General features: G+C 62.0%; 251 protein-coding genes, 5 tRNA genes, 4 pseudogenes, 1 riboswitch and 1 other annotated feature (2 of these 262 cut by a window edge). Of the genes and pseudogenes, 165 read left to right on the forward strand and 95 right to left on the reverse strand.

Going from position 1 to position 220,013, the window contains the following annotated elements; translation table 11 throughout:
- The 3 genes from LW136_RS06815 to ggt form a co-directional block, all read left to right on the forward strand.
- On the forward strand, positions 1-2,324 hold the 3' portion of the coding sequence (locus LW136_RS06815; protein WP_041013312.1) for an AAA domain-containing protein. It extends 1,183 nt beyond the left edge of the window; the window shows 2,324 of its 3,507 coding nt (coding positions 1,184-3,507); its start codon lies off the left edge, out of view; its stop codon occupies positions 2,322-2,324.
- Positions 2,325-2,411: 87 nt separating this feature from the next.
- Positions 2,412-3,038 (forward strand): LysE family translocator, encoded by a 627-nt coding sequence (locus tag LW136_RS06820; protein WP_041013313.1) that lies wholly within the window; start codon positions 2,412-2,414, stop codon positions 3,036-3,038.
- Positions 3,039-3,201: 163 nt separating this feature from the next.
- A complete protein-coding gene (gene ggt / locus LW136_RS06825) occupies positions 3,202-4,875 on the forward strand; it encodes a gamma-glutamyltransferase (protein WP_041013314.1) in 1,674 nt (557 codons plus the stop codon).
- Between the two features lie 131 nt (positions 4,876-5,006).
- On the opposite strand, the gene LW136_RS06830 is transcribed toward ggt, so the two are convergent.
- From LW136_RS06830 to LW136_RS06850, 5 genes are all read right to left on the reverse strand, one after another.
- Positions 5,007-5,399 (reverse strand): VOC family protein, encoded by a 393-nt coding sequence (locus tag LW136_RS06830; protein ID WP_041013315.1) that lies wholly within the window; start codon positions 5,397-5,399, stop codon positions 5,007-5,009.
- A gap of 209 nt (positions 5,400-5,608) precedes the next feature.
- Positions 5,609-5,845 (reverse strand): hypothetical protein, encoded by a 237-nt coding sequence (locus tag LW136_RS22795; protein ID WP_272877919.1) that lies wholly within the window; start codon positions 5,843-5,845, stop codon positions 5,609-5,611.
- Positions 5,846-5,896: 51 nt separating this feature from the next.
- A protein-coding gene (locus LW136_RS06840) for an IS3 family transposase (RefSeq protein ID WP_101152418.1) occupies positions 5,897-7,119 on the reverse strand; the annotation gives its coding sequence in 2 pieces (ribosomal slippage) (positions 5,897-6,834 and positions 6,834-7,119; 1,224 coding nt in all).
- Positions 6,725-6,841 (reverse strand) — a sequence feature (AL1L pseudoknot). It overlaps the preceding gene by 117 nt.
- Positions 7,120-7,123: 4 nt before the next feature.
- A complete protein-coding gene (locus tag LW136_RS06845) occupies positions 7,124-7,573 on the reverse strand; it encodes a hypothetical protein (protein ID WP_234174787.1) in 450 nt (149 codons plus the stop codon).
- Between the two features lie 292 nt (positions 7,574-7,865).
- Complete coding sequence (locus tag LW136_RS06850) at positions 7,866-8,885, reverse strand: helix-turn-helix transcriptional regulator (protein ID WP_052462900.1); 1,020 nt, start codon at positions 8,883-8,885, stop codon at positions 7,866-7,868.
- A gap of 85 nt (positions 8,886-8,970) precedes the next feature.
- Between LW136_RS06850 and LW136_RS06855 the strand changes: the two genes are divergently transcribed.
- The 4 genes from LW136_RS06855 (at position 8,971) to LW136_RS06875 (ending at position 14,394) form a co-directional block, all read left to right on the forward strand.
- Complete coding sequence (locus LW136_RS06855; RefSeq protein WP_234174788.1) at positions 8,971-9,750, forward strand: tetratricopeptide repeat protein; 780 nt, start codon at positions 8,971-8,973, stop codon at positions 9,748-9,750.
- Between the two features lie 5 nt (positions 9,751-9,755).
- On the forward strand, positions 9,756-11,582 hold the full coding sequence (locus LW136_RS22810; protein WP_141396807.1) for an inositol monophosphatase family protein: 1,827 nt from the start codon (positions 9,756-9,758) through the stop codon (positions 11,580-11,582).
- 577 nt (positions 11,583-12,159) lie between these two features.
- Positions 12,160-12,861 (forward strand): hypothetical protein, encoded by a 702-nt coding sequence (locus tag LW136_RS06870; protein ID WP_141396806.1) that lies wholly within the window; start codon positions 12,160-12,162, stop codon positions 12,859-12,861.
- A 162-nt stretch (positions 12,862-13,023) separates the two neighbouring features.
- Positions 13,024-14,394: an IS1182-like element ISCfr1 family transposase gene (locus LW136_RS06875; RefSeq protein WP_003116647.1), complete on the forward strand. Its 1,371-nt coding sequence runs from the start codon at positions 13,024-13,026 to the stop codon at positions 14,392-14,394.
- 158 nt (positions 14,395-14,552) lie between these two features.
- Here the strand turns inward: LW136_RS06875 and LW136_RS06880 are convergent.
- The 3 genes and pseudogenes from LW136_RS06880 to LW136_RS06890 form a co-directional block, all read right to left on the reverse strand.
- Positions 14,553-15,440: pseudogene (locus LW136_RS06880) on the reverse strand (enoyl-CoA hydratase/isomerase family protein); the annotation flags it as partial.
- 58 nt (positions 15,441-15,498) lie between these two features.
- On the reverse strand, positions 15,499-16,317 hold the full coding sequence (locus LW136_RS06885) for an enoyl-CoA hydratase (RefSeq protein ID WP_044315224.1): 819 nt from the start codon (positions 16,315-16,317) through the stop codon (positions 15,499-15,501).
- A gap of 156 nt (positions 16,318-16,473) precedes the next feature.
- On the reverse strand, positions 16,474-17,718 hold the full coding sequence (locus LW136_RS06890; RefSeq protein WP_014819510.1) for an ABC transporter substrate-binding protein: 1,245 nt from the start codon (positions 17,716-17,718) through the stop codon (positions 16,474-16,476).
- A 251-nt stretch (positions 17,719-17,969) separates the two neighbouring features.
- Here LW136_RS06890 and ung point away from each other — a divergent pair, with 251 nt between their 5' ends.
- Entirely contained in the window at positions 17,970-18,665 is a 696-nt protein-coding gene (gene ung / locus LW136_RS06895; RefSeq protein ID WP_234174789.1) for a uracil-DNA glycosylase, read from the forward strand.
- Positions 18,666-18,699: 34 nt separating this feature from the next.
- On the opposite strand, the gene LW136_RS06900 is transcribed toward ung, so the two are convergent.
- From LW136_RS06900 to ygfZ, 3 genes are all read right to left on the reverse strand, one after another.
- Complete coding sequence (locus LW136_RS06900; protein WP_046620898.1) at positions 18,700-19,215, reverse strand: DUF4142 domain-containing protein; 516 nt, start codon at positions 19,213-19,215, stop codon at positions 18,700-18,702.
- Between the two features lie 137 nt (positions 19,216-19,352).
- On the reverse strand, positions 19,353-20,189 hold the full coding sequence (locus tag LW136_RS06905) for an HDOD domain-containing protein (RefSeq protein WP_014819513.1): 837 nt from the start codon (positions 20,187-20,189) through the stop codon (positions 19,353-19,355).
- Between the two features lie 110 nt (positions 20,190-20,299).
- Positions 20,300-21,247 (reverse strand): CAF17-like 4Fe-4S cluster assembly/insertion protein YgfZ, encoded by a 948-nt coding sequence (gene ygfZ, locus LW136_RS06910; RefSeq protein ID WP_125898339.1) that lies wholly within the window; start codon positions 21,245-21,247, stop codon positions 20,300-20,302.
- 147 nt (positions 21,248-21,394) lie between these two features.
- On the opposite strand from ygfZ, the gene LW136_RS06915 reads away from it, so the two are divergent.
- Positions 21,395-21,649, forward strand: a complete 255-nt coding sequence (locus LW136_RS06915; RefSeq protein WP_014819515.1) for an FAD assembly factor SdhE — start codon at positions 21,395-21,397, stop codon at positions 21,647-21,649.
- Positions 21,633-22,088, forward strand: a complete 456-nt coding sequence (locus tag LW136_RS06920; protein WP_102831920.1) for a protein YgfX — start codon at positions 21,633-21,635, stop codon at positions 22,086-22,088. The genes LW136_RS06915 and LW136_RS06920 overlap by 17 nt, the downstream gene beginning before the upstream one ends.
- On the opposite strand, the gene nadB is transcribed toward LW136_RS06920, so the two are convergent.
- A complete protein-coding gene (gene nadB / locus LW136_RS06925; RefSeq protein WP_234174790.1) occupies positions 22,057-23,673 on the reverse strand; it encodes an L-aspartate oxidase in 1,617 nt (538 codons plus the stop codon). The two genes, LW136_RS06920 and nadB, sit on opposite strands and share 32 nt — an antisense overlap.
- 349 nt (positions 23,674-24,022) lie before the next feature.
- Here nadB and rpoE point away from each other — a divergent pair, with 349 nt between their 5' ends.
- The 12 genes from rpoE (at position 24,023) to pdxJ (ending at position 34,458) form a co-directional block, all read left to right on the forward strand.
- Positions 24,023-24,604, forward strand: coding sequence for an RNA polymerase sigma factor RpoE/AlgU (gene rpoE, locus LW136_RS06930; protein ID WP_003282114.1), 582 nt, complete (start codon positions 24,023-24,025; stop codon positions 24,602-24,604).
- A 31-nt stretch (positions 24,605-24,635) separates the two neighbouring features.
- Entirely contained in the window at positions 24,636-25,223 is a 588-nt protein-coding gene (locus LW136_RS06935; protein ID WP_104098524.1) for a sigma-E factor negative regulatory protein, read from the forward strand.
- An 8-nt stretch (positions 25,224-25,231) separates the two neighbouring features.
- Positions 25,232-26,176 carry a MucB/RseB C-terminal domain-containing protein gene (locus LW136_RS06940; RefSeq protein WP_234174791.1) on the forward strand — a complete coding sequence of 315 codons (945 nt, stop codon included), beginning with the start codon at positions 25,232-25,234 and terminating at the stop codon, positions 26,174-26,176.
- Positions 26,173-26,625, forward strand: a complete 453-nt coding sequence (locus LW136_RS06945; RefSeq protein ID WP_234174792.1) for a SoxR reducing system RseC family protein — start codon at positions 26,173-26,175, stop codon at positions 26,623-26,625. Before LW136_RS06940 ends, LW136_RS06945 begins: the two co-directional genes overlap by 4 nt.
- 35 nt (positions 26,626-26,660) lie before the next feature.
- Complete coding sequence (locus LW136_RS06950) at positions 26,661-28,076, forward strand: DegQ family serine endoprotease (protein ID WP_014819520.1); 1,416 nt, start codon at positions 26,661-26,663, stop codon at positions 28,074-28,076.
- Between the two features lie 189 nt (positions 28,077-28,265).
- Entirely contained in the window at positions 28,266-30,065 is a 1,800-nt protein-coding gene (gene lepA / locus LW136_RS06955) for a translation elongation factor 4 (protein WP_003293585.1), read from the forward strand.
- 1 nt (position 30,066) lies between these two features.
- Entirely contained in the window at positions 30,067-30,921 is an 855-nt protein-coding gene (gene lepB, locus LW136_RS06960) for a signal peptidase I (RefSeq protein ID WP_234174793.1), read from the forward strand.
- Between the two features lie 92 nt (positions 30,922-31,013).
- Positions 31,014-31,391 (forward strand): DUF4845 domain-containing protein, encoded by a 378-nt coding sequence (locus tag LW136_RS06965; RefSeq protein ID WP_041014721.1) that lies wholly within the window; start codon positions 31,014-31,016, stop codon positions 31,389-31,391.
- Positions 31,388-32,077, forward strand: coding sequence for a ribonuclease III (rnc, locus tag LW136_RS06970; protein ID WP_003302298.1), 690 nt, complete (start codon positions 31,388-31,390; stop codon positions 32,075-32,077). Before LW136_RS06965 ends, rnc begins: the two co-directional genes overlap by 4 nt.
- Positions 32,070-32,981, forward strand: coding sequence for a GTPase Era (era, locus tag LW136_RS06975; protein ID WP_014819523.1), 912 nt, complete (start codon positions 32,070-32,072; stop codon positions 32,979-32,981). The genes rnc and era overlap by 8 nt, the downstream gene beginning before the upstream one ends.
- 48 nt (positions 32,982-33,029) lie before the next feature.
- Complete coding sequence (recO, locus tag LW136_RS06980; RefSeq protein ID WP_023443960.1) at positions 33,030-33,719, forward strand: DNA repair protein RecO; 690 nt, start codon at positions 33,030-33,032, stop codon at positions 33,717-33,719.
- Positions 33,712-34,458, forward strand: coding sequence for a pyridoxine 5'-phosphate synthase (gene pdxJ, locus LW136_RS06985; RefSeq protein WP_234174794.1), 747 nt, complete (start codon positions 33,712-33,714; stop codon positions 34,456-34,458). The genes recO and pdxJ overlap by 8 nt, the downstream gene beginning before the upstream one ends.
- 134 nt (positions 34,459-34,592) lie before the next feature.
- Here pdxJ and LW136_RS06990 read toward each other — a convergent pair whose 3' ends face one another.
- Positions 34,593-34,799, reverse strand: a complete 207-nt coding sequence (locus LW136_RS06990; RefSeq protein WP_044315217.1) for a DUF2905 domain-containing protein — start codon at positions 34,797-34,799, stop codon at positions 34,593-34,595.
- Entirely contained in the window at positions 34,784-35,737 is a 954-nt protein-coding gene (locus LW136_RS06995) for a LysR substrate-binding domain-containing protein (RefSeq protein WP_234174795.1), read from the reverse strand. The genes LW136_RS06990 and LW136_RS06995 overlap by 16 nt, the downstream gene beginning before the upstream one ends.
- 132 nt (positions 35,738-35,869) lie before the next feature.
- Here LW136_RS06995 and LW136_RS07000 point away from each other — a divergent pair, with 132 nt between their 5' ends.
- A complete protein-coding gene (locus LW136_RS07000; protein ID WP_023443956.1) occupies positions 35,870-36,157 on the forward strand; it encodes a hypothetical protein in 288 nt (95 codons plus the stop codon).
- Positions 36,158-36,172: 15 nt separating this feature from the next.
- On the opposite strand, the gene cmoB is transcribed toward LW136_RS07000, so the two are convergent.
- The 4 genes from cmoB to lon form a co-directional block, all read right to left on the reverse strand.
- Entirely contained in the window at positions 36,173-37,135 is a 963-nt protein-coding gene (gene cmoB, locus LW136_RS07005) for a tRNA 5-methoxyuridine(34)/uridine 5-oxyacetic acid(34) synthase CmoB (protein WP_234174796.1), read from the reverse strand.
- Positions 37,132-37,875 (reverse strand): carboxy-S-adenosyl-L-methionine synthase CmoA, encoded by a 744-nt coding sequence (gene cmoA / locus LW136_RS07010; protein ID WP_234174797.1) that lies wholly within the window; start codon positions 37,873-37,875, stop codon positions 37,132-37,134. Before cmoA ends, cmoB begins: the two co-directional genes overlap by 4 nt.
- A gap of 73 nt (positions 37,876-37,948) precedes the next feature.
- Positions 37,949-38,350, reverse strand: coding sequence for a protease inhibitor I42 family protein (locus tag LW136_RS07015; protein ID WP_234174798.1), 402 nt, complete (start codon positions 38,348-38,350; stop codon positions 37,949-37,951).
- 145 nt (positions 38,351-38,495) lie between these two features.
- Positions 38,496-40,883: an endopeptidase La gene (lon, locus tag LW136_RS07020; protein WP_234174799.1), complete on the reverse strand. Its 2,388-nt coding sequence runs from the start codon at positions 40,881-40,883 to the stop codon at positions 38,496-38,498.
- Between the two features lie 125 nt (positions 40,884-41,008).
- Between lon and LW136_RS07025 the strand changes: the two genes are divergently transcribed.
- The 3 genes from LW136_RS07025 to putP (LW136_RS07035) all read left to right on the forward strand — a co-directional run bounded on the left by LW136_RS07025 (position 41,009) and on the right by putP (LW136_RS07035) (position 46,919).
- On the forward strand, positions 41,009-41,764 hold the full coding sequence (locus LW136_RS07025; protein WP_041014735.1) for an AraC family transcriptional regulator: 756 nt from the start codon (positions 41,009-41,011) through the stop codon (positions 41,762-41,764).
- Between the two features lie 263 nt (positions 41,765-42,027).
- Complete coding sequence (putA, locus tag LW136_RS07030; RefSeq protein WP_234174800.1) at positions 42,028-45,189, forward strand: bifunctional proline dehydrogenase/L-glutamate gamma-semialdehyde dehydrogenase PutA; 3,162 nt, start codon at positions 42,028-42,030, stop codon at positions 45,187-45,189.
- A 245-nt stretch (positions 45,190-45,434) separates the two neighbouring features.
- The gene (gene putP, locus LW136_RS07035; RefSeq protein WP_234174801.1) at positions 45,435-46,919 is read left to right on the forward strand and encodes a sodium/proline symporter PutP; all 1,485 of its coding nucleotides are present in this window, start codon (positions 45,435-45,437) and stop codon (positions 46,917-46,919) included.
- Between the two features lie 135 nt (positions 46,920-47,054).
- Here the strand turns inward: putP (LW136_RS07035) and LW136_RS07040 are convergent, their stop codons facing one another.
- The gene (locus LW136_RS07040) at positions 47,055-47,279 is read right to left on the reverse strand and encodes a DUF3203 family protein (protein WP_102840706.1); all 225 of its coding nucleotides are present in this window, start codon (positions 47,277-47,279) and stop codon (positions 47,055-47,057) included.
- 227 nt (positions 47,280-47,506) lie between these two features.
- Here LW136_RS07040 and LW136_RS07045 point away from each other — a divergent pair, with 227 nt between their 5' ends.
- The gene (locus tag LW136_RS07045) at positions 47,507-49,528 is read left to right on the forward strand and encodes a TonB-dependent receptor (protein ID WP_234174802.1); all 2,022 of its coding nucleotides are present in this window, start codon (positions 47,507-47,509) and stop codon (positions 49,526-49,528) included.
- A gap of 201 nt (positions 49,529-49,729) precedes the next feature.
- Positions 49,730-51,214 carry a sodium/proline symporter PutP gene (gene putP / locus LW136_RS07050; RefSeq protein ID WP_234174803.1) on the forward strand — a complete coding sequence of 495 codons (1,485 nt, stop codon included), beginning with the start codon at positions 49,730-49,732 and terminating at the stop codon, positions 51,212-51,214.
- Positions 51,215-51,339: 125 nt separating this feature from the next.
- Here the strand turns inward: putP (LW136_RS07050) and LW136_RS07055 are convergent, their stop codons facing one another.
- On the reverse strand, positions 51,340-52,155 hold the full coding sequence (locus LW136_RS07055) for a DUF1206 domain-containing protein (RefSeq protein ID WP_234174804.1): 816 nt from the start codon (positions 52,153-52,155) through the stop codon (positions 51,340-51,342).
- A 237-nt stretch (positions 52,156-52,392) separates the two neighbouring features.
- On the opposite strand from LW136_RS07055, the gene LW136_RS07060 reads away from it, so the two are divergent.
- From LW136_RS07060 to LW136_RS07120, 13 genes are all read left to right on the forward strand, one after another.
- The gene (locus LW136_RS07060; RefSeq protein ID WP_179484641.1) at positions 52,393-52,572 is read left to right on the forward strand and encodes a hypothetical protein; all 180 of its coding nucleotides are present in this window, start codon (positions 52,393-52,395) and stop codon (positions 52,570-52,572) included.
- Positions 52,572-52,721 (forward strand): hypothetical protein, encoded by a 150-nt coding sequence (locus tag LW136_RS07065; protein WP_167362145.1) that lies wholly within the window; start codon positions 52,572-52,574, stop codon positions 52,719-52,721. Before LW136_RS07060 ends, LW136_RS07065 begins: the two co-directional genes overlap by 1 nt.
- Positions 52,722-52,789: 68 nt before the next feature.
- Positions 52,790-53,155, forward strand: a complete 366-nt coding sequence (locus LW136_RS07070) for a hypothetical protein (RefSeq protein ID WP_139229565.1) — start codon at positions 52,790-52,792, stop codon at positions 53,153-53,155.
- 207 nt (positions 53,156-53,362) lie between these two features.
- Positions 53,363-54,205 (forward strand): IclR family transcriptional regulator domain-containing protein, encoded by an 843-nt coding sequence (locus LW136_RS07075; RefSeq protein ID WP_045666971.1) that lies wholly within the window; start codon positions 53,363-53,365, stop codon positions 54,203-54,205.
- 202 nt (positions 54,206-54,407) lie between these two features.
- Positions 54,408-55,262 (forward strand): CoA transferase subunit A, encoded by an 855-nt coding sequence (locus LW136_RS07080; protein ID WP_234174805.1) that lies wholly within the window; start codon positions 54,408-54,410, stop codon positions 55,260-55,262.
- A complete protein-coding gene (locus tag LW136_RS07085) occupies positions 55,262-56,044 on the forward strand; it encodes a CoA-transferase subunit beta (RefSeq protein WP_234174806.1) in 783 nt (260 codons plus the stop codon). Before LW136_RS07080 ends, LW136_RS07085 begins: the two co-directional genes overlap by 1 nt.
- Entirely contained in the window at positions 56,041-57,246 is a 1,206-nt protein-coding gene (gene pcaF, locus LW136_RS07090; RefSeq protein ID WP_234174807.1) for a 3-oxoadipyl-CoA thiolase, read from the forward strand. The genes LW136_RS07085 and pcaF overlap by 4 nt, the downstream gene beginning before the upstream one ends.
- A gap of 231 nt (positions 57,247-57,477) precedes the next feature.
- Positions 57,478-58,266 (forward strand): 3-oxoadipate enol-lactonase, encoded by a 789-nt coding sequence (gene pcaD, locus LW136_RS07095; RefSeq protein WP_234174808.1) that lies wholly within the window; start codon positions 57,478-57,480, stop codon positions 58,264-58,266.
- A gap of 324 nt (positions 58,267-58,590) precedes the next feature.
- Positions 58,591-58,968 (forward strand): hypothetical protein, encoded by a 378-nt coding sequence (locus LW136_RS07100; RefSeq protein WP_234174809.1) that lies wholly within the window; start codon positions 58,591-58,593, stop codon positions 58,966-58,968.
- A gap of 110 nt (positions 58,969-59,078) precedes the next feature.
- The gene (locus tag LW136_RS07105) at positions 59,079-59,315 is read left to right on the forward strand and encodes a type II toxin-antitoxin system ParD family antitoxin (protein ID WP_234174810.1); all 237 of its coding nucleotides are present in this window, start codon (positions 59,079-59,081) and stop codon (positions 59,313-59,315) included.
- Positions 59,312-59,662 (forward strand): type II toxin-antitoxin system RelE/ParE family toxin, encoded by a 351-nt coding sequence (locus tag LW136_RS07110; RefSeq protein WP_234174811.1) that lies wholly within the window; start codon positions 59,312-59,314, stop codon positions 59,660-59,662. Before LW136_RS07105 ends, LW136_RS07110 begins: the two co-directional genes overlap by 4 nt.
- Positions 59,663-59,723: 61 nt before the next feature.
- The gene (locus LW136_RS07115; protein ID WP_234174812.1) at positions 59,724-60,758 is read left to right on the forward strand and encodes a Shedu anti-phage system protein SduA domain-containing protein; all 1,035 of its coding nucleotides are present in this window, start codon (positions 59,724-59,726) and stop codon (positions 60,756-60,758) included.
- A 59-nt stretch (positions 60,759-60,817) separates the two neighbouring features.
- Complete coding sequence (locus tag LW136_RS07120) at positions 60,818-61,846, forward strand: IS30 family transposase (RefSeq protein ID WP_038661402.1); 1,029 nt, start codon at positions 60,818-60,820, stop codon at positions 61,844-61,846.
- Between the two features lie 54 nt (positions 61,847-61,900).
- Here the strand turns inward: LW136_RS07120 and LW136_RS07125 are convergent, their stop codons facing one another.
- Entirely contained in the window at positions 61,901-62,659 is a 759-nt protein-coding gene (locus LW136_RS07125; protein WP_234174813.1) for a hypothetical protein, read from the reverse strand.
- A gap of 254 nt (positions 62,660-62,913) precedes the next feature.
- Between LW136_RS07125 and LW136_RS07130 the strand changes: the two genes are divergently transcribed.
- Positions 62,914-64,460, forward strand: a protein-coding gene (locus tag LW136_RS07130) for an IS3 family transposase (protein ID WP_086937305.1) whose coding sequence is annotated in 2 segments (ribosomal slippage) — positions 62,914-63,400 and positions 63,400-64,460 — 1,548 coding nt in all. Because the reading frame shifts where the segments join, the coding sequence is not laid out codon by codon here.
- A gap of 16 nt (positions 64,461-64,476) precedes the next feature.
- On the opposite strand, the gene LW136_RS07135 is transcribed toward LW136_RS07130, so the two are convergent.
- From LW136_RS07135 to LW136_RS07145, 3 genes are read right to left on the reverse strand one after another with little or no spacing between them, the layout of a single operon-like run.
- A complete protein-coding gene (locus LW136_RS07135) occupies positions 64,477-65,286 on the reverse strand; it encodes an IS3 family transposase (RefSeq protein WP_234174814.1) in 810 nt (269 codons plus the stop codon).
- A complete protein-coding gene (locus LW136_RS07140) occupies positions 65,283-65,585 on the reverse strand; it encodes a transposase (protein ID WP_042922387.1) in 303 nt (100 codons plus the stop codon). The genes LW136_RS07135 and LW136_RS07140 overlap by 4 nt, the downstream gene beginning before the upstream one ends.
- A 56-nt stretch (positions 65,586-65,641) precedes the next feature.
- A complete protein-coding gene (locus tag LW136_RS07145) occupies positions 65,642-66,463 on the reverse strand; it encodes a hypothetical protein (RefSeq protein WP_234174815.1) in 822 nt (273 codons plus the stop codon).
- Between the two features lie 458 nt (positions 66,464-66,921).
- On the opposite strand from LW136_RS07145, the gene LW136_RS07150 reads away from it, so the two are divergent.
- From LW136_RS07150 to LW136_RS07225, 16 genes and pseudogenes are all read left to right on the forward strand, one after another.
- Positions 66,922-67,137 (forward strand): MerR family transcriptional regulator, encoded by a 216-nt coding sequence (locus tag LW136_RS07150; protein WP_017244781.1) that lies wholly within the window; start codon positions 66,922-66,924, stop codon positions 67,135-67,137.
- Between the two features lie 39 nt (positions 67,138-67,176).
- Positions 67,177-67,515 carry a lysogeny maintenance protein PflM gene (gene pflM / locus LW136_RS07155; protein WP_234174816.1) on the forward strand — a complete coding sequence of 113 codons (339 nt, stop codon included), beginning with the start codon at positions 67,177-67,179 and terminating at the stop codon, positions 67,513-67,515.
- A gap of 4 nt (positions 67,516-67,519) precedes the next feature.
- Positions 67,520-68,293 (forward strand): DNA cytosine methyltransferase, encoded by a 774-nt coding sequence (locus tag LW136_RS07160; protein WP_234174817.1) that lies wholly within the window; start codon positions 67,520-67,522, stop codon positions 68,291-68,293.
- Between the two features lie 293 nt (positions 68,294-68,586).
- On the forward strand, positions 68,587-68,946 hold the full coding sequence (locus LW136_RS07165; RefSeq protein WP_014819556.1) for a hypothetical protein: 360 nt from the start codon (positions 68,587-68,589) through the stop codon (positions 68,944-68,946).
- Between the two features lie 15 nt (positions 68,947-68,961).
- Positions 68,962-69,141 (forward strand): hypothetical protein, encoded by a 180-nt coding sequence (locus LW136_RS07170; RefSeq protein WP_008567547.1) that lies wholly within the window; start codon positions 68,962-68,964, stop codon positions 69,139-69,141.
- Positions 69,138-69,353: a hypothetical protein gene (locus LW136_RS07175; RefSeq protein ID WP_015277797.1), complete on the forward strand. Its 216-nt coding sequence runs from the start codon at positions 69,138-69,140 to the stop codon at positions 69,351-69,353. The genes LW136_RS07170 and LW136_RS07175 overlap by 4 nt, the downstream gene beginning before the upstream one ends.
- Before the next feature lie 10 nt (positions 69,354-69,363).
- A complete protein-coding gene (locus LW136_RS07180) occupies positions 69,364-69,573 on the forward strand; it encodes a major capsid protein (protein ID WP_042926026.1) in 210 nt (69 codons plus the stop codon).
- A 150-nt stretch (positions 69,574-69,723) separates the two neighbouring features.
- Positions 69,724-71,079, forward strand: coding sequence for a virulence factor TspB C-terminal domain-related protein (locus tag LW136_RS07185; RefSeq protein ID WP_234174818.1), 1,356 nt, complete (start codon positions 69,724-69,726; stop codon positions 71,077-71,079).
- Positions 71,079-71,405, forward strand: a complete 327-nt coding sequence (locus tag LW136_RS07190) for a DUF2523 domain-containing protein (RefSeq protein WP_042926027.1) — start codon at positions 71,079-71,081, stop codon at positions 71,403-71,405. The genes LW136_RS07185 and LW136_RS07190 overlap by 1 nt, the downstream gene beginning before the upstream one ends.
- A 12-nt stretch (positions 71,406-71,417) precedes the next feature.
- A complete protein-coding gene (locus LW136_RS07195) occupies positions 71,418-72,596 on the forward strand; it encodes a zonular occludens toxin domain-containing protein (RefSeq protein WP_234174819.1) in 1,179 nt (392 codons plus the stop codon).
- A 147-nt stretch (positions 72,597-72,743) separates the two neighbouring features.
- Positions 72,744-74,022, forward strand: a pseudogene (locus LW136_RS07200) (hypothetical protein).
- Positions 74,022-75,029: a phage integrase gene (locus LW136_RS07205; protein WP_234174820.1), complete on the forward strand. Its 1,008-nt coding sequence runs from the start codon at positions 74,022-74,024 to the stop codon at positions 75,027-75,029. Before LW136_RS07200 ends, LW136_RS07205 begins: the two are co-directional and overlap by 1 nt.
- Before the next feature lie 44 nt (positions 75,030-75,073).
- Positions 75,074-75,388, forward strand: coding sequence for a type II toxin-antitoxin system RelE/ParE family toxin (locus LW136_RS07210; RefSeq protein WP_038662341.1), 315 nt, complete (start codon positions 75,074-75,076; stop codon positions 75,386-75,388).
- A 5-nt stretch (positions 75,389-75,393) separates the two neighbouring features.
- Complete coding sequence (locus tag LW136_RS07215; protein WP_003302338.1) at positions 75,394-75,684, forward strand: helix-turn-helix domain-containing protein; 291 nt, start codon at positions 75,394-75,396, stop codon at positions 75,682-75,684.
- A gap of 62 nt (positions 75,685-75,746) precedes the next feature.
- Positions 75,747-76,400 carry a DUF6988 family protein gene (locus tag LW136_RS07220; protein WP_234174821.1) on the forward strand — a complete coding sequence of 218 codons (654 nt, stop codon included), beginning with the start codon at positions 75,747-75,749 and terminating at the stop codon, positions 76,398-76,400.
- 353 nt (positions 76,401-76,753) lie between these two features.
- On the forward strand, positions 76,754-77,899 hold the full coding sequence (locus LW136_RS07225) for a tyrosine-type recombinase/integrase (RefSeq protein WP_336512880.1): 1,146 nt from the start codon (positions 76,754-76,756) through the stop codon (positions 77,897-77,899).
- Between the two features lie 3 nt (positions 77,900-77,902).
- Here the strand turns inward: LW136_RS07225 and LW136_RS07230 are convergent, their stop codons facing one another.
- From LW136_RS07230 to LW136_RS07290, 13 genes are all read right to left on the reverse strand, one after another.
- The gene (locus LW136_RS07230; protein ID WP_181092064.1) at positions 77,903-78,103 is read right to left on the reverse strand and encodes a helix-turn-helix transcriptional regulator; all 201 of its coding nucleotides are present in this window, start codon (positions 78,101-78,103) and stop codon (positions 77,903-77,905) included.
- Complete coding sequence (locus LW136_RS07235) at positions 78,090-78,401, reverse strand: hypothetical protein (protein ID WP_213574678.1); 312 nt, start codon at positions 78,399-78,401, stop codon at positions 78,090-78,092. The genes LW136_RS07230 and LW136_RS07235 overlap by 14 nt, the downstream gene beginning before the upstream one ends.
- A gap of 10 nt (positions 78,402-78,411) precedes the next feature.
- Positions 78,412-78,915, reverse strand: a complete 504-nt coding sequence (locus LW136_RS07240; RefSeq protein WP_234174823.1) for a hypothetical protein — start codon at positions 78,913-78,915, stop codon at positions 78,412-78,414.
- Between the two features lie 59 nt (positions 78,916-78,974).
- Positions 78,975-79,811: a DUF2303 family protein gene (locus LW136_RS07245; RefSeq protein WP_234174824.1), complete on the reverse strand. Its 837-nt coding sequence runs from the start codon at positions 79,809-79,811 to the stop codon at positions 78,975-78,977.
- A 38-nt stretch (positions 79,812-79,849) separates the two neighbouring features.
- Positions 79,850-80,197: a hypothetical protein gene (locus LW136_RS07250; protein WP_234174825.1), complete on the reverse strand. Its 348-nt coding sequence runs from the start codon at positions 80,195-80,197 to the stop codon at positions 79,850-79,852.
- 24 nt (positions 80,198-80,221) lie between these two features.
- Complete coding sequence (locus LW136_RS07255; RefSeq protein WP_038662318.1) at positions 80,222-80,485, reverse strand: pyocin activator PrtN family protein; 264 nt, start codon at positions 80,483-80,485, stop codon at positions 80,222-80,224.
- The gene (locus LW136_RS07260) at positions 80,482-80,880 is read right to left on the reverse strand and encodes a hypothetical protein (RefSeq protein ID WP_234174826.1); all 399 of its coding nucleotides are present in this window, start codon (positions 80,878-80,880) and stop codon (positions 80,482-80,484) included. Before LW136_RS07260 ends, LW136_RS07255 begins: the two co-directional genes overlap by 4 nt.
- Positions 80,877-81,152, reverse strand: a complete 276-nt coding sequence (locus LW136_RS07265) for a hypothetical protein (RefSeq protein ID WP_213574688.1) — start codon at positions 81,150-81,152, stop codon at positions 80,877-80,879. Before LW136_RS07265 ends, LW136_RS07260 begins: the two co-directional genes overlap by 4 nt.
- Before the next feature lie 11 nt (positions 81,153-81,163).
- Complete coding sequence (locus LW136_RS22895) at positions 81,164-81,895, reverse strand: hypothetical protein (protein WP_234174827.1); 732 nt, start codon at positions 81,893-81,895, stop codon at positions 81,164-81,166.
- Positions 81,892-82,086: a hypothetical protein gene (locus tag LW136_RS07275; RefSeq protein ID WP_102857031.1), complete on the reverse strand. Its 195-nt coding sequence runs from the start codon at positions 82,084-82,086 to the stop codon at positions 81,892-81,894. The genes LW136_RS22895 and LW136_RS07275 overlap by 4 nt, the downstream gene beginning before the upstream one ends.
- A gap of 115 nt (positions 82,087-82,201) precedes the next feature.
- Complete coding sequence (locus LW136_RS07280) at positions 82,202-82,642, reverse strand: type II toxin-antitoxin system YafO family toxin (protein WP_234174828.1); 441 nt, start codon at positions 82,640-82,642, stop codon at positions 82,202-82,204.
- A gap of 3 nt (positions 82,643-82,645) precedes the next feature.
- A complete protein-coding gene (locus tag LW136_RS07285; RefSeq protein ID WP_234174829.1) occupies positions 82,646-83,158 on the reverse strand; it encodes a hypothetical protein in 513 nt (170 codons plus the stop codon).
- Positions 83,159-83,291: 133 nt separating this feature from the next.
- Complete coding sequence (locus LW136_RS07290; RefSeq protein ID WP_234174830.1) at positions 83,292-84,056, reverse strand: LexA family protein; 765 nt, start codon at positions 84,054-84,056, stop codon at positions 83,292-83,294.
- Here LW136_RS07290 and LW136_RS07295 point away from each other — a divergent pair.
- The 37 genes from LW136_RS07295 (at position 84,055) to LW136_RS07475 (ending at position 114,491) form a co-directional block, all read left to right on the forward strand.
- Positions 84,055-84,312 carry a helix-turn-helix domain-containing protein gene (locus LW136_RS07295; RefSeq protein WP_234174831.1) on the forward strand — a complete coding sequence of 86 codons (258 nt, stop codon included), beginning with the start codon at positions 84,055-84,057 and terminating at the stop codon, positions 84,310-84,312. The genes LW136_RS07290 and LW136_RS07295 overlap by 2 nt on opposite strands.
- A gap of 338 nt (positions 84,313-84,650) precedes the next feature.
- A complete protein-coding gene (locus LW136_RS07300) occupies positions 84,651-85,142 on the forward strand; it encodes a phage regulatory CII family protein (protein WP_038662306.1) in 492 nt (163 codons plus the stop codon).
- A complete protein-coding gene (locus tag LW136_RS07305) occupies positions 85,135-85,356 on the forward strand; it encodes a TraR/DksA C4-type zinc finger protein (protein WP_234174832.1) in 222 nt (73 codons plus the stop codon). The genes LW136_RS07300 and LW136_RS07305 overlap by 8 nt, the downstream gene beginning before the upstream one ends.
- Positions 85,349-88,054 carry a DUF5906 domain-containing protein gene (locus LW136_RS07310; RefSeq protein WP_234174833.1) on the forward strand — a complete coding sequence of 902 codons (2,706 nt, stop codon included), beginning with the start codon at positions 85,349-85,351 and terminating at the stop codon, positions 88,052-88,054. The genes LW136_RS07305 and LW136_RS07310 overlap by 8 nt, the downstream gene beginning before the upstream one ends.
- On the forward strand, positions 88,051-88,392 hold the full coding sequence (locus LW136_RS07315) for a hypothetical protein (protein ID WP_234174834.1): 342 nt from the start codon (positions 88,051-88,053) through the stop codon (positions 88,390-88,392). Before LW136_RS07310 ends, LW136_RS07315 begins: the two co-directional genes overlap by 4 nt.
- Positions 88,385-88,876: a hypothetical protein gene (locus LW136_RS07320; RefSeq protein WP_234174835.1), complete on the forward strand. Its 492-nt coding sequence runs from the start codon at positions 88,385-88,387 to the stop codon at positions 88,874-88,876. Before LW136_RS07315 ends, LW136_RS07320 begins: the two co-directional genes overlap by 8 nt.
- A gap of 314 nt (positions 88,877-89,190) precedes the next feature.
- The gene (locus tag LW136_RS07325) at positions 89,191-89,529 is read left to right on the forward strand and encodes a phage holin family protein (protein ID WP_038662298.1); all 339 of its coding nucleotides are present in this window, start codon (positions 89,191-89,193) and stop codon (positions 89,527-89,529) included.
- Positions 89,530-90,002: 473 nt separating this feature from the next.
- Positions 90,003-90,527 carry a phage terminase small subunit P27 family gene (locus tag LW136_RS07330; protein ID WP_213574709.1) on the forward strand — a complete coding sequence of 175 codons (525 nt, stop codon included), beginning with the start codon at positions 90,003-90,005 and terminating at the stop codon, positions 90,525-90,527.
- Positions 90,490-92,313: a terminase large subunit gene (locus tag LW136_RS07335; protein WP_234174836.1), complete on the forward strand. Its 1,824-nt coding sequence runs from the start codon at positions 90,490-90,492 to the stop codon at positions 92,311-92,313. The genes LW136_RS07330 and LW136_RS07335 overlap by 38 nt, the downstream gene beginning before the upstream one ends.
- Positions 92,310-92,483 carry a hypothetical protein gene (locus tag LW136_RS07340; protein WP_213574713.1) on the forward strand — a complete coding sequence of 58 codons (174 nt, stop codon included), beginning with the start codon at positions 92,310-92,312 and terminating at the stop codon, positions 92,481-92,483. Before LW136_RS07335 ends, LW136_RS07340 begins: the two co-directional genes overlap by 4 nt.
- A gap of 1 nt (position 92,484) precedes the next feature.
- Complete coding sequence (locus tag LW136_RS07345) at positions 92,485-93,756, forward strand: phage portal protein (RefSeq protein ID WP_234174837.1); 1,272 nt, start codon at positions 92,485-92,487, stop codon at positions 93,754-93,756.
- A complete protein-coding gene (locus LW136_RS07350; protein WP_234174838.1) occupies positions 93,753-94,700 on the forward strand; it encodes a S49 family peptidase in 948 nt (315 codons plus the stop codon). The genes LW136_RS07345 and LW136_RS07350 overlap by 4 nt, the downstream gene beginning before the upstream one ends.
- 65 nt (positions 94,701-94,765) lie before the next feature.
- A complete protein-coding gene (locus tag LW136_RS07355; protein WP_234174839.1) occupies positions 94,766-96,082 on the forward strand; it encodes a phage major capsid protein in 1,317 nt (438 codons plus the stop codon).
- Positions 96,083-96,135: 53 nt separating this feature from the next.
- Positions 96,136-96,396, forward strand: a complete 261-nt coding sequence (locus tag LW136_RS07360) for a hypothetical protein (RefSeq protein WP_234174840.1) — start codon at positions 96,136-96,138, stop codon at positions 96,394-96,396.
- 3 nt (positions 96,397-96,399) lie between these two features.
- The gene (locus tag LW136_RS07365; RefSeq protein WP_234174841.1) at positions 96,400-96,951 is read left to right on the forward strand and encodes a head-tail connector protein; all 552 of its coding nucleotides are present in this window, start codon (positions 96,400-96,402) and stop codon (positions 96,949-96,951) included.
- A 31-nt stretch (positions 96,952-96,982) separates the two neighbouring features.
- On the forward strand, positions 96,983-97,270 hold the full coding sequence (locus LW136_RS07370) for a phage head closure protein (RefSeq protein WP_234174842.1): 288 nt from the start codon (positions 96,983-96,985) through the stop codon (positions 97,268-97,270).
- Positions 97,267-97,542: a hypothetical protein gene (locus LW136_RS07375; protein ID WP_234174843.1), complete on the forward strand. Its 276-nt coding sequence runs from the start codon at positions 97,267-97,269 to the stop codon at positions 97,540-97,542. The genes LW136_RS07370 and LW136_RS07375 overlap by 4 nt, the downstream gene beginning before the upstream one ends.
- Positions 97,542-97,958, forward strand: coding sequence for an HK97-gp10 family putative phage morphogenesis protein (locus tag LW136_RS07380; protein ID WP_234174844.1), 417 nt, complete (start codon positions 97,542-97,544; stop codon positions 97,956-97,958). The genes LW136_RS07375 and LW136_RS07380 overlap by 1 nt, the downstream gene beginning before the upstream one ends.
- A 7-nt stretch (positions 97,959-97,965) precedes the next feature.
- Complete coding sequence (gene gp17, locus LW136_RS07385) at positions 97,966-98,319, forward strand: tail completion protein gp17 (RefSeq protein WP_234174845.1); 354 nt, start codon at positions 97,966-97,968, stop codon at positions 98,317-98,319.
- Positions 98,320-98,325: 6 nt separating this feature from the next.
- Positions 98,326-98,787 (forward strand): phage tail tube protein, encoded by a 462-nt coding sequence (locus LW136_RS07390; protein WP_234174846.1) that lies wholly within the window; start codon positions 98,326-98,328, stop codon positions 98,785-98,787.
- Positions 98,787-99,260: a phage tail assembly chaperone gene (locus tag LW136_RS07395; protein ID WP_234174847.1), complete on the forward strand. Its 474-nt coding sequence runs from the start codon at positions 98,787-98,789 to the stop codon at positions 99,258-99,260. The genes LW136_RS07390 and LW136_RS07395 overlap by 1 nt, the downstream gene beginning before the upstream one ends.
- 14 nt (positions 99,261-99,274) lie before the next feature.
- Entirely contained in the window at positions 99,275-99,604 is a 330-nt protein-coding gene (locus LW136_RS07400; RefSeq protein WP_234174848.1) for a phage tail assembly protein T, read from the forward strand.
- A gap of 33 nt (positions 99,605-99,637) precedes the next feature.
- Positions 99,638-100,060: a J517_1871 family lipoprotein gene (locus tag LW136_RS07405; protein ID WP_234174849.1), complete on the forward strand. Its 423-nt coding sequence runs from the start codon at positions 99,638-99,640 to the stop codon at positions 100,058-100,060.
- 57 nt (positions 100,061-100,117) lie between these two features.
- Positions 100,118-103,351, forward strand: a complete 3,234-nt coding sequence (locus LW136_RS07410) for a tape measure protein (RefSeq protein ID WP_234174850.1) — start codon at positions 100,118-100,120, stop codon at positions 103,349-103,351.
- On the forward strand, positions 103,351-103,686 hold the full coding sequence (locus LW136_RS07415) for a phage tail protein (RefSeq protein ID WP_234174851.1): 336 nt from the start codon (positions 103,351-103,353) through the stop codon (positions 103,684-103,686). Before LW136_RS07410 ends, LW136_RS07415 begins: the two co-directional genes overlap by 1 nt.
- 7 nt (positions 103,687-103,693) lie before the next feature.
- The gene (locus LW136_RS07420) at positions 103,694-104,737 is read left to right on the forward strand and encodes a hypothetical protein (protein ID WP_234174852.1); all 1,044 of its coding nucleotides are present in this window, start codon (positions 103,694-103,696) and stop codon (positions 104,735-104,737) included.
- Positions 104,738-104,746: 9 nt separating this feature from the next.
- Positions 104,747-105,091, forward strand: coding sequence for a hypothetical protein (locus tag LW136_RS07425; RefSeq protein ID WP_234174853.1), 345 nt, complete (start codon positions 104,747-104,749; stop codon positions 105,089-105,091).
- Positions 105,088-105,420, forward strand: a complete 333-nt coding sequence (locus LW136_RS07430) for a DUF4376 domain-containing protein (RefSeq protein ID WP_234174854.1) — start codon at positions 105,088-105,090, stop codon at positions 105,418-105,420. Before LW136_RS07425 ends, LW136_RS07430 begins: the two co-directional genes overlap by 4 nt.
- Positions 105,413-105,766 carry a hypothetical protein gene (locus LW136_RS07435; RefSeq protein ID WP_234174855.1) on the forward strand — a complete coding sequence of 118 codons (354 nt, stop codon included), beginning with the start codon at positions 105,413-105,415 and terminating at the stop codon, positions 105,764-105,766. Before LW136_RS07430 ends, LW136_RS07435 begins: the two co-directional genes overlap by 8 nt.
- A 3-nt stretch (positions 105,767-105,769) precedes the next feature.
- Positions 105,770-106,519, forward strand: a complete 750-nt coding sequence (locus LW136_RS07440) for a phage minor tail protein L (protein WP_234174856.1) — start codon at positions 105,770-105,772, stop codon at positions 106,517-106,519.
- Positions 106,520-106,522: 3 nt separating this feature from the next.
- Positions 106,523-107,239 (forward strand): C40 family peptidase, encoded by a 717-nt coding sequence (locus LW136_RS07445; RefSeq protein ID WP_234174857.1) that lies wholly within the window; start codon positions 106,523-106,525, stop codon positions 107,237-107,239.
- Positions 107,236-107,802, forward strand: coding sequence for a tail assembly protein (locus LW136_RS07450; RefSeq protein ID WP_234174858.1), 567 nt, complete (start codon positions 107,236-107,238; stop codon positions 107,800-107,802). The genes LW136_RS07445 and LW136_RS07450 overlap by 4 nt, the downstream gene beginning before the upstream one ends.
- 66 nt (positions 107,803-107,868) lie before the next feature.
- Positions 107,869-111,438 carry a TipJ family phage tail tip protein gene (locus LW136_RS07455; protein WP_234174859.1) on the forward strand — a complete coding sequence of 1,190 codons (3,570 nt, stop codon included), beginning with the start codon at positions 107,869-107,871 and terminating at the stop codon, positions 111,436-111,438.
- Entirely contained in the window at positions 111,435-112,439 is a 1,005-nt protein-coding gene (locus LW136_RS07460) for a hypothetical protein (RefSeq protein ID WP_234174860.1), read from the forward strand. Before LW136_RS07455 ends, LW136_RS07460 begins: the two co-directional genes overlap by 4 nt.
- Positions 112,440-112,512: 73 nt before the next feature.
- Complete coding sequence (locus LW136_RS07465; RefSeq protein ID WP_234174861.1) at positions 112,513-113,403, forward strand: DUF6236 family protein; 891 nt, start codon at positions 112,513-112,515, stop codon at positions 113,401-113,403.
- A gap of 60 nt (positions 113,404-113,463) precedes the next feature.
- Positions 113,464-113,952, forward strand: a complete 489-nt coding sequence (locus tag LW136_RS07470; protein WP_234174862.1) for a glycoside hydrolase family 24 protein — start codon at positions 113,464-113,466, stop codon at positions 113,950-113,952.
- Complete coding sequence (locus LW136_RS07475) at positions 113,949-114,491, forward strand: lysis system i-spanin subunit Rz (RefSeq protein ID WP_234174863.1); 543 nt, start codon at positions 113,949-113,951, stop codon at positions 114,489-114,491. Before LW136_RS07470 ends, LW136_RS07475 begins: the two co-directional genes overlap by 4 nt.
- Here LW136_RS07475 and LW136_RS07480 read toward each other — a convergent pair.
- The 7 genes and pseudogenes from LW136_RS07480 to metG form a co-directional block, all read right to left on the reverse strand.
- On the reverse strand, positions 114,477-114,791 hold the full coding sequence (locus tag LW136_RS07480) for a hypothetical protein (RefSeq protein ID WP_234174864.1): 315 nt from the start codon (positions 114,789-114,791) through the stop codon (positions 114,477-114,479). The two genes, LW136_RS07475 and LW136_RS07480, sit on opposite strands and share 15 nt — an antisense overlap.
- 2 nt (positions 114,792-114,793) lie before the next feature.
- A complete protein-coding gene (locus LW136_RS07485; protein ID WP_234174865.1) occupies positions 114,794-115,495 on the reverse strand; it encodes an SOS response-associated peptidase family protein in 702 nt (233 codons plus the stop codon).
- 165 nt (positions 115,496-115,660) lie between these two features.
- Positions 115,661-115,734: transfer RNA gene (locus tag LW136_RS07490), tRNA-Gly, on the reverse strand.
- A 317-nt stretch (positions 115,735-116,051) separates the two neighbouring features.
- A complete protein-coding gene (locus LW136_RS07495) occupies positions 116,052-117,434 on the reverse strand; it encodes an IS1380 family transposase (RefSeq protein ID WP_034018616.1) in 1,383 nt (460 codons plus the stop codon).
- 93 nt (positions 117,435-117,527) lie between these two features.
- Positions 117,528-118,166: pseudogene (locus tag LW136_RS07500) on the reverse strand (pseudouridine synthase); the annotation flags it as partial.
- Positions 118,156-118,368 carry a cysteine-rich CWC family protein gene (locus LW136_RS07505; protein ID WP_234174866.1) on the reverse strand — a complete coding sequence of 71 codons (213 nt, stop codon included), beginning with the start codon at positions 118,366-118,368 and terminating at the stop codon, positions 118,156-118,158. The gene LW136_RS07505 and the pseudogene LW136_RS07500, both read right to left, overlap by 11 nt.
- A gap of 61 nt (positions 118,369-118,429) precedes the next feature.
- Positions 118,430-120,472 (reverse strand): methionine--tRNA ligase, encoded by a 2,043-nt coding sequence (gene metG, locus LW136_RS07510; RefSeq protein ID WP_230355685.1) that lies wholly within the window; start codon positions 120,470-120,472, stop codon positions 118,430-118,432.
- A 174-nt stretch (positions 120,473-120,646) separates the two neighbouring features.
- On the opposite strand from metG, the gene apbC reads away from it, so the two are divergent.
- The gene (gene apbC, locus LW136_RS07515) at positions 120,647-121,741 is read left to right on the forward strand and encodes an iron-sulfur cluster carrier protein ApbC (protein ID WP_101274296.1); all 1,095 of its coding nucleotides are present in this window, start codon (positions 120,647-120,649) and stop codon (positions 121,739-121,741) included.
- 102 nt (positions 121,742-121,843) lie between these two features.
- Here apbC and LW136_RS07520 read toward each other — a convergent pair whose 3' ends face one another.
- Complete coding sequence (locus tag LW136_RS07520) at positions 121,844-122,053, reverse strand: cold-shock protein (RefSeq protein WP_003282211.1); 210 nt, start codon at positions 122,051-122,053, stop codon at positions 121,844-121,846.
- Positions 122,054-122,176: 123 nt separating this feature from the next.
- Complete coding sequence (locus tag LW136_RS22750; RefSeq protein ID WP_256445873.1) at positions 122,177-122,308, reverse strand: hypothetical protein; 132 nt, start codon at positions 122,306-122,308, stop codon at positions 122,177-122,179.
- Positions 122,309-122,382: 74 nt separating this feature from the next.
- Between LW136_RS22750 and dcd the strand changes: the two genes are divergently transcribed.
- Positions 122,383-122,949, forward strand: a complete 567-nt coding sequence (gene dcd / locus LW136_RS07525; protein ID WP_003302346.1) for a dCTP deaminase — start codon at positions 122,383-122,385, stop codon at positions 122,947-122,949.
- 107 nt (positions 122,950-123,056) lie between these two features.
- Here the strand turns inward: dcd and LW136_RS07530 are convergent, their stop codons facing one another.
- Genes LW136_RS07530 through napE form a run of 5 tightly spaced genes read right to left on the reverse strand, consistent with a single transcriptional unit; the run spans position 123,057 to position 127,160 of the window.
- Positions 123,057-123,653, reverse strand: a complete 597-nt coding sequence (locus tag LW136_RS07530) for a cytochrome c3 family protein (protein ID WP_023443863.1) — start codon at positions 123,651-123,653, stop codon at positions 123,057-123,059.
- 10 nt (positions 123,654-123,663) lie between these two features.
- A complete protein-coding gene (locus LW136_RS07535; RefSeq protein WP_102831902.1) occupies positions 123,664-124,152 on the reverse strand; it encodes a nitrate reductase cytochrome c-type subunit in 489 nt (162 codons plus the stop codon).
- An 11-nt stretch (positions 124,153-124,163) separates the two neighbouring features.
- Entirely contained in the window at positions 124,164-126,668 is a 2,505-nt protein-coding gene (napA, locus tag LW136_RS07540) for a nitrate reductase catalytic subunit NapA (protein ID WP_234174867.1), read from the reverse strand.
- Positions 126,668-126,922, reverse strand: coding sequence for a chaperone NapD (locus LW136_RS07545; RefSeq protein WP_234174868.1), 255 nt, complete (start codon positions 126,920-126,922; stop codon positions 126,668-126,670). The genes napA and LW136_RS07545 overlap by 1 nt, the downstream gene beginning before the upstream one ends.
- Before the next feature lie 58 nt (positions 126,923-126,980).
- The gene (gene napE / locus LW136_RS07550) at positions 126,981-127,160 is read right to left on the reverse strand and encodes a periplasmic nitrate reductase, NapE protein (protein ID WP_014819702.1); all 180 of its coding nucleotides are present in this window, start codon (positions 127,158-127,160) and stop codon (positions 126,981-126,983) included.
- A 192-nt stretch (positions 127,161-127,352) separates the two neighbouring features.
- On the opposite strand from napE, the gene LW136_RS07555 reads away from it, so the two are divergent.
- Positions 127,353-128,531, forward strand: a complete 1,179-nt coding sequence (locus tag LW136_RS07555) for an MFS transporter (protein WP_234174869.1) — start codon at positions 127,353-127,355, stop codon at positions 128,529-128,531.
- 12 nt (positions 128,532-128,543) lie between these two features.
- Here LW136_RS07555 and LW136_RS07560 read toward each other — a convergent pair whose 3' ends face one another.
- The 4 genes from LW136_RS07560 to LW136_RS07575 form a co-directional block, all read right to left on the reverse strand.
- Entirely contained in the window at positions 128,544-129,038 is a 495-nt protein-coding gene (locus LW136_RS07560) for a SprT family zinc-dependent metalloprotease (RefSeq protein WP_234174870.1), read from the reverse strand.
- Between the two features lie 61 nt (positions 129,039-129,099).
- Positions 129,100-129,801 (reverse strand): Yip1 family protein, encoded by a 702-nt coding sequence (locus tag LW136_RS07565; RefSeq protein WP_234174871.1) that lies wholly within the window; start codon positions 129,799-129,801, stop codon positions 129,100-129,102.
- 174 nt (positions 129,802-129,975) lie between these two features.
- Positions 129,976-130,575, reverse strand: a complete 600-nt coding sequence (locus tag LW136_RS07570) for a Yip1 family protein (RefSeq protein WP_023443856.1) — start codon at positions 130,573-130,575, stop codon at positions 129,976-129,978.
- A gap of 138 nt (positions 130,576-130,713) precedes the next feature.
- On the reverse strand, positions 130,714-131,307 hold the full coding sequence (locus LW136_RS07575; protein ID WP_045666697.1) for a DNA-J related domain-containing protein: 594 nt from the start codon (positions 131,305-131,307) through the stop codon (positions 130,714-130,716).
- A gap of 134 nt (positions 131,308-131,441) precedes the next feature.
- Between LW136_RS07575 and ttcA the strand changes: the two genes are divergently transcribed.
- The 14 genes and pseudogenes from ttcA (at position 131,442) to nhaD (ending at position 142,268) form a co-directional block, all read left to right on the forward strand.
- Entirely contained in the window at positions 131,442-132,266 is an 825-nt protein-coding gene (ttcA, locus tag LW136_RS07580; RefSeq protein ID WP_003298008.1) for a tRNA 2-thiocytidine(32) synthetase TtcA, read from the forward strand.
- Between the two features lie 98 nt (positions 132,267-132,364).
- Complete coding sequence (locus LW136_RS22755) at positions 132,365-132,493, forward strand: hypothetical protein (RefSeq protein WP_023443854.1); 129 nt, start codon at positions 132,365-132,367, stop codon at positions 132,491-132,493.
- A 265-nt stretch (positions 132,494-132,758) separates the two neighbouring features.
- Entirely contained in the window at positions 132,759-133,835 is a 1,077-nt protein-coding gene (locus LW136_RS07585) for a 3-deoxy-7-phosphoheptulonate synthase (RefSeq protein WP_058064118.1), read from the forward strand.
- Between the two features lie 307 nt (positions 133,836-134,142).
- On the forward strand, positions 134,143-134,814 hold the full coding sequence (locus tag LW136_RS07590) for a DNA-3-methyladenine glycosylase I (protein ID WP_041013432.1): 672 nt from the start codon (positions 134,143-134,145) through the stop codon (positions 134,812-134,814).
- A 58-nt stretch (positions 134,815-134,872) separates the two neighbouring features.
- Positions 134,873-135,241 (forward strand): DUF2946 domain-containing protein, encoded by a 369-nt coding sequence (locus LW136_RS07595; RefSeq protein ID WP_234174872.1) that lies wholly within the window; start codon positions 134,873-134,875, stop codon positions 135,239-135,241.
- A gap of 106 nt (positions 135,242-135,347) precedes the next feature.
- Positions 135,348-135,902: a putative natural product biosynthesis protein gene (locus LW136_RS07600; protein ID WP_234174873.1), complete on the forward strand. Its 555-nt coding sequence runs from the start codon at positions 135,348-135,350 to the stop codon at positions 135,900-135,902.
- A gap of 195 nt (positions 135,903-136,097) precedes the next feature.
- Positions 136,098-137,033: pseudogene (locus LW136_RS07605) on the forward strand (cytochrome ubiquinol oxidase subunit I); the annotation flags it as partial.
- Between the two features lie 12 nt (positions 137,034-137,045).
- Entirely contained in the window at positions 137,046-138,188 is a 1,143-nt protein-coding gene (gene cydB / locus LW136_RS07610) for a cytochrome d ubiquinol oxidase subunit II (RefSeq protein WP_234174874.1), read from the forward strand.
- Positions 138,189-138,233: 45 nt separating this feature from the next.
- A complete protein-coding gene (cydX, locus tag LW136_RS07615) occupies positions 138,234-138,338 on the forward strand; it encodes a cytochrome bd-I oxidase subunit CydX (RefSeq protein WP_003297956.1) in 105 nt (34 codons plus the stop codon).
- A complete protein-coding gene (locus LW136_RS07620) occupies positions 138,335-138,631 on the forward strand; it encodes a cyd operon YbgE family protein (RefSeq protein WP_003297955.1) in 297 nt (98 codons plus the stop codon). The genes cydX and LW136_RS07620 overlap by 4 nt, the downstream gene beginning before the upstream one ends.
- 122 nt (positions 138,632-138,753) lie before the next feature.
- Positions 138,754-139,518, forward strand: a complete 765-nt coding sequence (locus LW136_RS07625) for an NAD-dependent deacylase (protein ID WP_234174875.1) — start codon at positions 138,754-138,756, stop codon at positions 139,516-139,518.
- Positions 139,519-139,585: 67 nt separating this feature from the next.
- The gene (locus LW136_RS07630; protein ID WP_234174876.1) at positions 139,586-140,218 is read left to right on the forward strand and encodes a C40 family peptidase; all 633 of its coding nucleotides are present in this window, start codon (positions 139,586-139,588) and stop codon (positions 140,216-140,218) included.
- A 76-nt stretch (positions 140,219-140,294) separates the two neighbouring features.
- On the forward strand, positions 140,295-140,822 hold the full coding sequence (locus LW136_RS07635) for a C40 family peptidase (protein WP_046619930.1): 528 nt from the start codon (positions 140,295-140,297) through the stop codon (positions 140,820-140,822).
- A gap of 192 nt (positions 140,823-141,014) precedes the next feature.
- Complete coding sequence (nhaD, locus tag LW136_RS07640) at positions 141,015-142,268, forward strand: sodium:proton antiporter NhaD (RefSeq protein ID WP_102821408.1); 1,254 nt, start codon at positions 141,015-141,017, stop codon at positions 142,266-142,268.
- 24 nt (positions 142,269-142,292) lie between these two features.
- Here the strand turns inward: nhaD and LW136_RS07645 are convergent, their stop codons facing one another.
- Complete coding sequence (locus LW136_RS07645; RefSeq protein WP_179484583.1) at positions 142,293-143,096, reverse strand: metallophosphoesterase family protein; 804 nt, start codon at positions 143,094-143,096, stop codon at positions 142,293-142,295.
- Between the two features lie 145 nt (positions 143,097-143,241).
- Positions 143,242-143,458, forward strand: a riboswitch (cobalamin riboswitch).
- 117 nt (positions 143,459-143,575) lie between these two features.
- Between LW136_RS07645 and btuB the strand changes: the two genes are divergently transcribed.
- From btuB to LW136_RS07710, 13 genes are all read left to right on the forward strand, one after another.
- A complete protein-coding gene (gene btuB, locus LW136_RS07650) occupies positions 143,576-145,441 on the forward strand; it encodes a TonB-dependent vitamin B12 receptor (protein ID WP_234174877.1) in 1,866 nt (621 codons plus the stop codon).
- Positions 145,442-145,487: 46 nt separating this feature from the next.
- The gene (locus LW136_RS07655; protein WP_234174878.1) at positions 145,488-146,057 is read left to right on the forward strand and encodes a hypothetical protein; all 570 of its coding nucleotides are present in this window, start codon (positions 145,488-145,490) and stop codon (positions 146,055-146,057) included.
- Positions 146,054-146,665 carry a cob(I)yrinic acid a,c-diamide adenosyltransferase gene (gene cobO / locus LW136_RS07660; protein ID WP_041013440.1) on the forward strand — a complete coding sequence of 204 codons (612 nt, stop codon included), beginning with the start codon at positions 146,054-146,056 and terminating at the stop codon, positions 146,663-146,665. The genes LW136_RS07655 and cobO overlap by 4 nt, the downstream gene beginning before the upstream one ends.
- Positions 146,666-146,789: 124 nt before the next feature.
- Positions 146,790-148,082, forward strand: a complete 1,293-nt coding sequence (locus LW136_RS07665; RefSeq protein ID WP_234174879.1) for a cobyrinic acid a,c-diamide synthase CobB — start codon at positions 146,790-146,792, stop codon at positions 148,080-148,082.
- On the forward strand, positions 148,079-148,726 hold the full coding sequence (gene bluB, locus LW136_RS07670) for a 5,6-dimethylbenzimidazole synthase (RefSeq protein ID WP_234174880.1): 648 nt from the start codon (positions 148,079-148,081) through the stop codon (positions 148,724-148,726). The genes LW136_RS07665 and bluB overlap by 4 nt, the downstream gene beginning before the upstream one ends.
- Complete coding sequence (locus LW136_RS07675; protein ID WP_234174881.1) at positions 148,723-149,523, forward strand: cobalamin-binding protein; 801 nt, start codon at positions 148,723-148,725, stop codon at positions 149,521-149,523. The genes bluB and LW136_RS07675 overlap by 4 nt, the downstream gene beginning before the upstream one ends.
- Entirely contained in the window at positions 149,520-150,431 is a 912-nt protein-coding gene (cbiB, locus tag LW136_RS07680) for an adenosylcobinamide-phosphate synthase CbiB (protein ID WP_234174882.1), read from the forward strand. The genes LW136_RS07675 and cbiB overlap by 4 nt, the downstream gene beginning before the upstream one ends.
- Positions 150,424-151,413 carry a threonine-phosphate decarboxylase CobD gene (gene cobD, locus LW136_RS07685; protein ID WP_234174883.1) on the forward strand — a complete coding sequence of 330 codons (990 nt, stop codon included), beginning with the start codon at positions 150,424-150,426 and terminating at the stop codon, positions 151,411-151,413. The genes cbiB and cobD overlap by 8 nt, the downstream gene beginning before the upstream one ends.
- Positions 151,410-152,867: a cobyric acid synthase gene (locus LW136_RS07690; protein ID WP_234174884.1), complete on the forward strand. Its 1,458-nt coding sequence runs from the start codon at positions 151,410-151,412 to the stop codon at positions 152,865-152,867. The genes cobD and LW136_RS07690 overlap by 4 nt, the downstream gene beginning before the upstream one ends.
- A gap of 2 nt (positions 152,868-152,869) precedes the next feature.
- The gene (gene cobU, locus LW136_RS07695; RefSeq protein ID WP_228207351.1) at positions 152,870-153,388 is read left to right on the forward strand and encodes a bifunctional adenosylcobinamide kinase/adenosylcobinamide-phosphate guanylyltransferase; all 519 of its coding nucleotides are present in this window, start codon (positions 152,870-152,872) and stop codon (positions 153,386-153,388) included.
- 13 nt (positions 153,389-153,401) lie between these two features.
- Positions 153,402-154,451 (forward strand): nicotinate-nucleotide--dimethylbenzimidazole phosphoribosyltransferase, encoded by a 1,050-nt coding sequence (gene cobT, locus LW136_RS07700; protein ID WP_228207350.1) that lies wholly within the window; start codon positions 153,402-153,404, stop codon positions 154,449-154,451.
- Positions 154,448-154,999 (forward strand): alpha-ribazole phosphatase family protein, encoded by a 552-nt coding sequence (gene cobC / locus LW136_RS07705; protein ID WP_102840747.1) that lies wholly within the window; start codon positions 154,448-154,450, stop codon positions 154,997-154,999. Before cobT ends, cobC begins: the two co-directional genes overlap by 4 nt.
- A gap of 9 nt (positions 155,000-155,008) precedes the next feature.
- Entirely contained in the window at positions 155,009-155,740 is a 732-nt protein-coding gene (locus tag LW136_RS07710) for an adenosylcobinamide-GDP ribazoletransferase (RefSeq protein WP_234174885.1), read from the forward strand.
- Here the strand turns inward: LW136_RS07710 and LW136_RS07715 are convergent.
- Complete coding sequence (locus LW136_RS07715; RefSeq protein WP_234174886.1) at positions 155,737-156,672, reverse strand: LysR family transcriptional regulator; 936 nt, start codon at positions 156,670-156,672, stop codon at positions 155,737-155,739. The two genes, LW136_RS07710 and LW136_RS07715, sit on opposite strands and share 4 nt — an antisense overlap.
- A gap of 131 nt (positions 156,673-156,803) precedes the next feature.
- On the opposite strand from LW136_RS07715, the gene LW136_RS07720 reads away from it, so the two are divergent.
- Positions 156,804-157,208 (forward strand): RidA family protein, encoded by a 405-nt coding sequence (locus tag LW136_RS07720; RefSeq protein WP_234174887.1) that lies wholly within the window; start codon positions 156,804-156,806, stop codon positions 157,206-157,208.
- 6 nt (positions 157,209-157,214) lie between these two features.
- On the opposite strand, the gene modC is transcribed toward LW136_RS07720, so the two are convergent.
- The 3 genes from modC to modA are packed head-to-tail and all read right to left on the reverse strand — an operon-like array spanning position 157,215 to position 159,752.
- Complete coding sequence (gene modC, locus LW136_RS07725; protein ID WP_234174888.1) at positions 157,215-158,312, reverse strand: molybdenum ABC transporter ATP-binding protein; 1,098 nt, start codon at positions 158,310-158,312, stop codon at positions 157,215-157,217.
- Entirely contained in the window at positions 158,309-159,013 is a 705-nt protein-coding gene (gene modB, locus LW136_RS07730; protein WP_179484568.1) for a molybdate ABC transporter permease subunit, read from the reverse strand. The genes modC and modB overlap by 4 nt, the downstream gene beginning before the upstream one ends.
- Complete coding sequence (modA, locus tag LW136_RS07735; protein WP_234174889.1) at positions 158,994-159,752, reverse strand: molybdate ABC transporter substrate-binding protein; 759 nt, start codon at positions 159,750-159,752, stop codon at positions 158,994-158,996. Before modA ends, modB begins: the two co-directional genes overlap by 20 nt.
- A 148-nt stretch (positions 159,753-159,900) precedes the next feature.
- Between modA and LW136_RS07740 the strand changes: the two genes are divergently transcribed.
- Complete coding sequence (locus tag LW136_RS07740) at positions 159,901-160,449, forward strand: glutathione peroxidase (RefSeq protein WP_234174890.1); 549 nt, start codon at positions 159,901-159,903, stop codon at positions 160,447-160,449.
- Positions 160,450-160,496: 47 nt separating this feature from the next.
- On the opposite strand, the gene LW136_RS07745 is transcribed toward LW136_RS07740, so the two are convergent.
- Positions 160,497-161,765 (reverse strand): OmpP1/FadL family transporter, encoded by a 1,269-nt coding sequence (locus LW136_RS07745; RefSeq protein WP_234174891.1) that lies wholly within the window; start codon positions 161,763-161,765, stop codon positions 160,497-160,499.
- Between the two features lie 197 nt (positions 161,766-161,962).
- Positions 161,963-162,808: a sulfurtransferase gene (locus tag LW136_RS07750; RefSeq protein WP_234174892.1), complete on the reverse strand. Its 846-nt coding sequence runs from the start codon at positions 162,806-162,808 to the stop codon at positions 161,963-161,965.
- Positions 162,809-162,949: 141 nt separating this feature from the next.
- Between LW136_RS07750 and rnd the strand changes: the two genes are divergently transcribed.
- The 12 genes from rnd (at position 162,950) to LW136_RS07810 (ending at position 172,771) form a co-directional block, all read left to right on the forward strand.
- Positions 162,950-164,074: a ribonuclease D gene (rnd, locus tag LW136_RS07755; RefSeq protein ID WP_234174893.1), complete on the forward strand. Its 1,125-nt coding sequence runs from the start codon at positions 162,950-162,952 to the stop codon at positions 164,072-164,074.
- On the forward strand, positions 164,071-164,364 hold the full coding sequence (locus LW136_RS07760) for a YcgL domain-containing protein (protein ID WP_014819737.1): 294 nt from the start codon (positions 164,071-164,073) through the stop codon (positions 164,362-164,364). The genes rnd and LW136_RS07760 overlap by 4 nt, the downstream gene beginning before the upstream one ends.
- An 87-nt stretch (positions 164,365-164,451) precedes the next feature.
- Positions 164,452-164,853 (forward strand): hypothetical protein, encoded by a 402-nt coding sequence (locus tag LW136_RS07765; RefSeq protein ID WP_234174894.1) that lies wholly within the window; start codon positions 164,452-164,454, stop codon positions 164,851-164,853.
- 105 nt (positions 164,854-164,958) lie between these two features.
- Positions 164,959-165,408: a YcgN family cysteine cluster protein gene (locus tag LW136_RS07770; RefSeq protein ID WP_234174895.1), complete on the forward strand. Its 450-nt coding sequence runs from the start codon at positions 164,959-164,961 to the stop codon at positions 165,406-165,408.
- A gap of 67 nt (positions 165,409-165,475) precedes the next feature.
- Positions 165,476-166,696 (forward strand): M61 metallopeptidase family protein, encoded by a 1,221-nt coding sequence (locus LW136_RS07775; RefSeq protein ID WP_234174896.1) that lies wholly within the window; start codon positions 165,476-165,478, stop codon positions 166,694-166,696.
- A gap of 50 nt (positions 166,697-166,746) precedes the next feature.
- Entirely contained in the window at positions 166,747-167,763 is a 1,017-nt protein-coding gene (gene ltaE / locus LW136_RS07780) for a low-specificity L-threonine aldolase (RefSeq protein WP_234174897.1), read from the forward strand.
- 170 nt (positions 167,764-167,933) lie between these two features.
- Positions 167,934-170,558 (forward strand): alanine--tRNA ligase, encoded by a 2,625-nt coding sequence (gene alaS, locus LW136_RS07785; RefSeq protein WP_234174898.1) that lies wholly within the window; start codon positions 167,934-167,936, stop codon positions 170,556-170,558.
- A 120-nt stretch (positions 170,559-170,678) separates the two neighbouring features.
- Entirely contained in the window at positions 170,679-171,917 is a 1,239-nt protein-coding gene (locus LW136_RS07790) for an aspartate kinase (RefSeq protein WP_003301319.1), read from the forward strand.
- Between the two features lie 179 nt (positions 171,918-172,096).
- Positions 172,097-172,282 carry a carbon storage regulator CsrA gene (csrA, locus tag LW136_RS07795; RefSeq protein WP_003283978.1) on the forward strand — a complete coding sequence of 62 codons (186 nt, stop codon included), beginning with the start codon at positions 172,097-172,099 and terminating at the stop codon, positions 172,280-172,282.
- Between the two features lie 62 nt (positions 172,283-172,344).
- A tRNA-Ser gene (locus LW136_RS07800) sits at positions 172,345-172,435 on the forward strand.
- Positions 172,436-172,546: 111 nt separating this feature from the next.
- Positions 172,547-172,623: transfer RNA gene (locus tag LW136_RS07805), tRNA-Arg, on the forward strand.
- 71 nt (positions 172,624-172,694) lie between these two features.
- Positions 172,695-172,771 (forward strand) — tRNA-Arg (locus LW136_RS07810).
- A 49-nt stretch (positions 172,772-172,820) separates the two neighbouring features.
- Here the strand turns inward: LW136_RS07810 and LW136_RS07815 are convergent.
- Positions 172,821-173,303: a DUF4124 domain-containing protein gene (locus tag LW136_RS07815; RefSeq protein WP_102833311.1), complete on the reverse strand. Its 483-nt coding sequence runs from the start codon at positions 173,301-173,303 to the stop codon at positions 172,821-172,823.
- 334 nt (positions 173,304-173,637) lie between these two features.
- Between LW136_RS07815 and mgtE the strand changes: the two genes are divergently transcribed.
- From mgtE to LW136_RS07835, 4 genes are all read left to right on the forward strand, one after another.
- The gene (gene mgtE / locus LW136_RS07820) at positions 173,638-175,071 is read left to right on the forward strand and encodes a magnesium transporter (RefSeq protein WP_014819745.1); all 1,434 of its coding nucleotides are present in this window, start codon (positions 173,638-173,640) and stop codon (positions 175,069-175,071) included.
- Positions 175,072-175,211: 140 nt separating this feature from the next.
- The gene (locus LW136_RS07825) at positions 175,212-175,454 is read left to right on the forward strand and encodes an OadG family protein (RefSeq protein WP_234174899.1); all 243 of its coding nucleotides are present in this window, start codon (positions 175,212-175,214) and stop codon (positions 175,452-175,454) included.
- A gap of 22 nt (positions 175,455-175,476) precedes the next feature.
- A complete protein-coding gene (gene oadA, locus LW136_RS07830) occupies positions 175,477-177,261 on the forward strand; it encodes a sodium-extruding oxaloacetate decarboxylase subunit alpha (RefSeq protein ID WP_041013466.1) in 1,785 nt (594 codons plus the stop codon).
- A gap of 10 nt (positions 177,262-177,271) precedes the next feature.
- Positions 177,272-178,408: a sodium ion-translocating decarboxylase subunit beta gene (locus LW136_RS07835; RefSeq protein ID WP_014819748.1), complete on the forward strand. Its 1,137-nt coding sequence runs from the start codon at positions 177,272-177,274 to the stop codon at positions 178,406-178,408.
- Positions 178,409-178,684: 276 nt separating this feature from the next.
- Here LW136_RS07835 and LW136_RS07840 read toward each other — a convergent pair whose 3' ends face one another.
- From LW136_RS07840 to LW136_RS07850, 3 genes are all read right to left on the reverse strand, one after another.
- Positions 178,685-179,008, reverse strand: a complete 324-nt coding sequence (locus LW136_RS07840; RefSeq protein ID WP_003301308.1) for an Arc family DNA-binding protein — start codon at positions 179,006-179,008, stop codon at positions 178,685-178,687.
- Between the two features lie 214 nt (positions 179,009-179,222).
- Positions 179,223-179,408 (reverse strand): PA3371 family protein, encoded by a 186-nt coding sequence (locus tag LW136_RS07845; protein ID WP_014819749.1) that lies wholly within the window; start codon positions 179,406-179,408, stop codon positions 179,223-179,225.
- 43 nt (positions 179,409-179,451) lie between these two features.
- On the reverse strand, positions 179,452-179,664 hold the full coding sequence (locus tag LW136_RS07850) for a hypothetical protein (protein ID WP_014819750.1): 213 nt from the start codon (positions 179,662-179,664) through the stop codon (positions 179,452-179,454).
- A gap of 269 nt (positions 179,665-179,933) precedes the next feature.
- Between LW136_RS07850 and LW136_RS07855 the strand changes: the two genes are divergently transcribed.
- Positions 179,934-180,010: transfer RNA gene (locus LW136_RS07855), tRNA-Arg, on the forward strand.
- Between the two features lie 199 nt (positions 180,011-180,209).
- Here LW136_RS07855 and LW136_RS07860 read toward each other — a convergent pair.
- From LW136_RS07860 to LW136_RS07930, 15 genes are all read right to left on the reverse strand, one after another.
- The gene (locus tag LW136_RS07860) at positions 180,210-180,503 is read right to left on the reverse strand and encodes a hypothetical protein (RefSeq protein ID WP_234174900.1); all 294 of its coding nucleotides are present in this window, start codon (positions 180,501-180,503) and stop codon (positions 180,210-180,212) included.
- A gap of 15 nt (positions 180,504-180,518) precedes the next feature.
- The gene (locus LW136_RS07865; protein WP_234174901.1) at positions 180,519-182,708 is read right to left on the reverse strand and encodes a phage tail tape measure protein; all 2,190 of its coding nucleotides are present in this window, start codon (positions 182,706-182,708) and stop codon (positions 180,519-180,521) included.
- Positions 182,701-182,886: a hypothetical protein gene (locus LW136_RS07870; RefSeq protein WP_234174902.1), complete on the reverse strand. Its 186-nt coding sequence runs from the start codon at positions 182,884-182,886 to the stop codon at positions 182,701-182,703. Before LW136_RS07870 ends, LW136_RS07865 begins: the two co-directional genes overlap by 8 nt.
- Before the next feature lie 89 nt (positions 182,887-182,975).
- Positions 182,976-183,116, reverse strand: a complete 141-nt coding sequence (locus LW136_RS07875) for a hypothetical protein (RefSeq protein WP_234174903.1) — start codon at positions 183,114-183,116, stop codon at positions 182,976-182,978.
- A gap of 158 nt (positions 183,117-183,274) precedes the next feature.
- Entirely contained in the window at positions 183,275-184,351 is a 1,077-nt protein-coding gene (locus tag LW136_RS07880) for a phage major capsid protein (RefSeq protein WP_234174904.1), read from the reverse strand.
- A gap of 169 nt (positions 184,352-184,520) precedes the next feature.
- Positions 184,521-184,694 (reverse strand): hypothetical protein, encoded by a 174-nt coding sequence (locus tag LW136_RS07885; RefSeq protein WP_234174905.1) that lies wholly within the window; start codon positions 184,692-184,694, stop codon positions 184,521-184,523.
- The gene (locus tag LW136_RS07890; protein WP_125898272.1) at positions 184,691-185,026 is read right to left on the reverse strand and encodes a hypothetical protein; all 336 of its coding nucleotides are present in this window, start codon (positions 185,024-185,026) and stop codon (positions 184,691-184,693) included. Before LW136_RS07890 ends, LW136_RS07885 begins: the two co-directional genes overlap by 4 nt.
- Positions 185,027-185,535: 509 nt before the next feature.
- Complete coding sequence (locus LW136_RS07895) at positions 185,536-185,748, reverse strand: hypothetical protein (protein ID WP_234174906.1); 213 nt, start codon at positions 185,746-185,748, stop codon at positions 185,536-185,538.
- Entirely contained in the window at positions 185,745-185,954 is a 210-nt protein-coding gene (locus tag LW136_RS07900) for a hypothetical protein (protein ID WP_234174907.1), read from the reverse strand. The genes LW136_RS07895 and LW136_RS07900 overlap by 4 nt, the downstream gene beginning before the upstream one ends.
- Positions 185,955-186,128: 174 nt before the next feature.
- The gene (locus LW136_RS07905; RefSeq protein WP_234174908.1) at positions 186,129-186,584 is read right to left on the reverse strand and encodes a hypothetical protein; all 456 of its coding nucleotides are present in this window, start codon (positions 186,582-186,584) and stop codon (positions 186,129-186,131) included.
- 54 nt (positions 186,585-186,638) lie between these two features.
- A complete protein-coding gene (locus tag LW136_RS07910; protein ID WP_082643975.1) occupies positions 186,639-186,878 on the reverse strand; it encodes a helix-turn-helix domain-containing protein in 240 nt (79 codons plus the stop codon).
- An 86-nt stretch (positions 186,879-186,964) separates the two neighbouring features.
- Positions 186,965-187,210, reverse strand: coding sequence for a hypothetical protein (locus LW136_RS07915; protein WP_045632001.1), 246 nt, complete (start codon positions 187,208-187,210; stop codon positions 186,965-186,967).
- Positions 187,207-187,446: a hypothetical protein gene (locus LW136_RS07920; RefSeq protein WP_234174909.1), complete on the reverse strand. Its 240-nt coding sequence runs from the start codon at positions 187,444-187,446 to the stop codon at positions 187,207-187,209. The genes LW136_RS07915 and LW136_RS07920 overlap by 4 nt, the downstream gene beginning before the upstream one ends.
- On the reverse strand, positions 187,443-187,598 hold the full coding sequence (locus LW136_RS07925; RefSeq protein WP_185745743.1) for a hypothetical protein: 156 nt from the start codon (positions 187,596-187,598) through the stop codon (positions 187,443-187,445). Before LW136_RS07925 ends, LW136_RS07920 begins: the two co-directional genes overlap by 4 nt.
- Positions 187,595-187,795: a helix-turn-helix domain-containing protein gene (locus LW136_RS07930; RefSeq protein WP_234174910.1), complete on the reverse strand. Its 201-nt coding sequence runs from the start codon at positions 187,793-187,795 to the stop codon at positions 187,595-187,597. Before LW136_RS07930 ends, LW136_RS07925 begins: the two co-directional genes overlap by 4 nt.
- A 145-nt stretch (positions 187,796-187,940) precedes the next feature.
- On the opposite strand from LW136_RS07930, the gene LW136_RS07935 reads away from it, so the two are divergent.
- Positions 187,941-188,507, forward strand: a complete 567-nt coding sequence (locus LW136_RS07935) for a hypothetical protein (protein WP_234174911.1) — start codon at positions 187,941-187,943, stop codon at positions 188,505-188,507.
- Here the strand turns inward: LW136_RS07935 and LW136_RS07940 are convergent.
- The 5 genes from LW136_RS07940 to flgA form a co-directional block, all read right to left on the reverse strand.
- Positions 188,504-189,715, reverse strand: a complete 1,212-nt coding sequence (locus tag LW136_RS07940) for a site-specific integrase (RefSeq protein WP_234174912.1) — start codon at positions 189,713-189,715, stop codon at positions 188,504-188,506. The two genes, LW136_RS07935 and LW136_RS07940, sit on opposite strands and share 4 nt — an antisense overlap.
- Positions 189,716-190,006: 291 nt before the next feature.
- Entirely contained in the window at positions 190,007-190,753 is a 747-nt protein-coding gene (locus LW136_RS07945) for a flagellar brake protein (protein ID WP_045665657.1), read from the reverse strand.
- Between the two features lie 63 nt (positions 190,754-190,816).
- Positions 190,817-191,287 carry a flagella synthesis protein FlgN gene (locus tag LW136_RS07950; protein WP_041013469.1) on the reverse strand — a complete coding sequence of 157 codons (471 nt, stop codon included), beginning with the start codon at positions 191,285-191,287 and terminating at the stop codon, positions 190,817-190,819.
- A gap of 42 nt (positions 191,288-191,329) precedes the next feature.
- A complete protein-coding gene (flgM, locus tag LW136_RS07955) occupies positions 191,330-191,659 on the reverse strand; it encodes a flagellar biosynthesis anti-sigma factor FlgM (protein WP_014819766.1) in 330 nt (109 codons plus the stop codon).
- A 111-nt stretch (positions 191,660-191,770) separates the two neighbouring features.
- The gene (gene flgA, locus LW136_RS07960) at positions 191,771-192,508 is read right to left on the reverse strand and encodes a flagellar basal body P-ring formation chaperone FlgA (RefSeq protein WP_234175240.1); all 738 of its coding nucleotides are present in this window, start codon (positions 192,506-192,508) and stop codon (positions 191,771-191,773) included.
- A gap of 82 nt (positions 192,509-192,590) precedes the next feature.
- Here flgA and LW136_RS07965 point away from each other — a divergent pair, with 82 nt between their 5' ends.
- The 18 genes from LW136_RS07965 (at position 192,591) to LW136_RS08050 (ending at position 208,354) form a co-directional block, all read left to right on the forward strand.
- Complete coding sequence (locus tag LW136_RS07965; protein WP_234174913.1) at positions 192,591-193,523, forward strand: chemotaxis protein CheV; 933 nt, start codon at positions 192,591-192,593, stop codon at positions 193,521-193,523.
- A 34-nt stretch (positions 193,524-193,557) separates the two neighbouring features.
- A complete protein-coding gene (cheR, locus tag LW136_RS07970) occupies positions 193,558-194,385 on the forward strand; it encodes a protein-glutamate O-methyltransferase CheR (protein WP_234174914.1) in 828 nt (275 codons plus the stop codon).
- 197 nt (positions 194,386-194,582) lie between these two features.
- Positions 194,583-194,987 carry a flagellar basal body rod protein FlgB gene (gene flgB / locus LW136_RS07975; RefSeq protein ID WP_234174915.1) on the forward strand — a complete coding sequence of 135 codons (405 nt, stop codon included), beginning with the start codon at positions 194,583-194,585 and terminating at the stop codon, positions 194,985-194,987.
- A gap of 11 nt (positions 194,988-194,998) precedes the next feature.
- Positions 194,999-195,442, forward strand: coding sequence for a flagellar basal body rod protein FlgC (gene flgC / locus LW136_RS07980; protein ID WP_014819771.1), 444 nt, complete (start codon positions 194,999-195,001; stop codon positions 195,440-195,442).
- Positions 195,443-195,461: 19 nt separating this feature from the next.
- Positions 195,462-196,145 (forward strand): flagellar hook assembly protein FlgD, encoded by a 684-nt coding sequence (gene flgD / locus LW136_RS07985; protein ID WP_014819772.1) that lies wholly within the window; start codon positions 195,462-195,464, stop codon positions 196,143-196,145.
- A gap of 30 nt (positions 196,146-196,175) precedes the next feature.
- Positions 196,176-197,600 carry a flagellar hook protein FlgE gene (gene flgE, locus LW136_RS07990; protein WP_234174916.1) on the forward strand — a complete coding sequence of 475 codons (1,425 nt, stop codon included), beginning with the start codon at positions 196,176-196,178 and terminating at the stop codon, positions 197,598-197,600.
- Between the two features lie 198 nt (positions 197,601-197,798).
- Positions 197,799-198,539, forward strand: coding sequence for a flagellar basal-body rod protein FlgF (gene flgF / locus LW136_RS07995; protein WP_234174917.1), 741 nt, complete (start codon positions 197,799-197,801; stop codon positions 198,537-198,539).
- A 35-nt stretch (positions 198,540-198,574) separates the two neighbouring features.
- On the forward strand, positions 198,575-199,360 hold the full coding sequence (gene flgG / locus LW136_RS08000; RefSeq protein WP_014819775.1) for a flagellar basal-body rod protein FlgG: 786 nt from the start codon (positions 198,575-198,577) through the stop codon (positions 199,358-199,360).
- 84 nt (positions 199,361-199,444) lie between these two features.
- A complete protein-coding gene (gene flgH / locus LW136_RS08005; RefSeq protein ID WP_023445471.1) occupies positions 199,445-200,140 on the forward strand; it encodes a flagellar basal body L-ring protein FlgH in 696 nt (231 codons plus the stop codon).
- Positions 200,141-200,154: 14 nt separating this feature from the next.
- Complete coding sequence (locus LW136_RS08010; RefSeq protein WP_234174918.1) at positions 200,155-201,255, forward strand: flagellar basal body P-ring protein FlgI; 1,101 nt, start codon at positions 200,155-200,157, stop codon at positions 201,253-201,255.
- Between the two features lie 10 nt (positions 201,256-201,265).
- Positions 201,266-202,438, forward strand: coding sequence for a flagellar assembly peptidoglycan hydrolase FlgJ (flgJ, locus tag LW136_RS08015; protein ID WP_234174919.1), 1,173 nt, complete (start codon positions 201,266-201,268; stop codon positions 202,436-202,438).
- Positions 202,439-202,441: 3 nt separating this feature from the next.
- Positions 202,442-204,478 carry a flagellar hook-associated protein FlgK gene (gene flgK / locus LW136_RS08020; protein ID WP_234174920.1) on the forward strand — a complete coding sequence of 679 codons (2,037 nt, stop codon included), beginning with the start codon at positions 202,442-202,444 and terminating at the stop codon, positions 204,476-204,478.
- 11 nt (positions 204,479-204,489) lie between these two features.
- On the forward strand, positions 204,490-205,764 hold the full coding sequence (gene flgL / locus LW136_RS08025) for a flagellar hook-associated protein FlgL (RefSeq protein ID WP_234174921.1): 1,275 nt from the start codon (positions 204,490-204,492) through the stop codon (positions 205,762-205,764).
- A gap of 122 nt (positions 205,765-205,886) precedes the next feature.
- The gene (locus tag LW136_RS08030; RefSeq protein WP_234174922.1) at positions 205,887-206,198 is read left to right on the forward strand and encodes a ComEA family DNA-binding protein; all 312 of its coding nucleotides are present in this window, start codon (positions 205,887-205,889) and stop codon (positions 206,196-206,198) included.
- 387 nt (positions 206,199-206,585) lie between these two features.
- The gene (locus LW136_RS08035) at positions 206,586-207,035 is read left to right on the forward strand and encodes a YkvA family protein (RefSeq protein WP_125877401.1); all 450 of its coding nucleotides are present in this window, start codon (positions 206,586-206,588) and stop codon (positions 207,033-207,035) included.
- 157 nt (positions 207,036-207,192) lie between these two features.
- Positions 207,193-207,522, forward strand: coding sequence for a helix-turn-helix transcriptional regulator (locus tag LW136_RS08040; protein WP_014819782.1), 330 nt, complete (start codon positions 207,193-207,195; stop codon positions 207,520-207,522).
- Positions 207,519-207,887 carry a hypothetical protein gene (locus tag LW136_RS08045; protein ID WP_003301276.1) on the forward strand — a complete coding sequence of 123 codons (369 nt, stop codon included), beginning with the start codon at positions 207,519-207,521 and terminating at the stop codon, positions 207,885-207,887. Before LW136_RS08040 ends, LW136_RS08045 begins: the two co-directional genes overlap by 4 nt.
- Entirely contained in the window at positions 207,887-208,354 is a 468-nt protein-coding gene (locus LW136_RS08050) for an SEL1-like repeat protein (RefSeq protein WP_234174923.1), read from the forward strand. Before LW136_RS08045 ends, LW136_RS08050 begins: the two co-directional genes overlap by 1 nt.
- On the opposite strand, the gene LW136_RS08055 is transcribed toward LW136_RS08050, so the two are convergent.
- Both LW136_RS08055 and LW136_RS08060 read right to left on the reverse strand, forming a co-directional pair.
- Positions 208,321-210,117: a bifunctional diguanylate cyclase/phosphodiesterase gene (locus LW136_RS08055; protein ID WP_031297713.1), complete on the reverse strand. Its 1,797-nt coding sequence runs from the start codon at positions 210,115-210,117 to the stop codon at positions 208,321-208,323. The two genes, LW136_RS08050 and LW136_RS08055, sit on opposite strands and share 34 nt — an antisense overlap.
- A gap of 99 nt (positions 210,118-210,216) precedes the next feature.
- On the reverse strand, positions 210,217-212,301 hold the full coding sequence (locus tag LW136_RS08060; protein WP_003301272.1) for a carboxy terminal-processing peptidase: 2,085 nt from the start codon (positions 212,299-212,301) through the stop codon (positions 210,217-210,219).
- A gap of 174 nt (positions 212,302-212,475) precedes the next feature.
- Here LW136_RS08060 and LW136_RS08065 point away from each other — a divergent pair, with 174 nt between their 5' ends.
- Positions 212,476-213,438 carry an NAD(P)H-quinone oxidoreductase gene (locus LW136_RS08065; protein WP_234174924.1) on the forward strand — a complete coding sequence of 321 codons (963 nt, stop codon included), beginning with the start codon at positions 212,476-212,478 and terminating at the stop codon, positions 213,436-213,438.
- A 91-nt stretch (positions 213,439-213,529) separates the two neighbouring features.
- Here LW136_RS08065 and LW136_RS08070 read toward each other — a convergent pair whose 3' ends face one another.
- The 5 genes from LW136_RS08070 to minC all read right to left on the reverse strand — a co-directional run bounded on the left by LW136_RS08070 (position 213,530) and on the right by minC (position 217,520).
- Positions 213,530-214,819, reverse strand: a complete 1,290-nt coding sequence (locus LW136_RS08070; protein WP_003301269.1) for a M18 family aminopeptidase — start codon at positions 214,817-214,819, stop codon at positions 213,530-213,532.
- A gap of 112 nt (positions 214,820-214,931) precedes the next feature.
- Positions 214,932-215,567 (reverse strand): RluA family pseudouridine synthase, encoded by a 636-nt coding sequence (locus tag LW136_RS08075; protein ID WP_044314585.1) that lies wholly within the window; start codon positions 215,565-215,567, stop codon positions 214,932-214,934.
- Positions 215,568-215,628: 61 nt separating this feature from the next.
- Positions 215,629-215,886 (reverse strand): cell division topological specificity factor MinE, encoded by a 258-nt coding sequence (gene minE / locus LW136_RS08080; protein WP_003301267.1) that lies wholly within the window; start codon positions 215,884-215,886, stop codon positions 215,629-215,631.
- The gene (minD, locus tag LW136_RS08085) at positions 215,883-216,698 is read right to left on the reverse strand and encodes a septum site-determining protein MinD (RefSeq protein ID WP_003301265.1); all 816 of its coding nucleotides are present in this window, start codon (positions 216,696-216,698) and stop codon (positions 215,883-215,885) included. Before minD ends, minE begins: the two co-directional genes overlap by 4 nt.
- A gap of 96 nt (positions 216,699-216,794) precedes the next feature.
- The gene (gene minC / locus LW136_RS08090) at positions 216,795-217,520 is read right to left on the reverse strand and encodes a septum site-determining protein MinC (protein ID WP_234174925.1); all 726 of its coding nucleotides are present in this window, start codon (positions 217,518-217,520) and stop codon (positions 216,795-216,797) included.
- Between the two features lie 158 nt (positions 217,521-217,678).
- On the opposite strand from minC, the gene LW136_RS08095 reads away from it, so the two are divergent.
- Positions 217,679-218,626, forward strand: a complete 948-nt coding sequence (locus LW136_RS08095; RefSeq protein WP_234174926.1) for a lipid A biosynthesis lauroyl acyltransferase — start codon at positions 217,679-217,681, stop codon at positions 218,624-218,626.
- Positions 218,627-218,677: 51 nt separating this feature from the next.
- Here LW136_RS08095 and LW136_RS08100 read toward each other — a convergent pair whose 3' ends face one another.
- Together LW136_RS08100 and LW136_RS08105 are read right to left on the reverse strand one after the other, a co-directional pair.
- Positions 218,678-219,520 carry a pirin family protein gene (locus tag LW136_RS08100; protein WP_045666931.1) on the reverse strand — a complete coding sequence of 281 codons (843 nt, stop codon included), beginning with the start codon at positions 219,518-219,520 and terminating at the stop codon, positions 218,678-218,680.
- Positions 219,521-219,614: 94 nt separating this feature from the next.
- Positions 219,615-220,013, reverse strand: partial view of an MlaA family lipoprotein gene (locus LW136_RS08105; RefSeq protein WP_125877429.1) — the 3' portion only. It continues 357 nt past the right edge of the window; 399 of the gene's 756 nt are visible here — the last part of the coding sequence; its start codon lies off the right edge, out of view; it ends in the stop codon at positions 219,615-219,617.

Here is a 220,013-nt window from a genome sequence, read left to right on the forward strand (position 1 = left end):
CGTACCTCGCGCATGCCGCCGAGGCGTTTCCGGACATGCAGAGCCCGAGCGTTGCGGACACGGTCGAGCGCCTACGCGAGTCAATCCGCGGCCGCCAGCAACAGCTCGCGAACATCGAGCAGGCCTGGGCCAGGCTGGCCGAGGCACGCCAGGCGATCCAGACCTTGCTGGGCGATGACCCCCAGGCCGCCATCGCGCAGCTCCACGAGCAGCTGCAGGCCTGCGACCAACAGCTTGCAGATACTCAAGCTCTGCTGACGCGCTTCAAGCATTACCTCGCCCATGAACCGCTGCTCTATACGCTGTTCGGCTGGTTCGGCCCGGTTGCCGGCAAACGACTGCGCCTGGCGAAACTTCAGTTCGATGAAGCCGCGACCGAACTGCAGAGCGCCTCCAGCTTGAGTGAAATCGAAGCCCGGCTGACCGCCGCGGTGGCGCAGGCCAGCAAGGCGCGGAAAACTGCCGAAGCGCAATTGCACCAGGCGCAGCAACTGCAGATCGCCGAACAGCGCCAGCTCGCGAACTGGCAGAGCGCGGTCGCCGTATTGCCGAACCCTGCGGACAGGCCCGCCGGTGAAATAACTCTCGATGACTGCGACAACTGGGCGGACACCTCTCTGCGCTTCGAGATATTCCTGCTGACCACCCATTACTGGGAGGGGCGCTGGCTGATGGAGGTCGGCGAAAGCCTGCCGGAGATCCTCAAAAGCCGTAACAAGACCGGCCGCAAGACCCTGGAGCAGAACTGGCGACGCTGGATGAAGCTCACCCCCTGCCTGGTGGCCACTTTCTTCATGCTGCCCAAGGAGCTGCGCTGCAAAAGGCACGACGGCAACGGCTTCGTCGACGCTTATGCACTCGACTTCATCGATCTGCTGATCGTCGATGAAGCGGGGCAGGTCCTGCCCGAGGTGGCTGCACCCTCGTTCGCGCTTGCCCGGCAGGCGCTGGTGATCGGCGATACCCAGCAGATCGAGCCGATCTGGTCGATCCCGACGGCGGTCGACATTGGCAACCTGATTGGCGCCGGTCTGCTCGCGCGCGACAACGTCGATGACGACTACGCCGCGTTCTGCGAAGGCGGGCGCAGCGCCGCCAATGGAAGCGTCATGGCCATCGCCCAGGCGACCAGCCGCTATCACTACGATCCCGATCTCGCGCGCGGCATGTACCTCTACGAGCACCGTCGCTGCTACGACTCGATCATCGAGTACTGCAACGCCCTCTGCTACAAGGGCAAGCTGCAACCGTGCCGAGGCCCGAAACCGGACGGCGGCCTGCCGGCGCTGGGCTATCTGCATATCGACGGAATCTGCCAGCCGGTCCACGGCGGCAGTCGCCATAACCTGCTGGAGGCGCAGACGATCGCCGCGTGGCTCAAGGCCAACGAAGCCGATCTGACCGAACGCTACGGCAAGGAGCTGTGGGAGATCGTCGGTGTGATCACCCCATTCGGCGCGCAAACGCAGGCGATCGCCCAGGCCTGCGCGGCCCTGGGTATCAGCACTGGCAAGGGCGCGGGGGAAATGACGGTGGGCACCGTCCATTCCCTCCAGGGCGCCGAGCGGCCGCTGGTGATCTTCTCCGCGGTCTACTCCAAGCATGCCGACGGCCAGTTCATCGACCGCAAGGCGAGCATGCTCAACGTGGCGGTATCCCGCGCCAAGGACAGCTTTCTGGTATTCGGCGACATGGACCTGTTCAGCCAGCAGCCAGTCAGCAAACCGCGTGGGCTGCTGGCTCAGCTCCTTTTCGCTGATCCGGCGAGCGAGCTGATTTTCGAGCAACAGGCCAGGCAGGATTTGCAGACGCCAGGCACCGGACTGATCCACCTGCATGACGTTGCGGAGCACGACGGCTTTCTGAGGCAGACGCTGGAAACGGCTCGTCATCAGGTACAGATCGTCACGCCCTGGCTCATCGCGCGATGGATGCAGGAAAGTGGTGCGCTGGAGCGGCTAAGCCAGGCTGTCCAGCGCGGCGTTCAGGTCACCGTGTATACCGACCTGCGTTTCAACACCGGCATCGAGCGCAGCCGGCCCAAGGGCGATCCGCAACGCGTCGCTGAATTCAGGGAAGCGATCGCCGCGCTCAGGTCGCACAGCGTCGAGGTGCGGGTCGTCCACAAGGTGCACAGCAAGATCGTCATGGCCGACGATGAGCTGCTGTGCGTAGGCTCGTTCAACTGGCTGAGCGCGCAGCGTCACGGCGACTATGTGCATCACGAAACATCCATGGTCTATCGTGGTGCGGATGTCAGTGGCGAACTGGCGGTCAACCGTACCAGCCTCATGCAGCGGGTGATTCGTCGTGACGATATGTAGCAGTCCTGGCCGGTGCCGCCAGTCCTTCGCCGAGCCCTGATGGATGATGAGCGCGCTCTGGTTTCCATCTCTTTGGATGACTGACCCATGATCGACCTGCCACTGATGCTAGCCTTTATCGCCGCCGCCTCGCTGCTGACCGTTACACCGGGCGTGGACACGGCCATCGTGCTGCGCACCGCCACGCTGGAAACTCGGCGCCAGGCGGTGCTCGCCGGCGCGGGGATCTGCCTCGGCTGCCTGGCCTGGGGCATGGCGGTGTCGCTTGGGTTGGGCGCGCTGCTGCAGGCATCCGAGCTGGGTTATACGGTGGTCAAGTTTGCCGGCGCTGCCTACCTGATCTGGCTGGGCTCGCGACTGGTTTTCAAACCGCGCGCCTCGTTCGACGTGGGTGGTGCCACGGCGGCTTCCGCGCGCGGTCAGGCCTTCTGGCGGGGCCTGCTGACCAACCTGCTCAATCCGAAAATCGGCGTGTTCTACGTGACCTTCCTGCCGCAATTCGTCCCGCTGGGCGCCGATGTGGCGGTCTATTCGTTCTTTCTCGCGTGCCTGCATGTGCTGCTGACGCTGGCCTGGTTCGCCGTGCTGATCGCGGCGACCATTCCCCTCGCCAAGCTGTTGCGCAGCCCCGGGCTGACCGAGGCGCTGGATCGCGTGACTGGTGGTGTGCTGGTCGCCTTCGGTGTGAGGTTGGCGACTTCCACCGCCCCGTAGCGCGGCCTGAAACCCCTCGCAGCTTCACGCCGAACGCATCTGTCGAGCCGTTTGGCAGCGCACGATCCGCTGCGCACCTACGCCTCGCGCCCATTGTCTATGTTGGGATAACCGCCTCAGCCATCGCGGGGCGGCAGTGATCACAACAATAAGGATGAGCACGATGCGTTTGCTTCAGATCAGCAGATTGACCCTTGGCGTGGCGATCGTCGCCACCGGCCACATCGCCCACGGCGCGCTTCTGGAGGGCGGGGCGGTCGCCGCACCCGACGAGTACAGCGCCAAGGTGGCCGCCCAGGTGCTCAAGGCCGGCGGCAACGCGGTGGATGCCGCAGTGGCGACCGCCTTCACCTTAGCCGTCACCTACCCCGAGGCGGGCAATATCGGCGGTGGTGGCTTCATGACGCTGTATATCGAGGGCAAGCCGTACTTTCTCGATTACCGGGAAGTCGCGCCCAAGGCCGCCAGCAAGACCATGTACCTCGATGACAAGGGCGAGGTGGTCGAGAACCTGAGCCTGGTCGGCGCCAAGGCGTCCGGCGTGCCCGGCACCGTGTTGGGCATGTGGGAGGCGCACCAGCGCTTCGGCAAGTTGCCCTGGAGCGAACTCATCACCCCGGCGGTCGGCTATGCCCGTGAGGGCTTCACGGTCGCTGACCAGCAGTTCCAGTACCGCGAGGACGCCATCGGGCTGTTCAACGGTACGACCAACTTCGAGGATTACTTCGGCGCCATGAAGGCGGGTTCCACCTTCCGCCAGGCGGAGCTGGCCGAGACCTTGGAGCGCATCGCCGACAAGGGGCCTGACGACTTCTACAAAGGTAAGACCGCCGACTTGCTGGTTGCGCAGATGCAGCGTGACGACGGGCTGATCACCAAGGAGGACCTGGCCGCCTACCGCGTCAAATGGCGCGAGCCGATGCGTGTCGACTGGCAGGGCAACAGCCTCTACACCGCGCCGCTGCCCAGCTCCGGCGGCATCGCCCTGGCGCAGCTGATCGGTATGAAGGAGCAGCGCGCCGCCGACTTCAAGGGTGTCGAACTCAACTCGGCACGTTACATCCACCTGCTGGCGGAGATCGAAAAGCGCGTGTTTGCCGACCGTGCCGACTACCTCGGCGACCCGGACTACTCCGACGTACCGGTCACGAAGCTGACATCGCCTGATTACCTGAAGCAGCGCGCGGCCGAGGTCAATCCAACTGCCATCTCCGAGACCGAGAAGGTGCGCCCGGGCCTCGAGCCAAGGCAGACGACTCACTTTTCCATCGTCGATGCCGATGGCAACGCGGTCAGCAACACCTACACCCTCAACCTGGATTACGGCAGCGGTGTGGTGGTCAAGGGCGTCGGCTTCCTGCTCAACAACGAAATGGACGACTTCAGTGCCAAGCCGGGCGTCGCCAATGCCTTCGGTGTGGTCGGTAGCGACGCCAATGCCATCGAGCCAGGCAAGCGCATGCTGTCCTCCATGAGCCCGAGCATCGTCACGCGTGACGGCAAGGTCAGCCTGGTGCTCGGTACACCGGGCGGTTCGCGCATCTTCACTTCGATCTTCCAGGTGCTGAACAACGTCTACGACTTCGACATGCCGCTGGAAAAAGCCGTGGCCGCGCAACGCGTGCACCATCAGCTGCTGCCGAAGGACACCATCTACTACGACGCCCATGCACCGCTGACCGGCAAGGTTGCCGACGAGCTTAAAGCCATGGGCTACACGCTGGAGGATCAGGGCTGGTTGATGGGTGATATCCAGGCGATACGCGTCGATGGCACGCGCCTGCAGACCGGCTCGGACCCGCGCGGGCGTGGCGTGGGGATGGTCGTCAAGCCTTGATGAGCGAGGGGAGAGAGCAAACGGAGGGAATCGCTGCCGTCTAGTGAACCGTCATGCGCCGCTACAAGCAGCGGCGCATGACGTTCAGCTTCAACGCCGCACATGGCGTGCGGCGTTGAAAGAGGGGGAGATTACTGCGGGCGGTAAATGGCGCACAGCTTGTTGCCGTCAGGGTCGCGCACATAGCTGAGGTGCATCGCGCCGAGGCTGGATTCGCGCAGTCCTGGCGGGTCCTCGCAGGTCGTCCCGCCATGGGCGACGCCGACATCGTGAAACGCCTTGACCTGCTCGGCCGAGTTGCACTTGAAACCAATCGTGCCTCCATTGCCGACGGTCGCTTCCTCACCGTTGATGGGTTCGGTCACACCGAACAGGCTGCCGTCTTGGCGGTAGAACAGACGCGTGTGCCCGGACGGCGCCACATTGCGCAGCGGCTCGCCAGCGCCGAGTACGCCGAGCACGGCATCGTAGAACCGCTTCGACCGTTCAATATCATTCGAACCGACCATTACATGGTTGAGCATGGGGGCCTCGCTATGTGGTTTGGAGTTGTGCGGCTATGGAGCAGGCACTCTAGCATTGGGAGGAATAGGGGGGGGCAAGCGGTGGGTAGGGCGGTGAGTCTGGATGTTCAACCAAAGAGTAGAGGCAGCTTTCGGCCGATTCTGTTGAAAAAGTCCCGCCGCGTTTTTTGCCGGCGAAAGAGCGTGAGCGACGTTGAAATCTGGCTCGGTCAGAAGGCGAAGCTGTCCTGGTTTTTACGTAGCAACGCTGAAATCGAGCGCTTTTCAAGCAGCCGGGAAGAGGCCCTCTCAGAAACCGACTTTTTCAACAGAATCGGCCAGAAGCAGCCGCTCGGATGTTCGCGGAAGGTCGGTATGCCACTTTCAGCCGAGACGCCTGCGCCGGTTGAAACTACGAGATAGCCCGCTTCGTTGATGGCTTGGGTTAGCTGTTCAGTAACTCGCAATGCATCCCCTTTTGAATCGCCCCGGCTTTTGTGGAGGCCGTTTCGTTTAAGTCAGGCCGCCATGGCCTGACCTGCTTGTTGCTGGTAGAAGTTTGCCTCAGCTTCCGCAGGCGGGATATAGCCGATTGAACTCAGCAACCGCTGGTGGTTGTACCAGTGCACCCATTTCAAAGTCGCCATCTCAACAGCTTCGCGGCTCTTCCATGATTGACGGTAAATCAGCTCGGCCTTGTACAGCCCGTTGATTGTTTCGGCCAAGGCGTTGTCGTAGCTATCGCCCTTGCTGCCAACTGAGGGCTCAATACCGGCCTCTGCCAGTCGCTCGGTATAGCGGATCGAGACGTACTGACTGCCACGGTCGCTGTGATGGATCAGGCCGCCAGTGCGATGCGGTTGGCGGGCGTATAGGGCCTGCTCCAGGGCATCCAGCACGAAGTCGGTCTTCATGCTGGTACTGACTCGCCAGCCGACGATCCGTCGCGCAAATACGTCAATCACGAAGGCCACATACAGCCAGCCCTGCCAGGTCGACACGTACGTGAAGTCCGACACCCACAACTGGTTCGGGCGATCGGCATGGAACTGGCGCTGTACGCGATCCAGCGGGCAGAGCGACTTGTCGCCGGCCACCGTTGTCCGCACGACCTGGCCGCGCCTAATGCCCTGCAATCCAGCCCGACGCATCAACCGTTCCACCGTGCATCTGGCCGTCTCGATGCCTTCTCGCCGGAGTTGCTTCCAGACCTTCACCGCGCCATAGCACTGCATGTTGGTGTTCCACACCCGCTGGATTTCCAAGATCAACGCGTCATCGCGCCGAGCACGGCAACAGCGCAGTTCCGGGTTGCGCTGCTGCGCCGCGTGCCGGCGGTAACCGGACGGGGCGATCTGCAAGACACGGCAGATCGACTCGACCCCGAGACGGTCACGATGCTGATCGACAAATGCCCTCAGGACTTGGTGCGGCGGTCGAGCTCCGCCTGGGCAAAATACGCACTGGCCAGGCGCAGAATCTCGTTGGCTTTGCGCAACTCACGGTTCTCACGCTCCAGGGCTTTGATGCGTTCGCGCTCTTCGGTGGTCGGCCCAGGACGCTGACCGGCATCAGTCTGGTGGCGACGAATCCAGCCATGCAGGGTTTGCGCTGCACAACCAATCTTCGGGGCGATGGCCTCAATGGCCGCCCACTCGGAGGGGTAGTCGTTCAGGTGCTCCAGAACCATGCGCACAGCACGTTCACGGACTTCGGGGGAGTAGGTCGTAGTCTTTCTCATAGCCTCATCTTCTCAAGAGTTGAGGCCTCCACGAAACCCGGGGCGATTCACCTTGACCGGTCAGGGCGGCTTCGATGAGCCTGAAAGCCATACATTCATCTATTTCTAAGTCGTCGCGACCGAGGTTAAACGGCTGTACCCGAAAACGGCGCGGTTGAACTACGGCGGCACCAACGATATGCAAACCGAGCCAAAGCTCGTATTGCGCGCCGCCGCAGTTTTCTGCGATCGGCTGCAGCGTAAGTTCTACTCTCTGATCCAGCATGGTTCCGACAGAACGGTGGTGGGATTCACGCGGCGCCAATCCGCTCAGATCGCGGACTACGAATGTGTTTTCGGCGGCGGACCAACTGTTGTGTAGTGGTGTGCTGCGGTTGCGGGCCGACATGATCAATGGCTCCTGCATATACCCACGCGGTATCGAAGCGAGCGGGTAGTAGTCTTCAAATAGCATCAAGCTTGTCCCAACGAAAGCTGGAAAAGCGAGCTGGACTGCCAGGCGTGTTAGCGGGCCGGGACCGGGCCATTGATACATCGGTAGCCAGGGTATTGCGCTTCAGCCGTGACCTTTGCCATCGCAGAACTCGTTGCCTGGACGGTCATGATAAAGCTGGCTCGAGGACCGGCTGATGAGACGACGCGTTGCATAGAGACTTGATAGGTTTTCATGGGCATCTCCTGATGACGGTGCCCAGTTTGAAAACATGGTGCGACGACCTGTGTCGCGCTGTTCTTCTGTTATTTCGCTATCGATAGAGAGCGGCAGCCGCGATGGCCTTTTCCGCAATGCGTGCGCGCTGATCCGGTGGGCCGAGAACTTCGACGCTGGCTCCTTGGCTTAATAACCAAAGATCAAGCCCCTGGCTAGGTAGAATCTTGCATTCCAGCAGCCAGCGTCCATCACCCTCAGGCGTAATGACCTGATCGGATTCCAGTGGATTTTCCGTAAGCCGTTCGAACAACGCTAGGTCAATGCGAAGACGAAGCGGTATCGGTTCCTCGGAGCGAATTGAAAGCAAGGACTGCAGCGACCGAGTATTTCTAATGTCATATCCGTCCGGGATCGATGAGGTTTGCCAGGCTAGTTTTGCTTTGTTGAAGCGGTGTAGAGGCCAGGCCATCGGTCCTTTCACGTCGTCGCCTGCCAGAGTCAGTGAGACGTAGATATTCGAGTCCTGCAACGAAAGCCCCAGGACATTGATAACGTATTGCGTCGTAGCGTCGGATCCGCGCTTAAGATAATCCACCTCCACGGCACGGTTTTCGATCATCGCTTTATAAAGAACATCCAGAACGTCCGGGGATATTTTGGCCGGGCGAAGCGTTACGAACCGCGTATTCGTCATGATGCGCCTAGGCCACTCCTTAAGATTGGATGAAGCGGCTTCCAGTTGCGTCTCGGCATATTCGGTCAGAGCATCAAGTGGCTGTTGAAACATCGACAAGCCAAAACGCTGGGCATGTTGAACCAGCATCAGGACCCCAAGTGCCTCAGCAGGTAGAAGCGCCTGGCTCAGGAGGGGCTTCTCGGTCCACCAGTAGAACTGCCCGTCTCTACGTTGTTGTCGAATATGACTTGGAAATGCTGCCTTGAGGTCGTTTAGACCCCTTTGAACGGAGCGAATGTGAAGCTGTATACCTTGATTTGCCAACCGTTCGGACAACTCACGCGTCGAGAGGGCGCTTCCTTTCGGCGGTACCAGTTTCTTCAGCGCCTCTCGGCGGTACAAACCCTGCGCAGCGCTTCTATTAACCGTTCGGCTCATCCCTTAATCTCCTGACCGCGCGACACAAGTTGTCGTTCCGGTAAGCCATGATCCGTAATGTCGCGATTGATATCAAGGTGGCATCATGCGGTTAGCCTGGCTGGGTGAGACGAAAACATGGATACCTAGTGCCGAAACAGCGTTCGGTGCACAAGGCTCGGTGAACGGCTTCGAGGCCTCTGAAGAAAAGGCCGCCGGCAGCGATGTCATGAGCTACGTCACGTTGTTCGACTTGGCTACCGGAACTTCGCCAGACGCAAATGCTTTGAATGAGCTGGGCTGCATCTGGCTCGAAGGAATCGGTGTCGAGCGCAACTGGCCTGTCGCACGCGCCCTATTCGCCGCTGCGGCCAGCTATGGATCGACAAGCGCCTACATAAACCTTGGGCATTTACACTGGTTCGGCATGGGTGTGCCCATCAATGAACGAAAGGGTCTTGCCTGGTACCGCTTCGCTGCAAACAGGGGATCAACGGACGGTCTCTGTGAACTTGGTCATGCCCACTTAGCGCTTGCTGAAAATGGCACTGGGGCCACGTGCCCCGAGATGCACCTAGAAAACGCTTGCGACTGTTATCTGGCAGCGGCGCAGGAAGGACATCCGGAGGCAATGTCTTCACTCGGCCATCTGTTGCTAGATGATCGCAATCATCGGCAGGATGAGGCGAGGGGACTTTCTTGGCTCACGTATGCCGCGGCGCTTGGCGACCCATTGGCTGCCAACCGTATTGCTGATTTCTTTGACGAGGCTCGGATTGGGCTACCTGATCCAGGGAATCTGTTACGGGATTTCTGGCGTAACTATCGGCGTCAGCGCGATGCAGTGGCGGAACGTGATCAATTCGAACAAGGGTCCAAGGGGTGACGTGCGTGCAAGCAGGTGAACTTGAATCGCTGCTGAACGCGGTGATCGAACTGGTCGAAGACGCGGGCGATCGCCTTATTCGAGAGTGGGAACGGGAAGGCGGGCCTCGGGGACATGGCGATAAGGCGGAGATCGATAACGAAATTGAAGTTTTTCTACGTCAAGGATTGCTGAGCCTACATGAGGCCGACTTCTGGGGCGAAGAGACAGGGCAGGCGCTTACGGGTGACCGCTATTGCTGGGTGGTAGATCCGCATGACGGCACCCGAGACTTCTTGAAGGGCCTGCGAGGCAGCTCGATTTCCGTGGCGTTACTGCGAGACCAGCAGCCCGTGCTGGGTGTCGTCCATGCTCCGATCAGCCCTGACCGGGGAAAGGATTGTATCGCCTGGGCTGAGGGTCTCCCGTATCTGCTGCGCAACCGGCAGGCGCACCCGGTCGACCTGTCAACCGCGCAGCTTACTGACCAGGACACGCTATGGTTGAGCGCAGCGGCCGCACGCAAACCCTACGCGAATATCAAGCTGTGCGCACCCGCCCGGTTCGTTGCCATGCCCAGCGTTGCCTATCGGCTTGCCCGAGCTGCCGCGGGCGATGGTGTCGGAGCCGTGTCGCTAACCGAATTGTCCGCGCACGACGTAGCTGGAGCCCATGCGCTGTTGATCGGTGCCAAGGGGGTGCTGCTCAACCAAAGTGCGGAGCCTTTGGACTATCGCAACATGGAGCTTGTATGCATTCGTTGCTTCGGCGGCGCGCCCGAGGTTTGTGCCGTGCTAGCCCGACGTCCCTGGCATGAGGCGCTGAATGAGTGTTCTCAGCAGTCGCGCCGCCTACCGAGTACACCTCGCTTCCCGCGCGTGGAGCTGATGCGGAGGGCCCACGCTTGCCTGGCTGGTCTTTTGATTGGCGACAATCTCGGTGCACAAGTCGAATTTATGGATGCTCGCGAAATCGCCGAACGCTGCGTACAACGCCCGATTCAAATAGAGGACGGCGGGGTTTGGGGAATTCTGGCGGGACAGTCCACTGACGACGGTGAGCTCGCCCTGGCTCTCGCTAGAAGCCTTGTCCAAACGGGGCGGTACGATGCCGAGCTCGCTGCCACGGCCTATGTGCAATGGCTTAAATCCGAGCCGTTCGACGTTGGGCAGACGACCCGTCAGGCACTCGGACCCACTCGAGATCAGGACCTGTCCGTCGCTGAAGCCTGTCGGCTGCACGCTTCCCTATGCAGCCAGGCCAACGGAGCGCTTATGCGTGTTGCACCGATAGGCATTGCGGCACACGGCCAGCCAGAGCTCGCCGCCGCCTGGGCACGTCAGGATGCGCAGCTAACCCATCCTCACCCGGTGTGTCTGGAGGCGAACGCCGCGTTTGTTGCAGCCATTGCGGTTGGAATGCACGGAGCGGATAGGCAGCACATGTTCACAGCGGCAATGGGCGTGCTCGCTGCTTCGGAACATGCCCAACGAGTGAGGGAGGCGTTGCTGGCAGCTGCCGCTGGGGAGCGCCCCAGCAACTATCAAAAACACATGGGGTGGGTGCTGATTGCTCTCCAGAACGCGTTTTATTACCTGATGAGCGGAGCGAATGCTGAGAAGGCGATTATCGAAACTGTGATGCGCGGTGGAGATACAGACACTAACGCTTGCATTACTGGCGCGCTGCTCGGCGTTGCCGATATAGACAGCAGTTTCATCATTCAGCAATCGATGCGAGTGGCAGCGTGCAGACCAGATGAAACAAAAGCGAGGTCCAGGCCGATCCATTACTGGCCGGATGATGTGAGCCTTATCGCCCAGCGCTTGCTGGGAACAACCAGTTCAATCTAAGGAGTAAGCGAAGCAATGATAACGATGCGCGACGGAGGTTCGGTAAACCTCAACTCAATCATCTCCCATTTCAACGAGTGCGGAGGGAAAATGGTGCTTGGCGCAAATAAAACCAAGCTTGCTAACCATGATAAGCATCTATCATTAGACTACTGGCTTCGTTCAAATGGGGCACGCAATCCTGACCAGATGCAAGCAGAAAGCTCGTTAATAGAGCAGCTAGTAGGCACCGGGCATTTCGCGGAGACAGTCATGGCCTGCCCCAATACAGGGAGGCAATGCAAAGCATTGAAGCTGTTACGAATTTCGAGATGAAGAGAAAAGGCGGCGAATCGGTTGCCAGGAATGTTCATACTTACTGGTAATGCTAGTGATGTAACGTTAGCACTTAACAACCGCTATGGCCGAGAGGCGTCTGTCGAGACCGGTAGGAACCGGCCAGAAGCGGTTGTTCAGAGTTCATGCTAACAATCGGTGTCGAGCTTCGGCACCAATCGCCGACAATTTAATCTCTTCCGATCCCTCAAGTGTAACTTCCCTTAAAAAATTAACATTAACTACATGGTCGACCAAAAAGTTGAACGAACTCCTTCCTCTGTTCCCTCCGCAACCCCACTGGCTTGGAAACTCGCAAGGCTGTCCGCCGTTCGATGTTCTGAACTCAATGCTATATGAGGCTGTTGCAAACAATCCCAGCAACACTGACAAACCACAAATTATTGGGAAGCTAATTCTGATAGGGCGGACTTATTCCGCCTCAGTGGAGCGCAGAAAGACGCAAGGCCATGTTAAGGATGAAAGACAAGCGCTTGAAGTTATCATTGCCGCTGCCGAAGCTATTGCTGCGTCAAAGTGTGCCATTCTATTGGACTCTATCGGGCTGAATGACAAACTTACGGATGAGCGTTTGCCGGAGGCCGTTGCAATTCATCTAGAACTTTGTCAGGCGCTAGCGACCGCCAACAATCGGGAGAATAGCAGTCTTGCCTCAAAGTATCTTCATTTTCATCGGCCAGATTTTTTCCCTATTGTAGACTCGTATGTTCGTGAAGGTTGGTCGTGGCTCATGGACGAGCTGGGACTTAGCTATAGAGGATGGCAAGTGTTTGGGAAAGTTGGGCGATATAACGATTGGTGCGTGCGCGTTCTTGAGCTTCGCACTCTGATGGAGAATAGCCTCTGCCACACTGTTAGTCTTCGACAAGTCGATAACTATTTACTGTCAGTCATGTCACTGGATGGGCAGGGTGGCTGGGGATTGCCGCGTTTACCTGGTTGAGTAAAGGACAAACTGAGGACACGGCCGGCGGCACTGGCACTTTCCTGGTATTAGGTTGAGCGAGTGCTAAACGTCCGCTTTTGGCCGATTCTGTTGAAAAAGTAGCGGCCTCTCCATGCCGTTGGCAAAATTGCTCTGTCAGCGAGCGTGGGGGCGAACAGCATGATGGGGCAGTTACCGGGAGGACAGCAGCGCCTGTTCTACTCGTTCAACCTAGAAGATCACGTCCCGGCTCAACACCTCCTGCGCAGCATCGACCAGTGCCTGGATCTTAGTGATCTGCGCGCCTACCTGGCGGACTTCTATAGTCCCATCGGACGCCCCTCGATTGACCCGGAATTGATGGTGCGCATGCTGGTCGTCGGCTACTGCTATGGCATTCGTTCCGAGCGGCGATTGTGCGAAGAGGTGCACCTGAACCTGGCCTATCGCTGGTTCTGCCGGCTGGGTCTGGAAGACGAAGTCCCCAATCACTCGACCTTCTCGAAGAATCGCCATGGGCGTTTTCGTGACAGCGATCTGTTCCGCTGGTTGTTCAATGAGGTGCTGCGGCGTTGCATGGCAGCCGGCCTAGTCAAGGGCGAAGGTTTTGCCGTCGACGCTAGCATCATCAAGGCGGATGCCAGCCGGCAACGTGGGGTAGCGGGAGATGAGGTCGATTGGAACGATCCAAAGCTCAGCAGCCGCGCAGTGCGCGAGTACCTCGAAGCCCTTGATGAAGAGGCGCTGGCTGAGGCTCTTCCCAAGAAAATTTCGCTCACAGATCCTCAGTCCCGTTGGACAGCAGCGCCAGGTGGGCCGGCCTTTTTTGCCTACTCCACGAATTACCTGATCGACACTGAGCACGGTGTGATCATGGACGTGGAAGCTACCCCGGCGCACCGTACCGCCGAAGTCGATTCGACTAGGACGATGGTCGAGCGTGTCAAAGCTCAGTTCGATCTCACACCGGAACGCCTTATCGGCGATACCGCTTATGGCACCGCCCCGATGCTGGCCTGGATGGTCGAAGAAAAGGACATCGAGCCGCATGTGCCGGTGTGGGACAAGACTGAGCGCAAGGACGACAGCCTCTCCAGTAACGACTTCCACTGGAACCAGGAGGCCAATGAATACCGCTGCCCAGCCGGCAAACCACTACGCAGTGAGTGGCGCGCCTTCACCCAGAAAAGATCGCGGGTGACCAAGGCCAACACCATCATTTATCGCTCCAGCCAAACCGACTGCACTACCTGTCCGCTGAAAGCGAAATGCTGCCCCAACACGCCGAATCGGAAGATCGTCCGCAGTATCCATGAGGCTGCCCGCGATGTGGCCAGGCGCATCGCCAAGACACCGGAATACCTCGTCTCTCGCTGCGAACGAAAGAAGGTGGAGATGCTGTTCGCCCACCTCAAACGGATCATGAAACTCGATCGTTTACGACTGCGCGGCCTGACAGGTGCCACTGACGAATTCACTTTGGCGGCGGCGGTGCAGAACCTGCGACGCATGGCCAAGCTTTTGCCTCAAGGGCCACCGCTCACGGGATAGGTACGCCTGCTGAGAGCAGAAACCTTCAAATTAACCCTCAGGCCTGAGCAAGGACGCTCAGCGAAACGCCGAAAGGCAACCTGAAGTGGCTTGCAGTCACTTCGACAGCAGGCACACCTGATCGGCAGGCCGCCGCTAAACCTACTTTTTCAACAGAATCGGCCTTTCTCCTGCTGTCGCCAGGCGAGATGGGCGCTCAGTGGGCATCCGTCGCGCAGGCCGCGAGCGGCCTGCGCGATTACCTCGTCAGAATCATCCTGCAACGCGGCCAAGGCCTGCCATGCATGCGCGAGCTCAGCCACGTCCAGCAGTTCATCGATCCGTTCTCGTCGTGGCAGCAACCTGGGTGCGGGCAGCTGTGCAGTGGCGTGCCTGGACAAGGCCCGCAACAGACTGTGCAGCTGGCTGTGCGCCTGGTCCTGCCAGTTGATCTGGACCAGTCCCTCGATGAGTTCGGGCTGTTGCTCGTCCATCAGGCAGCGGTCGGCAAGGCCGATGTCCAGTGCATCGCGGGCATTCACCCGCGTGCCGGTGAGGCCCAGAAACAGACCCAGCTTGCCAGCCAGGCGAGGAAGGAACCAGCTCGCGCCGACATCCGTATGTAGGCCGATGGCGACTTCCGGCATCGCCAGCCAACTATCCGGTGTAACGATGCGGATCGTCGCGCTCTGCAGGAGCCCCATACCGCCGCCCATCACGTAGCCATGGCCCCAGCAGATCAGCGGCTTCGGGTAATGGTGCAGCAGGTGGACGAGGCGGTACTCGTCGGCAAAGAAACGCTCGGCCAAGGCCGGCACCGTTCCGGGCTCGCCTCGGCAGGCCTCTGCAAGGCGGCGTACGTCGCCACCGGCGCAGAACGCCTTGGCACCGTTCCCGCGTAACAGCACGCAGGCGACTGCCGGCTCGTTGGCCCAGCGGCCAAGCTGGTCAAGCAGTGCGTCGATCATCGGCAGGCTCAAGGCGTTGAGTTGCTGCGCGGCGTTCAGGGTGACAATGGCTATTCGCATGCCATGCAGGGCGGGGCGTTCTTCGAAGGTGACGTGCATGTAATCCTCGGCGCCGGATTGGTGGGCAGGTCCTGTAAGGCTGCGTTTGGTACGGCGGTCATCGGTTGCGCCAGCGAGGGTCGCGCTTCTCGAGGAACGCATTGACACCCTCCAGGGTGTCGTCGGCCTCGAACAGCTCGACGAAGGCCTCGCGCTCGGCGGCGGCAAGCGTATTGGGCACACGTTTACGGGCCGCGTCGATCAGCGGCTTGATGGCACGCACCGCAACAGGGCTTTGCCGCGCGACCCGGGATGCGAGCATCAATGCGTGGCCACGCGACTGGCCGGGCTCGACCACCTGCTCCACCAGTCCGATGCGCAGCGCAGTTTCTGCCGTGATGCGCTCGCCACAGAGTATCATGCGTTTGGCCCAGCCTTCGCCCACCAGCCAGGCCAGTGCCTGGGTGCCGCCCGCACAGGGCAGCAGGCCCACCGATGCCTCCGGCAAGCCCATTTGCGCCTGCTGCTCGGCGATGCGCAGGTCGCAGGCCAGTGCGCATTCCAAGCCCCCGCCAAGGGCGAATCCGTTGACTGCAGCGATGGAGACACCGCGGAAATCGCGCAGCGCCTCAAAGGCTTCGCCAAAGCGGCGGGCCATTTCCCGGGCTCGGATGCGATCGCCGTCAGCGAAGAGTTTCAGGTCCGCACCCGCGCTGAAGAACTTCTCGCCCTGACCGCAGATCACCAGTGCGTAGATTTCGTCATCGTGGTTCAGATGGTCGATGATCTGCTTGAGCCCGATGAGTGACTCGCGGTCCCAGGTGTTGGCAGGCGGATGGTTGATCGTGATGAGGGCGGTGTGACCATGCTTTTCCACGGTCAGCTTGTGGGTCAGGTCGAAGACGCCGGCTTGGTAGGGCTCTACTGCAGTGCTCATGGTCGAAATCCTCGTGCGTTTCAGGGCTCCGCTGACGAGCGACCGGTAACGTCGCTCCTCTTGAGAGTCCTTCAATGCAGCGAGGTTGCAGCGTTCCGGTCGGTCAGACGACCCGATGGAGCGCCCGGCTACTGTCCCAGTTGCTCCATCGTTCTGTCACTGTAGCCTAGCCGGCTGCCCGCCCGCGCGACGCTCTTCCTGCCATTCGGCCAGCGACGGCGCAGCCTGCTCGCCGGATAAACGGTGGACGATCTCGAAATAGTCCTGCTTGAAGCGATCCTTGAGCACTTCTTCGCGTGGCTTTACCTGAATGGCGTAGACGGTCTGCACGTTCTGGTGGTCGAACTCGCGCCACTGCTGCTGATCCTTGAGCAGGCTGTAGCTGTGGTTTTCCAGGGCCGCGATGACTTGCTCACTGCCGATGCTCTTGGCGCGAGTGGCGGCATCTGCCCACTGATAGACGATGCTGTAGGCCGAGGCCGCGGAGCTTGATGGGTGCGTCTGGTAACGCTCACCGAAGTCGCGCACGAATGCCTTGCCGCGTTCGGAACCTTCGAGTTCGGGTACGCGCCAGGTCCAGGGCTCGGTGCCGAGCACGCCGCGCATGATGTCCGGGCCGGCGAGTTCGACCATGGACTGCGTTAGGTTGGGAACCGCAATCTGCATCTTCTTGTTCAAGTCGAGTTCGTCGGCGATACGCATGGCTCGCACCATGTCTTCGCCAAACAGGACCAGTACCAGGACCTCGGCACCGCTGTTGGCCGCCTTTTCCAGTGCCGCGCGGTAGTCGGACAGGCGCGCGCCGGGGAAGGCCGTCTTGACCCCCTGGTGCTTGTTCTGGTCGACAGTGCCGGTCGCCTGGCGCAGCGAGCTCTCGCTGGTGTGGCCCCAAGTATAGTCGGAGGTGATGTAGAAGTAGGTCTTGCCGGGCATTTTGTCGTTCAGATGCTGCCCCAGCACCCGCGCGCTCATCCATGCGTTATTGCACTCGCGGAACATGTAACGGTGGCCATCCTTGCCAGTTGTGTCGTTGGAGTAGGTCAGGGTGCCGAAGTAGAGCAGCCCCCGCTCCTTGGCGCGCTTGCTCGCGGCAATGGCCACCGCGCTGGATACGCCGCCGAACAGCATGGCGACGCCTTCATCCGCCATCTTGTCGACGTTGGCAACGGCCTTTTCGGGGCGGGATGCGGTATTGCGGCTGATCAGGCGTAGCGGGCGGCCCAGAACACCGCCCGCCTCGTTGATCTCGTCGATTGCCAACAAGGCTCCGCGCATTTGTGCAAGGCCTTCTTCCTTGTAGCTGCCGGTACGGGGGTAATTGAGGCCGAGCGTGATGGGGTCAGCAGCCTGAGCCGTAAGACAGAACCCCAGCCCTAGCGCCAGAAGGGTGATCCGGTTCATAGCATGTTCCTTGTTATAGCTTTTGTTATTGGTTTATTGGCAGTTAGCTTTTTTACCCTGCCGCCGGTGCGTGCGTCACTCTTTATGTGCGGATCGAAGGCGGCGCCGGCGTCAGTACGTGAGCCAGGTGCGATTATGACTAAAGGAGGGAGGGTGTATCTTGCGGTGATGTCGTGATTTCGCCGGTTTGCGGTTGACAACCATGATGGCGTTTTTTAGGGTTCGGCGGCTACGCCATCCGGAAGCAGCTCATGACTCAAGACGATCGCATCAGGCTGGAGGCTGGCTGGAAAGAAGCGCTGCGCGAGGAGTTCGACAAGCCATACATGCTTGAGCTTGGCGCTTTCCTTCGGCGAGAGAAGGCTGCGGGCAAGGTGATATTTCCGCCGGGGCCGATGATCTTCAACGCGCTCAATTCCACGCCGCTCGATCAGGTCAAGGTAGTGATCCTTGGGCAGGACCCCTACCACGGTGCCGGTCAGGCCCATGGGCTTTGCTTTTCGGTACAGCCGGGCGTGTCACCACCGCCGTCACTGCAGAACATCTTCAAGGAACTCAAGCGCGACTTGAATCTTGATATCCCTCGGCATGGCTATCTGCAGCACTGGGCAGAACAGGGCGTGCTATTGCTCAATACTTCGCTCACCGTGGAACAGGGTGTCGCCGGTTCGCATGCCAAAGCGGGGTGGCAGCTATTCACCGATCGAATCATTGAGGTGGTCAGCGAGCGGCGTCCGCACCTGGTATTCATGCTTTGGGGCGCCCATGCGCAATCCAAATCGAAACTGATAGACGCCACGCGGCATCTGATGCTGAAGTCGGTGCATCCTTCGCCGCTCTCGGCGCACCGCGGATTCATCGGTAACGGTCACTTCAGTCGCGCCAACCAGTTTCTCAGGCAGCAGGGGATGCAGGTGATCGACTGGCAGCTTCCGGCTGAGGTTTAGCCCGACACCCAGGCGGTATCGGGCTAGGTTTTGGTCAGTCTTTGGCGCCGTGCTTGGCCTGAAGGTCCTTGGCCTGCTTGAGATGCTCTTCCAGCTTCGGCAGCGTTTTTTGAGCGAACTGCTTCAGGTCGGCGTTCTCGCCACCCTCCACGTAGTCCTGATACATCTCGATGGTCTGCTCGTGAGCGACGACCTGATTGTTGGCGTAGGCTTCGTCGAAATTCTCGCCATCACGCAGCTTCAGGATCATGGCTTTGGCCTTGTCCATTAGCGTGGCCTCGTCGGACATTTCCAAGTCTTTGGCCTGGGCCAGTTGCGCAAGCTCCTGATTGGCCTTGGTGTGGTCGTCGATCATCATCTTGGCGAATTGCTTCACATCCTCCGACGTACCCTTGTCCAGGGCCATCTTCGCCGTTTCGATTTCTGCAATACCTTTGGCCGAAGCCTCGTCGACGAAGTTTTCGCCTTCGGCGGCAAGCGCCAGGTTAGCCGCTACTCCGAACAGCAAGGCGAATGCGCCCGAGAAAATTGTTTTGGTTGCTCTGGTCATTGCGTCCTCCTTTCTTCACCTGACTTGTGTTGGCCGGGAGGCAGACACAAGGCGCGATGCGGCGAGATTGCCGTCCCTTTTTGTGACTAGGTGCCATAGGGACGGTTCCTCGCTTTCGGGCGAACGGTGTCCGGTGCTTACTGAAGCATGCTCATGGCTGCGTCCATGGCGGCAGACAGGTCCTCGTCCTCCTGCATCAGTTCGCTCGGATCGAGCCCCAGCTTGGCGAAGGCGGGAACCTCGCTCCAGTCCAGCTGCGCGTAAGGGTGCTGGGTGCCCATATAGCTCTGCAGGGTGGCGACTTGCACCACGTCTACATAATCGACTGCGGCCGAATTGCGCTGGAAATCGGTGTACTGACCAGCCACCGACACGATTGCCTCCGGGAAATCCCAGGTGCGCAGGATTTTCTCACCCACCATCGGGTGAATCTTGTCGATGACGTGATTGAGGCTGAACGAGTCCGATAGCAGGGCGCTGTGCTCTTCTGCGTAGGTCAGGATCGGCAATATGCCGATCTGATGGACCAGTCCGGCCAGGGTCGCCTGATCAGGCATCAATCGTGTGTAGTGACGGCAGAGCACATGACTGATGGCGGCGACCTCGGTGCTCTTGTTCCAGACCTCGCGCATCTTGCGATCGACGACATCGGTGGTCGCCTGGAACATCTGCTCCATCGCCAGGCCTGTGGCCAGGTTGCAGGTGTAATTGATGCCGAGACGGCTGACCGCCATCTGCAGATCGTCGATCTCGCGACTGGTACGCAGCAGCGGGCTGTTGACCACCTTGATGATGCGTGCGGCGAGGGCTGCGTCGGCGCCTATCACCTTGCTCAGTGCCGGAATGCTGATGTCCGGGTCCTCGGCCGCCTCGCGGACGCGCAATGCCACCTCCGGCAGGGTAGGTAGAACCAATTCATCGTTCTCGATCGCGAGCGTCAGATCGCGCTGGACTTTCTCGGCAAGGGTGCTCATGTCATTCCTTTATGTGTCGGTCAGTGTCGCTAGGGCGCTTCAGGTCAGGGTGCTTTGCCCGTGGTCCATAGTGCGCCTCTCAGGTATTTGCTTTCTGGCTCCGGTTCGCACTAGCGCTGAATTTCCAGATCCGCATTCAGGCTGTAGGGAAGCTCGAGCAGACTCATCGGCAATCCGTCCGGGGAGCCCAGATACAGGCGGCCGTCAGCGGCGGCGTCCTCCTGCAGTACGGCCAGCAGCTCGATTCGGTCGGTGTCACTGGCGGCTAGCACGACCTCACCGACGCTGGAGCCATGCACCGGTGAGAAAATCTCAGCGCCCGGAGCTGGCAGCTCGTCCTGTCTGCCTTCGATCAACAGGCGCTGCAGGCGGCGCTTGAGTTTGCCCAGATACTGCATGCGCGCGACGATTTCCTGGCCGGTATAGCAGCCCTTTTTGAAACTCACGCCGCCCAGTGCCTGCAAATTGATCATCTGCGGGATGAACAGCTCGCGAGTGCTGCCGAATACCTGGCCGATGCCGGCGCGAACCTGGTCCAGCAGCCAGCGATTGACCGGCGCTTCCTGAAGCTGCGCGGCCAGGCGCGTGCGGACCTGCTCGGCGTCGGCGCCAGGGGTCCAGAGTTCGACGCGGCCATCCTGCAGACGGATCGCGATCATGCCGTGGCTCCTCACCACACTGTCGGCGGTCAGCGGAAGATCCAGGCCCAGGCTGACCAGCGAGCCGTCTCCGCCCGCAAGACCGAATCGGCACCAGTCGGCGCTCTCGTCGTTCAGGCGGGACTTGGAAAATACGGCGTACTTATTCAGATCGGCTTGTTGCAGTTGCAGCAGCTCACTGGCCATCGCCAACAGGTAACCGTCGCCATCCAGAACGATGCGGAAACTCGACTGCATGCGCCCCTTGGGCGTGCAGCGTGCGCCCAGACTGGATGTCTCGGCGGTGAGGTAGCTGAGGTTGCAGGTCAGCTGACCCTGGAGAAACTTGCTGGCATCCGGGCCGCGTACGGCAAGGACGCCTTCATGCGACAGAACGCAAAAATAAGCAGTGTCGGTCATGATTGGTCGTCGTCAGAATCCGGGTGGGCATCATAGCAGCCCGGCGGAAACGGTTGCGTGATGAAGGGTTTGCAGCTCGACGAAAAAAGCGACTGATGAGTTCGGTGCAGCCGCTATAATGCGCGCCTTCTCAAAAGGAGCCGATGTATGGCTGAGCAATCCGAACTCAATCGTCTGTTTTGGCAAAGCCGTCGCGGCATGTTGGAGCTGGATGTGTTGCTGGTACCTTTCGTCAAGGAGGTCTATCCAGGTCTCGATGAGGAAGATCAGCACCGCTATCGCAAGCTGCTGAGTTGCGAGGATCAGGACATGTTCGGCTGGTTCATGCAGCGCGGCGAGCCCGAGGATGAGGACCTGCGGCGCATGGTTCGCATGATCCTCGATCGTGTCCAGCCCAAGTAATCAATCATTCGAGTGTCGCTGGCAGCCCTCCAGCTGGTTGTTGACGCTCTATCTCGGGGCTCAGGCGCTCGCCCTGGCCGCCATCGTGCTGTCGGCTGCGCCGCTCTGGTTGCAGTTGATAGCGCTTCTGTTTTGTCTGGTCCACGCGCTGTGGGTGTTGCCGCGCGGGATTCTACTGTCCAGTCGGGATGCCTGGTCTGGCCTGCGCCACGATGCTGCGGGCTGGCACCTGTGGAGCGAGCGGCAAGGTTGGCAGGCAGTTCAGTTGCTGCCTGACAGCCTGGCGCTGCCACTGATAGTCGTGCTGCGTTTTCGCGTGCCGGGCCGGCGGTTAGCTGGCAGCATCTGCGTGCCCCGCGACGCACTACCGCGAGAGCAGCATCGTCGACTGCGGGTGCGGCTCAAGTTCAGTCGACGTAGGTGGGCGGCGCCAGAATAGTGTCGACCGCTTGCGGCAGCAGCTCCGGGTAGTCGAGGGTGTAGTGCAGTCCTCGGCTCTCCTTGCGCAGCATGGCCGAGCGAATCATCAGGTCTGCAACCAGCGCCAGATTGCGTAGTTCGAGCAAGTCACGACTGACCTTGTAGTTGCTGTAGAACTCGTCGATCTCGCTCAGCAGCAGGCGCACTCGGTGCTGCGCGCGCATCAGCCGTTTGTTGGTGCGAACGATGCCGACGTAGTCCCACATGAAGCGCCGCAACTCGTCCCAGTTGTGCGCGATGATCACGTCTTCGTCGGAGTCGGTCACCTGGCTGGCGTCCCATGCAGGTAACGTTGCTGCGTTGGTGACTTGGGGCAGTTCGCGCAGGATGTCCTGAGCGGCCGCCCGGCCGTAGACGAAGCATTCGAGCAGCGAGTTGCTGGCCATGCGGTTCGCGCCGTGCAGGCCGGTGAAACTGGTCTCGCCGATGGCGTAGAGGCCCGGGATGTCGGTGCGTCCAGCCTGATCCACGACTACGCCGCCGCAGGTGTAGTGCGCTGCGGGTACCACCGGAATCGGCTGGCTGGTGATGTCGATGCCGTATTCCAGGCAGCGCTCGTAGACGGTGGGGAAATGGCTTTTGATGAACTCGGCAGGTTTGTGGCTGATATCGAGGTAGACGCAGTCGATGCCCAGTCGCTTCATTTCGTGGTCGATTGCGCGTGCGACGATATCGCGTGGGGCGAGTTCCTCCCTGGTATCGAAGCGCGGCATGAAACGCTCGCCGTTAGGCAGCTTGAGCAAGGCACCTTCCCCGCGCAGGGCTTCGGTCACCAGAAAGCTCTTCGCTTGCGGGTGATAGAGGCAGGTAGGGTGGAACTGGTTGAATTCCAGATTGCCGACGCGGCAGCCCGCTCGCCAGGCCATGGCAATGCCGTCGCCGCACGCGCTGTCCGGGTTGCTGGTGTACAGGTAAACCTTGGCCGCGCCGCCGGTAGCCAGTACGACGAATCGTGACTGGAAGGTTTCGACCTCGCCGGTGCTGCGATTGAGCACATAGGCGCCCAGGCAGCGTCTGCCCGGCAGCCCGAGTTTGTGTTCGGTGATTAGGTCGACTGCAACGCGCTGCTGTAGAAGCTCGATATTGCTATGCTTTCTGGCCTGGCCAAGCAGCGTGTTGAAAATGGCTGCGCCAGTGGCGTCGGCTGCGTGAATGATGCGCCGATGGCTATGGCCGCCCTCGCGGGTCAGGTGAAATTCGAAACTGCCGTCTTCGCGATCCGGGGCATTGTCCCGCGTGAAGGGCACCCCTTGCTCGATCAGCCACTGGATGGCCTCGTTGCTGTGCTCGACCGTGAAACGGACGGCGTCTTCGCGGCACAGCCCTCCTCCGGCGATGAGGGTGTCGGCGACATGTGACTCTACGGTGTCGGTCGTATCCAGTACTGCGGCGACGCCACCTTGGGCCCAGTAGGTGGAGCCGTTGGAGAGATCGCCCTTGCTGAGAACGGCGATGCGAAGATCGGTCGGCAGGTTGAGTGCCAAGGTCAAGCCGGCGGCACCGCTGCCGATGACCAGCACGTCGTATCGTAGAACCTGGTTCATGTCCAATTCCGGCGGGAAAAACGAGCCCTAGTATATAGACGGGATGTAGCGCCAAAATAGGCGACTGTGTGTTTGTCTTCTAACGAAGGGAACTTTTCCTTCGCGGGGTGGCTCAATAGGCAGTTATGAATGCAAACCAGCTGGCCATCGTGAATGGGCGGTGCGAGTTTGCTATGGACACCAGGACGGCGTCGTCAGCAATGGCGCAACGCTGTGGTGCAATCGCCGTCAGGTATTGCAGGATAGCTTGCTAGGAGGGGGGAGAACTTTTGCGTAAAGCCCGGGTCTATTCTGGCAGGTCGGTTCGCTGGTGTGAGCGACGCTACTCCGCTACCGAGGAGGAGCGTTCATGTTGACCCAGGAGCAGGACCAGCAGCTGGTTGAACGAGTGCAGCGTGGTGACAAGCGGGCGTTTGATCTGCTGGTAATGAAATACCAGCACAAGATCCTTGGGTTGATCGTGCGGTTCGTGCATGACTCTCATGAAGCTCAGGATGTTGCCCAAGAGGCTTTTATCAAAGCCTACCGCGCACTCGCGAATTTTCGCGGTGACAGCGCTTTCTACACCTGGCTGTACCGCATCGCCATCAATACGGCGAAGAATCATCTGGTGGCGCGCGGCAGACGCCCGCCAGATAGTGATGTGAGTTCCGAGGATGCCGAGTTTTATGAGGGCGATCATGCTCTCAAGGACATCGAGTCACCGGAACGCTCGCTGCTCAGGGATGAGATTGAAGATACCGTTCATCGAACCATTCAACTTTTGCCAGAAGATTTGCGTACGGCTCTAACACTGCGTGAATTTGATGGTCTTAGTTATGAAGACATTGCGAGCGTCATGCAGTGTCCGGTGGGCACAGTGCGTTCCCGGATCTTCCGGGCACGTGAAGCCATAGATAAAGCATTGCAACCCTTGTTGCATGAATCCTGAGACAGCGGCGACAGCCAAGAGAGGAACCGCCATGAGTCGTGAAGCCCTGCATGAATCGCTGTCCGCGGTGATGGATAACGAAGCGGACGAGTTGGAATTACGTCGCATGCTCGCAGGCGACAACCCGGAGCTACGTGCTACCTGGTCGCGTTATCAACTTGCCCGTGCCGCCATGCACAAGGAGTTGATCGAGCCGCGCCTGGATATCGCTTCTGCGGTATCGGCTGCGTTGGCTGATGAGGCCGCGCCGGTCAAGGCGCAACGTAACGGATGGAAAGGCCTCGGCCGGCTGGCAGTGGCTGCTTCGGTTACAGTCGCTGTTCTGGCCGGTGTACGTCTGTACAATCAGAATGAGGTTGCTGGTCCGCAGCTAGCGCAGCAGGCTCCGCAGCCAAGTATTTCGGTTCCGCAGACCAGTCAAGGGCCGGCGGTTCTGGCTGGTTACAGTGAGCAAACCGAAGCGCCTGTACAGGCAGCGGCAGATGGCGCTCCGGTAGAGCGCTGGCACGAAGAGCGTCTGCCTTCATATGTTCGCCAGCATGCCCAGCAAGCTGCCTTTGGTAATGGATCGGAGAGCGCGCTGCCTTACGCTCGCGCGGCCAGCATGGAAGAACGTTAGGGAGAAACATGCGCGTATTACCGCTGTATGTGGTGATGGGGGGCTGGCTATCGATCCCGGCCCTTGCTGCTGATGCCGAGTCCTGGATGGAGCGACTTGCGGCGGCAGAGCAGAAACAGAGTTATACCGGTACGTTCGTCTACGAACGCAATGGCAGCTTTTCCAGTCATGCCGTTTGGCAGCAGGTCGAAGAAGGTCAAGTGCAGGAGCGATTGCTTCAGCTTGACGGAGCTCCGGCTGAAGTTCTGCTGGTAGATGGTCAGATGCAATGCGCTACCGATGACCTCGCGGCGCAAGTGCGTGAAGCGCAAGCCTGGCACGGGCAGCGTCTCGATCCGAAAGCACTCTCCGATTGGTACGAATTCCGTGAGATCGGAGATTCAAGAGTTGCTGGCCGCCCTGCCGTGGCGCTGGCTGTCGTGCCGAAGGACCAGCACCGTTACGGCTTCGAACTGCATCTCGACCAAGATACCGCATTGCCCCTCAAGTCGCTGATGCTGAACGAGAAAGGGCAGCTGCTCGAGCGTTTCCAATTCACCCAGTTCACGGCTGGCAGTGTATCTGCCGAGCAACTGAAGCCCGGCGCTGATTGCAATCCAGTGACCGTGAACCGGCGCGAGGCGAATCCAACATCACCCTGGCGCTCCGACTGGTTGCCTTCCGGCTTCACGCTTCTGGATGCCAACGAACGACCTAGTCCCGCCTCTTCCGAAACTGTTTCCTGGTTGTCCTACGGTGATGGCTTGGCGAAGTTTTCCGTGTTTCTGGAGCCGCTGCGCGGTGCCTTGGTTGAGGACGCGCGAAGCCAGATGGGGCCTACCGTCGCGGTCTCTAAGCGCATCAGTACTGCGGATGGCGATGTCATGGTGACCGTGGTGGGCGAGATTCCACTTGGTACGGCTGAGCGGGTTGCCCTGTCCATGCGAGCCAGTTCGGAACAGGCACAACGATGATCGAAGAGCTTGGGCGGGTAGTCGCGCTGGATGTCGGCGCTGTATGGGTCGAGACTCGGCGCAAAACTACCTGCTCTGGCTGTTCCGCGAAGAGTGGCTGTGGCCAAGGCTTGATGGATACCCTCGGTGTTCGCGAACAGCGCGGCCTCATCAGGGTGCTCTGCGATCTCCACCTGCAAGTCGGTGACGGTGTCGTTGTGGGCATCCGCGAGGACGTGTTGCTGCGCGGTGCCGTCCTTGTCTATCTTCTCCCTCTTATCGTACTGATGGCGGCCGCTTCACTGGCCGCTCAGCTGTCGACGCGTGAGCCGATCGTTATTCTGGCAGGTCTCGGGGGCTTCTTCATTTCCTGGCTATTCGTGCGTATGCGAAGCCGCCGTACCGCAGCTGACCCGAATCTGCAGCCGGTGGTTTTGCGCGCCATGCTCGCGGGGCCTGCGAGTCCCTGAGCTTCCTTGTTTTGTCAGTGGGGAGACTTGTAGTCATGTTCAATCGAAACAGCTGCTTCGCCTTCGTGGCGGGCCTGGCATTGCTGGGCCATGCTGTCGTTGCCCAGGCGGAATTGCCTGATTTCACGCCGCTGGTCGAAAGTGCCTCGCCAGCGGTAGTCAATATCAGCACCAAGCAGAAGGTGCAGAGCCGCGGTGCGACTGCGCAGATGCCGGAACTCGAAGGGCTGCCGCCGATTTTTCGCGAGTTCTTCGAACACAGCATCCCACAGATGCCGGGCGCCCCGGGTCGCGGCCAGCAGCGTGAAGCGCAGTCGCTCGGTTCGGGTTTCATCATTTCCGAAGACGGTTATGTCCTGACCAACAATCACGTGGTCGCGGATGCCGACGAAATCATCGTTCGTCTGCCGGATCGAAGCGAGCTGGAAGCCAAGCTTATCGGTGCCGATCCGCGCTCCGACGTGGCGGTGCTGAAGGTCGAGGGCAAGGGACTACCGACCGTCAAGATTGGCCGTTCTGATGAGCTGAAAGCAGGGGAGTGGGTGCTCGCCATTGGCTCGCCGTTTGGTTTCGATCATACGGTGACCGCCGGTATTGTCAGTGCGACTGGCCGCAGCTTGCCCAATGAGAGCTACGTGCCGTTCATTCAGACCGACGTGGCAATCAATCCAGGCAATTCAGGTGGTCCGCTGTTTAACCTCGACGGTGAGGTGATTGGCATCAACTCGCAGATATTCACGCGCTCCGGTGGCTTCATGGGGCTGTCCTTCGCCATCCCGATCGATGTGGCAATGGATGTTGCCAATCAGCTGCGAACCGAAGGCAAGGTGAGTCGGGGCTGGCTTGGCGTGGTGATTCAGGAAGTCAACAAGGACCTGGCTGAGTCCTTTGGCCTTGAGCGTCCAGCGGGCGCCCTGGTGGCTCAGGTTATGGATGGCGGTCCGGCAGCGCGCGGTGGTCTGCGTGTAGGTGATGTGATTCTGAGCCTCAACGACAAGCCGATTGTCATGTCTGCTGATCTGCCTCATCTGGTTGGAGCACTCAAGCCTGGCAGCACCGCACGAATGGAAGTGGTGCGCGACGGTGATCGCAAGATGCTCGACGTCAAGATCGGCGCCATGCCGGAAGAGGGCGAAGCCGTGGCAGCCTCTGGTGGCGGCCAGGAACGCAGCGATAACCGCCTGGGTGTTAAAGTCACTGAGCTGACCGATGAGCAGAAGAAGAGCCTGGATTTACCGGGCGGTGTGGTGATCACTGAGATTCTCAACGGGCCGGCTGCGATGATTGGGCTGCGCCCGGGCGATGTCATCACCCATCTGAATAATCAGGCGATCAATTCGGCGGCAACATTTGCCCGAGTGGCTGAGCAATTGCCGAAGAATCGATCCGTTTCGATGCGAGTTCTGCGTCAGGGGCGTGCGAGCTTCATTACTTTCAAGCTCGCTGAATAAGACGCTGGTTGGTGAATCTGGAAGGGCGGTTATTACCGCCCTTTTTCATTTTCAAGACGTAACAGTACGTCCGTTGCGTTGCTCATCAGCTGCGGATGGCTTGTGCGTGGCACTGCAAGGGTTGATCAGTTACACTTCGCGGCTATTTTCGGCGGGCAATCGGCCCGCGACTATTCCGAGTGTTGAGCTGTGAGTGACCTGAGTCATATCCGCAATTTTTCCATCATCGCCCATATCGATCACGGCAAGTCGACCCTGGCAGACCGTTTTATCCAGATGTGTGGTGGTCTGACCGAGCGTGAAATGGAAGCCCAGGTGCTGGATTCGATGGATCTCGAGCGCGAGCGCGGCATCACCATCAAAGCCCACAGCGTCACGCTTTATTACACTGCGCGCGATGGCAAGACCTACCAGTTGAATTTCATCGATACGCCCGGCCACGTCGACTTCACCTATGAAGTCAGTCGCTCGCTGGCCGCGTGCGAGGGTGCGCTGCTGGTAGTCGATGCTGGCCAGGGCGTCGAGGCGCAATCGGTAGCCAACTGCTACACGGCGATCGAACAGGGCCTGGAAGTGATGCCGGTGCTGAACAAGATGGACCTGCCACAGGCCGATCCGGACAAGGTCAAGGAAGAGATCGAGCACATCATCGGCATCGATGCGACCGACGCGGTGGCCTGCAGCGCCAAGAGCGGCATGGGCGTGGACGAGGTGCTCGAGCGCCTGGTCGCCGTGATCCCGCCGCCGACCGGCGATGTCGAGGCGCCGTTGCAGGCGTTGATCATCGACTCATGGTTCGACAACTATCTGGGCGTCGTATCGCTGGTACGGGTTCGCCACGGTCGTATCAAGAAGGGCGACAAGGTGCTGGTGAAATCCACCGGCAAGGTCCACCAGGTGGACAGTGTCGGCGTGTTCAACCCCAAGCACACCGCCACGGCAGACCTCAAGGCTGGCGAGGTGGGCTTCATCATCGCCGGCATCAAGGACATTCTCGGCGCTCCAGTGGGCGACACGCTGACACTGTCGAGCACGCCGGACGTGGAGATGTTGCCCGGTTTCAAACGCGTCAAGCCGCAGGTCTATGCCGGTCTGTTCCCGGTCAGTTCGGACGACTTCGAGGATTTTCGCGAAGCGCTGCAGAAGCTGACCCTCAACGATGCCGCGTTGCAATACGAACCGGAAAGCTCCGACGCGTTGGGCTTCGGCTTCCGTATCGGCTTCCTCGGCATGCTGCATATGGAGATCATTCAGGAGCGCCTCGAGCGCGAGTACGACCTGGATCTGATCACCACCGCGCCGACGGTTGTTTACGAGTTGCTGTTGAAGAACGGCGACACCATCTACGTAGACAGCCCTTCGAAGCTGCCCGACATGTCCTCCGTCGAGGACATGCGCGAGCCGATCGTGCGCGCCAACATCCTCGTGCCCCAGGAACACCTGGGCAACGTCATCACGCTATGCATCGAGAAGCGCGGCGTGCAGCGCGACCTGCAGTTCCTCGGCAGTCAGGTGCAGGTGCGTTACGACCTGCCGATGAGCGAGGTGGTGCTGGACTTCTTCGATCGCTTGAAATCGTGCAGCCGCGGTTACGCCTCGCTGGACTACAGCTTCGAATGTTTCCAGTCGGCCAACCTGACGCGCCTGGACATCCTCATCAACGGCGACAAGGTCGACGCGTTGGCACTGATCGTCCACCGCGACAATGCCCACTACAAGGGCCGCATCCTAGTCGAGAAGATGAAGGAGCTTATCCCGCGTCAGATGTTCGATGTGGCGATTCAGGCGGCCATCGGCGGCCAGATCGTTGCCCGCAGTACGGTCAAGGCGTTGCGCAAGAACGTTCTGGCCAAATGCTACGGCGGCGATGTGAGCCGTAAGCGCAAGCTGCTGGAAAAGCAGAAAGCCGGTAAGAAGCGCATGAAGCAGGTAGGCAACGTCGAAATCCCGCAGGAGGCGTTCCTCGCCGTGCTGAAGGTGGACAGCTGATATGTCGATCAATTTCCCGTTGTTGCTGGTTATCGCCGTGGCTGTCTGCGGCCTGTTGGCGCTGAGCGACCTGTTGTTCTTCGCCCCCCGCCGCCGGGCTGCGATCGCCAACTACGAAGGGCGCACCGGGGAAATCGATCCATCGACCCTTGAGGCGTTGAACAAGGAGCCGGTGCTCATCGAGTACGGCAAGTCGTTCTTCCCGGTGCTGGCCATCGTGCTGGTGCTGCGCTCGTTCCTGGTCGAGCCGTTCCAGATTCCCTCCGGCTCGATGATCCCCACGTTGGAAGTTGGCGATTTCATTCTGGTGAACAAGTTCGCCTATGGCATCCGCCTGCCGGTAGTGGATACCAAGGTGATCGAAGTCAACGACCCGAAGCGTGGCGACGTCATGGTGTTCCGCTATCCGAATCAACCGAGCATCAACTACATCAAACGGGTCGTCGGCCTGCCTGGCGACACCGTGCGCTACAGCAGCGATCGTCGGCTGTTCATCAACGATCAGCCGGTTGCCGAGACACTGGTCGGCGAGGAGCCGGGCAGCTTGGGCAGCGCCGTGCTGTATCGGGAAAAGCTGGGCGAGATGGAGCACCTGATTCGCAAGGAAATGGGCCGCTATCGCATCGAGCCGAGCCGCCAGTGGACCGTGCCGGCTGAGCACTACTTCATGATGGGCGATAATCGCGATAACTCGAATGACAGCCGCTATTGGCAGGACGAGTCGATTCCCGCGGAGCTGGCTGGCATGGTCCCGGACCGTAACATCGTCGGCAAGGCGTTCGCCGTCTGGATGAGCTGGCCTGATCCGAAGCTCAGCAATCTGCCGAATTTCTCCCGCGTGGGCCTGATTCACTGAAAGCTGTGAATTGCGGCCGTCGCTGAGCGAACCGGGCTCGCTATATTTGTCCTGCCCCGATCGGTGGGTATCGTAACGACATAGAGGTCGACATGAGTTTTGCGCGTTCGCAAAAAGGGCTGTCCATGCTGAGCTGGATCATGGTCCTGGCAATCGTGGCGTTTGTGGCCAGCACGGGATTTAAAATGTTCCCGCATTACTTCGATTACATGTCCATGGACAAGATCATCCAGTCCGTGGAAACCGACGAAGCGCTTGAGATTCAGAGCGTCGGGGAGTTCTATAGTCATGTCAGCAAGGGGATGCAGGTAAACGGCATCCAGAACATCGACCTGAAGGAAGCGCTGAAGGTCGAGATCCAGAACAACGAATTCAGGGCGCACCTGAAATACGAAAAACGCGAGCCGCTGATCCGCAATCTCGATCTGGTGGCGAACTTCGATAAAGAATATCGCCTAAGGATGCCGTGAGCACTTCGTTAGCCCGTCTCGAGCGCAGGCTCGGTTATCAATTCAAGGATCAGGAGCTGATGCTCCTGGCCCTGACCCATCGTAGCTATGCCGGACGCAACAACGAGCGTCTGGAGTTTCTCGGCGACGCCATTCTCAATTTCGTTGCCGGTGAAGCGCTGTTCAATCATTTTCCGCAAGCCCGTGAGGGGCAGCTGTCGCGTCTGCGCGCCCGTCTGGTCAAGGGCGAGACGCTGGCGGTGCTGGCGCGTGGATTCGAGCTCGGCGAATATTTGCGCCTGGGCTCCGGTGAGCTCAAGAGCGGCGGTTACCGCCGCGAATCTATCCTGGCCGACACCCTCGAAGCGCTGATCGGTGCCATTTATCTGGACGCGGGCATGGACGTTGCTCGCGAGCGGGTCGTCGCCTGGTTGGCCAACGAGCTGCAAGGCCTGACGCTGGTCGATACCAACAAGGACCCGAAGACCCGGCTGCAGGAATTTCTGCAATCGCGTGCCTGTGAGCTGCCGCGTTACGAGGTGGTGGATATTCAAGGCGAACCGCATTGCCGCACCTTCTTCGTCGAATGTCAGGTCGCTTTGCTGAACGAGAAAACCCACGGGCAGGGCGCTAGCCGCCGAATTGCCGAACAGGTTGCCGCGGCAGCCGCATTGATCGCCTTGGGCGTGGAGAACGGACATGACTGACGAACAGCTGCAATCCGAAGACGTCAGCCGTTGCGGTTACGTGGCGATCGTCGGCCGGCCGAACGTCGGCAAGTCGACGCTGCTCAACCACATCCTTGGCCAGAAGCTGGCGATCACCTCGCGCAAGCCGCAGACGACGCGGCATAACATGCTCGGCATCAAGACCGAGGGCAGCGTTCAGGCCGTCTATGTGGACACGCCGGGGCTGCACAAGAATGGCGAGACGGCGCTCAACCGCTACATGAACCGCACTGCTGCCTCGGCATTGAAGGATGTCGACGTGGTGATCTTCGTCGTCGACCGCACCCGCTGGACCGACGAAGACCAGGCTGTGCTCGAGCGTGTGCAGTACGTTACCGGACCGTTGATCGTTGCGGTCAACAAGACCGACCGTGTCGAGGACAAGGCCGAGCTGTTGCCGCATCTGCGCTGGCTGGCCGAGCAGCTGCCGAACGCGGAGATCGTGCCGATTTCGGCGCAGCACGGACAGAACCTGGAAACGCTGGAAAAACTGGTCGCCGATCGTCTGCCCGAGAGTGAGCACTTCTTCCCGGAGGACCAGATCACCGATCGCAGCAGTCGTTTCCTCGCCGCCGAGCTGGTGCGCGAGAAGATCATGCGACAGCTTGGCGCCGAGGTGCCTTACCAGATCACCGTGGAGATCGAGGACTTCAAGCAGGAAGGCCGCGTGTTGCACATCCATGCGCTGATTCTGGTCGAGCGTGACGGGCAGAAGAAGATCATCATCGGCGACAAGGGCGAGCGCATCAAACGTATCGGCCAGGAAGCGCGCAAGGATATGGAAGTGCTGTTCGATTCCAAGGTCATGCTGCACCTGTGGGTCAAGGTGAAGGGTGGCTGGTCCGACGATGAGCGTGCGCTGCATTCGCTGGGTTACCAGTAAGCGCCGACCCACAATCAATGGTGCGCATCGCGCACCTTCTGGGCTGCCATGCACCAACCTGCGTTCGTTCTGCACAGTCGCCCATACAAGGAAAGCAGCGCGCTGGTCGACCTGTTCACCCCGCAGGGCCGGCTGCGTGCCGTCATGCGTGCCGCGCGTGGTAAGGCCGGCAGTCTGATCCGCCCCTTCGTATCGCTGGAAGTCGAGCTGCGCGGCAAGTCCGAGCTGAAGACCGTTGCCCGTCTCGAAAGCGCCGGCCCTGCGCACTGGCTCGATGGCCAGGCGCTGTTCAGCGGCATGTACCTCAACGAATTGCTGATTCGCCTGCTGCCTGCCGAAGACGCGCACCCCGCGCTATTCGATCATTACGTCGCGACACTGCCGGCCCTGGCCGCACATCGGCCGCTGGAGCCGCTGCTGCGTGCCTTTGAATGGCGGCTGCTCAGCGAGTTGGGCTATGGTTTTGCCCTCGATGTGGACATCGCCGGCCAGCCGATTGTCCCGCAGCGGCTCTATCACCTACTGCCCGACGCCGGCCTGGAGCCGGTCGCGGGATTTCAGCCGGGGCTGTTCAACGGCGCGGAACTATTGGCCATGGCCGAGGCCGATTGGCAGGTTCCGGGGGCGCTGGCCGCGGCCAAGCGGCTGATGCGCCAGGCCCTGGCTCCCCATCTGGGCGGTCGACCGCTGGTCAGCCGCGAATTGTTCATGAATCTGAAGGAGGCCCCGCGTGACTGAAGCCAATCGAATTCTGCTCGGCGTCAACGTCGACCACGTCGCCACACTGCGTCAGGCCCGCGGCACCCGCTATCCGGACCCGGTCAAGGCTGCGCTGGATGCGGAAGAGGCCGGCGCCGATGGCATCACCGTGCACCTGCGCGAGGATCGCCGGCATATCCAGGAACGCGATGTGCTGATGATGAAGGACGCGCTGCAGACGAGGATGAACTTCGAGATGGGGGTCACCGAGGCGATGCTCGCATTCGCCGAGCAGCTGTGTCCGGAGCACGTGTGCCTGGTCCCGGAAACGCGTCAGGAGCTGACTACCGAGGGTGGGCTGGACGTGCTCGGGCAGGAAGCACGCATTCGTGAGGCCGTCGAGCGTCTACGTGGCTGCGGTGCGGAAGTCTCGCTGTTCATCGATGCCGACCCGCGGCAGATCGAGGCGGCCGCACGTGTCGGCGCACCGGCTATTGAGTTGCACACCGGGCGCTACGCCGATGCCCACGGCGTTGCCGAGCGGGCCTGCGAGCTCGCGCGCATTCGCGACGGTGTCGAGGCCGGTCTGAGTCACGGCCTGATCGTCAACGCCGGCCATGGCCTGCATTACCACAACGCCGAAGCCATCGCGGCGATCCGAGGCGTCAACGAGCTGAATATCGGCCATGCCATCGTTGCCCATGCGCTGTTCGTCGGCTTCAAGCAGGCTGTCAAGGAAATGAAGCATCTGATCCTGAGTGCGGCGGCGCGGGACTGAAAGAATCGGGAGTGTTTCAGCCGCGATGACAGCGGCGGGCAGACTCCGATTGGTGAGGTAGCGCCGGGTGTCATCCGCTGGCAAGCCCGCTCCCACGCTAGTGCGGGGGGCGCCGTACTCAACCTGCAGAGCCCTCAGCGGCGCAGCAGGTTGATCAGTACGGTCAACACCACGCTGAGGATCACCATCGAGGTGATCGGGATGAACACCTGGCTGCGTTCGGACTCGATGCGGATGTCGCCGGGCAATCGACCGAACCAGTTCAGCAGCCATGGGAAGTAGTGCCAAGCGATGCCGAGCAGTAGCAGCGCAGCGCCCGCCACGATCAACCAGCGTGCCATTTGATCTCCTCGTTTCGCTCCGTTCGCTTCGCCGGTCGTGTGCGGTATTCGACAAAGGCGGCGATCACCTGTGCGGCCAGCACCTCAACGGCTTCGCTGCGATTGCTGCCACGTAGCAGTTTGATCTGATACTCGCCCAGTTGTGGTAACCCATACTGCCCATCGAGACGCTGCAGGGACGGGCGAATCAGGCTTGATGGATAGGGCGCGATGGCGAGATCGGCAATCATCGCGGCCTCCTGTCCCGAAGTCTGTTCGCTGGAGTAGGCCACTCGGTAGCTGCGGCCGATGCGGTCGAGTGCATCCAGTGCCTGTCGCCGCCAGGCGCAATCAGGGCTGGCCAGCGCCAGCGGCAGCGGCGTGCGCAGCGCGGCGACACCACCGCTGCGACCGGCCCAGACCAGCGGTTCGCTATGAATCGGCTCGCCTCGCGAATCGTCCTGGCCAAGATTGCCGACGGTGACCAGGGCGAGGTCCAGTTCGCCTGCGTCAATGCGCTCGATCATATCGATGCTGCGTGCGACCGACACATCCACTTCGACTCCGGGATGGCTGCGGGCGAACAACGCCAGCAGGCCGGGCAGAATGCGCGTCCCGACATCCGCCGGCGTTCCGAAGCGCACGCGACCCTGCAGCGCTGGCTGGAGGAAGTGCGCAATGGCTTCTTCGTTGAGTTTGAGCAGGCGTCGGGCATAGCCGAGCAGCGTCTCGCCTGCCGGTGTCAGGCGCACCTGCCGCGCCTCACGGACGAACAGGGAGCGCCCGAGGGTTTCTTCCAGCCGCTTGATCTGCATGCTGACCGCCGAGGTACTGCGATAGATCTGTCCGGCGGCGCGAGTGAAACTGCCGCTTTCGGCAATAGCAACGAAGGTGCGCAGGACATCGCTTTCCAGCAGGGGCGTCGAAGGGATAGTGGATTGCTCAAGCGGCTCGGACATAAGAGAGGCTTCAGTTTTTCTGAACACAGGCTTTCATATTAGTCGTTTGTTTGAACGACTGATGCCCGCTCATCCTGTAGGCAACCGGTGGCGCCACAGCCCGTGGCCACCGCGAGCGAAGCGGAGGTGAGCATGCCTGGTGAACGACGCGATACGCGTGTACGACAACAATCCGAGCCGCAGTTGCCGGACTTCTACATGCCGGCCATGTGGCCGCTGGATCTGCAGCGCAGCCTGCATGACTGGTTTCGCGCCTGGCGGCAGCGGCGCCTGTATCGGCGACTGCTGAAGCTGGATGATCGACAGTTGGCGTCGCGCGATCTGGATCGGCGCCGGCTCAGTAAAATGGCTCAGGCGCCGTTGCGCCAGTTGGTAGCGCAGCGGCGCAAGCGTCGATGCCCTGCGCGCCACGCTCGCTGAGCGGCCAACCTACTGTCAGGGCTTGCGGGCGAGGAGCACGGCGCGCATGGGGGCCGGCAGGCCTTCGACCGTTTTGCCGTGGTCTTGCGGGTCGAGGAAGTCGGGCAACGACTGGTAGCGCATCCACTCGGTGCTGCGCTGTTCCTCAATGCTGGTCACGCTGACATCCACGCAGCGCACGTCGACAAAGCCGGCGCGGCGCAACCAGCATTCCAGCGCCTTCACCGAGGGCAAGAACCAGACGTTGCGCATCTGCGCATAGCGGTCTTCCGGCACCAGTGCGGTATTTTCGTCGCCTTCCACCACCAGGGTCTCTAGCACCAGTTCGCCGCCGCGTACCAGGCAGTCCTTGAGGTCGAGCAGATGGTCGACCGGCGAGCGGCGATGGTAGAGCACGCCCATGGAGAACACCGTCTCGAAGCCTTCGAGCCTGGCCGGCAGTTCTTCCAGGGCGAACGGCAGATGCCAGACCGGCAGCTCCTGCAGGTAGCGCTTCATCGCATGGAATTGGCAGAAGAACAGCCAGTTCGGGTCGACCCCGACCACGCTGTCGGCGCCGGCACCGAGCATGCGCCACATGTAGTAGCCGTTGCCGCAACCGACGTCGAGGATGCGTTTGCCGGCCAGATTCAGGTGCGGCGCAACCCGGTCCCACTTCCAGTCCGAGCGCCACTCTGTATCGACATGCACACCGAACACGTCGAACGGCCCCTTGCGCCATGGCGAGAGCCCCATCAACGCATCATGGGTGGCCTGGCGCGTGGCGTCGTCACAGGTCGCGTCGAGGCGGAAGCTGTCACGCAGTTCGACCTGTACGGGCGCTAGAGCAGGCAGTGCATCGACGGCACGCCGCCAGCGCGGCAGATCGCCGTGACCGACCGCGAGTTTGGCATCCAGCTGCTGCTGAACGCCGTTGGCCCAGGCGGCCAGCGGGGTGCCGGCCAGGCGCCAGGCAAGGGGAGTGAGGTCGAGGTTCATGGCAGGGCGATCAGCGAAGCGAAATTCAGGCACTGGAACCAGGGCACGACCTTGGAAAAGCCGGCATCCAGCAGCCGTTGGCGATGGGTCTTCAGGCTGTCGGGCTTCATCACGTTCTCGATGGCGCTGCGTTTTTGGGCGATTTCCAGTTCGCTGTAGCCATTGGCGCGCTTGAAGGCGATGTGCAGGTCGGTCAGCAACTGTTGCTCGTCTTCATCTTCGAAGCGCAGCTTCTCCGACAGGATCAGCGCCCCACCGGGCACCAGCGCCTGGCGAATGCGGCTGAGCAGGGCCGGGCGCTGTTCCGGTGCGATGAATTGCAGGGTGAAGTTCAGCGCCACCAGCGAGCTAGGCTGGAACTGCAGAGCCAGGATGTCGCCCTCGATGACGTCGACCGACAGCAGTTCCTGAAACATCGAGTCCTGCCCGTGGAGGTATTCGCGGCAGCGCTCGACCATTGCCGCGGAGTTGTCCACGGCGACGACCTGGCAGTTGTCGGCAGTCACGTGACGACGCAGGGCCTGGGTCACCGCGCCCAGCGAGCAGCCCAGGTCATACAAATGAGTATGCGGCTGTGCGAACTGAGCGGCGATCACGCCGATGTTCTCGACGATGGTCGGGTAACCGGGCACAGAGCGCTTGATCATGTCGGGAAACACCCGCACCACGTCCTCGTTGAAGACGAAGTCCTGAATGCGGGGCAGGGGCTGGGCGAACAGACGGTCGAGATCGTGGCTCACGGTGTCGGGCGGCGTGTGTGAAAACGGGGCGGCATTGTAGCCGAAACCACGCTCGCCGCGGGCTCTGCCCGACTCAGCGTACCTCGATCCGGCAATCGAACATGCCCGCAGGCTCGGCGTCGACCTCCCACGGGCGTTGATAGGTGAGGTACAGCCTGCCGCTGCCTGGCTCCTGTGCCTCGAAGCGCCAGGTGGACAGGCCATCCCCACCGATCATGTCGCCTTTCGGATTGCTGAACACTTCGGGGCCGAGGCTGTGCAATTGCTCCGCGGCGGCTTCGTGCAGAATCCAGCGATAGCCCGTCGCAGGGTTGCTCGGCAGGCTGACGATGAGTTGCTGGCCGCTCTGCAGCCTTTGCGGGCAGCGGCTGTCGTGGCTGAGCACGACGCTGGAGGGCGTCTTGTCGTTGCTTGCGCAGGCAGCGAGCAGGGCGACGCTGGCGGGCAGTAACAGACGGGGGATGTCGAAAGGCATGATCGGCACCGGTCGGAATTGAGTTGGGAAGGATAGCCCAAAAGAGCCTGGTCGCAGGCGGGTACTCCGTCTGCGCCGGTCTGGGGGTGGAAGTGCAGCGCGACTTCCACCCTTTGACTACAGCTGGTCTGCAGCTCGTCCCGCGTCAGAACAGCACCTTGGCCACATCAGCGAAGCGCTTGGCGAAATGCACGGTCAGACCTTCCTTGAGGTAGTCAGGCAACTCTTCGAAGTCGCCGCGATTGGCTTCCGGCAGGATCAGCTCGAATATCTTCTGCCGCCGCGCCGCGATCACCTTCTCGCGCACTCCGCCGATCGGCAATACGTGACCGGTCAGCGTCAGCTCTCCGGTCATGGCCACGCCTTTCTTCGGCGGCTGGTTGCGCGCAAGGGAGAGCAGCGCGCTGGCCATGGTGATGCCGGCGCTGGGGCCGTCCTTGGGCGTCGCGCCTTCCGGCACGTGCAGGTGCACGAAGGCCTGGTCGAAGAACTCCGGGTCGCCTTTGAAGGTTTTCAGGTTCGAGCTGACGTAGCTGTAGGCGATCTCCGCCGATTCCTTCATCACGTCACCGAGCTTGCCGGTGAGTTTGAAGCCGCGGTTCAGCGTGTGGATGCGCGTGGCCTCGATCGGCAGGGTGGCGCCGCCCATGCTGGTCCAGGCGAGGCCTGTGATCACGCCGACGCCGGAGAGCACCTGTTCGCTGCGAAACACCGGTTTGCCGAGGTAGCTTTCCAGATCCTTCGGCGTGATCTTCAGCACCGCTTGGGGGGCTTCCAGCAACTGCACCACTGCCTTGCGGACCAGCTTGCCCAGTTGCTTCTCCAGCTGACGCACACCAGCTTCACGGGCATAGCCTTCGATCACCGCTTTCATGGCGCTGTCGCTGATGGCGAGGCGCTGCTTGGGCACGCCGGTCTTGTCCAGCAGCTTGGGCCACAGGTGACGTTTGGCGATGGCTAGCTTCTCCTCGGCGATGTAGCCGGACAGGCGGATCACCTCCATGCGGTCGAGCAGCGGGCCGGGAATCGAGTCCAGGGTGTTTGCCGTGCAGACGAACAGCACCTTGGACAGGTCGAGGCGCAGGTCCAGGTAATGGTCAAGGAATTCGACGTTCTGCTCCGGGTCCAGGGTCTCCAGCAGCGCCGAAGCTGGATCGCCCTGGTAGCTGCTGCTGAGCTTGTCGATCTCGTCGAGCATGATCACCGGGTTCATCACTTCGACATCCTTGAGCGCCTGCACCAGCTTGCCGGGCAGGGCCCCGATGTAGGTACGGCGGTGGCCCTTGATCTCCGCCTCGTCGCGCATGCCGCCGACGCTGAAACGGTAGAAAGGCCGGCCGAGGGATTCGGCGATGGACTTGCCGATACTGGTCTTGCCCACGCCCGGCGGGCCGACCAAGAGCACGATGGAACCGGCGATCTCGCCCTTGAAGGCACCGACGGCGAGGAATTCGAGGATGCGGTTCTTGATGTCATCAAGCCCGGCGTGATGCTTGTCCAGCACCTTGCGCGCGCGCTTGAGGTCGAGTTTGTCCTGGCCGTAAACGCCCCAGGGCAGGGCAGTGGCCCAGTCCAGGTAGTTGCGGGTGACGGCATATTCCGGTGAGCCGGTCTCGAGGATCGACAGCTTGTTCAGTTCTTCGTCGATGCGCTTCTGCGCGGCGGGCGGCACCACCTTGCCTTCCAGTCGCGCGCGGAACTCGTCGGCGTCGGCGCTCTTGTCGTCTTTGGTGATGCCAAGCTCGCGCTGGATGATCTTCAACTGTTCCTTGAGGAAGAACTCGCGCTGGCGCTCGCCGATCTTGCGATTCACCTCACCGGTCAGCTCCTTCTGTAGCCTGGCAACTTCCACTTCCTTGCGCAGCAGCGGCAGCACCTTCTCCATGCGCTTGAGCACTGGCACGGTATCCAGCACTTCCTGCAACTCCACGCCAGGCGCGGTGGTCAGTGCGGCAGCGAAGTCCGAAAGCGGCGACGGGTCGTTGGGGCTGAAGCGATTAAGGTAGTTCTTCAGTTCCTCGCTGTACAGCGGGTTGAGCGGCAGCAGCTCCTTGATCGCGTTGATCAGCGCCATGCCGTAGGCCTTCACCTCGTCACGCGGGTCGTCATCGCTCTTCGGGTAATCGACTTCTACCAGATACGGCGGCTTGCGCCGCAGCCAGCCGCGGATGCGCACCCGCGCCAGGCCCTGGGCGACGAACTGCAGCTTGCCACCCTCCTGTGAGGCGTGGTGCACACGGACCATGGTGCCGTGTTCGGGCAGGCTGTCCGGGTCGAACGTGGCCATGTCCAGCACTGGCGAATCGACGAAGAACAGGGCCACTCGCTGATGCGGCGTCTTCGCCACGCGATCCAGGGTCTCGGCCCAGGGATCTTCGTTGACGATCACTGGCAACACCTGCGCCGGGAAGAAAGGTCGGTTGTGCACCGGGATGATGTAGAGCTTGTCCGGCTGCTGTTGATCGGGCAGTACGAGACCGTTGGAGGAGATGATTTCCTGCTCGATATGATCCTGATTGACGTCGTCGTTCATGCGGCACCCGTTGCGAATACGTGCACCTTAGATGGGTGGTGGCCCGGATGATTTCAATCCCGTCGCATGGGGGTGGGCACTTCATGCAGGCTTCGGTACAGTGCTTGCACGCACAGGTGCCCATCATGCTCAACGCCCGTCTGCTTCGCCTGGATGACCAGACTCACCAGCACGCCCACGACTATCACCAGTTGGTGATGTCGCTTTCTGGGCGCGCGGAATTCGAGGTCAATGGCTCGGGTGGCGAAGTCTGCCGGATGCGCGCCTGTCTGGTGCCGGGCGATGCCGACCACGGCTTCGCCGGCATGGGCGACAACCGCATGCTGATCATCGATCTCGACGAGCAGGATGTCGTCACCGAGGACCCTGAGCTGCTGGCCCGCCTGTTCGAGGCGCCGCGCTATCCGGCGCTGGATGCCGATTTCCAGAACCTGCTGGCCTACGCCGGTGCCGAGCTGGCGCGCTACGGCAGCGATCCGCTGCTGGCCCGGGCGCTGGGCGGCGTGCTGTTGCGGGCACTGCACCTGCGACTGTTCGGCGAGTCTGTTCAGCGCCCGGCCGGACCGCTCGATCTGCAGCGGCTGGACAGCCATATTCAGGACAACCTGGCGCGACGCATCACGGTCGCCGAGTTGGCCCAGGTGGTCTGCCTCAGCCCCAGCCACTTCCACGCCCAGTTCAAGGATTGCGTCGGCCTCACGCCGCACCAGTACCTGCTCAAGACCCGCCTCGATCGTGCCGCCCGCCTGCTGCGCGAAACGCCGCTGCCACTGGTGCGGATTGCCGAGGAGTGCGGTTTCTCCAGCCAGAGCGCATTGACCACGGCGACCCGCCGCTACCTCGGTCTGACCCCTCGCGGATTGCGCAAGTCCGACTCCTGAGCTTTCTCCTGAGCGCCCTGTTTGCGGGCTCTTCAGCTACCAGGGGTATATTCCTGCGCCATCCTGGTGCGCTTTCATTACGGTCGCGTTTCCGCGTCCGGCTGTCGTAGTTTTTCGTAAAACTTCCGTAGTTTTGCGCAAGAACGGCTCGTCTTGCAGACCCTACATTCCGTCTCCCGACCTGGCTCTTCGTCTTGTGCTGCACCATCAGCCTGGCCGTGGACTAGACCTATAAGCAGACACAATCACAAGAGGAGCGGCGCATGTTCAAGGCCGGTCACGTGCTGGAAGGCGCCTTCGCCAACCAGAAAGCCGCGGAATTTTTTCCCGCCATCAGCGCCAACTACGCCGTTGACGAGGCGCAATATCTCACCGAACTGCTGCAGCTTGCCGATCCCGGCGAGGCGGGCATTGCCGCCATTCGCGAGCGCGCGCGCAGCCTGATCGAGGCGGTGCGTGGGCGTGACAATGCCGTCGATACCCTCGATGCGCTGCTGCGCCAGTACAGCCTGGACACCCAGGAAGGGCTGATGCTGATGTGCCTGGCCGAAGCGCTGCTGCGGGTGCCGGATGCCGCCACGGCTGACGCGCTGATCCGCGACAAGCTCAACGCCGCCGAGTGGGAACGCCACCTCGGCCAGAGCGACAACGTGCTGGTCAACTTCGCCGCCTGGGGGCTGGTGATGACCGGCAAGGTGGTCGATCCGGAAACCGCCGATGGCCGCCCGAAGAACGTCATCGGTCGTCTGCTCAAGCGCTCCGGCGAGCCGGTGATCCGCAGCGCGATGAACCAGGCGATGAAGCTGATGGGCAAGCAGTTCGTGCTTGGCCGGACCATCGCCGAAGCGCTGAAGAACGGCCGTCCCGAGCGCGAGAAGGGCTACACCTATTCCTTCGACATGCTCGGTGAAGCGGCGCTGACTGCCGAGGACGCCGCCAAGTACATGGCCGACTACCGTCAGGCCGTGGAGACCGTCGGTGCCGAGCCGCAGGTCGGCAAGGGCCCTCGTCCGTCGGTGTCGATCAAGCTGTCGGCGCTGCATCCACGTTACGAAGTCGCCCAGCGCGAGCGCGTGCTCACCGAGCTGTTCGCCAGTGTGCGCGAACTGGCCGTGCTGGCGCGTCAGCGCAATGTCGGGATCACCATCGATGCCGAGGAGGCCGACCGCCTCGAGCTGTCGCTGGAATTGTACGAAAAGCTCCTGCGCGACCCGGCCATCGCCGGCTGGGGTGAGTTTGGCCTGGTCATCCAGGCTTATTCCAAACGCTGCCTGCCGGTGCTGGTCTGGCTGACGCTGCTCGGTCGTGAGCTTGGCGAACGCATTCCGCTGCGCCTGGTAAAGGGCGCCTACTGGGACAGTGAGATCAAGCAGTGCCAGGTCCAGGGCCTGGACGGCTACCCCGTCTACACGCGCAAGGAAGGCACTGACACCTCCTACCTCGCCTGCGCGCGCTACCTGTTGTCCGAGCACACCCGTGGGGTGATCTACCCGCAGTTCGCCAGCCACAACGCGCACACCGTCAGCTGCATCCTGGCCATGGCCGAGGAAATCTCACAGCCGCGCGAGTTCGAGTTCCAGCGCCTGCACGGCATGGGCGATGCCCTGTACGACACGGTGATCGAGAAGTACGCCCGCAACGTACGCATCTACGCCCCGGTCGGCGCGCACAAGGACCTGCTGCCCTATCTGGTGCGCCGCCTGCTGGAGAACGGTGCCAACTCGTCCTTCGTTCATCAGCTGGTCGACCCGCGCGTCCCGGTCGAATCGCTGATCGATCATCCGGTGAGCCAGCTGCGCAAGTTCGCTGCACTGGGCAACCCCCGCATTCCGCTGCCGCCGGCGCTGTTCGGCAATCGCAAGAACTCCCAAGGGATCAACATGAATATCCAGAACCAATGGAACGACCTGGCCAGCGCCTACCAACCTTTCCTCGAGCGCCAGTGGCAGGCTGCGCCGGTCATCAGCGGGCAGAGGCTCGCCGGTACGCCGTCCGAGGTGCGTTGCCCCTATGACCTGGCCAAGGTTGTTGGCCAGGCCCAGTTCGCCAGCGCCGAGCAGGCGCGCCAGGCCGTCGATCGCCTGGCGGCTTACTGGCCGAGCTGGAATGCCACGCCGGTGGAAGCCCGTGCCGCCGTGCTGGAGCGTCTGGGTGATCTGCTGGAGCTGCACCGCGCCGAGCTGATGGCGCTGTGCACCGTGGAAGCCGGCAAGTCGCTGCAGGACGGTATCGACGAAGTACGCGAGGCGGTGGATTTCTGCCGTTACTACGCACAGCAGGCGCGGCAGAAGCTTGGCCGCGAAGAGCTGAAAGGCCCGACCGGCGAGCGCAACGAGCTGTTCCATGAAGGCCGCGGTGTGTTCGTCTGCGTCAGCCCGTGGAATTTCCCGCTGGCGATCTACCTCGGCCAGATCACCGCCGCGCTGGTGGCCGGCAACACCGTGCTGGCCAAGCCGGCCGAGCAGACCAGCCTCATCGCTGCGCGTGCGCTTGAGCTGATGTTCGAAGCCGGTCTGCCGAAGGAGGCGATCGCCTTCCTGCCGGGCGATGGCGCCACCCTGGGCGGCGTGTTCTGTCGCGATCCGCGGGTGGTCGGCGTGTGCTTCACCGGTTCCACCGACACGGCACGCATCATCAATCGCCAGCTGGCCGAGAAGGAAGGGCCGATCGCCACACTGATCGCCGAGACCGGCGGGCAGAACGCGATGATCGTCGACTCCACCGCGCTGCCCGAGCAGGTGATCAAGGATGCCGTCGGTTCCGCCTTCACCAGCGCCGGCCAGCGTTGCTCGGCGTTGCGCGTGCTCTATGTGCAGCGTGATATCGCCGATCGTGTGATCGAGTTGCTCAAGGGCGCCATGGCCGAGCTCAGAGTCGGCCCGACACATCTGCGCGAGAACGACATCGGCCCGGTGATCGACCAGGAAGCTCGCGAAGGCCTGCTAGCGCATATCCAGCAGTTCAAGAGCGAAGGGCGACTGATCGCCGAGGCGACGTTGCCGGCTGGTCTGAATGGTCATTTCGTGGCGCCGGTGGCCTTCGAGATCGACGGCATTCATCAGCTCAAGAAGGAGCAGTTCGGCCCGGTGCTGCACGTGGTGCGCTACGACGCGGCGGACTTGGAGAAGGTCGTGGCGGCAATCAACGGCACCGGCTACGGCCTGACCCTCGGAGTACACAGCCGCAACGAGGAAACCGCCGAGCGCATCGAGCAACTGGCGCGGGTCGGCAACCTCTACGTCAATCGTAACCAGATTGGTGCCGTGGTTGGTGTGCAGCCGTTCGGCGGCTGTGGTCTGTCGGGCACCGGTCCGAAGGCGGGCGGCCCCAGCTATGTGCTGCGCTTCGCCAACGAGCGCACCACCTCGACCAACACTACTGCGGTGGGCGGCAACGCCTCGCTGCTGTCGCTCGGAGACGACTGAAGGCATTCACGCTGTACCACCGGGTGAATGGTCTTGATCGTTCACCCGGCGCATCACGCTAAACCTCCCGGCCGCTCTGGCAGCCGGAACACAACAACAATTGGACAGTTGGCGGACGCTCTTCCGCCACTGACGGGCCCGGGTTGGGCCTGTCACAGGTGATGGCCTTTTCGCTATCGCCCTCTGCCAAGGTGCCGCGTGGGTCTTCTCGCGTTGCGCCGAACAACAACTAACGAGGGACACACATGAGCATCAGTACCCCCACGCTGATCACCTTTCTGATCTACATCGCGGCGATGATCCTGATCGGTTTCGTCGCTTACCGCGCCACCAAGAACTTCGACGACTACATCCTCGGCGGCCGCAGCCTCGGCAGCTTCGTCACCGCGCTGTCGGCCGGTGCCTCGGACATGAGCGGCTGGCTGCTGATGGGCCTGCCCGGTGCGATCTTCGTCGCCGGCCTGTCGGAAAGCTGGATCGCCATCGGCCTGATCGTTGGCGCCTGGCTCAACTGGCTGTTCGTCGCCGGTCGACTGCGCGTGCACACCGAGCACAACCACAACGCGCTGACGCTGCCGGATTACTTCTCGCACCGCTTCGAGGACGAGAGCCGCATGCTGCGGATCTTCTCCGCGCTGGTGATTCTGGTGTTCTTCACCATCTATTGCGCCTCGGGCGTGGTCGCCGGCGCGCGGCTGTTCGAGAGCAGCTTCGGCGTGCCGTATGAATACGCACTGTGGATCGGCGCCGCGGCGACCATCCTCTACGTGTTCATCGGTGGCTTCCTGGCGGTGAGCTGGACCGACACCGTACAGGCGACGCTGATGATCTTCGCGCTGCTGATCACTCCGGTGTTCGTCATCCTGGCGCTGGGCGACATGGGCGCCGCGATGGACACCATCGCCACGCAAAATCCGGCCGCGTTCGACATGTTCAGCGGGCTTTCCTTCGTCGCCATCATCTCGCTGCTGGCCTGGGGCCTGGGCTACTTCGGCCAGCCGCATATCCTGGTGCGCTTCATGGCCGCCGACTCGATCAAGACCATCCCCAACGCCCGCCGCATCGGCATGGCCTGGATGATCCTGACGCTGGCCGGTGCCGTGGCGGTGGGCTTCTTTGGTATCGCCTACTTCGCCGGACACCCGGAACTGGCCGGGCCGGTTAGCCAGAATGGTGAGCGTGTTTTCCTCGAGTTGGTGAAGATCCTGTTCAACCCGTGGGTCGCCGGCATCATCCTCTCTGGCGTCCTTGCGGCCGTGATGAGTACCCTCAGTGCGCAGCTGCTGGTCAGCTCCAGCGCCCTGACCCAGGACTTCTACAAGGCCATGCTGCGCAAGAACGCCTCGCAGACCGAGCTGGTCTGGGTCGGCCGGGCGATGGTGCTGCTGATCGCGCTGGTCGCCATCGGCATCGCCTCCAACCCCGACAGCAAGGTGCTGGGTCTGGTGTCCTACGCCTGGGCCGGTTTTGGCGCGGCGTTCGGCCCGGTGGTGCTGATCTCGCTGCTGTGGAAGCGCATGACCCGCAACGGCGCGCTGGCCGGCATGCTGGTCGGTGCCGTCACCGTGGTGGTGTGGAAGGAATTCATCGGGTTGGGTCTGTACGAGATCATCCCGGGCTTCATCCTCGCCAGCATTGCCATCTATGTGGTGAGCAAGCTGGGCGCCGAGCCGGCCCCAAGCATCGTCAAGCGCTTCGAGGAAGCTGACGCGGATTACCACGCCGGCTAAGACCAGTGTCGGAGTGTTGCCCGGCTCGAAAGCTGAATTCGAAGCGGGGCGCGTTTCCATAGGCTGCAGAGGGTTTTGCTGCGAGCACCTACAAAAAACCCCGGCTAGCCGGGGTTTTGCGTTTCTGCCGCAGATTCAGTCGTCCGCAACCAGATTGGATCGGTCATCCACCGCGCCCGCGGCGATCAGATGCTCGGCTTCGTCTTCCGGCACATGGATGCTGGTGCCGTCGATGTTCATCACTGACATGCGTGCCTCTGGATCGGTGGTGATGCGCACGTCCATCAGGGCGCTGCGGTGCGTGTTGCCGTTGATGACCACGGCGCAGGTGCCGGTAGTGGTGTCGATGTCTACGGTCATGATCTCTCTCCCGAAGCGGTGCAAAAGCCGCGCGCGGTTCGCCCGGCGTTTCCATGTCGACCACGAACAGGGTGCATCCGTTGTACCTGTTACTGGAAAAACAGGCTTAAACGTTACGATATAACATGTTAGATTCTCGCCCCGCGAAGCTGGCACCGCTACCGGATGCCGGCGCACAGCCGTCTTCGGTTGCCTCGGAAGGCAACCGCCATTGTCTGGAGAGTCACATGAAACTGAAGCGTCATCCCCTGGCCTGGGCGATCAGCCTGGCCCTGGTTCCGGCTGCCGGGGCCGCCGAGCCGGTCGAACTGCAATCCGTCGTGGTCAGCGCCAGCGGTCTGGCCAAGCAGAGCCATGAGATGACCACGCCGGCTGCCGTGATGGAGGGAGATGAACTGGTGCTGCGTCGCGAGGCAACGCTGGGTGAAACCCTGGAAAGCCTGCCCGGAGTTCGCTCCAGCAGCTTCGGCGCCGGTGCGGCGCGCCCGGTGATCCGCGGGTTGGATGGCGCTCGGGTCAAGGTGCTGAGCGATGGCGTGGAGCTGCTCGACGCTTCCACCATCAGCCCCGACCACGCGGTGACCAGCGAGCCGTTGCTGGCCGAGCGCATCGAGGTGCTCAAGGGGCCGGCGACTCTGCTCTACGGTGGCGGCGCCATCGGCGGGGTAGTCAACGTGATCGACAAGAAGATACCCACCCGCGTCCCGGAGAAGGGCTACGAAGGCGAGCTGGAGCTACGCGCCAACAGCGTCGCCAACGAAGGGGCAGGGGTGTTCGGTATCACTGCTGGCAGCGGCAACTTCGCTGTCCGCGCCGAGGGCACCAAACGCCAGGCCGACCCCTATGAAATCCCCGGCTCGCCGGACAAGCAGGAGGGCTCCTACAACGACACCGACAGCTTCAACCTGGGCGCCAGCTTCATCGGCGAGCGTGGCTACATCGGCGCCGCCTACGGTGAGCAGAACAACCGCTACGGGCTGCTGGCTCATGAGCACGCCGATTGCCACACCCACGGCAGCGACTGGCACTGCGGTGGCCATGATGATCACGACGATGACGACGAGCATGATCATGACGAACATGGCAGCGTGCCTTATGTCGATATGCGCCAGAAACGCTGGGATCTGCGTGGCGAGCTGAGCGATCCGCTGCCGGGCTTCGAACTGGCGCGGCTGCGTGTCGGCCACAGCGACTATCAGCACAAGGAGATCGAAGGTGGTGAAGTAGGCACCCGTTTCAACAACGATGCCACCGATGCCCGCCTGGAGCTGACCCATCAGCCGCTGTTTGGCTGGCGCGGCGTGCTCGGTGCACAGGCCCTGCGTCGCGACTTCGAAGCCCTCGGCGAGGAGGCCTACGTGCCGCAGACGCTGACCCGCAACCACGGTCTGTTCCTGCTCGAGGAATACACCGCCGGCGCCTGGCGCTATGAACTCGGCCTGCGCCACGAATGGCAGGACATCGACGCCGATGGCGGCCCGGATACCGATCACAGCGGCACCTCGATGTCCGCCGGTGCGGTCTGGACCTTCGCTCCGCAGTACTCGCTGGGCTTCTCGCTCACGCGCTCGCAACGCCTGCCCAGCGCCGAAGAGCTTTACGCCAACGGCCCGCATGCCGCGACCCGCACCGTTGAGCTGGGCAATGTCGACCTGGAAGAAGAAACCTCGCACAACGCCGAAATCACCCTGCGCAAGTTCGCCGGCCGCACGACCTTCAGCCTGAGCGTTTTCCGCAACGAGGTGGATGACTTCATCTATGCCGCCGACACCGGCAACGACATCGGCGGCGGCTACCGCGAGATCGAGTACCGCCAGCAGGACGCCGTGCTCACCGGGGCGGAGGGGGAGGTGCGCTTCCAGGCCACCGACGCCACCGCGTTCACCCTCTTTGGCGACCACGTGCGCGGCAAGCTGCGCGACGGCGGTGGCGACCTGCCGCGTATCCCTGCCGATCGCCTGGGTGTGCGGCTGGACCAGAGCTTCACCCCGGCACTCAATGGCCAGCTGGAGTTCTATCGGGTGCAGCGCCAGGACGAGCTGGCCGACTACGAAAGCGAAACCGGGGGCTACAACATGCTGGGCGCCAGCCTCGGTTATAGCGGCTTGCTGAACCAGACCGATTACCTGCTCTACCTCAAGGCCAACAACCTGCTGGACGAAAAGGCCCGTCAGCACACCTCCTTCATCAAGGATGAGGTGCCGCTGCCTGGGCGCAATCTGACGGTAGGCGTGCGCCTGGCGTTCTAAGGCGGACAATTGCCTTGCAGCACTGACGAGGGCCGGCAGCTACTGCCGGCCCTCGTTCATTCTGGCAGGCAGAACCTCGCGGTCACGCGCAAGTACGCGGATGACGCGCTATTCTTGCGCCCCTCGATTGTTCCGTTGCGGGTGCCGGTCGTTGTCCGCGCTGGCGATGGAACGTCAGGACCAACAAGGAAAACAAGTCCCATGAACGTCAGCACACCCACACTGATCACTTTCGTGGTCTACATCGCGGCGATGATCCTGATCGGTTTCGTCGCTTACCGCGCCACCAAGAACTTCTCCGACTACATCCTCGGCGGCCGCAGCCTCGGTAGCTTCGTCACGGCGCTGTCGGCCGGCGCCTCCGACATGAGCGGCTGGCTGCTGATGGGCCTGCCCGGCGCGATCTTCGTCGCCGGCCTGTCGGAAAGCTGGATCGCCATCGGCCTGATCATCGGCGCCTGGCTGAACTGGCTGTTCGTCGCCGGGCGCCTGCGCGTGCACACCGAGCACAACCACAACGCGCTGACCCTGCCGGACTATTTCTCGCACCGCTTCGAGGACGAGAGCCGCATGCTGCGGATCTTCTCCGCACTGGTGATCCTGGTGTTCTTCACCATCTACTGCGCCTCGGGTGTGGTGGCGGGCGCGCGGCTGTTCGAGTCCACCTTCGGCATGCCCTACGAATACGCACTGTGGGTCGGCGCTGCGGCGACCATCCTTTACGTGTTCATCGGCGGCTTCCTGGCGGTGAGCTGGACCGACACCGTGCAGGCCACGCTGATGATCTTCGCGCTGCTGATCACGCCGCTGTTCGTCATCCTCGCCCTCGGTGACATGGGCACCGTGATGGCCACCATCGAAGCGCAGAACCCGGCCAACTTCGACATGTTCCGCGGGCTGTCCTTCGTCGCCATCATCTCGTTGCTGGCCTGGGGCCTGGGTTACTTCGGCCAGCCGCACATCCTGGTGCGCTTCATGGCCGCTGACTCGATCAAGACCATTCCCAACGCCCGCCGCATCGGCATGACCTGGATGATCCTGACCCTGGCCGGCGCCGTCGCGGTGGGTTTCCTCGGCATCGCCTACTTCGCAGACCACCCGGAGCAGGCCGGTGCGGTGAGCCAGAACGGCGAGCGGGTATTCATGGAGCTGGTGAAGATCCTGTTCAACCCCTGGGTTGCGGGCATCATTCTCTCCGGCGTGCTGGCGGCGGTGATGAGCACCCTGAGTGCGCAGCTGCTGGTCAGCTCCAGCGCGCTGACCCAGGACTTCTACAAGGCGATGCTGCGCAAGAATGCCTCGCAGACCGAACTGGTCTGGGTCGGCCGCGGCATGGTGCTGTTGATCGCACTGATCGCCATCGGCATCGCCTCAAACCCCGACAGCAAGGTGCTCGGTCTGGTGTCCTACGCTTGGGCCGGTTTCGGCGCGGCGTTCGGGCCGGTGGTGCTGATCTCGCTGCTGTGGAAGCGCATGACCCGTAACGGTGCCTTGGTTGGCATGCTGGTCGGTGCGGTCACCGTGGTGGTGTGGAAGGAGTTCATCGGTCTGGGCCTGTACGAAATCATCCCGGGCTTCATCTTCGCCAGCATCGCCATCTATGTCGTGAGCAAGATGGGCGCCGAACCCGCCCCGAGTATCGTCAAGCGCTTCGAAGAAGCCGACGCGGACTACCACGCCGGCTGATTTGTGCAGCGCAGGTCGAGCATGGCTGCTCGACCTGCGGTTGGAACCGGTGTCCCGGTTCTAACCGTTCCGCCCCATATCGATAGTTGCTGCTGCCCGGCCTCTCCGTCGAGGCTGTCCGGGCTTCAATTCGTCACTTCCGACAAATCGATCCGCCGCCAGCGTGCCTCGGCGAAGCTGTACACAGCGAAGGCCAGCAGGCCGACCCCGATTGCCAGCAGCAGCGCGCCACCCGCAGGCATGCCCTGAAGCGCTTCGAGCGCTTCCTTGAGGCCGGGTGGATCGGTGGGCTCGTAGCGGCTCCCGCCCATGAACAGCAGCCCGGCGATGATCAGAAAGGAACAGCCACGTGCAGCCAGCCCAACACGCGAGATGGGGCGAACCAGCTGCATGGTGCGTTCATCGCACTGAAAGTAGCGCTCGAAACGCGCGCGCCATGCCTTGATCAGATGCGCAATGGCGACACCAAGTGGAATCAGCGCAATTGCCCAGATCAGCCAGTGGGAGTGCTTCAGGCCAAGAAAACGCATGAGGCTGTCGGTGCTTTCGCCACCCGAACCACCGCCGCCCTCGGAGAAACGATCCAGCCCGCTCACCAGCATGCTCAGCGTGAACAGTGCGAGCAACAAATTGACCACGCCACTGCTCACCAGCCCCGTGCGGATCAGCAGACCCTTGGCGTCATGCCCGTGCCGATCGGTATCACCGATGCCCTGCGTCAGCCGCCACGCCACGTGCGCGAGCAGGCCGATTACCACCAGCCAGAGCAGTATTGCCCCGAATGGCTGGCCGAGCAGTTGCTGAACTGCGCCGCGAGTGTCGACCGTTTCGCCGGAACCGAGTGCCGCCATGATCGCAAAAAAGCCGACGATCACGTACACCACGCCCCGCGCCGCGTAGCCGCTGCGTGCCAGCCAGACCACTCCACGTGTCACGTTCATATTCGCTTTCGCTCCAAAATTGAGATCATCCGAGTCAGTGTCGTCATAGTTGGGACGCGGTTGCAGCCCGTTCGGTTCGCTCGAACTCGTCGCGTACACCAGCCATTGGGCGGCGAAAGAATTAATACCGACGAAGGAACGGGACGAAACGGCGAAGGTCTGATTCCTCGCCCAGTAGCGTTTGGGCGTCCTGGGGCGGGACGGCCTTGCGACTACGGAGAATCAAGGAGTATCTCGATGAATTACTGGAAGGTGGTATTGCTCGGCATGGCGCTCGGCTTCGCCGGATGCAGCGTCAATGCCCCAGGTGTACATGCGCGGGTCGGCGATGCCGATGCGGTACGGCTGGACATCGGTGGTCACGGTCATGGTGGCGGGTTCTGTCCGCCGGGACATCGGATGAAAGGAAACTGCTGATGAGCGCTCGTCTTCTTGTAGTCGTACTGGCAGCCCTCCTGATGTCCGGATGCAGCCTGCGTCTACCGGGCATCGGCATCGATATCGGTGATGGCGGCGGCGGGCCTCCGCATTGCCCACCAGGTCAGGCCAAGAAGGGTAACTGCTGAGGCGCCAGGCGCCGGCTGCTCGCGCTCAGGCAAGGCCGACTAGGCCTTGCCTGTCTCTGGAGTCATCTATGTCACGTCTTCTCGTGTTGTTTCTCGGGCTGATCACGCTGAGCGGCTGTACCGTGCATGAGTACGCCGGCCACGGTTATCACCGCCCCTATTACCACGGCGAATACCGCGAGTATCGCTACGACGGCTATCCAGCCCGCCATTACCGATACGACCGTTCCGATTACCCACGCCACGCTCCGCCGCCGGTGGTTCGGCACGAGCGCTACGAGCAGCATCGGAGTCATCGTCACGACCAGCCTTCCCGGCACTACAGTCAGGGCGGTGACCGTCACTACAAGAACGCCGTGCGCCACCCGGTTCAACACAGGAGCTACCGGCCGGCTAAGTCCCAGCAGCATCACGATCGCCGCCGCCAGTGGTAGCGGGCCGGCGCTGCCGCCGACAGTGAACCGTGGCCTGACTCGGCTCTGACTTCCCCTTTACGCTGTGGCATTGCCGCTTAGGTAAACGCCCGCCAAATGACCTTGCGGCGGGCTGGCATCTTCTCCGTCGCCGGCCAGGTGCGACGCTGGCGATTATCGGTCGATGAGCCGATAATCGCCCCGATGTCAGCGTCCGGGGTGTCCTGCATGACCGATGATTCACGAGTTCTCCAGCCACCGATGGCGCCGCCCATCGTCGCATCCCCCGCCAAACGCATCGAGGCGCTAACCGGCGATCCCAACTTCATGACTTCGCTGGCGCGCGGGTTGGCTGTGATTCATGCGTTCCAGGAGCGCAAGCGCCACCTGACCATCGCGCAGATCAGCCACCGCACAGAGATTCCCCGCGCCGCGGTGCGCCGCTGCCTGCATACCCTGATGAAACTTGGCTACGTCACCACCGACGGGCGCACCTATTCGCTGTTGCCCAAGGTGCTGACCCTCGGCCACGCCTATCTGTCGTCCACGCCGCTGGCAGTTACCGCGCAGCCGATTCTCGACCGCCTCAGCGAGCAGCTTCACGAAGCCTGTTCGATGGCGACGCTGGAGGGTGATGAGGTGCTCTATGTGGCGCGTTCGGCCACCCCTCAACGGCTCATCTCGGTAGATCTGTCGGTGGGCAGTCGGCTGCCTGCCTATTGCACGTCGATGGGCCGCATCCTGCTGGCGGCGCTGGATGACGCGGCACTCGACGACTACCTGGGGCGAGCCGACCTGCAAGTAAAGACCAGCCGCACCTTGCACAGTCCGGAGGCGCTGCGCGACAACATCGCCGAGATTCGCCAGCAGGGTTGGGTCATCATCGATCAGGAACTGGAAATGGGCCTGCGTTCGTTGGCCGTTCCACTCAAGGATTCCGCCGGCCAGGTGCTGGCCGCGCTGAACGTCGGCACCCATGCCGGGCGCGTTTCGCGTCAGGAGCTGGAGACCCGATTCCTGCCCGTGCTGCTGGAGGCCAGCCGCGAATTGAGCACGCGGCTGTTCCATTGATCGAAGCTCTCGCGACTATCGGCGACTACGGTGCTCTAGGTGGATTCGTGCGCTGAGTCGGCGTTGTTCATCACAATGGAATGGTGCTTAAGTTGTTCGATAATCGAACGTTATGTCGATTATCGGATTGTTTGACTGGGGATGGACCGTTAACGTTTTCACAACGCAATCGGCGTACAGAAAACAACACGAGATCCGACTCATGGCTGAATTCCTCTCGCTCCGCGAAGCGGTCGTGCGCTTCGTCCAGGATGGCGACACCGTCGCCCTGGAAGGCTTTACCCACCTGATTCCCACCGCAGCCGCCCATGAAATCGTGCGCCAGGGGCGCAAGGACCTGACCCTGGTGCGCATGACACCGGACCTGGTCTACGACCTGCTGATCGGTGCCGGTTGCGCGAAGAAGCTGATCTTCTCCTGGGGCGGAAATCCTGGCGTCGGCTCGCTGCATCGTCTGCGTGATGCGGTGGAGAAGGGCTGGCCGCAGCCGCTGGAGATCGAGGAGCACAGTCACGCCGACCTCACCAATGCCTACGTCGCCGGCGCCTCTGGTCTGCCGTTTGCGGTGCTGCGCGCCTATGGCGGCTCCGACCTGCCCAAAGTCAATCCGCTGATCAAGTCGGTCACCTGCCCGTTCACCGGGGAAGTGCTGGCGGCCGTGCCCAGCGTGCGCCCGGACGTCACCGTGATCCACGCGCAGAAGGCCGATCGCAAGGGCAACGTGCTGATCCAGGGCATTCTTGGTGTGCAGAAGGAAGCCGCCCTGGCAGCCAAGCGCTGCATCGTCACCGTCGAAGAGATCGTCGATGACCTCCAGGCGCCGATGAACGCCTGCGTGCTGCCGACCTGGGCCCTGAGCGCGGTGTGCCTGGTGCCGGGTGGCGCGCACCCGTCCTACGCGCATGGCTACTACGAGCGAGACAACCGTTTCTACCAGGCCTGGGACCCGATCGCCCGTGACCGCGAGGCGTTCAGCGCCTGGATCGATACCTACATTCGCGGCACCGCCGACTTCGCCGCCTATCGCGCGAAGATCGCCCAGCAGGAGGCCAACTGATGAGCGCTTACAACACAAACGAAATGATGACCGTCGCCGCGGCCCGTCGGCTGGGCAATGGCAGTGTCTGCTTCGTCGGCATTGGCCTGCCGTCCAAGGCCGCCAACCTGGCCCGCCTGACCCACGCCCCGGAAGTGGTGCTGATCTACGAATCCGGCCCGATCGGCGCCAAGCCTTCGGTGCTGCCGCTGTCCATCGGTGACGGCGAGCTGGCCGAAACTGCCGACACGGTGGTGCCGACTGGCGAAATCTTCCGCTACTGGCTGCAGGGCGGGCGCATCGACGTCGGCTTTCTCGGCGCCGCGCAGGTGGACAAGTACGGCAACATCAACACCACGGTGATCGGTGACTACCACCAGCCCAAGGTGCGCCTGCCAGGTGCCGGCGGCGCGCCGGAGATCGCCGGAAGCGCCAAGCAAGTGCTGATCATCCTCAAGCAGTCGCATCGCACCTTCGTCGACAAGTTGGCTTTCATCACCTCGGTCGGCTTCGGTGAGGGCGGCGATCACCGCAAGCAGTTGGGCCTGCCGGGTGCCGGTCCGGTGGCGATCATCACCGATCTGTGCATCATGGAGCCGGAAGAGGGTACTAACGAATTCGTGGTCACCGCTCTGCATCCGGGTGTGGCCCGCGAGCAGGTGATCGAGAACACCGGTTGGCTGATCCGCTTCGCCGACAACGTGGTCGTCACCGAGGCGCCGCGTGCCGAGGAGCTGGAAGCGCTGCGCGCTCTGGAAGCGCGCACGGCTGCCGCCCATGGTCAGCTGGGAGGTGAGGAATGAGCCGCGAGGTATTCATCTGTGATGCCGTACGCACCCCGATTGGCCGCTTCGGCGGTGCGCTGGCAGCCGTACGCGCTGACGACCTGGCTGCGATCCCATTGCGGGCGCTGCTGGAGCGCAACCCGCAGCTCAATCCTGCGGCGATCGAGGAAGTCTTCATGGGCAGCGCCAACCAGGCCGGGGAGGACAATCGCAACGTAGCGCGCATGGCCGCGCTGCTCGCCGGCCTCCCGCATACGGTGCCGGGCGTGACCCTCAACCGTCTGTGCGCTTCGGGCATGGATGCCGTGGGCACCGCGTTCCGTGCCATCGCCTGCGGTGAAATGGAGCTGGCGATTGCCGGCGGCGTCGAGTCCATGTCCCGCGCGCCCTACGTGATGGGCAAGGCCGACACGGCGTTCGGTCGCACCCAGAAGATTGAGGACACCACCATTGGCTGGCGCTTCATCAATCCGAAGATGAAGGAAATGTATGGCGTGGATGCCATGCCGCAGACTGCTGACAACGTCGCCGATGAGTGGCAGATAAGTCGCGCCGATCAGGACGCCTTCGCGCTGCGCAGCCAGCAGCGTGCTGCTGCGGCTCAGCAGGCCGGCTTCTTTGCCGAAGAAATCGTCCCGGTGGTGATCAGGGGCAAGAAGGGCGAAACGGTGGTCGATACTGACGAGCATCCGCGCGGCGATACCAGCGCCGAGGCGCTGGCCAAGCTCAAACCGGTCAATGGCCCTGACAAGACTGTCACCGCCGGCAACGCCTCGGGCGTCAACGATGGTGCCGCAGCGATGATCCTCGCCAGTGCCGAAGCGGTGCAGAAGTTTGGCCTCAAACCCCGCGCCAAGGTGCTCGGCATGGCCAGCGCCGGCGTCGCTCCGCGCGTCATGGGGTATGGCCCGGTGCCGGCGGTGCGCAAGCTGTGTGAGCGCCTGAATATCGCGGTAAGCGACTTCGATGTGGTCGAGCTGAACGAAGCCTTCGCCGCGCAGGGCCTGGCCGTGACTCGCGATCTCGGCCTGCCAGATGGCAGCCCGAAGGTGAACCCCAACGGCGGCGCCATCGCCCTGGGCCATCCGCTTGGCATGAGCGGTGCTCGCCTGGTGCTGACTGCAGTCCATCAGCTGGAGAAAACCGGTGGCCGTCTCGGTCTCGCGACCATGTGCGTCGGCGTAGGGCAGGGGCTGGCGCTGGTAGTGGAGCTGGTCTGACCTGGATCGGGCGCAGACTGCCGTGGCAGCGATCTCGACCGCGACGCATTGCGAGCATGCAGCTGAAAGCGCTTGCGCGGGTATCGATTTGGGCTAGACCTCTACGTCGTGCTGCGTGCTGCCGAGGCACGCGCAGAGTGTCGGCGAAGCCGCCCGTGATCGCCAGAATCTCCGAATCAGGCTGTGCTTGATCGAGCACACCGACCGAACATAACGCGAGTGAGTAGAACAATGCCGAGCGTAAAACTGGCTGATGCAAGTCTGAACTATCGATTCGACGGTGCGGATAACGCGCCGGTGCTGGTGCTTTCCAACTCTCTGGGTACCAGCCTGGGCATGTGGGACGAGCAGATTCCCGCATTTTCAGAGCATTTTCGAGTGCTGCGCTACGATACGCGCGGCCACGGCGAGTCGAGCGTCACCACTGGCCCGTACAGTATCGAGCAGCTGGGAAGGGATGTGCTGGCCCTGCTCGACACACTGGGCATCGAGCGCTTTTCCTTCTGCGGCCTGTCCATGGGTGGGCTGATTGGACAGTGGCTCGGAATCAATGCCGGCGACCGGCTGCAACGACTGGTGCTGTGCAATACCGGAGCTAAGATCGGCACCGACGAAGTATGGAACGCCCGCATCGACAGCGTCCTGGCCGGCCGCGAGCAAGCCATGCGCGACATGCGTGATGCATCCATTGCTCGCTGGTTCACAGCGGGCTTCGCCGAGGCGAATCCAGCGGCTGTGGCACGCATCACCGAGATGATCGCCAGCACCTCACCAGACGGCTACGCCGCCAACTGCGCGGCTGTGCGCGATGCCGACTATCGCGCACAGCTGGGCGCGATCAAGGCACCGACACTGGTCGTTTGCGGCTCCAAGGACCCGGTGACAATCGTCGAGCATGGCCAGTTCATCCAGTCCAACATCCCCGCCGCCGAACTGGTCGCATTCGAGGCTGCGCATCTATCGAACGTAGAAGCGGGCGACGCGTTCACACAGCGAGTGCTGGCGTTCCTGCGCGGCTGAGAGCAGTCAGTGGTTGGGTCGACGACGCATGAAACCTCTGGCGGAAGGCGAACCATCTGCAGGTTGCTCAGCCGCAAATGAAAAGGCCCCGCGTAAGCAGGGCCTTGAAGACTGGAGCGGGCGAAGGGAATCGAACCCTTTTGCTTAGTGTGTCGTTCCGTCGCAAAGCGTGTCGTTGTGCGGTTCCCAGCCGAGTCGGCTGCTCGTTTCGTCGCAGTACGTCACAGTGTTTTCGACACTTTATCGACACCATCCTTTCGCCTCTGGCCGGGTACATCGCCTAGGCGTATCTTTGCGCACTACCGCTCCTTCAAGGAAGAAAGGATGTATTTGCGTAACCTCTTTCGGCGCTCCAGACCAAACGCAACCGACAGCACCAAGGCAGATTCGGCAGGCGACGTATCTACTCTGGAGCTTCTGGTCATCCGGACGTTCTCCCTGGGCTTTATTGCTCTGATCGCAAAGATCGCTCTGACCACTGCAGAAAGCGGAAAGCTCGAGGTTCAAAACTCTCGTGTTGGTTTCTCTCTGTCTGGTGACTCACTGTGGGCCGGGTACGCTGTGCTAGCTGCGCTCATTGGAGTCGGTCTGTGGGGCTTCTTTTTCAACTACGCCTCCAGCAAGACCTATAAAAAGTTGAGCGAAGTGGTCTTTGGGTTTCTGCTGATTAGCTTTCTGTTGGCCAAGGCAATTAGTGCTTAAAGAGATAGCGCAGCTTTCGTTTCGTCGCAGCGGGCACTCTGACCTCGACACCGCATTTAGCAGCGCGCTAAAGTGGCTCTTGCCAATTTTTGCCAAACGGGGCTGCCGGCATGAGTACCATGAACATCTCCCTTCCAGAGGCGCTGAAGAGCTTTGTGGACGAACAAGTCAATCAGCGTGGCTACGGCACCAGTAGTGAATACGTCCGCGAACTGATCCGCAAGGACCAGGACCGTCAGCATCTCCGAGGGTTGCTATTGGCGGGTGCCGCCTCGGCTCCGACTGCTCCTGTTGATGCCGACTACTTCGAATCCCTGCGTGATCGGGTTCGGAATACTCGCGGATGAAGCAAAAGCCAGTCATTCCGAGAGCGCTAGCACGCGAGGACGTTGATCGGGCGATTGCCTACTACTTGGAGCAGGAGGCCGATAGGGCTGCACTGGGGCTGATTGATGCGCTGGAGCATGCCTATAAACAGCTCAGTCGCCACCCCGAATCAGGTTCCAGTCGCTATGCGCATGAGCTGGATCTTCCAGGGCTCCGATCCTGGCCGCTCAAGCGGTTTCCCTACGTAGTGTTCTATGTGGAGCGTCCGAACCATATTGAAGTTTGGCGCGTGCTGAACGGGATGAGCGATATACCCTCTTGGCTACAGAATGATGTGGGTGCTCCCCCTAATAGTGGCGGTAAATAGATATGTCCGCCTTTCGGGCTGTAAGTAACAATTCTTATTCTCTCAATAGGATTGCATGCATATGGATGATGGCGTTTTCGAAAAAGTGATGCGAACAATTAATCTGTCTAAAGATCTGCGGGGGGCAAAGACAGGAGATGCTGCGGAGATAAGCGATGCGCTTGCACTAAAGCTATCTAATCATTTTGATCCCGAAGATATAGGTGATGTAGAGGAAGAGCTTGAGCAGCTTTTGGGATCGATTGATGAAGAGTCGCGAGCTTATATTGTAGAAGTGCTGGGCGATACCTTTGATGATTCTCAGATTCATCAAGAGAAAATTCGTAATCCGGAATTCGCAAGGGTCATACAAAGAATTTTTTCCGCTAAGAAGTGCGTAGCGGACATAATAGAATATGTTCGTGATTATGAGCCTGATAACGAAGCTGGAGAGTTTGCTGCAAAGTGCTTGAGCGCATTCGCTGAAGTAAATGCGCTGCTTCTAGAGCGGGATGTTGTTCCGCTGCTTAGAAGAGGCATCTACTCTGAAGATATCAAGTCGGCAATTGCTGTATGGCATAGTAATTCGGAATCAAAAGCAACAGACGAGGAATTCTGGCAGACAGAATTATCTGCTCGTAAAGGAATATTGGAACGACTTATTGGTGGGTACGCTGTTTTTCTTCAGCGCGAATTTCACGTGGGGAGCACGAACGTCGAAGGAAAGGGTAGCAAAAGATCGGATTTTGCGATGGTGGACAGGGAGAATAGAAACCTCAGTTTGGTGGAGATAAAGACACCTAGTACTAAATTGGTAGGTGCCGAATATCGCGGCACTCATCCGCTCTCCCAAGAGTTGTCAGGGACCGTTAGCCAGATAATGATTCAGAGAAATGAGATACTGCAGAATTTCTACCAGAAAAGAGCATGCAGTGACACGGTTTTTGAGGTTTTCGCTCCAAGGTGTTTCATAATTGCGGGAAGCCTTAAAAGTTTAGGTGGCGATAAAAACAAGATCAAAGCCTTCGAAATTCAGCGGCAAGTTATCGCCCCGCACGTCACAATAGTAACCTTTGACGAGCTCTATCATCAGTTTGCAACGTTTCACCAAGTATAGGCTCGGCGGCGGCAAAAACTGAGTGCAACACCTGACCTTTCCGGTACGGTGCTGCCCCCATGTCTTATACCGAACTCAGCGTTGAAGAGCGCGCCACCATTCAAATCGGTCATGCCCAAGGTTTCAGCCTGCGTGGGATTGCCTGCTTGATCAACCGATCCCCTTCGACCATCAGCCGGGAGCTGCGCCGCAATCGAGATGCCTGTGGTGGCTACTCGGCCCGTGTAGCCCAACAGCAGATGCAAGCCCGCCGCCAGGTGTGTCGACCGATGCGAAAGCTGTTGCCGGGTAGCGAGCGCTTTGAGCTGGTGGTTCATATGCTGCGTGAGCGTTTGTCTCCCGAGCAGATTGCCGGCAAGCTGCGCAGCATGAACATTCCCAGCCTCAGAGAGGCCTACGTCTGTCGTGAGACGATCTATAACGCGATCTATGCCCTGCCGGTCGGTGAACTGCGCAAGGAGCTGATCATCTGCCTGCGCCAAAGCAAGACGACGCGCAGGCCGCGCTCTGGCGGTGTGGATCGGCGCGGTCAGATCCCTGAGATGGTCAGTATTCATGTACGTCCGCCGGAGATCGAAGACCGGCTGATGCCAGGGCATTGGGAAGGCGACCTGATCAAGGGCAAGGCCAACGCCTCGTCTGTAGGTACGCTGGTGGAGCGCACCAGTGGCTACCTGATGCTGGTGAAGATGAACGACGCGACGGCGACCTCGGCGATGGAAGGCTTCAGTGCAGCGCTCAATGGCATGCCGCTGGCGATGCGCAAGAGCATGACCTACGACCAGGGCCGAGAAATGGCGCGGCATGCTGAAATCACTCAGCAGACCGGGGTGGCCATTTACTTCTGCGACCCGCACAGCCCTTGGCAGCGCGGCAGCAACGAAAACATCAATGGCTTGATCCGCCAGTACCTGCCCAAAGGCACAGACCTGTCGGTACACAGCCAGGAAGAACTGGATGCCATCGCACTGCAACTGAACATGCGCCCACGTAAGCGCTTCGACTTCAAATGCCCAATTGAAGTTATGGGCAAAGTGATGCAGGAAGCCATGGCTATGCGGCATGATGCGCCTGCTTCAATTCAATAACCGTGTTGCACTCAGCTCCTGCAACCGCCCTCTTCCTTAGCCGACGTTCGTTGTTTAGCCCATCGGATTAAAGCTACTAGCCGCTCCGCAATAGCGCGTCTTCATTCGGTCGCTATGATCTTTGCGGTCGCTGTCGAAGCGTGCCCGCCATGCCCGGCATTGCTCGTGGAAGTGCTGTTTTGCGGCTTTGCGGCATTCACGGTAGTCGATTGAGCCTCGGCGGTGGTTGGCGCATACGCTGGTTCCGTCGATGTAGTTATTGACGGACACCCATTCGGCTAGATAGTCGATTCCGCCGTTCCAACCCTTGATCCATTTCGACGTATGTTCTCGGCTCACCGACCGTGACCTGGGTGCGCTAGCGCTGGGCGTCGCTGCGGCAATCCGATGGGCTGCGGGCGGGGTATAGCTGCTGGCCGGCTGTTTGGGCGTGTAATTGCTATCGTTAAATGATGTCTGGCGGGACTGTACCGCTTCTGCTGTGCGCTCTTCGAACCATTCGATTTCTTCCTGGCTCAGCTGTCGTTGCTGGGGCGCTGGGGTCGGTTCTGCTGCCCGGGCTTCGTAGCTTGCAACGGAAGGGTGGTTAACCGGCTGCGTGGGCTGCTCTGCCTCTTGGTTAAACCAAGGCTTGCCGCCGACGTGGATGCCTTGCTTGATCTGGCTGACGTCCAGCACGACCGGTTTGCCGAACGTAACTGCCAGTGCTGAAAGCACCGCTGAACCGATACCCAGGATCGTCAAGAACCGCCAAGGGCTTGGCTTCTTTCTGTTGCGTAGGTAATCGGGTGCATCATCCCAATCTGATCTCATCACGCCTCCTTGCTCAGTGATCGGGGTTGTTAAATAAATCTGTTCCCTTTTTATTCCTTTTTCTTTATAAAAGTCTGAACTGACCCCGATTTCACGGACACCGACCTAAGAGACAGCGTGCAGGCGTTCATACTCGAACGGCGTCATATACGCCAAATACGAATGCCGTCGCTGTCGGTTGCCCGCCGCGTCAGGATAGTTGTCGTGTGAGTTGATTCGATGAGTCTTGGTCGGTGGGCGGAAGTGAGAGCCGTGTGGCGCGTTATTCGATAGAGCATCGGGAGTGGGTGGTGCGGCAGATGATGCCGCCCTTGAACCGGACGGTGCCGGAGCTGGTGGAAGCGACAGGCATTACTGATGCCACCCTGTATGCTTGGCGCAAACAGGCCAGAGCAGCGGGAGCAGTGGTGCCGGGAGATGGACAGCAGGCCGACCAGTGGTCGAGCCAGGACAAGTTTCGGGTGGTGCTGGAAAGCGCCAGCCTCAATGCGGCTGAGCTGGCGGAGTACTGCCGGCGCAAAGGCCTGTATGTCGAGCAGATCAACGCCTGGCGCGAAGCCTGCGAGCAGGCCAACAGCCTGGCTCAGCCGATCAAGACCCGGCGCGAACGCGAAGAGGAAAAGGCCGCGAAGAAGCGCATCAAGCAGCTGGAGCGTGAACTGCGGCGCAAGGATGCGGCGCTGGCAGAAACCGCGGCTCTGCTGGTGTTGCGAAAAAAAGCCGAGGCGCTCTGGGGGAAGGACGAGGACGAATGATCAGCGCCCCGGATCGCCGTGAAACGCTGCAGTTGATCGAGGACGCCGTGGCGGCGGGAGCGCGGCGGGCGCAGGCCTGCGCCGAACTGGGCCTGTCGCTGCGCAGCCTGCAGCGCTGGCAGCACTGCCCGGAGGATCGGCGTCCTTCGGCACAGCGAGCTGAGCCGGCCAACAAGCTGACCCCGCAAGAGCGCCGCCGCGTGCTGGAGGTCGCCAACCAGCCCGAGTTTGCCAGCCTGCCGCCGCAGCAGATCGTGGCGCGGCTGGCCGATCAGGGCACCTGGCTGGCCTCGGAGTCGACCTTTTACCGGTTGCTGAAGGACGCCGAACAGCAGCATCCGCGCGGCCGTAGCCGCCCACCGGTGAAACGAGCGCTGACGACCCATGTGGCCGACGGCCCGAACCAGCTGTGGTGCTGGGACATCACCTGGCTGCCGACCACGGTCAAGGGCCGTTACTTCTACTGGTACATGATCAAGGACGTCTACAGCCGGAAGCTGGTGGCCAACGAGGTGCATGAAAGTGAAAGCGCCGAGCAGGCCGCCCAGCTGCTACGCCAGGCCTGCCTACGTGAACAGCGGGCAGGCCAGCCGCTGGTACTGCACTCGGACAACGGCAGCGCGATGAAGGGCTCGACCATGCTGGCGGCCATGCAGAACCTGGGTGTGATGCCCTCGTTCAGCCGCCCGCGGGTGAGCAATGACAACGCCTATGCCGAGGCCTTGTTCCGCACGGCGAAGTACTGCCCGCTGTGGCCGGAGCGGCCCTTCGACACGCTGGAGCAGGCCAGGAACTGGGTGAACAGCTTCGTGGCCTGGTACAACCATGAACATCGCCACAGCGCCCTGAAGTTCGTGACCCCGGCGCAGCGACATACTGGCCAGGCGGAAGAGTTGCTGCGCAAGCGTATCGAGCTGTACGAGGCGGCGCGTGCACGGCACCCGGAGCGCTGGAGCGGCAACATCAGGAACTGGGTGCTGGCACCAATCGTGTGCCTGAACCCGGAGCGGGAAGCGGTACTGCAGCAAACATCAAAGGCAGCGTGACACGCTCACGCGACAACTACCTTGAAAATCGCCGGTTGTAAAACACTTCGATGTAGTCGAACAAGCTTTGCCGAGCCTCGTCGAAGGTTCGGTATTTCTGATGCCGCACATGCTCGGTTTTGAGCGTATGGAAAAAGCTCTCCATCGCTGCGTTGTCGTGGCAATTACCTTTACGGCTCATGCTCGGCTGGATATCGTTTTGAGCAAGCAGAGCCTGATAACGAGCGGTTCTGTACTGCACGCCCTGATCGGTATGGAGCAGCAGGCCAACAGGCTTGGCACGCCTGCCCAGGCTCATTTCCAGTGCCAGCGTTGCTAGCTCTTGGCTGGGCTTCTTATCCATTGCCCAGCCAACTATCAGCCGAGAGTAGAGATCCATGATCACCGATAGGTACAGCCATCCTTGAGCGGTCGGAATGAACGTAATGTCCGCCACCCAACGCTCGTTTGGTCGATCCGCATAGAAGCGCCTCAGCAGTCGATGCTCAACGATATGTTCAAACGTTCGCCCGCGACCGGCCTGCTGCCAAACCAAGGTCTGCTTTGTCCTGAGACCGGCCTCTCGCTTCAAACGAGCTATGCGATTGAGGCCTGCACTGTTCCCCTGACTAGTTAGCTCTCGGTGAATACGTATCGGCCCATACGTTTGGCGACTATCACGATGAACCGCCTCGATCTGGCCCAGCAAAATACGGTTTGCCTTCGAACGCCGCGACTCTGCTCGATTGCGCCACGCGTAGTACCCGCTTGGCGAAGCGCCAACCGCTCGGCAAAGCCTGCGGATCGGATACTGGGCAGCATGATCACGAATGAAGGCGTACTTCACACGAGGCTCTTGGCGAAGTACGCAGCCGCCTTTTTTAGGATTTCGTTCTCTTCACGTAATCGCTCCATTTCGCGCTTCAGCTGAGCCACTTCGCTTTCTGGCTCAGCCTGGCGGCCAGAGCCCGGGAACGCGTGGCCCTGCTTCTGGTCAAGCTGCTGCTTCCACTTGTAGAGCTGATTGACCCGGATACCTAGCTCACGCGCAAGCTGCGTGCAGGACTTATCCGAGTCGGTCAGCTGACGGACTGCCTCTCGCTTGAATTCGGGGCTGTAGCGTTGGTACTCGCGTTTGTCTGTCATGGGACACCTTCCTATCTGACGGTATAGTCACATTTGAGGTGTCCGTAAAACCGGGGCTAGATCAGTCCGTCCCCGTTAAGTCTGCTTTCTTTCTCGATCTCCCGCACAACATTCATTATTCCAGCCGCTCGCTTTACGCTTTCCCTATCATCGATTTCGCCTTCAAGCATGTTTTCTATTTCCTGAAGTAATTTTCCTTCAAGTTCATCCAGGAGATAATAGATGGCGTCAAGGCCATGATCATCAATAAGCTTTTTTTGATGAGGCAGGGTGGCCTCAACTAACTTAATCATAGACTCTTTGTTGGTGAAATCTTTGCCTATACCATTCTGCAGCACCATCATTCTTAATACGGCCATGCCTATTATGGATGAGTATGCAGAAAATAATGCCCACGCCATTTTTGAAACGTACGGCCTCACCTTTGCTGCGTCAACTGTACTAATAGACTTAGGGTCAAAGTTAGAGCTGATTGTTTTAAAGAAATCTCTTGTGGATTGGTCTCTTTCGGATCGCTTTAGTGCTTCTTCAAATTTAATTGAGGACATTGTTATTGCAACGACCTTCCCTGGGCCAAGGGCAACGAGCGTTCCCCATAGCTGGTCGATGGCATCCAGCCGCTTTTTAAATAGCTCGCCCTTCCGATTAGCGAGCCCGGACAGAGCTCCGCTACGAAGCGCCTCTGTCTGAGACTCTCTCAGCCTTACTTCGGAATCGATTATTTTCTGGCTTGCAGCTAGCTCCGACTTTAACGTCTCTATCTTTACATCGTATTCGTATCTCACTGCATTAGTTAGTCGGGCAGTAATTAGATTCCGTCCGAGCCACATTGCGAGAACAAGTAATCCTGTAGAAGTTAACGCGGGAAACCATTCCATTTTTTTAGCGCCATTCAGATTTTTCTATCATACCAACGCCTGGCTACTGCCGTAGTAATCGCTATCCCGCGCTTTGATTGGGCAAGTTTGAATGTGCTTCTTCATATCCAGGGGATACCTGACCTCTCTTCGGGTCAACTTCACCTTTCCATAACCACAGCTCGTATTGAGGAAATGCCTTTAGCAGTTCTTCCATATCCTCAATGCGAGCCTTCACTTTCCGGTTGGTCGCTACGGTCTGCCATCGCTGTCGTTCTTTGATAGCGGTACTTTCGGCCAGCTTTGTCGCGCCGAGATGGCGAACAAGCGTTCTAAGCCGCTCTTCTATCATTCCAAAAAGCTCTTAAAAATGATGAATAATTTATTGATAAATAGTTCATCACTGGTACGATTTGCCCTGTGATAAATAATTCATCAGCGCAGGCGCGCTTACTGCCACGAATAGTGACGGAACGAGCATGGAACTGGAAGAGCTGGAACCTTCGAAGCTGATCGGCCCACAGCAGGACGTGGAAACAGTCGAATGCTGGGCTGACCGTAACGGAATCAGTGCCGGTATGGCCCGTGCCTGGGCAACGCGCGGTGTGATACCGACCGTAAAGCTCGGCAAGCGGCGCATGGTAAACAGCGCAATGCTCCGTCACTGGCTGCTGGAACAGGAGTGGACCGCATGATCCGCGCCGTCTACGGAAAGCCAGGGGAGGGGATGACCTATGCAGAAGCCGGCCAGCTATCAACGCCTTCCGCACGCCCAGGACTGCGACTGCTCTGTCTGCTGGTCCAGACACGAAATGGCGAAACCCGATCCCTCCCGGTCCACACCATGCGCCCAATGCCGCCCCGCATATGCGCGGCCGATTCGCACGCTTCAGATGGGCTGCGTCGGTGGAAACTGGAAGCCTCTGCTCTCCGACTGGAAAGTGGAACCGGCCTTTATCTGCGAGAAGCACACGCCACCCGACCGCCCCGCGAAGTGGTGGAACGTTATCTACGACTCGGGCAAGCCAACGCCCTACGTACCGATTCACGAACCGTTCGAATTGGTGGGGTGATGGCATGAGACAGCCAACCGCTCTAGTGGCCTGCGAGTTCTCCGGCCGCGTTCGTGATGCGCTGACCCGCGCCGGGTTCTACGCCGTCAGCTGCGACCTGCTGCCATCCGAAACCGATGGCGAGCACATCCAGGGCGATGTGCTGGAAGTGCTCGACTGGGGGTGGGATCTCCTGATTGCTCATCCGCCCTGCACCGACCTCGCTACCTCAGGTGCCCGCTGGTTTCCCGAGAAGATCGCTGATGGTCGCCAAGAGCGCGCCCTGGATTTTGTGCGTGAGCTGCTTGCTGCGCCGATCCCTTTCAAGGCACTCGAAAACCCGAAGTCCGTTATCTCCAGCCAGATCCGCAAACCGGACCAGATCATCCAGCCGTGGATGTTCGGTCATGGCGAACGCAAGGAAACTCATTTCTGGCTCCAGAACCTGCCGCTCCTGGTACCGACCGAGATCGTCGACGGTCGCGAGCCGACTGTGCATCACATGGCACCGGGGCCGGACCGCTGGAAGAACCGTTCGCGTACCTACCAGGGTATTGCGGACGCGATAGCCAAGCAGTGGGGCGGCTACGTGTTGAGCCAGCTCGCCAGCCCCGCGCGACCTGTCCAGGTCCAGGGCCGCGCTCCCGGCTCGTCGGATCACGCTTCACCGATCCGGCGAACGGAAGCACGGGCGGAGCGCACCCTTGACCCTGCACGAACCGAAACAGCCTCCGCTCGTGAGTGCGGGAGCGCTTTTCCCTCCCGCGCTCCCGAGCCCTCGGCGGCGAGAGTGGGATGACAAGGGCGAAGCCCTTGGTGTTAAACGGCGTTTCCGATGATTAATGAAATTAATGTTCGATCAAGTGGAAAGTGTCAATTCAGCACTATTCGTCGCATTAAATAATGAATTATTGAATCTTTTAATACTTGACAAATAGTTGTTCCAAGAGCGTTTAAATAAAGCTATAGATAACCCGCAAGCCAAGTAACAAGCCGGTCGCAGTGAAATTGCTTTTTCACTCGTTCGGGATCGCTCGGCCTGCAGAAAGCAAAGCAGCGCAATAAAGCGCAACTAGAGAGAGGAAACACAAGATGGCACGTTCGACTATGGAAGTTGCATTTCTCGGCACTCAACGCTTCGACGGTGAAGCGGGCCAGAAGTACATCAAGGTCTTCTACGGCGATGAGCCGGACGGCAAGACCGAACACGGCCTGTCGATCATCGGCATGGCAGCAGCGGACGAAGTAGCGGACGAGATCTTCGCAGCCGGCGCCAAGTTCGAGCCGCTGCAACTGGTGCGCATCCACTTCGAGATTGCCCGTGGTGGCCAGAACAAGGGCAAGAATCTGGCGCTCCAGCTCGAAGCCGTCCAGACACGCGCAGCTGCCGAAACCCCGCGCAGCCCAGCTCAACCCCAGGCCAAAGCCGGCGACCCGGCCAAGGCGAACTAACCGGGAGGGGCGGCCATGCTGATCGATGACCGGGTGTACTGCGACTGCTGCGGAAACGACATGGGCAAGCTCATGGCGCTGCCCGCGCCGCAAAGCGACCTGCTGCCCGACCTCAGCCTGCCGCCCCACTTCGCCGTCTGCCCCGACTGCGAACCCTCCGAACAAACCGCCGACCTTGAGCAGGCCGGCGAATGAATTTCCTCGCCTGTGACGGTGACTGGCTGCAAGGCGCTGATGGTTCGCCCATCTGCTCCGGCTCGCTGGTCGCTCTCACGGTCGAGGAAATGCAAAGCCTCTACGGCTCTGCACTGACCTGGGACCAAGTCTCCGAGCTGCAAGGCGAAGCGATAGTTCTGTTCGCCACCGTGTTCGGCTTCCTGGTCCTGAAAAAAGCCCTGAAACAGTGAGGTATCACCCATGCAACTGAACAAGCACTTCATCAAGAAAATCGGCCTCGGCGCTGCCGTTGCTCTCTCGGCTGCTGCCGGCTCCGTCTACGCGGCAGTTCCGGCCGAAGCCACCGAAGCCCTCGACACCGCGGGCACCGACGTCGGCACCATCGGCTGGGCCGTCTTCGCCGTGATCATCGCCGCGATGGCGTTCAAGTACATGCGCCGCGCCCTGTAACCGGGGTTTTGCGCACTGCATGTGCCGAAGCAAGCAAACCCCGCTCCGGCGGGGTTTTCTCTTCCAGGGAAACGCCATGAGCTACGAACTGTACGTCCTGATCCTCACCACCCTGGCGTTCTATCTCGTGTTTTTTGGGCGGGTGTAGATATGGACGATATCCAAGGGCGCACGTATGGGCATCTTCTCGCGCTGTTCCTGCTGGTAGTTTCGGCCGGCTTCTACTCTGATCGGTCGGTCGCTCAAACATCCGGCTTTCGGCATTCAACCACCGCCGAAGGCTCGACCTGCTACGCCACTCGGGAGCAGGCCTGTAATGCCTATGCAAACCCGCCTGTGGTTTCCGGTGGAAAAACCTACAGCTACTGGTCCGGCGGCAATACCGGCTTCTGCAAATGGAAAGAGAAGCCGCTTGATTACGCCTTTTCCAATCCCGAAGTAAGTTTCGGCACTGTTACCACGTGTGTGATTCCCGAAGCCAACCAATGCGAAGCCACCATCGGCCAGGTCGTTACCCACGAACACAAGATGAAAGAAGCGGTTGGCCAGCCGGTGATCGATCCGCCGGGCTCGGTCTGCGCCAATAGCTGCCAGTACGCCTTCGGCTTCACGCCTGCCAGCAACGTCTACGTCTACAGCAGCGGCGACCCTTCCGGGGTCTTTGGCGTTTACAGCTATACCGGCAACGGCATCGAATGCAACGAAGACACCCGCAAGCAACCGGGCAACCCGGGCCAGCAGACCGACCCTGACGAAACCCCAACGCCCGATCCTGATAACCAATGCCCGGACGGCTACGCCTGGAACGGCACCTTTTGCAGCAAGGAACCGCCCCCGCCATGTGATCCCGAAGTCGAGGTCGGTGGCTGTGACGACACCGAGAACCCCGACCCTGATGATCCCGGCGATGGTGATGACGGCGACGGGGACGGTGATAGCGACGGTGATGGGGATGGGGATGGCGAAGGAGACGGCAGTGGCGATGGCTCCGGTGATGGGTCTGGAGACGGCTCGGGTGACGGTGACGGCGACGGATCGGGCGAAGACGATGGCGAGGCCGAGTGCGACCCGGCCAAGGACCCAAACAAGTGCGGTAAGCCCAGCGTAGAGGGTGAAGCCTGTAACGCCGAGATCAAGTGCACGGGCGATGCCGTGCAGTGCGCGATCCTCCGCCAGCAAAAGGAATTGCGCTGCCACGCCGAAGAACAGGCCGACTTCGAGAAACACGAATCCGCCATCGAAGCCGCTGTGCAGGGCGACAAGTTCAAGCTCGACGAAGGTGGCAGCGAGATCGAACTGCCGACCTTCGTCAACCAGGGCACCCGCTTCCTTCCGGCCAGCTGTCCCGCTGCGGAAACCTTCAGCCTGCGTACCAGTGGCGGGCGTTCCTTCGAAATCAGCTACGAACCGCTATGCCGCGCCGCCAATGACCTGAGCGGTCTGTTCGTGGCTGTCGCTACCGTCCTGCCAGCCCTGTACGTGGGCCGCTCCGTAGGAGGTCAGTAATGCAGTTTCTCTTCATCGTGCAGATGCTCGTCATCATCCTCGGCCCACTGGTGAAGATGGTGCTGAAGATCCTCGGCTTCGGCTTCGTCACCTATGTTGGCTTCAACATGATCATCGGCCAAGCCCAGGACTATCTGTTCGGGTTGATGGGTGATGTCGGCCCGGTGATCCAGGGGATTCTCGGGCTGGCCAAGTTCGATGTGGTGGTGAATCTGTATTTCGCCGCGATCTCGACGCGCTTCATGCTCGCCGGGATCGACAAGGCCACCGACCGTCGCCGCAATCAGGTCTGGCGCAAGCCGGGCGGCACCTCCATCGACGCATAAGGAGGCGCCATCATGCTCGTTATCCGTACCGGCAAGCCCGGCCATGGCAAGACCCTGAATACCATCCGTGAGGTGGACCAGAAGGCCCACGCCGAAGGCCGGGTCGTCTACTACCACAACATCAACGGCCTCAAGCCCGATCAGCTGCAAGCGCAGTGGTTCGAGTTCGAAGACCCCGAGAAGTGGTTCGAGCTGCCCAACGACTCGATCATCGTCGTCGACGAAGCGCAGGGCTGGTTCGGCTCACGCGATCCACGGGCGCGGCCACCGGAGCACATCACCCGCTTCGAGACCATGCGCCACCAGGGCCACGAAGTGCACCTCGTCACCCAGGACCCGCGCTATCTCGATGTGCACCTGCGTCGGCTGTGCAACACGCACATCCACTATTGGCGCGTCTTCAAGTCCGCCCAGCTGCTGCGCTTCGAGTCGGAAGTGGTGGTGGAAAAGGTCGAGCTGAAGACCAGCTTCAAGGATGCCGACAAGAAATCGCTGCGCCTAGATAAGCGCTACTTCGGCGCCTACACCAGCAGCAACGCCAAGCACCACTTCCAGGCCAAGGTGCCGACCAAGTTCATCCTGGCCATCTGCGTGCTGATCGGTGCGGGCATCCTCGTCTATCGCGCCTATGAGCGTTACAACGCCGAGAAAGTCGCGCTCGAAGCCACCAGCAGCGCGCCGGCCGGGAGCATGGTCGATCAGGTAAGGGATACGGTCGGAGCGTTCATCCGGCCAAGCGCCTCCGACGCCGAACAGGCCGCACCGCTCACCGTCGAGCAGTACCTGGGCAGGCGAGTGCCGAGGGTGCAGGACCTGCCAGCATCAGCGCCTGTGTATGACGGCCTGACCGGCCCGCGAACCTTCCCCAAGCCCGTATGCATCGCCACCACCGACCGCGATCTGATCGCCCGCAACTACAAGCGCATGCAGGTTGGTGACAGCGATGAAGGGCTGACGGGGTGTCGGTGCAACACCCAGCAAGGCACGCGGCTGGAAGTGTCGTTCGGCTTCTGCATGTCGGTCGTGCAGAACGGCTACTTCGACGACACCAAGCCCGACCGAGGCTCTCCGCAAGACCAGCGCAATCAGCAGCCACCACCTTCCACATCGCCGGCCTATCAACCGAGCCAGCAGCAAGCCGGAACCACCGTCACGCGGGTGCCCTATGAGAAAGGCCGTTTCCTGTGGTGATGACCGTCAGCGCGCGTGCGCTCCGCGCTCTTTGCACGCGCGGCGAGGCACGAGCCGGCGTGCAAACGCGCGCGCTGACGTCCCTGTAACACGTCAGATAAACCCAACTGAACAGTGTCAATTCGTTGCAATTTGGAGCAGAAGAAGATGAGCGTTAAAGACCAAATTCGTGTTGATCAGAACTTTCAGGAAACCCCAACCGGGCGACTGTTCTTCGATAGCCATTCGGCCAAGCTGACCGACCTGTCGGGTGTTCGCTTGCTGCGTTGCGGCGTCGATACGGTTCGTCAGCTGTACCGCGGACTGATCCGTCCCGAGATCATGGCGCTATTCGAGAAACCGGGCGTCATGGTCGAGTTCGCCGGGGAGTTCTGGCACGCCGGACGGGTAGGGCGGGACTCGGGCTACCAGTACAAGCTCCAGAATGCTGACCTCGGGTTCATCCTGCTCATCAAGAACTTCAACGCCAAGCTCGAGAACATCGGCCCACATCTGAAAATCGAGGTGTCACCGCACGCGATCGACGCGCTGTCGCCTGAGCGCTTGCAAGAGCGGATGGACTACTACGCCGCAGCCGTAATGACACACCGCGAACGCAACCGGTGCGCTGTCCATCTGGCGTTGGATCTCCAGGGCTGGAAGCCTCCGGTGGATCTGGTGGCACGCCTGCACTGTCGTGCGCGGACGCACCGGGATATCTCGGGGATCAACGAGATCAACTGGGCGACCAAGTCCAGCGTCTACGGTCGGGGCGAAACGTCCATGTTCGGCTCAGCCGGTGGCGTCCAGCTGTGTATCTACAACAAGACAGAACAGGCCCGCGCGACGGATAAGCTCGACTTCTGGGAAAGCGTCTGGCGTCGTCGGGATTCGTTCGATTCCGCCGATCCTGACAACTACGATCCTGAGGCGGACGTTTGGCGGGTCGAGCTGCGCTATCACCATTCGGTCATCCAGCAGTTCGCCAGCGGGTCGATCAGTGCCAAGACCGGCGAGGCCATTGAAACGGATTCGTTTGCAGCGTTCTCCGCCCACTTGGACGGCCTGTGGCGCTACGGGCTGTGCCAGTTCAAGTTGCTGCATCGCCCTGGGCAGTACGAGCCGATCTGGACGCTGATGCGTGATGACGTGCGGGTCGATGTGGCTGTCGACTCCCTGGTCGATGAAACGGAATACAAGCGCTACTACAAGACGTCACGGGGCTTCTCGGGCAAGAACGTGGAGCTGTTCCTGCTAAAACTTCGTAAGCCTGCTGGCACGGGAGCGAGTGGGCGCTAAAACCGCATTTGATCGACTGAAGGAATGGGAATGCTGGCCGGTCATTCGTGACCACTACGCCGCCAAGGACATGAGTGAGCGTGATCTGTACAAGCACATCAAGACGTTGCTTCAAGAACGCCACGTTCGATGGGGCAGAGCGGTCTGATGGCGATCCAGCAGCTCCCTGACGGTCGCTGGCGGGTCGACGTTGAGCCGGTCAAAGGCAAGCGCTTCCGCAAGACGCTGAAGACCAAGGCCGAGGCAATGCGCTTCGAGGCGACCTGTCGAGCCAAGTGCAGCGAATCCAACGATTGGGCACCGCGGCCAAAGGACAAGCGCAGGCTGTCAGAGCTGGTCGAGCTGTGGTTCGATCTCCACGGCGTCTCGCTCTCCGATGGCGTTCGACGTGTGGCGATCCTGCGGGCGTGTGCAAAGGCGATGGGTGATCCGATAGCTCGTATGGTTGATGGCGCAAAGATCGCCGCCACACGCGCGCGTTGGATGTCAGCAGGCGTCACCGGCAAGACAGCGAACAATCGCCTCGGCTACCCGAAAGCGGTTTACAACGAGCTGCACAAACTCGATGTGATCGACTATCCCTGTCCGTTCACCCGTATTCGCCCGGTTCGGCTGCAAGAGCGCCCCTTGGCCTACCTGACCAAGCCGCAGATCTCCGAGCTGCTCGATGCACTCCAGGCGCGGACCACGTCTCCACATCCGGCGATGGTGGCGCGGATCTGTCTGGCTACCGGGGCGAGGTGGGGTGAGGCTCAAGCGCTTCGGCCGGAGCGGATTCGAGGCAACGCCCTGGTGTTTGCCAATACCAAGTCGAAGCGGGTGCGGATGGTCCCGGTAACGCCCGAGCTGGTGGCGGCGATCAAGAAGCACTGGCAAACCTACGGGCCGTTCACCAACTGCATTGGCGTGTTTCGGCTGGTCCTGCTCTCGACCTCGATCAAGCCACCACGCGGACAGGCAAGCCACATCCTGCGCCACACGTTCGCAGCTCACTTCATCATGGGCGGTGGGCATATCGTGACGCTGAAAGAGATCCTGGGGCATGCGTCGCTGAACATGACGATGAGGTATGCACACCTCGCGCCTGAACATTTGCATGATGCGATCAGGTTGGGGCCGTTGGCGGGCATCACGTTACCGCTCGCCAGCCAGTAATCGAATCAATTGAAGGAGGTGCGCCACTGGCGTACTATTCGCTTATGATCTTTATCGAGACACCGATCTTCTCCAAGCGTCTGCGGGAGCTGCTTAGCGATGACAGCTATGCGGAGTTTCAGCGGCAACTGGCCGACCGGCCGGACATGGGCGATGTGATTGAAGGTACTGGCGGCATTCGCAAGGTTCGCGTTGCGTCTGGTGGTCACGGCAAGCGAGGCGGGTCCAGGGTCATTTACTACCACTTCACGGCGGCTTCGCAGATCGCATTACTGCTGATCTATCCGAAGAACGAGAAGGACGACCTGACGGCAGACGAGCGCAAGGTGCTCAAGCAAATCATCGAACGGTGGAGGTAATCACCATGAGCAAATTCTTCGAAGACCTTCTGGAAAGCGTCCAGCAGATGGACGAGATTCACCGTGGCGAACGTCAGCCCTCGCGGGAATTCGTCGTTGACTCGCTGCAGGTGAAAGAGATCCGCAAGGCGACCGGGCTGACCCAGGCCAAATTCGCAGCGATGATCGACGTTCAACTGGGTACGCTGCGTAACTGGGAACAAGGCCGACGCGAACCGACCGGACCAGCAAAGGCCCTGCTGCGCGCCATCCATAACGATCCGAAGCACGTCATCCAGGCGCTATCGTCCGTCTGATCACCGCCTAGTCGATTAGACGCTAGCTACGGAAATTCCACACTTTGGGCAAGAACGCTGACATGGATTTAGACGTGTTACTTTCCAGATCTGCTGCTCTTGAGCAGTCGCTATATAAGTGCTTTTCAGTACCTGTATATGACTCGTCCCCTAGACTGGTTGCTAGCAAGACATTGTCCGCCCTTGCTTTCGAGCATTCACAGGCGATTAAGCACTTAATAGCCGCCGGCCTTTACACGCCTGCGGCAGCGTTGTTAAGGGTCCAATATGAGTCGCTGGTTCGCTCTCTGTGGGTGCTTTATGTAGCGTCCGACTCACAGGCGGAGCTGATCATTTCAGACCTTACATACGATAGCGCAAAGAAGGGGTCCACTATTCCGATGCTCAGTCAGATGCTCGTTGCCATCGAAGAAAAGGCACCGCACGCACCGATTGAGATGCTAAAGGAATTCAAGCATTACTCTTGGAAGCCTTTAAGCTCATATGTCCATGGTGGAATTCATGCGGTGAATCGCTTCAGCCGAGGATTTCCGGCGCCGCTTGTTCACGCCATGGTCATCCATTCAAACGGGCTATTAACGATTGCGGCCAACCTTGGACTAATTGTTTCTGGCGCCCCGCCTACTGATCAGATCCCAAAAATTCAAAGAGAATTTGGAGACTGTTTGCCACTTCCTGCCGTTCCGCGCCCAGCCGCGACTGAGCCATCGCATTAGGCTGACTGGAATTCGTGGAAGGGGTTTTCGACACTTCTTCGACACCACCAAAAGCCAGAAACGAAAAAGCCCTGTAAAAACAGGGCCTTATCGTGTGGTGTCTGGAGCGGGCGAAGGGAATCGAACCCTCGTCATGAGCTTGGGAATCTATAACGGGCCAAATATCAGGGTATAACGCGAGGTATCGTAAAGGCGCTACAATCCCCGTCCTGTATGGGCTAGGGCTTCCGGCTCAGTCTCAATCTGTCCCGCCGAATTTCGTGTTAGTTCGGGACAACTGTCACCGGAAACTGTCACGCATGCTAACCGAAAAGCAGATCCGTTCGCTCAAGCCAGAAGACCGCGACTATGTGATGTCCGACGGGCGCGGTGCGCGAGGGGAAGGGGTGCTGCTGCTGAAGGTTCGCGCCAACGGCACGAAGGAGTTCTACTACCAGTGGTTCGTGGCCGGCAAGAAGAAGCAACGCAAGCTCGGCGTTTGGCCGACGATGTCACTCACCGTCGCCCGGGACAATTGCAAGGGTGCGTCGCCGCAGAGTGAAGCGGAGGGCACGCTACAGAACCTGCTCGATTCGTATGTCGCCAAGCTGAAAGCCGAAGGCGCGGCCTCGGCCGGCAACGTGGAATGGTCGCTCAAGCACTACGTCTCCGAGCCGTTCCCGCACCTGGTGAAGAAGCTGGCCAGCGCCATCGAGCCCGGGGATATCCGCGACATTATCTCCGCGATGATCAAGGCGAAGGTGACCACCTATTGCAACCGGGTGCGGTCGCAGCTGCATGCGGCCTTCCAGCACGGGCTGAACCAGGAATACAACCCTCGGGACTACCTCAAGTCGAAGGTGCGCTTCGGGTTGACCTATAACCCGGTGGCAAGCATCCCTGTGCAGGGCGATTGGGAGCGCCCCGGCCAGCGCGTGCTGAGCAAGGAAGAGCTGGCGGCGCTGTGGAACCTGCTGCCCGAGGAACTGAGCCTGGTCACGGCCGAGCTGATCAAGTTCCTGATTGCCAGCGGTGGGCAACGGCCGGAGCAAGTGGTAGCGTCAGACCGCACGATGTACCGCGACGACTACTACATGATCCGGAGCAAAAAGGGCGTAGAAGGCGAGCGCGAGATTCATGTGGTGCCGTTCAACGGGCTGAGCCGCGCCTGCCTGGAGCGGCTGAAACCGATCTCCGGCGAAGAGGCCTTTCCGTTCATGGGCCGGTATAAGAACAACTCGATCAACGTGCAGTCCGTGTCGCGGGCGGTGACGAAGCTTTGCGCGCGGCACCCGGCCACGTTCAAGACGCCATTCACGCTGCGCGACCTGCGGCGCACCTGCAAGACGCTGATGGGTGTGGCGGGGATCAGCAAGGAACTGCGCGATCGCATCCAGGGGCATGCGTTCAGCGATGTGTCATCGAAACACTATGACCGCTACGACTACCTGAAAGAAAAAAGCCAGGGCCTCGAGGATTGGGCTACCTGGCTTGTAGATGTGGCTGGCGTGAAGCCGTAGCCGTCACGCCGCCTGATTGCTCCACGCTTCTGGGTCCTCCAGCCAAAGGCGCAGATCGGATGCCCGCCAACCGACGCGGCCCGGCGAAAGCCGGACCTGTTTCGGGAAGCGCCCGGCCTTGATCTCGCGCCAAAGCGTAGCGTGGGAAAGGGTGGTGACCTCCAGCACCTGCTCCTCGCGCAGGTAACCCTCAAGCGCGACCACGGCGCTTCCCTCCCTTGCGATGCTTCTTGGTGCCGCCGTGGCAGGTCAGGCGGTAGCTGATAAAGGTGGCCAGCTCGCCGATCTCGGCTTTGATGTCGTCGATGATGGCGCCCATGATCGCGTTCACCTCCTCATAGGTGGCGCGCTGGATGGTGCGAGAGTTGTCGACGTGGGTCTTGCCGTCCGGCGTCTTGACCAGCCACTCCATCAGCCAGCGTTGCGGCTTGCGCGGCAGGCGCCCGCTGACCTGTGCGGTGTCGTTGGGCATTTCGGTGCTGTAGAAGATGCTGTACGTCATGGCCGTTCCCTCACATGCACATCGCAGCAGGCTGCGTGCCGAGGGTCGCGTCTACGCGCTCCCAGGTCGAAAGCGGGGTGGTGTTCCAGTAGCGGTCGGCGATGGCAATAGCGGCGAAGGCCAGCTTGCTGGCGTGGGCGCCTTGTTCGGAGCCCATCTTGGTGAACACGGTGGCGGCCAGGTTGAGCTTGGCGGCGATCTCGGCGAGGGTGTCGGCGTCCTCTGCGGTGAGTGCGCGGCGCTGGGCGTCGGCAAGTTCGGTGCGCAGGGCGTCCAGCTCCTCGGTCAGGTGCTCCAGTGCCTGGGCGGCGTTGAGGCGGCTGATGGTGTGTTCGTGCTGGGCGCGTTCGGCGCGGTGGCGCAGGTTCTCGACCAGCTGGCGGTTGGCGGTGGCCAGGTGTTCGAGGTCTTGCCGCGCAGCGCGGCGGCCTTCGAGGTAGCCAAGGCCGAAGACGATGGCCATGGCGGCGACGGCGCCGACGAAGGCCAGAATCTGGATGGTTGTGAAGTTCATTGCTGTGTCCCTCTGATGTAGAACCGCCGGCTGGTAAGGCCGGCGGGTAGGTGCTGCGCTTACTTGCCGAGGCTGAAGGTGCCGATGCTCAGCGGCACGAGGCCGCCCACTTCCTGCTCGAGCACCGCCTTGAACTCGCGGGCGAACTCTTCGCGCTGGGCTTCTTCCCCGACCCAGCGGAGCTTGAGCTGCGGCTCGTCGCGGCCGGTGATGACGGACAGGCGCAGGGTGATCGTGGTGACCTGCAGGCCTTCGAACGGCACGGTGGTGAAGATGAACGCCGACGGCAGGGTTTCCTGGCTCTTGGCCTCGATCTCGTCCATGGCCGAACGGCTGGAGGAGAAGTCGCCGACGTTGCTGTCGCGCTGGCTGGTGGCCTTGATGGTCATGCGGCGCACGGCGTTGATGGCCTTCACCATGTTCAGGTCAGTGCTGCCGTCGAGCGCCATCAGGTTGGGCAGCCAGTCCTCCAGCCATTCGGCGAGTGCCTGCTGGCTGTGCGGTTTGCCGACGATGCTCTGCAATGCCGCATAGGCAGCGGTGGGCTTGAGGGTGAGGGTGGCGGTGTCGTCACCGTGGCCGGCGAAGCCTGGGGCGCCCAGGTTGAAGATGACGGTGGCGCGCATGGCGTCTTGGTCGATGAAGCCGCGCGAGCTCACCGGCGCGCTGTCATCAACTCCATGCGCTTCGACGTACTTGGTGAAGTCCTGCAGGGAGTGGGTGGCCATGGTGCCGCGGAAGCGATCGCGTACCGGCTGGTACTGCTCGAGGCTGTGCAGGCGCACCGCTTCCGGCAGGACGGCAAAGCGGGTGCCGTCGTCGACGTGCAGTTCGCGCGCTGCGGCGGCCAGGGCGTTGGACTCGATGTGCTGAATGGCTTCTTTGCTCAGTGGCATGGTGTTGCTTCCTTGTGTGGTAAGTGGGTTTTGCTGGGTCAGACTTCGCGCGCTTTAACCGGCGCGTCTTCGCGGCTGAACAGCTGCGCGGTCGGGTCGGTCTGGAACAGTTCGAGGCCGTTGGCGGTGACGTACAGCGGCGTGTCGAGCGTGGTGTCTTCGCGCTTCTTGCCGCGCTTGGTGGGCTGCACGTAGTCGAGCGTGTGCGACACGGCCACCTGGTTGCTCTGGCCGATCTGCTTGAGCTTGAACGTCAGGGTGATCTGGCCTTGCTTGCTGTGCTCGATGACGCCTGCGGCGACGTCGGACAGGGCGCGGCCTACCTGGTCGGCGAAGACGCCGGCGTTGAGGCTGTTGATGAACTCGCTGGTGTCGGTTGCTTTCATTTGCTGTGTCCTTGTTGCGGTTGGTTACGCCACCTGGTCAGTGGCGGGTTGGGTGTTGCTCGGGTCGTGGGCGTCCAGCCAGGCGGCCAGATCGCGCAGGTAAACAACGGGTGGCGCCTTGCGGGTGACGTCCGTGCGGGTGTAGCGCAGGCGGACGCGGCCCTGGTGGATCAGCTTGATCAGCGACTCGACGTCGCCGATGTGCGGCAGGTACTCGGCGCGCACTTCGTCCAGCGGCAGGCAGGGCCGGTCGTAGCGGCGCAGCAGTTGCTGGTAGGTGCTGCTCACGGTGTTGCCCCTCCGATCTCCCCGCGCCCCTCTGTAGTGCGTGCCGGGCTGGGCGCGGTGTGGCGCAGGCGGATGAGTTCGGTGATGCCCTCGATGGTCTTGCCAAGCTGGCGGTCGACGATGTTGCCTGCGGCATCGGTGATGACGCAGGCGTATGGCGTCGCCGGGTCGGTGGTCAGCGTGACGTAGGGCAGAAAGCTGCGCGGCAGCACGGCGAACAGGGCGCACCAGAGCCGGCCAAGGTCATCCGCGTGCGGTTGGTTGGCGCGCAGGTGGATGATGGCCTCGGTGCAAGCGCCGCGCAGGGTGTCGGCAGATACCACGCTGGGGTGGTCCAGATACAGGCTGGTGAGCTTGAGCGCGCCGATTGCGTGTTGGTTGGCAGAGATTGTCATGCGGCGGCGTCCTTCTTGGTGACGGTGATGCCCAGCTGCTCGGCCAGCCAGCCGATCCCCTTTTCGGTGGCCATGACCACGCCGTAATGGCTGTAGGTGCTGATGGCCGGGTTCCAGCGGCTGCGGGTGTCGACGAACAGTCGGCCGCGGCTGCGCTCGGTGCTGATGAGCTCGCCGGCGTGGTTGAGCAGGCCCAGCTCCCGCATGCGGGCGCGCAGCTTGCGCGGGCCGATGCCGAGCACTGCAGCGGCCTGGTCGAGGGTGCGGTTCATGGTGGCGGGCCTCAGGCTGTGGGGCTGGGGGCCGGGGCGGCGCGGAGCATGGCGTGCCACTGGCTATCCGGGCTCTCGCCATAGCCATCTTCGTAGCGCTCGGTCGCCGCGTGAAACGCCTCGCGCATTGCCTGCGTCGGCTCCATCGGCACGAGCTGCCATCCATCTGGAGCCTGGGCTGGCTTTGCCTTCGCGTTCAGCTCACTGGCGGCAGCGTTGAATGCGGCCGTTGCTGCTTGCAGGTCGCTAGGGTCTGCCAGTTGTTCGAGCTGGACGGCGTTCCAAGCATCGTGCGCTTCGGTCGCGGTATCAGCGCCCTCGACCGCCTGGCAGCCGCGATAGCGGCACTTCACTCCGTGGATAAACGTGCTGCCGGAAGGCGAGTAGTCGTAGCCGATTGCAGCCCCATTGCACTTGCTGCAAGGCAGCAGCGGTGCGGGGTATGTGCGCTGCGGAATTGCCTCGGCCGTATCCAGCGTGCCGTTGGCGACGGCCTCGACCCAATCGGCCAGGTGCTGCGCGTTCGCGCCGTCGTTGCGCTGGAGGGTCATGCTGTGGCGCTGCTCGCGCATGAACAGCACGGCCAGCAGCTGATCGCCGCTGTCGCTGGTGAATGGCTCGATGCTGAGCTCGGCGCGCAGCTCGCGGGCGGGCTGGGTGAGCAGCAGGGTTTCGCTACCGGCCTGGCTGGCGAGCAAGCCAAGGGCGGCTTCGCTGCCTCTGGTGAGGGAGAAGGTGCTCATGCTGCGCCACCGAACGGACCGAAGTCCTCGAAGGCGGGGAGGGTGTGGCGCTTGAGCTGTGCGGCGCGCAGGGTGACGTGAGCGGTCAGGCCGGTTTCACGTTCGATGCGGCGTACGGTGAAAGGGTTGGATGCCGCTGCCGGGTGCAGGAAGACCGGGCAGCGGGTGCTGCTGTGCTGTGCTGTGTCCATTGTCGCGATCCCGTGGTAAGTGGGTACGCGGCAATAATCCGTCAACGAATTTATCTAGTCAATACGTATAGGGATTAAAATACCAAAGCGGCTTTCCGCGATGAGGCGACGCCTATTAGTGGCTGTCTCGAAACTCTTGGGCGAGGCGTGCAAGGTAGCGCATCAAATCTCTCTGGCGGGCTTGACCATGAGCATCTGGCCATAGAAACGCTAACAGCTGGTAGCTCTCTTCTTCGAGCTCGCCCTGGACATACACCAGCGCGGCATCTTGCCCTGGTTTTCCAGGCTGGCAGACGCGGTAATACTGCGCGCGGTCCTGTGGAAAGCGGCCGGGGGGAAGCTTTATGTGGATGTGCATCAACGAGGATTTAAGCGCTTCGGGAGGCTGCGTGTAGCAGACGTCACGCCCAAAATAATGCGGCGGGTTGGTACGGTCGGATTCTACGTACCGCTGAAAGTCAGCCCTTAATTTCTCGGCAAGGCCGGGATAGCTGGCTTCTATCGGAGCGAACAGTTCGGAATATGTGGAGCTATTGAAGGTAACGATTACCGCCATTCGCTAGGCAATCTTCGCCAGATGCCTAGTGGAATGGTCTGCAAGCGCTTTCAGCCCTTCCATGTCGATGTCGCTCTCGAAGTAGTCCGGCGTTTCATGAGCTTGGAGAAGAAGATTCTCAAGCTGAACCAGTCGGCCTCTGACCTTCGCCACTGAGCGGCGCAAGCCCATGTGCGCCTCCTCAATATCAGGCTGAACGATGGTCCCACGCAGGGCCGCCTCTAGCGCTCTCGTCATGCTGATGTGGTGTGGAAGACGCTCAAACAGCTCTGCGTCGAAGCACCCGCGCTTAAGAGTGGCCTGAATTGCTTGCGCGTAGAGTCCGTCCAGTTCATTGAACTGGTCCCGGATCTCTTCGATTATGCGGCGCTGGTCCTGTCGGTTGACTGGCTTACTCGGGCGTTCCGCATGCGACGATGAAGAACGCAGATGCGAAGCCTGTGCAGCAACCGAATAATCTCCAACCATTGCCAGCGTGGCCATGATCAGCGATGAGGCAGCGAGATTGAGAGCCATATCTGCGTCTCTTTTGGGTGCAAGCATGTTTCAAGTGGCCGGCGAGTATACGGATATAAAGACCGCGTTGCCACTCGCCAGTTCTGTATCTTTACACCTTTGGTTCGGATTCTGTCCAGTCTCTGCCCGCGGTCTACCGTCGTTTCCGCTTGATCCATGAACCAGTCACTACACCGCAGAAGCTCGTTTGTTCTGGCATATGCAGGATTCGATTCGGAAATTCCGGGTTCAATGCCAGAAGGTATGTGCCGTCCTCGGTTATCTGCAAGCGCTTGAACGTTACCTGGCCATCCGGAGTGCGTACGACAACGTCATCGTTGTGCATGGGGACCAGCTCGGGCTCCACGAGAAGAATCTCCCCGGTTCTGTACTCTGGGGACATGCTCAGCCCTCGGACCTCTAGGCAGTAGGCGGAGGGGCTATGGGGGAAAGGGCAGTCTAGCCAGTCATCGGCAAAGCCAGGTTCAAACAAATCTATCGCCTCGCATAAATCTCCGGCGCGCACCCATGAAATCAGAGGTACGCGTTGATGCAAGGCGGGCCCAGGTCCCAAGGTCGAGTCTAGGGTTTGCGGATCGGGCTGGCGGAGGCCGAGTACTTCAGCCATGTCCAACCCAAGGGCGCGAGTGAGGCGCTCGATGTAATTGATCTGCGGGTTCTGGAACTCACCCTTGAGGATGCGGTGCACGGTGGATTGGTTAAGGCCGGCTCTCTTGGCTAGCTCTGTCTCGCTCCAGCCCAGCTTTTCGCGCCTTGCCGCCAGCGTGGCGGCGATGTGACCGATCGAAATAGCCATGCCGAGATTATTCCTTTGCGAATTATGCAAAGCGTATTGCGGCTGACAATTCCGATGCGTATTATCTTGCTCAATGCGTAGCCGGATACATTCCTTTGTCATGACTACTCCCTCGATCACTGAAATGCTGAAAGCGCTTATCGAAGCTGGGATGACCCAGCAAGGCATCGCTGATGCTATTGGCGTTACTCAGCCGACCGTTTTCCGGGCGCTGAATGGCGCTGAGCTCCGTTACTGCATCGGTAAGGAGCTGGAAAAGCTCTATGCCGAGAAGAGCGGCGGCGCCGGCTTCGAAGCTGACCGCCGCCAGGCGGAGCGTAGGCGCGGAGAGCGGCGCCAAGGCGAACGCCGCGCCTAACCAGAATCACAGCCCGCCTTCAGGACACAGCACAGCAGCACACGTATCAGGCGGGAGCCGGCCCGAGAGTCTTACCAACGCCATCGGGCCGGCGCCGGGCAAGCAGCCCAGAAACACAAAAGCCTGTCGCTACGGCGGCAGGCTTGTATAGAGGTCGAGAACTGGGGACCCACTTACCACAGCAAGAACCCCAGCCTCGACGGTCCGGTAACCGGTTACCAGCCGGCTACCTCAACCCGCGACCCGTGGACACAGCAGTCATGAGGGTCGCGTGCTGTAGGTGAACTGTAGGGCAATGGCCCGGCGGTTGGCTACAGCGTTACAGGGGCATTAACGCTATGAGCCGTAAAGACCTTTTGCCGGGCGCCGGCCCGGTGCTGACCACCCGCCAGGCGCTGTACCGCGCCACGCGCGATGCGGTGGGTGGGCAGAACGCGGTGGCACTGACCATCGGCATCGACCCCGACGAGCTGAGCAAGCGCGTCAACCCTACGGGTAACCGCCCGCTGCACCCTGAGTTCCTTGAAGAGATTGTGGCGACCACGCGCGACCCGCGCCTGCTGGCGGCGTTGGTGCGCCCGGCCGGCGCGGTGGCGTTTGTGCCGCAGCCGGTACCGGCTACGCGCGATGCGCTGAAGGCTTTGGGCGCGCTGCTGCAGGCCGAAGGCGAATTCGTGGGCAGCCTGCACGATGGCGCCGAGGACAATTGCTGGGAGCGGCACGAGGTGGAAGCGCTGCGCTACCACGCGAACAAGATGATCGGCGAGATCCTGGGGATTGTGGCCGGCGCTGAGCAGGCGATGGAAGCGGAGGCGGTGTGCCATGGATGAGCATCTGATCGAACGTGCCCAGCGGGAGCAGGACGAGGAGCTGCAGCGCCTCATCGCAAGTCGCGTGCAGTACCAGGGTGAGAGCCTGACCGAGTGCGAAGGGTGCGGCGGCGAGATTCCGAAGGCCCGCCGCGAGGCGGTGAAAGGTTGCCGGATGTGCACCGAGTGCCAGGGCATCGAGGACAAGCGGAATGCGGGGGTGCGGCGTGGTTGAGCGCGTACCGCTGACGTTGGCCGACCTGACCGAGCTGCTGCAGTACATCCCCGCCGATGACCGCGACACCTGGTTGCAGGTGGGCATGGGCATCAAGGCGGAGTTCGCCAGTGCCGGCTTCGACGCCTGGGATACTTGGAGCGCGACGGGCGCTGGGTATAAGGCGGGCGATGCGAAGACGGTTTGGCGGAGCTTCCGCAAGGCCGGCACGGGCATGGGCACGGTGATCAAGCTGGCGAAGGACAACGGCTGGCGGCCGCGCCGGGAGCCGATGACTGCCGAGGAGAAACGCCGCCTGAATGCCGAGGCGGAAGCCCGGCGGGCGGTGCGGCAGGCTGAGATCGAAGCGGACGAAGCACGGGCCTCGGTGATGCGCGAGGCGGTGGCCAGCGCGTGTGAGCTGATCTGGACGAAGCACTGCAAGCCGCAAGGCGAAAGCCCCTACCTGGAACGCAAGCAGGTGGGGGCTTTTGGCGTTGGCTTCTTCCATTACACGGTTGTGCTTTCCATCGATGACGAGCGGCAGCGCTGCGATGTGTGGGTGGGGAGTGAGACGCGCGAGTTCTTCGCCAACCTGCCGAAGCCGCGGCCAGATTCGATCAGCTTTCTGATGTTCAAGAAGGGCAGCATTGCCATTCCGCTGCGCGATGCGGCGGGGAAGCTGTGGAGCCTGCAGGCGATCAATGAGCAGGGCACGAAGCTGTTCCCGAAGTACGGGCGCAAGGCGGGTTGCCGGCATGTGCTGGGTGACCTGGCCGCCGCGGCGGTAATTGGCGAGGCCGAAGGCTATGCGACGGCTGCCAGTGTGCATATGGCGAAGGGCTGGCCGGTGGCGATGGCGCTGGACTCCGGCAACATGCCGGCGGTGGCGCGTGACCTGGCGGCCCAATGCCCGGATGCGCTGCTGGTGGTGGCCGGTGACGATGACCCGACGAAGCCGGGCAACCCGGGCCGCAAGAAGGCGGAAGCGGCGGCGGGAGAGGTGGGTGGCATTGCTGCCTTCCCGATGCTGCCGGCCGAAGGCGCCGCGGGGCAGGACTGGAACGATGTGCATGTGGCGTGGGGGCTGGAGGCGGTAGCGCAGCAGCTCGATGCGGCTGTTGCGGCTGGCAAGCCTTCCCCGGCCCCATCCGAGGCCGAAGCCGCTGCGCCGGCCGGCTCCTCCGACAACGGGGGGCAGGGGGCGGGCTTCACGCCCGAGCAGGTGCTGCGGCGGTTTGCGCTGGTTGAAGGCACGACGCAGGTATGGGACCAGGATAAGAAAGCGGCGATGAAGAAGACCGCCTTCGAGGCGCTGGTGGGCAAGCCGCTGGCGAAGACCTGGCTGGATGACACGAACAAGAAGCTGATCGGTGCCGATGCGGTGCGCGAGATCGAGCAGGCGCGGCGCATGGCGGGCAAGAAGGTCGGGGCGCTGGGCATGCCGCCGACCGAGCGCTATGTGTACATCGACGGGACGAAGGATGTGTGGGACCGCGAGAAGAAGCGGCGCATCCCGGAAGGGGCGGTGAAGATGGCGCTGGGCGATGCCTATGCGCTGTGGCTCAACAGTGCCGAGCGCCGCACGGTGGACGTGGACCACATCGTGTTCGACCCGACGATGACGAAGGACCCGGCGACGTACATCAACACGTTCGAGGGGCTGCCGCTGGAGCCGGTGCGTGATGATGCGGCGTGCGAGAACCTGCGCTGGCTGATCTCGTTTCTCTGTAACCACGACGGCAAGGCGCTGGACTGGCTGACGAAGTGGCTGGCCTTTCCGCTGCAGCACCCGGGCGCGAAGCTGGACACCGCTGTGCTGATGCATTCGGTGATGGAGGGTTCGGGCAAGAGCCTGTTCTTCGCGGACACCATGGGTGCGCTGTATGGGCAGTACGCGGCGACGGTGGGGCAGACGCAGCTGGAGTCGAACTTCAACGCGTGGCAGAGCCGGAAGCTGTGGGCGGTGTTCGAAGAGGTGGTCAGCCGCGACCAGCGTTACAACCAAGTGGGCAAGATCAAGCATCTGATCACGGGCAAGACGGTGCGGATGGAGTCGAAGTTCATCAATGGTTGGGAGGAAGCCAACCATATGAATGCGGTGTTCCTCTCGAACGAGATTCTGCCGTGGCCGATCAGTGACAGTGACCGCCGGCTGCTGGTGATGTGGCCGCAGGAGACGTTGCCGCCGGAGCGGCAGCAGGCGATCGGGCGCGAGCTGGCCAATGGTGGTGTGGCGGCGCTGTATGCGTGGCTGCTGGCGGTCGAACTGGGCGACTTCAACGAGCGGACGCGCCCGCCGCATACCGATGCACGGCAGCGCCTGGTGGCGTTGAGCCGGGCCGGCTGGCAGACCTTTCTGCACCAGTGGCGTACGCAGGAGCTGGGGCGCGGGCTGTGGGGTGGCTGCCTGTCGAGCGACCTCTATTCGCTGTTCCTCGAGTGGTGCCAGCGCAACCGTGAACACGCGATGAGCCAGACGAAGTTCAGCCTGTTCATCAGTTCCGAGGTGGAGAAGACGGCACGACCGATCCCCTGGACGGATGGCAACTCACGGCGCTTTGGCGCGTTCTTCATCCCTGACGATCCGAACTCTTCCCTGCCCCCATCTCTGACGAGCGCTGCGCTCGGCCAGTTGGTGAAGGATTGGCGTGCGAAGGCGCGGGAGGCGGGCTGGGACGTGGATGGCTGGGATCATGTGAAGGGGAAGGCAGCATGAGTGCGCGCGATGGTGTGTCGGGTGTGTTGGGTTGTGTCGGGTTTGGTTTTGCGACCCAACACAGCGCGGAGCTAGCAATGGCGGGGCTTTGCGGCGTGTGTGCGGGGTGTGTTGGGTTTGACGCGCGCGCAGGCGTGCATGCGCCGATTCGTTTGGCTGTTTCAAAGGCGGCGCTGTTTTTTTCTTATGCGAGGGCTGAAAAACCCAACAAACCCAACACACCCGACACAGATGCTTTGAAGGCATTGATTTGTAAGGGTTTTGAGTGTGTCGGGTTTGTGTTGGGTTGGGCGTTTGTGTGTCGGGTTGGTTTTGCAGGGGAGGTGGGCCGTGATTGAGGCAGTCGAGGCGTTGTTGCAGCACTGGGGAGAGCGGTGCCGCGGCGGGCTGGGTTCGCCTGGAGCGGCTGGCTCGTCGCCGCTGGCGGTGGCGATGCAGTACGGCGGGATGATCCCCACTTCTGGTCGCGGCTCGATGGGGCTGGCTGGCGCGGTGGATCACGCTGCCGAGGAGGTGGATGCGGCCATCGGAACGCTCAAGCAGGCCGGGCTGGCACAGGACCGCAAGCTGGCGAAGGCGTGGAAGCTGGCGGGCCGCACCGGGCGCCCGCCGTTCTGCCTGGAAACGCAGCTGGTGAAGCTGGCCATGGTGCGCTACCTGCCAGACCCGATCCCGACGGTTAAGCAGCAGATGCGGCGGGTGAAGATCGGTTCGGAGCGGACCTATCACGACCGGGTGCAGCAGCTGCACGAGCGGGTGAGGGCAGAGCTGGAATACCGCCGCCGGATGCAGCGCGTGCACGGTGGGCGTTACGTGGCTTAATTCCTCGGGCCACATTGGCGGGAGATAACCGGCAGATAAGCATTAGATAACCGGAACATTGCCGGGTGGCGTTAACTCACCGTTTACGCCGCCGCAGTCGGGGGGTACAAAGCGCATAACAGGTCAGAGCAGCGCCAAGGCGATGACCGAAACGAGCCTAACTTGCTGTGTCAGGCAAAGGCCGGTTCCCCTGCCGGTCACCTCTCAAAGCCCCGCCATCGTGCGGGGCTTTGTCTTTTCTGGCTGATGGCGCCGCCATCGCCCTTGCCCGTCGCCATGCGGGCTTTTTTATTCGCAGTTCAGGAGTGCGGTGCATGTCGACCGAACAGCAGATGCAGCAGTCGCTGGCAGACCTGCCGGCGTGGATGCTGATCCTTGTCGCGCTTGCTGGGCTGACCGGCGAGATGTGGCGCGCCGAGGCTGCTGGTGTGGCTGTCGGGGTGCTGGTCAAGCGGGTGCTGCTGCGCTTCGGCAGCTCGGCGCTGTTCGGTGTGTCGATGCTGATGTTCGTCTACTGGCTCAAGCAGGACTATCTGCTGGCCGGCGCGATGGGCATCGCCGTGGGCCTGATCGGCGCTGACATCGCCGGTGGCATCTATGCGCGCTACCTGGCCAAGAAGGCGGGAGTCTGCAATGTCGAGCGGCAGGGCTGACCGGCGCGGCACGGCTGCGTCACGCGGGTACGGCTACCGCTGGCAGCTGGCCCGTGAAGATCACCTGAGGCGCAACCCGTTTTGCGGGGGGTGCAGCAGCCCAGCCCGCCCGGTGCTGGCGCAGGTGGTGGACCACAAGACGCCGCCCCGGCTGAAGGAAGCGAAGGCGAGCGGTGACCCCGAGCGCATTGCGGCTGCCTGGAGGTTGTTCTGGTCGCGGGATAACTGGCAGTCGCTGTGCACCAACTGCCACAGCTCGGACAAGCAACGCTTCGAGAAGTCGGGGCGTCAGCCAGGGTGCGGCACCGATGGCCGCCCGCTCGACCCGCGCCACCACTGGCACCGCCCAGGGTAGGGGGGGTGAAAAATTCAGGCGGCGACCCGCTCTAGACCAGTCCCCCAACTCCGTGTGCAACGGCGGGAAAAATGGAGAGGGGGGGTATCCGGAAACCGAAGCGCATCAGAGGTTATTTATGGCCGGAAACAGTAACTCGGGACGCCCGGGCAAGCCGGCGCACCTGCACCTGCTGCAGGGTAACCCGAGCAAAAAGAACGCCGACCAGTTGCTGGCCGAGGTGCTGGAACCGGCCGTGCCGGTCGACGCACCGCCGAAGCCTGACTGGCTGAGCGCCGAGGCTGCGGCCGAGTGGGATCGCGTGGTTGCGGACCTGCTTACCCTCGGCTGGATCAGCAAGTTGGACATGATGGCGCTGGCCACCTATTGCGAAGCGGTAGCGGACTGGCAGCGCTTCCGCCGGCTGATCGCCGAGCACAACGCCAAGGCTGAATGCAGTGGCGACATCCAGACATTCGCCACTGGCGCCAAGCAGATCAGCGTGTGGCGGCAGCTGGCCAACGACGCCGAAAAGCGCGCGAACGCCGCCGGTGCCCTGTTTGGTTTCTCGCCGATGGCCCGCCGCAACATGAAGGCGGCGGCCCCGCAAGGTGAGCTATTCCCCAATGAACAACGAGACGCTGCCGCCAAGTACTTCAGTTGACCGCGTAACCGCATTCGCCCAGGCGGTGCTGGCCGGTGAGCTGGTCGCAGGCCCTGACGTGCGTAACGCCTGCAAGCGCCACCTGCGCGACCGCGATACCGCCGAACTGCGCGGGCTGGTCTGGGATCAGGCCGCGGCTGACAAGGCGCTCGGCTTCTTCGAGGAAGTGCTCTGCCTGAACGGCGGCGAGTACGAGGGCGAGCCCTTCGTGCTGGCGCCCTGGCAGGCCTTCGTGGTCGGCAGCCTGTTCGGCTGGTACACCGTCGACGGCTACCGCCGCTTCCGGATGGCCTACATCGAGACGGGCAAGGGCTCCGGCAAGTCGCCGCTGGTGGGTGGCATCGGCCTTTACGGCCTGGTTGCCGACGATGAGCAGCGCGCCGAGATCTACGCAGCCGCCACCAAGCGCGACCAGGCGATGATCCTGTTCCGCGATGCGGTGAGCATGGTCAACATGTCGCCCGCGCTGGTGCGCAGGCTGGTGCAATCGGGCCGGGACGAGAAGGTCTGGAACCTGTTCTACCCGAGCACCAATAGCTTCTTCCGGCCGATCAGCTCGGACGATGGTCAGTCCGGCCCGCGTCCGCACATCGGCCTGCTGGACGAGCTGCACGAGCACAAGAGCGCCACCGCCGTAAACATGATGCGCGCCGGCACGAAGAACCGCCGCCGCGCCATGATCGTCATGATCACCAACAGCGGCAGCGACAAGAACAGCGTCTGCGGTCAGTACCACGAGCTGGGCAAGCGCATCTGCGCCGGCATCGAGGACAACGACAGCCTGTTCGCCTTCATCTGCTCCCTGGACGAAGGCGACGACCCGTTCACCGATGAGAGCTGCTGGGCGAAGGTCAACCCCTCGCTGGACTTCGTAGCTGATCCGGAGCGGCAAACCGAGGGCATTCCCGGCCGCAAGTACCTGCGCGAACAAGTCGCCGAAGCGCGAGGCCTTCCGGCGAAAGAGGCGGTCGTGCGCCGTCTGAACTTCTGCCAGTGGACCCAGGCGGACAACCCCTGGATCGGCTGGGACGTTTGGAGCGCCGCTGAAGAGCGCGTGCCCATGCGCCTGCTGCGCAACCGCCCTGCGGTGGCGGGGCTCGACCTGTCGAGTACCACCGACCTCACGGCGTTCGCGTTGCTGTTCTACCCGACCGAAGCCGACCCGCACTGGCGGCTGCTGCCGTACTTCTGGATTCCGGACCATCAGCTCGAGGAGCGGGAGCGCCGCGACAAGGTGCCCTACAGCGTCTGGATCAAGGACGGCCATCTCGAAACCACGCCGGGCAAGGCCATCAGCAAACTGCATGTGCTGCGCCGGCTGCAGACGATCTGCGACTACTTCGAGGTGCACCAGATCGCTTACGACCGCTGGCGCATCGAAGACCTGCGCGAGCTGATGAACGAGCACGGCATCACGCTCCCCGAGCTGACCCCGTTCGGCCAAGGCTTCAAGGATATGGGGCCGGCGGTGGATGAGTTCGAGCGGCGCCTGCTGGGTACCGTTGCGGAACCTGACGTGCTCGACCTGGACCCCGGCGACTACCAACTGGTACCGCGCGAGGCGGGGGAAGTCGAAACGCTGCGGCACGACGGCAATCCGGTGCTGACCTGGAACGCAGGTAATGCCATCACCGTGTCTGACCCAGCCGGCAACCGCAAAGTGGACAAGCAAAAGGCGATCGGCCGTATCGATGGCATCGTCGCCGCGATCATGGCGACCGGCATCAGCGGCGCCGGCAGCGTGAGCAGCGGCACCTCAATCTACGAAGAAGGCACGGGCATATGAAATTGATGGTGCTTTCCTGGCTGGCCGGGTTGGCTGGGTTCGGCCTACTGGTGGCGGGTGTCGCCCTGCTCAGCATTCCCGCCGCGCTGATGGTGGCCGGTGGTGGGCTGCTCGGCTGGTCCTATCTGGCCGACCGCGCTGCTGCCAAACTCAACGCAAAAGGGGGCTGACATGTTCTTTTCCAGCCTTCTCGGCGACACGCGTGGCAGCGTCACCGAAAGCAACGACTGGTGGCGCGGGCTGATCGGCCGCGGCAAGAACAGCAGCGGGATGGTCGTCACGCCGGAAACGGCGCTGGGCATCCCGGTGCTGCAGAACTGCGTCACCCTGCTGGCCGAATCCATCGGCCAGTTGCCCCTCGAGCTGTATCGCCGGCAAGGGCAGGGCCAACGCGAAGCCGCCATCAACCATCCGCTGTACGACGTGCTGCGCTACCAGCCCAACGGCTTTCAAACGCCGTACGAACTGCGCGAGTGCACCCAGCTCTCCGCCGGCCTGCGCGGCAACGGCTTCCAGCTGATCGAACGGCGCGACGACGGCAACGTGGCTGCGCTCTGGCCGCTGGATACCAGTAAGGTGATCACCTACAAGGGCGGCGACATGCTGCCCTACTACCAGGTGGGCAACCATCCGGAGCGGCTGCCGATGCGCATGGTTCACCATGTGCGCTGGCACACGGTCAACCACTACACCGGGCTGTCGCCCATCGAGCTGCACGCCGAAGCGGTGGGGCTGGCGCAGGCGGTACGCCAGTACACTGGCAAGAGCTTCGCCAATGGTGCGGCGGTTTCAGGTGTCATCGAGCGGCCCCGCGAGGCGCCGCCGATCAAGGATCAGGCGAGCATCGATCGCATTCTGGATCAGTGGGGTGACAAGTACGGCGGCATGGACAACGCCAAGAAGGTCGCGCTGCTGCAGGAAGGCATGGCCTTCAAGCCGATCAGCATGAGCCATGTTGATGCCGACATCGTCAACATCCTCAAGCTCAGCGGCACCGACGTAGCGCGGATCTACAAGATCCCGCTGCCAATGGTCAACGACCTGGAGAAGTCGAACTACAACACGCTGGAGCAGCTACTGATCCAGTTCGTGGTTTTCGCCTTGCTGCCGTGGGTCAAGCGTCACGAGCAATCGATGATGCGTGACTTCCTGCTGCCCAAGGATCGGCGCGACCACTTCATCGAGTTCAACCTGTCCGGCCTGCTGCGCGGCGACCAGAAGAGCCGCTACGAGTCGTACGCCATTGGCCGTCAATGGGGCTGGCTGAGCGTCAACGACATTCGGCGGCTGGAGAACATGCCACCGGTTGCCGGTGGCGATGTGTACCTGCAGCCGCTGAACATGGTCGATGCCGGCAAGGGCATGCCCGACCTGAACAACCCCAACGTCCGCGCGCAGCTCGAACTGCAGCACGCTGAAATCGAGAGGATCCTGGCGCAATGAAAGCCTATCTCAGAGCAGCCAGCCTGCTCTTCAACCAGCCGCTGCTGATTACCCCGGACATGCTCGAACTGGGCGTGCGCTGGGCCAACCAGGCGATGAGCCTGAACATCGTCAACGTTGGTGCCAGTGACGGCGCCCGAATGATCGAGGACGAAGGGCACAACGACCGCATCGCGCTGGCCGAGGAAAGCCGGCGTCAAACCATCGCGCGCACCGGCATTCAGGTCATCGACGTGCACGGTGTGCTGGTCAGCCGCGGGGCGCACCTGCAGCCCTGCGAAACCATGACCAGCTACGAAGGGCTTCGCCAGCAGCTTCGCGCCGCGGTCGCTGATCCGATGGTCGAGCACATCGTGCTGGACATCGACAGCCCGGGTGGCGCCGCTACCGGAGCCTTCGAGCTGGCTGCGGACATTCGCGCCATGGCCCAGCAAAAGCCGATCACCGGGGTGATCAACTTCAGCGGCTACAGCGGTGGCTACATCATCGCGGCGGCCTGCAGCGAGATCGTCGTCAGCCAGACCAGCGGGGTCGGCTCGATTGGCGTCATCGCCAGCCACTACGACCGCAGCCAGATGAACGAAAAGCTCGGCGTGAAGGTGACCACCGTTTACGCCGGCTCGCACAAGAACGACCTGACGCCGCATGAGCCGATCAGCGACCAGTCGCTGAAGGTACTGAACGACCTGGTGCAGGAGAGCTATCAGCTGTTCGTCAACGCCGTGGCCGATTACCGGGGGCTGTCCGTGCAGCAGGTCATCGACACCCAGGCAGGTCTCTACCGTGGCAAGGCTGGCATCGCCGCGGGGCTAGCCGATCGGCTGCAAAGCCCGCAGCAGGCCGTGGATGAGATATCCCAGGCCATCGCCCAGGCGCGAGCCCAGCGCAGCCCGACGCGGATCGGCATGCGCGCCGCCGCAGCCGACTTGCAAACCCGATTCTGACCGCGTTCGCGGCAGCTAACCCGAGCCCGCCCAGTGCGGGCTTTTTCATGCCCAGGAGACACCCGATGTCCAAAGTACTTCAACTGCGAAGCGAACGCGCCCAGCTCAACACCGAGCTGCAAGCGTTGGCCAAACTTGAGGCTGACGGTACCAGCCTCAATGCGGAGCAGCTGGCCAAGTTCGGCGAGCTCGAAGCACAGATCAACACCCTGTCCGACAAGATCAGCCGTGCCGAAAGCGCGGAGCGTGCTGCCGCCTCGTCCGCCGTACCGGTGAACGAAGGCGCCCAGGGCATTACCAGCCCGCCGGGCAGCCGTGTGGAAGGCCCGTACAACCAGCCGACCAAGCCCGATGTGGCAATGGCTCAGATGGTGCGTTTGCTCGTGCAAGCGCAGGGCAATCAGCAGCAGGCCGCCGAGCTGGCCAAGGTGAACGGTTTCGGCGCCGACGTGCATATGGCGCTGTCCACCGTGACCGCTGGTGCCGGCGGTGTGCTGGTGCCGGAAAATTTCAGCTCCGGCGTCATCGAGTCGCTGCGTCCGAAGTCGGTGGTTCGTCGCATGGGGGCGGTCAGCCTGCCGCTGAACAACGGCAACATGACCCTGCCGCGTATCAGCGGCAATACCTCGGTCAGCTACATCGGTACCGAGCAGGATATCCCGCTCACCGAAATGACCTTCGCCGATCTCAAGCTGTCGGCCAAGAAGGCGGCGGCCATCGTGCCGATCTCCAACGACCTGCTGGCCTTCTCCGGCGTCAACCCGCGCGTCGATGCGCTGGTCAGCAGTGACCTGGCCACCAGCATGGGCCTCTCCGAGGACCTGCACTTCATCCGTGGCTCGGGCGTCGACCCGCTACCCAAGGGCCTGCGCAACTGGGCGCCGGCTGGGCACATCATCGCTGCGCCGGCCGGCGTCACCCTGACTGACGTCGATACCTTCCTCGGCGGCCTGATGCTGCGCCTGGAGGTGGCTAACGTCGACCTGGCTGCCTGTGGCTGGCTGATGCACCCGCGCACCGTTCGCTGGCTGCAGAGCCTGCGAGATGGCAACGGCAACAAGGCCTATCCGGAGATCGATGCCGGCCTGCTCAAGGGCTACAAGTGGGCTCTCACTACCCAGATCCCGACCAACCTGGGCGCGGGCGGCAACGAGTCCGAGATCTACTTCGTCAACTTCGCCGACTGCTACATCGGCGAGGTCGAGCAGCTGGCCATCGCCATCAGCACCGAGGCCTCCTACAAGGACGGCGAAGGCAACGTGGTCAGCGCCTTCCAGCGCGACCAGACATTGATCCGCGTGATCAGCAAGCACGACTTCGGCCCGCGCCATATCGAGTCGATCGCCATCGGTACCGGCGTCACCTGGGGTGCCGGCATGTAACTGACTGCCCCGCCCGCCGGCGGGGCGTCCCTTGAACCAAGCGAGACTCCAACATGAGCAAGCCGACCATCATCAAGTTCAAGAAACCCTGGCAGGGCTACGGCCCGAACGAAGTAGCCGGGTTCGCCAAGGAAAAGGCCGATCAGCTGATCGAAGCGGGCGTGGCGGAAGCCTACGCCAAGGGTAAGGGCGCCACGGCCCCGCAGCCTGCCGCACCCAAGGGCGGCGCCGCCGGAGCTACAAACACTGGTGACAACACCGCCGAGAACAAAACCGGCGATAACGACACCGTCGACGAAGACAAGAAGCCCTAAGCCATGGCCAAGCGAATCGCCTACACCGGTCCGCCGGTTCTGACGCTCGAAGAAGTGGCCCGGCAATGCCGGGTCGAAGTCGACGACCTGCAGCCGGAGCTGATCGAGATGATCATCATCCCCGGCGTAACGGCCCAGTGCGAGGCGCGGACCGGCGCGGCGATTCGTGAAGCCACCTATGAAGAGGAGTGGCCGCCGGCCTACGGCTCCGGCCACGCCCTCGACGTGGGGCAGGTCAAGGAAGTGCAGTCGGTGAGCGTGCGCGAAAGCGACGGCTCACTGACCGCCCTGCAGGTGCCGCATGTGCTACAGCACAGCGCCCGCGAAAGCTTCCTCATCTTTCCTGCCGGGCGTCCTCCGGGGCGCTTGGTGATCCGCTACAGCGCCGGGGTCGATCTGGATGCTTACCCGGGCGTGAAAAGCTGGATGCTGATGCACGCGGCGACGGCCTTTGAGAATCGGGAAACCCTGATTGTCGGGACCATTGTCGCTGAGCTTCCCTCGGGTTACATGGATGCCCTGTTGGCTGAAATAACCCTACCGCCGAGGTTCTGATATGCGAGCCGGAACCCTACGCAACAAGGTCATGATATTGCGGCCCGTGATGGTCCCAGGCACGACCGGAAGCCCGATAACGGAATGGGATGAGTTCTGCCGCCCCTGGGCCGAGGTCAAGGGCGTATCCGGCCGCGCGTTTCTGGCCGCCAGCGCCGAACAGTCGGAAGTCACCTTCGAGATTCGCATGCGCTACCGCGCAGACATTACCGCCGGGATGCGCGTGACGCATCACGGCATCACCCTGGAAATCGTCGCGCCGCTGCCGGATGAACGCCGCCAGTGGCTGCGCCTGATGTGCAAGACGGTGAGACCATGATCAAGCAGAAGACCCCGGCGCAGATTGTCGTGATAAGCGATGGTGCGCGCGCCCGCGTCGAGCTGGATGGGCTGGATATCTCCCGGATGTGCAGCGCCGTTACTGTCACGCATAACGCCGGCAAGATGCCGGCCGCGAGCCTGACGCTACACGCCATGGCTGTGCGGATTGAGTCGCGCGGCGTTGTGTGCGTCGACGGCTCCGACCTTCCCGAATCGCTAGAGCTTGCTTTGCTTGAGCACCTGCAGAGCAAGCACGGCGGCCGTTGCTGATGGACGTATCGCTAGACGTGATCGGCCTCGATGCCCTGGGCGATGACTTCCTGCAGCTGAGCCAGGCCCTGCAGCGCAAGGTTGCGCGCGAGGCCGTGCTGGCCGGTGCGCGGGTGGCGCGCGACAAGGTGCGCGAGTCCGCCCCGGTGCGAACCGGCAGGCTCAAGCGCGGCACCGTGGCCACCGTGGCGCGGCGCAGCGATACCCCCGGCGAAGCCGTCGCGGGCGTAAAAATCAGCGCGCCGCGTAGCGACAAGCTGGCCCCGTTCTACTGGCGGTTCATCGAGCTGGGCACCCGGCACATGATCGCCGCCCCGTTCATCCGCCCGACCTGGGACGCCAACCTGCCCGCCATCGAGGGCGCCGCCATCAGCCGCCTGGCCGCTGGCATCGACAAGGCCATCACCGGCCTCTGAGGCAACCATGTTTCTTGAAGAATCCATTTATGCCCGCCTGGGGCCGCTGGTGGCTGGGCGGGTGTTTTCTGGCGTCGCTCCCGCGGGCACGGTGGCGCCGTACATCACGTACACCATTGTGGGCGGCTCCGAGGGTTTCACCTTCGGCGGGCCGGATGGCTCCGCGCGCGCCCAGGTGCAGGTCGACGTATGGGCCGCCGACCACCTGCAGGCCCTGCAACTGGCCAAGGCCACTTTCGACGAACTGACCCGCTACCCGGCGCCCGGCTTTGGCTGTGGCGGCGTCCAGCGCCTGCCCGATGAGCGCGAAAGCGACCTCTACGGCATCCGCTGGGAATACACCCTTCACCCCGAGGAGTAACCCCGCATGACCGCGAAGAAATCGAAAAGCCAGTCGGCGCTCGGCCTTGAACTGGGCATGACTGATACCGCGCAGACTGACCCCGCCGCCGCGGGTCTGGAATACGTCGAGCTGAATGTCGTTATCAAGGATATCGACCTGCAGGACGGCCAGACCGACGAGCACGAAACCACCACGTTCGCCAGTGATGCCAAGGAATACGAAGGCGGCCTGTCTGACTCGGCCAACGTCACTCTGGCCGGCAACTGGGCACAGACCGACCCCGCGCACAAGGCCGTGATGAAGGCCAAGGACGATGCCGCCCTGCGCGCCTTCCAGATCAAGCACAAGGATGGCTCCACCGGCAAGTTCCTGGGCTTCGTCAAGCAATACACCTACAAGGCTTCGGCCGGTGGCGTGCTGGCCGCGACCTTCATGGTGCGCGTGAGTGGCAAGGTCATCTGGTCCGATCCCGTGGTGGGCCCGTAATGGCGGCCCGCAAGGCGGCGCCCGCCGCCTCGCTGCGCGCCCAGGTGGTGGACCCGTTCCGCAACCTGAAAAGCGAAGTCGTAGACGTGCCCGAATGGGGCGCCAAGGTCGTGGTGCGCGGCCTGAAACTCGGCGAGTGGCGCGAATACAACCGCATGGCGGCCCTGCTGTCGCCGGCGCTGGTCGAGGGTGATACCCAGGCCGATGCCGAGCGCGAGCGCGAGCCTTGGGAAGCCTTCGGCATCGACGCGCTCTATGCGTTCGTGGTGGTGGCCAGCCTGCACGACGAGAACCGCGCGCCGGTGTTCAGTGCCGAGCCGGTCCAGCGTGCCCAGGATGTGGCCGAGGTGGCCGCGACCTTTTCCGCCGTGCATGACCGCCTCGCCGCCAAGGCCTTCGAGCTAAGCGGCATCGGCATGGCCGAGAAGGGCGAGGCGCCACCCGATCCGGTGGACGAAGCGGGAAACGGCTAAAGGCGGAGCCGGGGTTGGCCTTCGCGCTGACCCTGTGCCTTCGCCTGGGCAAGACCCTCGGCGAGCTGGATCAGATGCCCGTCGAGGAATTCAACCTGTGGCGCGCCTATGACCGCGAATCGCCGATCAGCGATATGCGGCATGATGTCATGGGGGCCATCATCGCGGCGGCACCGCTGCAGGCGGCCGGCGCGAAAGTCTCGGCTGCCGACATGCTGCCGCCCTGGGCGCGCGTCAGCGACGAGCAGGAGGCCGCCCAGGCGGAACCCGTGGACGCTGCCGAAACCTTCTTCGCCTTCCTGCGCGGCCGTGCAGCCGTGACGGAGAGCGCCGAGGTCGAGTGATGTTAGAGTGCCGCCTTTTTTGGGAGGGAATCTATGCGTCTACTCGCTTGGTGTGCGCCTGTGTTGCTGATTGGTAGTTTGGCCGCGTGCGGCTCGCACGATATGTATAGCGACATGCTGAACAATGACTTTCCGAGCGTTCGCGCGGTGTCGCCGCCAACTTCGATGGTTGGAACATGGACGGGAAGCATGGGGCCGTACTTATCGACGCTACGTTTGGATGCGTCGGGAACTGGGTTGCTTTGCAGTAGCTGGAACGGGAAGGATTCGATTTCACGAATCAAGTTCGACGGCCAGCAGATCCGATCCCAAGATGGTGGTCGACTGAATGTCGCTCGCGCGTCGCAGGAGTCAATGGCTGTGACCGCGCCCTATTACGGAGGTGCGGACTACTCGCTGCGCAAAGATGGTTCGCTGACGGAGGCGTCTTACTACTGCGCCCAGCAGCTCAGATGAAAAATGGCCTAGCCAATGCCCGCCTCGTGCGGGCTTTTTTTTGCCTGGAGAATGGCGATGTCTGGACAAACGCTCCGCTCGCTGGTGGTCAGTGTTTCGGCTGAAACCAGTTCCTATCAGCGGGAAATGGCGCGAGCCAGCCGCATGGGGGCCAACTACCTGCGCACCATCGGTGACGGCAACCGCCAGGCCGCGGCCGGGTGGCGGGCGCAGCAGGCGGCGATTCAGGCGCAGAACAGCGCCTTGACCGAGTTGAGTGCCACCGCCGGCAACTACGCCCGCGCCATGCTCGGCGCCCTGGCGGTCGGCAATGCCGTGGCCGAGGCCGACAATTGGGGGCAAGTGGCTTCACGCTTGAAGATGGCCACCGCCTCGCAGGAGGAATACCGCGCCGTCTCCGAGAAGCTGATGGAAATCAGCGACCGGACCTACAAGCGTTACAGCGATCAAGCCGAACTGTTCATCACCTCGGCCAAGCGCATGCGTGACATGGGCTATGCGACGGAAACCGTCACCGGGTTCGTGAACGTTTTAGCCTCTGGGCTCACGCTCAGTGCCGCCAATGCTGAGGACACCGCCTCCGTCATCAAGTCAGCTGGCGAGGCGATTGCCATTGGAAAGCTGCAGGGCGATCAATGGCAGAACATGCTTACCAAGGCGCCGGCCATAGTTAACGCCTTGGCCGACGCTCTGGGCGTAACCAGCGCCGAGCTGGAAAACATGGCGCGCAACGGTGAACTCGTCACCAGTAAATGGATGCCAGCCCTTATCAGCAAGGAAAAGGAACTGGCTGATGCAACCGAGCGGATGCCCACCACCGTGGGTGATGCTCTTCAGCGGCTGTCCAACCACTACGCCCGCTGGCTGGGCCAGCAGAACGAAGCCAGTGGCGCCACCGCCAACCTGGCCGAACTGATCAACCTGCTGACCGACAACCTCGACGGCCTGGCCGTGGCGGTGCTGGCGGTCGGTGCTGGTGGGCTGACCAAGTGGGCGGCCACCTCGACCGCCGCGCTGCTGGCGGAAATCAACGCCGTGCGCGCATCCATTGGCGCCACCGTCGGGCGTGCGAAAGCCCAGCTCGACGCCGCCAATATGGCGGTGCGGCATACCCAGGCCGAACTCGCCAGCGCCCAGGCGCATGCCCAGGCGACGCGCTTTACCGATGCCCACACCGCCGCGCTGTCCCGCCTGCGCCTTGCCAAGCTGGCCGACCGCGAAGCGACCCTGGCCCAGGCCACGGCACAGACCGCCTACAGCCGCGCCGCGGCCGTGGGTAGCCGCGCCGTGTCGGGGCTGCTCGGCGCCCTGGGTGGGCCGATGGGGCTGGCCATCCTGGCGGCCGGTACGGCGGCCAGTTTCCTGCTGTTCGCCGACCACGGCGACAAGGCGGCCACCGCCGCGGTGGACCTGAAACGCCCCATCGCCGAGCTGCGCGAGGAATGGGAAAAGCTCGCCGACGTACAGCGCCGGCCGATGATCAACAACCTGCTGCAGCAGCAGGCCCAGGCGCAGCAGGCGGCGCGCGATGCCCTGGCCGGGATTGGCCAGATCACCAGCGCGCCGGACCTGTACAGCAACAACTTCACCGCCTCGCGGCGTGACCGCGTAGCGGCTACCCAGCAGTTCGGCACGCGCGTGCGTGCCGGCATGGATGTGGACGAAGCCACCCAGGCGCTGATCGAGGCCGTGGGGCCTTCCGAGGAACTGCGCGCGCAGATCGAGCAGCTGGCCGCCAGCTACGTCGAGCTGATTGCGAAAAGCCACCAGCTCGGGGAGGGTGCCAACGAGCTGCAAGGCCAGATGAAGGGCCTGGCCGACTCCATGGAAAACGTGGTCAGCCTGTCGCCCGAGCTGGCCAGCGGCTGGGAAAAGAAGATTGCCGGGCTCGCCGAGCAAACCGCCAAGCTCAAGGACGCCAGCGCCCTGGGTGAGGTCAACCGGCAGATTGCGGCCGATGGCCTGGAGGACACCGCCGCGGGCCGTGCCCTGGCCGAGCGTGCCCGCGCCGCGGCCGCTGCGGTGGATGCTGAGCAGAAGCTGAAAACCGAGCGGGAGGAAGCCGCCCGCGCCGCCAAGAGCAGCGCCGAGGAAGCCGCCCGCGCGGTCAAGCAGCTGAATGACGCCCACGCCCGCACCCTGGCCACCCTGCAGCAGCAGGTCGCCATGCACGGGCAAAGCACCGAGCTTGCGCGCATCCGCTACGCGACCACCGAAGGCGAGCTAAAGGCGCTGACGGCGGCGCAGAAGAGCGAACTCGAACGGGCTGCCGCCGCCAAGGATGCGCTCGACGCACAGCAGGCCTACAAAAGCCTGATGGAGGGCGCGCAGACCGCCGAGGAACGGCTGCTGTCGCAGATGCGCGAGCGCGTGCGCCTGCTCAACGAAGCCCGCGCCGCGGGCGGGGTGACGCCCGAGCAGTACGACGCCGCGCGCGACCAGTTCAGCAAAGCGGCCATCAGCAAGGCGCCGACCTTCGGCGGCCTGGACGCCAGCGTAGGCGGCCCGGCCGGCGAGCTGGTCAAGGTTGCCGAGGCGCAGAAGGAACTCGAGAAGTGGCGCGGCGACGAGCTGGCCCGGCAGAAAGCCTTTCTCGATGAAAAGCTGATCAACGAGGCGCAGCACACCGCGCGGGTGGAGGAAATCACCGCCACCAGCAACGCGCGGCTGGCCGCCATGGGCGATGCCTACAAGGTCGCCACGCTCGGCGTGTTCGCCGACGTGACGGGTAACGCGGCGGACATGATGAAGCAGATGGCCGGCGAGGGTTCGGCCGCCTACAAGGTGCTGTTTCTGGCCAGCAAGGCGGCGGCCATCGCGCAAACCATGGTCAGCACCGAAGTCGCCGCGGCCAAGGCCCTGGAACTTGGGCCGATCATGGGCATCCCGGCGGCCTCGCTGATCCGCGGGCTGGGGTATGCCTCGGTGGGGATGATCGCGGCCACCTCGATCATGGGCATGGCGCATGACGGCATCGACAGCATCCCGCGCGAAGGCACCTGGCTGCTGGATCAGGGCGAACGGGTAGTCGACCGGCGCACGAACGGCGACCTTAAAGCCTTCCTGTCCCGCCAGCCGGCCGCCAATGACGCCGCCCGCACTGGCGGGGCGGCGCCGGTGGTGCATATCAGCATCACCAACGAGGGCGGCGCCGAGGTGGAAACGCCGGCCGGCATGGAGCAGTTCGGTGCCGATATCGGCCGCTTTGTCGACCAGCGTTACCAGCAGTTGCTCGCGCGCGATCTGCGCACCGATGGCGCCATCGGCCGCCACCTGAACGGGAGACGTTAATGCCGCTTGAAACCTTCACATGGTCGCCGCGCCTGGGCGCGACCGGCACCGAGGATGAGCGCACCCGGCGGGTGCAGCTCGGTGACGGTTACGCCCAGTCGGTGGTCGACGGCATCAACGCGGTGACGCACAGCTGGGCGCTGACGTTTACCGGTACGCCCGAGTACCTGCAGCCGATCCGCGACTTTTTGCGCCGCCACGGCAAGGCCAAGGCCTTTCTCTGGACGCCGCCGCTTGGCGAGCTGGGCCTGTACCAGCGCAGCGAACTTTCCCTGACGGGGCACGGCCGGGTTTACACCCTGGCCGTTACCTTCGAAACCGCATACCACCCGTGAGGCACGCATGGCACAACAGCTAATCAACCTCGGCGCCACCGGCAGCGGCGCCGGCGGCGACAGCGCCCGCACGGCGTTCGAAAAGGCCATTGCCAACTTTGCCGAGCTGTATGCCGCCGCGTTGCCGGATTCCGAAGAGCGGAAGGCCGCCGCGCGCGCCATCTTAGGGCTGACTAAAGGAACATCCCCAGGCAACGTGCTGGTGGCCGGCGCGGAGCTGGTCGGGAGGCATACCGTCGAGTGTTTCGCCTTTCTGGATGCAGGCTCAGTACCGGGCGCCACGATCTACACGAATATTCCGGCCTCTGAAGACATCATGCCGAACCTGATCATTCGGGGCGCGCTGAACGGATACACCGAACCGTTCGAAGCCCGTCTGTCGTGGTATTTCTACGGCGGCGTGATATACCTGCCGAACGTGCTCATCACCGCGACAGGCGGCGTTTCTGGCGTGCGGTTTTACCTGCGGCCGGAGAACGGGAAAATTGTCATTCGGATTGATTTCGGCGGCAGCGTCTATATCAGTCGCCTGGCCTTCGATGCTTTGTTAATCCCTGGCGGGTATAACCCCGACCCGTCTACGCTGCGGGGATGGTCGGCCGTGGCGTCAAACGCTGCGGGCTCTGGTGAAGTCGAGGCACTGCGCGCGAGGACATATCACAGCCGAAACATCCTCGGCACCGTCTCTCATTCCAACGGCGTGCCTACGGGCGCGATCATCGAGCGCGGCAGCAATGCGAATGGGGAGTACATCAGATGGGCGGATGGGACACAGATTTGCCTAAAAACCATCGACGGAACGGTAGATGTAACTTCGCCAGTTGGCAGCGTGTTTTATGGGCCGAACCAAATTGGCGGCGGCGCTTGGCCGGCTAGCTTCTCCGTTGCGCCTCGCGTTTTTGAACGACTAGACAGCGCCGGCGGCCTTGCTTGGCTTGGGTCTGGTAGTGTGCCCAGTGCCTACACGGCGCCGTTTTTTTTCCCTATGTACGCTACAGCAGGCTCCCAGCTGCTAACGCTGAAACTACTCGCCATCGGCCGCTGGTACTAAGGAGCGCATATGCAAATCACCCTTTCCCCCGTCCGTATGGACGAAACCCTGGCCGCCTCCCGCGCCGGCGACGTGCTGACCCTCAACGGCGAGGCCTTCGACTTCGGCCCGCTGCCTGAGGGCGCCACGCTGCCAGCCGAGGCGATTGATTCGGACTGGATCGTCGGCCCCGTGTCGCGCATTGACGGCGAACTGCACCTGACCCTGCGCCTGCCGCACGGGCCGAATCCGAGCCAGGCCGCGGCCTTCCCCAAGCCCCTGGTGGTGATGGTCGACGGTGAGATTGACCTGCCGTTCGACCCGCCTGCCGAGCCGGAACCGCTGCCCGACATGCCCGAGGAGCTGCCAGCATGAACATCGACTATTCGCAGCTGATCACGCCCGAGAAGAAGGCCGAGGACGCGGCCAAGGCCGCCCGCGATGCATGGAAGACGCGCCGCGCCGAGGCGGTGCGCGCGATCAAGGTAACGACCGCCAGCGGTCGTACCTTCGACGGCGACGAAACCAGCCAGGCCCGTATGGCCCGCGCGATCCTCGGCCTGCAGGAAGCGGGCGCCGGCGCGACCGTGACCTGGGTGCTGGCGGACAACACCACCATCGACGCCACCGCCGCCGAATTGGCCGAGGCGTTGAGGCTGGCCGGCGCCGAACAGGCGCGGCTGTGGGTGGCCAGCCATGAATAAGCTGGACCTGACCACCTACGTGGCCCGCTATGGCCGCCGGCCGTACTGGCTGGCCCTGCTGATCGCCCTGGACCAGCTCGCCAACGCGCTGCTGTGGGGCTTTGTGGACGAAACGCTGTCGAGCCGGGCCTACCGGAGCGCCCAGCTGCGCACGCCGGCGAAACGCCGCTGGCGGCTGGCTGAGCGTCTGATCAATACGCTGTTCTGGCGCGACCGCGTGGGCGAGCTGCGCCACTGCCAGCTGGCGTACCTGGGCGAACTGGCGCGCGAGCATTCGCCGCCGTCACCCGTAACGCCGCCACCCGAAGCCCCGCCCCGTGCGGGGCTTGCTGTTTCTGGAGAGTGACCGATGGGCATCAATGCCGATGTGCAGCTGCTGGAACCCGGCGCCGAGGTGACGCTGTACGTCATCGACTGCACGGCGTTCGGTGGCGATGTGCTGCACTTTCATGGCCACCGCGTAGCGCATACGCCGGCCGAGCTGGCCGCCGCGGCGATCAGCCCCGAGCCGCTGCGCGCGAAATCGATCTGGTGGCAGGGGCAGGAATACCGCGCCTGGCCGGTGAAGGGCGAAGGCTTCGCCCTGGACGGCGACGGCCCGGCACCTTCGCCGACGCTGACGGTGGGCAACCTTGACGGCTCGATCAGTGCGCTGTGCCTGCTGTTCGCCGACCTGGCCCAGGCGCGGGTCACGGTGCGTACCACCTTTGCCCACTACCTCGATGCGGTGAACTTCGAGGGTGGCAACCCGACCGCGGACCCGACCCAGGAGAAAACCCAGGTCTGGTACATCGAGCAGAAGACCGGCGAGAACGGCGAGGCCGTGGCCTTTGCGCTTAGCTCGCCAGCGGACGTGCAGGGGCAGAAGATCCCGGCGCGGCAGATTCACGCGCTGTGCGACTGGGCCATGTGCGGCGAGTACCGCGGCCCCGACTGCGGCTACACCGGCGGCCCGGTGGCCGACATTGACGGCAACCCAACCGATGACCCCGCCCGCGACCGCTGCGGCGGCCTGCTGAGTGACTGCAAAGCGCGCTTCGGCGCGAACAACCCGCTGCCACACGGCGGCTTCCCAGGCGCCGGCCTGCTGAGGCAATGACCCATGCGTAAACACATCCTGAAAGCCGTGCGCGCGCACGCCGCGGCCGAGTACCCGCGCGAGTGCTGCGGCCTGGTGGTGCAGATCGGCCGCCGCCAGCAGTACGTGCGCTGCCGCAACCTGGCCGAGGGTGCTGCAGGCACCGACCGCTTCGAGCTGGACCCGGCCGACTACGCCGCCGCCGAAGACCTGGGCACCATCGTCGGCGTCGTGCATTCGCACCCCGACGCCACCAGCCGCGCCAGTGCCGCCGACGTGGCGCTGTGCAATGCCGGCACGGTGCCCTGGTACATCCTGAGCTGGCCCGAGGGTGATCTAAACGTGCTGACCCCGTGCGAGGGCGTGCCCCCGCTGGAGGGCAGGCCGTTCGTGCATGGCACCGACTATGACTGCTACGGGCTGATTCGCGGCTTCTACCAGCTGGAATACGGCATCACGCTGCCCGACTTCCCGCGAGCGGATGGTTGGTGGCACAACGGCGAAAACCACTATCTGGAGCGCTTCGAGCAGGCCGGATTCGAGGTGGCCACTGGCCCACTGCAGCGCGGCGATGTGGTGCTGATGCAGGTGCAGGCGCCGGCGGTGAACCATGGCGGCGTGTACCTGGGCGACGGGCAGCTGCTGCACCACCTGTACGGCCGCCCGAGTGGCCGGGTGGCATATGGCGGCTATTGGCTGGACCGCACCGCGCTGGTGGTGCGCTACAAGGGGGCGGCATGAACCAACTGCGAACCGTGCGCCTTTACGGCGTGCTGGGTGCGCGCTTCGGCCGGGTGTTTCGCCTGGCCGTGGCGAGCCCGGCTGAGGCCATCCGCGCGCTGTGCGCGCAGCTGCCGGGCTTCGAACAGTACCTGGCGACCAGCCGCGACCGCGGGCTGACCTACGCGGTGTTCTACGGCCGGCGCAACCTGACCGAGCAGGAGCTGCAGCTTGAAGGCCGGCAGGGGGATATCCGCATTGCGCCGGTGATCATCGGCAGCAAGAACGGTGGCGTATTTTCCACCGTGCTGGGCGCGGTGCTGGTGGCGGTGGGCGTGTACACCGGCAACGGCTGGCTGGTGGCTACAGGCGCCGGGATGATGGCCGGCGGCGTGGCGCAGATGCTCGCACCGCAGGCAACTGGCATGTCCGCCCGCGAGGCGCCGGAAAACAAACCGTCGTATGCCTTCGGCGGCGCGGTCAACACCACCGCCCAGGGCAACCCGGTCGGCCTGCTGTACGGCAAGCGCCGCATCGGCGGGGCGATCATTTCCGGCGGCATCTACGCCGAAGACCAGCTGTAACCCCGCACGCTTCCAATTCCCGAGCCCGGCCATGCGCCGGGCTTTTTCGTTTTCGAGGTTCCCCGCATGAGCGCAGCAGCAGCGATTCACGGCCGCAAGGGTGGCGAGAAGAAGCCGCGCACCCCGAGGGAGGCGCCCGACAGTGTGCAGTCGACGGCCTATGCCAAACTGCTGATCGCCCTGGGCGAAGGCGAGTACGCCGGCAACGCCGCCGGCACGCTGGATGGGCGCGATATCTATCTGGCCGGCACGCCGCTGATAGGCCCGGACGGCACCGAGAACTTCCCCGGCGTGCGCTGGGAGTTCCGCCCCGGCACGCCGCATCAGGAGCACATCGCCGGATTGCCGGCGGTCGAAAACGAAATCGGCGTCGGCGTCGAGCTGCGCAGCGGTACGCCCTGGGTGCGTGCGATCACCAACCCGCAGCTGTCGGCGGTGCGCCTGCGCCTGTCGTGGCCCGCGCTGCAGCAGCAGAAAGACAATGGCGATGTGGTGGGCTACCGCATCGACTACGCGATTGACGTGGCCACCGATGGCGGCAGCTGGCAGGAGGTCAGCACCTACACCGTCAACGGCAAGACAACCACCAAGTATGAGCGCACGCACCGCATCGACCTGCCGGCCGGCAGTGCCTGGCAAGCGCGCGTCCGCCGCCTGACGCCCAATCAGGACGGCAACAAGGTGGCCGACACCATGCGCGTGGAGGCCATCACCGAGGTCATCGACGCCAAGCTGCGCTACCCCAACACCGCGCTGCTGTATGTGGAGTTCGACGCCGCGCAGTTCGACAGCATCCCGCAGGTTGCAGTAGAGACGCGCGGCCGCGTGATCCGCGTGCCGAGCAACTACGACCCCGCCACCCGCGCCTATGTCGGGCTTTGGGACGGCACCTTCAAATGGGCCTGGACGGATAACCCGGCCTGGGTCTGGTATGACGTGGTACTGGCCAAGCGCTTCGGCCTGGGCCGGCGTATCACGGCCGATCAGGTGGACAAGTGGGCGCTGTACCGCATCGCCCAATATTGCGACGAACTGGTGCCAGACGGGCAGGGTGGGCAAGAGCCGCGGTTTACCTGCAACGTGTACATCCAAAGCCAGGCCGAGGCCTGGACGGTGCTGCGCGACCTGGCGGCGATCTTCCGCGGCATGACCTACTGGGACGGCACGCAGATGGTCGCCGAGGCGGACATGCCGCGCCCGGTCGACTACGTGTACAGCCGCGCCAATGGCGTGGTGGGCGGGTTCAGCTACGCCGGCGGGCAGCAGAAAAACCGCTACAGCATGGCGCTGGTCAGCTACGACGAGCCGGCCAATGCCTACCAGTCCGACGTGGAGCCGGTAGCGGATAACGCCCTGGTGCGCCGCTACGGCGTGAACAAGCAGGACATTACCGCCATCGGCTGCACCCGCCGCAGCGAGGCCAACCGCCGCGGCCGCTGGCTGCTGCTGACCAACGCCGCCGACCGCATGGTGACCTTTCGCGTGGGGCTCGACGGTGTGCTGGCCCGGCCGGGCTGGGTCATCGGCGTGGCCGACGAGCTGCTGGCGGGCCGCCCGCTGGGTGGGCGCATCAGCCTGGTTTCCGGCCGGCAGATCACCCTCGACCGTGACGCCCAGGTGCAGGTCGGCGACCGCCTGGTGCTGAACCTGCCGAGCGGCGTGGCCGAGGGCCGCACCGTGCAGAGCGTGACCGGGCGCACCGTGACGGTAACGACCGAATACAGCGAGACGCCGCGGGCGCAATCGGTGTGGGCGCTGGACGCCGCCGACCTGGCCATTCAGCTCTACCGCGTCACGCGGGTGAGCCGGCCCGAGGCGGGCGTGTTCGAGATTGTCGGGGTGCAGTACGACCCGAGCAAACACGGCGCGGTCGACACCGGTGCGCGCATCGAGCAGCGCCCGGTATCCGTGGTGCCGGCCGGCGTGCAGGCACCGCCCACGGGCGTGATACTGGAGAGTTTCAGCTATGTCGATCAGGGCCTGGCCATCACCACCCTGCGCGCGCAATGGGAGGCCGCGGCGGGTGCGGTGGCCTATGAGGCCGAATGGCGCAAGGATGACGGCCAGTGGCTGGCGGTGCCGCGTACCTCGGCCCTGGGCTTCGAGGTGCCGGGTATCTATGCCGGGCGTTATCTGGTGCGGGTGCGCGCGGTCAACCCGATTGGCGTGGCCTCGCTGGCGGCCTACAGCGCAGAAACCCAGCTCAATGGCAAGGAGGGCGCCCCGCCGGCGCTGGCCTCGCTGACGACCACGCCGGAGCTGTTCGGCATCGGCCTGGCCTGGGCCTTTCCGGCCGAAGGCGCGGCCGACACCCAGCGCACCGAAATCGAGTACAACACCAGCCCGAGCGCCCAGGGCGTGATGCACCTTGGCGATTACGCCTACCCGCACAACCGCCACACCATGGCGGGGCTGGCGGCGGGCGCGACCTTCCATTTCCGCGGCCGTCTGGTGGACCGCAGCGGCAACGTGGGGCCGTGGTCGGCCTGGGTGATGGGGCAGGCGAGCGTCGACGCGACCAAGATTCTGGACGCCATCGCTGGGAAGATCAGCGAAACGGAGCTTGGCCAGCACCTGCAGGACCGGCTCGACCTGATCGACGGAAGTGGGCCTGGCTCGGTGAACGAGCGCCTGCAGCAGGTCGCCGACGTGCTGGCCTATGACCCAGCGAAGACCTACGCCGCCGGCGAAACGGTGCGCGCTGGCCAGCGGCTGTATCAGGCCACGGCGCCGGTGCCGGCCGAAACGCCGCCGCCGAATGCCACTTACTGGCTGGATATTGGCCAGGCGGTGCAGGCCGCAAACGCCCTGGCCGGGCAGGTTTCGCAGAACGCCGCCGCCATCGAGCAGACCGAGCAGGGCCTGCAGGCCCAGGCCGAGCGGCTGGACGGGGTGTTTGCCCAGGTTAACCCGCCGCTGGCGGGTGATGCGGGATGGTCGGCGGGCAGCACCGCGGTGCTGGCGGGGGTGTGGTCGGAGCAGTCCGCCCGCGCGTCCGAGGATATGGCGCTGGCCGTGCGCATCGACTCGGTGACAGCCCAGGTGGGGCAGAACGCGGCGGCCATCACGGCCGAGCAGACCGCCCGCGCCGATGCCATCAGCGCCATGGCGCAGCGCATCGACACGGTGGAGGCCGAGCTGGGCGAAGACCTCGCCGCGACGGTGCAGCAGACCAGCGAGGCGGTGGCCAGCCTCGACGGGCAGCTGCGGGCCATGTACTCGGTGAAATTGGGCGTTACCAGTAACGGCCAGTACTACGCCGCCGGCATGGGGATTGGCATCGAGAACACACCCGAGGGCATGCAAAGCCAGGTGCTGTTCCAGGCGGATCGGTTCGCGGTCATCAACGTGGCAAACGGGCAGATCACCACGCCGTTCGTGATTCAGGGCGGGCAGGTGTTCATCAACTCGGCGGTGATCGGCGATGGCACCATCGACATGGCGAAGATCGCCACGGCGCTGCAATCGACCGACTACGTGGCCGGGCAGCAGGGGTGGCGGCTGGACAAGGCCGGCAACTTTGAAATCAACGGCAGCGTAGCCGGGCAAGGGCGAATGCAGCTGACGAACCGTGCCCTGAAGTTCTGGGACGGCAACGACGTACTGCGCATTCAGGCGGGGGATTTGACGGCATGATCGGAGGGCTTAGAACCTGGGACGAGCAAGGGCGCCTGACGCTGGACACGTCGACGTTCACTTACCAGATCGTGGCGAATGTGCTGGTGAACTTCGCCAGCACGTCGGTGCTGAACATCCCGATAACCGGCAACGCGAGCAACCATTGCGCGGTTGCCCTGGCGTTGTCTGGCAGCTTTATGCCCCACATTGAGGTGCAGGCAAATAACGTCCAAGTAACGCGCTATCACCCGTCTAGCCCCTCGGCAAACCAAACCACCGGCATTGTGCGGATTTTGGTAATGAGGTTCCGCCCCGCCGCCGGCGCCGCCGGGCCATCGGGCTCTTATGGCTTTCTAGCGATCAATGATGCTGGGTATGTGCAGATCGACGCCGAGAAACCGCGGCTTTCGGTGCTAAGCAGTGGCACCTATCAGGGAACATCCATGACGGTGACGGTGAGTTTTCCGCAGCCGATCACCACCCAGGAACCGCCTTGCGTGTTTATCCGCCCGTCAACTTCGAGCGGCACCGAGCTGTATTACGCCATGTCGATCATCGGCAGCCCTGGAGGATGGACTGGGTTTAGCATCAGTACGCGCAACGTGGCATATCTACCCAGCGGCAAATGGTTTGCCGCGGCGTTTGCGCCGACCGCTTCGGCCACCTATGGCCTGCGCATATGGGACGGCGCTGCTGCGCGCGTGTACGACTCGGGCGCGGCGCCGGCGGTGGTCACCAATGTGGTGCAGAGCTGGACCTATGTTGGCGCGGTGGCCGGCACGCTGGCCGGGCATTACTACTGGCGGGCAAGCTACAGCGTGGCCGAGGACGAATACGTGATGATCAATCCGTTTACCCTGCCGGCCCTGTCTGCAACCTCTCCAGCGGCCTCGCCCACCGCCATCAGCCTGAATTACGCGCAGAAGTACGCCGAAATCTACCAGCAAGGCCCGAGCGGCACGGTGTTCACCAACAAGGGCAACGTCCCGGCGGTGTTCGCGCGGCTGTTCATTGCGTAAGGCTTCGCATAGATTAGAGTGGCAATTTGCCATTTAGCGGGGTGATGCGGTGGGAGAGGCTAAACGACGCAGGATGTCCGATCCACTGTTCGGAAAGGTACGGGAGGAACAGAAGTTCCGAGGGGTAATACTCACCAATCCAATGCGCATTGATGGCGAGCAAATCCAACTAGGTGGCGGGCTTCATCCAGAAGAACTTCGCTACGCCTTGCTGTTTTGGGATCGCATCGTATGGCCGTCTTCGCGTCTGATATATGTAGATGGTGGGCCTGATTCAGAGTATTTGGAAAGTGCGGGAGTGCTTTCTCGGCCAGACTACAGTATCGACGGTTGCGCAGCACAGGGCATGCTCGCGGGGGTTCTCGCTGCACATCAAGATCTCTCGCGAGAAAATCCGCGCGCGTGGGCGTTGCTAGAGGGGCCAAACTCAATCTCTTTTGATAGAGAAGATGCGGGGCGCCCCCGAGGGTTGGGCGTCGACCTCGTCAAATGCATCCCCGTTCCGGCTGGAGATGTGCCGTTAGCAGAAATATTAGAGTTTAAACATAGGCGTCGCGACGAATTGCTTCTGCTGCGTGCTGAGCTTGAGCGTTTGAACAGTCTTGCACTGCTATCCAACGACCCTGAAGAGTTCATCTATCTCGCCATGCAAGAGATTGATAAAGCCACCCGGGACGTTTTGGCTGTATCGAGGGAGTGGCAGTTTCCAGTGGCATTGGCAGATAAGCGGATTGAGTTTGCGCCTGATCTGACGAAGGCTGCAGCCAATGCCGCAACGGCCGCAGCAATGAACACTCTACTGCTAGAGGCGGTAATGCCGCTAAGTTCCGCTGTTCTCTCAAGCGCCGCGGCGGTCGTTAGTCAATTCAAGCTTTCAGCCACTCCTAAGTTCGTAGGCGTCCGAAGATCCCTTGGACCATACGCATACGCATATCGAATTCATAAAGAACTCGGCGTCTTCTAACACAGCAGCAATTTGCTGAGCCCGCTTCCCGGCGGGCTTTTTTTTGCCTGGAGATAAGCCATGCCTCGAATATCAGCTGCCCAAGCGGGCGGCACAAACATGCTCGCCTTTCTGGACCTGATCGCCTGGTCGGAAGGCACCGACAACGGCCGTCAGCCGACGCGCGATCGGGGCTACGACGTCATGGTCGGCGGTTCGCTGTTCGACTCCTACGCGGATCATCCGCGCCGCTTGGTCAACCTACCTGCACTTGGCATCAAGTCCACCGCTGCGGGCCGATACCAGATCCTTGCGCGGTACTGGGACCACTACCGCAAGCAGCTCGGTCTTTCGGGAGGGTTTACCCCTCTGAATCAGGACCGGGTCGCTCTGCAGTTGATCGGCGAATGCAAGGCGCTGGATGACATCAAGGCCGGTCGCATCACCGATGCCATCCACAAATGCCGTAGCCGCTGGGCGTCTCTGCCCGGGGCCGGGTACGGCCAGCATGAGCACAAGGTCAACAGTCTGTTGGCTGCGTACTCGAAAGCAGGAGGGGCGCTGGCATGACCGCCTGGCTGAAGTTCGTGCCCGGCTGGGCCTGGTGGGTGCTGGCTCTGGCTGTTGTGGCCGGCGGGCAGCAAGTCCGGGTGCTATCGGCGCAGTCTGACGCAGCGCATGCGCATGCTGCGGTGGCCAGGCAGGCCGCGGATCACCAGGCGTTCCTGAAACAGGTAGCCGAGGCCAATGCCGAGGTGATCCTCAAGCAGCAGGCCGACCGCCTCGCGCTCGAGCAGCGCCTGGCCAAGGCGGACCAACAATCAATCGAGAAACTGACCCATGCACTCACCGAAAACGATCGCCTTGAGCGCCTGTATAGCTCTGCTGACGATGAGCGTCGCCGCCTGCGGATCGAAGCCACCCTTGCCCGTAATGACGCCATCGTGTCCGCCGCCACCGGCTCCGGCAGCGTGGGCGATGCAGCCAGCGTCGAACTCAGTGCAGCAGCTGGACGGGCTGTTTGGGATATCCGGCGATCAATGATCGATGACCAGGCGAAGCTGGCCTATCTGCAGGAGTGGGCCCGTCAGATTCTAGGTGTCCGCTGATCCGTCCTCGGCCAGGCACCACCAGGACTGCGCGTAGGCAATCCCGTCGATGATCTCATACCCAGTCAGCACGAACCCATTGGTGCTCATGCCATGGAGCGCTACGTCCAGCAGTGGTGGGATCACGCTTGATTCCAGCGGGTTGTTCTGCACAAGCCGCGCGATCTCGGACTGGCGCCCAAGGTCCTCGCTTCGGCTGGTCTCGATGCGCACATCCCCGTAGATTGGCGGGGTGCTTCGCCGCTTGCGCGGTTCGATCGGGCGGCCATGATCGCGCATCAGCCGGACATATACATACATGGCTATAGCACCGGGTCGCTGATGCGCTCGATGAGGTGTGCTCCCTCGTTCCGCACATTCCCTACGGCCGCCGGCACCGGGTACCAGGTGAACTCGTCGACGGCCAGGCCGTGCTCCAGTGCGAGCTCCTCGGCCTCCTCGGGGGATAGCTCCGGGTCCAGCCAATGCGCTGCGCATTCCGGCGACAGCACAAGCGGGCGGCGGTCGTGGATGTCGAGCATGCCTGCGCCGCTGCTTGCTGTGATGATCACGAACCCGTCGTCATCCCGTGGCTCGGCCACGCCGCCGCGCTGGAATTGCCCGATCGCAGCAAAGAAGCACGGCTCGCCCGAGGCCAGCTTGATCAGATAGGGCTGCTTGAGCTTCGGCTTGGCCTCGTCCTTCTTCCATTCGAACCAGCCGTCTGCGGGCACGATAGCGCGGCCGGTTTTCCATATGTCGCGGAAGAACTTGCTCGTCGCGGCTGTCTCGACCCTGGCGTTGATCGCCGGCGGCCGTTTCCCCTGCGCCCAGAACGGCGCGTATCCCCAGCGCACCCCGTCCATGCGCAACCCATCTTGGTCCTGGTGCAGCAACTGCACCCGCGATTGTGGCGGCACGTTGTACCGCCCGATCGGATTTGGATCTACTCCATCGATCGTCATCTGCCCGAGCGCTTCGAGGTACTCAATCGGGTATCGGTACTGCGTTATGCGTCCACACATGGTTGTTCCGCGGCCTCACAATGCATGTTCTGCATAGACCTTAGACGCAGGAAATGGTTGGAAAGCCGGCGGCTGGTGACAATTTGCAGCGGCTCGGCGGGGCGATAACTGTCGCCGTTACTGTCACCAAATAAAAAAGGGCCTCGATAGAGGCCCCGTAGAATCTGGAGCGGGCGAAGGGAATCGAACCCTCGTCATGAGCTTGGGAAGCTCAGGTAATGCCATTATACGACGCCCGCTCAGGGGTGCCTTTTTACCAGAAGGCTTGGGCGAAATGAAGGGCAGCATTGGGTTTTTCTGGCGGGCAGGCGAAAAGGGTTCAGATCTGAGCCATCTCCTGCTCGGTCAGCGATCGATACCGGCCGGGTTCCAGTGCTAGCCCGCATTTCTCACAGCCCTGCGCATTGGGCCGTTTTGACGGACGCAGGTCGTCGCAGGTGGCGCAGGCTGCCGACAGCGCTGATTTCGGGCAAGCGCCTGCGAGCGCGCTTGAACAAGGCGCTTGCGGCAGGGTGGACGGGGTGTGATGTGGAGGGGGACGGTGGGTGTGCGGCTGTCAGCGCGCCGCGGCGCTCAAGACATCGAAGGCGTGATCGAACACCTCCTGCTGCGGGAAGGCCGAACTCATGGCCACTTTGACCCGGCGCACGCTCACGGTGATGACCGCGCCGATCTTGAGCAGCTTCAGGCGGATGCTACCGGCCGTGGCCTGGGCCAGTTCGGTCCCCGACAGCGCCAGCCTGCGCAGGCTTTCGAGCAGCACGTAGGCGAACGAGGACAGCCACAGCCGCAGCTGGTTGCTGCGCAGCGTCGCGGTGGAGGTGCGGTCGGCGAACAGGTCGAGCTGACACTCCTTGATGCGGTTCTCCATCTCGCCGCGCGCGCAGTAGAGATCCTCATACAGCGCCTTGTCCGGCCAGTCCCCGACCGCAAGCGTGGTCACCACGAAGCGTGGGTTGGTCTTGCCCGGCAAGGCCTCGGCCTTGGCCACCACCCGGCGCTCGGCGCTCCAGCTTTTCCTCGTGCGGTAGTGCAGTTCCTGGAACACCCGTGCCGGGACTCCCGTCGCTTCGCACTGCGCCTGGGCCTGCCGCAGGCTCGGGCCGATGGCCCGGGTCAGGCGCGCGTTGCGCGCCAGTCCGAAGACATAATCGACCGACTGTGCTTCGCACCAAGTCATCAGGTCATCCCGGCAGAACCCCGAGTCGGCGCGCAGCACGATGCGCGTGTCTGGCCAGCGGGCGCGAATCTGCTTGACGATGCGTTGCACCTCTTCCAGCGCCCCGGCGGCGCCATCGACGTTGGCCGGGCGCAACTTGGCGCACAGCAGGTGACGGCCGCAGAAGATGTACAGCGGCAGGTAACAGTAACCCCCGTAGTAGCCGTGAAAGAACCGGCCCTCCTGCTGCCCATGCAGCGGATCGTCGGTGGCATCCAGATCCAGGATGATCTCCTCTGGCGGCCTGCGGTGGGCGTCCAGAAACAGATCGACGAACAGATCCTCGATCATGCCGGCCTGCGGCCGGATCTTGTGATAGCGCGAACTGCCCTGCGCCTGGAAGCGCTCCAGCCGGTTGAGCGTGCTCTTGCCGGCCAAGGGCGCACAGCGCGCACGTCCGGACTGCAGCTTGCCGATCACCGCGCCCAGCAGCGGGTCGTGGCGCAGTTGCTCGTGATCGTTGAGATCCTCGTAGCCCAGCGCGATGCCCATCACCCGCTGCGCCACCAGCGTGCGCAGCGGAAACTCCACCGCCTCGGGCATCCGATCGTCCTGGAAACAGCCGGCCAGGCGATCGAACAACCCCACCGCTTCATCGGTTTGTTTGAGCAGCAACGCGCCGCCATCCGAACTCACCCGACCGCCATCAAATCCGGCTACCACCGCGCGCCGCCCCACCCCTGAAAACGTGTACTGCTTCGGATTACACTGTGTCTGCATCGGGCCGCTCTCCGTTGTCGCGCTAAATCGTTCTTTGCACAACAATTTTCGCGCATCCGACGGCCCGGTGCATCTCTTCCTGTGAGAAATGCGGGCTAGGTCCAGCGTCAGAGGACCCATGCTTTCGCGATGCAGGGCGGTGACCTTGTTGTTGAAGCGACCGAACATGCGCTTGACCTGGTGGTAGCGGCCCTCGTGCAGGGTCAGACGGGCGCGGCGGGGTGCGAGCAGTACGAGTTCGGCGGGTAGCGTGGTGAGGTTTTCGAAGCGGAAATACATGCCCTGGGCAAAAACGTCAACGCAGGCCGGGTCGATCTCGTCTTCGGTTTCGACCAAATAGACCTTGCCCAGCAGGCTGGTAGGCTGGGTCAGGCGGCGGGACCACCGACCGTCGTTGGTGAGCAGCATAAGGCCGGTGGTGTTGAAATCGAGGCGGCCGGCGATGTGCAGGTCATGCTTGTCCGGCTCGTCGATCAGGTCGAGCACGGTTCGGTGTGTCGCGTCCTGGGTAGCGCTGGCGCAGCCTGCCGGCTTATGCAGCATCAGGTAGCGCGCCGCTTTCCCCGCTTGCAGCAGTTCTCCGTCCAGCTCGATTCGGTCGAATACACGAACGTCCAGATCCACTATCCGGCTGGTTTCGCCGTTCACCAGCACTCGGTCTTCGGCCAGCAGGCGCCGAACGTCCTGACGACTTAGACGTGCGCGATTGGCGAGGTAGCGGTCAAGGCGCATCTGGAGGAGCGGTTTGGCTGCGAGCGCAGCGCGGGCAGATACAGGCCTGATTTCGGAGCGTGGCAGGAATGCGCTCGAGCACGTGATCGGGGATTGGGGTCGTGAAGCACCAGCAGGGCTGGGCGGCGGCAGGGTCGCACTCGCCGCACTGGTTGGGCTGACCGCAGAGCGGGCAGTTGGAAGGATCTACAGGCTCGCTCATAGCGTTTCCGTTAACGCCGGGTTTCGCGTGCCGCTCGAGAGGCCGGCACGCGAACGCCGGTTTACATGACGCGCTGGCCCGGCTTGGCGCCGTTGTCGGGGCTCAGCAGGTAGATTTCGCTACCGCCGGGGCCAGCCGCGAGGACCATACCTTCCGAAACGCCGAACTTCATCTTGCGCGGCGCCAGGTTAGCGACATACAGGGTCAGACGACCTTCCAGCTTGCTTGGGTCCGGGTAGGCGCTCTTGATGCCGGAGAAAACGTTGCGCTTGGCATCGCCGATGTCCAGGGTCAGACGTAGCAGCTTGTCGGCGCCTTCGACGAACTCGGCCTTCTCGATCAGTGCAATGCGCAGATCGACCGCGGCAAAGGCATCGAAGTTGATTTCCGCGGCGATCGGCTGCTTGGTCAGTTCGCCATTGCCCGCCGGGGCAGCTGCGGCTTCGCTGGAGGCGAGGTCTTCTTTGGATGCTTCGATCATGGCTTCGATCTTCGCGGGTTCAATGCGGGTCATTAGCGGAGTGAAAGCATTGAGCTGGTGGTTGGCCAGCAGCGTCGCATGGTCGTTCCAGGTGAGCGGCTCAACATTGAGGAACTGCTCGGCAGCCGCGGCGAGGTTCGGCAGCACCGGCTTGAGGAAAATCACCAGCTGGCGGAACAGGTTGATGCCTAGTGCACAGATTTCCTGTACCTCGGCCTGCTTGCCTTCAACCTTGTTCAGCGCCCATGGCGCCTTATCGGCGATCCAGGCGTTGGCACGGTCAGCGAGCGCCATGATTTCGCGCATGGCACGGGCGAAGTCACGTGCCTCGTAAGCCTCGGCGATGCTCGGGGCGGCGGCTTGGAAGGCTGCCCACAGTTCCGGTTCAGGGTTGGCGTCGACCATCACACCGCCGTTGCCTTTGTGGACGAAGCCGGCGCAGCGGCTGGCGATGTTGACGACCTTGCCAACCAGATCGGAGTTGACCTTCTGCACGAAATCTTCGAGGTTCAGATCGAGGTCGTCCACGCCGCGGCCCAGCTTCGACGCGTAGTAATAACGCAGGTATTCCGGGTTCAGGTGATGGAGATATGTGCGCGCCTTGATAAAGGTGCCGCGCGACTTGGACATCTTCTGTCCATTCACCGTCAGGTAGCCGTGCACGTTGACCGCGGTCGGCTTGCGGAAGCCAGCGCCCTCCAGCATGGCCGGCCAGAACAGGGTGTGGAAGTTGATGATGTCCTTGCCGATGAAGTGGTACAGCTCGGCGGTCGAATCCTTGCTCCAGAACGTGTCGAAGCTCAGCTCTGGGCGGCGCTTGCACAGGTTCTCGAAGCTGGCCATGTAGCCGATCGGTGCGTCCAGCCAGACGTAGAAATACTTGCCCGGTTCACCCGGAATTTCGAAGCCGAAGTAGGGCGCGTCACGCGAGATGTCCCACTCCTGTAACCCTCCGTCGAGCCATTCGGCGATCTTGTTGGCAACCGACTCCTGCAGCGCACCGCCGCGGGTCCATTGCTTGAGCATGGCCTCGAAGTCCGGCAGCTTGAAGAAGAAGTGCTTGGAGTCCTTCAGCACTGGCGTGGCGCCGGAGATCGCCGAACGCGGATCTTTCAGTTCGGTCGGCTCGTAGGTGGCGCCACACTTCTCGCAGTTGTCGCCGTACTGGTCCTCGGCCGCGCACTTCGGGCAGGTGCCCTTGATGAAGCGGTCGGCGAGGAACATGCCCTTCTCGGGGTCAAAATACTGGGTCACCGAGCGGGTTGCGATGTGGCCGGCGTCGCGCAGACGTGTGTAGATCAGCTCGGCAAGCTTGCGGTTCTCTTCCGAATGGGTGGAGTGGAAATTGTCGAAGTCCACCAGGAAGTCGGCGAAATCACTGCCGTGTTCGGCCTGCACGTTGGCGATCAATTGCTCGGGCGTGATGCCTTCTTTCTCGGCACGCAGCATGATTGCCGAGCCGTGGGCGTCGTCAGCGCAGACATAGATGCACTGGTTGCCGCGCAGCTTCTGGAAGCGCACCCACATGTCCGTCTGAATGTACTCGAGCATATGGCCGAGGTGGATCGAACCGTTGGCGTAGGGCAGTGCGCTGGTAACGAGAATCTGGCGAGCTTCGGACATGGGAAATCTGCAGTCGGAATTGCGAAAGAAAGTCTGCAACTATAAAGGCCCGGCGCGTATTTTTCACCCGCGCTGCCCATCCCCGGCTTCGACAGTGCCGGTTGGTGTTGGGCTCGGAAGTGGCGTGCGGGGTAAGATGCCTGTCTGATTTGCTCGGTCTTTCTAGGAGTAACCATGTCCGTCACTCGCGAAGCTGTGGAAACCGTCCTGCGCCAGTACACCGATCCCCATTTGAATCAGGATCCGGTGAGCGCCGGCTGCGTGCGTTCGATCGAGGTGCAAGGTGATAGGGTCAGCGTGCAGCTTGAGTTGGGCTACGCCGCTGCGCTGTTTCGCAGTGGCTGGGCACAGATGCTGGCGATGGCTATCGAGCATCTGGATGGCGTCAGTCGCGCCGATGTCCAGGTCGATTGCGTCGTGCGTCCGCACAAGGCGCAGGATCAGGTGCTGGCGCTTTCCAATGTGAAGAACATCATCGCCGTGGCATCCGGCAAGGGCGGGGTGGGCAAGTCGACCACAGCCGCCAATCTGGCTCTGGCCTTGGCGCGCGAAGGTGCACGGGTGGGCGTGCTGGATGCCGACATCTATGGCCCGAGCCAGGGCATCATGTTCGGTATCGCAGAAGGCACGCGCCCGGAGATTCGCGATGGCAAGGCGTTCATCCCTCTAGAGGCCCACGGGGTGCAGGTCATGTCCATGGCGTTCCTGTCCGATGACAAGACGCCGATGGTCTGGCGCGGGCCGATGGTTTCCGGTGCGCTGTTGCAGTTGATCACTCAGACCGCCTGGAACGATCTCGATTATCTGGTGGTGGATATGCCGCCGGGGACGGGCGATATCCAGCTGACGCTGGCGCAGAAAGTGCCGGTGACGGGGGCGGTCATCGTGACCACGCCGCAGGATCTGGCGTTGCTCGACGCCAAGAAGGGAGTTGAGATGTTCCGCAAGGTGAACATTCCAGTGCTCGGTGTGGTGGAGAACATGGCCATCCATATCTGCTCGAGCTGCGGCCATGCGGAGCATCTGTTCGGCGAGGGTGGTGGCGAGAAGCTGGCGGCGCAGTACAACGTCGATCTGCTGGCATCGCTACCTTTGTCGATGGCGATTCGCAGTCAGGCGGATGCGGGCAAGCCGACCGTGATCGCTGATCCGGAAAGCCAGATCGCGATGATTTACCAAGAGGTGGCGCGTACCGTCGGTGCCCGTATCGCCCAGAGTGGGCAAATCATCGCGCAGTCGATGCCGAAGATCGTCATTTCCGAGGACTGAGCCTAGCGGCGGTGACGCCATGCGTCACCGCCCGCGCCCGGCGATAAATTGCAGGCACAAAAAAGCCCCGCCGAAGCGAGGCTTTTTCAGAGAAGACTCAGGTTAGATAACCTGAACTTCCTCAGCTTGCATGCCCTTCTGGCCGCGGGTAGCGACGAAGGAAACTTGCTGGCCTTCTTTCAGGCTCTTGAAACCGTCGCCCTGGATGGCGCGGAAGTGTACGAAGAGGTCGTCACCGGATTGCGGAGTGATGAAGCCGAAGCCTTTCTCATCGTTGAACCACTTAACGGTACCGGTTTGGCGATTGGACATTTGATGTCTCCTTGAACCAAGTTTTGAAAAATAAAGTGCGGACTGAAAAGGTCCGAACATCACTGTGTGCAAGGAGATAGGAGTCGTATCGATATTTGGATCGAAATCTAAACATGTAGCGATTCACGGTGACACATGCAGCAGCAGCCCAGTAACAATACCTTTTTTCTGGAGCAAAGCGAGCTTTATTTTGGATTTCTTCTCCGAGCGGCGCGGTTGAGGTGTGACCTGCTCTGCGGCGCGCATCGCGGCCATGCTTTTACACGCGCACGAGGCTCGGTAAGATGCGCGTCTTCGCACGCCCATTTCATCTAATCAGGACGCCAGCCATGAGCATCAAATCGGACAAGTGGATTCGCCGCATGGCCCAGGAACACGGCATGATCGAACCCTTCGTCGAGCGCCAGGTGCGCACCGAGGGTAACGATCGGCTGATTTCCTATGGCGTCTCCAGCTATGGCTACGACGTGCGCTGCGCCGATGAATTCAAGGTGTTTACCAACATCAATTCGGCGACGGTCGATCCGAAGAATTTCGACGAGAAGAGCTTCGTCGACATCAAGAGCGACGTCTGCATCATTCCGCCTAACTCTTTCGCCCTGGCGCGCACGGTCGAGTACTTCCGCATCCCGCGCAACGTGCTGACCATCTGCCTGGGCAAGAGCACCTACGCGCGCTGCGGCATCATCGTCAACGTGACGCCGCTGGAACCGGAGTGGGAAGGGCATGTGACCCTGGAGTTCTCCAACACCACGACCCTGCCGGCCAAGATCTACGCGAACGAGGGGGTTGCGCAGATGCTGTTCCTCGAGTCCGACGAAGAATGCGAAGTGTCCTACCGCGACCGCGGCGGCAAATACCAGGGCCAGCGCGGCGTGACGCTGCCCAAGGCTTGATGGCAAAGAGCAATACGAAAAAGCCCTGACCAATGGTCAGGGCTTTTTTTTGCAGCGGTGGAGCGTGCAGGGTGCTTGGCCAGTACACCTGCCAAGCACTCGTTACCCTACCAGCCCGGTACGCCTCTCATGTCCGGCAGCTTGTGTGCGATGCCCTTGTGGCAGTCGATACAGGTTGCCTCGCCGCTGGCCAGGGCAGTGGAATGGAACTCCGATGCCCGTTTGCCTTGGCGGGTGAAGTCCATGTAGCCGAAGTCGTGACAGTTGCGGCACTCGAGCGAGTCGTTGGCTTTGAGTCGCGCCCATTCGTGCTCGGCTAGCTCACGACGCTTGTCGAGGAATTTCTCGCGCGTGTTGATTGTGCCGAAGATCGTGCCCCAAACCTCCTTGGACGCCTGCATCTTGCGCGCGATCTTGTCGGTCCACTTGTGCGGTACGTGGCAGTCCGGACAGGTTGCCCGTACGCCCGAGCGGTTGCTGTAGTGAATGGTATCCTTGATCTCCATGTACACGTTGTCTTCCATCTCGTGACAAGAAATGCAGAAGGCCTCCGTGTTGGTGGCTTCCAGCGCGGTGTTGAAACCGCCCCAGAAGATGATCCCGGCGATGAACCCGCCGAGGGTCAGCGCCCCCAGACTGTAGTGGACGCTGGGCCGGCGGAGAACGGCCCAGTAGCGTTTGAAAAATGACTTGATCGACTTCATCCAGGCCCCCTCAGTTTCCGTTGGTGGATGGTGAGGTTTCCCGGTACAGCAGTTCGTCGATGGTCTTGAAGCGATTTTCCACCAGCGGCTTCACATCGTGCTGCGGTACATGACATTGCGTGCAGAAGTACCTCCGCGGCGCGACTGCCGCCAGGGTCTGCTGGTCGCGATCGGTGTAGTGGGTGATGCTGATCATTGGCGCCTGCGCGCGTGCACTATTGGCCCGGCTATGGCAGGTCAGGCATTTGTTGGCATTCTTGTCGACATGATACCCACGGATACTGTGTGGAATGGTCGGCGGCTGTTCCGGATAGTTGCGCTCGCGCCGGGCATCCTTGTTTTCCTCGTCGTGCAGTTTCGGTGGGGTGAATTCCTGAGTAATGGTCCCGCCTGGACGGCGACCGTCCGGGGCTGGTGCATCCAGTGGGTAGTTGGTTTCGGCGGCGACGGCCAGTCCGAACACCGCGAGCAGGGTCAGCGGAAGTAGGCGAAATTTCATGGCGGTTCTCCTCAGGCGATGCTGACCACTTCGATCTTCACGGCGCATTTCTTGTAATCGGTCTGCTTGGAGATCGGGTCGGTGGCGTCGAGGGTGACTTTGTTGATTAGCTTGTTGGCGTCGAAGAACGGCACGAAGATCAATCCCATCGGCGGCTTGTTGCGCCCCCGTGTCTCCACCCGTGCCTGCATCTCACCGCGCCTGCTGATGACTTTCACCACGCTGCCACGGCGCGCGTTGAGCTTGCGGGCGTCCTCCGGATGCATGTAGACGAGTGCGTCGGGCACGGCCTTGTGCAGCTCATCGACCCGCTGCGTCATGCTTCCGGTGTGCCAGTGCTCGAGCACCCGTCCGGTACTGAGCCAGAAGGGGTAATCCTCGTCCGGGACTTCGGCAGGCACGTCGTAGGGCAGGGCGAAGATGATCGCCTTCTTGTCGCCGTAGCCGTAGAACTGCACATCGCTGCCGGCTTTGACATAAGGGTCGTAGCCCTCGCGGTAGCGCCACTGGGTTTCCTTGCCATCCACCACCGGCCAGCGTAAACCGCGGGTTTCGTGGTAGGTGTCGAAGGGCGCCAGATCGTGTCCATGACCGCGACCGAATTCGGCGTATTCCTCGAACAGACCCTTCTGTAGATAGAAGCCGAATGCCTCGGCCTCCTGATTTACATAGCCCTCGGCAATTTCCTCGTTGGGGAAGCGATCGACCTGACCATTCTTGAACAGTACGTCGTACAGGGTCTTGCCCTTGAGTTCCGGTGACTTGCTCAGCAGCTCGGCCGGCCATACCTCGTCGACGTTGAAGCGCTTGGAAAACTCGACTAGCTGCCAGAGGTCCGAGCGTGCATCGCCAGGTGCTTTGACCAGCTGGTGCCAGAACTGGGTGCGTCGCTCGGCGTTACCGTAGGCGCCTTCCTTCTCCACCCACATTGCGCTGGGCAGGATGAGGTCGGCCGCCTGGGCTGAAACGGTGGGGTAGACGTCCGAGACGATGATGAATGTTTCCGGATTGCGCCAGCCCGGCAGGATCTCCTGCATGACGTTGGGGCCGGCCTGCATGTTGTTGGTCACCTGCGTCCAGTAGACCTTCAGTACCCCGTCCTTGAGCTTGCGGCTCTGCTCGACGGCGTGAAAGCCCGGCTTTTCCTGAATGGTGCCTTCGGGCAGCTTCCAGATTTTTTCTGTGATGGCCCGATGCTTTGGATTGGCGACTGCCATGTCCGCCGGTAGGCGGTGGGAGAAGGTGCCGACTTCCCGGGCCGTGCCACAGGCGGACGGCTGTCCGGTCAGGGAGAACGGGCTGTTACCCGGCTCGCTTATCTTTCCGGTGAGCAGGTGGATGTTGTAGATCATGTTGTTCGCCCAGACACCGCGGGTGTGCTGGTTGAAGCCCATGGTCCAGAACGACATCACCTTGACTTTCGGGTCGGCATAAAGCTCGGCAAGCGCCTGCAGTCGCTCGGCCGGAACGCCGGATTCCTTGGTGGCGTATTCCAGGGTGTAGGTTTTCAGGAACTCGGCGTAGTCCTCGAAGCTGATATCGCTCCAGGTATTGGCCACCGCCGCGTTCTCTGCCTTGAGCTCCCGCGGGTCGGTCGGTCGCAGGCCGTAGCCGATGTTGGTCGCTCCCTTGGCGAACTTGGTGTGCTTCTCGACGAAGTCCTTGTTCATCGCACCACTCTGGATGATGTGGTTGGCGATGTAGTTGAGGATCACCAGGTCGGTCTGCGGATTGAAGATCATCGGGATGTCGGCCAGCTCGAAGCTGCGATGCTCGAACGTCGACATGACCGCCACCTTGACGTGCGGCGCGCTTAGACGGCGATCGGTCACGCGGGTCCAGAGCACCGGGTGCATCTCAGCCATGTTCGAGCCCCAGAGCACGAACGCGTCGGCCGCTTCGATGTCCTCATAGCAGCCCATGGGTTCGTCCATGCCAAAGGTGCGCATGAAACCAAACGCTGCCGAGGCCATGCAGTGACGTGCATTGGGGTCGATGTTGTTCGAGCGGAAACCGGCCTTCATCAGCTTGTTCGCCGCGTAGCCTTCCCAGATCGTCCACTGCCCCGAGCCGAACATGCCGATGGCTTCCGGGCCGCCCTGCTTGAGCGCCGCCTTGTACTTTTCCTCCATGATGTCGAAGGCCTGTTCCCAGCTGACGGGCTGGAACTCGCCCTGCTTGTCGAACTTGCCGTCCTTCATGCGTAGCAGCGGTTGGGTCAGGCGATCCGAGCCGTACATGATCTTCGACAGGAAGTAGCCCTTGACGCAGTTGATGCCGCGGTTCACTTCCGCCTTGACGTCGCCATGGGTGGCGACGACGCGGCCCTCTCGAGTCGCCACCATGACGCCGCAGCCGGTGCCGCAGAAGCGGCAGGGGGCCTTGTCCCATTTCAGATTGGTGGCGTCCGCTTCGGTAATCAGGTTGCTTGCGCTGGAAGCGATCGGCATGCCGGCCACGGTTGCGGCGATGGCCGCAGCGTTGGCTTTGGCGAACTGGCGTCGGGTAAGGCTCATCAGGCGTCTCCTTCGAGGAGTTCTTCGTGATAGATCAATGCGGCATTGAGCACGCCGGGCAATTGCTGGATATGGTCGATCGAGGCAAGGATGCGTGATTCGTGCTCGGCTTCCAGCACCACCACCAGCTTGCCGCTGGCATTCTCCTGGTGCGTTTCCAGGCCGGGTAACAGTTGCAGGTTGGCTTTTACCGCGGCCAGCCATTCGGGGCGGCAGTGCACCAGCAGGCTGGCGATATGCAGAGGGTGTCCCATCAGTGATTCCGTTTCCGTTGGCAGCAGGGCGCAGGCCCGATTAGATCGGCAGGGCGGCTTAAGCCGGACCTGGCGGCCCGAAGATCATCTGCACGATCCAGACGATGAAACCGTAACCACTGACCAGCGCGACGCTGAGGATGGGAAACAGGAAGACGATCAGGAATATGAAGAGGCGGGTTTCGTCCCGCTTGATCGAGGTATCCGCGGGGCGGGTGTCATTCGGCGTTACTGTCATTGTTTTACTCCGACTGGCATATAGGGAGTCTAGTCACAGACCAGCATAGGGCAATGTTCGTTTCGGTTCTCTGCAGTGGCTTGGGGTTAGGCCGATCAGCGGACCGCTTTTCTGTCCGGCAAGCGGCAGAGCAAACAGCCGTGCTAGCCTGCGCGGCTTTTTCTCAGGTCAGCGCATGAGTCGAGGGCGCCGATGATCGCCGAACACGCACACCTCTCAAGAGGCACGCCAGCCTACCGGCGCGCCACGTTTGCACTCTTCTGCGCTGGCTTCGCCACGTTCGCATTGCTGTATTGCATTCAGCCGTTGCTGCCCATGCTCGCCGCGCATTTCTCGGTATCGGCTGCCAGCAGCAGTCTGGCGTTGTCGCTGACGACGCTGTCGCTCGCCGTCTGTCTGCTGATCTCGGGTGCGCTTGCCGAAAGCTGGGGGCGCAAGCCGGTGATGGCCGCGGCGCTCGGTCTGGCCAGCCTGCTCGGGCTGGCCAGCGTACTGGTCGATTCCTGGCAACTATTGCTGGCGCTGCGCGCGCTACTCGGGCTGGCACTCAGTGGATTGCCGGCACTGGCGATGGCTTACGTCGGCGAGGAGTTCGAGCCCGAGTCGCTGCCTGCCGCAATGGGCCTGTATATCGGCGGCACGGCGCTGGGTGGGATGCTCGGGCGTCTGCTTTCCGGCCTGCTGAGTGACCTGGGTGGCTGGCAGCTGGCGCTCGGTGGCATTGCCTCGCTGGGACTGCTGGCGTTGGTGGCGTTCGTCTGGCTGTTGCCGCCGTCGCGACATTTCACGGCGCAACCGCTCTCGCTGCGCATTCTGCTGACGAACTTCCGGCTGCATCTGGGCAATCCGGTGCTACGTGGACTGTTCCTGCAGGGCTTTCTGCTGATGGGCGGCTTCGTCGCGCTGTTCAACTACATTGGCTTCCGCCTGGCAGGCGAGCCGTTCGGCTTGTCCTCGACGCTCATCGGCCTGCTGTTCGTCGTCTATCTCGGCGGGATTTTCAGCGCCGGCTGGGCCGGGCGTCTGGTGCCGCGCTTCGGTGCGCGGCAGGTGCTGCGCGGTGGGGTCGCTCTGATGCTGATTGGTGTGGGGCTATGCGCGACGTCGTGGCTGGTCAGCCTCGTGCTCGGTCTCGGATTGTTCACCCTCGGCTTCTTCGCCGCGCATGCCGTGGCCAGCGGGCAGGTCGGCAGCCAGGCCAAGGGTGCTCGAGCGCAGGCATCGGCGCTGTACCTGTGTGCCTACTATCTGGGATCGAGTGTGGTTGGCTATGGCGCCGGTTATGTCTGGGATCACGCGGGCTGGTTGCCGTTGATGGCGTTGCTGGCGGCGTTGTTCGTCATTGCCGGTTGGCGGGCGAGGGCGCTCTAGCAGGCGCTGGCGTCATTCGATGCGTTGCTCGCCGCTAAAGGCGAGGGTGGTCTTGCAGCGACGGCAGTAATAACGGCGCCCCTTCGCCACCAGCGCATGGCGTTGGGGCGTGAAAGCGAAATCCTGATCCACGCAGCTGCAGCGATAGACATACCGGGTAACGGACCGGCGACGAATCGCATAGGTGTGGCAGCGATCCGGCGGCAGCTCGTACACGCCACGCATGATCAGCTGCCATTCCTCGCCGTGAGGCTGAATCCGTGAGCCGAACATCTGATGGGCGATCAAGTGCGCGACCTCATGGGCGACGGTCTGGCGCAGAAAGTGCTCAGCATTTTCCCGATAGAGCTGCTCATTGAAGCGCAGGAGATTTTCCTGCAAATGCGCCACACCAGCTTTCTGCCCGCGCAGCTTGAGGCTTACCTGGGGGCGGGTGAAGCGATGCTTGAAAAACTGCTCGGCCAGCTCGTAACAGGCTTCGACGCGGGCATTGAGGCGCTCGGGCATTGGGGTACTCCTGCAAGCGCCGCATTATGCCAAACCGCTCCTGGCCGAACAGCTTCGTTGGTCACTCGTTCGGGCGTTCGTTGAAGCGCCTTTCGTTGTCCATGCCGCCCGGTTCTTCCTGCGGGCGATTCTCCTCGAAGCCATAGCTCTGGTTCTGTGGGGTATTGCGCTCGTAGGTCGGGTCGAGCGCGAGCATCCAGAACAAGATCATCGGCACCTTCAGGTTCACCAGCACCAGCAGGCCGACGCCCCAGGTGCAGGCGCCATACAGAAAGGTGTTGCGGTTATCGATGCGCATGAACGTCGGCAGGCCGACGAACAGCAGATAGGTCGAGTATGCCCCGGCCGCCACCAGAACCAGGATGGCCAGCCAGCGCGACGGGTAGAGCGCACCCAGTCCGGCTAGGAAGAACGGTGTAATGACATAGGCGATGAAGCCCACGCATTGATTGAAAGTCGGGCGTGCATCGAAGGAGCGCGACATCCAGCGCAGGAAGAACCCCATGACGAAGGTGCCGGCGACGATGGTGATGTAGATCAGCGCGCTGAGCTGGAAGGCACTGCGGGTATCGAGCCAGATCCGTTCGTCTTCTACCAGGCTCCAGCCTACATAACGTGTGCCGATGAACATGCAAACCGCCGGCAGCAATGCCCAGAGCAGCAGATGGACAAGGTAGTTGGAGCTGTTCTTTTCTTCGTCGCGGCGAATGTCCGCCCACGCCCGATCCGGGCGGGTGAGCAGTGTTACAAAGTGCGGGATCATACCGAGTCTCCGTCTGCCTTGAGGGCCGCTCAGGAATGCTGTTGCAGCGGCGTTATCGCTTTAGAACGGCAGATGCGGTGAGGGTTTCCCTTATCGGCCCAGACGATTCGTCGCGGGATGATGCGCGGGCATACGAAAAGGCCGCCCACAGGCGGCCTTTTGAGGTGGGATTTGTTAGCGGACGTAGACCGGGCCGATGCCCATGCCCCAGGTTATGACCGACAGGGCAATGATCGCCACCAGCACTACGAGGCCGACCGCAAGTACCGAACTGGAGAACATGAATCCCTCGTCTTCGTGGATGTTCATGAACTTAGGCAGCCCCACGTAGAGCAGATAGGCCGTGTAGCAGACTGCCGCGGTCCCCACCAGCATGCCGAGCCAGAGGTGCGGATAGAGACCCGCCAGCCCGCCGATGAACAGCGGCGTTGCGGTATAGGCGGCGAAAACGATGCATTGGGTAAGGGTTGGGGTAGCGTCGTAGGTACGTGCCATCCAGTGAATGAAGCCGCCCATCACGGCGACGCCGGCCAGCATGGCGAAGTAGGAAAGTATCGCCAGCTGCATGCAACTGGCCTGGGTCAGCTTGACCGGCTCTCCACCGCCGATGCTCCAGCCCACCTGGGTCGCGCCGATGTAGGCCGATACCGCCGGTATCGCAGCGAGCAGCAGCACATGCGTGAGGTACATGTGGCTGACGGTTTCTTCCTCGCCGCGGATTTCGTTCCACTCCTGACCGGGGTGGGTGAACAAACCCCAAACGTGATTGATCATGCCAGCGTCTCCTCAGTTTATGGAGGTCGCCTCGCCTGGCGGTCGTCATCGAGGACGGCGCGTGCGACCTTACGTCGCAGTATAGAAATGCCAATCGGCAATGCATCAGCGGAGTTAGAGCGTTTCGAAGCTATGTCGTCAGCGGTAATAGCGCTCGAGTATTTCCATCGCCAGATTGATTGACTGCAGGCGCTGCGTACTGCCACCTCGATCAGGATGGTGCAGGCCGACCAGCTGACGGTAGCGGCGCTTGATCAGCTCCAGGGTGAGGGGCTGTGAGGCGCGGTCCAGTTCGAACAGTTCGAGTGCCGCGCGTTTCTCGTCGCTGCCCTGCATGCGCGTCCAGAAGCTCGCCAGCAGGCGTTCGACATCGTCTTCGTCGGTATCCCGCAAGTTGGAGAGATCCAGGTAATACGCGCGCAGGGCGTCCTGCTCGGCGAGGCCGGCGTTGGCGCCGGCATATGGCAGCAACTGGACGTGTAAGGGGCTGATCTGCAGATGGCCGCTGCCCTCGGCCCAGAGTCGGTCGCGCAGCAGATAAAGCGCGTTGAACACCAGAAAATGCGTGCGGAACAGCACCAGCTTGTCTGTCAGCGGCAGGTTGGGCACATGCGTGCTATGCCGGCGCTTGAGCTGTTGAATCAGCTCGTACTCGCTGCAGCCTTCGGGTTTTTCCTGCAGCAGTACGAGCAGGTGGTCTGGCAGATCCAGTGCGGGGGAGAGGTCGTCCATCGGGCGAGACTAGCACAGCACTGCGGGTGTTCATTCAGTGCTGGTTCACATCGGAGCAGGCGGCGAACGGGCTGCGGTCAGGCTTGCTTTGCGCGTAAAATGCGCGCCTTTCGCATCTCACCCGGACACCTGACATGGGCAACCTCTCGGTCAACCAGAACAAACTGCAGAAGCGCCTGCGCCGCCTGGCCGGCGAGGCCGTCACCGACTTCAATATGATCGAGGACGGCGACAAGGTCATGGTCTGCCTGTCCGGCGGCAAGGACAGCTACACCATGCTCGATGTGCTGCTCTATCTGCAGAAGGTCGCGCCGATCAAGTTCGAGATCGTTGCCGTGAACATGGACCAGAAGCAGCCCGGCTTTCCCGAGCATGTCCTTCCCGAATACCTGAAGTCCATCGGCGTCGAGTACCACATCATCGAGAAGGACACCTACTCGGTGGTGAAGGAGAAGATTCCGGAAGGCAAGACCACCTGCTCGCTGTGCTCTCGTCTGCGCCGCGGCACGCTGTACACCTTCGCCGACGAGATCGGCGCGACCAAGATGGCGCTCGGGCATCATCGCGACGACATCTTGGAGACCTTCTTCCTCAACATGTTCTATGGCGGCACGCTGAAGGCCATGCCGCCCAAGCTGCTCTCCGACGATGGACGCAACGTGGTGATTCGCCCGCTGGCCTACTGCAACGAGGCGGACATCGAGGCGTACTCGCAGATGAAGGAATTTCCGATCATCCCGTGCAACCTCTGTGGTTCGCAGGAAAATCTGCAGCGCCAGGTGGTCAAGGAAATGCTGCAGGAGTGGGAGCGCAAGTCGCCAGGGCGCACCGAGATCATGTTCCGCGCGCTGCAGAACGTGGTGCCTTCGCAGCTGGCCGACCGCAACCTGTTCGATTTCAAGAGCCTGCGTATCGACGACAGCGCCACGCCGCGCTTCGTCGATGTGATGAGCCTGTAATCGGGCACACCCGGCCGAGCCAGCCACTTTCTTTTGCCGTGCCGGTTGAAAGCCGCAGTCCCGGCAGAGTATGGTTCGGCCATCTTCTGGAGATCAGCATGTCCCTGAACCCTGTAGCCCTGAACGTTGTCGATGCCGGTGCCATTCGCGCCGTGGTCGTTCGTGGGCAGCAGGTTGCAGCCGCTGGTTATTACTTTGGGTATTGGTTTAGCCGCAGGCGCGCCTGATACCCCACAGGCGCCCTAGCAAGCAGGGTCGCCACCAGAGCAGTTTTCGAACCCCCGGTCGGCCACCCGACCGGGGGTTTTGTTTTTTCGGCCACGCGATGGCCCAACGCAACGAGGAACACGCCATGACCACTTACCGCACCGACCGTTATTACCGCTACGACTGGCGATTTAGCCGCTTCGACGCCGAACACAAAGCACGCGAACGAACACCCGACTAGCGCCGCCGCGGACCACCCGCGCCGGCAGAAGGAACCGCCAGATCATGAATGCATCCGCCACCGTACTTGCCCAACAACCCGTCGCCACCGCCGAGGCCAGCGTCGCCCGCCGCAGCGCGCAGCCGCTGCCCAGCCCCGCGGTATTGCGCCAGCGTCTGCCTTTGAACGACGCCCTTGCCGCACGCATCCATAACGACCGCAACGCCATCCGCGCCGTGCTCGACAGTCGTGATCCGCGCCTGCTGGTCGTCGTTGGGCCCTGTTCCCTGCACGATCCTGTCGCCGCGCTGGAGTACGCCGAGCGTCTCGCCGCGCTTGCGCCTGACGTCAGCGATCAGCTGCTGCTGGTGATGCGCGCCTATGTGGAAAAACCGCGTACCACCGTCGGCTGGAAAGGCCTGGTCTACGACCCGCATCTGGACGGCAGTGGCAACATGGCTGAGGGGCTGCACCTGTCGCGCCGCCTGATGCTGGATATTCTCGAAACCGGTCTGCCGATTGCCACCGAACTACTGCAGCCGCTGGCTGCCGGGTACTTCGACGATCTCCTCGGCTGGGCCGCGATTGGCGCGCGCACCAGCGAGTCGCAGATCCATCGCGAGCTGGTCAGCGGGCTGGACCTGCCGGTGGGCTTCAAGAATGGCACCGATGGCGGCCTGGGCATCGCTTGCGACGCCATGCGTTCAGCGGAACATCCACACCAGCACTTCGGCATCGACGATCTCGGCCATCCGGCACTGCTGCAGACGCACGGCAATCCGGATACCCATCTGGTCCTGCGCGGCGGCCACGGCGCACCCAACTACGACGCGGCCAGTGTCGCTACTGCCCGTCGCGCGCTGGAAAAGCAGGGGATCGCTCCGCGCATCATGGTCGATTGCAGCCACGCCAACAGTGGCAAGGACCCACTGCGCCAGCCCGCGGTGCTGGAGTCGGTGATCGAGCAGCGCCTGGCTGGCGACATGAGCCTGCGTGGCGTCATGCTGGAGAGCCATCTGTTCGATGGTTGCCAGCCGCTGTCCGGCGAGCTGCGCTACGGCGTGTCGATCACCGACGGCTGCCTGGGTTGGACGGCGACCGAGCAGATGCTGCGTCAGGCGGCGCAGCGGCTGCGCGGCTGATACCGAGAGCCCGCTGCACGTCTGAGCCGGCTCGCACGCAAACGACGTTCTGCTCGTAGGGTGGACAACGTGAAGATTGTCCACCGTCTGCGCCTGGTGTCAGGGCAATGGGACGCGTACCAAGCGGTGCCACCCGGCTTGCGCCGGCTTCACAGCGGAAGCGGGCTTGCCCGCGAATATTCGTCCAGACCAGCCTGCGCGAACGCCACCCGACCGCTGCCGCTCTGCCGCGTCGTCGGCGGCGGACTTGCGAGGCCGGCTCGTCATCGGCACCCTGTGCCGCTGCCGTCACCATCGGATCTGAACCATGCATGACTACAAATGGCTGCACGAATATTGTCTCAATCGCTTCGGCTCGGCCGCGGCATTGGAGGCCCGCTTGCCGCAGCCCCACAGCGCCGACCAACTGCGCAGCGTTTCGGATGACCGCTACCTCTCGCTGATCAGCCTGCGCATCTTCCGCGCCGGCCTCAAGCACAGCCTGGTGGATGCCAAGTGGCCGGCCTTCGAGCAGGCCTTCTTCGGTTTCGACCCGGAGAAAGTCGTGCTGATGGGCGGCGAGCACATCGAGCGACTGATGCAGGACACCCGACTGATCCGTCATCTCGGCAAGCTCAAGAGCGTGCCACGCAACGCGCAGTTCGTGCTCGACGTGGCCAAGGAAAGGGGCAGCTTCGGCAACCTGCTGGCCGATTGGCCGAGCAGCGACATCGTCGGCCTGTGGCGCTACCTGACCAGGCACGGCAGCCAGCTCGGTGGCCTGTCGGCGCCGCGCCTGTTGCGCATGGCCGGCAAGGACACCTTCGTCCCCAGCAATGACGTAGTAGCCGCGCTCAAGGCGCAGGAAATCGTCGACAAGGTGCCGAGCAGCCAGCGTGACCAGGCTGCGGTGCAGGCTGCGTTCAATCAGTGGCAGAGCGAGAGTGGCCGTCCGCTGTGTCAGCTCTCGGCGATGCTGGCGTTCACCGTCAACCACTGAGGCCGCTGCGACGGTTTGGCGCAGGGTCGTCCAGAGGCGTGCGGTGTAAAGTCGAAACATGACCATCGTCAAAGACAAGCGTGCGCAGATCGTATGGGTGCTCTTCACCTGCATCCTGCTCAATGCATTTGTCTGCAGTCTGAACCACGCCACCCATGTGGGCTTCGGGCTGGCCATGGGGCAGGACGCGTTCTGCGTCACCGGCGATGATGGCGGCGTAGGCCTCGGCGCGCTTCCCTCCAATTTACATGACCTGTCGCAGCATGCCCTCGACTGCCCGCTGTGCAGTTCGGTTTTCCTCGCCATCTTCGCACTGTTCGCCTTGGCCTGGCTGGGGCGGCGCACGACAGGCGCGACTCCGCTACCGCCGATTGAGCGTCATGGCCCGCGCCACCACTGGCCGGCACTGAATCCGCGCGCGCCCTGAGATTTCCTGATTGACGTGATTCGCCGTCCTTCCGCCCGGTAGCAGCGGACGAGACGGCTACCTGTCGGAGCCTTCCGACGGCCCAGTCGACTCAGGGGATTTCACCATGACCATGATGGAACGATTCACCCGCGCCGATAGCCGCGTGAGCTATCGGCTGCCTTTTCCCGACTACCCCAGCAACGCCCGCAGCTTCGTGCATCTGGATGCCAAGTTGCTGCCGTACTGGCATGCGCTGTTCGATGTCTGCCCGCGGCTGCTCAAGCTTGACCCGCCAGAGGGACTGGAGATCTTTCGTCAGTTCATGACCTGGGCCTATGGCTGCCAGCTGGCGCTGGACTGGACCTTCCACCTCGGCGTCTGCCGCTGGTTGCTAGCCTCCGACTACCGCGAGCTGGTCGAGCCGGAGCATATCGAGGCCATGATGCTCGCCGCCGCAGCGCGTTGGGTCGCCAGCGATGACAGCCCAGCAATCGGCATCGTGCTCGGCTGGCGAGGCGACAGCGAGCATGTATTCGACTGGAAGCCACGGGTGCGCCAGGGCGGCCGCCCGCTCGCCGCCGAGGCGGAGGAGCTGCCGCCGGCGCCCTGGCACTTCGCCTGGAGCCCGCTCTCGAGCACGGCCGGCAATGGATTTCGCCGGTGGCTGCGTGTGCCATGACTGCGACAGGGCGCCGCAGCGTGGCGATCGCGTCGCGCCTGACCCGGCGTCGCTCGCCGGTGTCACTGCTTGTTTGGAGCGCAGCGCCGCTCTGGCACAGATTGTCGCGAGTGGGTGGGGCAGGCTGTCGCAGTTGTCCGCTTGCAGGGTGCGCCGGACACTTTGTCTGCCTCGAACCAGAGCAGCTTCCACGGGGTGTTCGGCCTGGCGTCGACGATCTCGGTGATCATTCTTGGCGACGAATCCGGCTACGAGATTGGTGACGTGCAGAAGGTCAAGCTGGCGGCCATCGAGGCCGAGTGGGACACCCATCCGGCGCCGGCCGGCTTCACCCTGTTCGGCCTGCCCAATCAGCAGGAGATGCGCACCGATTACGAAGTGAAGATCCCCTACGCACTGGGACTGATCGCCACGCGCTCGCTGGATGAGGAGATCAAGGGCATCAAGCAGCTGGTCGCCGAGCATGAGCTGCGCATCCGCAACGGCATGCTCGCCTACGAGCGACTGCAGGTGCTGCGTAGCGGCGACAAGTCGGCCGAAGCCATCGCCGCGTTCAATGAGGTCAAGCAGGACTTGGGCTACGGGCTGCTGCTGAAGAAGTACACCGCCGATGTGGTTGATGCCAGCGAGGAGCAGATCAAACTCGCCGCGCTGGACACCATCCCCAATGTGTTCAGCCTGTTCTGGACCTTCCGCGTGATGGTCGCCGCCGGCTTCCTGATGTTGCTGCTGTTTGCCCTGGCGAGCTGGGCATCGATCAAGCGCAATGCCGAGACCAAGCCCTGGCTGCCCAAGTTTGCGCTGTTCAGCCTGCCGCTGCCGTGGATTGCCGCGCAGACCGGCTGGTACGTCGCCGAGCATGGCCGTCAGCCATGGTCGATCGCCGAGGTACTGCCGACCCATCTGTCCACATCGACGCTGGCGGCCGGCGATATCTGGGGCTCGCTGATCGCCCTGGTGGCCTTCTACAGCCTGCTGCTGGTGATCGAGATGTTCCTGATGATCCGCTTCGCACGGCTTGGGCCGAGCAGTCTGCACACCGGTCGTTATCACTTCGAACGGGACGTACGTGAAGCACGGGTGGCGTCGGCGCAGCCGAGCGGCCTGTCTTCCCAACCTGGCAGCGTCTGAGGGAGATACGAGATGTTCGATTACGAAGTGCTCAAGCTCATCTGGTGGGTGCTGATCGGCGTGTTGCTGATTGGCTTCGCCCTGACCGATGGCTTCGACATGGGCGCCATGGCACTGATGCCCTTCGTCGGCAAGACCGACAACGAGCGACGCGTGGCGATCAACACCATCGCGCCACACTGGGATGGCAACCAGGTGTGGTTCATCACCGCCGGTGGTGCGCTGTTCGCTGCCTGGCCGATGGTCTATGCGGTGGCATTTTCCGGCCTGTACTGGGCGATGCTGCTGGTCCTGTTCGCGCTGTTCTGCCGCCCGGTGGGCTTCGACTATCGCAGCAAGGTGGAAGACCAGCGCTGGCGCAGCGCCTGGGACTGGGCGCTGTTCGTCGGCGGCGCGGTGCCGGCGCTGGTGTTCGGCGTGGCCTTCGGCAACCTGTTCCTCGGCCTGCCGTTCCAGCTGGACGAGCTGATGCGCTCGACCTACCAGGGCTCGTTCTTCGCGCTGCTCACCCCGTTCGCGCTGCTCTGCGGCATCGTCAGCCTGAGCATGCTCAGCGCCCACGGTGGCGCCTGGCTGATGCTGCGCACCGACGGCGCGCTGGCTGAGCGCTCGCGGCAGGCCACGCGCCTGTGCGTGCTGGTGTTCGTGTTCGGCTTCGTCGCGGCGGGTGTCTGGCTGGTGCTGGGCATTCAGGGCTTCAGCCAGCTGTCGGTCAGCGATCCGGGCGCCGCGCTCAATCCGCTGCTGGACAAGCAGGTGGCCCAGGACAATATCGGCTGGCTGGCCAACTACAGCCGCTATCCGGTCACCTTGATCGCGCCGGCCGCGGGCATCCTCGGGGCGTTGCTGGCGCTGCTCGGTTCCAGTCGCAACAGCGGCGGGGTGAGCTTCGTCGGAACCAGTCTGATGATCGTCGGCAGCATCTGTACCGCGGGCTTTGCGCTGTTTCCCTTCGTCTTCCCGTCGAGCCTCGATCCGGCCTCGAGCCTGACCATCTGGGATGCGGTCTCAAGTCAGAAGACGCTGGGCATCATGTTCGTTGTGGCCTGCATCTTCGTGCCGCTGATCCTCTGCTACACGCTGTGGAGCTACGTGCGCATGTGGGGCCGGCTCACCCAGAAAACCATCGAAGCCAACCCCCACGGGCTGTACTGACCGCGCGGGCGGGCCGCCGTGCCCGCCCGCCAAGGAGAGACGACTATGTGGTACTTCACCTGGATTCTCGGCGTGCTGCTGGCCAGCAGCTTCGGCATCATCAATGCGCTGTGGCTGGAAGCCACTCAGGACCTGGACGCCGAGCCGTGAGCAGTCGCGCGCAGGGGCGCTGCTACGGCGCGTTCGGTCGCGTACTTTCTCTAGTGCTGGCCGCGCCGCTGGCGCTGGTCCTGCTGATCCATCCGGCGGCGATGCTGGACGGGCAGGGGGGCTACAGTCACCCGCAGCTGATGCTGGTGATGTGGGGTATTTCCGCCGGCTTCGTGCATGGCGTCGGCTTCGTGCCGCAATGGTGGGGCTGGCGCTGGCTGCTCGGCCCGCTGCCGGCCTGGCTGTTGTGTGCTTTGGGCTACGCGGTGCTGTTCCAGGCCCAGCTGGGCTGAGCGGGGGCGAATGCCTTTGCAGTCAGGCGCGGCGATTCGTAGGCTGATGGCCGTGGTCGCGACGCGGCCATCGGTTCCCCGCACGATCGGGGGAGTGCCACCGAAACGGGTTCGCGACATTCATGGATATCGACAAGGCCGCCCAGGCGCTGAGCGGCGCCGAACGCATTCTGATCATCACCGGGGCCGGGCTGTCGGCCGACTCCGGGTTGCCCACCTACCGTGGCCTCGGCGGCCTCTACAACGGCGAAACCGAAGACGGCCTGCCGATCGAGGTGGCGCTATCCGGGCCGACGCTGCGGCGTGATCCGGCATTGTGCTGGAAGTACCTGGCCGAAATTGGGCGGGCCTGCCTGCAGGCCGAACCCAATGCCGGCCACTTCGCCATCGCCGAGCTGCAGCGGCGCAAACCCGGCGCCTGGGTGCTCACGCAGAACATCGATGGCTTCCACCGCCGAGCCGGCAGTCCGCCCGATCGCTTGATCGAGATTCACGGTCAGCTATCGCCGCTGTCGTGCATGGGCTGCGGCAAGGTCGATGAACGTCCACTGCCTTCGCTGCTGGATCAGCCATTGCCGCCGCGCTGCCTGACTTGCGACGGGGTGTTGCGTCCTGCCGTGGTGCTGTTCGAGGAGATGCTGCCGGACTCCGCCCTGACTGCATTGCAGCAACAGGTGCAGCTCGGCTTCGACGCCGTGCTGGTGGTTGGAACCACGGCGAGCTTCGGCTACATCCTCGAGCCGGTATGGCGGGTGCGTCAGGCCGGCGGCTCGGTCGTCGAGGTGAACCTGCAAGCCACCGAAATCAGTCCGCTGACGGACGTACTTCTGCAAGGAAGGGCCGCAGACGTTTTGTCGCAGCTGGTTCGTCACATTTCGTCCGATTGAATTTGATCATCGAAGCGATAGCGGGCATAGTCGCCGGCACTTTGAAATCACCGACACGGCTGTGCCCATGCGCCAACGCTTCGCACCCCTCGTGCCTCTCGCACTCATCGCCCTGCTGACCGCCTGCGCCGGCCAGCCTGTACAGACCGAGCAGCAAGCCGACGCGCCTCGTCTGTCGCAACACCATCCCCTGGCCGGATTCGACTTCGACGCGCTCGAAAAGAGCGAAGAGCAGTCGCTGGCAGAGCTTACCGATGAGCACGACTACCAGCTGCCGCAGCTGGCTGACAGCATTCTCGAGCGCGGCTTCACCCTGGTCGGTACCCCGTATCGCTACGGTGGCAGCTCGGTGAAGAGCGGTTTCGACTGCAGCGGCTTCGTCGGCTTCCTGTTCCGCAAGGAGGCAGGTCTCGAGCTGCCGCGCTCCACTCGCGAGCTGATCAACCTCGACGCACCGGTGGTCAAGCGCAACGAGCTGGAACCCGGTGACGTGGTGTTCTTCAACAACCGTGGCCGTGGCCGGGTCAGCCACGCCGGCATCTACATCGGCGATGACCAGTTCATCCACGCCTCCAGCAGCCGCAGCGGTGGAGTGCGCATCGACAGCCTGGATGACCGTTACTGGCGCGCCAGCTACATGGAAGCAAAACGCGTGCTGGCCCTGGCGTCCGATCTGGTTCCGCACACAGCCCAGCACTGATCCCGCGACCTGCGGGGGTTGCGTCTTCCCGCGCATGCCGGCAGAGTGATGGCTCATTGGCCTGGACCGCTCTGCCATGCACTATCCGGCTCGTCTCACGCTCGTTGTTCTGACTGTGCTGCTGACCGCCTGTGCCGGAAAGGCACCCACGCCGCCGGTCGTGCAGACACCCAGGGTCCACCAACAGCCTGTGCCTGGCGCCGCTGAAGACGTGCTGTTCAGTGCGATTGGTCTGGTCGGCACGCCTTATCGCTGGGGCGGCAATACGCCGGATAGCGGTTTCGACTGCAGTGGCCTGATCGGCTACGTCTACCACGGCGCAGCCGGCATCCGGCTCCCTCGCACCACTCAGGCCATGAGCAATCTGCGCGGCCCCTCCGTACGGCGCGACGCATTGCAGCCCGGTGATCTGGTGTTCTTCGCTACCAGCGGTGGGCGCCGGGTCAGCCACGCGGGCATCTACGTTGGCGAAGACCGCTTCGTTCACGCGCCGTCTTCTGGCGGTACGGTACGCCTGGACAGTCTTACCGCCGGCTACTGGCAGAAGAGTTATCTGGGCGCCAAGCGCGTGCTCGACCAGGAGCAACTGGCCCGCAACCCCTGAGCGTCATCCGCATAGAACCCCCGTCGTAGACGTCCTGTCTTTAGTCGTACTCACATGCTGAAACATTCTCCGTTTGACATGCGGTGATTTCGCTCGGCTGGCGCTTTGGCTATCATGCGCATCCCCAATTCCTCCCCGTGCGTCGTTCGGTCGCGCACAGCCCCTTTTTCCCCACTTCCCATTAGGTGAAATATGCCTGAATTGCTGACGTACGTGCTGATTGCACTGGCGGTCGCGGCGCTGCTTGGCGTCGTGCTCGAAGAAATTACCCACGTGAACAAGGCCAAGGTGACGCTGTTCTTCGGCACCCTGGCCTGGCTGCTCTTGTTCATCTTCACACCGGTAGGCGAGGCGCGCGAAACCGTGCTGGAAAGCCTCAACGAGAACATCGCCGAGATCGCCGGATTGTGGATCTTCCTGGTGGCGGCCATGACCTTCGTTGCCTACCTGAACAAGAAGGGCATGATCGAGAACCTGATCTATCTGGTGTTGCCCAAGCGGATCAGTGAGCGCGCGCTGCTGTTCCTCACAGCGACCTTTTGCTTCGTGTTCTCGTCGCTCGCCGACAACATCACCGCGACGCTGGTCTCCATCACCCTGATTCTCTCGCTGCAGCTGGATCGGGCGAAGACCATCAAGTTCGCTACCTTGGTGGTTTTCTCCGTCAACTCCGGTGGGGTCGCGCTGATTACCGGTGACGTCACCACGCTGATGATCTTCCTCGCCGGCAAGGTGGCGATCCTCCAGCTGCTGGCACTGGCCGTGCCGGCATTCGTCGCGGTGATGGTGCTGGCCGCCATGCTGTCGATCGGCATGAAGGGCGAGGTGGCGGTGCAGGGCCAGCGCAACGATGTGCGCGGTGTCGACGTGGCGATTGCACTGATCTTCCTGTGCACCATCCTCAGCACCATTGTCGGCAACTTCCTGTTCCAGATCCCGCCGGTGCTGACCTTCCTTGCCGGCCTCTCGGTGATGTTCCTGGTTGCGCGCTTCTTCAGCGACGACAACGACTCCGATCCGATTCTCGAATACGTGCGCCAGGTGGAGTTCGAAACGCTGTTCTTCTTCCTCGGCATCCTCCTGCTGGTAGGCATGCTCAAGGAGATTCGCGTTCTCGACGGGCTGGTGCACATCTATGACCAGGTACCGGCAGTGATGGCCAACTACCTGATGGGCCTGATGTCGGCGGCCATCGACAACGTGCCGCTGACTGCAGCGCTGCTGAAATCCGGGCTGGAAATGGGTGTCGCCGAATGGATGGTGCTGACCTATGCGGTCGGTGTTGGCGGCTCGCTGCTGGTGATCGGTTCGGCGTCGGGCATCGTCGCCATGAGCAAGGTGCCGGGGCTGACCTTCGGCAGCTACCTGCGCTACATGCTCTACCTGTTCATCGCCTTCAACATCGGCTTCGCCGGTGTTTATCTGGTCGGCCTGTCGGTGGGCTGACCGCGCTTCGCGTGCGAGCGCGGGTCACCAGCTCAGGTTGAAGTGCGAACCCAGCACGAAGCGACCGTCGAGCAGGTCCCAGCGTTCGACGCAGACCTTCTTCTGTTCGCCGGGGTGCAGCTTCAGCCGGTTGAAGGAGTTTGGCGAGGTGCCACGCAGGCGGGTCGAGAGCGTGGTGCCGGCCTGCACCATCCAGATCTCTCGCGCGAGACCGCTGTACTGCTTGGACAACGGCAGCACGTAGGGCAGATGGATGTGCCCGCCCATGACCAGGTCCAGCCCGTGCTCGGCCCAGCGCTGCAGCGCGGGTTCGGCGCCGTGCTGCAGGTTGCTCAGATCGCTCGGCACCATCGCGCCGAATGGCTGGTGGGCCACCACGATGCGAATCTTGTGCGGGTTGCCATCGGCCAGCCGCTGCGCCACCCGCTCCACTTGTCGCCCCGTCACCACGCCGTCCTTGTGCCGGCGCGGATGGGTGGTATTGAGCCCGATCACCAGCATGTCGTCGTTCTCGAATACCGGCTCCAGCTCATCGCCGAAGTGTCGCCGGTAGTTGCCGTATGGCGTGAACAGGCGGGCGAAGAGGTTGTACAGCGGGATGTCGTGATTGCCCGGAATCACCAGCGTCTCGCCGACGCCATTGGCCTGCACGCGGCGCACGAAAGCGGCGGCACTGGCGAACTGTCCGCGACGGGCGCGTTGCGTGATGTCGCCGGAGAACACCAGCAGGTCGGCCCGGTGTTCGCGTACATGATCCTCCAGAGCCTGGACCACGGAAGGCTGTTCGGTACCGAAATGGGTGTCGGAAATCTGCACGATGCTGGTCATGGGCGTCGGATATGGGTCCTGGCTGATTGCTGGCATTGTTGCATTCGAAGCCTTTTGGCGTCCGCCGTTCCGAACGCCGAGATGCAAGCGGAAATTGCAGGGCGCTGCGACAACCCCGCGGTTGCGCCAAGCCCGGCCTTGGACTAACCTCCGCGTCGCCTCAGGTGCCCCCCTTGTCAAAGGAGGGGTGAAACAGGGAAGCCGGTCCATTCTCACGAAGATTCCGGCGCTGCCCCCGCAACGGTAGGCGAGTCGAGAAACCGCAACGGCCACTGTGCTCAACGCATGGGAAGGCGCGGTTTCGGGACGCCGCAAGGCATACGCTCGCAAGCCCGGAGACCGGCCTGTCGCATTTCACTGACAGTGCGGCGGGCGCTGGGCGGGTGCATATCCCTCGCGGTATTCCCTTCCTTTTGCGGTTCCTCGTCTGTCTTCGTCGACTTTCAGTCGTGCGGGTGGGCACGACGGAGACCTGTACCTTGACTTGCAAGCCCCGTTTCAAGCCAGCGGCCTATGTGCTGCTCGGCAGTTTTCCCTTTTCCATCGGCCAACTGGCCGCAGCCCCGCTGGATCTCCAGCAACAGGTGGTGACCGCCACCCGCACCGCGCAGACGGCTCAGCAGAGCCTGGCCGCGGTGACCGTGATCGACCGCGAGCGGATCGAACGCAGCCAGGCCAGTTCGCTGCCCGAGCTGCTCAAGCAGGTGCCTGGCGTATCGCTGGCCAACAACGGCGGGCCCGGCAAGTCCACCTCGCTGTTTATGCGCGGCACCGAATCCGATCACGTGCTGGTGATGATCGACGGCATCAAGATCGGCTCGGTCTCGGGCGGCGGCGCGGCCCTGCAGGATCTGCCGCTGGAGCTGATCGAGCGCATCGAGGTGGTCCGCGGTCCGCGCTCCAGCCTGTACGGCTCGGAGGCCATCGGCGGGGTGATCCAGATCTTCACCCGCAAGGGCCAGGGGCAGGGCGTCAAGCCGTTCTTCTCGGCCGGTTACGGCACCCATGACAGCTACACGGGCAGCGCCGGCGTTTCCGGTGGTGACGGTCGTGGCTGGTACAGCCTGGGCGTCAGCGGCTCGGACACCGACGGCATCAACGTCAAGTCGACGGGCACCAGCGGCTATGAGGACGATGCCGATGGGTATCGCAACCTGTCCGCCACGCTTGCCGCCGGATACCGCTTCGACAACGGCCTGGAGCTGGACGCCAACCTGCTGCAGGCCAGATCCCATAACGACTACGACCAGGTTTCCTACAGCAAGAAACTCAAACGCAATATTGGCTTCGGCGCCAATGCCGATGGTGAGTCGAGGGTCTTCGGCACCCGTGCGCGCTTCAGTCCGCTGGAACCCTGGCTGGTGACGCTGCAGGCCGGGCGCAGCGAAGACAAATCCGATGCCTATCAGGACGGGCAGTTCTATTCACGCTTCGACAGCCGTCGCGACACGCTCAGCTGGCAGAACGATATTGAGCTGACTGCGGGGCATACGCTGATTCTGGGTGCCGATCACCAGCGCGACGAGGTCAACGGCACTACGCCGTATGCCGAGGATTCCCGGGACAACGACGGCTACTTCGCTCAGTACCTGGGCGAGCTCGGCCGCCATGACTGGCAGTTGTCGCTGCGACGTGACGACAACGAGCAGTTCGGCCAGCACGACACCGGCAACATCGGCTACGGCTATGCGCTGACCGACTGGTTGCGCGGCACCATCAGCTATGGCACGGCATTCAAGGCGCCGACCTTCAACGAGCTGTATTTCCCCGACTACGGCAATCCCGAGCTGGATGCGGAAACCTCCGAGAGCCTCGAAGTCGGCCTTGCCGGGCAGCATGGCTGGGGCCACTGGGCGGTGAATGCCTATCGCACCGTGGTCGATGACCTCATCGCCTATGACGCCAGCATTTCCGCGCCGGCCAACGTGCAGGAAGCGCGTATCCGCGGGGTCGAGCTGGTGCTCGGCAGCCAATTGTTCGGTTGGGACTGGAACGCCAACTACAGCCTGCTGGAGCCGGAGAACCGCTCCGCCGGGGCCAACCGCGGCAACGAGCTGGCGCGCCGGGCCAAGCAGCTATTCAACCTTGACGTCGACCGCCGGCTCGGTGCCTTCAGCATTGGCGCCAGCCTGCACGCCGAAGGGCAGCGTTACGACGACCTGGCCAACACCCGCGAGCTGTCCGGCTACGCCACCCTCGACCTGCGTGGCGAATACCGCATCACCCCGGAGTGGCGGCTGCAGGCGCGCGTCGCCAACCTGCTGGACGCCGACTTTGAGACCGCCGAGGGCTACAACCAGCCCGGCCAGGCGGCTTACCTGAGCGTGCGCTACCAGGCGCTGTAAGACCGCGGCGCGGGCATGTCGCCCGCGCCCACAGAAGGAGACTGCAATGATCAAGCTTGCCCCGAGATACCAGCTGCTGGTCGGCCTCGCGCTTGCCGCGCTGCTGGCCATGACCCGCGGACAGCACTTCGCCAGCGTCAACCTGCCGAGCGCGTCCTGGGCGGTGTTCTTCCTCGCCGGCGTGCTGGTGCGGCCGAAGTGGGTGTTTCCGGCACTGTTTCTCGAGGCTTCGCTGCTGGATTTCGCCGCCATCCAGTGGGCCGGGGTCAGCGACTGGTGCATGTCGCCGGCGTACTGGATGCTGGTGCCGGCTTACGGTTCGCTGTGGCTGGGCGGCCGCCTGTACGCCCGTCTGCATCGTGACCAGTTCAGCAGCCTGGCGACCCTGGCGCTGTGCGTGATGGCCAGCGCCTTCGTCTGCTACCTGTTCTCCGGCGGCGGCTTCCTCTATTTCTCCGGGCGCTACCCCGAGCCGAGCCTGATGCTGCTGGTCGACCGAATCGCCACCTATTACCCGCGTTACCTGTCGACCCTCGCGCTGTATGTTGGCGTTGCGGCGCTGTTGTTCATTGGCCTGCGCGCCTGGAACGCCCAGCGCGGCGAGGCCCGCGCATGAGCGAGTCCAGTGAGCGCGATGATCGCCACAAGGCGCGCATGCAGCGCAAGAAGGCGCTGATCGACGAGAAGATCGCCGAGGCGCAGGACGAGTACGGCCTGCTGCTGGTGCACACCGGCAACGGCAAGGGCAAGAGCAGTTCCGCCTTCGGCATGGTCGCGCGTGCCCTCGGCCATGGCATCAAGGTCGGCGTGGTGCAGTTCATCAAGGGCGCGGCCAGCACCGGCGAGGAGGCGTTCTTCCGGCGCTTTCCAGACGAGGTCCGCTACCACGTGATGGGTGAGGGCTTCACCTGGGAAACCCAGGATCGCCAGCGCGACATCGCCAAGGCCCGCGAAGCCTGGGCGGTCGCAGCCGAGCTGCTGGCCGATCCCGAGATCGGCCTGGTGGTGCTCGACGAACTGAACATCGCCCTGAAGTACGGCTACCTGGAGCTCGCGCCGGTGCTTGCCGACATCGAGTCGCGGCCGTTGTTGCAGCACGTGGTAGTCACCGGTCGCGGCGCGCCGACGGGTCTGGTCGAGGTGGCGGATACCGTCACCGAGATGGGCCTGATCAAGCACGCGTTCAAGGCCGGCGTGAAAGCGCAGAAAGGCGTCGAATTTTGATGCCTGCGCTCAAGACATTCACGGACCGTTGCGTAGGGTGGATGACGTCTGTTTCATCCACCCTCGGCGTGGTCGGTGGATGGGTGAAGCGTCATCCACCCTACGCTGCTGATGAGAGACCGCAATGACCAGTAGAAGCTGCCCGGCGCTGTTAATCGCCGCGCCGGCCTCCGGCCAGGGCAAGACCACCGTCACCGCTGCGCTGGCGCGGTTGCATGCGCGGCAGGGCAAGCGCGTGCGGGTGTTCAAGTGCGGGCCGGACTTTCTCGACCCGATGATCCTAGCGCGTGCCAGTGGCAAGCCGGTCTATCAGCTCGACCTGTGGATGGTCGGCGAAGAGGAGTCGCGACGCCTGCTCTGGGAAGCGGCGGGCGAGGCCGACCTGATCCTGATCGAAGGGGTGATGGGCCTGTTCGATGGTTCGCCCTCGGCGGCTGATCTGGCGCGGCGCTTCGGCGTGCCGGTGCTGGCTGTCATCGATGGCTCGGCTATGGCGCAGACCTTCGGCGCCATGGCGCACGGGCTGAGCAGCTTCCAGCCGGACCTGCCGTTCGACGGCGTGCTGGCCAATCGGGTCGGCAGCGCCCGGCATGGCGAGATTCTGCGCGACAGCCTGCCAGAGTCGATCCGCTGGTACGGCGCCCTGCCGCGCAGCGTCGAGGTAGAGCTGCCCAGCCGGCACCTGGGGCTAGTACAAGCCGAGGAGCTGGCTGATCTGGACGCCCGTCTGGATGCCGCCGCCGATGCTCTGGCACTCAGTGCGGACACGGAGTTGCCTGCCCCGGTCACTTTCGCCGCGCCGGCCAGTGCGCTGCTCGAACCGCTGCTGGCGGGGGTTCGCATCGGCGTTGCACGCGATGCGGCCTTTGCCTTTCTCTACCAGGCCAATCTCGACCTGCTGCAGGCGTTGGGTGCCGAGTTGCTGTTTTTCTCGCCGCTGCGCTTTGCCCGCTTGCCGGCCGTGGACAGTCTCTATCTACCGGGCGGTTATCCCGAGCTGCACCTGCGCGGTCTGTCGCGCAACCGCGCCATGGCCGAGGCGATCCGTGCGCATCATGAGTCGGGCAAGCCGATCCTCGCCGAGTGCGGCGGCATGCTCTACCTGCTCGACGGGCTGACCGACCGTGGCGACGAGCGCGCGCAGATGCTCGGCCTGCTGCCCGGTGAGGCGCGCATGCACAAGCGCCTGACCGCGCTGGCGCTGCAGGAAGTGGAGCTGCCGGAAGGGCGGCTGCGCGGGCACACCTTCCATCATTCGGCGCTGGAGTCGCCACTCGAGCCGCTGGCTCGCGGCGAGTGTCCGAACTACAAGCGCACCGCCGAAGCGGTCTACCGCCGGGGGCGGCTGACGGCGTCCTATATCCACCTGTACCTGCCGTCCGATCCGGCAGCCGCTGCGGCGCTGTTCCGGCCATGAGCGCGCATGCCTTCAGCCCGCAGGAGCGCGCAGCGGTCTATCGCGCCATCGGCGAGCGTCGCGACATGCGTCATTTCGCCGGCGGCGAGGTGGCACCGGAGCTGCTGTCGAGGCTGCTCAACGCCGCGCATCAGGCACCCAGCGTCGGCCTGATGCAGCCGTGGCGCTTTGTCCGCATCACCCGCCCCGAGTTGCGCACGGCCATCGCCGATCTGGTCGGTGAGGAGCGCCAGCGCACGGCTCAGGCGCTTGGCGAGCGTTCCGCCGAGTTCATGCGGCTCAAGGTCGAGGGCATCGAGGATTGCGCCGAACTGCTGGTCGCCGCGTTGATGGATGGTCGCGAGCAACATATCTTCGGCCGCCGCACGCTGCCGGAGATGGACCTCGCCTCGCTGGCCTGCGCGATCCAGAATCTCTGGCTCGCGGCGCGGGCGGAAGGCCTGGGGATGGGCTGGGTGTCACTGTTCGATCCCGACGCGCTGGCCGCCTTGCTCGGCATGCCGGACGGTGCCAAGCCGGTGGCGATCCTCTGCCTCGGGCCGGTGCAGGAGTTCTACTCGGCACCGATGCTGGCACTGGAAGGCTGGACCACGCCGCGACCGCTGCACGAACTGGTTTTCGAGAATGCCTGGGAGGCGAAATGAGCAAGGGGCCGCAGCGCATCGTCTGCCTGTCCACCGAGACCTGCGAAACGCTTTACCTGCTGGGCGAGCAGGCGCGCATCGTCGGCATCTCCGGCTTCACCGTCCGCCCGCCGCAGGCGCGCAAGGAAAAGCCCAAGGTCAGCGGCTTCACCAGCGTCAAGCATGAGCAGATTCTCGCCCTCGAGCCGGACCTGGTGCTCGGCTACAGCGACCTGCAGGGCGACATGCTCGCCGAGCTGGCGCGCGAAGGATTGGAGGTGCACCTGTTCAACCAGCGCGATATCGCCGGCATTCTGCGCATGATCGAGACGCTCGGTGCGCTGGTGCACGCTGGCGAGCGCGCGCGAGCGCTGATCGGTGAGCTGCAGGCGGGGCTGGACGTCATCCGCGCCAGCGCCGCTGCCTTGCCGCGCCGGCCGCGGGTGTACTTCGAGGAATGGAACGAGCCGCTGATTTCCGGCATCGCTTGGGTCAGCGAGCTGATCGAACTGGCCGGTGGCGAGGACTGCTTCGCCGAGCTGGCGGCGTTCAAGCGTGCCAAGCAACGCATCATCGAGGACCCGCAGGAAGTGGTGCGCCGCGCGCCGGAGCTGATCGTCGGCTCCTGGTGCGGCCGCCGTTTTCGCCCGGAACAGGTGGCTGCACGGCCTGACTGGCACGCGATTCCGGCGGTGCGCACGGGCCAGCTGCACGAGATCAAGTCGCCGGACATCCTCAACCCCGGCCCGGCGGTGCTGACCGACGGCGTACGCCAGCTGCATGCGCTGATCAGTTCCTGCGCGCAGAGGGCCGAGTGAGTCTGTTCCTCACCGTTAGCGCGGCGCTGCTGCTGGATGCGCTGCTCGGCGAGCCGAAGCGGGCGCATCCACTGGTAGCCTTCGGTCGCCTGGCCGATCGCCTGGAGCAGCATTTAAACGGGTCTGCGGCGCGCGGCTGGCGCAGCCACGGGGTGACCGCCTGGTGCCTGGCGGTGTTGCCACTGACCTTGCTGGCCTGGCTGCTCAGCCTGTTACCGACCGTCGGCTGGCTGGTGGAGATCGTTCTGCTCTATCTGGCCCTGGGCCTGCGCAGTCTGGGCGAGCATGCACTGCCGGTGGCGCAGGCGCTGTGGCGGCATGATCTGCCAGAGGCTCGCCGCCGCGTCGGCTGGATCGTCAGCCGCGACACCACGCAGCTGGACGAGGAGGGCGTGGCCCGTGCGGCCACCGAGTCGGTGCTGGAGAACGGCAGCGATGCAGTGTTCGCCGCGCTGTTCTGGTTCATCGTCGCGGGCGCTCCAGGTGTGGTCCTGTACCGCCTGAGCAACACGCTGGACGCCATGTGGGGCTATCGCAACGCGCGCTTCGAGCGCTTCGGCTGGGCCGCGGCGCGCATCGACGACGTGCTCAACTACGTGCCGGCACGGCTGGTCGCGCTGACCTATGCATTGCTCGGGCGCACCCGCCGCGCGCTGCGTTGCTGGCGCACCCAGGCGCCGCTGTGGGACAGCCCCAATGCCGGTCCGGTAATGGCGTCCGGGGCTGGAGCGCTGGGTGTGGTGTTGGGTGGCGCCGCCATTTATCACGGTGAAGTGCATGCGCGGCCCGAGCTGGGCCGGGGCCAGGCGCCGCAGGCGCGGCATATCGAACATGCGCTGGACCTGGTCTGGGGTGGCGTCGGCGTCTGGCTGCTGACACTGCTGTTTGGTGGCTGGCTCTATGCTTGAGCACGGTGGACGTTTGCGCGCAGCCGCACAGCGCTACGGCATTCCGCTTTCGGATTGGCTCGACCTGTCCACTGGCATCGCCCCTTATCACCCGCCGTTGCCGAGCATTTCCAGCTGCGCCTGGACACGTCTGCCAGAGCCTGAAGATGGCCTGGAAGTAGCGGCCCGGCAGTACTACGGTGCGCGCGCGGTGTTGCCAGTGGCCGGTTCGCAGAGTGCCATCCAGGCCCTGCCGCGCCTGCGCGGGTCGGCGCGGATCGGCATCGTATCGCCCTGTTATGCCGAGCACGCCGAGGCCTGGCGTCGCGCCGGCCACCGTGTCGTCGAGCTCTGCGAGGCCAGCGTGCCGCGTGCACTGGATCAGCTCGACGTGCTGGTGGTGGTCAACCCGAACAATCCCACCGGCGAGCTGATTGCGCCGCAGCGCCTGCTGGAATGGCGCAGTGAGCTGGCGGCCTACGGCGGCTGGTTGGTGGTGGACGAGGCGTTCATGGACTGCACGCCGCAGCACAGTCTGGCCGAGCACAGCCATCTGCCCGGACTGATCGTGCTGCGCTCGTTCGGCAAATTTTTTGGCCTGGCCGGCGCGAGACTGGGTTTCGTACTTGCCCACACTGGCCTGCTGCATTCGCTCGCCAGGCTGCTTGGCCCCTGGACGGTGAATGGCCCGACGCGGCAGCTGGGCGCAGTGCTGCTGGCTGATCAGTCTGCTCAGCAGCGCCAGCGCGAATGCCTGCACTGCGACGGCCAGCGTCTGACCGACCTGCTACGCCGCCATGGCCTTGCGCCGCTGGGCGGCTGCGCACTGTTCCAGTGGTGGGTCAGCGACGACGCTGTTCTGCTGCATGACTTTCTCGCCCGTCGCGGCATTCTCACGCGGTTTTTCGCTCAGCCTTCCAGCGTGCGTTTCGGCCTGCCGACCCATATTGGTTGGGCGCGGCTTGATCAGGCTCTGCAATTTTTCAGGGAGCAACATCCATGACGACGCTGATGGTGCAGGGGACCACCTCCGACGCCGGCAAGAGCACACTGGTGACGGCGCTGTGCCGCTGGTTGGCACGCCAAAGGGTTGCCGTCGTGCCGTTCAAACCGCAGAACATGGCGCTCAACAGCGCGGTGACTGCAGATGGCGGCGAAATCGGCAGGGCTCAGGCCGTACAGGCGCAAGCGGCGAACCTCGCGCCGCACACCGACATGAATCCGGTGCTCCTGAAGCCCAACAGCGACATTGGCGCCCAGGTGATCATCCACGGCCGCGCGGTGACCAGCATGGATGCCGCCGCCTACCATGACTACAAGCGCGTGGCGATGCAGGCGGTGCTCGACTCGCACCAGCGGCTGTCCGCGGCTTATCGCGTGGTGATGGTCGAGGGCGCCGGTTCGCCTGCGGAGATCAATCTGCGCGCCGGCGATATCGCCAACATGGGCTTCGCCGAGGCGGTGGATTGCCCGGTGATCATGATCGCCGATATCGACAAGGGTGGGGTGTTCGCCCATCTGGTCGGCACCCTGGCGTTGCTCTCGGCAAGCGAGCAGGCGCGGGTTCAGGGCTTCGTCATCAACCGTTTTCGTGGCGACATCGCGCTGTTGCAGCCCGGTCTCGACTGGCTGGAGCAACGCACCGGCAAGCCGGTACTGGGCGTGCTGCCGTATCTGATGGATTTCCATCTGGAAGCGGAGGATGCCATCGACGTGCGCCAGTCCGGCAAGGCCGGCGACGCGCTGAAGGTGGTGGTGCCGGTGCTGCCGCGCATCAGCAACCACACCGACTTCGACCCGCTGCGCCTGCACCCGCAGGTCGACCTGCAGTTCGTCGGTCCCGGGCAGCCGGTGCCGCCTGCCGATCTGATCATCCTGCCCGGCTCGAAAAGCGTACGCGCCGACCTCACCTGGCTGCGCGCCAACGGCTGGGAAGCAGCAATCCAGAAGCACCTGCGCTACGGCGGCAAATTGCTGGGCATCTGTGGCGGCCTGCAGATGCTCGGCACGCGCATTGCTGATCCGCTCGGGCTGGAAGGTCCGGCGGGGGAGAGCGAGGCGCTCGGGCTGCTGGATTTCGACACGGTTCTTGAGGCGGACAAGCAGTTGCGCAACGTCACCGGCCGGTTGCTACCGGGCGGCGTGCCGGTCAGCGGCTACGAGATTCATGCCGGCGTCAGCAGCGGCCCGGCCCTGGAGCAGCCTGCGGTGCAGGTCGACGACGGCCGCTGCGATGGCGCCATCAGCGCCGACGGGCAGGTGCTCGGCACCTATCTGCACGGCCTGTTCGAGGGGCCCGAGGCCTGTGCTGCGCTGCTGCGCTGGGCAGGCCTCGATGCGGTGGAAACTGTCGACTACCACGCGCTGCGCGAGCGCGACATCGAGCGCCTCGCCGACTTGGTCGAGACACATCTGGATACCGCGCGGTTACGCGCGCTCTGCGGGCTGGAAGACTGAGCATGCTGGAACTGATTCTTGGCGGCGCCCGCTCGGGCAAGAGCCGCTTTGCCGAGCGTCTGGCTGCCGATAGCGGCCTGGCGGTTACCTATATCGCCACCAGCCAGCCGCTGGACGGCGAGATGACCGAGCGCATCGCCCATCACCGTGAGCGGCGCCCGGCGCACTGGACACTGGTCGAAGAACCCCTGCAACTGGCGCGGGTGCTGCGCGAGCAGGCTGCTGCGAATCGCTGCCTGCTGGTCGACTGCCTGACCCTCTGGCTAACCAACCTGCTGATGCTGGACGACGCGGCGCGCCTCGCCGAGGAGCGTAATGCCCTGCTCGAATGCCTGGACGGGCTGCCAGGGCGGATCCTGCTGGTCAGCAACGAGACCGGCCTCGGCGTGGTGCCGCTGGGCGAGCTGACCCGTCGCTATGTGGACGAGGCCGGCTGGCTGCACCAGGCCGTGGCGGAACGGGCGCAGCGGGTGACCTTTATGGTCGCCGGGCTGCCCATGACATTGAAGGACGCACATTGAAGGAAGCGCATTGATGCACGATTGGTGGAACGAGCCATGCCACATGCTGGATGAATCCGTGCGCGCCCAGGCATTGGCGCGCCAGGATCAGTTGACCAAGCCACGTGGTGCGCTCGGCCAGCTCGAAGCCCTGGCGGTGTCGCTGGCAGCTATGCAGGGCAGCGAGCGGCCGCAGGTCGAGCGCCTGCATGTCAGCGTGTTCGCCGGCGATCACGGCGTGGTGGGAGAGGGTGTTTCGGCTTATCCGCAATCGGTGACCGGGCAGATGCTGCGCAATTTCGTCGGCGGCGGGGCTGCACTGAGCGTGTTGTCAAAGCGCCTGGGCGCGCCGCTGGAGGTGACCGACCTGGGCACGGTGGAACCGCTACAACTGGATGGCGTGAGCCATTTGCGACTCGGCCCCGGCACGGCCAACCTGGCTCGCGAAGCGGCGATGAGTGACGAGCAAATGCGTCTGGCCCTGGCAGCCGGACGCGACAGCGCGCAGCGTGCTGCGGAAGGCTCTGCCCAGCTGTTCATCGGTGGCGAAATGGGCATCGGCAACACCACCAGCGCCAGTGCCTTGGCTGCCGTGCTGCTGCCGCGCTCGCCGTTGACCCTGGTCGGGCCGGGCACCGGGCTCGATCTGGCCGGTGTTCGCCACAAGGTTCAGGTGATCCAGGACGCGGTTCGGCTGCACGCCGAGCATTGTGTCGCGCCGCTTGAGGCCCTGCGCCGACTGGGTGGTTTCGAGATCGCGGCGCTGGCGGGTGCCTATCTGCGCTGCGCGCAGCTGGGCATTGCGGTACTGGTCGACGGCTTTATCTGCAGCGCTGCCGCGCTCTGTGCGGTGCGGCTGAACCCGGCATGTCGGCCCTGGCTGATCTTCGCCCATCGTTCTGCCGAGCCTGGTCACGTAGCGGTCCTGGAAGCGCTCGGTGCCGTTCCGTTGCTCGATCTCGGCTTGCGCCTGGGTGAGGGCAGCGGGGCGGCGCTGGCGGTGCCCTTGTTGCAGCAGGCCTGCGCGCTGCACAACGAAATGGCGACGTTCGCCGAAGCCGCAGTTTCGGACCGAACTGCATGATTACGAGCATCGATCTGCTGCGCCATGGCGAGACCGAGCAGGGCGGTGGCTTTCGCGGCAGCCTCGACGATGCGCTGACTGAGCGTGGCTGGCAGCAGATGCGCGATGCGGTTGCTGGTGCCGGTCCCTGGGACGCGCTGGTCAGCTCGCCGCTGCAGCGCTGCGCCACCTTTGCCCGGGAGCTGGCCGCGCAGCACGGCTTGCCGCTGCAGCTGGAGCCGGACCTGCGCGAGCTGCATTTCGGCGACTGGGAAGGCCGTAGCGCCGCCGATCTGATGCAGCACAGTGCCGAGGTGCTCGGCCTGTTCTGGGCCGATCCCTACGGATTTACGCCGCCTGGCGGTGAGCCGCTGGTGCAGTTCGAGGCGCGCGTGCTGAATGCTATCGACAGCCTTCGGCAGCGCTTTGCCGGCCAGCAACTGTTGGTCATCTGTCATGCCGGCGTCATGCGCCTGCTGCTGGCGCGCGCGCGGGGCTTGCCAAGGGAGCGGCTGCTGGAGGTTGTCGTGGCCCACGGCGAACTGCTGTCGCTCTCCGTCGAGGAGTAGGACCTGCCGATGCTGCCACTATTGATCGCCCTGCAATTTCTCACCAGCCTGCCGATCCGCTTGCCGGCAATGCCGGAGCCAGAGCAGCAGGGGCGCTCATTGCTGTATTACCCCGTGGTCGGTCTGTTGCTCGGCGCGTTGCTCGGTTTGGCCGCGTTTGTGCTGGCTGGGGCTGCACCGCTGTTACAGGCGGCCTTGCTCCTCACCCTCTGGGTTGCGCTGACCGGCCTCTTGCACCTCGATGGCCTGGCCGACAGCGCGGACGCCTGGCTGGGTGGCTTCGGCGACCGCGAGCGCACGCTGCAAATCATGAAGGACCCGCGCAGCGGCCCGGTCGCCGTGGTGGTTCTGGTGCTTTTGCTGTTGCTTAAATTCAGCGCGCTGTTGGCGTTGCTCCAGGCGCAACAGTACTCCGCACTGTTGCTGGCGCCGGTGCTGGGGCGGGCCGCGCTGCCAGCGTTGTTTCTCTTGACGCCGTATGTGCGGCCCAACGGACTTGGTCATGCGCTGGCAGCGAATCTGCCGCATGGCGAGGCGAGGGGCGTACTGGCGCTGGTCGCGGTGGGTTGTTTGCTGTTCGGCAGCAGCGGGCTGATCGCTCTGTCGTTGGCTGCGGTGACGTTTATGCTGGCGCGTCGCGCCGTGCTGCGCCGGCTTGGCGGCACCACCGGCGATACCGCTGGTGCGCTGCTGGAGCTGGTGGAGTGCACGGTATTGGTAGGGCTGGCGCTGCAGCTCTAGCGGTCTGCCACCGGTCGACGGTCGAGCACGGGCGCATGTTGCGCCATCAGTTCGATGACCCAATCGATGAACACGCGCAGTTTGGCACTGACATGCCGATTCGGTGGGAACGCCAGGTACAGCGGCATTTCATCGAGCCGCCAGTCTTGCAGCAGTGGCAACAGCTCGCCGTTGGCCAGGTGCGTTCTGACCATGTACTCCGGCAGCCAGATGATGCCCAGCCCGGCCAGCCCCGCGGCCAGACAGGCATTGCCGTCGTCCACGGCAAGCGCATAGCGGCCGTGTACCTGAACCTGCTCATCCTGCCGCTGCATGACGTACGGTGTGGGTTTGCCGGTGCGCGCCCAGAGAAAGCCGACAACGCGGTGGTGGCTGTTTTCCAGCTCGCTCGGATGTGTCGGCACGCCGGCGCGTTCGAGGTAGCCAGGGGCCGCGTAGACGCCAAGGCGTAGGTCGCCAACATGGCGGGCGATCAGTGACTGGTCGGTGATTTCTCCACCGCGCACCACGCAGTCCACATTCTCCCCGATCAGATCCACCCGCCGATCACTGACGCCCATGTCCAGCTGGATGTCCGGATACTTCGCATAGAAGGCCGGTAATGCCGGAATCAGGATCATCCGCGCCAGTGGGCTGGGGACGTCCACGCGCAAGCGTCCTCGGGGCACTGCTGCTGCGGCGGACAGGCTTGTTTCGGCGTCGTCCAGATCGGCCAGAAGGTGCAGGGCGCGCTCGTAATAGGCCGCACCGTCGGCGGTGACGTTGACCTTGCGCGTGGTGCGGTTGAGCAGCCTGACGCGAAGCCGCGCCTCGAGTTGCTGGACCTGCTGGGTGACGCTGGTCTTGCTGATGCGAAGGGTTTCGGCGGCCTTGGTGAAGCTGCCGGTTTCCACCACGCGAACGAAGGCCTGCATCGCATCGAAACGGTCCATCTGAACTCCCGCGGATTGTTTGGATTACGCAAATAGTGTTGAGCGACCTGGCGCGTTTATCCAGTGCTTTGCGACTTCTACAGTGAGGCCTTCATTCAACGGGTCGCTCCGACCCTTGCTGGAGGTTGCACATGACACCGCGTGACGTTGTTTTTCCGCCTGGCCGCCAGGCGCTCTACGAGCGCAATCGTTATTCCCCGGCCATCCGTGCCAATGGCTTGCTGTTCGTCTCCGGCCAGGTCGGCAGCCGCGAGGACGGCTCACCCGAACCGGAGCTGGAGGCGCAGGTTCGGCGCGCCTTCGATAACCTGAACGCGATCCTGCAGGCGGCGGGTTGTACGTTCGACGATGTCATCGACGTCACCGTGTTCATGGTCGATCCGCAGGCGATCTTCGAGCGGGTCTGGAGCGTCGTGCCCGAATACTGGGGCGCAGCGCCGCATCCGACGCTGACTGCGGTTGGGGTTACCTGGCTGTACGGCTTCCAGTTCGAGATCAAGGTCATTGCCAAGCTGCCGGAACCGGCTGCGGCTTGAGCCCGCTCAGCCCAGCAGCGCCACCGTCTTGATCTGCGCCCACAGCGCCTGGCCGGGTGTGATGGCCAGCTGATCGGCCGAGCGCCGGGTGATGCGTGCCAGCAGCGGCGTGCCACCGGCATCGAGGCGGACCAGCACATGCGCCGGCGTATCGGCCGCGACCATGGCCTCGACCCGAGCGGGGAGCAGGTTGGTGATACTGCTGCCTTCGGCGCGTTGCAACGCCAGGCTCACATCCCGTGCATGCACGCGAAAGCGCAGGCGCTGGCCCAGGGCTTCCGGACGCTGCGAGACCAGCACTTCGCCGCCGGGAAAGCTCAGTCGGGTCAGGTGGTACTCGGCATCATGTTCGGCAATCTCGCCTTCGATCACCACACCGGCGTCATCGCTGAAGGCGGTCGGCAGGTCCAGTCGCGCGAGCGTCTCGCGCAGTTCGCCCTGAGCGATGGCCCGCCCCTGTTCCAGCAGCACGACGTGATCGGCCAGGCGCGCCACTTCGTCCGGCGAGTGACTGACGTAGAGCACGGGGATATCCAGTTCGTCGTGCAGCCGTTCCAGATATGGCAGGATCTCGCTCTTGCGCTTGAGGTCGAGGGCGGCCAGCGGTTCGTCCATCAGCAGCAGGCGCGGGCTGGTCAGCAGTGCGCGGGCGATACCGACACGCTGGCGCTCGCCGCCGGAAAGCCGATCCGGCATCCGCTCGAGCAGGTGATCGATGCCCAGCAGTTCCACCGCTTGCTCCAGCGCTACACGGCGATGTGGTGCCGGTACTCGGCGCATGCCGAACTCCAGATTGCGCCTCACCGATAGATGGGCGAACAGGTTGGCCTCCTGAAACACATAACCGATTGAGCGGCGATGCGGTGGCACGAACAGGTTCTGCGCGTTGTTCTGCCAACGCTCGCCATTGACGGTCAGCTGGCCCAGGCCTGAGTGCTCCAGGCCCGCCACGCAGCGCAGCAGGGTGGTCTTGCCCGAGCCGGAGTGACCGAACAGCGCGGTCACTCCACGGCCGGGCAGTTGCAGATCGACGTCCAGGCTGAAGTCGGCATAGTCGAGGCGAAAACGTGCCTGGATCCCGCTGTTGCTTGCAGCACCGCTCATCCGCGCCACCCTTGCTTTAACCGGCTGCCATAAAGCACCAGCAGCACCAGGAAGGAGAACAGCAGCATGCCGCCAGCCAGCCAGTGCGCCTGGGCGTACTCCATGGCTTCGACATGGTCGTAGATCTGCACCGACACCACGCGTGTCTGCCCCGGAATGTTGCCGCCGATCATCAACACCACGCCGAACTCGCCGACGGTGTGGGCGAAACCGAGGATGCTTGCGGTAATGAAACCGGGGCGGGCGAGTGGCAGAACCACACTGAAGAAGGTGTCCCAGGGGCCGGCGCGTAGCGTGGCTGCGGCTTCTAGCGGGCGCTCGCCAATGGCTTCGAAGGCGTTCTGCAAGGGCTGCACCACGAACGGCAGCGAGTAGAACACCGAGCCGACCACCAATCCGGCAAAGGTGAACGGCAGGGTGCCGAGCCCAAGACTCTGGGTGAACTGGCCGATGAAACCGTTGGGGCCCATGGCTACCAGCAGGTAGAAGCCGAGCACCGTCGGCGGCAGCACCAGCGGCAGCGCGACCACGGCCCCAATCGGGCCCTTCATGCGCGAGGTGGTGCGCGCCAGCCACCAGGCGATGGGTGTGCCGATCAGCAGCAGGACCAGCGTGGTCACGCTGGCCAGTTTGAAGGTCAGCCAGATTGCTGCCAGGGCCACGCTGTCCAGCGGCATGCTGCTACTCCAGCCCGTAGCCATAGGACTGGATCAGCGCGCGGATCTGCGGCTGCGCCAGGTAATCCAGCAGCGCTTTGGCTGCAGGGTTGTCTTGCCCTTTGGTCAGCAGCACGGCTTCCTGGCGGATGGCCGGGTGGATGTCGGTGGGCACAACCCAGCCCGAGCCGGTAGCGATCCGGCCATCCTTCGCCACTTGGGACAGCGCGATGAAGCCCAGCCGCGCATTGCCGCTGGCGACGAACTGGTGGGTCTGGGCGATATTTTCGCCCTGCACCAGGCGGCCGCGCAGGGTGTCGTCGAGCCCGAGATGTTCCAGTGTGGCCAGGGCGGCAGCACCATAGGGCGCAGTTTTCGGGTTGGCCATGGCGAGGTGGCGGAAATCGCCCTTGCGCAGCAGGGCAGGGCCGTCCTGCACCAAGCCCGCAGTCGGCGACCACAACACCAGGCGGCCAACGGCATAGGTGAAGCGGCTACCGGGTATGGCCGCGCCTTCCTGCTCGAGCCGCCCTGGCGTGGTGTCATCCGCTGACAGCAGGACCTCGAACGGTGCGCCATTGCGAATCTGCGCATAGAACTTGCCGGTGGCGCCGAAGGCAAGTCTGGCCTGGTGGCCGGTGTCACGCTCGAAGCGGCCGGCGATTTCCCGCATCGGTGCCGTGAAGTTGGAAGCGACCGCCACCTGCACCTGTGCCGCGAGGGCATTGCCGAACGGCAGCAGGAGGAGAGTCAGTGCGTAGCGGAGTGCTCGAGATGGATGCATGCGGCCTCGTTCGGTGCAGAGCGGCTGGGGCGCATCATATTGCAGTTTGGCCGAGCTGTGATTGACCGGACGCGCTTCGGCCTGCGCGGGCATTGTCGCGGGCTCGGCGGCAGAGTAGCGTTGTGAGCCCGCGACCGGAGAACTGGCCATGAATATCACTCGTCCCCTGGCGGCACTGACCCTGGTCTTTGCCAGCGCTTCGGTGGTCGCCGCCGAATGCCCGGCACTGCTGCAGCACGAGTTGCCCAAGCTGCGCTCCAAAGAAACCATCGATCTGTGCAGCCAGTTCCAGGGCAAGGCCCTGGTGGTGGTCAACACCGCCAGCCATTGCGGCTTCACCGGGCAGTTCAAGGGGCTCGAAGCGCTCTATCAGCGTTACAAGGACGACGGCCTGGAGGTGCTCGGCGTGCCCTCGGATGACTTCTTCCAGGAGGCCGATGACGAGGCCGAGACGGCCGAGGTCTGCTACGTGAATTACGGTGTTACCTTCACCATGACCCAGACGCAGCCGGTACGAGGTGGCGATGCGACGCCGTTGTTTCGCCAGCTGGCAGAGCAGGCCGGAGCAGCGCCGCGCTGGAACTTTTACAAGTACGTGGTCGATCGGGAAGGGCGCGTCGTCGCGCATTTTTCCAGCAAGGTCGCGCCGGATGACCCGCGCCTGATCGCAGCGGTGGAGAAGGCGTTGGAACGGTAGAAACAAAAAGCCCCGGCGGACCGGGGCTTTTTCGTTCTTTCGCTACATCAGAAGCGGTAGCTCAGAGCAGCGCCAAAGCCGTGGGCACTGTTTTCGTAGGTGGCGTTGTAGGTGCCACGGGTCGGACTATTCCGGCGAACCTTGGTGTCTTCTTCCCATAGATAGGAGTAGGCCAGGTCGACGGTGATGTCGTCCGTTGGGTTCCAGCCTAGGCCGAAACTCACCGCAGTACGGTCACCGGAAGGGATGCGCGGCGAACGATCCACATTGTTGGTGGGGCTCTGGTCGAAGGCCAGACCGGTACGCAGCGTCCACTCGCGGTTCAGTTTGTAAGCCGCACCGAGCGCATAGGACCAGGTGTCATGCCATTCCTGATCTTCGATGATCGGGTTGAGCGGGCCAGAAGGAAGTCCTTCGTTTTCGATGACGATCGCTTCGAAGCGGCTCCAACGTGTCAGCATGGCGCCGGCGTACAGCGTCCATTGGTCGTTGAGTTCGTGCGTGACAGAGACGTCGATGGATTCGGGCGTGGTCAGATCCAGCGATGCATCGTACTTGCCACCGAGCTGAGTTAGGCCGAAACCTTCTTTCAGCTCGGTATCGCCTTCCAGGGTGTACTCAACTTTAGAGCGATAGGTCAGGCCCATCCGAGTATGAGGGGTGAATTCGTAAAGGATACCGGCGTTGAAGCCAACGGCGGTGTCGTCACCTTTAACGTTTACACGCCCATCGGGAATTCCAGGTCCGAGGTACGTCGCGCTCTGAAGTTCACCATCGATGCGGTTTAAGGTCGGGCCGAAACCAACAGACAGTTTTTCATTGAAGCGGTAGCTGATCGTCGGTTGAACCGTGATGACTCTGACTTCGCTGTAGTCGCCGTGATAGCGACCCTGATAACCGCCTTCGTAGTCCGAAATCATGCCGAACGGTACATAAAGGCCTACACCCACGGCCCACTTCTCATCGATCGGCTTGACGTAGTAGCCCATAGGTACTGCGGTGAACGGGACCATATCGCCATCGTTACTGCCGCTAACGGGTGTGCCAAATGCAGTGGTAGCTGATGTGTCCTTTATATCGGTCTTCGCATGAATCGCCGCCATGCCGAAGCTGACTTCCTCACGCTTCAGGCGGGACATGCCGGCAGGGTTGCCGAACAGGGTGGTGGCGTCGTCGGCGGAAGAGGAGCGACCTGCGAAGGAGGTGCCCATGCCACTGATGCTTTGTTCGTTGAGGGCAAAACCGGCGGCCATGGCCTGGGTGGACAAGGCGCCTACGGCTACCGCGAGCGCGGTCTTCAACCATGTTGTTTTCATTGTTCTACTACTCCGGGATGAAAGCGGGTCGGAACCTAGCAACTTTCTCCGACAGGTAGCAAGACAATGAATTGCAATTTTTCGTAAAGATGACGACTAACGGTCGTGAAAACAAATGTAACTTCGGTGAAAACCCCGTGGACGTATTCTGACTGGCGAGCCACGCTGCGCGTTGGGCGCAGCGGGTCTCGTCGGTATCAGGCGCGTGGCCGGCTTGGGTCGGTGATCCATTCGCTCCATGAACCTGGGTACAGCGTCGCCAACGGGTAGCCTGCCAGACAGAGCGCGAACAGGTTGTGACAGGCGGTGACACCGGAGCCGCAATAGGCCACCGCGGTTCGCGGTGACTTGCCGTCTAGCAGCTGATCGAATCGGCCGCGTAGCTGCTCGGCATCGAGAAAGCGACCATCACTGCCCAGGTTCTCGCTGAAGGGTACGCAAACGGCACCTGGAATATGCCCGCCGATCGGGTCTATGGGCTCGACCTCGCCGAGGAAACGCGGCAGGGCGCGTGCGTCGAGCAGTGCCAGCTCGGGGCTATGCAGGCGTTCTTGCAGTCGCGCTGCATCGACGACCATGCTGTCGTCTGCGTTGCCGTCGAAATGGCCCGGCTGCACCTCGGGCGTGGTGCTTTCCATTGGCAACCCCGCTTCTCGCCAAGCGTTTACGCCCCCGTCCAGCAGGTAGACGCCCTCACGCTTGCCCAGCCACAGCAACAGCCACCACGCCCGAGCGGCAAACGCGCCGGGGCCGTCGTCATAGAGCACCACTTCGCTGCCGTCACCTAGGCCCCATTGGCGCAGGCGAGTCAGCAACTGCTCAGGATCCGGCAGTGGGTGGCGCCCGGTGGTGCCGGGGATCACCGGGCCAGACAGGTCTTTTTCCAGATCGGCGAACTGCGCCCCGGGAATATGCGCCTCCCTGTAACTACGTTCGCCATACGCCGGATCTTCCAGGGCGAACCGGCAATCCAGAATCAGCAGGTCGGGGGTGTGCAGGCGCTGGGCAAGCTCAGCGGAAGTAATGAGTTGGGCCAGTGGCATCGGTGCGGCTCCAGGCGGATTGATCGGCCAACACTACCAGCGCGCGTGGCGGTCATGAATGCCCCGGCCGCTCGGATGCTCGATATATACTGCGCGCCTCGTTCGGCCGCGCGCCGGTCGTCAGCCGAAAAGGAGGGCCGTGTGGCCATCGAAACTCAATGGGTTCTGGATGATGAACATCTGACCCGCCTGTGCGCCGAATGGCGCCAGCTGCCCTATGTGGCAGTGGATACCGAATTCATGAGGGTCGATACCTTCTACCCCATCGCCGGGCTGATACAGGTCGGTGACGGGCGGCGTGCCTATCTGATCGACCCGCTGAGCGTACGTGACTGGTCCGCGTTTGCCGCGTTGCTGCAAGACCCGGCGGTGGTGAAAGTGCTGCACGCCTGCAGCGAAGACCTCGAAGTACTGCTGCGTCTGACCGGTAGCCTGCCGCAGCCGCTGTTCGACACCCAGCTGGCGGCCGGTTACCTGAATATCGGTTTCTCCATGGGCTACTCGCGGCTGGTCCAGGCGGTACTCGGCATCGAGTTGCCCAAGGGCGAAACGCGCTCGGACTGGTTGCAGCGGCCTCTGAGCCACATGCAGGTGCAATATGCCGCCGAGGATGCCCAGCATCTGGCCGAATTGTACGAAGCACTGCTGCCGAAGCTGTCCGAGGACAAGCGTGCCTGGGTACTGGAGGATGGTGCCGAGCTGGTGGCCAACCTGCAGCGCGAATCCGATCCCGATGAAGCCTACCGTGATGTGAAGCAGGCCTGGCGGCTCAAGCCGCAGCAGCTCGCCGTGCTCAAAGTGCTGACGGCCTGGCGCGAGCGTCAGGCCCGTGCGCGCAACCAACCGCGCAATCGCGTGCTGCGCGAAGCCAGTCTCTGGCCGCTGGCGCGCACCCAGCCGCGCGATCTGGTGACGCTGGCCCGGATCGAGGACATGCATCCGCGTACCGTGCGCCAGGATGGTGAATTGCTGCTGGAGATGATCCGTGAGGCCGCGGCGACGCCCGAACAGGATTGGCCGGCACCGCTGCCGGAGCCATTGCCGCTGGAGGTGTCGTCCGTACTGAAAAAGCTGCGTGCGGTCGGCCAGCGCGAAGCGCAGGTGTTGGATATCGCACCGGAGCTGATGTTGCGCAAGAAAACGCTCGAGGCGCTGCTCAAGAGCGGCTATCCCGATGGACCCTATGAACTGCCCGAATCGCTGCGCGGCTGGCGCCGTGAGCGGATGGGGCAAGCCCTGCTCGATGCTCTGGAAAAACGACCATGAAAGTCATCTGTTCCATCTACAAAAGCCCACGCAAGGACGGAATGTACCTTTACGTCGAAAAGCGCGATGCGCTCAAGCGTGTCCCCGAAGGCCTGATCGCGGCGTTCGGGCCGCCGCAGCTGGCCTTCGAAATGGTGCTGACGCCCGAGCGCCAGCTGGCACGCGAAGACATCACCAAGGTGCTCGCCAATCTCCAGGCACAGGGTTATCACCTGCAGATGCCGCCCGCCGAGGATGATTACATCGAGCATCTGCCCGAAGAGCTGCTGCGCATGAACGATCCGATGTAAATCCCTGCTCGATCCTGACGCTGGACAAGATGCGTCGGCCGGATCGGAACTACGCTCTTCTGACCGTACATGCGTAAGGAGACGACGATGAAAACGCGTTCTTTGGTGATCGGTTCGGTAATGGCGGCTCTGGCGATGTCGGCCGGCGCGCAGGCGCCCTCCAGCGATAACGAAGCCTGGCAGCAGCATTGGCAGAAGATGCAGGAGTCCCGGCAGGCCTGGCAGTCTGCGAAGACCCCGCAGGAGCGACAGAAACTTCGCGAAGAGCATTGGCAGAGCATGCAGTCCGGTATGGGTGGCATGGCCGGCTGCCCGATGGGCGGGCCCGGCGGCGGGATGGGCAAGCAGGGTGGCAAGCCGATGCAGGGCGCCATGGGTGGCGGCATGATGGGCGCGCCGTCCAAGGAGATGCTCGACATGCGTATCCAGCACATGGAGCAGATGCTCGAGCAGATGCGTAGTCACCGGCAGATGCTCGACAAGCAGTAGCGCTCGATGTAGCCGCCGGCTCCTACCGGCGGCATCCGCCTGGCGGCTCTTGGCCGGACATCCGACAGTGGCTAGACTTGCCGGTTTTTACCGGTAGTGACAGTCATGGCGGCCAAGGTCGAACCCTTCTGGATGCGCAAAACCCTTGCCGAACTCGATGCGGCGGAATGGGAGTCGCTGTGCGACGGATGCGGCCTCTGCTGCCTGCAGAAGCTCGAGGACGAGGAAGACGGCGCCGTTTACTACACACGTATCGCCTGCAAGCTGCTCGACTTGAAGACCTGCCGCTGCAGCGATTATCCCAACCGGCGCGCCAGTGTACCGGACTGCATACAGCTGAACGCTTCCGATGCTGCTCAGTTCAAATGGCTACCGCCCACCTGCGCCTACCGCCTTGTGGCCGAGCGCAAGGACCTGCCGCTCTGGCATCACCTGGTCTGTGGCGACCCTGAAGCGGTGCACGTCGAGCGGGTTTCCCAGTCGGGCCGGATGCTCGCCGAAGGCAGCGTTGCCGAGGAGCACTGGGAAGATCACCTGATTTTCCGTGCCGGTTGAATCTAAGCCTCGTTTGCATCGTCTCAAGATCAGCACACCCCGCGTGTTTCCGATGGAGTTCTCCTTGATGCTTGTTCGACTGCTGTCGCTGTTCGCTCTTGTTCTTTTCGTCAGCGCCGAGGCCCACGCGGCCAAGCGGGTCGACCTGGACTATCTCGTGCGTTTTCTGCCCGACGAGGATCAGGCCGAGGTGCAACTGATCCTGGAGAAAGGCGAAGCGGTTCGTAGCCTGGAGTTCAATCTGGGCGATGACGGCTACTACAGCGATTTCGTAGCGGATGGCGAGTGGTTGCAGGCGTCGCCGGAGCGTGGTGCCTGGCGACCCGCCGAAGGCAAGGCGCGTCTCAGCTACCGCGTGCGTATCAGCCATCCGCGCGACAACGGACGCTACGACGCACGGATGACCAGTGATTGGGCGCTGTTCCGTGGCGATGATCTGGTGCCGCCGGCCCGGCTCGATCAGGTCGACGGTGTGAAACTGGTTTCGCGCATCACCTTCGAGCTGCCCGAGGGTTGGAAGAGCATCGAAACCGGCTGGCCGCGTGTCGGCAAGAATCGCTTCCGCGTGGATAACCGTGAGCGGCTGTTCGACCGGCCGACCGGCTGGATGCTCGCCGGCAAGCTCGGTACCCGTCGCGCCAAGCTCGGCGAAACGGACGTCACCATCGCGGCGCCGGTTGGCGAGGGCGTCCGGCGGATGGATATTCTGACGATGCTGACCTTCGTCTGGCCGCAGGTACAGAATGTCTTTCCCCGCGACCCGGCGAAACTGCTCATCGTCGGTGCCGGCGACCCCATGTGGCGTGGCGGGTTGTCCGGTCCGAACTCCCTGTACATGCACGCCGACCGGCCGATGGTCAGCGAGAACGGTACAAGCTCGCTGGTGCATGAGCTTGTTCACGTCTTTAGCCGCATCAAGGACAGCGACCGCAGTGACTGGATCACTGAGGGGTTGGCCGAGTACTACGCCATTGAGCTGGTGCGTCGCGCCGGTGGCATGAGCGAAGACCGCTACCAGGCGGTACGTGAGCATCTGACCAAGTGGAGTCGCAAGGTCGACAGCTTGCGCACCGAGCGCTCGACAGGGCCGATCACCGCCCGTGCCGTGCTGCTGTTGCAGGAGCTGGACAAGGAGATCCGTCAGCGCAGCAAGGGCCGCCATTCGCTCGACGACGTCAGTCGTGGCTTGATGCGCATGGATACGGTCAGCACCGACGCCTTCATCGAAATGACCGAGACGCTGCTGGGTGGTGGCTCGAAGGTGCTCGATACGCGCCTGCTGCGCTGACGGCGGCCGCGGTAGCGTCGTTGGCCTTGTCCTGAGCCCGAGGAGATCTCATGTCCGTGATTGATCTACGAAGCGACACCGTTACCCAGCCCACCGCAGCAATGCGCGAAGCGATGCTTGCCGCCGAAACCGGTGACGATGTCTATGGCGAAGATCCAACGGTCATTCTGCTCGAACGGCGCCTCGCAGCCGACCTAGGCTTCTCTGCGGGGATGTTCGTGCCGTCCGGCACCATGAGCAATCTGCTGGCGCTGATGGCGCACTGCGAGCGTGGCGATGAATACATCGTCGGGCAGCAGGCCCATACCTACAAATACGAGGGCGGCGGAGCGGCCGTGCTCGGCTCGATCCAGCCCCAGCCGATCGAAATGGAAGCCGACGGAACGCTGGATCTGGCGCGTGTCGAGGCTGCGATCAAACCAGACAATTTTCACTTTGCCCGCAGTCGCCTGCTCGCGCTGGAAAACACCATGCATGGCAAGGTTCTGCCGCTGGACTACTTGGCCGCGGCTCGCGACTTCAGCCATCGTCACGGGCTGGCGCTGCACCTTGATGGCGCGCGGCTGTACAACGCTGCAGTGAAGCTCGGCTGCGATGCGTGCGAGATCACCCGGCATTTCGATACGGTGTCGGTCTGCCTGTCCAAGGGCCTCGGCGCGCCAGTCGGCTCGGTGCTGTGCGGCAGCGAGGCGTTCATCGCCAAGGCTCGGCGTCTACGCAAGATGGTCGGCGGCGGCATGCGCCAGGCCGGCATTCTCGCCGCCGCTGGCTTGTACGCGCTGGAGCACAACATCGGGCGATTGGCCGATGATCATCGTCGTGCACTACAGCTCGGCGATGAGTTGGCAGCCCTCGGCTTCGCTGTGGAGCCGGTGCAGACCAACATGGTCTATGTCGAGATGGGGGAAAAGGCAGCGGCGCTGACGGCCTTCTGCGCGCAGCGTGGCATTCGCCTGACGCCTGCGACTCGGCTGCGGCTGGTTACCCATATGGACCTGCATGACGAGCATCTTCCGGTAGTGGTGAATGCATTCGCCGAATTTGCCGAAAACATGGGCCGTTGCTGACGTCGAATTGCTTGATTCAATCGCCTTTATCCCCTATACCCGGCGCGCAGGCCCGATATAATGCGGCCCTTTGCCGGCTATCCGTTGGGTAGTTGCGAACCGGTTTTCGGTAGTCTCGCCTCGCCGTGTCGTTTTGCAGCCGTTCGGCCGCAGTCCTCTGGAAGAAATCTATGAAAAGCGCAGAAATCCGTGAAGCCTTCCTCCGCTTCTTCGAAGAGAAGGGCCACACACGCGTGGCCTCAAGTTCGCTGATTCCGGCGAACGACCCAACCCTGTTGTTCACCAACGCCGGCATGAACCAGTTCAAGGACTGCTTCCTCGGCCTGGAAAAGCGCGCCTACACCCGCGCCACCACCAGCCAGAAGTGCGTGCGGGCGGGCGGCAAGCACAATGACCTGGAGAACGTCGGCTACACCGCGCGTCACCACACCTTCTTCGAGATGCTCGGCAACTTCAGCTTCGGCGACTATTTCAAGCGCGACGCCATCACTTACGCCTGGGAGTTCCTCACGTCCGAGAAGTGGCTGAACCTGCCCAAGGAGAAGCTCTGGGTCACCGTCTATGCCAGCGACGATGAGGCCTACGACATCTGGACCAAGGAAGTCGGCGTGCCAGCCGAGCGCATGGTGCGAATCGGTGACAACAAGGGCGCCCCTTACGCGTCGGACAACTTCTGGGCGATGGGCGACACCGGCCCATGCGGTCCCTGCACCGAGATTTTCTTCGACCACGGCGAGCACATCTGGGGCGGCCCGCCCGGCTCGCCGGAGGAAGATGGCGATCGCTATATCGAGATATGGAACAACGTCTTCATGCAGTTCAACCGCACGGCCGATGGCGTCATGCATCCGCTGCCGGCGCCGAGTGTCGACACCGGGATGGGCCTCGAGCGCATCAGTGCGGTCCTGCAGCACGTCAACTCGAACTATGAAATCGATCTGTTCCAGAGCCTGCTCAACGCAGCGGCGGATGCCATCGGCTGCGCCAACGAAGGTCAGGCTTCACTGAAGGTCGTCGCCGACCATATCCGCTCCTGCGGCTTCCTCATCGCCGACGGCGTGACCCCGTCCAACGAAGGCCGCGGTTACGTCCTGCGCCGCATCGTTCGCCGTGCCTGCCGTCACGGCAACAAGCTGGGCGCCAAAGGCAGCTTCTTCCACCGTATCGTCGCCGCACTCGTTGCGGAAATGGGCGATGCGTTCCCTGAACTCAAGCAGCAGCAGGCGCATATCGAGCGTGTGCTGAAGAACGAGGAAGAACAGTTCGCCAAGACCCTGGAGCAGGGCCTGAAAATCCTCGAGCAGGATCTGGCTGGCCTGACCGGCAGCGTCATACCCGGCGATGTGGTGTTCAAGCTGTACGACACCTACGGCTTCCCGGTCGACCTGACCGGCGACATCGCCCGCGAGCGCAATCTGACCCTCGACGAAGACGGTTTCGAACGTGAAATGCAGGCGCAGCGTGAGCGTGCGCGTTCGGCCAGTGCCTTCGGCATGGACTACAACAGCTTGGTAAAAGTGGAAGGCGAAACGCGCTTCCTCGGTTACCAGGGCACATCCGGTGCCGGTAAGGTGCTTGCGCTGTTCAAGGAAGGCATGGTGGTCGACAGCCTGAGCGCTGGCGAGGAAGGCGTCGTGGTGCTCGATCAGACGCCGTTCTATGCGGAGTCCGGCGGCCAGATTGGTGACTGTGGTTATCTCGAAGCTCAGGGCTTGCGTTTCGATGTTCGCGATACCAGCAAAGCCGGCAGCGCCTTCCTGCATCACGGCATCGTCGACAGCGGCACGCTGCACGTAGGTGCGGATGTCGAGGCGACTGTCGATGCGTCCGTGCGCCAGGCCACTGCGCTCAACCATTCGGCAACCCACCTGCTGCATGCCGCGCTGCGCGAGATTCTTGGCGAGCACGTCAGCCAGAAGGGCTCGCTGGTTGACAGCCAGCGCCTGCGCTTCGACTTCAGCCACTTCGAGGCGATCAAGCCAGAGCAGCTGCGCGCCCTGGAGGATCGGGTCAACGCCGAGATTCGCCGCAACTCCGCGGTGGAGATCGAGGAAACCGATATCGATACCGCCAAGGCCAAGGGCGCGATGGCGTTGTTCGGTGAAAAGTACGGTGACTCCGTGCGGGTGCTGACCATGGGCGGTGGCTTCTCGGTCGAGTTGTGCGGCGGTACTCACGTAAACCGCACTGGCGACATCGGGCTGTTCAAGATCACCAGCGAAGGCGGCGTGGCGGCTGGTGTTCGGCGGATCGAGGCGGTCACTGGCGCACCTGCATTGGCCTACCTCAATGCAGCCGAGGAACAGCTGAAAGAGGCGGCGAACCTGGTCAAGGGCAGCCGTGACAATCTGCTCGACAAGCTCGGTGGGATTCTTGAGCGCAACCGTCAGCTGGAGAAGGAACTCGAGCAGCTCAAGGCGAAGGCGGCCAGCGCAGCAGGCAACGACCTGGCGACCTCCGCCTTGGACGTGAAGGGCGTGCGCGTGCTTGCTGCGCGCCAGGACGGGCTGGACGGCAAGGCGTTGCTGGCGCTGGTCGACCAGCTGAAGAACAAGTTGGGCAGCGCCGTCATCCTCCTGGGTGGTGTTCAGGACGATAAAGTGGTGCTGGTCGCGGGCGTAACCCAGGACCTGACTGGTCGTTTGAAAGCCGGCGACCTGATGAAGCAGGCCGCGGCAGCGGTTGGCGGCAAGGGGGGCGGTCGTCCGGATATGGCGCAAGGCGGCGGCAGCGAGCCGGCCAAGCTGGATGATGCGCTGGCACTTGCGGTGCCATTTACCGAGCAGGGGCTTTGATTCAGTTACCGTGCTGCGTCCCGCCGGCGCCCGTCGAGCGGGTCTGGTTGAGTCGGTGCTTGGCAGGTTTCGGGGTTGTTTGATTAATGATCGCCCCTCAGGGGCTCTAGGCGGCTAACAATGGCTTTGATCGTACAGAAGTTTGGAGGCACCTCGGTCGGCACTGTCGAGCGGATCGAGCAGGTGGCCGAGAAGGTCAAGAAGTTCCGCGACGGTGGAGACGATATCGTCGTGGTCGTCTCGGCAATGAGTGGCGAAACCAACCGCCTGATCGATCTCGCCAAGCAGATCAGTGATCAGCCGGTCGCCCGAGAGTTGGATGTGATGGTTTCCACCGGTGAGCAGGTGACCATTGCCCTGTTGGCGATGGCGCTTATCAAGCGCGGCGTACCGGCGGTGTCCTACACTGGCAATCAGGTTCGTATCCTCACCGACAGCGCCCATACCAAGGCGCGCATCCTGCAGATCGATGGCCAGCGGATCCAGCGCGACATCAAGGCTGGGCGCGTTGTTGTGGTGGCTGGCTTCCAGGGCGTGGACGAGAAGGGCAATATCACTACCTTGGGTCGTGGCGGCTCGGATACCACAGGCGTGGCGCTGGCCGCTGCGCTGAAGGCCGACGAATGCCAGATCTATACCGATGTGGATGGCGTCTATACCACCGATCCTCGGGTCGTGGCCAAGGCTCAGCGACTGGACAAGATCACCTTCGAGGAGATGCTGGAAATGGCCAGCCTCGGCTCCAAGGTGCTACAGATTCGGGCGGTTGAGTTCGCCGGTAAGTACAGCGTCCCGCTGCGCGTACTGCACAGTTTTCAGGAGGGTCCGGGTACCCTCATTACCCTTGATGAAGAGGAATCCATGGAACAGCCCATCATTTCCGGCATCGCCTTCAACCGCGACGAGGCCAAGCTGACCATCCGTGGGGTCCCGGATACGCCCGGCGTGGCGTTCAAGATCCTCGGGCCGATCAGCGCCGCGAACGTTGAAGTGGATATGATCGTGCAGAACGTCGCGCACGATAACACCACCGACTTCACGTTCACTGTGCATCGCAACGACTACAACAATGCGTTGCAGGTATTGCAGGGCATTGCATCCGAGATGGGCGCTCGTGAGGTCATCGGCGATACGGATATCGCCAAGGTGTCCATCGTCGGCGTAGGCATGCGTTCGCATGCCGGCGTAGCCAGCCGCATGTTCGAGGCCCTGGCCAAGGAAAATATCAACATCCAGATGATTTCGACGTCGGAAATCAAAGTGTCGGTAGTGATCGAGGAGAAGTACCTCGAGCTTGCCGTGCGTGCTTTGCATACTGCGTTCGAACTTGATGCGCCCGCCGGCAATACTGCGGAATGATTCGCAGAAGGCGCGCTAGTCCGCGCCTTCTGTCGTATTGGGTCATGCGAAAAGGAACTTTAGGCTCCTGCGCGCGGGTCAATACCTGTTGAAAGGCTCTAGCTTCATGTTTTACGGACATTTTCCGTATTTATCTTTGCAGACTGTTTACTGAACTGAATCCGTTTAAGGAGAAAGGAATGCTGATTCTGACTCGCCGGGTTGGAGAAACCCTGATGGTGGGTGACGATGTGACTGTCACCGTGTTGGGTGTGAAAGGAAACCAAGTACGTATCGGCGTCAATGCGCCCAAGGAGGTGGCGGTGCATCGCGAGGAGATTTACCAACGGATCCAGAAAGAGAAGGATCAGGAACCAAGCCACTAATTTTTCTGTAATTTTCGGCTTTGCAAACGGGGCAAAGATGGGTATTATGCGCCCCGTGTTGCGGAGAGGTGGCCGAGTGGCCGAAGGCGCTCCCCTGCTAAGGGAGTACACCTCAAAAGGGTGTCGGGGGTTCGAATCCCCCCTTCTCCGCCATTTTGCATTTTAGGGTTCAAGGTTCTCGCGGCAGCCTGCTTTCACGCAAGAAAGCGCCACGGCAAAGTGCTTGACCGTCAATGTTTACTCCCTATAATGCGCACGCTCAGCGCACTCATAGCTCAGCTGGATAGAGTACTCGGCTACGAACCGAGCGGTCGGAGGTTCGAATCCTCCTGAGTGCGCCACACTTCGAATGATCGGCAGAAATGCGGATCACTCAAGCCACCAGCGGTGATCTGGTCTAACAAGCACTTACGCACTCATAGCTCAGCTGGATAGAGTACTCGGCTACGAACCGAGCGGTCGGAGGTTCGAATCCTCCTGAGTGCGCCAACCAAGAGAAGGGCCTGCAGCGATGCAGGCCCTTTTTCGTTTTCGAGCGTTAGCGTCTACCAAGAACGCAGCCGAACTCGTCGAAGCTGACGGTGCGTACCTGGCCGCTGCTGCTGCGAAAGCGCAGGCGTTCTCGCCCGTTGCTGCTTGTGATGCTCTCCGGTCGTCCGAATGCGCTTTCGACGTCACTGCGAGTCATGCCGGTGCGGATCTGTTTGTTGATGATCGCGCTGCGCCGTTCGCTGCCGGTTACTCTGTTGCCGCAACCGTCATCTCGTTCGGCGACTATCGCCAGGCTTTCGCCTTCACTTCCGGCAGGGCTTTTCCTGGTCTTGAGGGTCGCCATTGGCACGGCTTTCCCTGAGCTGGGTGTTGGATTGGTTGCGCGCTGCCGTTGCTGTCTTTGGTTTTCCGGGCAACCTTGCTGGCTGAAGGTGACATGCCCGGATTGGTCGATGCAGCGAAATACGCTTGCTGAAAATGCGGGGGTGGATAGCAATAGCAGGCTCACGCCTATGGACAGTGCTCTCATTCTCGTCCTCCATGACTGAACAACTGTCCATTCAGGCTACTCAATAAAAGCTGCTCGTACATTCGTGTCTCTTCGCAGCGTGAAGGCGTCGACAGAATGTCGGCTTCTCCGTCGCAAGCGCTTCTGCATCTTTGACGCAGCCCTTGTGATGGCCGTGTTTGAGCGCGTCGGGCCGCTGATTGCGATGTTATGATGCCCGCATCTGCCCCTCAGGGTTTGTGGAACAACCTTTCTTTATGGACTTACCCAGTAGTCGTTCACGTTTCCAATTTGCCAATCACGTACTGATTGATTGATTTTCCCTGGCGTGCTCCCGGCCAGGGTGGAGTGCGCCATGACAGAAGTAGAAGCAAAAAAGCCCCAAGAGACCCTGCAGGATCGCCTGGCGCAGGTGGTCGATCTGCTGCAGCGCCGTCGCCTCGGTGAGGACGGGGAGTACCGGCAGGACGGCGAGCAGGGTGAGATCTACGACGAGAGTCAGATTCTCGCCGAGCTGCAACGCAAGCTCGACGAATTGCATCCTGCTGACGTCGCTCACATTCTCGAAGCGCTGCCGCTCGAAGAGCGACTGACCGTCTGGCAACTGGTCAAGGCCGAGCGAGACGGCGATATCCTGCTTGAGGTGTCCGACGCAGTTCGGGAAACGCTGATCGCCGATATGGACGATCACGAACTGCTTGCCGCGGCGAAGGAAATGGACGCCGACGAGCTGGCAGACCTGGCGCCGGAGTTGCCGCGCGACGTCGTTCATGAGTTGATGGAAAGCCTCGATGCGCAACAGCGCGAGCGCGTGCGATCAGCGCTGTCCTACGAAGAGGATCAGGTCGGGGCGCTGATGGACTTCGAGATGGTGACCATCCGTGAGGATGTCAGTCTCGAAGTGGTGTTGCGTTATCTGCGCCGCCTCAAGGAGTTGCCGGGCCACACCGACAAGCTGTTCGTGGTCGACTACGACGGCGTGCTCAAGGGCGTGCTCCCGATCAAGCGTTTACTGGTTAACGATCCGGACAAGCAGGTCGCGGAGGTGATGGCCAGCGATCCCGTCACCTTTCACCCGGATGAAGACGCCTATGACGCGGCGCAGGCCTTCGAACGTTATGACTTGGTATCGACGCCGGTCGTCGACAAGGGTGGCAAGCTGATCGGGCGTCTGACCATCGATGAGATGGTTGACCTGATCCGTGAGGAGAGTGAAAGCGAAGTTCTCAACATGGCCGGTCTGCGCGAGGAGGAAGACATCTTCGCCTCCGTCTGGAAATCCGTCCGTAACCGTTGGGCCTGGCTCGCGGTCAACCTGGTCACTGCATTTATCGCCTCCCGGGTAATCGGCCTGTTCGATGGCTCGATCGAGAAGCTGGTGGCCCTCGCGGCCCTGATGCCAATTGTCGCAGGCATTGGCGGAAATTCGGGTAATCAGACAATCACCATGATCGTGCGCGCAATGGCGTTGGATCAGGTGGGTACCGGTAATACGACCCGACTGTTGCGCAAGGAGGTCGGGGTTGGCCTGGTCAACGGGCTGGTCTGGGGTGGTGTGATCGGTGCGGTGGCCTGGTGGCTGTATGGCAGCTGGTCTCTGGGGGTAGTCATGACGGCGGCTATGACACTGAACCTGCTGCTCGCTGCGCTTATGGGGGTGCTGATTCCTATGACGCTGGCGCGCCTGGGGCGCGATCCGGCAATGGGGGCAAGCGTCATGATCACTGCCATGACAGACAGCGGCGGGTTCTTCATTTTCCTTGGATTGGCGACCATTTTTCTGCTGTAGCGGTACTTTTCGCGCTTTATTGGGGTTTGCCTTATTTCGCTGTTTCGGGCTAAGGTTCGGCCGTTTCGTGTGTCGCGAAACGTGTCCGAACCCACGCAGCGAATAACAAGCAGCTTGAGCTGCTGACAAGGGAACTCCCGATGACCCCCAGCCAACTCCTGCTCGAAGGCGTCGAACTCATGCTGTTCGGCATCGGTTTCGTCTTCGCCTTTCTCGTTCTGTTGATCCTCTGCATTCGCTTGATGTCCTACCTCGCCGGCCGCTTCGTCACTGAGCCGGCGCCTCGAGTAGCGGCCGCTCAGGTTACGAGCGCTGAAACAGATGCGGATATTCTTGCAGCCATCCAGGCCGCGATTCATCAACACCGCGCGCGACGCGGTTGACTCTGGAAAGGGAGTTCCTTCCATGACCATTGCTAAACAGCCGCTCGGCATAACCGATGTGGTGCTGCGTGATGCGCACCAATCCATTCTAGCCACCCGTGTTCGCTTGGAAGACATGTTGCCGATCGCTGCCAAGCTCGATCAGGTTGGTTTCTGGTCGGTGGAAAGTTGGGGCGGCGCGACCTTCGATGCCTGTATCCGCTACTTGGGAGAAGACCCTTGGGAGCGCATTCGCGAACTCAAGAAGGCCATGCCCAACACGCGCCAGCAGATGCTGCTGCGAGGCCAGAACCTGCTGGGCTATCGGCACTACGCCGATGATGTCGTGGAAAAATTCGTCGAGCGCGCCGCTGTAAATGGCGTCGATGTCTTTCGCGTATTCGACGCTATGAACGATCCGCGCAATCTCGAAACTGCCCTGCGTGCCGTCAAACAACAGGGCAAGCATGCACAAGGCACCATTTCCTATACCACCAGTCCGGTGCATACGCTGGAGATGTGGGTCGATCTGGCAAAGCAGATCGAGGATATGGGCGCCGACTCGGTGGCGATCAAGGATATGGCAGGCATCCTTACGCCGTACATGGCGTTCGAGCTGGTGTCGCGCTTGAAGTCCAGCCTTGCGATTCCGATCCATATGCAGTGCCACGCTACAGCCGGCCTGTCGACGGCCGCCATTCTCAAGGCAGTAGAGGCGGGTATCGACAATGTCGATACAGCCATTTCGTCGCTATCGATGACCTACGGACATTCTCCGACGGAATCGGTGGTGGCTATTTTCCAGGGCACGGAGCGCGATACCGGCTTGAACCTGGAGCTGCTCGAGGAAATCGCGGCGTACTTCCGTGAGGTTCGCAAGAAGTACGCGAAATTCGAGGGCACCCTGCGCGGTGTCGACTCGCGAATCCTCGTGGCTCAGGTGCCCGGCGGCATGTTGACCAATATGGAAGGTCAGCTGAAGGAGCAGGGCGCTCTGGACAAGTTCGACGACGTGCTTGCTGAAATCCCTCGCGTTCGTGAAGACCTCGGCTTCATCCCGCTGGTGACGCCCACGTCGCAAATCGTCGGTACCCAGGCGGTGATCAATGTGCTGATGGGAGAGCGCTACAAGTCGATCACCAAAGAGACGGCAGGCGTGCTCAAAGGTGAATACGGTGCGGCCCCTGCGCCTTTCAATTCCGAGCTGCAGGCTCGTGTGCTGGAGGGGGCCGAGGTGATCACCTGTCGTCCCGCAGACCTACTGCAGCCGGAAATGGATCGACTTACTGCCGAACTGAAAGGGATCGCAAAAGAGAAAGGCATCAAGCTCGCTACGGATTCGATCGATGATGTGTTGACCTATGCACTATTCCCCCAGATCGGATTGAAGTTTTTGGAGAACCGTGGAAACCCATCCGCGTTCGAGCCGGCGCCAACCGGAGGCGATCTACCACCGCGAGAGGCGGGCAAGCCGGAGGTCTACACCGTTGAAGTCAACGGCAAATCTTTCGTCGTACAAGTGAGCGATGGCGGCGATATCGAGGGCATCAAGCCTCTCGGCGCTGGTGGCGGCGCTACCAGCGCGGTGGCTGGTTCTGCCGCCGTGCCTGCCAGTGGTGAAACCCAGGCGGCGCCGCTGGCGGGCAACATATTCAAAGTGCTGGTGCAGCCCGGACAGTTGGTCCAGGAGGGCGATCTGGTGATGATTCTCGAAGCCATGAAAATGGAAACCGAGATCCGTGCGTTCAAGGCCGGCACCGTCGCCTCCGTCAGCGTTAAGGTGGGCGACGCGGTTTCGGTCGGTGACAGTCTGCTGAGCATCGGCTAAGGGGAGTCCCATGGAAAAGTTGCTCAAGCTGTGGCACGGAACCGGCCTGTACCATCTGGAGCCAGGGCAGGCGCTGATGATCTTCGTCTGTCTGGGGCTGATCTATCTGGCGATCCGGAAGGGATTCGAACCTTTGTTGCTGATCCCTATAGGGTTCGGTGGCATCCTGGCAAACATCCCGGTTGCCAACATGGGCGAGGGTGCCGGAATTCTGCATCTGTTTTATGAGGTAGGGTTACCGACCAGCGTCTTTCCTCTGTTGATCTTCATGGGCGTTGGCGCGATGACCGACTTTGGCCCCATGCTTGCCAACCCAAAGACCCTGCTGCTTGGTGCCGCGGCGCAGTTCGGAATCTTTGCGACCCTGCTAGGCGCTCTTGCTCTGACCGCTGCCGGGATTCCGGGTATGGAGTTCACGCTGCGCGAGGCAGCGTCGATCGCTATCATTGGGGGTGCAGACGGTCCAACGTCGATCTTCGTGACATCCAAGCTTGCCCCAGAGTTGCTCGGTCCGATTGCGGTTGCCGCGTATTCCTACATGGCCCTCGTGCCGCTGATTCAGCCGCCGATCATGCGTGCGATGACCACAAAAGAGGAGCGTGCAATCGTCATGACGCAACTGCGTCATGTCGGGCAGGTCGAGAAGATAGTATTCCCGCTGGTGCTCTGTTTGCTGGTCGGCTTGCTACTGCCGGATGCCGCACCGCTGGTGGGTATGTTCGCCTTCGGTAATCTGTTGCGCGAATGTGGTGTGGTGGATCGCCTGGCGGATACTTCACGAAATGCCCTGATCAACATCGTTACCATTGCTCTTGGTCTGACAGTCGGTTCGAAGCTATCGGCCGAGGCCTTCCTGCAGATGAAAACCTTGGGGATTCTCGTGCTGGGTATGGTTGCCTTTTGCGGTGGTACCGCAGCGGGTATTTTCATGGCCAAAGTGATGAACCGTTTCAGTGAGAACAAGATCAATCCGTTGATCGGTTCCGCAGGAGTCTCTGCTGTGCCGATGGCTGCACGTGTATCGAACAAGGTGGGGCTGGAGGCCAATCCTCAGAACTTCCTGCTGATGCATGCCATGGGGCCCAACGTGGCAGGTGTCATCGGCTCTGCGGTTGCGGCCGGGGTGCTGCTCAACTTTGTAGGCTAGTTGTATAGGCGCCTCTGCAACGGGGGCGCCTTGCTGCATCCAAGTTCTAACTTCTTATCGAGCGCGGATCTCGGGTCGACCATAGATTCGGCGCAACCCGTGTGTCCGAAGCACATTCGTGCCTGTCTTGATTGGCTAGGACGATGATGAAGGGGGGAACTGATGCGGCTGGCTGACTTGTTGACCGCCTGAGAGTGGCAGCCGGAAGCAGGGGGTAATCAGAGACAGCGTCAGCTGGAGCCAGTCACCTGGCTCCAGCTGGTGGCTGGTCCGCTGTCAATCTTCTTTGGCGAGCTCGGTGTCCTGGGCGATCAATGCAATGAGCGCGTTCTGCTGGCGATGAGCGAGCTGGCGAAAGCGCTGCAGAAGCTCTCGCTCGTGAAGAGACAGCTCTGGGCTGTCGAGACGCATGCTCAGATCTTCATCCAGTGCGCCTTCCTGCAGCAGGCTCTGCTCCAATCTGGCGATGATTTCTGAGTTCATGCTGCGGTGATGATTCCGCGCTACCTCGGCGATGCGTTCACGCATGCCGTCGGGAAGCCGAACAACGAATTTGTCAGCCGTACGGCTGGAATAAACTGCCTGTTTCATAGGGCGCATAATTAACCGGTTAGTCAGGTGGGCGTGCTGGCGTATTGCCGGGGTAGTCACCGGTCTGACAACCACCAGTACTCGCTGTTCCGTCAGCCAGGTTAAAAATTAGGAGACGGCTTCATGACGCCAATTGTACGTCGATATTCTGATTAGTAAAGTGCTCGTGCTATCAAAATGCCTTTACTGTGAACCAGTCTAATTATCGTCCGACTGTGGGGTCTTAGCGCAGCACTGGATCGAACTTGATCCTGCGTCCGATCATGAGTGCGATCAGGGATAAGCTTCCGAATATGCCAAGTCCTGCCTTGCACAAGGTATCCAAGGTCGCCAGGCTTTGGGGGGCCAGGAAGGCACCGTAGCCGCACGCTGCGGTGAGAAGCAAGCAAGTCAATGCAAATCTGGACATGAGTAACTCCTTTTGCGGAACCATCCGCGCTCAACTGAATCCCTTAGAACACCCAGCGTTGCGGTTGAGTGAGCACGCTCGCCTCGCCTGAGTTGAGGGTGGTGATCTGTGCGCGTTCCAAATTGCTTGTGCGCTGAATGGAGAACTGGGAAGAGGGCTCGTATCGCTGTTGCTGCGGTTCGGCGGATGGCAGCTGCGAGGCTGTCAGGGCGGCAAATGTAAAGCCTGTAGTAAGAAGAAAAGCCGACTTGATCATGAGCGTTATCCTTCGCGTCACGTTAACTTTGCCTAGCTATTGCAGTAGCTGTGCCAAAGTTTATCTGGATAAAAACTGTTATAAATCAATAAGTTGGCTTTGTGTTGGAGCGAGTGTTGCTTGCGCTTTGCACGGATGACTGATAGTGGTCATGCAATTTGCATTGCTGAGTGTGAGAGGCGTATTCGGCTGTAGGAGGCTGCATGGCATCAGGTCTACGATGCGCATGACAAATCATGCTTGGCTCGTTACCATGCCCGCCGCGTGATGTCCCAGTAGCTCAATTGGATAGAGCATCCCCCTCCTAAGGGGAAGGTTGTGAGTTCGAACCTCGCCTGGGACGCCATATCCCATGGGGCCTCCAGCGATTTAGAGTCTGCACCTGCTCCCCTCCATGGGTGCAATGTGGGTGCAAATGCCCAGCCTTATGCGGGCGTTAACCTTGTTAACAGGTCCGTTAACCGGAAGAAAATCCGCGCGTGGGTGAGGTCGCGGTTTCCTGCATTAACGGTTCTCGGGCTTTTTGCATACCCCCTCCCGATTCGCTATGTCAGGAGTTCACGCAATTCACCGCCAACGCCGAATAGCTGGTTGGCAGATTCAACGAATCGCTCCTTGCCACGTTGCTCACTCGCCCGGATCTCCATCGCAAGCTCAGCAGTGATTGGCCCGGAATGTAGGGCGGCGGCAAAGCTGCGGCCGAACATCATGCCGGCTTGCTCTGCCATTGCCCTGATCTCGTGCATCGGCGTTTCCGCAGTGATCGTCCTATACCCGCACACTTCGGTAGCTACTCGAATCAGCTTTTCTTCCAGTTCAGCCACATCGTAATCAATCATCTCAACCTCCATTGGTTATCTACCGGCTGGGCTTAGGCCGAACTTCTGCGCGATTGCTCTGGCTCGCGGGCCATCGCCGAAGATATCCGACACGAATACGTTCACCTCTTCACGTCCGTCTGCACCGGTGCGCCGTTCTGTTGTGCCGCGCTTGCTGGCGTCCTCGATCACGTTAACGGTGGTCCCGCCGCCAGTGTTCCCGCCTTGGATATCGCTCAGGGTCTTGTCGAGCTTTGCGCTGGTTTCTGCCGTGGTGACGCGCTCGCCTTTTTCCAGCAGCCAGGTTCCTGTCTGCGGAATGGAATCGATGCCATCGTGCGCCATACCAATCGCGCCGATGTTGCTAACGATACTGGCTGTCGCTGCGGCTACAGAGGCCATTGCCGCCAAGTTTGCAGGCCAGGGGTTGGCTGCGGCCATTGCGATACCTTGCTGAATGGCTACCGCTGACTGCGCGATCGCCGCGGCCTTCTGGACCGCAAACATAGCCTTGTAGAGCCCTGACTGCTCGCCGGCAAAGGTCTTTGTCAGCCCTGCGAGGTCTCCGAAGATGCTTTCTGCCGATGCCAGCTGCGCCATCTGGCGGGCCTGTTCGATTCGTGCAAGCTCGTCTTCGTGCTGCTGCTTCAGTGCTAGCTCTTCCTCATCCCACACCGCGGCGAGGTCGGCGCGGTCCTGGCGGAACTGCTCGAGCATTTCAAGCTGCGTGTCGTACCACTCCTGCAGCTTCTCCTCAGCTTCGTCGATCTTCAGCAGTTCGCCAAACGGGCCGCCCACAGCAGCATCTAGCCCGCCGAACTCTGGCGCGTCAGTTGTTGCGGCTCCGGCGATCCGGCCGGCAACCTTCATGCGCTCATCAGGCTCGATGCCCTGCATCGCGTCGAGCACAGCCAGGCGCTCGCGCATCTGGTCGGTTAGCTGTTCCTCGTCTGTTCGCAGGTCAGCTATCAGGCGCTGGTAGGCCTCAAGCGCCTTGTTCTGCTCCTTGACCGCTTCGTCCTGGCTCTCGATGGCCTTGGTTGTGCTCGTGATAGCAGCCGGCAGAGCGCCGGGGGCCATAGTGGTTTGCAGCTCGTTAAATAGCTCGGTGAGTGTTTCCAGGCGGGTTGATCCGCCACCGCCGTTGCCCTGACCGTCGAGCTTATTCAGGAACTCGCCGTAACCCTGCGCAAGCTGGTCGAGACCAGAGACGCTATCGCTAAAGGTCTCCTTGATCTCGTCCATACTCTCGAAGGCGCGGTAGATCCGTACCGGTGGCAGGTAAGTCTCCCACCAGGAACCGCCACCCTTGGACGCCTCGTTCAGGTCGTAGAGGTCCTTCAGTGCGCTGCCGGCAATGTGGATTGCTGCCACTGCGCCGACTGCTGCCTTGCCAACCGCTCGAAGCGATCCGGCCAGATCTTCCGAAACGGTAGCGGCAAGGCTGCCATCCACGGTGACGCCGGAAAGCCCGTCTGCGAAGTCGCCCAGGACGGGTATCAGCGCGCTGCCTATCTGGTTTTTCAGACCTGTCGTTGCCTGGTCCATCAGGTACATCGCCGCCCGGAGCTTGTTGGCTTCCGCGATGGTCTGTTCACTCAAGATGGCGCCGGCGCGCTCGGCCTCATCGGCGAAACCCTTCATGGCTGCGCCGTTGTCCTTCAGTAGCGGAATCAGCGCAGTGGCATCAGATGCCAGACTTTCCATATAGAACGTCATCTGCTGCTGACTTACGCCTGCCTTCTCCAGCGTGTCGACGTACAGGCCGAGTGCTTGTGGGCCTGATAGGGCGGCGAACTGGTCAGCCGTGACGCCGACTTGCGGGGCGATCTGCTCGAAAAAGTCCTTCATGCCGCCGCCGCCAGTTGCCGCGAACTCGCCGGCTTTCTCGGTCACGTCCTTCAGAATATCGGCGAGCTTGTCCTGCTCGATGCCGACGAGCTGAGCGCCGGCTGCGAACTTCTGGAACTCAGTGGACGACGAGCCAGCGATGGTCGATAGCTTGCTGATCTCAGCCGCTGCGTTCACCGTCGATACGGTGATGGCGGTGAGGCTTGCGATCGCCGCTGCAGATCCAGCGCCGAAAGCTGCGCCGACAGCCTTGGCGTTCTTCTCTACTTCCTTGCGCCACTTCTCAGAGCTGCGCTCGGCCTTATCCATACCGCTGACAAACGAGCCGGTTCGGGCTACGAGATCGAGCGTCAGGGTTCCTAACGATTTACTCATTTGGTTCACCAGAATGGTTGTCGAGGGCGGTCAACGCCTCGTCGGTGAGACGCTGGCGTTCCTGTTGCTCGAACTCCAGGGCTGCGGCGTGTGCCTTGCGGTTAATTTCGGCTTTCTGTGCTTTCGTCAGCCTCGCGCGTGCGGGCGCCTGACGCGCGCACAACGGGGCGTCGTGCATGTGTTTTGGCTCGATATTTAGACGAAGATGTAAAAGAAGACTTCGGGCGCGGTCTTGAGCGGCCGAGGGTTTGAGGATCTGACTACCCCCTACCACCTGGCAGGCCATCTCTTAAGCTCGCTGGCGGCCTTCGTTGACGGCGCGTAGTGGTACGCCTTGCCGTCCTGCTTGGGTGCCTTGGGCAGCGTCCTGGCGCGGTAGATACCGAGGAAATCGATCAGGTCTTTCATGGCTGCCTCAAGTGAATTAGTTGCCTGCCACCGTCTTGCGAGAATCTGAAGGATTTGACGCGCAGGCTGTCGCGGTTCTTTCATGACCTGGTGACTCACGACTATACCCAGGGCCGGACTTTCCCTTTCGGGCCGCTCCGGCAGCGGGATATCACCGTTTAAGCAGCGTCGACGATCTTGCGGACTGCACCGGTAGCGAACACGGCCAGGCCATAGCGGGCTTCAGCCAGAATGGTGGTTTGGTTCGTGGTGAAGTTGGTGCCGTCTTCACGGCTGGCCATCACGGTCACGCCTTCACGGTTCAGCACAGCAACCTGGGACTGGTCGAGAATCAGCGTGGTACCGGAAGCGATCGCCGGAGTGGTCAGGACCGGGATACCCCACAGGCTCGGGCCGGCCGGGTCGCGCGGGCTGCCCAGGACATACTGCTCATCGGTAGCACGCTCGGACGCAATCACGAACCAGTCGGCCGGGTTCATCACGATCAGGCTCGGAACCCAACCATCGGCTTCCATTGCGGCCTTCGCTTCGCCGATCTTGTCTGCCTTGGCGGTCAGAGTCGGAACGAACGCGGTAGCCTGAGGCACGAGGCCCAGGATCTTGCCGGCACCGCCTGCGCCGTTGATAAGCTCGCTTTCGAGCTTGGCGGTCACGCCGTAGCGCAGCAGGTTGTCGATCTGCATCGAGAGGGCGGGGGCGTCGGCCAGGATCTGGTTCGATGCCTTGATCCAATGCGCGATGGTGCTGATGTTGGCCTGCACGATCTGGGTTGGCAGCGATGCCTCTGCCTTTACGTCGCCTTCCAGCACCTGTACGGCTGCAGCGTTGACGTAGCCGTTGAGCTGCATGAACTCGAACACGCCAGTATTGACGGCCAGGCTCGGCAGAGCCGACAGCAGAGACAGGGCGCGCTGCGGGTTGTTGAACAGGCCCGGTGCGCGTTCTGCCTGCACGTCATGGGTTGCGCTGGTGATGGTTGCCTTCACTTCCACGCGGCCAGTGGTAGGCGCGCCGGTCAGCATCGACTTGAATTGCGGCGATTGCACGAACTGAGCTGCGACCGACTCGTTATTGGCCTTCACGCCGAAACCGTTCGGAATTCCGCCTTTCTGCGCCAGGTCGATCATCTGCTCGCGCAGAGTCTTGATTTCGCCGTCGACTTTTTCCAGGCGGTTGGTGGCGAACTCGTTGATCTCCGCCAGTTTGCTTTTTACCTGCTCAACATAATCAGTCATTTGGTGTTCCTCGAAATTCTGTTGTGCCGCTGATGCGGCCGGATGCTCGTTGCTTCGCCGTGCCCCGAATCACTCGGCTTACGGGAAGTGCCGCCAATCAGGGGAGCTAGTCCTGCCAGGCGGTGTGAAAACCCACGAGCATCACGCACAGGGTTTTCGATGGTTCGGTTCATCGCAGATCGCTCTCCAGCAGATAGGCGAGATCGGAGACGCGAAGGTCTGACTTCGGCCCTTTAACGTGCCACCCGCCTGGGATGCGTTCAGCGGTTGCGCGGTAGCGCTTCAGCATCTCAGCGGCTTCCTCGCGCTTCTTCTGGTTCGACGGGCTGTTGACGGCGCTCATTTGGTTTCGAGCTCCTGTGCGGCCTGTGCGCGGTCCAGGGCTGCGAAAACCGTGCTTCGGAAATTGCCGATGGCGGCGTTCATGTCTTCTTGGGTATGGCGCGAGCGCTGGCGGGAGGCCTCAGCCTCTACCGTAATGGTCAGCCGGCGAATCTGGCTGCCAAGTTCCTCGGTCGCTTCGATCTGCTCGGCAAGCTTGGTCAGGAACAGTGCGGACGCCATCGCGCTAAGGTCGCCCCGGTCAGCGGCCTCACGGATGCTCTTCAGGTAGGCGCGCTGTTCGGGCTGGGTCGGAAGAAGTTGGCGGCCGCGTGGCGGGGTGGGTTGGTTCATGGTTGGCCTCTATATGTAAACTATGGCGACGTGACGTCTTAATGGCTACATATTAGGGGCTTTTTTGGTGCTGGCCAGCGCTGATTTATGGCTAATCCCGCTCTGCCGTCCGGGTTCGTTCGGTTTCGTTTTGTCCTGAAAATTCCCGACGAACGGTCATTCGTTGTACGGCGAGTGAGCCGTTTTGGTCTCACTGAGACGGTTTGGTCTCGGTGAGATATCCCCAGTTCTGGGGAATACCCTCTGCCTTGATAGCGGGAAACCCCCGGTCTTGATCGTGGGAAACCGCCGATCTGGTCCGAGTCGGACAGGTTGGTCTGTCTCGCGTGTCGAAAACGACACAGTGTGTTGATTCCTACACAGTGGAAACCCAGCGATAACCCAGCCGGTTAGGGTTGGGTTTCAACGGTTGTTGAACAGGTGTTGAACGATCGCTGAACGCTTGGTGCACGAAACGTGCTCAGTTCTGAGCGCATTAAAAACCCCGCACGGCGGCGGGGTCTGGTGGGTCAGTGGATGCGCCGCGTATCGAGCGAGGCCAGATCCTCGTCGCTGAGCACGCCGGCAGCGAACAGGCCCTGCAGGAACCCCGACAGCATCTGGGTATCCAGCTCGCCCCGGTCGGCATCGGCCTGGTACATCTCCAACGCGGCGACCGCTCCGTCACAGTGGGTGACCATTGGCGCGATCTTGGCGAACAGTGAGCGCTCTCCCGGCTTCATGGTTCGTAGCGCTCCAGCAGCTTGCCAAGGCGCTTCGCGATCCCGTCCAGGGCAATGGCCCCGTTTGGAGCGATCTCGCCATCACGAAGCTGGCAGAGGTCGGAGAAGATGCCGAGCAGCATCGCCTGGCCGAATGCGTCGATCTGCGCGCCTTGGTCATCGACCACGATTCCGCAGTCAGGGTCGATATGAACGATGTTGGTCATGCGTGACGCTCCTCGTTTGTAGCCACTTGCTGCCCTGAATATCAGTAGATACCTGGCAGAATCTAAAAGGGTGTTCACTTTCTGAACACGTAGAACAGCGATTACGGTTCGGTTTCTGGATACGTAGGCGATAACGCCAAACCGAACCGGATAAACCCGAACGAACAGAATTCGCTACGTGTTCACTATCTGAACCGCTACGTGTTCATTTTCTGAACAGGAAGAAATCGAATTGAGCAGTGTCGGCAAAGGGCGCAGCGGTGCTCTAGTCGGGCCTACCTCAAGGTCTTTGCCGGGGCACTCGTTTACCGGAAGCCAGGACAGTGCGTAGAGCGCGCAGCGAGCGCCGTGCTTATTGAACAGACTGCTACGAGTCTGAGTGATCCAGCCTGCCGACTCGAGATCGCTGAGCGCCTTCTGTAGCGTCGACGGTGAGCCGATCCCCCATTCCCTAGCCATCGTGCGCGTGGCTGACAGATCGCCGTTGTTGCCCCCGTTGTACTGAGACATCAGCTCTTGCAGCACCACGCGGGCAACGAAGCTCAATGCTCGATGCCCGGGCGATTGAACGAGGCGCCGCTCCAGCCGGAAGAAAGGTGGCCCCGATTTGGGCTTTGATTTGCCTGCCATATCGAACTCGCGCAATGGCTGGCAGGGCAGGGCGCCCCGCCAGCGTTATGGCCGCTAGGCCGCGGCTTCTTGCATCAGGACGTATTGCCCCACGCGGTGCGGTGGCCGTCCTGCTTCGGTGGCCTGATAGGCCCATTGTGTGCGGATATCAAAGCCACGACGACGCAGACGGCGGACCGTTGACGGCGGGTGGACGATATCCAGGTCGTTGGCTGCCTCGATGGTTGTCACTGGATGAATTCTCAGTGCTTCCAGAAGGCGCCGGTCTTGCTCGGTTGCGGAGTGTGATGGCATAGTTCAGTCCTCACTTGGTGCTATCCAATGTGTTTGCCCCTGGCGGTGTTGCAGCACCGCTTCGGGTTTCCTCTCTGCTTCCTTTCTCATGTCCATTCGTCCCTGTCCGGGGCGGCGTAGCCCCATGCTTCGTTGGCGGCCGCGTAGATCATCGAGCCCAGGGCGGCCACCGCATACGCAAGGCTGCTCCGGTCGTCGTCGCTTAGGTGATGCTCCGATTCGTCGGCACCCAATAGCCGGCCGATACCTTCCAACCCTTTGCCGGCGTTCGTCAGCACCGCGGTGTTGCGCTGGATCATCTCGAACGCCTCGCGATCAGTGATGCGGCTCATTGCAGCCCCTCCACACGCTTGATGCGCTCCGCTTCGCAATCCATGTGGTTGCTCAGATCGTCGGCGAGGTACTGCGCCAGGTTGGCGAGGTCCAGCGCATCAGCGCCATTCTTGTGCTTGCAGTTGAGCTGGATCGCTCGTGCTATCGAGCCAAGCCATTTGCCGTGCTCGCGCGCCAGGGTGGCCAAGTCGTAAGCGTCGATCGCATCCACTTTCTCAGTTGTTGCAGTGTTCATTTCGCTAGCTCCAGTCGAGAGGCGCCAAGGTGGCGCAGGTGTTCCAAGTCAATCAGTCGGGTATTGGTTGGCAGTGCCAGCCACCCAATGACTTTGCCGCTGCGGTCGATTAGATGGAAGGCCCGTTCCAGGGCCTCAAAATGGGCGTTCATCGTGCGTTGTCCTTCGCCATACGGTTCAGCCAGGCGCGCAGTTCCTCAACAAGGATCAGGCGACGCTTGCCTGCCTTGAACGACACAAGTTCGCCTCGGGCGATGGCTTCATAGATAGCGGATCGGGTGGTGCCGGATGCGCGGGCGGCCTCTTCAGGACCGACGGCGAGGGGTTGCAGCGTTGCGAGTTGGGACATGGTTCTTCTCCATCTGACCGGTTGTGTTTGGATAGCGGGATTGTCGACCAGATGTGTGCATCCTAGATGTAAGTAACAGCAATCGCAAGCACAAGTTGATACTTTCGTTAGCGTCGCTTACTGTGGCGCCATTAAGGAGACGGTGATGGCTAACAGATCAAAGAAGACAGTGCTATCGGTCAGGGTGTCGGGCTACGCCAAGTCATGCTTGGACGTGCTCGCTGCGATCGAGCAGAAGAGCCTTCCGGACACTATTGAGGGTTTGCTTGAGCACGCTTTCGACCGAAAGTCGATCGCGCCGCCGGCTTTCATCCGGCAAGACAAGCTCACAAAACAAGGCGAGCCGCGGATTTTGCTGGGCGAGCTTATGCGAGCCCTTTGGACGGAGGATCAGGAGCTTTTCAAGCTAAGGCTGCATTTGATTGAGCCTGCAGCGCTCAATGACCGAGACCAGGTCGTTACCGGAACAGTATTCAAGAATCTCGACATCTTCGCGGGTGACGACGATCTGTTCGACAAGAAGGCCCGTGAGCTGGTTGTTGAAAGCCCGGCAATTCCTAAGCTCAGCCTTTCGCTGGTCAGCATTTACTGGCCTTTGTTGAATGACTACGCGCGCTTCCTGGCGAACAATTCGCTCAATCTCAGCTTCCCCGACTATGTCGATATGCTTCGCAAAAGCGGTGAGCTCGACGAAATTTTCGAGGTGCTCTAGAGAAGATCCACTGCAGCCGCCTTGCTGTCTGGTGCAAGGTGGGCGTAGCGCAGCGTCATCTTGATATCAGCGTGCCCCAGCAGATCGCGCACCGTGTTGAGCGGTGCGCCAGCCATCACCAGCCGCGACGCGAAGTCGTGGCGCATATCGTGCCAGCGGAAGCCGACGATGCCGGCGTTCTTCAGCAGCTCCAGCCAGGCGGTTTTCACGTCTGTCATGGGCTTGTCCTTCTCGCCGGGGAAGATGTAACCGGTGCCGCTCGCCTGGTCGTACCATCCCTGCAGCGTGGCCAGCGCTTCGGCGTTGAGCGGGATATGCCGTGTCTCGCTGGTCTTCGCGCCTTCACCGGCTACCGTCAGGGTTTTGGCTTGCAGGTTGGCGTGATGCCAGCGCAAATTGAACAGCTCGCCGCGCCTCATTCCGGTATTGAGCGATAGCAGAACCATCGGCTTCAGGTGATCGGCGAAGGGGAGGGTGCGAAGGTCTGGCAAAGCCCCTCTGCCGCGTTTTGCGCGCCATTCGTTTGCGCTGTCACGCTCTGCCCTGATTCGCTCCTCGCGTGCGTCTAGCGCGTCCCTGAGGGCTTTGGCTTCGTCTTTCGAAAGGTAGCGGATGCGGCCGATCGAATCGACCTTCAGTTGCTTGACCTTCTCCAGGGGCGACGCGGGCAGGTAGGCCCATTCCACGGCGCGGCTGAATACTCCGCTGATGCTGCCCATCTTGCGGTTGGCGGTGGACGGCTTGTTGCCGCCGTTGAGCCAGGCGGTGCGGATCTGCTCCAGATCGCGGCCGGTGATCTCATCGAGGCGACGGTGCATGATTGGCTCGAAGCTAGTGTCGAGCGTGTGCAGAGTCTTCTCGTGGCCTTTGTGGTGGGCCTTGAACCACGGCATATAGTGGTCATCGATGAAGCTGCGCAGGGTAGGGGTTGTGGCACCGCGGCGGCCTTGTGTGACGGCCAGCGGCTCGCCGTGCTTGCGGGCCTCGTTGAGGTATTGCAGCGCCTCCTCGCGGGCCTGCTCCAGCGTCAGGATGCCGACACGGCCGAGCGCCTTTTTGCGACCACGCGCCCAGGTCACAACGTAGGACTTCGCCCCGGCCGCCGTCACGCGCACGAACAGGCCGGGCACGGTGGTGTCGTGGACTTCGTATTCCTTGCCGGTGACTTCCAGGCTGTTCAGTCGGCGCGCCGTCAGCTTCTCTCGCACGTTGTCCCCGTGGGTGCAGTGTGGGTGCAAAAGTGACTATACGGGGCTGATTTACCGGATGCAACTGGACGCTAAGTGCTTGATTTGCAAGGTAAGTGCTTGATTTGTAAGGGGCTTGTTTGCCCCTCCTAAGGGGAAGGTTGTGAGTTCGAACCTCGCCTGGGACGCCATAAGATTTCGCACAGCGATCACGTTCAGATAGCAAGGCTTTTGACTCGGCTGTGCCGCTTTTTCGCGACAAGCCTTGAGCTGAGCGGTGGTCTGGCAAGGCGCGCTGCGCTGCGCGGCGCGTTAGCCGAACGGTGAGGCGGAATTGTCGCGGCGTGCGTCGCGTTGAAGCTGGTACACGAGCTTTTCAATCTGCCGTTGCGTCAGTCCGCTGAGGCGATGAAAGCGCAGCCCGCAGATCGAAGTTCCAGACTTTTCATCAATGGCCACGTGACGAAGCTCGACTTCCGTCTGGATCGCGCCAATTGGCAGCTTCGCGATCATCTCGTAGACCTGTCCCGTTTGAAGAATGGCCTGTTGGTCGCCCTTTACGCTCAGCTTGCAGCCAGTAGCCGATATATCGAGCAGCCTGCCTTCCAGGGCTTTTCTTACTGTTGAGCCGCCGAGCTGCGCAGCGACGGCGATCTCTTTCAGCTGTGCGCGATAAGCATTGCGGCGCTGATGGTAAGTGAGCGTTGTCGGGGTTGGGATCCAATAGCAGCGAGCGCCATCAATTTCGCCGGTATGAACCTGTTGGTCGCTCGTCCAGGAGAGTCGTGCGCCTTCGTAGAATCCTTCGATATGAATCGGCTCGCCTTGCAATAGCAGTCTCTCGCCGTCATTGGGGATCAATTCGTCGAGCGCTATCCAGCCGGTTTCACGGTTCATTTCAACCAGAAAACTCTGGTAGCGCTGGTTGCGCTCATGGAAGCGAAGCGTGAGGGGGGTGTTGTTGTCGAGAAGGGGACGCAGATTGGCGTAAATCTCGAGTGGCGCCGTCAGTACCTTGGGAGGCTGCGGGCCTTCATCGCCGAGGAATAAGCTAGACACGGGCCGATGCTCTCCGGCGCATTGTTGTGACCATCGCGTTGCGTCCTTGTGGCGGTCTATCGTTCAGGCTTGGCTCAGAGGCCGTTGCGGCTTGTTCTTGGCGGAACCGCCACGATTGTCATACAGGCCGGGTGTATCGTCCTTGCCTTGGAGAATGTGCAGCATTCCGCCGAGGGCGCTTTGATTGGCTCGGATGAGACGGCCATTTCTTTCATTGGCGCTACGGCAGCGCTCAAGCTCTGTCTCCAGCGATAGCGCTCGCTCAAGGATAAGCGCACCGTCCTTCGATCTATTTGCGGCCGCTTCAAGTCCGGCGCGATCAGGCGTCAGCTGTAATCCCGCAAGCCACTGGCTACGCTGAGTGCCATGCTGTCCAAGCAGTGCCAGTAACGGCTGCTTCTTCGCTAATATCGCCTCTAGCTCCGCCAGATTGCGTTCACCCAGTGCGGTGAATTCTTGATCGATGAGTTCAAGGAGCTGGCGTGCGATGCCGATATCATCGGTTAGCTGCTCAAGCAGGGCTGTATCTTGCATTTCGTGCTCTGGGCTTGCTCGCGTGTATGTGTCGGCTCAGGTTCAGCGCTGGGTCTCGAACGCGAGCAGCTTGGATGCGACGCGTTGGCTATCAACCTGGTAGGAGCCATCAGCGATCGCCTGTTTCAGCTTCTCAACGCGCTCCTGGTCCACTGCGGGCTGCTCGTTCAATTTGTCAGCCGCGTGCTGCAGGCGCTGGGCTTCAGGGCTCAGTTGAACGGTGTCGCTAGTGTTGGAGTTGACGCTGTCGGTTTTAGGCGCTTCGCTAGCAGGCCCTTGCTGGGTGCCGGCAGTACGCTCGTTGCCTTGTACGCCGCTGCGCCCGTTAGGGGCGTTCAGTGGACTGTTGGGCCGATTGAAGTCGATGACCATGATGCAAACCTCGAAGGAATCAGGACGCTTGCCATGTGTTCGGCAACAATGGAGGAAACTTTAGCCTTTTTTTCCAGCGAACACACTGGAAAACTGCGGCATGCGGACATGCTACATTGCCACTTCAACCTGGCCTGGGCCAGTCACTCGGGCCTTGATCGTGCGACCGGAACGTTGGTTCTTGACCGGGATCTGTTTGCCCGTAACGCCATCGGCCATCGCCTCGCCGGGCATGCGTACGCTTATCGAGCCCGACCTGGCCGTGATGACCACCTGATCACCTTTGCGTACTACCTTCGCCATTTCCAGCTGATTAGGCGTGATGACCTGATCTGGCTGAGCCGGCCGTGTCAGCTTGTTACCCAGCGCCTCGTCGTGTCTTGTCAGGTATCCCTGAGTAAGGATGGACACGTCCCGTTCGGCTAGCCTCACGTCGGCATCGGTCAATACTGTGCCGCGCAGAAGTGATTTGCTGGCGACAAGGACCTGACGATAAAGGCGGACGTGGCTAGGGATGAATACCGACCATGGGCTGCTGCCTTCGCAACTTACCCGTACGCTCACACGTCCTACAGGGATAGCGGTGCTGCCAAGGCTGGTCGTGAGAGTTTGATCGCATTGATTCAAGCGCAAACGAGGGTCCAGCCTGGCTACTTCGACCTCGTAGCGTGCATCGATAGCGCTGCGGCTTAAATACTCGCTTACTGTCTGCTCAAGAAACTGCTCGGTCACGTCGATAAGCTGCTGAGGATGTGACAAGGTTGACGCGTGGGTGAACTGAGAAAACACGCACAGCATTGATAGCAGCACATTTCTGTACGGTAGCCGGCCGCGCCGGAAAATGGTCATTTGGACGTTCATATCCCAACCAAAGCAAGGGGCGTGCCGCGTCCTCGGCCCCAATAATCTGCAAGCAGAGAGGAAGACTGGCATGGCCGGTGTATTGGATTCGGTTAACCAGCGTACCCAGTTGGTGGGGCAAAACCGTTTGGAGCTGCTGCTTTTTCGTCTCGAAGGCGAGCAGCTATATGGCATCAACGTGTTCAAGGTGCGCGAAGTGTTGCAGTGCCCGCGCCTGACCGTGATGCCCAAATGCGGCCGGGTGGTACGGGGCGTTGCAAGCATTCGCGGCAGCACCCTGCCTATCCTCGATCTGTCGCTCGCCACGGGCAAGTCGGCGCTGATGGATTTGCAGAATTCTTTCGCTGTCATCACCGAGTACAACAACAGAACGCTGGGTTTCCTGGTGAGCTCGGTTGAAAGGATCGTCAATCTGAACTGGGAAGCGATCCTGCCTCCGCCAAAGGGTGCAGGACGCGATCATTACCTGACGGCCGTAACTCACATCGACAACAGGCTGGTAGAGATCATCGATGTGGAAAAGGTGCTGGCAGAAGTTGCGCCGACCTCCGAAGAGGTGTCAGCTGATGTGGTCGATGACGATACCCGTGCCAGGGCGCTTTCGTGTCGCGTGCTCATCGTCGACGACTCGTCTGTGGCGCGTAAGCAGATTGCTCGTTGCCTGGAAAATATCGGTATCGAGGTCGTCAAGCTGAATGATGGACGGGAGGCCCTCAATTATCTGAAGCGAATGGCTGACGAGGGCAAGAAGCCGGCTGAAGAGTTTCTGATGATGATTTCCGATATTGAAATGCCGGAAATGGATGGCTATACCCTGACTACCGAGGTGCGGCACGATCCGCGCATGCAAGGTATGCATATACTCCTGCATACTTCCCTTTCCGGCGTGTTCAACCAGAACATGGTGAAACGGGCGGGGGCGGATGACTTCCTCGCCAAGTTCCAGCCTGATGATCTCGCTGCCCGAGTGGCTGAGCGGATCAGGCAGGCGGATGCAAACTGAGGCTAGTTCCTCTCTCATGATGGTGAGGCTTTGATTGGTGTCAGTCGATCTGGATTTTGAGCAGTTCCGGGTGTTTCTTGAAAAGACGTGCGGCATTCTGCTGGGCAGTAACAAGCAGTATCTGGTGTCCAGTCGGCTGAACAAGCTGATGGAACAACAAGGCATCAAGACGCTGGGCGATCTGGTCCGGAAGATTCAGGCACAGCCACGTAGCGGGCTTCGGGAATTAGTCGTCGATGCTATGACGACCAACGAAACGCTCTGGTTTCGTGACACCTACCCGTTCGAAGTGCTCAAGAGTCGTGTGCTGCCAGAGATGCTCAAGACTGGTGCGGGGCAGCGTCTGCGGATCTGGTCGGCGGCATGCTCGTCCGGGCAGGAGCCGTACTCTCTGTCGATGTCCATCGATGAGTACGAGCGCAGCAATCCCAGTCAGGCGAAAACCGGGGTGCAGATCGTGGCTACCGAGCTGTCCGGCGCGATGCTTGCGGCGTGCAAGGCGGCAGAATACGACAGTCTGGCAATTGCTCGCGGCCTGTCCAGTGACCGCCTGCAGCGCTACTTCGATGTCAAGGCACCAGGGCGGTGGGCGGTAAAGCCCGTGATCCGTTCGCGGGTCGAGTTCAGGGTGCAGAATCTGCTCGACAGCTATGCCGCGCTGGGCAAGTTCGACATCGTGTTCTGCCGTAACGTGCTGATCTACTTTTCCGCCGATGTGAAGAAGGACATTCTCAAGCGCATTCATGCGACGTTACGCCCAGGCGGCTATCTGTTTCTTGGCGCCTCCGAAGCGCTCAACGGCCTGCCTGAGCTGTATCAGATGGTCCAGTGCAGTCCGGGAATCATCTACAAGGCGAAATAGCCGGCATGACGCCGGCGGCAGAAAACCGTCATGCAACATGGCGGGTGCGGCAAAAAAGCGGTAAAGCCTTGCCGCTTTTGACGCCCTCTAACCGAGATTTCTCTGGTTAGTCTAATAAAATCAATGATTTGCCTTCAGTGGCATGAGCTTTGCTGGTGTTTGCGTAAGCAGACTTGTATCCGGCAGAGGGCCAGATCATGAGCATCAATTTCGATAAGGCACTGGGTTTACACGAGAAGGCACTCGGTTTTCGCTCGCAGCGCGCCGAAGTGCTGGCGAACAATATCGCCAACGCCGACACGCCCAACTACAAGGCCCGCGATCTGGACTTCAGCAGCGTGCTTGCCGAGCAGTCCGCTCGCAGCCAGGGTGGGTTCGGGGTAACGCGGACCAGTGACAAGCATATTGCCGCCGAGGGGTTGGAGATTGCCGATGCCTCCTTGCGCTTCCGCACTCCAGCGCATCCCTCGCTTGATCAGAACACTGTCGATCTGCAGATCGAGCAATCCAACTACGCGAAGAACGCCGTTGACTTTCAGGCGAGCTTCACTCTGCTCAATAGTAAGTTCAAAGGGCTGATCAGTGCCCTGCGCGGCGAGTAAAGGAGTTTCCCATGTCTCTAAGCAGCGTCTTCAATATTGCCGGTAGTGGCATGAGTGCCCAGAGCACCCGTCTGAACACTATATCCAGCAACATCGCGAACGCCGAAACCGTTTCATCCAGCGTCGATCAGACTTACCGCGCTCGGCATCCCGTGTTTGCGACCGTGTTTCAGCAGGCCGGCGGCCAGCCCGACCAGTCGCTTTTTGCGGAGCAGGATCAGGCGGGCGTAGGTGTTCAGGTGTTGGGTGTGGTCGAGGATCAGGGCGAGCTGCAGGCGCGCTACGAACCCAATCATCCGGCCGCTGATGAGGCTGGCTACGTGTATTACCCGAACGTCAATGTGGTGGAAGAGATGGCCGACATGATTTCAGCCAGTCGCGCGTTTCAGACCAACGCCGAGCTGATGAATACGGCCAAGACCATGTTGCAGAAAGTGCTGACGCTGGGTCAGTGATCGTTACGAGAGCGCATTCATGAGCACTACAAGCGGCGTTGGCGGTACCAGTTCGATACTCGAGCAGTACCAGTTCGGAGAGGATCGCGAGGTCAAGGGGAACGACCTTGGCAAGAACGAGTTCCTTGAACTGCTGGTTGCCCAGATGAACAACCAGAATCCACTGGAACCCCAGGAAAACGGCGAGTTCATCGGTCAGCTGGCGCAGTTCAGCACCGTCGAGGGTGTCGAGAAACTGAATTCCAGTATGGAAACCATCCTTTCCGGCTATCAGTCTTCGCAGGCGCTCCAGGCCTCGTCCCTGGTCGGGCGCAAGGTGATCGTGCCGGCCGACAAGGCCGTGGTCGATACCAGTGAAACCTTCAAGGCCAGCCTGGTGCTGCCGACGTCGAGCAGCAACGTGTTCGTGAATGTGTACGACAGCACCGGAGCCTCGGTTGGTCGAGTGAACATGGGCGCGCAAGAAGCCGGGAACATTTCCTTCATGTGGGATGGCAAGGATTCCAGCGGCAAGGTCTTGCCGCCCGGGACCTATCGATTCGAGGCGCAGGCTACCTACCAGGGTGAAACCAAGGGGTTGTATACCTTGCTGCCGGCTAACGTCGACAGCGTGACCCTCGGGCAGAACGGCGGGGAGCTGATGCTCAACCTTGCCGGTGTTGGCAGCATCGGGCTTTCTCAAGTCCAGGTCATCGGACAATAACCGCCGGCACTTCGGCAAAGGAGCGATTCAATGTCCTTCAATATCGGTCTTAGCGGCCTGCGTGCGGCGAGTAAAGACCTCAATGTCACCGGCAACAATATTGCCAACGCCGGCACCGTGGGCTTCAAACAATCGCGTGCGGAGTTCTCCGATGTGTATGCGGCCTCCGTGCTCGGCACCGGGAAAAACCCGCAGGGCAGCGGTGTGCTGATGTCGAACATTTCTCAGCAGTTCAATCAGGGCAACATCAACTACACGCAGAATGCGCTGGATCTGGCGATCAATGGCAACGGCTTCTTCCAGGTCAGCAACAATGGCGCAGTCAGCTATACGCGCGCGGGTTATTTCGGTACCGACCGTGAGGGCTTCCTGGTCGATAACTTCGGCTACAAGCTGCAAGGCTTCCCGGTAGATGACAACGGCAATCTGCAGAACGGTGTCGTGGGTAACTTGCAAGTGCAGACGACCAACCAGGCGCCGAAAGCGACCAGCCAAATCAATACCGCCTTCAACCTGAATTCGACGCAGAAGTCTCCTGCAACATGGCAGGCGGCTTACGATGCTGAACTTGCGAGCTCTGGAGATGCCACGGCGGCTCTGGCTGCTGCAGGCGCAACGTTCAATCCCTCGGATCCCACGACCTACAACAGTTCCACGTCGTTGAACATCTACGACTCGCAGGGTAACGCGCACGTCATGACGCAGTATTTCGTCAAGACCAGCGCCAATACCTGGGACATGAAGGTGCTGGTTGACGGACGCAATCCGGCTGAGCCAGGACAGGAGCCGCCTCAGCCCTATGTCATGGGGCTGGCATTCGATTCGTCCGGTGCGCTGCAGAGCATCGATACCGGCGCGTCGCCGATGTTCAGCGTTTCGGCGGATAACAAGATCACCCTGAACAGTGCGACGGCGGCCGAGGCTGCCGCCGGAACCGGCAACGGCTGGATTCCTGCCATATCCGACGGCGGTACGCCTGCTACATGGGCGGCCAACGGCGCGCTGGCCAACCCGGACGGCATCGTTCTCGACTTTTCCAAGTCATCGCAGTTCGCCAGTGCCTTCGCGGTGAACAGTGTTGCTCAGGATGGTTACACCACCGGTGAGTTGGCAGGCCTGGAAATCGACGACAGCGGTGTGATCTTCGCTCGCTATACCAATGGTCAGTCCAAGGTGCAGGGGCAAATCATCTTGGCGAACTTCGCCAATGTCCAAGGCCTTACCCCGGTGGGCAAGTCGCAGTGGGTGCAATCGTTCGAGTCAGGTGAGCCCGTGGTCGGTACGCCTGGCTCCGGTACGCTCGGTGCACTGCAGGCCGGTGCGCTGGAGGACTCCAACGTCGAACTGTCAGACCAACTGGTCAATCTGATCGTCGCCCAGCGCAACTATCAGGCGAACGCCAAGACCATCGAAACCGAAAGCGCCATCACGCAGACCATCATCAATCTGCGGTAATAGCCAGCGGCAAAGAAGGTTGCCGCTGACGGCATTATTCCGCCGCTCCTTTCGAAGAAGGCCCGTAAGGGCCTTCTTTGTTTCTGTAAAACCTATATAAATCAGCTCCTTAAGTGGTCCTTTCGGTGATGGCACGCGCCTTGCATTTTTCATCTGCAACAGAATCGCAAGTGTCAAACTCGCGTCTCGGAGATGTCGATGGACAAGATGCTCTACGTGGCCATGACCGGTGCCAGCCAGAATGCGCGGGCCCAGCAGGCCCATGCCAACAATCTGGCGAATATTTCCACCACCGGCTTTCGCCGGGATTTCGAGCAAGCCCGCTCGATGCAGGTCTTTGGCGACAGTCATCCTGCGCGGGTGTATGCGATGTCCGAGCGTCCGGGCACCGACTTCACGCCGGGCACCTTGCAGGAAACCGGCCGTGATCTTGATGTCGCCGTCGAAGGCGAGGGCTGGATTGCGGTGCAGGCGCCAGATGGCAGTGAGGCCTACGTCCGCACCGGCAGCCTGAATATTGACGTGCTTGGCATGTTGCGTACCGCGGACGGTATGCCGGTGCTGGGCAATGGCGGGCCGATCGCGATTCCGCCGGAAGAGAAGGTGGACGTCGGCAATGACGGCACCATCAGTATTCGCGCGCTGGGCGAGGACCCGAACGTTGTGGTCACCGTGGATCGCATCAAGCTGGTCAACCCTGATCCGCAGCAGCTGGAAAAGGGCACTGATGGCCAGATTCGGCTGAAGGATGGCCAGCCTATCGAGCCTGACGCGAACGTACGGGTCGTCTCGGGTTTTCTCGAGGCGAGCAATGTGAATGCGGTATCCGAAATGACTTCCATCCTGGCGCTGTCTCGCCAGTTCGAACTGCACGTAAAGATGATGCGCACCGCCGAAGATGACGCGGCTGCCATGGCGCGCGTACTGCAACTCAGCTAATAGTGTGGCGCCGGCGGCGCACGAGGAGAAAGCTCATGCTTCCAGCACTTTGGGTCAGCAAGACCGGACTGTCCGCCCAGGACATGAACCTGACGACCATTTCCAACAACCTGGCCAACGTTTCTACCACCGGCTTCAAACGTGACCGTGCCGAGTTTCAGGACCTGCTCTATCAGATTCGCCGTCAGCCTGGCGGTCAGTCCAGCCAGGACAGCGAACTGCCCTCCGGCCTTCAGTTGGGTACCGGTGTGCGGGTGACCGGCACGCAGAAGATCTTCACCGCCGGTAGCCTGCAGACCACCGAGCAGCCGCTGGACATGGCGGTCAACGGTCGCGGTTTCTTCCAGGTACTGCTGCCCGATGGCACGGTTTCCTACACCCGTGACGGCAGCTTCCATCTGAGCTCCGATGGCCAATTGGTGACCTCCAACGGCTATGCGCTGGAGCCGGCCATCGTGGTACCGCCGGAGACTCAGACCTTCACCGTGGGCGAGGACGGAACTGTCTCGGTGACCACCGTGGGCAATCCTCAGCCGCAGATCATCGGCAACCTGCAGACGGCCGACTTCATCAACCCGGCAGGTCTGCAGGCGATGGGCAGCAACTTGTTCCTGGAAACTGCCGCCAGTGGTGCGCCGCAGGTGAGTACGCCGGGCCTCAACGGTTTGGGTACGGTGCTGCAGAACACCCTGGAAAATTCCAACGTCAGCGTCGTCGAGGAACTGGTGAACATGATCACCACCCAGCGCGCCTACGAGATGAATTCCAAGGTCATATCCACCGCCGACCAGATGCTGTCGTTCGTCACGCAGCAGCTCTGATCGCGCGTTCGCCGTTGTATACGGGCACGCACGCCTTGTGCTGCTCGCAGTAGTTTCGATGGCCTGTCATGGCTTGAGGTGTTTATGAGCCGTTTGCTGATTGTTGTGTCGATGTCGTCCGCCCTGGCGCTGGCCGGATGTGTTGCCCCTGCGCCGAAACCGAACGATCCGTACTACGCACCGGTGCTGCCTCGCACACCGCTGCCAGCGGCGCAGAACAACGGCGCGATCTATCAGGCAGGCTTCGAGACCAATCTCTACGATGACCGCAAGGCCCATCGGGTCGGCGACATCATCACCATCACGCTCAATGAGCGTACTCAGGCCAGCAAGAACGCCTCGTCGCAGCTTTCGAAGGACAGCAGCGCCAACATCGGTCTCGGCTCGCTGTTCGGCGGAGCCGTCTCGATGGCCAATCCGTTGACCGGCAACTCGATGAGTCTGGGCGCCGAGTACGACGCGTCACGAGATACTTCCGGTTCTGGACAGGCCGGACAGAGCAACAGCCTGTCCGGTTCGATCACCGTGACTGTCTCCGAAGTGCTGCCCAACGGCATCCTCGCCGTGCGCGGCGAGAAGTGGATGACGCTCAATACCGGCGACGAGCTGGTGCGCATTGCGGGCCTGGTTCGCGCAGACGATATCTCCACCGACAACACGGTCCCGTCTACCCGCATTGCCGATGCACGCATTACCTATTCGGGCACCGGCGCCTTTGCCGATGCGAGCCAGCCTGGCTGGCTAGACCGATTCTTCATGAGCCCGATGTGGCCCTTCTGACCGGAGCTGATGTCATGTGGAAAAAACTGTTTCTGCTCGCGGGTTTGCTCACGCTCTGTGCTGGCGCACAGGCCGAGCGTCTGAAGGATGTCGCGACCATCCATGGTGTTCGTAGCAACCAGCTGATCGGCTACGGCCTGGTTGTCGGCTTGAACGGTAGCGGTGACCAGACCACCCAGACGCCGTTCACCGTGCAGACCTTCAACAACATGCTGGCCCAGTTCGGCATCAAGGTGCCGGCCGGTGGCAACATTCAGCTGAAGAACGTCGCGGCGGTGTCGATTCATGCCGAACTGCCACCGTTCGCCAAGCCGGGACAGACCATCGACATCACCGTCTCGTCTATCGGTAACGCCAAGAGCCTGCGTGGCGGCAGCCTGTTGATGGCGCCGCTGAAGGGTATCGACGGCAACGTCTACGCCATCGCCCAGGGCAACCTGGTGGTAGGAGGCTTCGATGCCGGTGGCGCCGATGGCTCGCGGATCACCGTCAATTCGCCGTCGGCTGGCCGGATCCCGGGTGGCGCGACGGTCGAACGGCCGGTGCCGAGCGGCTTCAATCAGGGCAATACACTGACGCTGAATCTCAACCGTCCGGACTTCACCACGGCCAAGAACATCGTCGATCAGATCAACGACCTGCTAGGCCCGGGTGTAGCGCAGGCGCTCGACGGCGGCTCGATCAGCGTGACCGCGCCGCTGGATCCGAGTCAGCGCGTGGACTACCTGTCGATTCTGGAAAATCTCGAAGTAGAGGTTGGCCAGGCCGTGGCCAAGGTCATCATCAACTCGCGTACCGGCACCATCGTGATCGGCCAGAACGTGCGGGTTCAGCCTGCTGCCGTCACCCACGGCAGCCTGACCGTCACCATCAGCGAAGATCCACAGGTGAGCCAGCCGGAGCCCTTCTCGGATGGTCAGACCGTCGTCGTGCCCAACAGCAAGGTAAAAGCCGATCAGGAAGCCAAGCCGATGTTCAAGTTCGGCCCGGGTACCACGCTGGATGAAATCGTCCGGGCGGTGAACCAGGTGGGCGCTGCGCCCAGCGACCTGATGGCAATTCTTGAAGCACTGAAGCAGGCTGGCGCTCTGCAAGCCGACCTGATCGTGATCTAAGGGCAGGGATATGGAAAATCGTCTCGGAAGCGGAGCGCGCGGCCTCGACAGCGGCAGCTACAACGACCTCAATCGTCTCAGCCAGCTCAAAGTTGGCAAGGATCGGGACGGTGAGGAGAACGTGCGCAAGGTTGCGCAGGAGTTCGAGTCGTTGTTTCTCAACGAAATGCTCAAGTCGATGCGTTCGGCAACCGAAGTGCTGGCCAAGGACAACCCGCTGAACAGTCAGGCCAGCAAGCAGTACCAGGATATGTATGACCAGCAGCTGTCTGTCAGTCTTTCGAAGGAAGGCGGTGGCATCGGGCTGGCGGACGTACTGGTGCGCCAGTTGAGCAAGCAGACCGAAACCGCGACACGCAACAATCCGTTTGCCCAGGTTGCGCAGACCGAAGGCGCCGCATGGCCGAGCAAGCCGGCCGCTGCCGTCGAGTCCGCACGAGATGATTCCCGGTTGCTGAATCAGCGTCGTCTTGCGTTACCAGGCCGGGCGATCGAGCGGCAAGTGGCAGATGTATCGGCGACTGCGCAGAAACCTGCCGCAGAAGGTGTGCAGCCTCTGGTCGACCTCGATTGGAAACCCGCCACGGCGTTCGTGCCCCCCAAGGACAAGCCGTTGGTCGTCAACGGTGTCGAGAAAAGTGCGCCCAACGCGCCGAGCAAGACGCGGTTCAATTCGTCCGAGGAGTTCATCGCCACCATGCTGCCCATGGCAGAGAAGGCGGCCGAACGCCTGGGCATCGAGCCGCGTTTCCTGGTCGCACAAGCTGCGCTGGAGACCGGCTGGGGTAAATCCATGATCCGTCAGAAGGACGGCAGCAACAGCCACAACCTGTTCGGCATCAAGGCGACCGGGTGGAAAGGGGATTCGGCTACCGTGATGACCACCGAGTACGTCAACGGTACGGCAACCCGCGAGAGAGCGGGCTTCCGCGCCTACGATTCGTTCGAGCAGAGCTTCGACGACTTCGTCAGCCTGCTGGAAAACAACGACCGTTATCGGACCGCCATTCAGGTGGCGAGCAATACCGGCGATTCGGAACGCTTCGTCAAGGAGCTGCAGAAAGCCGGCTACGCCACCGACCCACAATACGCGCGCAAGATCAGCCAGATCGCCCGCAAGATGCAGACCTACCAGACCGTTGCCGACGCGAATTCGGTGCCCGCCATGCGGACCAGAGGCTAAATCATGGCTGACCTATTGAGCATTGGCCTTTCCGGCCTGTCTGCCAGCAAAACCCAACTTTCCATCACCGGACACAACATCACGAACGTCAACACGCCTGGCTATAGCCGCCAGGATGCGAGCCAGGCGACACGCTCGCCGCAGTTCAGCGGTGCCGGTTACATTGGATCGGGTACCTCGCTGGTAGACGTGCGTCGCTCCTACAGCGAATTTCTCACCAGCCAGCTGCGTAGCAGCACATCGCTGAACAGTGATGTCAAGGCTTACAAAAGCCAGATCGATCAGCTCGATTCATTGCTGGCTGGCACCACCACCGGTATCACGCCTTCGCTGCAAAAGTTCTTCTCGGCCTTGCAGACAGCTGCCGAGGACCCGGCGAATATCCCGGCGCGCCAGCTGGTGCTGGCGGAGGCTGAGGGATTGGCGCGGCGTTTTAATACCGTATACGACCGACTATCCGAGCAGAACAGTTTCACCAACAAGCAGATGTCCGCTGTCACTGATCAGGTGAATCGTCTGGCAGGCAGCATCGGTAGCCTCAACGAGGCTATTGCCATCGCCGCGGCCAACGGCAAGCAGCCGAACGATCTGCTCGACGCCCGTGACGAGGCTGTTCGGCAGTTATCGGGCTACATCGGCGTGACGGTTGTTCCTCAGGATGACAGTAGCTTCAACGTATTCATCGGCAGCGGCCAGCCGCTGGTCGTGGGCAGTACGGTAGCCAAGCTGGAGGTCGTGCCAGGGCAGGGCGACCCGAACCGTCATGAAGTGCAGTTCATCAGTGGTGGCTCGCGGCAGGGCATCACCTCGCAGATTACCGGCGGCGAACTCGGCGGGCTGATTCGCTATCGCGAGGAAGTGCTGGATTCGACCATGAACTCCCTGGGGCGCCTTTCGCTGGCCGTCAGTGATCAGGTAAATACTCAGCTGCGGCAGGGGCTGGATCTGAAAGGTGGCGTGGGGGAGGCACTGTTTGGCAATTACAACGAGCCCGCGTTGGCCAAGTTGCGCGTCAATGCATTTGCCGGGAACAGCAACGCGCAGCCAGTGCTGAACATCACAGACACCAGCGTGCTCACCACCAGCGATTATCTGATGGAGTATGACGCGAGCGGCCCCAAAGTCAGACGGCTGAGCGACAACCAGCTGATGACCGTAACGGAGAGCCCGGCCGGCACGCTGTCGATAGCAGACAAGAATGGTGTCGACCAGGGCTTCCAGGTTGTTCTCGGTAATCCCGCCCCCGCTGTAGGCGACAAGTTCAGCCTGCAGCCTACGCGACGTGGTGCGGCTGACATCAAGGCGACGCTGGATCAGGCCGATCAACTGGCCTTTGCCGCCCCGGTACGCGCGGAAAGCAATTTGCAGAACGCTGGTACCGGTGCGATTGGCCAGCCCGACATGACGTCCGGGCCTTCGCCGATCAGTATTTCGGCACTGCAGGGGTTGTTCGGCAGCAATGGAGCGACGCTTACTTTCACCGAGCCGGACACCGTAACGATTACGGGTGGCACTGCGCAATTTCGGAGTGTGGACGACAGCACTACGCCGCCGACGGTCAGTTACTCGGCGACCGCTACCATCCAGCCAGGACAAAGCAATTCGCTGGTGGTGGGTGATGCCAATTACCAGTTCGAGTTTTCTCTGAGCGGTACGCCGAAGGATAACGACAGGTTTGCGATGGCGTTCAACCAGAGCGGCGTCTCGGATAACCGCAATGCGCTGAAGCTGGTCGATCTGCAAACGAAGCAGACAGTAGGCGTGGATGCGGCTGTGAATGGCTCCGGCTTCAGTTTTACCGATGGCTACGGCGAACTGGTCGAGCGCGTCGGTACGCTGACGGCACAAGCGCGGATGGATAGCGAAGCAACGGGCTCGATTCTCAAGCAGGCTACGGACAACCGCGATTCACTCTCGGCTGTGAACCTGGACGAGGAAGCCGCCAACCTGATCAAGTTCGAGCAGTACTACAACGCTTCGGCCCAGATCATTCAAGTTGCCCGCTCCTTGTTCGATACATTGATCAGCTCCTTCAGGTAATAGGTCGCCTTATGCGCATTTCCACCCTGCAAGCATTCAATAACGGCGTCGCCGGACTGCAGCGCAACTACGCCAATGCGACTCGCACTCAGGAGCAGATCAGTACCGGCAATCGCATTCTTACGCCAGCTGACGACCCGGTTGCGTCGGTGCGTCTATTGCAGTTGGAGCAGCAGCAAAACGTCCTGAGCCAGTACAACTCCAACCTGACTGCGGCGAAGAACAGCCTTACTCAGGAGGAGGTGACGCTCAACTCGGTGAACACCGTACTGCAGCGGGTACGTGAGCTTGCCGGGCAGGCGGGGAACGGCGCGCTGAGTACAGAAGATCGCAAGTCAATTGCAGCGGAGCTGACCGAGCGCGAAGACGAGCTGTTGTCATTGATGAACACCCGCAATGCGAGGGGCGAGTATCTGTTCTCCGGCTTTCAGGGCAAGACACAACCGTTCGTACGCGACGGGAGTGGTAGCTACAGCTACGAGGGCGATGAGGGCCAGCGCAAGCTGCAGATCGCCAGTTCACTCAATATTGCTATCAGCGACAACGGTAAAGCCGTGTTTGAGAATGTCGTCAATGCTGGTAGATACGAGAGCGCGATCGATCTGTCTTCTGCGCTACCTGGCTCAACGTTGAGTGTTTCCGCTCCCCTGGTTCAGGACGAGGTGGCCGTGGCCGCGACCCCGGCTTTCCCGGCTGCCGGGGTCGGTATTCACTTCATGTCGGCGACCGAATACGTGGTCTATGACCTAGCCAACCCCCCAGCGGATTTTTCCGATCCTTACGCCGATCCTGATCAGGTGCTGTACTCCGGCGTAGTAGATGGGGATAAGAAAACCGCCGATGAGCTCGTCTTTCGTGGAGTGATGGTCAAGTTCGACGGTGTGCCTACCGGTGGCGAGTCCATAGAGGTCACGCTGGATGCAGGTGCTCAGAAGCAAGGCATATTGGGCACCATCGCAAGCCTGCGAAAAGCGCTGGAAGCCCCCTCCTCGAGCAATACGGATATTCGTGACGCCGTAGCGGTAAGTCTGACCAACCTGGACCACGGCATGATCAGCGTCGACGCCGCTCGCGGCAACATCGGCGCGCGTCTGAACGTGATCGAAACAACGCAGACCGACAACGAGGACGTGGCTCTGGTTAACAAATCGGTCCAGGCCGAGCTGCGTGAGCTGGACTACGCAGAGGCGCTGTCCCGGCTGTCGTTCCAGACCGTCATCCTTGAGGCTACGCAGCAGAGCTATGTAAAGATCAGCGGCCTGAATCTGTTCAACGCCATGCGCTGAGCTTGACGAGGTTCGCAAATATGCAACCTCGTTTTTGACATCAGCTGGCAGGCGACTAGATTGGCTGGCGCGGAGCAGGAAGTCCCGCGAACGAATACTTTGGTTTTCATAAGGACGTGATTATGCGTAAAGCTATTCTTACCGCTGCGGCATTCGCCGTACTCTCCGGCTTTTCTTTCGGTGGCTATGCCGCCACTCAGGCACAACCTGCCCCGACAGCTGTGGCTGTCGCCCCGGCCCCAGTGAACCTCAATGCTGCCGATGCTGAGACGCTTTCCCGTGAGCTGAGAGGCATCGGTGAAACCAAGGCAAAAGCAATCATCGCTTATCGGGAAGAGCATGGCCCGTTCAGCTCGGTAGATGAGCTGCTCGAGGTAAAAGGCATCGGCTCGGCGACTCTCGACAAGATTCGTGGGCAGCTCAGCATTCAGTAAGGTTTTGGGAGGTCGATCGCAATGATCGACCTCTTTTTTGATTCTCACGTGGAATGTTCTTCCCTCAATTCCTAGCCCCCGGAAGTTCGAACGCCCTGTGTCGTCGTCAGTCAAAGTGCTTGTAAAGGCATTGACAATCCGTGGTTATACACATTCGGAATAGATCGCGGCGTGTCCTGCAGGCATGTTTCAATACAATTTCAGCATGATCGTAACCTATTGATTCTTAAGGCGTTAAGCGGCTGGATAAAAAAACACCGATCTGTTGGGCGGCCCCGTAAACAGGGCCTTAGCGGCAACCATCCATAAACTGTTCACAAGGTTATCCACAGCTTCGGTGGATAACATTCACGAGGTCAGGGATGACGCAGGCTGGAGGCAACCCAGATGAAGGCTCCCTGGAATTTCATCCGATATTTTCCGCTCGCGCAGCGTCTGATCAAACGCGGAAAGATCCCCGCGTTGCTCTTCGCGGTGGCTCGCAAATCCTCTTCGAAAAGAGGGCTGTTCAACGGATTGCGAGAAGATCTGGCTCTTTTACAGGCGCTTTGCGTAGCCTGGTGGCGTGGCGAGTATCGGGCCATCAGTCCTAATGCATTGATAGCTGTGGTGGCCGGCTTGCTCTACTTCCTGTCGCCAATCGACGCCATCCCGGATTGGCTGCCTGGTCTTGGGTTCGTCGACGATCTGGCTGTGCTGGGCTGGGTAATGCGCAAGTGGTCTGGTGAGTTGGAGGCGTTCAAGGTCTGGAGGCAGGCCCAGACTGCGGATCGGCAGGCATCGCTTCAACGCTTGCCTGCGTTGGACGAACCGAAGGCCGGCGGCCAGCCGAGCTGATAGCAGCGGCGTGTGTAGCCGCCGTTTGTCGGTGCCGGATGAGCATTTGCGGTCTCTATCCCGATTCACTAACGCATGCGGCAGGTTGGTAGCTTCAAGGAGCGGCAAGGGCTGTTAAGATTCCGCATCTGATCGAAGACGCCTGGGGAAAATACGGATGAATGTACAGGTCATCATGCGTGACGGCTCGCCGGAATACGCCGTACTGCCGTGGGACGAGTACCAGGCGCTTTTGAATGCGGTCGGTGTCAAATCGGCCGTTGCCACTGATGTCGCACCCAGTGGCGCTCAGTCACGTCCATCCCTGGTCGAGCTGAGCGCTCTGCGTGAGGCCAAGGGGCTTTCACAAGAGGCGTTGGCGCGCGCTGTGGGGATCAGTCCAGCCTACCTGGGGCTGATCGAGGCGGGAGAGCGCGAACCCGATGCTGCGATTCGTCGAGCACTGGCACGTGCGTTGGAAATTGCCGGCTGGGAGGGCGACGCTTGACGTCAGTATCCATCAGCCGGCACCACTGGCAGGCGCTGCTTGCCGAACTGGATGCCGCTCGCCGGCAGAGGCATCTGGTGACCTACCGTGCGCTGGTCGAGCGGCTCCAGTTGCCCACACCCGCCATGCGAACCCTTACCGCCGCGCTGGAGCACCTCGCTGCGCTGGACGCCCGCTCGGAGCGCCCGTTGCGCAGCGCACTGGTCATCAGTCAGGGTGCTAGTCGTTTGCCCCGCACGGGTTTTTTCGAGTGTGCTGCGCGCTTGGGACGCTTCTCGGGGCCGGCGGACGGTGCCGCCGCTGCATCCTGGCATGCGGGAGAAGTGGCGCGCGTTTTCGAGTTCGTTTATTCGGAGGAGCTCTGATGCTGGGCAGGCTGCGTGCAAGGCTCGGTTATTTAAGTGCCCGCAAATTGATGACGTCGCACTACGCGGTTCAGCAGCCGAAGATCTGGCGTTGGATGGAAGGGCAATTCGCGCGGATGGCGGCACTGGGCGACGTGGCGGCGCAGAGTTTCTACGGTCATATCCTGTATTTCCGCGGGCGCGGCTATGGTGCCAAGCTGGAAGGCGTTCGCCTTCTAAGGCTGGCGGCCAAGGCGGGAGATGTGAAAGCGGCATATCAGATGGGCGTCATCAGCCTCAGCGAAGATGCCTCCCACGGCCCGGATGGCAGTGAGGCGGCGCGCTGGTGGTCCCAAGCGGCCGAGGCAGGGCATCCACTGGCGGCGGTTCGTCTCGAGCAACTGTATCGTGCCGGCGGCCACGGCCTGGCCGCAGACCCCCAGCAGGCAGATCGTTACAAGGCGAAGGCGGAGCAACTGGGGTTGTAGGCATCCTGCGTTGGCTGCCCTGCGTCGATCAGGTGGAAGCTCGGGCCGTTCACCTGTTTGGCAAAGCGCTTGGCCTCCGAAGCAAGGGCGGCGAGCCTGCCTGCATCCAGGCGGTCAGTGTGCTCCGGGTGCACGCTGACGATCCCGATCGAGAGTGACAGCAGGGCATAGCGCTGTTTACGCCCGTCACGGCTGGTGGAAATAAAGCAGCCCGCCGCGAGGTGTTCTGGCTGGTAGAAGGCGCTGCTGCGAAGCGCGAAGGCGCTGTGCAAGTCGGCAATGCGCTGCTCCCAGTCGTGACCGCTCAGCACCAGCATGAAATCATCCCCGCCAATATGGCCGACGAAATCCATCTGTGGGTCGACCCGGTCGTTCAGACATTGGGCCAGGCACAGCAGCACTTCATCGCCTTTGGCGTAGCCATACAGATCGTTGAAAGGTTTGAAGTTGTCGATGTCGACGTAACAGACCATCGCCCTACGTCGCTGTAGCAGCAGGCGGGTCAGGCACTGCTGGATAGGTACGTTGCCCGGCAACAGTGTCAGGGGATTGGCGTGGCGCGCCTGCTGAATCTTCAGTTCGGTTATCAACCTCAGAACATCGATGACGCGGCCCAGACCGAGGTATTGACCGGCCTGTGTGATGACGAAGTCTTCCTCGATTCTTTGGCGCGCCCGGCTGGTGAGCAAGCGGCTGACCTGTTGCAACGACTGGTCGAGCTCGACGGCGAGGAAATCCGTGCTCATCAGGCGGCTAAGCGGTTTGCGTGCCAGCAGATCGGTGGCGTAGGGCTTGAGCAGCGCGTCGGAAATGAGATTGCGGTGAAGTATGCCGACCGGCCTGGCGTCGACGTCCAAAACTGCGATCGAGTTCAGGGCTGGCTGCAGTCGAAACGCCTCGAGCATTTCAGCGACCGGACGTTCTGCGGACATGGCGGGTTGTCGGATAAGCAGTCCGGACAGGTTGCCGGACTCCTCGCCCAGGACCGCCTGCTGGGCCTCCGGGGGTGGCAGGACCTCGTCGATGTCCTGGGCAGGCAACTCCAGCGGACGTCCAAGCAGATAGCCCTGCACCAGATCGATACCCATGCCGGCCAGCACCGCCAGTTCCTCGCGCAGTTCGATACCTTCGGCGATGACGTGGGCACGCGATGCGCGGGCGATCTTCAGGATGGATTCGACGAACTCGCGCTTCACGGGGTCGAGATGGATGCCGTCGATGAAATAGCGGTCGATCTTCACATAGTCGGGTCGCAGCTCGGACCACAGGCGCAAACTCGAATATCCGGCACCAAGGTCGTCGAGCGCTATGCTGAAGCCCATCGAGCGATAGTGATGAAGCGCCTTGTCCAGCAGCTCGAGATCGTCGGCCGGTGCCTGCTCGGTCAGCTCGATGACCACGTTGTCCGCGGAAATGCCATAGGTGTGCAGCAGCTCGAGCGTGCGCCCAGGCTTGTGGGTCGCGTCAAGTAGCGTTTCCGGTGAGGCGTTGAGAAAGAGCTTGCCGCGTAGCGCCCCCTGGCTGTAACGCCGGCACGCTGTTTCGCGGCAGGTCATCTCCAGTTCGTTAAGCCGGCCGGCGTGGCGTGCTGTGGCGAGCAAATTGATCGGGGAGTGGAGCGGGCCGTTGGATGGTCCACGGCTGAGTGCTTCATAACCGAGAATGCGTCGCTCCGAAAGCGAGACGATGGGTTGGAACAGGGTGGTGATGTCGCCGTGAGCAAGGATATGTCCCAGCGTGCTCAACTGCTCGGTGACTGTCATGGAGGTCTCTGGGTGTGAAAAGAAAAGGGCCGCAGCGCGGCCCTTTCATTTCACGATGTCGTGATGTCAATCTGATGACATCGCAGCGTTCCACTCGATTCAGTGCTTGGCCATCGCCGAGCTGAGACCGAGGTAATCGAGCAGAATGCGCCCGCTCTCGGAGAGGTAGGCATCATCCTCCGGCTTTGGTTTGTCCGCTTCCGCGTGAGGCGTGTTTTCGTCTTCCTTCTCCAGCTTTGCCAGTGGTTCCTCACCTTTGGCCAGGCGCAATGCATTCTCCAAGGCCAGCTGACGCTTCTCGATATCGGCCTGCTGTGCACGTCGCTTTTCTTCATTGAGGCTGACGGTGGTTTCGTGCATCAGCTCCTGGGCAAGCGCCAGGCGATCGCGGGTGAAGACGAAGTCCGGGTTCTCGCCGGTGCGTGCTTCGTGGCGTGCCTTCAGCTCGGCGAGGAACGGCTTGAACGGGTTCATGTCCGGATTGATCGCCGCGCGGATGCTGTCCCAAGGCAGCGCTTCCGGCAGCGCACTCTCACCGATTTCCTTGGTGTCGACATCGGCAGGGTAGCTGATGTCGGGAATCACACCCTGATGTTGAGTGCTCTGCCCGGATACGCGGTAAAACTTGGCCAGGGTCAGCTTCAGCTCACCATGGTTGAGAGGCTGGATCGTCTGCACGGTGCCCTTGCCGAAGGTCTGGCCACCGAGGATTAAGGCCCGGTGGTAGTCCTGCATCGCGCCGGCGAAGATCTCCGAGGCCGATGCCGAAAGACGGTTGACGAGGACGGCCAGCGGCCCCTTGTACAGCGCGCCGGTCTGTTCATCGGCAAGCACGTCTACGCGGCCATCGCTGTTGCGTACCAGCACAGTCGGACCCTGATCAATGAATAGGCCGGTGAGCTCGGTGGCCTCTTGCAGTGAGCCGCCGCCGTTGTTGCGCAGGTCGATGACCACGCCGTCGACTTTCTCTGCTTCCAGTTCGGAGAGCAGCTTTTTGACGTCACGCGTGGTGCTCTTGTAGTTCTGGTCCCCGGCGCGCAGTGCCTTGAAGTCCAGGTAGAACGCCGGAATCTCGATCACACCGAGCTTGAAGTTCTGCCCCTGGTGTTCCAAGTTCAGCACCGACTTCTTCGCTGCCTGCTCCTCGAGCTTCACCGCTTCGCGGGTAATGGCGACGACCTTGCTGCTCTGGTCATTCGGCGCGTTGCTCGCCGGGATGACTTCCAGGCGCACGACGGAACCCTTGGGGCCGCGGATGAGCTTGACCACCTCATCCAGACGCCAGCCGATGACGTCGACCATCTCATCGTTGGCCTGGCCGACGCCGACAATCTTGTCCGCTGGCGCCAGCTGCTTGCTCTTCTCCGCCGGGCCGGCCGGCACCAGGCGTACGATCTTCACGTGCTCGTTGTCACTCTGCAGCACCGCGCCGATGCCCTCGAGCGACAGGCTCATGTTGATGTCGAAATTCTCCGCGCTGTCCGGCGACAGGTATTGGGTGTGCGGATCGTAGGTCTGCGCGAAGGCGTTGATGTAGGTCTGGAAAACGTCCTCGCCACGGGTCTGGTTCAGGCGCGATAGCTGGTTCTTGTAGCGTTTGGTCAGCAGTTCCTCAATGGCCTTCGGCTCCTTGCCGGCGATCTTCAGACGCAATACCTCGTCCTTTACCCGTTTGCGCCACAGGTCATCCAGCTCTGCGGTGTCCTTGGCCCAGGCGGCCTTCTCACGGTCGACCAGCAGCTCCTCGTCGACGCTGAAGTCGAAGCTGTCGACGCCCTTGTCGAGCAGGCTCAGGGCGTAGTTCAACCGGTTCTGCAAGCGCTCGAGATGACGGGAGTAGATGATGAAACCGGGTTCGAGATTGCCGCCCTTGAGGAAGTCGTCGAACTGGTTGCGCCACTTGCCGAACTCTTCGAGGTCGGATGCCAGGAAATAGCTGCGCGAGGGATCGAGCATCTGGATGTAGCTGTCGAAGATCTTTGCCGAACGCGCGTCGTTCAGCGGCGGCTTGTTGTAGTGATGGCGCTTGAGCAGTTCGACGACGTTCAGGCTGGCTATGACCTGGTCACGATCGGGTTGCAGGTAGTCCCAGTTCTCCGGCGTGCTGACGGCTTTGGCCATCGCCAGGGAAGCGTGAAGGCCGAAAAGGACGGCGAGAACGGTGCAGGTCAGCGTACGTTTCATGGCTTGGGGGCGACGTAAGGCTAGGGAATAACGCATATTAGGCCATCTAAAGTAGGCGCCGGTTCGGTTTTCCGTCCGGCGGTGGAAAGCACAAGCCCGATGGTTGAGGTGGTCAAAGAAGGCCAGCGAGCGATCAGTTGGGTGGGCATAGATAGGAACCACTATGGAGGCAGCATGAAGGCATTGCAAGGTATCGAGGGGCATCTGGAGTGGGCCGAGCGACCGGCTCCGGCGTGCGGCGATGGCGAAATCCGTATCCGTGTGGCTGCTGCCGGGCTGAACCGTGCGGACCTGCTGCAGCGAGGCGGACACTATCCGCCGCCGGCAGGTGTCACCGACATCCTGGGGCTGGAATGCGCAGGGGTGGTCGCCGAGGTCAGTGGGCGCAGCCGCTGGAAGGTGGGTGATCGCGTGTGCACGCTGCTGGCTGGTGGTGGCATGGCCGATGAGGTGGTGGTCGATGCCCGTCACGCGCTGCCGGTTCCCGAGGGCATGTCGCTGCATGAAGCTGCGGTGATCCCGGAGGTATATGCCACGGCCTGGCTCAATCTCTATCGCCTGGGCGCTTTACTGGCCGGCGACAAGGTGCTGCTGCACGCTGGCGCCAGTGGTGTCGGCTCGGCGGCGATCCAGTTGTGCAAGGCGTTTGGCAATCCCTGCTGGGTCAGCGTCGGCTCGGCCGAGCGGCTGGCCTATTGCGAATCGCTCGGTGCTCAGGGTGGTGTGCTGCGTGGTGACTCGCTCGAAGCGCTACGCGATTTTGGTCCGTTCGACATGATCCTCGACCCGGTCGGTGCCAAGTACGCCGCATTGAATATGCAGCTGCTGGCGATGGATGGGCGTTGGGTGATGATCGGCTTGATGGGCGGACGCAAGGCCGAGATGGATCTGGCTGGTTTGCTGGCCAAGCGCATCCAGTTGATCGGCTCGACCCTGCGCAGCCGCGACGCCGATTACAAGGCCGGGCTGCTGGCGGAAATGGAAGAGAAGGTCTGGCCGCTGTTCGCCCAGGGCAAGCTTTCGCCGCGTCTGGAGCGAACCTTTGCCATCGGTGATGTGGAGGCTGCATTCGAAACGCTGGCCAGCAACACCGTGTCCGGCAAGGTGGCCCTGGTGATCGATAGCGCGCTTTCCTGATCCGCATCGTCCTGATGTGGACGGAGCCAGATTTCGCTTTGCCTTGATGGATCGAGCAGGTTTGCAGTGCTGCAGACCTGCCCGGTGCGGTTCAAGGCAACTGGCTGCTGGCGTAGAACGCGGTCAGTACCTTGACCAGATGCGCCAGGTCCTGACTACCCGCAAGCTCGCGGATCGAGTGCATGGCGAAGGTCGGCAGGCCGATGTCGACGGTACGCACACCCAGCTGACTGGCCGTGATCGGGCCGATCGTGGAGCCGCAACCCATGTCGCTGCGGGTGACGAAACTCTGCACCGGCACTTCGTTTTCCAGGCAGAGATGGCGGAAGAAGCCGGCAGTTTCGCTGCTGGTGGCGTAGCGCTGGTTGTTGTTCACCTTGATCACTGGACCAGCGTTGAGCTTCGGCCCGTGATTGCCGTCGTGCTTGTCGGCGTAGTTCGGGTGCACCGCGTGGGCATTGTCGGCGGAAATCAGCAGGGAATGGCTGATGGCGCGCTGGAAGTCGTCCTCATCTGGCAGCACGCGACGCAAGACCTGCTCCAGGAACGGGCCATCCGCGCCGCACAGCGAGGTCGAGCCGACTTCCTCGTGATCGGTGCAGACCAGCACGCAGGTGTGCTCGGGTTCGGCGTTCAGCAAGGCCTGCAAGCCCGCAAAGCACGAAAGCAGATTGTCCAGACGGGCGCCAGCGATGAAGTCACCGTGCAAGCCGATGACCGCTGCGCTCTGGGTGTCATAGAAGCTCAGTTCGAAGTCCAGCACCACGTCGGCGACCAGCCCATGTTCACGGCCGAGCTGATCGGCGAGCAGTGCGCGGAAGTCCGGGCTTTCCTGGCTGGCGATCTGGGCCAGAATCGGCGGTAGCTCGTTCTGCGCGTTGATGGCCCAGCCCTGATTGGCTTCCCGATTGAGGTGGATCGCCAGGTTCGGAATCGTCGCGATCGGAACCTTGAAGTCGATCAGCTGGCTTTCGATGCGGCCATCACGGCTATAGGTGACACGGCCGGCCAGCGACAGATCGCGGTCGAACCAAGGAGCGAGCAGGGCGCCGCCATACACCTCGACACCCAGCTGCCAGAAGCCCTGGCGCTGCAGCTCGGGCTGCGGCTTGACCCGCAGGCACGGGCTGTCGGTATGGGCGCCAACCAAGCGCAGGCCGTGTTCGACGAGCGCCTTGCTGCCCAGCTGGAAGGCGATGATGGCCGAGTCGTTGCGGGTGACGTAATAACGCCCGCCCGCCTCGGTATGCCAGACCTCGCGCTCGTCCAGCGCACGGTAGCCGGCGGCCTGTAGCGCCTGGGCGAGATTCTGGGTGGCATGGAACGGGGTAGGGGACGCCTGCAGATATTCGATCAGGCCTTGGTTGAGAGCTTTGCGCATTTCGGACTCCGGACTGCAAGGTCACGAAGTCTATAGCATTCGACACCTGGTAATAAGCGCACCGGCACCGCCTGCGTTAGTAAGTGCGCGCGATGGCACGTGCTTGTCGTCATCAGAACGGTGCCGGGCACTCGAAGCGCAGGCGCTCGCCGGTTTGCGGGTGGGTCAGGGTGAGCATACTGGCGTGCAGACACAGGCGCTCATGGGCTTGCAGGGCTTGCTCGTGGGCATACAGGCGATCGCCAAGCAGCGGATGCCCGATCGACAGCATATGGACTCGCAACTGGTGGGAGCGGCCGGTGATAGGGGTCAGCTCGACGCGGCTGTAGTCGCCGCAGCGTTCAAGCACGCGCCAGAAGGTCAGTGCGTGCTTGCCCAGCTCGTGGTCGACAACGTGGCGCGGCTTGGTCGGCGGATCGTAGCGCAGCGGCAGGTCAATGCTGCCGCTGTCCTGTTCGGGCTGGCCCCAGCACAGCGCGGTATAGGCCTTTTCCGTTTCACGATCATGGAACTGGCGGGACAGTTCACGGTGCGTATCAGCGTCGCGGGCGAGCACGATTAGTCCGGAGGTTTCCCAGTCCAGGCGATGCACGATGCGCGCTTCGGGATAGCCGTTTTCCTGCAGGCGGGTCACCAGGCAGTCACGGTTGTCTTCGGCGCGGCCCGGTACGGAAAGCAGCAGGGTCGGCTTGTTGATGACCAGCAGGGCAGCGTCCTGATGGACGATCTCGATAGCGCTTAGAGGCATTCGCTTTTCCACAAACGAAGACGGCGACCCGTGGGCCGCCGTTTCTGTACGCCGGTTTCGCTCAGCGATCCGGCAGGGTGATATTGAGTTCGAGAATCGAGCAACTGCCCTGGTCCTCGAGTGCAACCTGGACCTGATCGCTGTCGATGTTGACGTACTTGCGGATCACCTCGACCAGCTCTTTTTGCAGGGCCGGCAGGTAGTCCGGCTCGGTGCGCTGGCCACGCTCGTGGGCGACGATGATCTGCAGACGCTCCTTGGCGATCGCGGCTGGGGTTTCCTTCTTCTTGCGTTCACGGAAGAAGTCGAAAAGGTTCATTCGCGGCCTCCGAAAAGTCGTTGCAGGAAGCCCGGCTTCTTGACGTCGAGGAAGCGGTGCGCGACTTCCTTGCCGAGCAGACGGTCCACGGCGTCGCTGTACGCCTGGCCGGCATCGCTCTGGTCGTCGAGAATCACCGGGATACCCTGGTTGGAAGCCTTGAGTACGGCCTGCGACTCGGGAATCACGCCCAGCAGGCGGATGGAGAGGATTTCCTCGACGTCTTCGACGCCGAGCATTTCGCCCTTGGTGACACGCTCGGGGTTGTAGCGGGTCAGCAGCAGATGCTCCCGGATCGGTTCTTCGCCGTTCTCGGCGCGACGCGACTTGCTCGCCAGCAGGCCGAGCATGCGGTCGGAGTCGCGAACCGAAGAGACTTCCGGGTTGGTGACGACGATGGCTTCGTCGGCGAAGTACATCGCCAGGTGCGCGCCCTTCTCGATACCGGCCGGGGAGTCGCAGATGACGTATTCGAAATTCTTGCCCAGCTCGTCGATGACCTTGCCAACGCCTTCCTGGGTCAGCGCGTCCTTGTCGCGTGTCTGGCTGGCGGCCAGCACATAGAGGTTCTCGAGACGCTTGTCCTTGATCAGGGCCTGGGTCAGGGTTGCGTCGCCATTGATGACGTTGACGAAGTCGTAAACCACCCGGCGTTCGCAGCCCATGATCAAGTCGAGGTTCCGCAGACCGACGTCGAAGTCGACGATGACAGTCTTGTGGCCGCGCAGAGCGAGGCCGGTACCGATGGCGGCGCTGGTGGTGGTTTTACCAACGCCACCTTTGCCGGAAGTGACTACGATGATCTTGGCCAAGGTGATTCACCCTAAATATTTAAAAAATCGGGACCTTTCGCCGATTTCAGCGTCAGGATTGCCCGTTTGGTCCTTGAAAATTCGCGGCAGTATCCGTTAAAGGCGGGTGATGTTCAACACGTCGCCAGAGAGGCTGATCTGTACCGCTTCAGCCCAGAGAGGATCGCGTCGCAGGTCCTCGGCTACCTTGTACTGGCCGGCGATGGAGACCATTTCAGCGGTGAGTTGCTGACAGAAGATCCGCGCCGAAGTGTCGCCTTTGATACCCGCCAAGGCGCGACCTCGAAGCGGACCGTAGACATGGATGTTGCCATCGGCGAGAAGTTCCGCACCGGGGCTCACGGGAGCCAGAATGATGAGGTCGCCGCCTTGCGCGTAGACCTGCTGGCCGCCGCGGATGGGGGTGGTGACGACGCGGGTCGGGCGATAGACCGGCTCGGCTGGTTTGGCCGGGGTTTTCGAGCTCAGGTCGACCTGCCGCTCACGAGCACCGGAAGGCGGCAGCACCGGCAGATCGAGCACCGCGGCCGCCTCGAGGTGGGACGGTTCGCTGGCGCGCAGGGCCAGGGTACGCAGACGATGCTTGCGGCACAGGCTGACCAGCGCAGCGATATCGATCTCGCGAGCCGCCTCCGGCAGCTTGTCCAAGGCCAGGACCAGCGGGGTGTTATTGAAGAAGTCCGGCGCCTGCTCGACCTTGGCCGCGAGTTGCTCGTCGAGACGCTCAATGTCGTTGCTGGCGAGTTCCAGCACGGTGATGGCGAGCATGCTGCCCTTGAGCTGGAAGGCTGGGGACTGATCGGTGAGGTCGGCTTGGCTCATGGTCTGTCTGCTGCGGTAAATGGCGAGGACTTATAGCGGGGAGCGCCGCCGCCTGCAACCCGGCAAGGGCCTGTGGAACGATCACTGGTGCGTTGAGGTTCGGTCAATGCGGGCATTTGCCGGTAGAATGCGCCGCTTCATAGGCTGTCGAGCTATTCATGGACCGTCCTCAGTTTCGTGCGTACTTCCTGCACCCGCGCTTCTGGCCGCTGTGGCTGGGCCTGGGCGTGCTGTGGCTGCTGGTCCAGTTGCCATATTCGGTTCTGTTGAAACTGGGGCGCGGGCTTGGCGCACTGATGTTTCGCTTCGCCGGTTCGCGTCGCTACATCGCCCGGCGCAATCTGGAGCTGTGTTTCCCCGAACTGAGTCAGGCGCAACGCGAGCGTCTGTTGCGGGAGAACTTTGCCTCCAACGGCATTGCCTTCTTCGAGATGGCCATGAGCTGGTGGTGGCCGCAGGCACGCCTGCAGCGCCTGGCCAGGATCGATGGGCTCGAGCATCTGCAGCAGGCTCAGGCTGCAGGGCAGGGTGTGATCCTGATGGCGCTGCATTTCACTACGCTGGAGATCGGCGCCGCGCTGCTCGGCCAGCGGTACACCATCGATGGCATGTATCGCGAGCACAAGAATCCGCTTTTCGACTTCGTCCAGCGTCGCGGGCGCGAACGGCACAACCGTGATGCGAGTGCCATCGAGCGCGAGGATGTGCGGGCGATGCTCAAGGTATTGCGCGCAGGGCGCGCCATTTGGTACGCGCCGGACCAGGACTATGGGCGCAAACAGAGCCTGTTTGTACCGCTGTTTGGCGTCCAGGCGGCGACCGTCACCGCCACGACCAAGTTCGCCCGGCTGGGCAGGGCGCGGGTCGTACCCTTCACCCAGGAACGCCTGGCGGACGGTTCGGGGTATCGACTGGTGATCCATCCGCCGCTGCAGGACTTCCCGGGTGAAAGTGAAGAGGCGGACTGTCTGCGGATCAACCAGTGGATAGAAGAGGCGGTAAGTGCGGTACCCGAGCAGTACCTCTGGGCGCATCGCCGCTTCAAGACCCGCCCGGTAGGCGAGCCCAGCTTGTATAAAAAGAGGAAGACGCGTTCGGCCGTCTAGTGGACTGCCATTTGCGCCAGGCCTGGCGTCTTCCCGGGCAGATCGCGCAGGTCAGGCCAACGTACCGTCCCGGAAATCTCGCAGCGCCTGCTCGATCTCCTCGCGGCTGTTCATCACGAATGGCCCGTACTGCACGATCGGCTCACCGAGTGGGCGGCCTGCCAGCAGCATCAGCCGGGCGCCACGTTCGCTGGACAGATTGAGCTCGCCGTCCTGGGACATCTGAACCAACTGGCCTTTGCTCGCCGCCTGCTCACCCACCCGCAGCGTCCCTTCATAGACGTAGAGCAGCAACCGATGGCCATCCGGCACTTGCGGCGAGACGGCACTCTCGGCTGAAAGCTGCAGGTCGAACAGCAGAGGTTCGGTATCGGGCCGCTGCACGATCCCGTGCTGTTCGATATCGCCGGCCTTGAACACGCCGGCGATGACCTTGGCCTGCACGCCGCCCGGCAGGGCGAGTTGCGGTATTTCGGCCGGGGCGAAATCCCGATAGTCCGGATCGCCGAGCTTGGCGTGGGAGGGCAGGTTCAACCATAGCTGGAAGCCGCGCATGGTGCCTTCCTGCTGCTGCGGCATCTCGCTATGGATGACGCCGCGCGCTGCGGTCATCCACTGCACGCCACCGCTCTCCAGCAACCCCACATTGCCCATGTGATCCTCGTGGCGCATGCGTCCTTCGAGCATGTAGGTGATGGTTTCGAAGCCGCGATGTGGGTGGGGCGGGAAGCCGGCAATGTACTCGTCAGGGTCGTTGGAACCGAACTCGTCGAGCATCAGGAACGGATCGAAGCGCTCCGGGGCAGCGCCGCCGAAGACGCGGGTCAGGCTGACGCCGGCGCCATCGGACGTGGCACGGCCGCTGGTGATGGAAAGAATTTCACGCTGGGACATGATCGAATGCCTCTCGGGTTGAATTCGCCAAGAGTAGGTGGGTTGCTTCGATTAATGGGTGCGTAATATCGCTACAAACAATCGATAAAGTGGGTTATTCCTCTACCAGCAAGTCCCGCGCCCGGCTGTAGACGTAGCGCACCTTCTCGTATTCAAACGGCGAATTGAGCTGACCGTAGCGGAAGCTGGTGACATGCCGCGCATTGACGGCCCGCAGCGCCGTCAGGCTCAACTCGCCGCCGGTGGTTTCGGAATACTGCAGAAACTCCACCTGCCGCTCGACGGCGAAGTCGGCCACGCGGCCCGTGGTGTCGCGCAGGTTGGACGGGCCCAGCGCTGGAAGAATCAGGTACGGACCCTGGGGAACGCCCCAATAACCGAGGGTCTGGCCGAAATCTTCGCTCTGACGCGGCAGCCCCATGCGCGTTGCCGGGTCCCAGAGGCCGCCCACACCCAGGATGCTGTTGAACAGGAAGCGTGCGGTGGCATTCGC

The sequence above is a fragment of the Stutzerimonas kunmingensis genome, from assembly GCF_021432085.1.
Classification (GTDB): domain Bacteria; phylum Pseudomonadota; class Gammaproteobacteria; order Pseudomonadales; family Pseudomonadaceae; genus Stutzerimonas.

Coding starts and splice junctions, on each gene's coding strand:
- LW136_RS06820 (WP_041013313.1), top strand. CDS start 2,412: ATGATCGACCTGCCACTGATGCTAGCCTTTATCGCCGCCGCCTCGCTG.
- ggt (WP_041013314.1), top strand. CDS start 3,202: ATGCGTTTGCTTCAGATCAGCAGATTGACCCTTGGCGTGGCGATCGTC.
- LW136_RS06830 (WP_041013315.1), bottom strand. CDS start 5,399: ATGCTCAACCATGTAATGGTCGGTTCGAATGATATTGAACGGTCGAAG.
- LW136_RS06845 (WP_234174787.1), bottom strand. CDS start 7,573: ATGCTATTTGAAGACTACTACCCGCTCGCTTCGATACCGCGTGGGTAT.
- LW136_RS06850 (WP_052462900.1), bottom strand. CDS start 8,885: ATGAGCCGAACGGTTAATAGAAGCGCTGCGCAGGGTTTGTACCGCCGA.
- LW136_RS06855 (WP_234174788.1), top strand. CDS start 8,971: ATGCGGTTAGCCTGGCTGGGTGAGACGAAAACATGGATACCTAGTGCC.
- LW136_RS06875 (WP_003116647.1), top strand. CDS start 13,024: ATGATGGGGCAGTTACCGGGAGGACAGCAGCGCCTGTTCTACTCGTTC.
- LW136_RS06885 (WP_044315224.1), bottom strand. CDS start 16,317: ATGAGCACTGCAGTAGAGCCCTACCAAGCCGGCGTCTTCGACCTGACC.
- LW136_RS06890 (WP_014819510.1), bottom strand. CDS start 17,718: ATGAACCGGATCACCCTTCTGGCGCTAGGGCTGGGGTTCTGTCTTACG.
- ung (WP_234174789.1), top strand. CDS start 17,970: ATGACTCAAGACGATCGCATCAGGCTGGAGGCTGGCTGGAAAGAAGCG.
- LW136_RS06900 (WP_046620898.1), bottom strand. CDS start 19,215: ATGACCAGAGCAACCAAAACAATTTTCTCGGGCGCATTCGCCTTGCTG.
- LW136_RS06905 (WP_014819513.1), bottom strand. CDS start 20,189: ATGAGCACCCTTGCCGAGAAAGTCCAGCGCGATCTGACGCTCGCGATC.
- ygfZ (WP_125898339.1), bottom strand. CDS start 21,247: ATGACCGACACTGCTTATTTTTGCGTTCTGTCGCATGAAGGCGTCCTT.
- LW136_RS06915 (WP_014819515.1), top strand. CDS start 21,395: ATGGCTGAGCAATCCGAACTCAATCGTCTGTTTTGGCAAAGCCGTCGC.
- nadB (WP_234174790.1), bottom strand. CDS start 23,673: ATGAACCAGGTTCTACGATACGACGTGCTGGTCATCGGCAGCGGTGCC.
- rpoE (WP_003282114.1), top strand. CDS start 24,023: ATGTTGACCCAGGAGCAGGACCAGCAGCTGGTTGAACGAGTGCAGCGT.
- LW136_RS06935 (WP_104098524.1), top strand. CDS start 24,636: ATGAGTCGTGAAGCCCTGCATGAATCGCTGTCCGCGGTGATGGATAAC.
- LW136_RS06940 (WP_234174791.1), top strand. CDS start 25,232: ATGCGCGTATTACCGCTGTATGTGGTGATGGGGGGCTGGCTATCGATC.
- LW136_RS06945 (WP_234174792.1), top strand. CDS start 26,173: ATGATCGAAGAGCTTGGGCGGGTAGTCGCGCTGGATGTCGGCGCTGTA.
- LW136_RS06950 (WP_014819520.1), top strand. CDS start 26,661: ATGTTCAATCGAAACAGCTGCTTCGCCTTCGTGGCGGGCCTGGCATTG.
- lepB (WP_234174793.1), top strand. CDS start 30,067: ATGTCGATCAATTTCCCGTTGTTGCTGGTTATCGCCGTGGCTGTCTGC.
- LW136_RS06965 (WP_041014721.1), top strand. CDS start 31,014: ATGAGTTTTGCGCGTTCGCAAAAAGGGCTGTCCATGCTGAGCTGGATC.
- era (WP_014819523.1), top strand. CDS start 32,070: ATGACTGACGAACAGCTGCAATCCGAAGACGTCAGCCGTTGCGGTTAC.
- recO (WP_023443960.1), top strand. CDS start 33,030: ATGCACCAACCTGCGTTCGTTCTGCACAGTCGCCCATACAAGGAAAGC.
- LW136_RS06990 (WP_044315217.1), bottom strand. CDS start 34,799: ATGGCACGCTGGTTGATCGTGGCGGGCGCTGCGCTGCTACTGCTCGGC.
- LW136_RS06995 (WP_234174795.1), bottom strand. CDS start 35,737: ATGTCCGAGCCGCTTGAGCAATCCACTATCCCTTCGACGCCCCTGCTG.
- LW136_RS07000 (WP_023443956.1), top strand. CDS start 35,870: ATGCCTGGTGAACGACGCGATACGCGTGTACGACAACAATCCGAGCCG.
- cmoB (WP_234174796.1), bottom strand. CDS start 37,135: ATGAACCTCGACCTCACTCCCCTTGCCTGGCGCCTGGCCGGCACCCCG.
- LW136_RS07015 (WP_234174798.1), bottom strand. CDS start 38,350: ATGCCTTTCGACATCCCCCGTCTGTTACTGCCCGCCAGCGTCGCCCTG.
- lon (WP_234174799.1), bottom strand. CDS start 40,883: ATGAACGACGACGTCAATCAGGATCATATCGAGCAGGAAATCATCTCC.
- LW136_RS07025 (WP_041014735.1), top strand. CDS start 41,009: ATGCTCAACGCCCGTCTGCTTCGCCTGGATGACCAGACTCACCAGCAC.
- putA (WP_234174800.1), top strand. CDS start 42,028: ATGTTCAAGGCCGGTCACGTGCTGGAAGGCGCCTTCGCCAACCAGAAA.
- putP (WP_234174801.1), top strand. CDS start 45,435: ATGAGCATCAGTACCCCCACGCTGATCACCTTTCTGATCTACATCGCG.
- LW136_RS07040 (WP_102840706.1), bottom strand. CDS start 47,279: ATGACCGTAGACATCGACACCACTACCGGCACCTGCGCCGTGGTCATC.
- LW136_RS07045 (WP_234174802.1), top strand. CDS start 47,507: ATGAAACTGAAGCGTCATCCCCTGGCCTGGGCGATCAGCCTGGCCCTG.
- putP (WP_234174803.1), top strand. CDS start 49,730: ATGAACGTCAGCACACCCACACTGATCACTTTCGTGGTCTACATCGCG.
- LW136_RS07055 (WP_234174804.1), bottom strand. CDS start 52,155: ATGAACGTGACACGTGGAGTGGTCTGGCTGGCACGCAGCGGCTACGCG.
- LW136_RS07060 (WP_179484641.1), top strand. CDS start 52,393: ATGAATTACTGGAAGGTGGTATTGCTCGGCATGGCGCTCGGCTTCGCC.
- LW136_RS07065 (WP_167362145.1), top strand. CDS start 52,572: ATGAGCGCTCGTCTTCTTGTAGTCGTACTGGCAGCCCTCCTGATGTCC.
- LW136_RS07070 (WP_139229565.1), top strand. CDS start 52,790: ATGTCACGTCTTCTCGTGTTGTTTCTCGGGCTGATCACGCTGAGCGGC.
- LW136_RS07075 (WP_045666971.1), top strand. CDS start 53,363: ATGACCGATGATTCACGAGTTCTCCAGCCACCGATGGCGCCGCCCATC.
- LW136_RS07080 (WP_234174805.1), top strand. CDS start 54,408: ATGGCTGAATTCCTCTCGCTCCGCGAAGCGGTCGTGCGCTTCGTCCAG.
- LW136_RS07085 (WP_234174806.1), top strand. CDS start 55,262: ATGAGCGCTTACAACACAAACGAAATGATGACCGTCGCCGCGGCCCGT.
- pcaF (WP_234174807.1), top strand. CDS start 56,041: ATGAGCCGCGAGGTATTCATCTGTGATGCCGTACGCACCCCGATTGGC.
- pcaD (WP_234174808.1), top strand. CDS start 57,478: ATGCCGAGCGTAAAACTGGCTGATGCAAGTCTGAACTATCGATTCGAC.
- LW136_RS07100 (WP_234174809.1), top strand. CDS start 58,591: ATGTATTTGCGTAACCTCTTTCGGCGCTCCAGACCAAACGCAACCGAC.
- LW136_RS07105 (WP_234174810.1), top strand. CDS start 59,079: ATGAGTACCATGAACATCTCCCTTCCAGAGGCGCTGAAGAGCTTTGTG.
- LW136_RS07110 (WP_234174811.1), top strand. CDS start 59,312: ATGAAGCAAAAGCCAGTCATTCCGAGAGCGCTAGCACGCGAGGACGTT.
- LW136_RS07115 (WP_234174812.1), top strand. CDS start 59,724: ATGGATGATGGCGTTTTCGAAAAAGTGATGCGAACAATTAATCTGTCT.
- LW136_RS07120 (WP_038661402.1), top strand. CDS start 60,818: ATGTCTTATACCGAACTCAGCGTTGAAGAGCGCGCCACCATTCAAATC.
- LW136_RS07125 (WP_234174813.1), bottom strand. CDS start 62,659: ATGAGATCAGATTGGGATGATGCACCCGATTACCTACGCAACAGAAAG.
- LW136_RS07140 (WP_042922387.1), bottom strand. CDS start 65,585: ATGACAGACAAACGCGAGTACCAACGCTACAGCCCCGAATTCAAGCGA.
- LW136_RS07145 (WP_234174815.1), bottom strand. CDS start 66,463: ATGGAATGGTTTCCCGCGTTAACTTCTACAGGATTACTTGTTCTCGCA.
- LW136_RS07150 (WP_017244781.1), top strand. CDS start 66,922: ATGGAACTGGAAGAGCTGGAACCTTCGAAGCTGATCGGCCCACAGCAG.
- pflM (WP_234174816.1), top strand. CDS start 67,177: ATGCAGAAGCCGGCCAGCTATCAACGCCTTCCGCACGCCCAGGACTGC.
- LW136_RS07160 (WP_234174817.1), top strand. CDS start 67,520: ATGAGACAGCCAACCGCTCTAGTGGCCTGCGAGTTCTCCGGCCGCGTT.
- LW136_RS07165 (WP_014819556.1), top strand. CDS start 68,587: ATGGCACGTTCGACTATGGAAGTTGCATTTCTCGGCACTCAACGCTTC.
- LW136_RS07170 (WP_008567547.1), top strand. CDS start 68,962: ATGCTGATCGATGACCGGGTGTACTGCGACTGCTGCGGAAACGACATG.
- LW136_RS07175 (WP_015277797.1), top strand. CDS start 69,138: ATGAATTTCCTCGCCTGTGACGGTGACTGGCTGCAAGGCGCTGATGGT.
- LW136_RS07180 (WP_042926026.1), top strand. CDS start 69,364: ATGCAACTGAACAAGCACTTCATCAAGAAAATCGGCCTCGGCGCTGCC.
- LW136_RS07185 (WP_234174818.1), top strand. CDS start 69,724: ATGGACGATATCCAAGGGCGCACGTATGGGCATCTTCTCGCGCTGTTC.
- LW136_RS07190 (WP_042926027.1), top strand. CDS start 71,079: ATGCAGTTTCTCTTCATCGTGCAGATGCTCGTCATCATCCTCGGCCCA.
- LW136_RS07195 (WP_234174819.1), top strand. CDS start 71,418: ATGCTCGTTATCCGTACCGGCAAGCCCGGCCATGGCAAGACCCTGAAT.
- LW136_RS07205 (WP_234174820.1), top strand. CDS start 74,022: ATGGCGATCCAGCAGCTCCCTGACGGTCGCTGGCGGGTCGACGTTGAG.
- LW136_RS07210 (WP_038662341.1), top strand. CDS start 75,074: ATGATCTTTATCGAGACACCGATCTTCTCCAAGCGTCTGCGGGAGCTG.
- LW136_RS07215 (WP_003302338.1), top strand. CDS start 75,394: ATGAGCAAATTCTTCGAAGACCTTCTGGAAAGCGTCCAGCAGATGGAC.
- LW136_RS07220 (WP_234174821.1), top strand. CDS start 75,747: ATGGATTTAGACGTGTTACTTTCCAGATCTGCTGCTCTTGAGCAGTCG.
- LW136_RS07225 (WP_336512880.1), top strand. CDS start 76,754: ATGTCCGACGGGCGCGGTGCGCGAGGGGAAGGGGTGCTGCTGCTGAAG.
- LW136_RS07235 (WP_213574678.1), bottom strand. CDS start 78,401: ATGACGTACAGCATCTTCTACAGCACCGAAATGCCCAACGACACCGCA.
- LW136_RS07240 (WP_234174823.1), bottom strand. CDS start 78,915: ATGAACTTCACAACCATCCAGATTCTGGCCTTCGTCGGCGCCGTCGCC.
- LW136_RS07245 (WP_234174824.1), bottom strand. CDS start 79,811: ATGCCACTGAGCAAAGAAGCCATTCAGCACATCGAGTCCAACGCCCTG.
- LW136_RS07250 (WP_234174825.1), bottom strand. CDS start 80,197: ATGAAAGCAACCGACACCAGCGAGTTCATCAACAGCCTCAACGCCGGC.
- LW136_RS07260 (WP_234174826.1), bottom strand. CDS start 80,880: ATGACAATCTCTGCCAACCAACACGCAATCGGCGCGCTCAAGCTCACC.
- LW136_RS07265 (WP_213574688.1), bottom strand. CDS start 81,152: ATGAACCGCACCCTCGACCAGGCCGCTGCAGTGCTCGGCATCGGCCCG.
- LW136_RS22895 (WP_234174827.1), bottom strand. CDS start 81,895: ATGAGCACCTTCTCCCTCACCAGAGGCAGCGAAGCCGCCCTTGGCTTG.
- LW136_RS07275 (WP_102857031.1), bottom strand. CDS start 82,086: ATGGACACAGCACAGCACAGCAGCACCCGCTGCCCGGTCTTCCTGCAC.
- LW136_RS07280 (WP_234174828.1), bottom strand. CDS start 82,642: ATGGCGGTAATCGTTACCTTCAATAGCTCCACATATTCCGAACTGTTC.
- LW136_RS07285 (WP_234174829.1), bottom strand. CDS start 83,158: ATGGCTCTCAATCTCGCTGCCTCATCGCTGATCATGGCCACGCTGGCA.
- LW136_RS07295 (WP_234174831.1), top strand. CDS start 84,055: ATGACTACTCCCTCGATCACTGAAATGCTGAAAGCGCTTATCGAAGCT.
- LW136_RS07290 (WP_234174830.1), bottom strand. CDS start 84,056: ATGACAAAGGAATGTATCCGGCTACGCATTGAGCAAGATAATACGCAT.
- LW136_RS07300 (WP_038662306.1), top strand. CDS start 84,651: ATGAGCCGTAAAGACCTTTTGCCGGGCGCCGGCCCGGTGCTGACCACC.
- LW136_RS07305 (WP_234174832.1), top strand. CDS start 85,135: ATGGATGAGCATCTGATCGAACGTGCCCAGCGGGAGCAGGACGAGGAG.
- LW136_RS07315 (WP_234174834.1), top strand. CDS start 88,051: ATGAGTGCGCGCGATGGTGTGTCGGGTGTGTTGGGTTGTGTCGGGTTT.
- LW136_RS07325 (WP_038662298.1), top strand. CDS start 89,191: ATGTCGACCGAACAGCAGATGCAGCAGTCGCTGGCAGACCTGCCGGCG.
- LW136_RS07330 (WP_213574709.1), top strand. CDS start 90,003: ATGGCCGGAAACAGTAACTCGGGACGCCCGGGCAAGCCGGCGCACCTG.
- LW136_RS07335 (WP_234174836.1), top strand. CDS start 90,490: ATGAACAACGAGACGCTGCCGCCAAGTACTTCAGTTGACCGCGTAACC.
- LW136_RS07340 (WP_213574713.1), top strand. CDS start 92,310: ATGAAATTGATGGTGCTTTCCTGGCTGGCCGGGTTGGCTGGGTTCGGC.
- LW136_RS07345 (WP_234174837.1), top strand. CDS start 92,485: ATGTTCTTTTCCAGCCTTCTCGGCGACACGCGTGGCAGCGTCACCGAA.
- LW136_RS07350 (WP_234174838.1), top strand. CDS start 93,753: ATGAAAGCCTATCTCAGAGCAGCCAGCCTGCTCTTCAACCAGCCGCTG.
- LW136_RS07355 (WP_234174839.1), top strand. CDS start 94,766: ATGTCCAAAGTACTTCAACTGCGAAGCGAACGCGCCCAGCTCAACACC.
- LW136_RS07360 (WP_234174840.1), top strand. CDS start 96,136: ATGAGCAAGCCGACCATCATCAAGTTCAAGAAACCCTGGCAGGGCTAC.
- LW136_RS07365 (WP_234174841.1), top strand. CDS start 96,400: ATGGCCAAGCGAATCGCCTACACCGGTCCGCCGGTTCTGACGCTCGAA.
- LW136_RS07370 (WP_234174842.1), top strand. CDS start 96,983: ATGATATTGCGGCCCGTGATGGTCCCAGGCACGACCGGAAGCCCGATA.
- LW136_RS07375 (WP_234174843.1), top strand. CDS start 97,267: ATGATCAAGCAGAAGACCCCGGCGCAGATTGTCGTGATAAGCGATGGT.
- LW136_RS07380 (WP_234174844.1), top strand. CDS start 97,542: ATGGACGTATCGCTAGACGTGATCGGCCTCGATGCCCTGGGCGATGAC.
- gp17 (WP_234174845.1), top strand. CDS start 97,966: ATGTTTCTTGAAGAATCCATTTATGCCCGCCTGGGGCCGCTGGTGGCT.
- LW136_RS07390 (WP_234174846.1), top strand. CDS start 98,326: ATGACCGCGAAGAAATCGAAAAGCCAGTCGGCGCTCGGCCTTGAACTG.
- LW136_RS07395 (WP_234174847.1), top strand. CDS start 98,787: ATGGCGGCCCGCAAGGCGGCGCCCGCCGCCTCGCTGCGCGCCCAGGTG.
- LW136_RS07405 (WP_234174849.1), top strand. CDS start 99,638: ATGCGTCTACTCGCTTGGTGTGCGCCTGTGTTGCTGATTGGTAGTTTG.
- LW136_RS07410 (WP_234174850.1), top strand. CDS start 100,118: ATGTCTGGACAAACGCTCCGCTCGCTGGTGGTCAGTGTTTCGGCTGAA.
- LW136_RS07415 (WP_234174851.1), top strand. CDS start 103,351: ATGCCGCTTGAAACCTTCACATGGTCGCCGCGCCTGGGCGCGACCGGC.
- LW136_RS07420 (WP_234174852.1), top strand. CDS start 103,694: ATGGCACAACAGCTAATCAACCTCGGCGCCACCGGCAGCGGCGCCGGC.
- LW136_RS07425 (WP_234174853.1), top strand. CDS start 104,747: ATGCAAATCACCCTTTCCCCCGTCCGTATGGACGAAACCCTGGCCGCC.
- LW136_RS07430 (WP_234174854.1), top strand. CDS start 105,088: ATGAACATCGACTATTCGCAGCTGATCACGCCCGAGAAGAAGGCCGAG.
- LW136_RS07435 (WP_234174855.1), top strand. CDS start 105,413: ATGAATAAGCTGGACCTGACCACCTACGTGGCCCGCTATGGCCGCCGG.
- LW136_RS07440 (WP_234174856.1), top strand. CDS start 105,770: ATGGGCATCAATGCCGATGTGCAGCTGCTGGAACCCGGCGCCGAGGTG.
- LW136_RS07445 (WP_234174857.1), top strand. CDS start 106,523: ATGCGTAAACACATCCTGAAAGCCGTGCGCGCGCACGCCGCGGCCGAG.
- LW136_RS07450 (WP_234174858.1), top strand. CDS start 107,236: ATGAACCAACTGCGAACCGTGCGCCTTTACGGCGTGCTGGGTGCGCGC.
- LW136_RS07455 (WP_234174859.1), top strand. CDS start 107,869: ATGAGCGCAGCAGCAGCGATTCACGGCCGCAAGGGTGGCGAGAAGAAG.
- LW136_RS07460 (WP_234174860.1), top strand. CDS start 111,435: ATGATCGGAGGGCTTAGAACCTGGGACGAGCAAGGGCGCCTGACGCTG.
- LW136_RS07465 (WP_234174861.1), top strand. CDS start 112,513: ATGTCCGATCCACTGTTCGGAAAGGTACGGGAGGAACAGAAGTTCCGA.
- LW136_RS07470 (WP_234174862.1), top strand. CDS start 113,464: ATGCCTCGAATATCAGCTGCCCAAGCGGGCGGCACAAACATGCTCGCC.
- LW136_RS07475 (WP_234174863.1), top strand. CDS start 113,949: ATGACCGCCTGGCTGAAGTTCGTGCCCGGCTGGGCCTGGTGGGTGCTG.
- LW136_RS07480 (WP_234174864.1), bottom strand. CDS start 114,791: ATGTATGTATATGTCCGGCTGATGCGCGATCATGGCCGCCCGATCGAA.
- LW136_RS07485 (WP_234174865.1), bottom strand. CDS start 115,495: ATGTGTGGACGCATAACGCAGTACCGATACCCGATTGAGTACCTCGAA.
- LW136_RS07495 (WP_034018616.1), bottom strand. CDS start 117,434: ATGCAGACACAGTGTAATCCGAAGCAGTACACGTTTTCAGGGGTGGGG.
- LW136_RS07505 (WP_234174866.1), bottom strand. CDS start 118,368: ATGAGCGAGCCTGTAGATCCTTCCAACTGCCCGCTCTGCGGTCAGCCC.
- metG (WP_230355685.1), bottom strand. CDS start 120,472: ATGTCCGAAGCTCGCCAGATTCTCGTTACCAGCGCACTGCCCTACGCC.
- apbC (WP_101274296.1), top strand. CDS start 120,647: ATGTCCGTCACTCGCGAAGCTGTGGAAACCGTCCTGCGCCAGTACACC.
- LW136_RS07520 (WP_003282211.1), bottom strand. CDS start 122,053: ATGTCCAATCGCCAAACCGGTACCGTTAAGTGGTTCAACGATGAGAAA.
- LW136_RS22750 (WP_256445873.1), bottom strand. CDS start 122,308: ATGGCCGCGATGCGCGCCGCAGAGCAGGTCACACCTCAACCGCGCCGC.
- dcd (WP_003302346.1), top strand. CDS start 122,383: ATGAGCATCAAATCGGACAAGTGGATTCGCCGCATGGCCCAGGAACAC.
- LW136_RS07530 (WP_023443863.1), bottom strand. CDS start 123,653: ATGAAGTCGATCAAGTCATTTTTCAAACGCTACTGGGCCGTTCTCCGC.
- LW136_RS07535 (WP_102831902.1), bottom strand. CDS start 124,152: ATGAAATTTCGCCTACTTCCGCTGACCCTGCTCGCGGTGTTCGGACTG.
- napA (WP_234174867.1), bottom strand. CDS start 126,668: ATGAGCCTTACCCGACGCCAGTTCGCCAAAGCCAACGCTGCGGCCATC.
- LW136_RS07545 (WP_234174868.1), bottom strand. CDS start 126,922: ATGGGACACCCTCTGCATATCGCCAGCCTGCTGGTGCACTGCCGCCCC.
- napE (WP_014819702.1), bottom strand. CDS start 127,160: ATGACAGTAACGCCGAATGACACCCGCCCCGCGGATACCTCGATCAAG.
- LW136_RS07555 (WP_234174869.1), top strand. CDS start 127,353: ATGATCGCCGAACACGCACACCTCTCAAGAGGCACGCCAGCCTACCGG.
- LW136_RS07560 (WP_234174870.1), bottom strand. CDS start 129,038: ATGCCCGAGCGCCTCAATGCCCGCGTCGAAGCCTGTTACGAGCTGGCC.
- LW136_RS07565 (WP_234174871.1), bottom strand. CDS start 129,801: ATGATCCCGCACTTTGTAACACTGCTCACCCGCCCGGATCGGGCGTGG.
- LW136_RS07570 (WP_023443856.1), bottom strand. CDS start 130,575: ATGATCAATCACGTTTGGGGTTTGTTCACCCACCCCGGTCAGGAGTGG.
- LW136_RS07575 (WP_045666697.1), bottom strand. CDS start 131,307: ATGGACGACCTCTCCCCCGCACTGGATCTGCCAGACCACCTGCTCGTA.
- ttcA (WP_003298008.1), top strand. CDS start 131,442: ATGGGCAACCTCTCGGTCAACCAGAACAAACTGCAGAAGCGCCTGCGC.
- LW136_RS22755 (WP_023443854.1), top strand. CDS start 132,365: ATGTCCCTGAACCCTGTAGCCCTGAACGTTGTCGATGCCGGTGCCATT.
- LW136_RS07585 (WP_058064118.1), top strand. CDS start 132,759: ATGAATGCATCCGCCACCGTACTTGCCCAACAACCCGTCGCCACCGCC.
- LW136_RS07590 (WP_041013432.1), top strand. CDS start 134,143: ATGCATGACTACAAATGGCTGCACGAATATTGTCTCAATCGCTTCGGC.
- LW136_RS07595 (WP_234174872.1), top strand. CDS start 134,873: ATGACCATCGTCAAAGACAAGCGTGCGCAGATCGTATGGGTGCTCTTC.
- LW136_RS07600 (WP_234174873.1), top strand. CDS start 135,348: ATGACCATGATGGAACGATTCACCCGCGCCGATAGCCGCGTGAGCTAT.
- cydB (WP_234174874.1), top strand. CDS start 137,046: ATGTTCGATTACGAAGTGCTCAAGCTCATCTGGTGGGTGCTGATCGGC.
- cydX (WP_003297956.1), top strand. CDS start 138,234: ATGTGGTACTTCACCTGGATTCTCGGCGTGCTGCTGGCCAGCAGCTTC.
- LW136_RS07625 (WP_234174875.1), top strand. CDS start 138,754: ATGGATATCGACAAGGCCGCCCAGGCGCTGAGCGGCGCCGAACGCATT.
- LW136_RS07630 (WP_234174876.1), top strand. CDS start 139,586: ATGCGCCAACGCTTCGCACCCCTCGTGCCTCTCGCACTCATCGCCCTG.
- LW136_RS07635 (WP_046619930.1), top strand. CDS start 140,295: ATGCACTATCCGGCTCGTCTCACGCTCGTTGTTCTGACTGTGCTGCTG.
- nhaD (WP_102821408.1), top strand. CDS start 141,015: ATGCCTGAATTGCTGACGTACGTGCTGATTGCACTGGCGGTCGCGGCG.
- LW136_RS07645 (WP_179484583.1), bottom strand. CDS start 143,096: ATGACCAGCATCGTGCAGATTTCCGACACCCATTTCGGTACCGAACAG.
- LW136_RS07655 (WP_234174878.1), top strand. CDS start 145,488: ATGATCAAGCTTGCCCCGAGATACCAGCTGCTGGTCGGCCTCGCGCTT.
- cobO (WP_041013440.1), top strand. CDS start 146,054: ATGAGCGAGTCCAGTGAGCGCGATGATCGCCACAAGGCGCGCATGCAG.
- LW136_RS07665 (WP_234174879.1), top strand. CDS start 146,790: ATGACCAGTAGAAGCTGCCCGGCGCTGTTAATCGCCGCGCCGGCCTCC.
- bluB (WP_234174880.1), top strand. CDS start 148,079: ATGAGCGCGCATGCCTTCAGCCCGCAGGAGCGCGCAGCGGTCTATCGC.
- LW136_RS07675 (WP_234174881.1), top strand. CDS start 148,723: ATGAGCAAGGGGCCGCAGCGCATCGTCTGCCTGTCCACCGAGACCTGC.
- cobD (WP_234174883.1), top strand. CDS start 150,424: ATGCTTGAGCACGGTGGACGTTTGCGCGCAGCCGCACAGCGCTACGGC.
- LW136_RS07690 (WP_234174884.1), top strand. CDS start 151,410: ATGACGACGCTGATGGTGCAGGGGACCACCTCCGACGCCGGCAAGAGC.
- cobU (WP_228207351.1), top strand. CDS start 152,870: ATGCTGGAACTGATTCTTGGCGGCGCCCGCTCGGGCAAGAGCCGCTTT.
- cobT (WP_228207350.1), top strand. CDS start 153,402: ATGCACGATTGGTGGAACGAGCCATGCCACATGCTGGATGAATCCGTG.
- cobC (WP_102840747.1), top strand. CDS start 154,448: ATGATTACGAGCATCGATCTGCTGCGCCATGGCGAGACCGAGCAGGGC.
- LW136_RS07710 (WP_234174885.1), top strand. CDS start 155,009: ATGCTGCCACTATTGATCGCCCTGCAATTTCTCACCAGCCTGCCGATC.
- LW136_RS07715 (WP_234174886.1), bottom strand. CDS start 156,672: ATGGACCGTTTCGATGCGATGCAGGCCTTCGTTCGCGTGGTGGAAACC.
- LW136_RS07720 (WP_234174887.1), top strand. CDS start 156,804: ATGACACCGCGTGACGTTGTTTTTCCGCCTGGCCGCCAGGCGCTCTAC.
- modC (WP_234174888.1), bottom strand. CDS start 158,312: ATGAGCGGTGCTGCAAGCAACAGCGGGATCCAGGCACGTTTTCGCCTC.
- modB (WP_179484568.1), bottom strand. CDS start 159,013: ATGGCTACGGGCTGGAGTAGCAGCATGCCGCTGGACAGCGTGGCCCTG.
- modA (WP_234174889.1), bottom strand. CDS start 159,752: ATGCATCCATCTCGAGCACTCCGCTACGCACTGACTCTCCTCCTGCTG.
- LW136_RS07740 (WP_234174890.1), top strand. CDS start 159,901: ATGAATATCACTCGTCCCCTGGCGGCACTGACCCTGGTCTTTGCCAGC.
- LW136_RS07745 (WP_234174891.1), bottom strand. CDS start 161,765: ATGAAAACAACATGGTTGAAGACCGCGCTCGCGGTAGCCGTAGGCGCC.
- LW136_RS07750 (WP_234174892.1), bottom strand. CDS start 162,808: ATGCCACTGGCCCAACTCATTACTTCCGCTGAGCTTGCCCAGCGCCTG.
- LW136_RS07760 (WP_014819737.1), top strand. CDS start 164,071: ATGAAAGTCATCTGTTCCATCTACAAAAGCCCACGCAAGGACGGAATG.
- LW136_RS07765 (WP_234174894.1), top strand. CDS start 164,452: ATGAAAACGCGTTCTTTGGTGATCGGTTCGGTAATGGCGGCTCTGGCG.
- LW136_RS07770 (WP_234174895.1), top strand. CDS start 164,959: ATGGCGGCCAAGGTCGAACCCTTCTGGATGCGCAAAACCCTTGCCGAA.
- LW136_RS07775 (WP_234174896.1), top strand. CDS start 165,476: ATGCTTGTTCGACTGCTGTCGCTGTTCGCTCTTGTTCTTTTCGTCAGC.
- ltaE (WP_234174897.1), top strand. CDS start 166,747: ATGTCCGTGATTGATCTACGAAGCGACACCGTTACCCAGCCCACCGCA.
- alaS (WP_234174898.1), top strand. CDS start 167,934: ATGAAAAGCGCAGAAATCCGTGAAGCCTTCCTCCGCTTCTTCGAAGAG.
- LW136_RS07790 (WP_003301319.1), top strand. CDS start 170,679: ATGGCTTTGATCGTACAGAAGTTTGGAGGCACCTCGGTCGGCACTGTC.
- csrA (WP_003283978.1), top strand. CDS start 172,097: ATGCTGATTCTGACTCGCCGGGTTGGAGAAACCCTGATGGTGGGTGAC.
- LW136_RS07815 (WP_102833311.1), bottom strand. CDS start 173,303: ATGAGAGCACTGTCCATAGGCGTGAGCCTGCTATTGCTATCCACCCCC.
- mgtE (WP_014819745.1), top strand. CDS start 173,638: ATGACAGAAGTAGAAGCAAAAAAGCCCCAAGAGACCCTGCAGGATCGC.
- LW136_RS07825 (WP_234174899.1), top strand. CDS start 175,212: ATGACCCCCAGCCAACTCCTGCTCGAAGGCGTCGAACTCATGCTGTTC.
- oadA (WP_041013466.1), top strand. CDS start 175,477: ATGACCATTGCTAAACAGCCGCTCGGCATAACCGATGTGGTGCTGCGT.
- LW136_RS07835 (WP_014819748.1), top strand. CDS start 177,272: ATGGAAAAGTTGCTCAAGCTGTGGCACGGAACCGGCCTGTACCATCTG.
- LW136_RS07840 (WP_003301308.1), bottom strand. CDS start 179,008: ATGCGCCCTATGAAACAGGCAGTTTATTCCAGCCGTACGGCTGACAAA.
- LW136_RS07845 (WP_014819749.1), bottom strand. CDS start 179,408: ATGTCCAGATTTGCATTGACTTGCTTGCTTCTCACCGCAGCGTGCGGC.
- LW136_RS07850 (WP_014819750.1), bottom strand. CDS start 179,664: ATGATCAAGTCGGCTTTTCTTCTTACTACAGGCTTTACATTTGCCGCC.
- LW136_RS07860 (WP_234174900.1), bottom strand. CDS start 180,503: ATGATTGATTACGATGTGGCTGAACTGGAAGAAAAGCTGATTCGAGTA.
- LW136_RS07865 (WP_234174901.1), bottom strand. CDS start 182,708: ATGAGTAAATCGTTAGGAACCCTGACGCTCGATCTCGTAGCCCGAACC.
- LW136_RS07870 (WP_234174902.1), bottom strand. CDS start 182,886: ATGCACGACGCCCCGTTGTGCGCGCGTCAGGCGCCCGCACGCGCGAGG.
- LW136_RS07875 (WP_234174903.1), bottom strand. CDS start 183,116: ATGAAAGACCTGATCGATTTCCTCGGTATCTACCGCGCCAGGACGCTG.
- LW136_RS07880 (WP_234174904.1), bottom strand. CDS start 184,351: ATGACTGATTATGTTGAGCAGGTAAAAAGCAAACTGGCGGAGATCAAC.
- LW136_RS07885 (WP_234174905.1), bottom strand. CDS start 184,694: ATGAGCGCCGTCAACAGCCCGTCGAACCAGAAGAAGCGCGAGGAAGCC.
- LW136_RS07890 (WP_125898272.1), bottom strand. CDS start 185,026: ATGAACCAACCCACCCCGCCACGCGGCCGCCAACTTCTTCCGACCCAG.
- LW136_RS07895 (WP_234174906.1), bottom strand. CDS start 185,748: ATGAAGCCGGGAGAGCGCTCACTGTTCGCCAAGATCGCGCCAATGGTC.
- LW136_RS07900 (WP_234174907.1), bottom strand. CDS start 185,954: ATGACCAACATCGTTCATATCGACCCTGACTGCGGAATCGTGGTCGAT.
- LW136_RS07905 (WP_234174908.1), bottom strand. CDS start 186,584: ATGGCAGGCAAATCAAAGCCCAAATCGGGGCCACCTTTCTTCCGGCTG.
- LW136_RS07910 (WP_082643975.1), bottom strand. CDS start 186,878: ATGCCATCACACTCCGCAACCGAGCAAGACCGGCGCCTTCTGGAAGCA.
- LW136_RS07915 (WP_045632001.1), bottom strand. CDS start 187,210: ATGAGCCGCATCACTGATCGCGAGGCGTTCGAGATGATCCAGCGCAAC.
- LW136_RS07920 (WP_234174909.1), bottom strand. CDS start 187,446: ATGAACACTGCAACAACTGAGAAAGTGGATGCGATCGACGCTTACGAC.
- LW136_RS07925 (WP_185745743.1), bottom strand. CDS start 187,598: ATGAACGCCCATTTTGAGGCCCTGGAACGGGCCTTCCATCTAATCGAC.
- LW136_RS07930 (WP_234174910.1), bottom strand. CDS start 187,795: ATGTCCCAACTCGCAACGCTGCAACCCCTCGCCGTCGGTCCTGAAGAG.
- LW136_RS07935 (WP_234174911.1), top strand. CDS start 187,941: ATGGCTAACAGATCAAAGAAGACAGTGCTATCGGTCAGGGTGTCGGGC.
- LW136_RS07950 (WP_041013469.1), bottom strand. CDS start 191,287: ATGCAAGATACAGCCCTGCTTGAGCAGCTAACCGATGATATCGGCATC.
- flgM (WP_014819766.1), bottom strand. CDS start 191,659: ATGGTCATCGACTTCAATCGGCCCAACAGTCCACTGAACGCCCCTAAC.
- flgA (WP_234175240.1), bottom strand. CDS start 192,508: ATGACCATTTTCCGGCGCGGCCGGCTACCGTACAGAAATGTGCTGCTA.
- LW136_RS07965 (WP_234174913.1), top strand. CDS start 192,591: ATGGCCGGTGTATTGGATTCGGTTAACCAGCGTACCCAGTTGGTGGGG.
- flgB (WP_234174915.1), top strand. CDS start 194,583: ATGAGCATCAATTTCGATAAGGCACTGGGTTTACACGAGAAGGCACTC.
- flgC (WP_014819771.1), top strand. CDS start 194,999: ATGTCTCTAAGCAGCGTCTTCAATATTGCCGGTAGTGGCATGAGTGCC.
- flgD (WP_014819772.1), top strand. CDS start 195,462: ATGAGCACTACAAGCGGCGTTGGCGGTACCAGTTCGATACTCGAGCAG.
- flgE (WP_234174916.1), top strand. CDS start 196,176: ATGTCCTTCAATATCGGTCTTAGCGGCCTGCGTGCGGCGAGTAAAGAC.
- flgF (WP_234174917.1), top strand. CDS start 197,799: ATGGACAAGATGCTCTACGTGGCCATGACCGGTGCCAGCCAGAATGCG.
- flgG (WP_014819775.1), top strand. CDS start 198,575: ATGCTTCCAGCACTTTGGGTCAGCAAGACCGGACTGTCCGCCCAGGAC.
- flgH (WP_023445471.1), top strand. CDS start 199,445: ATGAGCCGTTTGCTGATTGTTGTGTCGATGTCGTCCGCCCTGGCGCTG.
- LW136_RS08010 (WP_234174918.1), top strand. CDS start 200,155: ATGTGGAAAAAACTGTTTCTGCTCGCGGGTTTGCTCACGCTCTGTGCT.
- flgJ (WP_234174919.1), top strand. CDS start 201,266: ATGGAAAATCGTCTCGGAAGCGGAGCGCGCGGCCTCGACAGCGGCAGC.
- flgK (WP_234174920.1), top strand. CDS start 202,442: ATGGCTGACCTATTGAGCATTGGCCTTTCCGGCCTGTCTGCCAGCAAA.
- flgL (WP_234174921.1), top strand. CDS start 204,490: ATGCGCATTTCCACCCTGCAAGCATTCAATAACGGCGTCGCCGGACTG.
- LW136_RS08030 (WP_234174922.1), top strand. CDS start 205,887: ATGCGTAAAGCTATTCTTACCGCTGCGGCATTCGCCGTACTCTCCGGC.
- LW136_RS08035 (WP_125877401.1), top strand. CDS start 206,586: ATGAAGGCTCCCTGGAATTTCATCCGATATTTTCCGCTCGCGCAGCGT.
- LW136_RS08040 (WP_014819782.1), top strand. CDS start 207,193: ATGAATGTACAGGTCATCATGCGTGACGGCTCGCCGGAATACGCCGTA.
- LW136_RS08050 (WP_234174923.1), top strand. CDS start 207,887: ATGCTGGGCAGGCTGCGTGCAAGGCTCGGTTATTTAAGTGCCCGCAAA.
- LW136_RS08055 (WP_031297713.1), bottom strand. CDS start 210,117: ATGACAGTCACCGAGCAGTTGAGCACGCTGGGACATATCCTTGCTCAC.
- LW136_RS08060 (WP_003301272.1), bottom strand. CDS start 212,301: ATGAAACGTACGCTGACCTGCACCGTTCTCGCCGTCCTTTTCGGCCTT.
- LW136_RS08065 (WP_234174924.1), top strand. CDS start 212,476: ATGAAGGCATTGCAAGGTATCGAGGGGCATCTGGAGTGGGCCGAGCGA.
- LW136_RS08070 (WP_003301269.1), bottom strand. CDS start 214,819: ATGCGCAAAGCTCTCAACCAAGGCCTGATCGAATATCTGCAGGCGTCC.
- LW136_RS08075 (WP_044314585.1), bottom strand. CDS start 215,567: ATGCCTCTAAGCGCTATCGAGATCGTCCATCAGGACGCTGCCCTGCTG.
- minE (WP_003301267.1), bottom strand. CDS start 215,886: ATGAACCTTTTCGACTTCTTCCGTGAACGCAAGAAGAAGGAAACCCCA.
- minC (WP_234174925.1), bottom strand. CDS start 217,520: ATGAGCCAAGCCGACCTCACCGATCAGTCCCCAGCCTTCCAGCTCAAG.
- LW136_RS08095 (WP_234174926.1), top strand. CDS start 217,679: ATGGACCGTCCTCAGTTTCGTGCGTACTTCCTGCACCCGCGCTTCTGG.
- LW136_RS08100 (WP_045666931.1), bottom strand. CDS start 219,520: ATGTCCCAGCGTGAAATTCTTTCCATCACCAGCGGCCGTGCCACGTCC.